This window comes from Streptomyces sp. NPDC098789 (assembly GCF_044759975.1).
GTDB lineage: Bacteria > Actinomycetota > Actinomycetes > Streptomycetales > Streptomycetaceae > Streptomyces.
Window position 1 is genome coordinate 112,735 of sequence record NZ_JBIWAJ010000004.1, and the last position, 228,058, is coordinate 340,792.

At 74.2% G+C, this 228,058-nt stretch carries 193 protein-coding genes, 1 tRNA gene, 2 pseudogenes and 1 riboswitch (1 of these 197 cut by a window edge); of the genes and pseudogenes, 100 read left to right on the forward strand and 96 right to left on the reverse strand.

Annotated features, from left to right (window positions below; translation table 11 throughout):
• Window positions 1–6 precede the first annotated feature (6 nt).
• Window positions 7–342, forward strand: a complete 336-nt coding sequence (locus ACIQWR_RS10615; protein ID WP_404006607.1) for a hypothetical protein — start codon at window positions 7–9, stop codon at window positions 340–342.
• 87 nt (window positions 343–429) lie between these two features.
• Window positions 430–930: a hypothetical protein gene (locus ACIQWR_RS10620; protein ID WP_404006609.1), complete on the forward strand. Its 501-nt coding sequence runs from the start codon at window positions 430–432 to the stop codon at window positions 928–930.
• Between the two features lie 56 nt (window positions 931–986).
• On the opposite strand, the gene ACIQWR_RS10625 is transcribed toward ACIQWR_RS10620, so the two are convergent.
• A complete protein-coding gene (locus ACIQWR_RS10625; protein WP_404006611.1) occupies window positions 987–1,469 on the reverse strand; it encodes a hypothetical protein in 483 nt (160 codons plus the stop codon).
• Between the two features lie 284 nt (window positions 1,470–1,753).
• Window positions 1,754–3,367, reverse strand: a complete 1,614-nt coding sequence (locus tag ACIQWR_RS10630; RefSeq protein WP_404006613.1) for a phospholipase — start codon at window positions 3,365–3,367, stop codon at window positions 1,754–1,756.
• Between the two features lie 91 nt (window positions 3,368–3,458).
• Between ACIQWR_RS10630 and ACIQWR_RS10635 the strand changes: the two genes are divergently transcribed.
• The 3 genes from ACIQWR_RS10635 to ACIQWR_RS10645 all read left to right on the forward strand — a co-directional run bounded on the left by ACIQWR_RS10635 (window position 3,459) and on the right by ACIQWR_RS10645 (window position 5,349).
• Window positions 3,459–3,671: a peptidoglycan-binding protein gene (locus tag ACIQWR_RS10635; protein WP_404006615.1), complete on the forward strand. Its 213-nt coding sequence runs from the start codon at window positions 3,459–3,461 to the stop codon at window positions 3,669–3,671.
• A 152-nt stretch (window positions 3,672–3,823) separates the two neighbouring features.
• Window positions 3,824–4,012, forward strand: coding sequence for a DUF6381 family protein (locus tag ACIQWR_RS10640; RefSeq protein WP_385772484.1), 189 nt, complete (start codon window positions 3,824–3,826; stop codon window positions 4,010–4,012).
• Window positions 4,013–4,188: 176 nt separating this feature from the next.
• On the forward strand, window positions 4,189–5,349 hold the full coding sequence (locus ACIQWR_RS10645; RefSeq protein WP_404006617.1) for a serine hydrolase domain-containing protein: 1,161 nt from the start codon (window positions 4,189–4,191) through the stop codon (window positions 5,347–5,349).
• Between the two features lie 30 nt (window positions 5,350–5,379).
• Here ACIQWR_RS10645 and ACIQWR_RS10650 read toward each other — a convergent pair whose 3' ends face one another.
• Together ACIQWR_RS10650 and ACIQWR_RS10655 are read right to left on the reverse strand one after the other, a co-directional pair.
• A complete protein-coding gene (locus ACIQWR_RS10650) occupies window positions 5,380–6,744 on the reverse strand; it encodes a serine hydrolase domain-containing protein (RefSeq protein ID WP_404006619.1) in 1,365 nt (454 codons plus the stop codon).
• A gap of 149 nt (window positions 6,745–6,893) precedes the next feature.
• Window positions 6,894–8,237 (reverse strand): M64 family metallopeptidase, encoded by a 1,344-nt coding sequence (locus tag ACIQWR_RS10655; protein WP_404006621.1) that lies wholly within the window; start codon window positions 8,235–8,237, stop codon window positions 6,894–6,896.
• Between the two features lie 237 nt (window positions 8,238–8,474).
• On the opposite strand from ACIQWR_RS10655, the gene ACIQWR_RS10660 reads away from it, so the two are divergent.
• Complete coding sequence (locus ACIQWR_RS10660; RefSeq protein WP_404006622.1) at window positions 8,475–9,824, forward strand: tetratricopeptide repeat protein; 1,350 nt, start codon at window positions 8,475–8,477, stop codon at window positions 9,822–9,824.
• A gap of 135 nt (window positions 9,825–9,959) precedes the next feature.
• Here the strand turns inward: ACIQWR_RS10660 and ACIQWR_RS10665 are convergent, their stop codons facing one another.
• The 7 genes from ACIQWR_RS10665 to ACIQWR_RS10695 form a co-directional block, all read right to left on the reverse strand.
• Window positions 9,960–10,286 carry a TcmI family type II polyketide cyclase gene (locus ACIQWR_RS10665; RefSeq protein ID WP_399257280.1) on the reverse strand — a complete coding sequence of 109 codons (327 nt, stop codon included), beginning with the start codon at window positions 10,284–10,286 and terminating at the stop codon, window positions 9,960–9,962.
• Between the two features lie 37 nt (window positions 10,287–10,323).
• Window positions 10,324–10,812: an SRPBCC family protein gene (locus tag ACIQWR_RS10670; RefSeq protein ID WP_399257278.1), complete on the reverse strand. Its 489-nt coding sequence runs from the start codon at window positions 10,810–10,812 to the stop codon at window positions 10,324–10,326.
• Between the two features lies 1 nt (window position 10,813).
• Window positions 10,814–11,068 (reverse strand): acyl carrier protein, encoded by a 255-nt coding sequence (locus tag ACIQWR_RS10675; protein ID WP_399257276.1) that lies wholly within the window; start codon window positions 11,066–11,068, stop codon window positions 10,814–10,816.
• A gap of 129 nt (window positions 11,069–11,197) precedes the next feature.
• The gene (locus ACIQWR_RS10680; protein ID WP_404007475.1) at window positions 11,198–12,409 is read right to left on the reverse strand and encodes a beta-ketoacyl synthase N-terminal-like domain-containing protein; all 1,212 of its coding nucleotides are present in this window, start codon (window positions 12,407–12,409) and stop codon (window positions 11,198–11,200) included.
• 74 nt (window positions 12,410–12,483) lie between these two features.
• Window positions 12,484–13,755, reverse strand: a complete 1,272-nt coding sequence (locus ACIQWR_RS10685; protein WP_404006624.1) for a beta-ketoacyl-[acyl-carrier-protein] synthase family protein — start codon at window positions 13,753–13,755, stop codon at window positions 12,484–12,486.
• Complete coding sequence (locus ACIQWR_RS10690) at window positions 13,752–14,219, reverse strand: cupin domain-containing protein (protein WP_404006625.1); 468 nt, start codon at window positions 14,217–14,219, stop codon at window positions 13,752–13,754. Before ACIQWR_RS10690 ends, ACIQWR_RS10685 begins: the two co-directional genes overlap by 4 nt.
• Before the next feature lie 156 nt (window positions 14,220–14,375).
• Window positions 14,376–15,482, reverse strand: coding sequence for a SchA/CurD-like domain-containing protein (locus tag ACIQWR_RS10695; RefSeq protein WP_404006626.1), 1,107 nt, complete (start codon window positions 15,480–15,482; stop codon window positions 14,376–14,378).
• Window positions 15,483–15,712: 230 nt separating this feature from the next.
• Between ACIQWR_RS10695 and ACIQWR_RS10700 the strand changes: the two genes are divergently transcribed.
• A complete protein-coding gene (locus ACIQWR_RS10700; protein WP_404006628.1) occupies window positions 15,713–17,365 on the forward strand; it encodes an FAD-dependent oxidoreductase in 1,653 nt (550 codons plus the stop codon).
• Window positions 17,366–17,417: 52 nt separating this feature from the next.
• Here the strand turns inward: ACIQWR_RS10700 and ACIQWR_RS10705 are convergent, their stop codons facing one another.
• Together ACIQWR_RS10705 and ACIQWR_RS10710 are read right to left on the reverse strand one after the other, a co-directional pair.
• On the reverse strand, window positions 17,418–17,648 hold the full coding sequence (locus ACIQWR_RS10705) for an acyl-CoA carboxylase subunit epsilon (protein WP_404006630.1): 231 nt from the start codon (window positions 17,646–17,648) through the stop codon (window positions 17,418–17,420).
• Between the two features lie 163 nt (window positions 17,649–17,811).
• Window positions 17,812–18,609, reverse strand: a complete 798-nt coding sequence (locus ACIQWR_RS10710; RefSeq protein WP_404006632.1) for a carbonic anhydrase — start codon at window positions 18,607–18,609, stop codon at window positions 17,812–17,814.
• A 249-nt stretch (window positions 18,610–18,858) separates the two neighbouring features.
• On the opposite strand from ACIQWR_RS10710, the gene ACIQWR_RS10715 reads away from it, so the two are divergent.
• The 3 genes from ACIQWR_RS10715 to ACIQWR_RS10725 all read left to right on the forward strand — a co-directional run bounded on the left by ACIQWR_RS10715 (window position 18,859) and on the right by ACIQWR_RS10725 (window position 23,789).
• On the forward strand, window positions 18,859–20,844 hold the full coding sequence (locus ACIQWR_RS10715; protein ID WP_404006634.1) for a galactose oxidase-like domain-containing protein: 1,986 nt from the start codon (window positions 18,859–18,861) through the stop codon (window positions 20,842–20,844).
• A gap of 86 nt (window positions 20,845–20,930) precedes the next feature.
• Complete coding sequence (locus tag ACIQWR_RS10720; protein WP_404006636.1) at window positions 20,931–22,748, forward strand: glycoside hydrolase family 15 protein; 1,818 nt, start codon at window positions 20,931–20,933, stop codon at window positions 22,746–22,748.
• 120 nt (window positions 22,749–22,868) lie between these two features.
• The gene (locus tag ACIQWR_RS10725; RefSeq protein WP_404006638.1) at window positions 22,869–23,789 is read left to right on the forward strand and encodes a glycoside hydrolase family 19 protein; all 921 of its coding nucleotides are present in this window, start codon (window positions 22,869–22,871) and stop codon (window positions 23,787–23,789) included.
• 71 nt (window positions 23,790–23,860) lie between these two features.
• Here the strand turns inward: ACIQWR_RS10725 and cynS are convergent, their stop codons facing one another.
• Together cynS and ACIQWR_RS10735 are read right to left on the reverse strand one after the other, a co-directional pair.
• Window positions 23,861–24,331, reverse strand: coding sequence for a cyanase (gene cynS, locus ACIQWR_RS10730; protein ID WP_399257253.1), 471 nt, complete (start codon window positions 24,329–24,331; stop codon window positions 23,861–23,863).
• 48 nt (window positions 24,332–24,379) lie between these two features.
• On the reverse strand, window positions 24,380–25,000 hold the full coding sequence (locus ACIQWR_RS10735) for a carbonic anhydrase (RefSeq protein ID WP_404006640.1): 621 nt from the start codon (window positions 24,998–25,000) through the stop codon (window positions 24,380–24,382).
• Window positions 25,001–25,146: 146 nt separating this feature from the next.
• Here ACIQWR_RS10735 and cynR point away from each other — a divergent pair, with 146 nt between their 5' ends.
• The 10 genes from cynR to ACIQWR_RS10785 all read left to right on the forward strand — a co-directional run bounded on the left by cynR (window position 25,147) and on the right by ACIQWR_RS10785 (window position 36,748).
• On the forward strand, window positions 25,147–26,073 hold the full coding sequence (gene cynR, locus ACIQWR_RS10740) for a transcriptional regulator CynR (RefSeq protein ID WP_404006642.1): 927 nt from the start codon (window positions 25,147–25,149) through the stop codon (window positions 26,071–26,073).
• A 111-nt stretch (window positions 26,074–26,184) separates the two neighbouring features.
• Complete coding sequence (locus tag ACIQWR_RS10745; protein ID WP_404006644.1) at window positions 26,185–27,030, forward strand: methyltransferase domain-containing protein; 846 nt, start codon at window positions 26,185–26,187, stop codon at window positions 27,028–27,030.
• A 274-nt stretch (window positions 27,031–27,304) separates the two neighbouring features.
• Window positions 27,305–27,973: a uracil phosphoribosyltransferase gene (gene upp, locus ACIQWR_RS10750; protein ID WP_404006646.1), complete on the forward strand. Its 669-nt coding sequence runs from the start codon at window positions 27,305–27,307 to the stop codon at window positions 27,971–27,973.
• On the forward strand, window positions 27,970–28,926 hold the full coding sequence (locus ACIQWR_RS10755) for an EamA family transporter (protein WP_404006648.1): 957 nt from the start codon (window positions 27,970–27,972) through the stop codon (window positions 28,924–28,926). Before upp ends, ACIQWR_RS10755 begins: the two co-directional genes overlap by 4 nt.
• On the forward strand, window positions 28,923–32,912 hold the full coding sequence (locus ACIQWR_RS10760; RefSeq protein ID WP_404006650.1) for an amino acid adenylation domain-containing protein: 3,990 nt from the start codon (window positions 28,923–28,925) through the stop codon (window positions 32,910–32,912). The genes ACIQWR_RS10755 and ACIQWR_RS10760 overlap by 4 nt, the downstream gene beginning before the upstream one ends.
• A gap of 95 nt (window positions 32,913–33,007) precedes the next feature.
• Complete coding sequence (locus ACIQWR_RS10765; protein WP_399257239.1) at window positions 33,008–33,241, forward strand: hypothetical protein; 234 nt, start codon at window positions 33,008–33,010, stop codon at window positions 33,239–33,241.
• Complete coding sequence (locus ACIQWR_RS10770; protein ID WP_404006652.1) at window positions 33,238–34,191, forward strand: pseudouridine-5'-phosphate glycosidase; 954 nt, start codon at window positions 33,238–33,240, stop codon at window positions 34,189–34,191. The genes ACIQWR_RS10765 and ACIQWR_RS10770 overlap by 4 nt, the downstream gene beginning before the upstream one ends.
• Window positions 34,188–34,853: an HAD family hydrolase gene (locus tag ACIQWR_RS10775; RefSeq protein WP_404006654.1), complete on the forward strand. Its 666-nt coding sequence runs from the start codon at window positions 34,188–34,190 to the stop codon at window positions 34,851–34,853. Before ACIQWR_RS10770 ends, ACIQWR_RS10775 begins: the two co-directional genes overlap by 4 nt.
• 96 nt (window positions 34,854–34,949) lie before the next feature.
• Entirely contained in the window at window positions 34,950–35,930 is a 981-nt protein-coding gene (locus ACIQWR_RS10780) for a GlxA family transcriptional regulator (protein ID WP_404006656.1), read from the forward strand.
• 194 nt (window positions 35,931–36,124) lie between these two features.
• On the forward strand, window positions 36,125–36,748 hold the full coding sequence (locus ACIQWR_RS10785) for an isochorismatase family protein (RefSeq protein WP_404006657.1): 624 nt from the start codon (window positions 36,125–36,127) through the stop codon (window positions 36,746–36,748).
• A 32-nt stretch (window positions 36,749–36,780) separates the two neighbouring features.
• On the opposite strand, the gene ACIQWR_RS10790 is transcribed toward ACIQWR_RS10785, so the two are convergent.
• Window positions 36,781–37,644 carry an NADPH-dependent F420 reductase gene (locus tag ACIQWR_RS10790; RefSeq protein ID WP_404006659.1) on the reverse strand — a complete coding sequence of 288 codons (864 nt, stop codon included), beginning with the start codon at window positions 37,642–37,644 and terminating at the stop codon, window positions 36,781–36,783.
• Between ACIQWR_RS10790 and ACIQWR_RS10795 the strand changes: the two genes are divergently transcribed.
• Window positions 37,643–38,788, forward strand: coding sequence for a glycosyl hydrolase family 18 protein (locus tag ACIQWR_RS10795; protein WP_404006661.1), 1,146 nt, complete (start codon window positions 37,643–37,645; stop codon window positions 38,786–38,788). The genes ACIQWR_RS10790 and ACIQWR_RS10795 overlap by 2 nt on opposite strands.
• Window positions 38,789–38,845: 57 nt before the next feature.
• Here ACIQWR_RS10795 and ACIQWR_RS10800 read toward each other — a convergent pair whose 3' ends face one another.
• Window positions 38,846–40,075: a hypothetical protein gene (locus ACIQWR_RS10800; protein ID WP_404006663.1), complete on the reverse strand. Its 1,230-nt coding sequence runs from the start codon at window positions 40,073–40,075 to the stop codon at window positions 38,846–38,848.
• 133 nt (window positions 40,076–40,208) lie between these two features.
• On the opposite strand from ACIQWR_RS10800, the gene ACIQWR_RS10805 reads away from it, so the two are divergent.
• Window positions 40,209–40,607 (forward strand): hypothetical protein, encoded by a 399-nt coding sequence (locus ACIQWR_RS10805; RefSeq protein ID WP_404006664.1) that lies wholly within the window; start codon window positions 40,209–40,211, stop codon window positions 40,605–40,607.
• Between the two features lie 209 nt (window positions 40,608–40,816).
• Here ACIQWR_RS10805 and ACIQWR_RS10810 read toward each other — a convergent pair whose 3' ends face one another.
• The gene (locus ACIQWR_RS10810; RefSeq protein ID WP_404006665.1) at window positions 40,817–41,275 is read right to left on the reverse strand and encodes a MarR family winged helix-turn-helix transcriptional regulator; all 459 of its coding nucleotides are present in this window, start codon (window positions 41,273–41,275) and stop codon (window positions 40,817–40,819) included.
• Window positions 41,276–41,403: 128 nt separating this feature from the next.
• On the opposite strand from ACIQWR_RS10810, the gene ACIQWR_RS10815 reads away from it, so the two are divergent.
• Window positions 41,404–41,958 carry a DoxX family protein gene (locus tag ACIQWR_RS10815; RefSeq protein WP_404006667.1) on the forward strand — a complete coding sequence of 185 codons (555 nt, stop codon included), beginning with the start codon at window positions 41,404–41,406 and terminating at the stop codon, window positions 41,956–41,958.
• A 10-nt stretch (window positions 41,959–41,968) separates the two neighbouring features.
• Here ACIQWR_RS10815 and ACIQWR_RS10820 read toward each other — a convergent pair whose 3' ends face one another.
• The 3 genes from ACIQWR_RS10820 to ACIQWR_RS10830 form a co-directional block, all read right to left on the reverse strand.
• Window positions 41,969–43,030: a GNAT family N-acetyltransferase gene (locus ACIQWR_RS10820; RefSeq protein ID WP_404006669.1), complete on the reverse strand. Its 1,062-nt coding sequence runs from the start codon at window positions 43,028–43,030 to the stop codon at window positions 41,969–41,971.
• Between the two features lie 73 nt (window positions 43,031–43,103).
• On the reverse strand, window positions 43,104–45,872 hold the full coding sequence (locus ACIQWR_RS10825) for an AAA family ATPase (RefSeq protein ID WP_404006671.1): 2,769 nt from the start codon (window positions 45,870–45,872) through the stop codon (window positions 43,104–43,106).
• 257 nt (window positions 45,873–46,129) lie between these two features.
• A complete protein-coding gene (locus ACIQWR_RS10830; protein ID WP_404007478.1) occupies window positions 46,130–47,917 on the reverse strand; it encodes a S8 family serine peptidase in 1,788 nt (595 codons plus the stop codon).
• A 570-nt stretch (window positions 47,918–48,487) separates the two neighbouring features.
• Between ACIQWR_RS10830 and ACIQWR_RS10835 the strand changes: the two genes are divergently transcribed.
• The 6 genes from ACIQWR_RS10835 to ACIQWR_RS10860 all read left to right on the forward strand — a co-directional run bounded on the left by ACIQWR_RS10835 (window position 48,488) and on the right by ACIQWR_RS10860 (window position 53,199).
• Entirely contained in the window at window positions 48,488–49,528 is a 1,041-nt protein-coding gene (locus tag ACIQWR_RS10835) for a DUF1996 domain-containing protein (RefSeq protein WP_404006673.1), read from the forward strand.
• 106 nt (window positions 49,529–49,634) lie between these two features.
• Window positions 49,635–50,261 carry a sigma-70 family RNA polymerase sigma factor gene (locus ACIQWR_RS10840; RefSeq protein ID WP_404006675.1) on the forward strand — a complete coding sequence of 209 codons (627 nt, stop codon included), beginning with the start codon at window positions 49,635–49,637 and terminating at the stop codon, window positions 50,259–50,261.
• Window positions 50,258–50,992: a zf-HC2 domain-containing protein gene (locus ACIQWR_RS10845; RefSeq protein ID WP_404006677.1), complete on the forward strand. Its 735-nt coding sequence runs from the start codon at window positions 50,258–50,260 to the stop codon at window positions 50,990–50,992. The genes ACIQWR_RS10840 and ACIQWR_RS10845 overlap by 4 nt, the downstream gene beginning before the upstream one ends.
• Window positions 50,993–51,203: 211 nt before the next feature.
• Window positions 51,204–52,136: an SCO0930 family lipoprotein gene (locus ACIQWR_RS10850; RefSeq protein ID WP_404006679.1), complete on the forward strand. Its 933-nt coding sequence runs from the start codon at window positions 51,204–51,206 to the stop codon at window positions 52,134–52,136.
• 124 nt (window positions 52,137–52,260) lie between these two features.
• A complete protein-coding gene (locus tag ACIQWR_RS10855; RefSeq protein ID WP_404006681.1) occupies window positions 52,261–52,470 on the forward strand; it encodes a DUF5302 domain-containing protein in 210 nt (69 codons plus the stop codon).
• A 234-nt stretch (window positions 52,471–52,704) separates the two neighbouring features.
• Window positions 52,705–53,199, forward strand: a complete 495-nt coding sequence (locus ACIQWR_RS10860; protein WP_404006682.1) for a hypothetical protein — start codon at window positions 52,705–52,707, stop codon at window positions 53,197–53,199.
• Between the two features lie 6 nt (window positions 53,200–53,205).
• Here ACIQWR_RS10860 and ACIQWR_RS10865 read toward each other — a convergent pair whose 3' ends face one another.
• Together ACIQWR_RS10865 and ACIQWR_RS10870 are read right to left on the reverse strand one after the other, a co-directional pair.
• Window positions 53,206–53,913, reverse strand: a complete 708-nt coding sequence (locus ACIQWR_RS10865) for a hypothetical protein (RefSeq protein WP_404006684.1) — start codon at window positions 53,911–53,913, stop codon at window positions 53,206–53,208.
• On the reverse strand, window positions 53,910–54,647 hold the full coding sequence (locus tag ACIQWR_RS10870; protein WP_404006686.1) for a DUF1838 family protein: 738 nt from the start codon (window positions 54,645–54,647) through the stop codon (window positions 53,910–53,912). The genes ACIQWR_RS10865 and ACIQWR_RS10870 overlap by 4 nt, the downstream gene beginning before the upstream one ends.
• Window positions 54,648–54,816: 169 nt before the next feature.
• Between ACIQWR_RS10870 and ACIQWR_RS10875 the strand changes: the two genes are divergently transcribed.
• Window positions 54,817–55,365 (forward strand): hypothetical protein, encoded by a 549-nt coding sequence (locus ACIQWR_RS10875; protein ID WP_404006687.1) that lies wholly within the window; start codon window positions 54,817–54,819, stop codon window positions 55,363–55,365.
• Between the two features lie 270 nt (window positions 55,366–55,635).
• Here the strand turns inward: ACIQWR_RS10875 and ACIQWR_RS10880 are convergent, their stop codons facing one another.
• The gene (locus ACIQWR_RS10880) at window positions 55,636–55,857 is read right to left on the reverse strand and encodes a hypothetical protein (RefSeq protein WP_385772531.1); all 222 of its coding nucleotides are present in this window, start codon (window positions 55,855–55,857) and stop codon (window positions 55,636–55,638) included.
• Between the two features lie 250 nt (window positions 55,858–56,107).
• Here ACIQWR_RS10880 and ACIQWR_RS10885 point away from each other — a divergent pair.
• A pseudogene (locus ACIQWR_RS10885) lies at window positions 56,108–57,177 on the forward strand (RNA ligase (ATP)).
• On the opposite strand, the gene ACIQWR_RS10890 reads toward ACIQWR_RS10885, so the two are convergent.
• The 21 genes from ACIQWR_RS10890 to ACIQWR_RS10990 all read right to left on the reverse strand — a co-directional run bounded on the left by ACIQWR_RS10890 (window position 57,178) and on the right by ACIQWR_RS10990 (window position 85,786).
• Window positions 57,178–58,464 carry an SUKH-4 family immunity protein gene (locus ACIQWR_RS10890; protein ID WP_404006689.1) on the reverse strand — a complete coding sequence of 429 codons (1,287 nt, stop codon included), beginning with the start codon at window positions 58,462–58,464 and terminating at the stop codon, window positions 57,178–57,180.
• 136 nt (window positions 58,465–58,600) lie between these two features.
• Window positions 58,601–59,392, reverse strand: a complete 792-nt coding sequence (locus ACIQWR_RS10895) for a BTAD domain-containing putative transcriptional regulator (protein ID WP_404006691.1) — start codon at window positions 59,390–59,392, stop codon at window positions 58,601–58,603.
• A 113-nt stretch (window positions 59,393–59,505) separates the two neighbouring features.
• Complete coding sequence (locus ACIQWR_RS10900) at window positions 59,506–61,011, reverse strand: hypothetical protein (RefSeq protein WP_404006693.1); 1,506 nt, start codon at window positions 61,009–61,011, stop codon at window positions 59,506–59,508.
• On the reverse strand, window positions 61,008–62,471 hold the full coding sequence (locus ACIQWR_RS10905; RefSeq protein WP_404006695.1) for a hypothetical protein: 1,464 nt from the start codon (window positions 62,469–62,471) through the stop codon (window positions 61,008–61,010). Before ACIQWR_RS10905 ends, ACIQWR_RS10900 begins: the two co-directional genes overlap by 4 nt.
• Window positions 62,468–64,564 (reverse strand): ATP-binding protein, encoded by a 2,097-nt coding sequence (locus ACIQWR_RS10910; RefSeq protein WP_404006697.1) that lies wholly within the window; start codon window positions 64,562–64,564, stop codon window positions 62,468–62,470. Before ACIQWR_RS10910 ends, ACIQWR_RS10905 begins: the two co-directional genes overlap by 4 nt.
• Window positions 64,557–66,359 carry a hypothetical protein gene (locus ACIQWR_RS10915; RefSeq protein ID WP_404006699.1) on the reverse strand — a complete coding sequence of 601 codons (1,803 nt, stop codon included), beginning with the start codon at window positions 66,357–66,359 and terminating at the stop codon, window positions 64,557–64,559. The genes ACIQWR_RS10910 and ACIQWR_RS10915 overlap by 8 nt, the downstream gene beginning before the upstream one ends.
• On the reverse strand, window positions 66,356–68,497 hold the full coding sequence (locus ACIQWR_RS10920) for a phage tail protein (RefSeq protein ID WP_404006701.1): 2,142 nt from the start codon (window positions 68,495–68,497) through the stop codon (window positions 66,356–66,358). Before ACIQWR_RS10920 ends, ACIQWR_RS10915 begins: the two co-directional genes overlap by 4 nt.
• Window positions 68,497–70,746, reverse strand: a complete 2,250-nt coding sequence (locus tag ACIQWR_RS10925) for a putative baseplate assembly protein (protein WP_404006703.1) — start codon at window positions 70,744–70,746, stop codon at window positions 68,497–68,499. Before ACIQWR_RS10925 ends, ACIQWR_RS10920 begins: the two co-directional genes overlap by 1 nt.
• An 18-nt stretch (window positions 70,747–70,764) precedes the next feature.
• Window positions 70,765–71,247, reverse strand: coding sequence for a GPW/gp25 family protein (locus ACIQWR_RS10930; protein ID WP_404006705.1), 483 nt, complete (start codon window positions 71,245–71,247; stop codon window positions 70,765–70,767).
• Window positions 71,248–71,323: 76 nt separating this feature from the next.
• On the reverse strand, window positions 71,324–74,332 hold the full coding sequence (locus tag ACIQWR_RS10935) for a hypothetical protein (RefSeq protein ID WP_404006707.1): 3,009 nt from the start codon (window positions 74,330–74,332) through the stop codon (window positions 71,324–71,326).
• Window positions 74,329–75,858 (reverse strand): hypothetical protein, encoded by a 1,530-nt coding sequence (locus ACIQWR_RS10940; RefSeq protein ID WP_404006709.1) that lies wholly within the window; start codon window positions 75,856–75,858, stop codon window positions 74,329–74,331. The genes ACIQWR_RS10935 and ACIQWR_RS10940 overlap by 4 nt, the downstream gene beginning before the upstream one ends.
• Window positions 75,855–76,520, reverse strand: coding sequence for a phage baseplate assembly protein V (locus tag ACIQWR_RS10945; protein ID WP_404006711.1), 666 nt, complete (start codon window positions 76,518–76,520; stop codon window positions 75,855–75,857). Before ACIQWR_RS10945 ends, ACIQWR_RS10940 begins: the two co-directional genes overlap by 4 nt.
• Window positions 76,520–77,605, reverse strand: coding sequence for a phage late control D family protein (locus ACIQWR_RS10950; RefSeq protein WP_404006712.1), 1,086 nt, complete (start codon window positions 77,603–77,605; stop codon window positions 76,520–76,522). The genes ACIQWR_RS10945 and ACIQWR_RS10950 overlap by 1 nt, the downstream gene beginning before the upstream one ends.
• Window positions 77,598–77,774, reverse strand: coding sequence for a hypothetical protein (locus ACIQWR_RS10955; protein WP_404006714.1), 177 nt, complete (start codon window positions 77,772–77,774; stop codon window positions 77,598–77,600). The genes ACIQWR_RS10950 and ACIQWR_RS10955 overlap by 8 nt, the downstream gene beginning before the upstream one ends.
• On the reverse strand, window positions 77,771–79,216 hold the full coding sequence (locus tag ACIQWR_RS10960) for a hypothetical protein (RefSeq protein WP_404006716.1): 1,446 nt from the start codon (window positions 79,214–79,216) through the stop codon (window positions 77,771–77,773). The genes ACIQWR_RS10955 and ACIQWR_RS10960 overlap by 4 nt, the downstream gene beginning before the upstream one ends.
• The gene (locus tag ACIQWR_RS10965; protein WP_404006718.1) at window positions 79,213–79,797 is read right to left on the reverse strand and encodes a phage tail protein; all 585 of its coding nucleotides are present in this window, start codon (window positions 79,795–79,797) and stop codon (window positions 79,213–79,215) included. Before ACIQWR_RS10965 ends, ACIQWR_RS10960 begins: the two co-directional genes overlap by 4 nt.
• Before the next feature lie 3 nt (window positions 79,798–79,800).
• Window positions 79,801–81,843 (reverse strand): phage tail sheath C-terminal domain-containing protein, encoded by a 2,043-nt coding sequence (locus tag ACIQWR_RS10970; protein WP_404006720.1) that lies wholly within the window; start codon window positions 81,841–81,843, stop codon window positions 79,801–79,803.
• Window positions 81,840–82,307, reverse strand: a complete 468-nt coding sequence (locus ACIQWR_RS10975) for a phage tail protein (RefSeq protein WP_404006722.1) — start codon at window positions 82,305–82,307, stop codon at window positions 81,840–81,842. Before ACIQWR_RS10975 ends, ACIQWR_RS10970 begins: the two co-directional genes overlap by 4 nt.
• Before the next feature lie 52 nt (window positions 82,308–82,359).
• Window positions 82,360–84,234: a phage tail sheath subtilisin-like domain-containing protein gene (locus tag ACIQWR_RS10980; RefSeq protein WP_404006724.1), complete on the reverse strand. Its 1,875-nt coding sequence runs from the start codon at window positions 84,232–84,234 to the stop codon at window positions 82,360–82,362.
• A gap of 23 nt (window positions 84,235–84,257) precedes the next feature.
• Window positions 84,258–85,193: a hypothetical protein gene (locus tag ACIQWR_RS10985; protein WP_404006726.1), complete on the reverse strand. Its 936-nt coding sequence runs from the start codon at window positions 85,191–85,193 to the stop codon at window positions 84,258–84,260.
• Entirely contained in the window at window positions 85,190–85,786 is a 597-nt protein-coding gene (locus ACIQWR_RS10990; RefSeq protein WP_404006728.1) for a DUF4255 domain-containing protein, read from the reverse strand. Before ACIQWR_RS10990 ends, ACIQWR_RS10985 begins: the two co-directional genes overlap by 4 nt.
• A gap of 121 nt (window positions 85,787–85,907) precedes the next feature.
• On the opposite strand from ACIQWR_RS10990, the gene ACIQWR_RS10995 reads away from it, so the two are divergent.
• Window positions 85,908–86,804, forward strand: a complete 897-nt coding sequence (locus tag ACIQWR_RS10995; RefSeq protein WP_404006730.1) for a hypothetical protein — start codon at window positions 85,908–85,910, stop codon at window positions 86,802–86,804.
• A gap of 58 nt (window positions 86,805–86,862) precedes the next feature.
• Here ACIQWR_RS10995 and ACIQWR_RS11000 read toward each other — a convergent pair whose 3' ends face one another.
• Window positions 86,863–87,777, reverse strand: a complete 915-nt coding sequence (locus tag ACIQWR_RS11000) for an AAA family ATPase (RefSeq protein ID WP_404006732.1) — start codon at window positions 87,775–87,777, stop codon at window positions 86,863–86,865.
• Window positions 87,778–87,780: 3 nt separating this feature from the next.
• Window positions 87,781–88,989 (reverse strand): RNA ligase, encoded by a 1,209-nt coding sequence (locus tag ACIQWR_RS11005; RefSeq protein WP_404006734.1) that lies wholly within the window; start codon window positions 88,987–88,989, stop codon window positions 87,781–87,783.
• 266 nt (window positions 88,990–89,255) lie between these two features.
• Here ACIQWR_RS11005 and ACIQWR_RS11010 point away from each other — a divergent pair, with 266 nt between their 5' ends.
• Window positions 89,256–91,028, forward strand: a complete 1,773-nt coding sequence (locus ACIQWR_RS11010) for an immunity 49 family protein (RefSeq protein WP_404006736.1) — start codon at window positions 89,256–89,258, stop codon at window positions 91,026–91,028.
• Between the two features lie 72 nt (window positions 91,029–91,100).
• Window positions 91,101–91,955 (forward strand): carbon-nitrogen hydrolase family protein, encoded by an 855-nt coding sequence (locus ACIQWR_RS11015; RefSeq protein ID WP_404006738.1) that lies wholly within the window; start codon window positions 91,101–91,103, stop codon window positions 91,953–91,955.
• Window positions 91,956–91,974: 19 nt separating this feature from the next.
• Here the strand turns inward: ACIQWR_RS11015 and ACIQWR_RS11020 are convergent, their stop codons facing one another.
• Entirely contained in the window at window positions 91,975–95,085 is a 3,111-nt protein-coding gene (locus ACIQWR_RS11020) for a helix-turn-helix domain-containing protein (RefSeq protein ID WP_404006740.1), read from the reverse strand.
• Between the two features lie 165 nt (window positions 95,086–95,250).
• The gene (locus ACIQWR_RS11025) at window positions 95,251–95,694 is read right to left on the reverse strand and encodes a MarR family winged helix-turn-helix transcriptional regulator (protein ID WP_399257134.1); all 444 of its coding nucleotides are present in this window, start codon (window positions 95,692–95,694) and stop codon (window positions 95,251–95,253) included.
• 184 nt (window positions 95,695–95,878) lie between these two features.
• On the opposite strand from ACIQWR_RS11025, the gene ACIQWR_RS11030 reads away from it, so the two are divergent.
• A complete protein-coding gene (locus ACIQWR_RS11030; RefSeq protein ID WP_404006742.1) occupies window positions 95,879–97,387 on the forward strand; it encodes an MFS transporter in 1,509 nt (502 codons plus the stop codon).
• Between the two features lie 18 nt (window positions 97,388–97,405).
• Here ACIQWR_RS11030 and ACIQWR_RS11035 read toward each other — a convergent pair whose 3' ends face one another.
• Complete coding sequence (locus tag ACIQWR_RS11035; protein ID WP_404006744.1) at window positions 97,406–98,017, reverse strand: HutD family protein; 612 nt, start codon at window positions 98,015–98,017, stop codon at window positions 97,406–97,408.
• A 116-nt stretch (window positions 98,018–98,133) separates the two neighbouring features.
• Window positions 98,134–99,885, reverse strand: coding sequence for a carbohydrate binding domain-containing protein (locus tag ACIQWR_RS11040; RefSeq protein ID WP_404006746.1), 1,752 nt, complete (start codon window positions 99,883–99,885; stop codon window positions 98,134–98,136).
• Window positions 99,886–100,190: 305 nt separating this feature from the next.
• Here ACIQWR_RS11040 and ACIQWR_RS11045 point away from each other — a divergent pair, with 305 nt between their 5' ends.
• A complete protein-coding gene (locus tag ACIQWR_RS11045; RefSeq protein WP_404006748.1) occupies window positions 100,191–101,099 on the forward strand; it encodes a RimK family alpha-L-glutamate ligase in 909 nt (302 codons plus the stop codon).
• A complete protein-coding gene (locus tag ACIQWR_RS11050) occupies window positions 101,096–101,905 on the forward strand; it encodes a RimK family alpha-L-glutamate ligase (protein ID WP_404006750.1) in 810 nt (269 codons plus the stop codon). Before ACIQWR_RS11045 ends, ACIQWR_RS11050 begins: the two co-directional genes overlap by 4 nt.
• A gap of 71 nt (window positions 101,906–101,976) precedes the next feature.
• On the opposite strand, the gene ACIQWR_RS11055 is transcribed toward ACIQWR_RS11050, so the two are convergent.
• On the reverse strand, window positions 101,977–102,132 hold the full coding sequence (locus tag ACIQWR_RS11055) for a hypothetical protein (protein ID WP_404006752.1): 156 nt from the start codon (window positions 102,130–102,132) through the stop codon (window positions 101,977–101,979).
• 102 nt (window positions 102,133–102,234) lie between these two features.
• Here ACIQWR_RS11055 and ACIQWR_RS11060 point away from each other — a divergent pair, with 102 nt between their 5' ends.
• Together ACIQWR_RS11060 and ACIQWR_RS11065 are read left to right on the forward strand one after the other, a co-directional pair.
• On the forward strand, window positions 102,235–102,972 hold the full coding sequence (locus tag ACIQWR_RS11060) for an SAM-dependent methyltransferase (protein ID WP_404006754.1): 738 nt from the start codon (window positions 102,235–102,237) through the stop codon (window positions 102,970–102,972).
• A 43-nt stretch (window positions 102,973–103,015) separates the two neighbouring features.
• Window positions 103,016–103,372: a DUF6204 family protein gene (locus ACIQWR_RS11065; protein ID WP_404006756.1), complete on the forward strand. Its 357-nt coding sequence runs from the start codon at window positions 103,016–103,018 to the stop codon at window positions 103,370–103,372.
• Here the strand turns inward: ACIQWR_RS11065 and ACIQWR_RS11070 are convergent.
• Complete coding sequence (locus ACIQWR_RS11070; protein WP_404006758.1) at window positions 103,296–104,252, reverse strand: DMT family transporter; 957 nt, start codon at window positions 104,250–104,252, stop codon at window positions 103,296–103,298. The genes ACIQWR_RS11065 and ACIQWR_RS11070 overlap by 77 nt on opposite strands.
• 117 nt (window positions 104,253–104,369) lie before the next feature.
• Between ACIQWR_RS11070 and ACIQWR_RS11075 the strand changes: the two genes are divergently transcribed.
• The 4 genes from ACIQWR_RS11075 (at window position 104,370) to ACIQWR_RS11090 (ending at window position 107,147) form a co-directional block, all read left to right on the forward strand.
• Window positions 104,370–104,852 (forward strand): MarR family winged helix-turn-helix transcriptional regulator, encoded by a 483-nt coding sequence (locus tag ACIQWR_RS11075; protein ID WP_404007481.1) that lies wholly within the window; start codon window positions 104,370–104,372, stop codon window positions 104,850–104,852.
• A 60-nt stretch (window positions 104,853–104,912) separates the two neighbouring features.
• Window positions 104,913–105,278, forward strand: a complete 366-nt coding sequence (locus ACIQWR_RS11080) for a YbjQ family protein (protein ID WP_385772570.1) — start codon at window positions 104,913–104,915, stop codon at window positions 105,276–105,278.
• A gap of 199 nt (window positions 105,279–105,477) precedes the next feature.
• Window positions 105,478–106,584 carry a TauD/TfdA family dioxygenase gene (locus tag ACIQWR_RS11085; protein WP_404006761.1) on the forward strand — a complete coding sequence of 369 codons (1,107 nt, stop codon included), beginning with the start codon at window positions 105,478–105,480 and terminating at the stop codon, window positions 106,582–106,584.
• On the forward strand, window positions 106,581–107,147 hold the full coding sequence (locus ACIQWR_RS11090; protein WP_404006763.1) for a phosphonate degradation HD-domain oxygenase: 567 nt from the start codon (window positions 106,581–106,583) through the stop codon (window positions 107,145–107,147). Before ACIQWR_RS11085 ends, ACIQWR_RS11090 begins: the two co-directional genes overlap by 4 nt.
• Before the next feature lie 43 nt (window positions 107,148–107,190).
• Here the strand turns inward: ACIQWR_RS11090 and ACIQWR_RS11095 are convergent, their stop codons facing one another.
• From ACIQWR_RS11095 to ACIQWR_RS11125, 7 genes are all read right to left on the reverse strand, one after another.
• A complete protein-coding gene (locus ACIQWR_RS11095) occupies window positions 107,191–107,943 on the reverse strand; it encodes a GntR family transcriptional regulator (RefSeq protein ID WP_404006765.1) in 753 nt (250 codons plus the stop codon).
• Between the two features lie 58 nt (window positions 107,944–108,001).
• On the reverse strand, window positions 108,002–108,643 hold the full coding sequence (locus ACIQWR_RS11100; RefSeq protein ID WP_399257108.1) for an HAD family hydrolase: 642 nt from the start codon (window positions 108,641–108,643) through the stop codon (window positions 108,002–108,004).
• A complete protein-coding gene (locus tag ACIQWR_RS11105) occupies window positions 108,640–109,761 on the reverse strand; it encodes an ABC transporter ATP-binding protein (protein ID WP_404006767.1) in 1,122 nt (373 codons plus the stop codon). The genes ACIQWR_RS11100 and ACIQWR_RS11105 overlap by 4 nt, the downstream gene beginning before the upstream one ends.
• Window positions 109,758–110,636, reverse strand: coding sequence for an ABC transporter permease (locus ACIQWR_RS11110; protein WP_404006768.1), 879 nt, complete (start codon window positions 110,634–110,636; stop codon window positions 109,758–109,760). The genes ACIQWR_RS11105 and ACIQWR_RS11110 overlap by 4 nt, the downstream gene beginning before the upstream one ends.
• A complete protein-coding gene (locus tag ACIQWR_RS11115) occupies window positions 110,624–111,619 on the reverse strand; it encodes an ABC transporter permease (RefSeq protein ID WP_404006770.1) in 996 nt (331 codons plus the stop codon). The genes ACIQWR_RS11110 and ACIQWR_RS11115 overlap by 13 nt, the downstream gene beginning before the upstream one ends.
• A 7-nt stretch (window positions 111,620–111,626) precedes the next feature.
• Window positions 111,627–112,784, reverse strand: coding sequence for an ABC transporter substrate-binding protein (locus ACIQWR_RS11120; protein WP_404006772.1), 1,158 nt, complete (start codon window positions 112,782–112,784; stop codon window positions 111,627–111,629).
• A 130-nt stretch (window positions 112,785–112,914) separates the two neighbouring features.
• Window positions 112,915–114,444: a von Willebrand factor type A domain-containing protein gene (locus ACIQWR_RS11125; RefSeq protein ID WP_404006774.1), complete on the reverse strand. Its 1,530-nt coding sequence runs from the start codon at window positions 114,442–114,444 to the stop codon at window positions 112,915–112,917.
• Window positions 114,445–114,754: 310 nt separating this feature from the next.
• On the opposite strand from ACIQWR_RS11125, the gene ACIQWR_RS11130 reads away from it, so the two are divergent.
• The 13 genes from ACIQWR_RS11130 (at window position 114,755) to ACIQWR_RS11190 (ending at window position 126,309) form a co-directional block, all read left to right on the forward strand.
• Complete coding sequence (locus tag ACIQWR_RS11130) at window positions 114,755–115,729, forward strand: urea transporter (RefSeq protein WP_404006775.1); 975 nt, start codon at window positions 114,755–114,757, stop codon at window positions 115,727–115,729.
• Between the two features lie 70 nt (window positions 115,730–115,799).
• On the forward strand, window positions 115,800–116,105 hold the full coding sequence (locus tag ACIQWR_RS11135; protein WP_399257094.1) for an urease subunit gamma: 306 nt from the start codon (window positions 115,800–115,802) through the stop codon (window positions 116,103–116,105).
• 2 nt (window positions 116,106–116,107) lie between these two features.
• Window positions 116,108–116,947: a sirohydrochlorin chelatase gene (locus ACIQWR_RS11140; protein ID WP_404006778.1), complete on the forward strand. Its 840-nt coding sequence runs from the start codon at window positions 116,108–116,110 to the stop codon at window positions 116,945–116,947.
• Window positions 116,948–116,961: 14 nt separating this feature from the next.
• A complete protein-coding gene (locus ACIQWR_RS11145; RefSeq protein ID WP_404006780.1) occupies window positions 116,962–117,483 on the forward strand; it encodes an urease subunit beta in 522 nt (173 codons plus the stop codon).
• Window positions 117,483–119,207, forward strand: coding sequence for an urease subunit alpha (gene ureC, locus ACIQWR_RS11150; protein WP_399257088.1), 1,725 nt, complete (start codon window positions 117,483–117,485; stop codon window positions 119,205–119,207). Before ACIQWR_RS11145 ends, ureC begins: the two co-directional genes overlap by 1 nt.
• Entirely contained in the window at window positions 119,204–119,953 is a 750-nt protein-coding gene (locus ACIQWR_RS11155) for an urease accessory protein UreF (RefSeq protein ID WP_404006782.1), read from the forward strand. The genes ureC and ACIQWR_RS11155 overlap by 4 nt, the downstream gene beginning before the upstream one ends.
• A gap of 32 nt (window positions 119,954–119,985) precedes the next feature.
• On the forward strand, window positions 119,986–120,609 hold the full coding sequence (gene ureG, locus ACIQWR_RS11160; protein ID WP_385784049.1) for an urease accessory protein UreG: 624 nt from the start codon (window positions 119,986–119,988) through the stop codon (window positions 120,607–120,609).
• A gap of 125 nt (window positions 120,610–120,734) precedes the next feature.
• Entirely contained in the window at window positions 120,735–121,667 is a 933-nt protein-coding gene (locus ACIQWR_RS11165) for an urease accessory protein UreD (RefSeq protein ID WP_404007484.1), read from the forward strand.
• 80 nt (window positions 121,668–121,747) lie between these two features.
• Window positions 121,748–123,148: an ammonium transporter gene (locus ACIQWR_RS11170; protein ID WP_404006784.1), complete on the forward strand. Its 1,401-nt coding sequence runs from the start codon at window positions 121,748–121,750 to the stop codon at window positions 123,146–123,148.
• Window positions 123,145–124,479 (forward strand): ammonium transporter, encoded by a 1,335-nt coding sequence (locus ACIQWR_RS11175; protein WP_404006786.1) that lies wholly within the window; start codon window positions 123,145–123,147, stop codon window positions 124,477–124,479. Before ACIQWR_RS11170 ends, ACIQWR_RS11175 begins: the two co-directional genes overlap by 4 nt.
• Window positions 124,480–124,563: 84 nt before the next feature.
• Window positions 124,564–124,932: a PadR family transcriptional regulator gene (locus tag ACIQWR_RS11180; RefSeq protein ID WP_404006788.1), complete on the forward strand. Its 369-nt coding sequence runs from the start codon at window positions 124,564–124,566 to the stop codon at window positions 124,930–124,932.
• A complete protein-coding gene (locus ACIQWR_RS11185; protein ID WP_404006789.1) occupies window positions 124,929–125,528 on the forward strand; it encodes an HAAS signaling domain-containing protein in 600 nt (199 codons plus the stop codon). Before ACIQWR_RS11180 ends, ACIQWR_RS11185 begins: the two co-directional genes overlap by 4 nt.
• 148 nt (window positions 125,529–125,676) lie before the next feature.
• A complete protein-coding gene (locus ACIQWR_RS11190; protein ID WP_404006791.1) occupies window positions 125,677–126,309 on the forward strand; it encodes a GNAT family N-acetyltransferase in 633 nt (210 codons plus the stop codon).
• 31 nt (window positions 126,310–126,340) lie between these two features.
• Here the strand turns inward: ACIQWR_RS11190 and ACIQWR_RS11195 are convergent, their stop codons facing one another.
• Window positions 126,341–127,789, reverse strand: a complete 1,449-nt coding sequence (locus tag ACIQWR_RS11195) for a cellulose binding domain-containing protein (RefSeq protein WP_404006793.1) — start codon at window positions 127,787–127,789, stop codon at window positions 126,341–126,343.
• A gap of 71 nt (window positions 127,790–127,860) precedes the next feature.
• Window positions 127,861–129,447, reverse strand: a complete 1,587-nt coding sequence (locus ACIQWR_RS11200) for a beta-N-acetylhexosaminidase (protein WP_404006795.1) — start codon at window positions 129,445–129,447, stop codon at window positions 127,861–127,863.
• A 220-nt stretch (window positions 129,448–129,667) separates the two neighbouring features.
• Between ACIQWR_RS11200 and ACIQWR_RS11205 the strand changes: the two genes are divergently transcribed.
• Complete coding sequence (locus ACIQWR_RS11205) at window positions 129,668–130,498, forward strand: GntR family transcriptional regulator (protein ID WP_404006797.1); 831 nt, start codon at window positions 129,668–129,670, stop codon at window positions 130,496–130,498.
• 18 nt (window positions 130,499–130,516) lie between these two features.
• On the opposite strand, the gene ACIQWR_RS11210 is transcribed toward ACIQWR_RS11205, so the two are convergent.
• Window positions 130,517–132,088, reverse strand: a complete 1,572-nt coding sequence (locus ACIQWR_RS11210; RefSeq protein WP_404006799.1) for an IucA/IucC family protein — start codon at window positions 132,086–132,088, stop codon at window positions 130,517–130,519.
• Between the two features lie 160 nt (window positions 132,089–132,248).
• On the opposite strand from ACIQWR_RS11210, the gene ACIQWR_RS11215 reads away from it, so the two are divergent.
• From ACIQWR_RS11215 to ACIQWR_RS11225, 3 genes are all read left to right on the forward strand, one after another.
• Complete coding sequence (locus tag ACIQWR_RS11215; RefSeq protein WP_404006800.1) at window positions 132,249–133,862, forward strand: IucA/IucC family protein; 1,614 nt, start codon at window positions 132,249–132,251, stop codon at window positions 133,860–133,862.
• A 121-nt stretch (window positions 133,863–133,983) separates the two neighbouring features.
• On the forward strand, window positions 133,984–135,516 hold the full coding sequence (locus ACIQWR_RS11220) for an FAD-binding oxidoreductase (RefSeq protein WP_404006802.1): 1,533 nt from the start codon (window positions 133,984–133,986) through the stop codon (window positions 135,514–135,516).
• A gap of 56 nt (window positions 135,517–135,572) precedes the next feature.
• Window positions 135,573–136,475 carry a hypothetical protein gene (locus ACIQWR_RS11225; RefSeq protein ID WP_404006803.1) on the forward strand — a complete coding sequence of 301 codons (903 nt, stop codon included), beginning with the start codon at window positions 135,573–135,575 and terminating at the stop codon, window positions 136,473–136,475.
• Here ACIQWR_RS11225 and ACIQWR_RS11230 read toward each other — a convergent pair.
• Window positions 136,435–136,803 carry a hypothetical protein gene (locus ACIQWR_RS11230; protein WP_404006805.1) on the reverse strand — a complete coding sequence of 123 codons (369 nt, stop codon included), beginning with the start codon at window positions 136,801–136,803 and terminating at the stop codon, window positions 136,435–136,437. The genes ACIQWR_RS11225 and ACIQWR_RS11230 overlap by 41 nt on opposite strands.
• A 151-nt stretch (window positions 136,804–136,954) precedes the next feature.
• Here ACIQWR_RS11230 and ACIQWR_RS11235 point away from each other — a divergent pair, with 151 nt between their 5' ends.
• On the forward strand, window positions 136,955–138,001 hold the full coding sequence (locus ACIQWR_RS11235) for a phosphotransferase family protein (protein WP_404006807.1): 1,047 nt from the start codon (window positions 136,955–136,957) through the stop codon (window positions 137,999–138,001).
• 166 nt (window positions 138,002–138,167) lie between these two features.
• Complete coding sequence (locus ACIQWR_RS11240) at window positions 138,168–139,004, forward strand: undecaprenyl-diphosphate phosphatase (protein WP_404006809.1); 837 nt, start codon at window positions 138,168–138,170, stop codon at window positions 139,002–139,004.
• Between the two features lie 15 nt (window positions 139,005–139,019).
• Here ACIQWR_RS11240 and ACIQWR_RS11245 read toward each other — a convergent pair whose 3' ends face one another.
• Window positions 139,020–139,991 carry an AEC family transporter gene (locus tag ACIQWR_RS11245; RefSeq protein ID WP_404006811.1) on the reverse strand — a complete coding sequence of 324 codons (972 nt, stop codon included), beginning with the start codon at window positions 139,989–139,991 and terminating at the stop codon, window positions 139,020–139,022.
• 145 nt (window positions 139,992–140,136) lie between these two features.
• Between ACIQWR_RS11245 and ACIQWR_RS11250 the strand changes: the two genes are divergently transcribed.
• On the forward strand, window positions 140,137–141,429 hold the full coding sequence (locus ACIQWR_RS11250) for a sensor histidine kinase (protein ID WP_404006813.1): 1,293 nt from the start codon (window positions 140,137–140,139) through the stop codon (window positions 141,427–141,429).
• Window positions 141,426–142,106, forward strand: a complete 681-nt coding sequence (locus ACIQWR_RS11255; protein WP_404006815.1) for a response regulator — start codon at window positions 141,426–141,428, stop codon at window positions 142,104–142,106. Before ACIQWR_RS11250 ends, ACIQWR_RS11255 begins: the two co-directional genes overlap by 4 nt.
• A gap of 24 nt (window positions 142,107–142,130) precedes the next feature.
• On the opposite strand, the gene ACIQWR_RS11260 is transcribed toward ACIQWR_RS11255, so the two are convergent.
• The 3 genes and pseudogenes from ACIQWR_RS11260 to ACIQWR_RS11270 all read right to left on the reverse strand — a co-directional run bounded on the left by ACIQWR_RS11260 (window position 142,131) and on the right by ACIQWR_RS11270 (window position 143,685).
• A complete protein-coding gene (locus ACIQWR_RS11260) occupies window positions 142,131–142,865 on the reverse strand; it encodes a DUF6193 family natural product biosynthesis protein (protein ID WP_404006817.1) in 735 nt (244 codons plus the stop codon).
• Between the two features lie 95 nt (window positions 142,866–142,960).
• Window positions 142,961–143,227: pseudogene (locus ACIQWR_RS11265) on the reverse strand (hypothetical protein); the annotation flags it as partial.
• Entirely contained in the window at window positions 143,224–143,685 is a 462-nt protein-coding gene (locus ACIQWR_RS11270; RefSeq protein WP_404006819.1) for a hypothetical protein, read from the reverse strand. The pseudogene ACIQWR_RS11265 and the gene ACIQWR_RS11270, both read right to left, overlap by 4 nt.
• A 76-nt stretch (window positions 143,686–143,761) precedes the next feature.
• Here ACIQWR_RS11270 and ACIQWR_RS11275 point away from each other — a divergent pair, with 76 nt between their 5' ends.
• Entirely contained in the window at window positions 143,762–144,793 is a 1,032-nt protein-coding gene (locus ACIQWR_RS11275; RefSeq protein WP_404006821.1) for an alpha/beta hydrolase, read from the forward strand.
• Window positions 144,790–146,037 (forward strand): acyltransferase, encoded by a 1,248-nt coding sequence (locus ACIQWR_RS11280; protein ID WP_404006823.1) that lies wholly within the window; start codon window positions 144,790–144,792, stop codon window positions 146,035–146,037. The genes ACIQWR_RS11275 and ACIQWR_RS11280 overlap by 4 nt, the downstream gene beginning before the upstream one ends.
• A 31-nt stretch (window positions 146,038–146,068) precedes the next feature.
• On the opposite strand, the gene ACIQWR_RS11285 is transcribed toward ACIQWR_RS11280, so the two are convergent.
• Entirely contained in the window at window positions 146,069–146,491 is a 423-nt protein-coding gene (locus tag ACIQWR_RS11285) for a DUF350 domain-containing protein (protein ID WP_385783988.1), read from the reverse strand.
• A gap of 103 nt (window positions 146,492–146,594) precedes the next feature.
• Between ACIQWR_RS11285 and ACIQWR_RS11290 the strand changes: the two genes are divergently transcribed.
• Entirely contained in the window at window positions 146,595–148,382 is a 1,788-nt protein-coding gene (locus tag ACIQWR_RS11290) for a GNAT family N-acetyltransferase (RefSeq protein ID WP_404006825.1), read from the forward strand.
• Between the two features lie 160 nt (window positions 148,383–148,542).
• Here ACIQWR_RS11290 and ACIQWR_RS11295 read toward each other — a convergent pair whose 3' ends face one another.
• The gene (locus ACIQWR_RS11295; RefSeq protein WP_404006828.1) at window positions 148,543–150,591 is read right to left on the reverse strand and encodes an AMP-binding protein; all 2,049 of its coding nucleotides are present in this window, start codon (window positions 150,589–150,591) and stop codon (window positions 148,543–148,545) included.
• 104 nt (window positions 150,592–150,695) lie between these two features.
• Here ACIQWR_RS11295 and ACIQWR_RS11300 point away from each other — a divergent pair, with 104 nt between their 5' ends.
• Window positions 150,696–152,591 (forward strand): ABC transporter ATP-binding protein, encoded by a 1,896-nt coding sequence (locus tag ACIQWR_RS11300; protein ID WP_404006831.1) that lies wholly within the window; start codon window positions 150,696–150,698, stop codon window positions 152,589–152,591.
• Between the two features lie 67 nt (window positions 152,592–152,658).
• Here the strand turns inward: ACIQWR_RS11300 and ACIQWR_RS11305 are convergent, their stop codons facing one another.
• The 4 genes from ACIQWR_RS11305 to ACIQWR_RS11320 all read right to left on the reverse strand — a co-directional run bounded on the left by ACIQWR_RS11305 (window position 152,659) and on the right by ACIQWR_RS11320 (window position 157,869).
• Window positions 152,659–153,303: a hypothetical protein gene (locus ACIQWR_RS11305; RefSeq protein ID WP_404006833.1), complete on the reverse strand. Its 645-nt coding sequence runs from the start codon at window positions 153,301–153,303 to the stop codon at window positions 152,659–152,661.
• 306 nt (window positions 153,304–153,609) lie between these two features.
• Window positions 153,610–155,844, reverse strand: coding sequence for an ATP-binding protein (locus ACIQWR_RS11310; RefSeq protein ID WP_404006835.1), 2,235 nt, complete (start codon window positions 155,842–155,844; stop codon window positions 153,610–153,612).
• Window positions 155,845–155,946: 102 nt separating this feature from the next.
• A complete protein-coding gene (locus ACIQWR_RS11315) occupies window positions 155,947–156,960 on the reverse strand; it encodes a hypothetical protein (protein ID WP_404006837.1) in 1,014 nt (337 codons plus the stop codon).
• A 198-nt stretch (window positions 156,961–157,158) separates the two neighbouring features.
• A complete protein-coding gene (locus ACIQWR_RS11320; RefSeq protein ID WP_404006839.1) occupies window positions 157,159–157,869 on the reverse strand; it encodes a FadR/GntR family transcriptional regulator in 711 nt (236 codons plus the stop codon).
• A 172-nt stretch (window positions 157,870–158,041) separates the two neighbouring features.
• Here ACIQWR_RS11320 and ACIQWR_RS11325 point away from each other — a divergent pair, with 172 nt between their 5' ends.
• From ACIQWR_RS11325 to ACIQWR_RS11335, 3 genes are all read left to right on the forward strand, one after another.
• Window positions 158,042–158,581, forward strand: coding sequence for a gluconokinase (locus ACIQWR_RS11325; RefSeq protein WP_404007487.1), 540 nt, complete (start codon window positions 158,042–158,044; stop codon window positions 158,579–158,581).
• Between the two features lie 12 nt (window positions 158,582–158,593).
• Window positions 158,594–159,994, forward strand: a complete 1,401-nt coding sequence (locus ACIQWR_RS11330; RefSeq protein ID WP_404006841.1) for a gluconate:H+ symporter — start codon at window positions 158,594–158,596, stop codon at window positions 159,992–159,994.
• 108 nt (window positions 159,995–160,102) lie between these two features.
• On the forward strand, window positions 160,103–163,018 hold the full coding sequence (locus ACIQWR_RS11335; protein ID WP_404006843.1) for a tetratricopeptide repeat protein: 2,916 nt from the start codon (window positions 160,103–160,105) through the stop codon (window positions 163,016–163,018).
• Window positions 163,019–163,058: 40 nt separating this feature from the next.
• On the opposite strand, the gene ACIQWR_RS11340 is transcribed toward ACIQWR_RS11335, so the two are convergent.
• Both ACIQWR_RS11340 and ACIQWR_RS11345 read right to left on the reverse strand, forming a co-directional pair.
• Window positions 163,059–163,832 (reverse strand): serine hydrolase, encoded by a 774-nt coding sequence (locus ACIQWR_RS11340; RefSeq protein WP_404006845.1) that lies wholly within the window; start codon window positions 163,830–163,832, stop codon window positions 163,059–163,061.
• Window positions 163,833–163,990: 158 nt separating this feature from the next.
• Window positions 163,991–167,548, reverse strand: a complete 3,558-nt coding sequence (locus ACIQWR_RS11345) for a S8 family serine peptidase (RefSeq protein WP_404006846.1) — start codon at window positions 167,546–167,548, stop codon at window positions 163,991–163,993.
• 172 nt (window positions 167,549–167,720) lie between these two features.
• On the opposite strand from ACIQWR_RS11345, the gene ACIQWR_RS11350 reads away from it, so the two are divergent.
• Complete coding sequence (locus ACIQWR_RS11350) at window positions 167,721–169,211, forward strand: MFS transporter (protein WP_404006848.1); 1,491 nt, start codon at window positions 167,721–167,723, stop codon at window positions 169,209–169,211.
• A gap of 21 nt (window positions 169,212–169,232) precedes the next feature.
• Here ACIQWR_RS11350 and ACIQWR_RS11355 read toward each other — a convergent pair whose 3' ends face one another.
• Window positions 169,233–171,212, reverse strand: coding sequence for a glycosyl hydrolase family 28-related protein (locus ACIQWR_RS11355; RefSeq protein ID WP_404006850.1), 1,980 nt, complete (start codon window positions 171,210–171,212; stop codon window positions 169,233–169,235).
• A gap of 153 nt (window positions 171,213–171,365) precedes the next feature.
• On the opposite strand from ACIQWR_RS11355, the gene ACIQWR_RS11360 reads away from it, so the two are divergent.
• Window positions 171,366–172,031, forward strand: a complete 666-nt coding sequence (locus tag ACIQWR_RS11360; RefSeq protein WP_404006851.1) for a DUF6629 family protein — start codon at window positions 171,366–171,368, stop codon at window positions 172,029–172,031.
• Here the strand turns inward: ACIQWR_RS11360 and ACIQWR_RS11365 are convergent.
• The 3 genes from ACIQWR_RS11365 to ACIQWR_RS11375 form a co-directional block, all read right to left on the reverse strand.
• Window positions 171,995–172,273, reverse strand: coding sequence for a DUF6126 family protein (locus ACIQWR_RS11365; RefSeq protein ID WP_404006853.1), 279 nt, complete (start codon window positions 172,271–172,273; stop codon window positions 171,995–171,997). The genes ACIQWR_RS11360 and ACIQWR_RS11365 overlap by 37 nt on opposite strands.
• 36 nt (window positions 172,274–172,309) lie before the next feature.
• The gene (locus ACIQWR_RS11370) at window positions 172,310–172,966 is read right to left on the reverse strand and encodes a helix-turn-helix domain-containing protein (RefSeq protein ID WP_404006854.1); all 657 of its coding nucleotides are present in this window, start codon (window positions 172,964–172,966) and stop codon (window positions 172,310–172,312) included.
• 95 nt (window positions 172,967–173,061) lie between these two features.
• Window positions 173,062–174,633: an ATP-dependent DNA ligase gene (locus tag ACIQWR_RS11375; protein WP_404006856.1), complete on the reverse strand. Its 1,572-nt coding sequence runs from the start codon at window positions 174,631–174,633 to the stop codon at window positions 173,062–173,064.
• Between the two features lie 131 nt (window positions 174,634–174,764).
• Here ACIQWR_RS11375 and ACIQWR_RS11380 point away from each other — a divergent pair, with 131 nt between their 5' ends.
• Entirely contained in the window at window positions 174,765–177,563 is a 2,799-nt protein-coding gene (locus ACIQWR_RS11380; RefSeq protein WP_404006858.1) for an alpha/beta fold hydrolase, read from the forward strand.
• Between the two features lie 50 nt (window positions 177,564–177,613).
• Entirely contained in the window at window positions 177,614–178,471 is an 858-nt protein-coding gene (locus tag ACIQWR_RS11385; RefSeq protein ID WP_404007490.1) for an ABC transporter permease, read from the forward strand.
• 186 nt (window positions 178,472–178,657) lie between these two features.
• On the opposite strand, the gene ACIQWR_RS11390 is transcribed toward ACIQWR_RS11385, so the two are convergent.
• The gene (locus ACIQWR_RS11390) at window positions 178,658–180,460 is read right to left on the reverse strand and encodes a beta-galactosidase family protein (protein ID WP_404006860.1); all 1,803 of its coding nucleotides are present in this window, start codon (window positions 180,458–180,460) and stop codon (window positions 178,658–178,660) included.
• Window positions 180,461–180,661: 201 nt separating this feature from the next.
• On the opposite strand from ACIQWR_RS11390, the gene ACIQWR_RS11395 reads away from it, so the two are divergent.
• From ACIQWR_RS11395 to ACIQWR_RS11415, 5 genes are all read left to right on the forward strand, one after another.
• A complete protein-coding gene (locus ACIQWR_RS11395; RefSeq protein ID WP_404006861.1) occupies window positions 180,662–181,825 on the forward strand; it encodes a substrate-binding domain-containing protein in 1,164 nt (387 codons plus the stop codon).
• Window positions 181,826–181,952: 127 nt separating this feature from the next.
• Window positions 181,953–183,305 (forward strand): ABC transporter substrate-binding protein, encoded by a 1,353-nt coding sequence (locus tag ACIQWR_RS11400; protein ID WP_404006863.1) that lies wholly within the window; start codon window positions 181,953–181,955, stop codon window positions 183,303–183,305.
• A 227-nt stretch (window positions 183,306–183,532) separates the two neighbouring features.
• Window positions 183,533–184,381: a carbohydrate ABC transporter permease gene (locus ACIQWR_RS11405; RefSeq protein ID WP_404007493.1), complete on the forward strand. Its 849-nt coding sequence runs from the start codon at window positions 183,533–183,535 to the stop codon at window positions 184,379–184,381.
• Window positions 184,378–185,256 carry a carbohydrate ABC transporter permease gene (locus tag ACIQWR_RS11410; RefSeq protein ID WP_404006865.1) on the forward strand — a complete coding sequence of 293 codons (879 nt, stop codon included), beginning with the start codon at window positions 184,378–184,380 and terminating at the stop codon, window positions 185,254–185,256. The genes ACIQWR_RS11405 and ACIQWR_RS11410 overlap by 4 nt, the downstream gene beginning before the upstream one ends.
• Window positions 185,257–185,282: 26 nt before the next feature.
• Window positions 185,283–186,281 (forward strand): hydroxyacid dehydrogenase, encoded by a 999-nt coding sequence (locus ACIQWR_RS11415; RefSeq protein WP_404007496.1) that lies wholly within the window; start codon window positions 185,283–185,285, stop codon window positions 186,279–186,281.
• Here ACIQWR_RS11415 and ACIQWR_RS11420 read toward each other — a convergent pair.
• Together ACIQWR_RS11420 and ACIQWR_RS11425 are read right to left on the reverse strand one after the other, a co-directional pair.
• Window positions 186,269–187,078, reverse strand: a complete 810-nt coding sequence (locus ACIQWR_RS11420; RefSeq protein WP_404006867.1) for a sugar phosphate isomerase/epimerase family protein — start codon at window positions 187,076–187,078, stop codon at window positions 186,269–186,271. The two genes, ACIQWR_RS11415 and ACIQWR_RS11420, sit on opposite strands and share 13 nt — an antisense overlap.
• Window positions 187,075–188,151: a LacI family DNA-binding transcriptional regulator gene (locus tag ACIQWR_RS11425; RefSeq protein WP_404006869.1), complete on the reverse strand. Its 1,077-nt coding sequence runs from the start codon at window positions 188,149–188,151 to the stop codon at window positions 187,075–187,077. Before ACIQWR_RS11425 ends, ACIQWR_RS11420 begins: the two co-directional genes overlap by 4 nt.
• A gap of 182 nt (window positions 188,152–188,333) precedes the next feature.
• Between ACIQWR_RS11425 and ACIQWR_RS11430 the strand changes: the two genes are divergently transcribed.
• The 6 genes from ACIQWR_RS11430 to ACIQWR_RS11455 all read left to right on the forward strand — a co-directional run bounded on the left by ACIQWR_RS11430 (window position 188,334) and on the right by ACIQWR_RS11455 (window position 196,134).
• Window positions 188,334–189,485 carry a Gfo/Idh/MocA family protein gene (locus tag ACIQWR_RS11430; protein ID WP_404006871.1) on the forward strand — a complete coding sequence of 384 codons (1,152 nt, stop codon included), beginning with the start codon at window positions 188,334–188,336 and terminating at the stop codon, window positions 189,483–189,485.
• Window positions 189,482–190,636: a dihydrodipicolinate synthase family protein gene (locus ACIQWR_RS11435; protein WP_404006873.1), complete on the forward strand. Its 1,155-nt coding sequence runs from the start codon at window positions 189,482–189,484 to the stop codon at window positions 190,634–190,636. Before ACIQWR_RS11430 ends, ACIQWR_RS11435 begins: the two co-directional genes overlap by 4 nt.
• On the forward strand, window positions 190,633–191,466 hold the full coding sequence (locus ACIQWR_RS11440; protein ID WP_404006875.1) for a sugar phosphate isomerase/epimerase family protein: 834 nt from the start codon (window positions 190,633–190,635) through the stop codon (window positions 191,464–191,466). Before ACIQWR_RS11435 ends, ACIQWR_RS11440 begins: the two co-directional genes overlap by 4 nt.
• 58 nt (window positions 191,467–191,524) lie before the next feature.
• Window positions 191,525–193,918, forward strand: a complete 2,394-nt coding sequence (locus tag ACIQWR_RS11445) for a polysaccharide lyase 8 family protein (RefSeq protein ID WP_404006877.1) — start codon at window positions 191,525–191,527, stop codon at window positions 193,916–193,918.
• A gap of 57 nt (window positions 193,919–193,975) precedes the next feature.
• On the forward strand, window positions 193,976–195,607 hold the full coding sequence (locus tag ACIQWR_RS11450; protein ID WP_404006879.1) for a N,N-dimethylformamidase beta subunit family domain-containing protein: 1,632 nt from the start codon (window positions 193,976–193,978) through the stop codon (window positions 195,605–195,607).
• 122 nt (window positions 195,608–195,729) lie between these two features.
• The gene (locus ACIQWR_RS11455) at window positions 195,730–196,134 is read left to right on the forward strand and encodes a VOC family protein (RefSeq protein WP_404006881.1); all 405 of its coding nucleotides are present in this window, start codon (window positions 195,730–195,732) and stop codon (window positions 196,132–196,134) included.
• A 63-nt stretch (window positions 196,135–196,197) separates the two neighbouring features.
• Here the strand turns inward: ACIQWR_RS11455 and ACIQWR_RS11460 are convergent, their stop codons facing one another.
• From ACIQWR_RS11460 to ACIQWR_RS11470, 3 genes are read right to left on the reverse strand one after another with little or no spacing between them, the layout of a single operon-like run.
• Entirely contained in the window at window positions 196,198–196,986 is a 789-nt protein-coding gene (locus ACIQWR_RS11460) for an ABC transporter ATP-binding protein (RefSeq protein ID WP_404006884.1), read from the reverse strand.
• A complete protein-coding gene (locus ACIQWR_RS11465) occupies window positions 196,983–198,044 on the reverse strand; it encodes a FecCD family ABC transporter permease (RefSeq protein WP_404007499.1) in 1,062 nt (353 codons plus the stop codon). Before ACIQWR_RS11465 ends, ACIQWR_RS11460 begins: the two co-directional genes overlap by 4 nt.
• The gene (locus ACIQWR_RS11470) at window positions 198,008–199,015 is read right to left on the reverse strand and encodes an ABC transporter substrate-binding protein (protein ID WP_404006887.1); all 1,008 of its coding nucleotides are present in this window, start codon (window positions 199,013–199,015) and stop codon (window positions 198,008–198,010) included. Before ACIQWR_RS11470 ends, ACIQWR_RS11465 begins: the two co-directional genes overlap by 37 nt.
• A 58-nt stretch (window positions 199,016–199,073) precedes the next feature.
• A riboswitch (cobalamin riboswitch) is annotated at window positions 199,074–199,209 on the reverse strand.
• Window positions 199,210–199,373: 164 nt separating this feature from the next.
• Here ACIQWR_RS11470 and ACIQWR_RS11475 point away from each other — a divergent pair.
• Window positions 199,374–200,186: a peptidoglycan-binding protein gene (locus tag ACIQWR_RS11475; RefSeq protein ID WP_404006889.1), complete on the forward strand. Its 813-nt coding sequence runs from the start codon at window positions 199,374–199,376 to the stop codon at window positions 200,184–200,186.
• An 85-nt stretch (window positions 200,187–200,271) separates the two neighbouring features.
• Here ACIQWR_RS11475 and ACIQWR_RS11480 read toward each other — a convergent pair.
• Window positions 200,272–200,344, reverse strand: a tRNA-Trp gene (locus tag ACIQWR_RS11480).
• 192 nt (window positions 200,345–200,536) lie between these two features.
• Between ACIQWR_RS11480 and ACIQWR_RS11485 the strand changes: the two genes are divergently transcribed.
• From ACIQWR_RS11485 to ACIQWR_RS11505, 5 genes are all read left to right on the forward strand, one after another.
• Window positions 200,537–201,100 (forward strand): DUF4352 domain-containing protein, encoded by a 564-nt coding sequence (locus tag ACIQWR_RS11485; RefSeq protein ID WP_404006892.1) that lies wholly within the window; start codon window positions 200,537–200,539, stop codon window positions 201,098–201,100.
• Between the two features lie 154 nt (window positions 201,101–201,254).
• Complete coding sequence (locus tag ACIQWR_RS11490) at window positions 201,255–202,589, forward strand: glycoside hydrolase family 18 protein (protein WP_404006895.1); 1,335 nt, start codon at window positions 201,255–201,257, stop codon at window positions 202,587–202,589.
• Between the two features lie 84 nt (window positions 202,590–202,673).
• Window positions 202,674–203,876 (forward strand): serpin family protein, encoded by a 1,203-nt coding sequence (locus ACIQWR_RS11495; protein WP_404006897.1) that lies wholly within the window; start codon window positions 202,674–202,676, stop codon window positions 203,874–203,876.
• A 146-nt stretch (window positions 203,877–204,022) separates the two neighbouring features.
• Complete coding sequence (locus ACIQWR_RS11500; protein WP_404006900.1) at window positions 204,023–205,687, forward strand: sigma-70 family RNA polymerase sigma factor; 1,665 nt, start codon at window positions 204,023–204,025, stop codon at window positions 205,685–205,687.
• A gap of 172 nt (window positions 205,688–205,859) precedes the next feature.
• Window positions 205,860–208,313: a Helicase associated domain protein gene (locus tag ACIQWR_RS11505; RefSeq protein WP_404006903.1), complete on the forward strand. Its 2,454-nt coding sequence runs from the start codon at window positions 205,860–205,862 to the stop codon at window positions 208,311–208,313.
• 75 nt (window positions 208,314–208,388) lie between these two features.
• Here ACIQWR_RS11505 and ACIQWR_RS11510 read toward each other — a convergent pair whose 3' ends face one another.
• Together ACIQWR_RS11510 and ACIQWR_RS11515 are read right to left on the reverse strand one after the other, a co-directional pair.
• Window positions 208,389–209,306: a DUF1906 domain-containing protein gene (locus ACIQWR_RS11510; protein ID WP_404006905.1), complete on the reverse strand. Its 918-nt coding sequence runs from the start codon at window positions 209,304–209,306 to the stop codon at window positions 208,389–208,391.
• A 147-nt stretch (window positions 209,307–209,453) separates the two neighbouring features.
• The gene (locus tag ACIQWR_RS11515; RefSeq protein WP_404006908.1) at window positions 209,454–210,869 is read right to left on the reverse strand and encodes a glutamate decarboxylase; all 1,416 of its coding nucleotides are present in this window, start codon (window positions 210,867–210,869) and stop codon (window positions 209,454–209,456) included.
• A 142-nt stretch (window positions 210,870–211,011) separates the two neighbouring features.
• On the opposite strand from ACIQWR_RS11515, the gene ACIQWR_RS11520 reads away from it, so the two are divergent.
• The 5 genes from ACIQWR_RS11520 to ACIQWR_RS11540 all read left to right on the forward strand — a co-directional run bounded on the left by ACIQWR_RS11520 (window position 211,012) and on the right by ACIQWR_RS11540 (window position 215,427).
• Window positions 211,012–211,896 carry a PepSY domain-containing protein gene (locus ACIQWR_RS11520; RefSeq protein WP_404006911.1) on the forward strand — a complete coding sequence of 295 codons (885 nt, stop codon included), beginning with the start codon at window positions 211,012–211,014 and terminating at the stop codon, window positions 211,894–211,896.
• A gap of 32 nt (window positions 211,897–211,928) precedes the next feature.
• Window positions 211,929–212,618 (forward strand): response regulator transcription factor, encoded by a 690-nt coding sequence (locus tag ACIQWR_RS11525; RefSeq protein ID WP_404006914.1) that lies wholly within the window; start codon window positions 211,929–211,931, stop codon window positions 212,616–212,618.
• A complete protein-coding gene (locus ACIQWR_RS11530; RefSeq protein ID WP_404006917.1) occupies window positions 212,615–214,003 on the forward strand; it encodes a sensor histidine kinase in 1,389 nt (462 codons plus the stop codon). The genes ACIQWR_RS11525 and ACIQWR_RS11530 overlap by 4 nt, the downstream gene beginning before the upstream one ends.
• Before the next feature lie 198 nt (window positions 214,004–214,201).
• Window positions 214,202–214,591: a tyrosinase family oxidase copper chaperone gene (locus tag ACIQWR_RS11535; RefSeq protein WP_404006920.1), complete on the forward strand. Its 390-nt coding sequence runs from the start codon at window positions 214,202–214,204 to the stop codon at window positions 214,589–214,591.
• Window positions 214,591–215,427 (forward strand): tyrosinase family protein, encoded by an 837-nt coding sequence (locus ACIQWR_RS11540; RefSeq protein ID WP_404006923.1) that lies wholly within the window; start codon window positions 214,591–214,593, stop codon window positions 215,425–215,427. The genes ACIQWR_RS11535 and ACIQWR_RS11540 overlap by 1 nt, the downstream gene beginning before the upstream one ends.
• Here the strand turns inward: ACIQWR_RS11540 and ACIQWR_RS11545 are convergent.
• Both ACIQWR_RS11545 and ACIQWR_RS11550 read right to left on the reverse strand, forming a co-directional pair.
• Window positions 215,394–216,116 (reverse strand): response regulator, encoded by a 723-nt coding sequence (locus ACIQWR_RS11545; RefSeq protein ID WP_404006925.1) that lies wholly within the window; start codon window positions 216,114–216,116, stop codon window positions 215,394–215,396. The genes ACIQWR_RS11540 and ACIQWR_RS11545 overlap by 34 nt on opposite strands.
• On the reverse strand, window positions 216,113–217,696 hold the full coding sequence (locus ACIQWR_RS11550; protein WP_404006928.1) for an ATP-binding protein: 1,584 nt from the start codon (window positions 217,694–217,696) through the stop codon (window positions 216,113–216,115). Before ACIQWR_RS11550 ends, ACIQWR_RS11545 begins: the two co-directional genes overlap by 4 nt.
• A gap of 105 nt (window positions 217,697–217,801) precedes the next feature.
• On the opposite strand from ACIQWR_RS11550, the gene ACIQWR_RS11555 reads away from it, so the two are divergent.
• Together ACIQWR_RS11555 and ACIQWR_RS11560 are read left to right on the forward strand one after the other, a co-directional pair.
• Window positions 217,802–219,184: a cation:dicarboxylate symporter family transporter gene (locus ACIQWR_RS11555; protein WP_404006931.1), complete on the forward strand. Its 1,383-nt coding sequence runs from the start codon at window positions 217,802–217,804 to the stop codon at window positions 219,182–219,184.
• A gap of 278 nt (window positions 219,185–219,462) precedes the next feature.
• Window positions 219,463–221,220 (forward strand): S8 family peptidase, encoded by a 1,758-nt coding sequence (locus ACIQWR_RS11560; RefSeq protein WP_404006935.1) that lies wholly within the window; start codon window positions 219,463–219,465, stop codon window positions 221,218–221,220.
• A 39-nt stretch (window positions 221,221–221,259) separates the two neighbouring features.
• Here the strand turns inward: ACIQWR_RS11560 and ACIQWR_RS11565 are convergent, their stop codons facing one another.
• The 4 genes from ACIQWR_RS11565 to ACIQWR_RS11580 form a co-directional block, all read right to left on the reverse strand.
• Window positions 221,260–222,708: an alpha/beta hydrolase family protein gene (locus ACIQWR_RS11565; RefSeq protein ID WP_404006938.1), complete on the reverse strand. Its 1,449-nt coding sequence runs from the start codon at window positions 222,706–222,708 to the stop codon at window positions 221,260–221,262.
• Between the two features lie 86 nt (window positions 222,709–222,794).
• Entirely contained in the window at window positions 222,795–223,469 is a 675-nt protein-coding gene (locus ACIQWR_RS11570) for a (2Fe-2S)-binding protein (protein WP_404006941.1), read from the reverse strand.
• A 62-nt stretch (window positions 223,470–223,531) separates the two neighbouring features.
• Window positions 223,532–224,608: an SIS domain-containing protein gene (locus tag ACIQWR_RS11575; protein WP_404006944.1), complete on the reverse strand. Its 1,077-nt coding sequence runs from the start codon at window positions 224,606–224,608 to the stop codon at window positions 223,532–223,534.
• A 37-nt stretch (window positions 224,609–224,645) separates the two neighbouring features.
• Entirely contained in the window at window positions 224,646–225,929 is a 1,284-nt protein-coding gene (locus tag ACIQWR_RS11580) for a PTS transporter subunit EIIC (RefSeq protein WP_404006947.1), read from the reverse strand.
• 180 nt (window positions 225,930–226,109) lie between these two features.
• Between ACIQWR_RS11580 and ACIQWR_RS11585 the strand changes: the two genes are divergently transcribed.
• On the forward strand, window positions 226,110–226,895 hold the full coding sequence (locus tag ACIQWR_RS11585) for a GntR family transcriptional regulator (protein WP_404006950.1): 786 nt from the start codon (window positions 226,110–226,112) through the stop codon (window positions 226,893–226,895).
• 109 nt (window positions 226,896–227,004) lie between these two features.
• On the opposite strand, the gene ACIQWR_RS11590 is transcribed toward ACIQWR_RS11585, so the two are convergent.
• On the reverse strand, window positions 227,005–228,058 hold the 3' portion of the coding sequence (locus ACIQWR_RS11590; RefSeq protein ID WP_404006953.1) for an MFS transporter. It continues 191 nt past the right edge of the window; the window shows 1,054 of its 1,245 coding nt (coding positions 192–1,245); the start codon falls outside the window, past its right edge; the stop codon is at window positions 227,005–227,007.

Genomic DNA, 228,058 nt, shown 5'->3' on the forward strand with positions numbered 1-228,058 from the left:
GACCCCATGCCCGACGCCGCGCCCGCACCGTCAGCCGCCCCGCCCATCGCCCCGCCCATCACCCCCTCCGCCACCACCCCCGACCGCACCGCGTCCGCCGCCCCGACCGGCCCCTCCGTTCACCGCCGGGCACTGATCACCTGGCTGGCCGTCTACCCCACGATCACCCTCGCCCTCGGCCTGCTCGGCCCGGCCACGTCGGACCTCCCGCTGCCCCTGCGGACCTTGATCCTCACCGCGGTGGTCGTCCCCGTGGCCGCCTACGCACTGATCCCGCTCCTCATGAGGGCCGACGCCGCCGCCGGTCGCCGCGCGAGGGGAGCCATTCGGCCAATTGCTTGACATGGGCCTGACATTTCAAGGTCCTTGTGGGACGTTCCACGGCGCGTCGGTCCACCCCCACGAGGACATGACAATGAGGAGCACATGATGAGCATCAGGAAATGGACGGGCCTGACCGCCCTGGCCGCCGCCACGGTCCTCGCCGGATCCTCGGCGGCGATCGCCCTCGGCCCCACCGCGGACCAGCGGGCCGACGGCGTCATCGTGGTCGCGGGCAACACCTGCACCTGGACCAACGCCAGGACGAGCGCGAATCCCCCCGCCGCGCTGACGATCGACCGCACCACCATCAACACGCCCGGCGGCAACCTGTCCTGTACGGGCGGCATCACCGCGAGCCTCAACAACAATCCCGCCTTCGCCTTCGACGACGCGAGCGGCGTCGCGAAGACCGACGCGATCGACATCACCGGCAAGCAGAGCTTCATCTCCTGCCGCTACAAGGCCACCAACATCGTGTGGAACCGCGAAGGCGCCACCCGCAAGTACCTCAACCAGGCCTTCACCGCGACCAAGACCTCGGGGAGCTTCCTGTGCCCCGGATCGGTCACCACGGCCGCCGGCGGCGCCTCCATGCTGTTCCACTGAGCCCCGCTCCGCCGTGCGCCGCGACCCCCGCCCGGGGGCCGCGGCGCACCGCGCGATCAGCGCAGGTCGAAGCTGACCGAAGAGGCCTTGTCGTTCATGCCGTCACCGACGTAGGCGTTGTAGCCGTAGTACGTCTGGTGGGCTCCCCGGAAGTCCCCGTGCTCCCACAGGGTGATCGGGCAGGTGACGCCCTCGACCGAGCTGACGATGTCGTTCCAGCCCCACTTGGCGAGGCTGTTGAACTCCGGGTAGCGCCAGTTGCAACCCACGCTGCCGCGGAAGGTGAACTCGCTGCCGTTGGAGTTGGCATCGCTCCAGATCTTGCCGAGGTCCTTGTACTCGGCGCTCGCGCCCAACTCGGCGGCCTGCGCCCTGGTCCCGAAACAACCGCCCTGGCCGGTGTCCACGACGTAGGTGCAGAACTTCGCGGGCTTGGGGGCCGCGCCCGGGTCCGCCGCCGCCGATGCGGGAGTGACGAGCGCCGCCGTGACCGCGAACGCGGCCGCACCGAGGGCGAAAGCAGAACGAACCGTGCTCATGAATGCTCCTCAAATAGATCAACAGCTGGGCGGCACGACTCAACAAGGTGTGCCCTGCACCCGTCGAGGGCCAGCAGCTGCCCGTGGCACATTCCCTGCGGTCGGGGCCGGCCCGCGGTCCGCGGCCCGGCTGGCGCGAACGGATCGACGTACCCGCACCCGAGCGCCCGGACGCTGCCGCGTCCCGCTCGACGCCCCCGCGGCGCCCCCGGACGGCAGCAGGGACATGGCCGAAGTAATGGCCATGCCCCTGCATTCCGGCTGTGGCGCCGAATGTCCTGATATCAGCGACAGATGCCCTGCTCGTAGTCGACCGTGGCGGTCGCCTTGGAGTACTGCCACTGCGGCGCGAGGAGCTGCGCGCGCAACTGCTCGGCCGCGGCCGGGCTCTCCACCACGTAACCGAAGTCCTGGAGCCAGGCGGGGTAGAGGTTCTTCGACCCGATGTAGAAGGCGGCTCCGTCCACGGCGACGAGCTTGTGGTGCAGGGCGTACGGGCGCCCGTCCGCCCAGGTCGGGTTGGCCGAGCTGCGGAAGGTGGCGAGCTGGAGCCCGGAGCACATCACGGCCTTGGCGCCGGCCTGGTCACCGGTGATCCGTGCGAGGCGGTCGCGGAGCGTGTCGCTGATCTCGGAGAGGGACTTGATCTGCGAGTAACCGCCGCTGCCCACGGCGCCGCGGTTGGCGGGGTCGCTCACGACGATCCGGACCTTGACGCCCGCGGCCAGGCGCGCGGCGAGGGCGTCGTAGGTCCGGACGTCGTAGCGGGGCAGGGGCGGGCAGGTCGCGTTGAGGTCCTGCTGCGAGATCTCGATGTGCGCGCCCGCGCTGGAGATGAGCGTGCGCAGCGCGCTCTCCTCCGGGTTGACCGTGTCGTAGTCGCGGTCGGCGTTGGTGCTGTCGTGCAGGCCGACGACGCACTTGGTGTCGGCCGCGGTGGGCAGGGTCGGCTGGAAGGTCGAGGTCGGGTCGTTGCGCCGGATCCCCACGCCGAGTCCACCGACGGCGATCACCGGGACGTCACCGCCCGCGGGCGTACGCGGCTCCGGTCGCGCCAGCGCGGGCAGGCACCCGGCGCCGTTGGAGGAGGCGAACCAGACGCTGGCGATGTTGCCCTTGTTCTGGCAGGTCCAGGACCACAGCTCGTCCAGGTACTTCCCGGCGGACGCGGCCGCGGGGCCGCTCAGCGCGAGGTCGACGTCGGTCACCGGGTGGGCGGTGTCGAGGTAGTCGTCCTTCCACCCGTTGATGCCCCCGGTGACGACCGACTGGCCGTCGACCACGAGGAGTTTGGAGTGGTTCCAGGACAACCCGGTCTTGGAGGTGGTCATCGAGGCGACGTTGAGCGTGACGTTCGGTGCGTCGGCGCCGAGCTTGCCCACCAGGTCGTCGCGGTACTTCGACGGCACGACGTTGAGGTGGTAGACCGGGGCCGCGCCGACCAGCACGCGGACGGTGAGCTTGTTCCCGGCGGCGGCCGAGGCCTTGAGGCCGGCGACGACGGCGTCCTGGAAGGCCCCGTTGGGGAACGGCGCCAAGGTGGATATGTCGACGGTGTGCTGGGCCCGGGAGATGTTCTCGGTCATCTTGTCGAGCAGCCGCCGGGTCCCGGGGCGCTCGGTGCAGGTGGCGTCGCCCCAGCAACCGGGTGTCTGCAGGAGCCAGTCCCCGCCGCCCGGGGTGGACGCGTCGAGGGTGTTGCCCGCGCTGCGCTCCCACACGCGGCCTTCGAGGCCGGGGCTGACCTGGCGGAGCGTCCGTTCGACGGAGTCCAGGTGCGGCGTCTCGGCGGCGGCCGCCGGGAGTGCGGGTACCAGGGCCAGCAGGAGCGCGGGCAGGACGGGCAGCGCGACGCGGGTGAACGACGCGGCATGGCGGTGTGACGGCTGGCGGACCAATGTGGGTTTCCTTGCACGAGGGGATCGCCGGTGCCACGCGGGGGCGGCCGGCAAGATCAACTCGCGGAACGTATCAGTCCGATATGGGAAGTTGACACTCCGGAAATCGGATCAGGCCATTTTCGGCATTCCGGGATCGACGTGGGCAAGAGCGGCCCTGTCCTGGTCGGAGACCGAGACCGAGGGCGCCTTCGGCGCGGCGACCGCCGAGGCCACCCGGCGCTTCCAGCAGCAGCGGGGGCTGACCCCGGACGGGATCGTCGGCGCCGACACCTGGGCGCAGCTGCGGATGGGCCCCTTCTAGGGCAGCTCTGCCGGATCCTGGCGGTCCCCGGTTCGCCCTCCGGGGGCGCCTCGAACGCCGGCGGGGCCGGAGCCGGCGTCCCGGGATGCGGATGCGCCGCACTGCTGCTTCGCTGAATGCGCCCGCTCTCCCCACCGATCCGAGGAGTCATCATGAGCGTTGCAGGCGAGCCCGGCGGCCGGGCCGGGCAGATGCGCGCCAAGGCGCAGGAGCTGAACGAGGCGGCCGAGCGCGCCGCCGACCCGCAGGACCGCAAGCGGCTCCAGGACAAGGCGCGCCGGCTGCAGGAGCAGAGCGAGCAGGAGAGCCGCATCGACGACCCGGGCATGGACATGCGCTAGTGCCGCGTCAGGCAACGTTCGCCCCGTCGCGACGCTCCTCAACGGGCAAACGCTGCCTGACGCGGCACTAGGGGGTGTCTGGCGATGATTTCGGGCGGCCCCGGGAGTCCTCACTCCGAGGGGCCGGCCGCGGGAGCGTGCCCGGCCGTAGCATCGCGAGTGGGGAGTGTGGGGACATGACCGGTCTGCGCGGGATCCTGGAAGCGCCGGTGGACGCGGGGACGCTGCCGGGCGCGGTGGCGCTGGTGGCCCGCGGGGACGCGGTGGAGGTGGCGGCCGTGGGGGCCTCCGACGCCCGGAGCGGCGCCCCGATGGCCAGGGACACGATCTTCCGCATCGCCTCGCTGACCAAGCCGATCACCGCCGCGGCGGTGATGTTGCTGGTCGAGGAGGGGCTGCTCGCGCTGGACGCTCCGGTCACGCCCTGGCTGCCGGAGCTGGCCGACCGGGTGGTCGTCCGTACGCCGTCGGGCCCCGTCGACGACGTGGTGCCGGCGCTGCGCCCGATCACCCTGTCCGACCTGCTGACCTTCCGCGCCGGGTACGGCTTCCCGGAGGACTTCTCGCTCCCAGCGGTCGGCCTGCTCTTCAGCGAGCTGCTCCAGGGCCCCCCGCAGCCGCAGCGCGTCGCGCCGCCGGACGCCTGGATCGAGGGGCTGTCGCGGATCCCGCTGCTGTACCAGCCGGGTGAGGCCTGGCTCTACAACACCTGCTCGGACATTCTGGGCGTATTGATCGCGCGCGTCGCGGGGCAGCCCCTGGCGCGGTTCCTGGACGAGCGGGTCTTCGCTCCGCTGGGCATGGTCGACACCGGCTTCGCGGTGCCGGCGGCCTCGCTGGGCCGCTTCACCGAGCAGTACCGGGCCGCCGCGGACGGGAGCGGTACGTGGGAGCTGGTGGACGCCCGCGAGGGTCAGTGGAGCCGTGAGCCGGCGTTCCCGTCCGCCGCGGGCGGGCTGGTCTCGACCGTCGACGACTGGTACGCCTTCGCGCGGATGCTGCTCGCCGGAGGGGCCGTGGCAGCGGGTACCGGCCGGCTGTTGTCGCCGGAGTCGGTGCGCATGATGACCACCGATTGGCTGACTCCGGCCCAGCGCTCCGGGGGCGACCTCTTCCTGGAGGGCCAGGGCTGGGGCTTCGGCGGGTCGGTGGACGTGCAGGTGCGCGATCCGTGGAACGTGCCGGGCCGCTACGGCTGGGTCGGCGGCACCGGCACGGCGGCGCACCTCGTGCCGTCGACCGGCGCCGTCTCGATCCTGCTGACCCAGCTGGAGCTGGGCGGCCCGACCCCGCCGCCGCCGATGCGCGCCTTCTGGGAGTACGCGGCGAACGGCTGAGCCCCTCCCCCGCGGCCCGGCGCTCGTCCGTCAGCCGCGGGGCGCCACCCGCCGCAGCAGTCCCTCGTCCGGGCCGCGCGAGGCGTCCGGGTCGGGTGTGCGGGCGCCGGGTCCCGCTGCCGCGCCGCCGCACAGGGCCTCGTCGATGAAGACGCTCCTGGCCGCGTCGATGGCGTTCGGGAGCGGGTTGCCGCTCGCGTCCAGCCGCTCGTACTTCGACAGGGTGGAGCCGAGGGCGAGCTGGCGCCCGCCGTCCGTCGAGGACAGGGCCAGCGTGCCGCCGCCGAAGACGGCGCCGTCGTGGCCCCAGACCGGCCCGCACCGGGTGTCGACCCGCACGATGCCGAGGCCGTAGCGCATCGTCTCCCGGCCGCCCGCGTCCTTGACGGGCACGGTGGTCAGCAGCTGCCGGAGCTGTTCGGGGCGCAGCAAGCGGCCTTGGAGCAGGGCGCGGTAGAAGGTGTTGACGTCGTCCATGGTGGCGACCAGGGCGCCCGCCGTGCCGCCCCACGACATGTCGTACTCGCTGTAGTCGCGGGGCGGGTCGATGTGGCCGAAGAACGACTCGTAGAGCTTGGCGTGCGGACCGCGCACCGTGGTTTCGGCGCCGGGGAAGTAGGTGTCGCGCAGGTGGGCGCGGTGGATCACGTCACGGGTGATGACGGTCTCCGGGTCCTCGCCGGCGGCGGCGCGCAGGAGCTCGCCGAGCAGGATGTAGTTCGTGTTGGAGTACGACCAGCGCGCGCCGGGCTCGAAGACCTGCGGCGCGCCCACTCCGTACCCGATCAGCTCGGTCGGGGGGAAGTGGCGGTGGCGGTTGTCGTCCAGGCTCTGCGGGGAGCCCTGGAGGAGGGACGGGAAGGCCATCGGCAGGTAGTCCGCGATGCCGCTGGTCTGGTTGAGCAGCATGCGGACGGTGATCTTGCGGCCGCGCTCGCCCGGGACGAGGTCCGGCAGGTAGTCGCCGACGGGCCGGTCCAGCTCGATCCGGCCACGGGCCGCCTGTTGGAGCACGGCGACCGCGGTGAACGTCTTGGTGATGCTACCGATCCGGTGGCGCATGTCGGGTCGGGTGGGCCGCCGGGTGTCGACGTCGGCGAAGCCGGTGGCGCCGCGCCACCGGTCGGCGCCGTCCCGCACCGCCGCGTAGGCGCCGTACAGGCCCGCCGCGTGCACGGCGTCGAGGTCCTGGTCGAGCCGCTGCCGGTCGAGGTCGGCGGGCCGGGGCCCGGGCGCGTTCCGGGCCGGCCCCGGGGCCGGGCGGTCGGCGGCGGTCGCCGCCGCCGGGGCCGCGCCGGCCAGGAGGGACAGCAGTACGGCGGCGGTGGCCGCGGTACTCCTGATGCGGTGGTGGTGGCGGATCCGGTGGCGTCGGTCGAGGCGTGGGGAAGGCATCTGCGTCTCCCGTTCTCTGCGGTCCGCGGGCCCGGTCCGGCCACGGACATGAGTGATCATCCTTGCCTTCCCGGGCTCCCGCCCCACCCTTTTTCCCGCCTTTTCGGCCGGAGTTGACCGCAATGGCCGGACCGATCCGTGGGTGCGCGCTACAGACGGACCTGCCACTCGACCGACGACCGCAGCTTGCGGGCGAGCTCCGGGTCGCGCACCGAGGGCGTGCGGTCCTCGACCGTGACCGTCAGCCGGTGCGCCCGCAGGTCGAAGAGCCACAGTTCGCCGACGTACACCTCCTTGCGTCCCTCGAACCGCTTCTGCTCGCGCCCGTCCAGGTACCAGCGCACCACCGGCTGCCGCCCGTCCGGGCCGGTCAGCCGGGGTACGGAGACCTTCGCGGCATCCCGCAGCCGCAGGGTGCGCCCGGTCGGGGCGAGCGGGGTGGCCAGCCGCGCGTACTGGTGGAACCCCGCGATCATCGCCTCGACGCCGGGCAGGTTGAAGGGCTTGCCCAGGACCCGCATGATCGAGGCGTCGGTCGGCCGGTAGAGGCCGGTGACGAAGTATCCGCCGCCCTCGTAGGCGCCTACCGCACCGCCGTCGGGCGAGGTCTCGCCGAGCCAGCGGTACCACTTGGTGCGCCGCTCGCCCATCGGACCGGCCGCGAGGGTGGAGGTGTTGGAGTCGGCGGGCTCGGGACCGGTGTAGTGCTCGTACTCCGGGACCCCGGGGTAGAAGTACTCGTCGGCCAGCTTGCCCAGCGAGTGGCCGGTCTCGTGGACGGCGACCTGCCCGGACTTCGGGTGGCCCGCCGAGGCGGTCGATATGCCGGCGTAACCGAGGGTCGCGCTGGGCTCGTTGTATCCCGCGCCGCCGTACTTGGCGCTGTTGGCGAGGACGATCACCAGGTCGGCCGCGGGCGCCTTGGCCACGTAACCGTCCACCTTGGGCTGGTCGATGCAGAGCAGCCGCTCGATCTGCTCGCACCAGAAGTACGAACCGAGCGCGGTGTCGCGGACCGTCGCCGGGTCGGGGTCGCCGGAGACGCCGGACTCCCGGGAGACGGCGTCGACCGTCCAGACGTTGAAGAGGTTGCGGTAGCTCGCGTAGGGCTCGACCGCGGAGAGCTCGGCCCACTTCTCCTTGGCGTCGATGTGGAAGCGGTCCAACTCCGCGGCGGTATAGCCGTCGCCGACGACCACGATGTCGAGGCGGTCGGCCACCGCGCCGTTGTCGATCATCTTGGTGACGGCCCCGTCGCCCGCCCGCCCGGCCTCGGGCAGCCGTAGCCCGGGCTTCGCCCGGCCCGCCGCCGGTACCTCGACCGATCCGGACCCGGCTTCGCCGCCGTGCTCCGGCCCCGGCACCTCCACCGGCACGCGGGCGCCGCCGGGCGGTGCGGCGGTCGGGCGCGGCGCCGGGTCGGCGCTCGCGTCGCCCGGTCCCGCGGCCAGCAGCACGGCGGTGGCGCAGCACGCCACTGCGACCGCGCGCACGATCCGCCTCGGCGACCGCCCCCGCCCCGCGAAGTGCCCCGATCTCACGAAATGCGCTCGTCCCACGAAATGCCCCCTATGACAAGGAAGTTGAGCAACGGAAGTACGGAAGTTAAGTGACTGATTAAGCGGAATGAATCGGTTGCTTAAATTAGGGGGCGCAGGAGGCGTGCGCAATGGTCCGCGCGCCCCAATACTGTTCCCTCGGCGGCGCGTTGGCGTGATCAGGGAGCATTGATGGACGAACCGATCGAGATCGGGCACAGGGTTCAGCGACTGCGGGCAGAACGCGGTCTGACCCAGAAGCAGTTGGCCTATCCGGCCTACAGCGCCGCGTACGTCTCGACGCTGGAGGCGGGCAAGGTCCGCCCCTCCGAGACCGCCTTGCGCTTCCTCGCCGGGCGCCTGGGCGTCGGCTACGAGGAGCTGGTCACCGGCCGGCCCGCCGCTCTGGCCACCGAGCTGCGGCTCGGCCTGACCGACGCACAGCGGGCGCTCGCCACCGGCGCCGCCGACGAGGCCGCCGACCGCTACCGGCCGCTCCTGGCCGAGGCGGAGCGGCTCGACCTGACCGCGGAGCGGACCGAGGCGCTGCTGGGCCTCGGCGACTGCGCCCTGGAATCGGGTGAACTCGCCGACGCCGTGGCCCGGTTCGAAGCGGCGGAGCGCCTGCTGGAGGGCGAACCGCTGCACCGCAGGGCCCGGCCGATCCGCGGCCGCGCGGTCGCACTGCTGCTGGCCGGAGAGCTGCGCTACGCCTGCTACCTGCTCGAATCCACCATCGACGAGCTCAACACGGGCGGGCTGCCCGATCCCGAGGCGCTGGTGCTGCTCTACGCGGCGGTCATCGGCCCCTACATCGACATGGGGGCGCACGCGCGGGCCGCGCACGCGGCCGAACTCGCGCTGGCGCTCGCGCCCCGGGTCGGGGATCCGGCCCTGGTCGCGGGCATGCACCGGCAGGTGGCCCGGACCTTCCTCGCCGAGGGGCGGCCCGCCGACGCCGATGCCTCACTGGCCAAGGCGCAGGCGATCTACCGGCAGCTGCGCCTGGGCGCCGACCTGGCGCACTGCCACTGGATGCGCGGGTACGTACAGGCGCAGAACGGCGAACTACACGCGGCCGAGGTCGAGTTGCGTACGGCGCGGGACATGCTGGCGGCGCGCCGGGCCGCGCTCTACACCGCGCAGGTCGAGGTGGAGCTGGCCGACGTACTGCGCCGGCTCGGCCGGTACGAGGAGGCGGCCGCGCTGCTGGCGGAGCTGCTGGAACTGGGTGACCGGCACGGCGCGGTGCACGCGGGCGGGGCCCACCGGTTGCTGGGGCTGATCGCGCAGGAGCGCGGGGACACCGACGCGGCCGAGGAGCACTACGTACGGGCGCTGGCCCTGTTGGAGCGCAGCGGGGCGTCGGGGGACCTGGCCGACCTGTGCCGGCTGCTGGGCGATCTGCTGCGGCAGGCGGGGCGCACCGAGGCGGCGTTGGACGCGTACCGCACGGGTCTGGGGCACCGCGCGGCGCCGGGGACCACGACCCTCGGCCCGGCGCCCGCGGCGCCGACCGGGGCGTTGCGGCTGTCCCGGTGACCTAGCGGGCGAGCGGGCGAGCGGGCGAGCGGGCCGGGCAGCCGGACGGGCCGGGCCGGAGCGCCGCGCGGTGTGCGCCGCGGCGTCCGTCCCGGCCCGTGGGGCCGTGCGGTGGGGAACCGGTCCGGTCCTCCCTCAGGCGGGACGTTCCCAGCGGTAGAACCGCTGGGCCATCGCGTCCTTCGGGCTGCGCCAGGTCTCCGGGTCGTGCGGGCTGATGTACCGCGTCAGGCTGTCGCTGAGGCTGCGGAACTCCGGATGGTCCGTGACCTCGGCGATGGCCGGGCCCGGCGGGGTGTCGGATTCGATCAGGTGCAGGTACACCTCGCCGAACTGGAACAGGCTGCGGCGTTTGACGCCGACCAGCTGGGGCAGCTCGCCCGCGTCCGAGGCCGCGAACAGGTCGGCGATGTCGGGTGCGGAGCCGGGTGCCATACGGGCCACGATGAGCGCTTGGTGCATGGGAGGGAGAGTGCCTTCCTGCTCGTGGTGACGGGTTTCAGCGGCCGCCGGCGACGGGAACGGGGCGTTCGGCCTTCTCCCGGCCGTGCCGCTCGATCTTGTCGCGGATCAGCTCCATCTGGATGCGGGAGTTGTGGTTGATCCGGTCGGTCATGCCCGCGTCGTCGATGGGGGCCTCGGGCTTCATCGCGAAGTCCTGCACCCACCTCATCCGGGTGCCGCCGGGGATCGGGGCGTACTCCCAGTGGATGTCCATGTGCGCGAACGGGCCGGTCTCGACGCGGCGGGCCCGGACGCTGAGGCCCGCGCGGTCGACGGTGCGCTCCGAGACCCAGCTCCACACGACGCCGTTCTCGTCCGGGTGCATCGCCAGCCGGAAGCGGGTGGTGTCACCGGCTCGGTCGAGGATCTCGATGGACGCGTACTCGCTGAAGAGGTCCGGCCAGTTGGGGAGGTCGTTGGTCATCTCCCACACGAGGTCGACGGGGGCCTTGACGGTGATCTCGTTGTCGGTGTGGCCGGCCATGTCAGGCTCCCGTCATCAGGCTGTTGTTGACCAGGTCGAGGAATTCCGCGGGGCTCTTGCAGCGGTCCGCGTCGGTGGGGAGCGCGCGGCCCCGCCGGTTCTCCAGCTCGCCGACGACGCCGAGGAGTCCCAGCGAGTCGAGGCCGTAGTCGTCGAACACGGCGTCCGGCCGGCTCGCCATCTCGGCGGGGTCGACGGTGATTCCGGCGGCCTTCATCAGGCCCGCGAGTTCTTCCATGGTGAGTCGGTCGGACATGGTGGGTGCCTTTCTTTCTGCGACTGCGACTGCGGCTGCGGCTGCGGCTACAGCTACGGCTACGGCTTCGACTGAGGCCACGGCCGCGGCCACGTGCCGGTGGGTGCTGCCGATGCGGGCAACGGCCCGTTACGGGTGCTGCCCGCGGACGACGAGCGCCGAGTTGGAGCCCATCAGGCCCCGGCTCAGCACGAGGGCGGTGCGCAGCTCCGCGGAGCGGGCGCCACCGGTGACCACGTCCAGGTCGTGACACACGTCGAAGACGTTCGGGGTGGGCGGGATGATGCCGTGTTCCAGCGCCAGGACGGCGGCGGCCACGTCCAAGGTGCCGGCCGCGCAATAGGCGCGCCCGATACCGCTCTTGGGCGCGGTGACCGGTACGGTCCGACCGTGCGCGCCGAGGGCCTCGTGCAGGGCCCGGACCTCGGCCGCGTCGGCCTCCGGCGTGCCGAGGGCGTCCGCGAGGACGACGTCGATCTCCTCCGGGGCGCAGTCGGCCTCCCGCAGCGCGCCCCGGATCGCGTGGGCGAGGCCCTCGGCGGACTCCGCCCAGCGGCCGGGTCCGGTGAAGGTCGCCGCGTGTCCGGCGAGGGTGGCCCGTACGGGCGCACCGCGCTCCGCGGCGGCGTCCGCGGCCTCGACGACGAACATGGCGCCGCCCTCGGCCGGGACGAAGCCGCAGGCCTTCTCGGTGAAGGGCCGGTAGGCCCGTTCGGGGTCGTCGCTGACGCTCAGCCCCGGGTAACCGAGCTGGCACACCACCGAGTACGGCGCGAGCGGTGCTTCCGTCGCCCCGACCAGCATGGCGCGGCTGCCCTGCCGGATGGCCCTGGCCGCGTGCGCGAAGGCGTCGAGCCCGCCGGCCTCGTCGCTGGCCAGTACCCCGCAGGGGCCCTTGAACCCGCGCCGGATGGAGACCTGGCCGGTGCTCGCCGCGTAGAACCAGGCGATGGACTGGTACGGGCCGACGTAGCGGGGTCCGCGTCCCCACAGGCGTTGCAGCTCGCGCTGTCCGAACTCGCCGCCGCCGGATCCCGCGGCGGTGACCACGCCCACCGCGTACGGGTCGTCCTCGTAGTCCGCGCGGCCGAGCCGGGCGTGTTCCAGGGCCAGATCGGCCGCGGCGAGGGCGTGGTGGCTGAACCGGTCGGTCTGGACGAGGAACCGCTCCTCGACGAGCGTGGCCGGGTCGAAGCCGCGGACCTCGCCCGCGACGCGCAGCGAAAGGTGCTCGCAGCCCTGTCGGGTGATCCGGCCGATGACCGGGTCTCCCGCCTGGGTGGCCTTCCAGAAGGCGTCGGCGCCGATCCCGTTGGGGGCGACGGGCCCGATGCCGGTGATGACGACCGCCGGGGGGCCGGACGGCCGACGGGCGGCGCCGGTACGGGCGTTCCCCTGCTCATTCCCACGGGCGTTCACACGCGCACCTCCTTCGGCTGCGACATGACCACGGCGGACTGGAACCCACCGAATCCGCTGCCGACGGAGAGCACGCTGCGCAGCGGGTGTTCACGGGCGGTGCGCGGGACGTAGTCCAGGTCGCATTCGGGGTCGGGGGTCTCGTAGTTGGCGGTCGGGGGCACCACCTGGTTGCGGAGCGCCAGGACGCAGGCGGCGAGTTCGATGGCTCCGATGGCGCCGAGCGAGTGCCCGACCATGGATTTGATGGAGCTCATCGGGGTCTTGTAGGCGTGCTCGCCGAGGACCCGTTTGACCGCTGCCGTCTCGTGCCGGTCGTTCTGCTTGGTGCCGGAGCCGTGCGCGTTGACGTAGTCGATCCCGCTCGCGGCGATCTGCGCCTGGGCCAGGGCGGTTTCGATGGCGCGGGCCATTTCCAGGCCCTCCGTGGTGAGCCCCGTCATGTGGTGGGCGTTGCCGAAGGTGGCGTACCCGCCGATCTCGCAGTAGACGGTGGCGCCGCGGGCCCGGGCGTGTTCCAGCTCCTCCAGGACGAGGACGGCGCCGCCCTCGCCGAGCACGAATCCGTCGCGGTGCGCGTCGAAGGGCCGGGAGGCGTGGGCCGGGTCGTCGTTGTTCGGCGAGGTCGCCTTGATGGCGTCGAAGCAGGCGACCGTGATGGGGGACACGGGTGAGTCGGAGGCGCCGGCGATGCACACGTCCATCCGACCCTCCTGGATGGAGTGGACGGCGTACCCGATCGCGTCGAGTCCGGACGTGCAGCCGGTGGACACGGTCTGGACCGGGCCCCGCGCGCCCGTCTGCTCCGCCACCGCCGAGGCCAGGGTGGCGGGGGTGAACGCGCGGTGCAGGAAGGGCGAGGCGAGGCGCTGGTCCACGTCCCACCACTCGCCCTTCTGGCTCACGGCGACGTAGTCGTGCTCCAGGCGGGTGGTGCCGCCGACGGCGGTGCCCAGGGAGACCCCGGTGCGCCAGCTGTCGTCGGCGCTCAGGTCGAGGCCCGCGTCGGCCACCGCCTCCCGGGCGGCGACCAGGGCGAACTGGATGTACCGGTCCGCCCGGGCCGCCGTGTCCTCGTCCAGGCCGTGCGCGGCGGGGTCGAAGTCCACCTCCGCGGCGATCCGGGAGCGGAAACCGGCCGGGTCGAAGAGGGTGATGCCCCGGGTCGCCGTGCGACCGTGGGACAGCAGGTCCCAGAAGGCGGCCGTGCCGATGCCGCCGGGCGCGACGACGCCGACTCCGGTGACGGCCACCCGGCGGCGGGTCACGACACCACTCCCGTGCGGTCCGGCGGACGATCCCATTCGACTGCCGTCGTATGGGCCGACGCGTGCGCCGCCGCGTGCGGGGATTCCTCGGTGTCGACGTGGCCCAGCTCCGGCCGCGGGGCGAGCGGGCCGAGGTGGAAGACCATCCGGGCCTCGGTGTCGCCGACGTTGCGGAAGCGGTGGCGCACGTTGAGGGGGACGAGGAGCCCCTGGTCGGTGCGCAGCGGGTGGGCCTCGCCGTCGAGGTCGACCTCCAGGTGCCCGGCGACCACGTACACGAACTCCTCGGAGTACGGGTGGTAGTGCTCGGCGATGGATTCACCGGGGGCCATCACGGCCAGGCCCATGAAACCGCTGGTGCAGCCCACCGAGGTCGGTGTGAGCACGGCTCGCAGATCTCCTCCGCGCCGGGTGTTGGGCTGCGTCTGGCTGAGGTCGACGATGCGTGGGCGTTCTCTGGTCATGGCGGACTTCCTCCGGGCGGAGACGGAGCCTGCACGAGGCTGTCGTCGCTGGGGGCGGGTGGGGTGGAGCCGTGGAGCGGGTGAGGCGGGGGGAGCGGGGAGGTGGAGCCGGGGGTGGTGCGGGGTCGGCCTGGCGCGGGCGGCGCCCCGGCCGGATCAGGACCGCGCGGGTGCGTGCCGGTCCGTGATCAGCTTCATGGGGTGGGGCGTGGCCGGGAAGTGGCCGGCCGGGCCCGCGAGCAGCCGGGCGAGGACCGCCGCCTTGCGCGGCCCTTCGATGCCGACGGCCGCCGCGGGGCGGGCTTCGGGCGGTCCGCTCACGTCCAGGAGGCGGACCACGACGTCGTCGCGCTGGAAGATGCTGCTGCTGCGCACCGATCCGCCGGGGCGCCGGGCCGCGGCCTCGTCCTGTTGGGAGAGGAACCGGGCCAGGGCGGGCCCGCAGCCCGGCTTGGCGGGGTAGAGCACGGCGTGCCGGTGGACCTCGGCCGGGCCGGCCTCCCCGTCGCGGGCGGCGATGTGGTGGACCGCGGGGAGCCCGGCGCGCATGAAGAACATCCGGGCCGATTCGGGGTCGGCCAGGTCCCGGTCCTGTTCCAGGTAGGGGTTCAGGGCCTCTTCCACGGCACGGACCTCGGGCTGTTCGGACACGTGGCGCAGCGCCGCCATGAGGTCGCCCTGGACCTCGACCGTACGCACCACCCGGTTGCCGTGCATGAAGAGGGAGGTGCGGCACAGCCGCGTGTGGTCGTCGACGCGGGCGGCCGGGGAGGCGTAGGAGGAGAGGATCTCCGCCACGGCCGCCTCGCTGCCCGGCTTGACCGTGAAGGTGAGGCCGTGGCGGACGATGCCGGCGCCGAGCCGGGGCGCGGGCTGGAGCCGGGCCCGGACCTCGGGGGCCGCGGGGGCGTCGTAGCGCTTGCCGGTCTCGCGCAGGACCGTGAACTTCAGCGGTCGCATGGCGCGGGCGCAGGCGCCCAGGGGGCGGACCTGTTCGGCGTGCTCCTCGCTGTTGACCCAGGCGAGGTACTGCGGCGCGCTCTCCCACTCGCTGGTGATGAGCCATTGGGAGGGGTTCTCGAAGGACTGGCACAACTGGTCGCCGAGGTGGCCCGGGACGGACGCGATGTCGTGCCGGAGCTGCTCGTACGCCTCGAAGAACCGCTGTTGGGTGCCTTCGTGGAGGTCCATCAGCAGGACGACCCGGAGCATCGAGCCGTCGAAGGCGGACTGTGACACCCGTTCGGCCAGGGTGTGGGTCATCTACTCACTCCTTCGTGAGGGCGTGCGGGCCAACGCGCCAACGCGTTTCCGATGCGGGGGGGTCCGCTGTCCCTCATGGTCATCCGGACCGGGACGAATCGCCACAACTCACAATCAAGCGGGTGACAAGCGGCGAATCGCCCGGGCTCTGTGACCGATCGGGGGCATAAAGGAGTTCACTCCCCCGCACGATCCGCAGGATCCGCACAGAAATCAGGAGCCCCTTGCCGATGGAAGAGAACCCCGATGTCCGCGTACCGGTCCTCGTCGTGGGCGGCTCCCTCGTGGGCCTGTCCACCTCGCTGTTCCTGAGCCGCCACGGGATCAGGCACCTGCTCGTCGAGAAGCACGCCGGTACGTCCGAGCACCCGCGCGGACGCGGGATCAACGCCCGGACCATGGAGCTGTTCCGCACGGCCGGCGCGGAACCCGCCATCCGGCGGGCCGCGGCCGCCCTGGCGGGCAACAACGGCATCCTGCAGACGGAATCGCTCACCGGCGACCAGCACAACTGGCTGGTCAAGGAGGTCGACCCGGGCGGGGCGCTGGCCCGCTTCAGCCCCACCGGCTGGTGCCTGTGCAGCCAGAACAACATCGAGCCCGAACTCGCCGCGCAGAGCCGGGCGCAGGGCGCCGACGTGCGGTTCTCCACCGAGCTGATGAGCTTCGACCAGGACGAGAACGGCGTGGACGCCCTGGTGAAGGACCGGGAGACCGGCGAGCACATCCGGGTGCGCGCCGACTTCCTGATCGCGGCGGACGGCCCGCGCAGCCCCGTCCGGGAGGCCCTGCGGATCCCCCAGACGGGTGGCGGCGAGCTGTTCCACAACGTCAGCATCACCTTCCGGTCCGAGCGGCTGACCGAGGTGCTGGGCGACCTGCGCTTCATCGTCTGCTACCTGATCCGCCCGGGCGCCGACGGTGCGCTGCTGCCGGTGGACAACGACACGCTGTGGGTGTTCCACGCCCCGTGGCACCCGGACCAGGGCGAGACCCTGGAGGACTTCACCGACGAGCGGTGCGTGCGCCAGATCCGCGAGGCGATCGGCGTCCCGGACCTGGACGTCGCGATCGGCGGGAAGGCGCCCTGGCACGCGGCCGAACGGGTGGCGGTGCGGTACTCCTCCGGACGGGTGTTCCTGGCCGGGGACGCCGCCCACGAGATGTGCCCGACGGGCGCCTTCGGCTCCAACACCGGCATCCAGGACGCCCACAACCTGGCGTGGAAGATCGCGGCGGTGCTCGACGGTTCGGCCGGCATCGACCTGCTGGACACCTACGAGGCCGAACGGCTCCCGGTGGCCAGGGCCACCAGCGAGCGGGCGTCGGCGCGTTCGGCCGAGCACAGCCACCCGGGCTACGCGCCGCCCCCCACGATGGGCGGCGGCGGCCCCAGGAGCGGGGTGCTGCCCACGGCCATGGGGTACTGCTACCCGGTCGGCGCGGTCGTCGGCGGCGACCAGGACCGTCCGGTCATCCCCGAGGGTCTGCGCCTGAAGGGCGACGTCGGCACGCGGGCCCCGCACATGTGGGTGACCCGGGCCGGGCAGCGCCTCTCCACGCTGGACCTGTACGAGCGGTCCTTCGTGCTGCTGACCTCCCCGGGCACCCCGTGGGCGGCGGCCGCCGGGCAGGTGGCCCGGCGCAGCGGCGCGCGCCTGGACGCCTACACGGTCGGGTCCGCCGGGTCGGGGGCCGACCTGGTGCAGGCGGACGACGCCGACTGGACCGAGGTGCACGAGCTGCCCGCCGGGGGCGCCGTACTGGTCCGCCCCGACGGGTTCGTGGCCTGGCGCACGGACGGCGGCGCGGGGGCACCGGAGTCCGGCGCTCCGGAGGCGGTCCTGCTCGACGTGCTCTCGAAGGTGCTCCGCACCGGCTGAGGCGGGAGGGGTCCGTGGACCGGTCCACGGGAGCGGTCCACGGGCCTGCGGGTCAACCGCAGGCCCAGCACCCCGCCCAGCATCCGTGGGCACGCGGCGCCTGATGCCGGTGACGGGGTGCCCGGGCGGGCCGGGCGGGGCCCCGGGCTTCGCCGGCGGCGTGCGAGGCGCGGCCCACGAGGCAGGCCACCACGACCGCGATCGCGGCCAGCTCCTCGGGTTCGGCGGTGCCGCGGTGGACCCGCAGCAGGCTCGATATCGGCGCGTCCGACTGCATCGACATGGCCTCTCATCAGGAGAGTTCACCGTGTCGGGCCGAGTGGCCCTGACGCTCACGACGCTACGAGCACCCCATCGGCTTGTCGTGCCGGGCGGCCCCGTCCACACCCATCCGGGCGACACGCCCGACGCCGGGGGCGATCCGCCGCGGCGCCGGACGGCGCGGCTCAGGAGAGGGTGCGCACCCGCTGGTCGCGCAGCTCGTAGCGGGCCGCGACCACGGCCAGCCTCCCGGTGGCCACGCGCCGGGCCAGGTCGGGTTCCGCCGCCAACCGCTGCCGGGTGCGCCGGGCCTGCGCGTCGATGGTCGCGTCGACGCGGGCGGCGCCCTCCCGGGTGCGGTCGATGGCGGGTCGGATCTGGTCGGCCAGGTACTGGACGTGCGCGGGCAGCGGCTCACCGCTCTCGTCGGCGTGCACGGCGGCGCCGACGGCCCCGCACGACTGGTGCCCCAGCACCAGCACCAGCGGGACGTCCAGTTCGAGCACCCCGTAGGCGATGCTCCCGAGCACCGCCTCGTCCAGCACCTCGCCCGCCGAGCGCACGGTCAGCAGGTCGCCGAGGCCCTGGTCGAAGACCAGTTCCGGCGGGACCCGGGAGTCCACGCAGCCGAGGACCACGGCGAACGGATGCTGGCCCGCGACCAGCTGGAGCCGTACGGAGGGCGTCTCGTGCGGATGCTCCTGACGCTGCGCGGACCAGCGCCGGTTGCCGGCCGCCAGGCGACGCAGCGCCTCCTGCGGGGTGGCGGGGCGGGGCCCGGCCTCGGAGCGGTCCCCGGTCGCGGGGGCGGCGGTCGCGGGGAAGGCGGAGCCCAGGGCGAGGACGGATCCGGCGGCGGCCGTTCCGGCCACGGCGGTGCGCAGCAGGGCACGGCGGCTCGGCGGGGCGGGGGCGGGTATGACCGGGGCGGGTATCACCGGGGCGGGTGTGACCAGGGCGGACGTCCGTCTGTTCGAATGCATGGCGGGACGCTAAACCGTGGTCCGCCGTACCGGACCGGCTACCGGGCGGTATTGGCGCGATCGGCCCGGGACTCGGCGCGATCGAGACCGCCGTCCCAAGGGCTGGACGGCCCAACCCCCGTGCCGCGCGCGGCACGTCCAGCCGGACGCCCCTTTTCTCCTACTATGGGCGGCGACTCGGCCGAGGGTGCGGGAGATCACCCGGTGGCGTCCCCTCCCCTCCCCTCCCCTCTCGCGTCCAGGAGCCCCATGCCCCGCGCACACCGGTCCGCCGCACGCTCCTCCGCCTCGCCCGCCGCCTCGTCCGCCGCCTCGTCCACCACCGCCTCCACCACTGCGCGTTCCGCCGCCCGGTCGGCCCGCGCGGCCCGCGCGGGCCTCGTCGCCCTGTCCGCCGTCGCCGCCCTGGCCGCCACGGCGACGGCCCATGGCCCCGCCACGGCCGCTCCCCGGGGCGCCGCGACCCCGCCGGCCGTCGCCCACCGGCACGACGACGGCGCGGCGGACCCCGCCCGGTCCGGGCCGGTACCGGACCCCGGTGAGGCCGCCCTGCTCGGCGAGGACCACGCCCGGGAGCACGCCCGCCGGCGCCTCGCCGTCGGGAGCACCGGCGCCGCCGAGTACCCGCAGGCCAAGCGCACCGCGAGCCTGGAGGCGCTGCGCACCTCCCAGCGGACGGCCAACGCCTCCTTCGACGCCGCCGCGTCCGGCCGGTTCACCGACTACTTCCCCTCCCCCGACTTCGGGGTCCACGTCGCGCAGTTGCCGACGGGCAAGGTGCTCCTCTTCTCCTTCGAGCGCGTCGGCACCGACCCCACCAAGGAGACCGGCCCCACCGACCGGATCGGCCGGACGAACGCCGGTCGCGCCTACCTCTGGGACCCGGCCAAGGGCACCGGAGCCCGTGCCTTCAAGAAGGTCGAGCCGCCGACCGTCCTGATGCCCGACGGCACCTACGCGCCCCGGCCCGCCCCGTTCTTCTGCGCCGGGCACGCCTTCCTGCCCAACGGCATGGTCGCCGTGTTCGGCGGCAACGTGGGCGGCAAGGGCGGCACCGGCGCCAAGCTGTCCTTCGTCTTCGACCCGTGGACCGAGACCTGGTTCCGCAACCGCGACATGTCCGTGGGGCGCTGGTACCCCTCGGTGGTGACGGGCGCGGACGGCCGTCAGCTCGTCATGTCCGGTCAGTCGGAGCGCGGCACGGGCACGCCCACCCCCGTCGTGGAGCGCTTCCCCGCGCGCTCGCGTCCCGTGCCGTGGCGCACGTACGACATCCCCACCGGCCTGCCGGTGGAGCGGTTCCGGGCGGACGCGCCCTTCCGCAACGACTACCCGCACCTCTTCTCGCTGCGGGACGGCATGATCTACGGGCTCGGGCGCGACGCCGACCAGCAGTGGCTCTTCGACCCGGTGAAGGAGACCCGCGCCGACCTGGCCCGGCGGCCCGCCGACTTCCGCGGCTACGGCTCGGCCGTACCGCTGCCCGCCGGCTTCCGCGGCCCCGACTCGGTCCTCGTGCTCGGCGGCGACCCGCACGACCCGAACACCTACCGGCTCGCGGGCGGCGCGTGGACCACCGAGGAGCCGCGGGCCTTCGGCCGGACCCAGGACGACACGCTGATCCTGCCCGACGCCACCCTCCTCACCGTCAACGGAGCCCTGGACACCCGGGACTACGGCCACGGGCCCTTCAACCCGGAGGCGGACCTCAAGTACCGGCAGATCGAGACCCGCGGGGCGGACGGCCGCTGGCGGCTCGGGCCGGCCCAGCGACTCCCCCGCGGCTACCACTCCAACGCCCTGGTGCTGCCGGACGGCCGGGTCATGGTCACCGGCGACGAACTCCAGCAGATCGCCAACGACCCGGACGTCCGCGACGGCATGGACGGCAGCATCGAGCTCTACGAGCCCGCCTACCTGCACCGGGGCGCACGGCCCGCGCTCGACCGGGTGCCGGCCGGGAACCTCGGCTACGACACGGAGTTCCCGGTGGGCACCGGCACGCCCGGCGAGGTCCGGCGCGCGGTGCTCCTCGCCCCCACGACCGTCACCCACTCCGTGAACACCAGCCAGCGCCACCTCGAACTGCGCATCGGCGAGGTCCGGGGCGACACGATCCGCCTGCGCACGCCCCCCGGCGCCGCCGACGCCCCTCCCGGCCACTACATGCTCTTCCTGCTGAACGCCCGGGGCGTCCCGAGCACCGCCCGCTGGATCACCCTGGGCACCCGCTGACCGACGGACGTCCCGGCTGCGGGGTACCGAGATCTCACCCCCGGTCGGCCCGCTTAGCCCGTTGATCACGGGGGAACACGAATCGCGTGAACCAACGCATCGAGGACTACGCGCTGATCGGCGACCTGATGACCACGGCCCTGGTCGGCAGGGACGGATCCATCGACTGGCTGTGCCTGCCCCGCTTCGACTCGGGCGCCTGCTTCGCGGCGCTCCTGGGGGACGAGGAGAACGGCCACTGGCGGATCGCACCGGCCGTCGCACCGGCCGGGACCGGATGCACCCGCCGGGGCTACGTGGGCGACTCGCTCGTGCTCGAATCGATCTGGGAGACCGACGAGGGCACCGTCAAGGTCACCGACTTCATGCCGCAGCGCGATGTCGCCCCCGATGTCGTGCGCATCGTCGAGGGGCTCTCCGGCGCGGTGCCCATGGCGGCCACGATCCGGCTGCGCTTCGACTACGGCGCCGTCGTGCCCTGGGTGCGGCGCAGCGACGGCCACCGGGTCGCGGTGGCCGGACCCGACTCGACGTGGCTGCGCAGCGAGCCGCCCGTGGAGACCTGGGGCGAGGACAAGAGCACCCGCTCGGAGTTCACCGTCGAGGCCGGCGAACGGGTGGCCTTCGTGCTGACCTGGCACGCCTCGCACGAACCGCGCCCCGACCTCATCGACCCGTACGAGGCGCTGGAGCAGAGCCTGGAGGACTGGCGGGCCTGGTCCGAGCAGTGCCTGTACGACGGCCCCTACCGCGAGGCCGTCATGCGCTCGCTGATCACGCTCAAGGCCCTGACCTACGCGCCCACCGGCGGGATCGTCGCCGCGCCCACCACCTCCCTGCCGGAGGAGATCGGCGGCGTGCGCAACTGGGACTACCGCTACTGCTGGCTGCGCGACTCGACCCTCACCCTCGGGTCGCTGCTCCAGACCGGCTTCCTCGACGAGGCGCGGGCCTGGCGCGAGTGGCTGCTGCGGGCGGTCGCGGGCGATCCGGCCGACCTCCAGATCATGTACGGGATCGCGGGCGAGCGCCGGATCCCGGAGACGGACCTGCCGTGGCTGGCCGGGTACGAGTCGTCCGCGCCGGTGCGGGTCGGCAACGCGGCGGTCGACCAGCTCCAGCTCGACGTGTACGGGGAGGTCATCGACTCCCTCTACCTGGCCCGCACCGCGGGGCTGCCCGCGGAGCCGCACGCCTGGCAGATCAACGTGGCGCTGCTGCGCTTCGTGGCGGACAACTGGCACCGGCCCGACGAGGGCCTGTGGGAGGTGCGCGGTCCGCGCCGGCACTTCGTGCACTCCAAGGTGATGGCGTGGGTGGCCGCCGACCGGGCGGTGCGCACCCTGGAGGCGAACCCGGAGATCGATGGCAACATCGAGCGCTGGCGCACGATGCGCGACGAGGTCCACCGCGACGTGTGCGAGAAGGGCTTCGATCCGGTGCGGGGCACCTTCACCCAGTCCTACGGCTCCACCGAGCTGGATGCGGCGACCCTGCTGATCCCGCGGGTCGGGTTCCTGCCGCCGGACGATCCGCGGGTCATCGGCACGGTGGACGCGGTCCGTCGCGAGCTGGGCCACGGCGGGCTCGTGCGGCGCTACTCGACGGAGGGACCGACCGTGGACGGGCTGCCGGGGGCCGAGGGGACCTTCCTGGCCTGCTCGTTCTGGCTGGCCGACGCCCTGCTGATGACGGGGCGGGAGAAGGAGGCGCGCGAACTCTTCGAGCGGCTGCTGGAACTGCGCAACGACGTGGGGCTGCTGGCCGAGGAGTACGACCCGGTGGGCGGGCGCCAACTCGGCAACTTCCCGCAGGCGTTCAGTCACATCGGGCTGGTGGGCACGGCCCTCGCCCTCGGTGGCAGCTGGCCGGTGACGGCCGGTGTGCCGGTGGCGGGCGGGTAGTCGGCGCGGCGGGCGCACATATGCCGAAGCTGGTCTAGACCTTGACAGGTCCAGACCAGCTTCGCTTGAGTGGCGGTAGTTGCCCCCCACGGCAATTCCCCCCACCCAAGGAGCAGTTCCGTGATCCGTGCGCTACGCCGCCGCGCCCTCGCCCTCGCTTCCGCCGCGGCCGTGACCGCCGCCCTCGCCATCGCCCTGCCCGCCACCCCCGCCCCCGCCGCCGCGGCCGCCGCGTGCGCGGGTCCGTGGGCCTCCTCCGCCGTGTACACGAACGGGATGGCCACCTCGTACGGCGGCCACAACTGGCAGGCCAAGTGGTGGACGCAGGGCGAGACCCCCGGAACCACCGGCCAGTGGGGCGTCTGGTCCGACCAGGGCGCCTGTGGCGGCGGTCAGGACCCGGACCCCGATCCCGACCCGTCCGGATTCGTGGTCTCCGCGGCCCAGTTCAACCAGATGTTCCCGAACCGGAACCCGTTCTACACGTACAACGGCCTGGTCGCCGCACTGTCGGCCTACCCGGGCTTCACGCACACCGGTGACGCCACCACCCAGCGTCGCGAGGCCGCCGCCTTCCTGGCCAACGTCGCCCACGAGACGGGCGGGCTGGTGTACATCGTCGAGCAGAACACGGCCAACTACCCGCACTACTGCGACGCGTCCCAGCCCTACGGCTGTCCGGCCGGACAGGCCGCCTACTACGGCCGCGGTCCCATCCAGCTGAGCTGGAACTTCAACTACAAGGCGGCCGGCGACGCCCTGGGCATCAACCTGCTCGCGAACCCGTACCTGGTCGAGCAGGACCCGGCGGTGGCCATGAAGACCGCCCTTTGGTACTGGAACACCCAGAACGGCCCGGGCACGATGACCGCCCACACCGCCATGGTCAACGGCGCGGGCTTCGGCGAGACGATCCGGTCCATCAACGGCTCGCTGGAGTGCAACGGGGGCAACCCGGCGCAGGTCCAGAGCCGCGTGGACAAGTACCGCTCCTTCACGCAGATCCTGGGCGTCACCCCGGGCGACCGACTGACCTGCTGACCTGCTGACCTGCTGACCTGCTGACGCGCACGGGCCGTACCCGCCGATGGGCGGGTGCGGCCCGATGTGGACTAGAAGGGCTTGGTGGGGAGGTACTTGCCGTCGAGGGTGATGACGGCGCGCTCGCCGCCGTCCGGGTCGGCGACCTTCTTGACGTCGAGCCGGAAGTTGATCGCACTGATGATGCCGTCACCGAACTGCTCGTGCACCAGCGCCTTGAGGGTGGTTCCGTACACCTGGAGCATCTCGTGGAACCGGTAGATGGTCGGGTCGGTCGGGATGCCGCCCGGGATCGAACCGCGGGTCGGGACGGTCTGGAGCAGGCGCACGGCGTCGGCGTCCAGGTCGAGCAGCCCCGCGACGGCGACGGCCGCGTCGGCCGGCAGCGGGTGCTGGCCGAGCAGAGCGGCGGTGACGAAGGCGACCGAGAGGCCGGTCACGTCGGCGATCTCCTGCCAGGACAGGTCCTTGCGGGTCTTGGCGTCGACGGCCGTGATCGCGAGGGCCTGCCGGGCGGAGGGGTCGAACTGGGCGTGCAGCATGGGGGCTTCTTCCTTCGGTAGGGGTGGGGGTCGGGGCAGGGGGAGAGGTCAGGCCGCGGGGGCGAAGTCCTCGACGGTTCCGGTGGGGATGTCGTAGACCCAGCCGTGCAGCGCGAGGGTGCCCGCCGCCAGGGCGCGGGCCACCGACGGGTGGGTGGCCAGGTTGGCCAGTTGGGCGCTGACGTTGTCCCGGATCAGGGCGCCGACCCGGTCCGCGGCCGCATCCGTGCCGGCACCGCCGGCACCACGGGCGCTACGGGCGCTACGGGCGCTACGGGCCAACGACGCGTCGGCATGGCGCAGCCAGCGTGCGACGGCGGGCAGATCGGTCAGGTCGTGGCCCTCGGCGAGCGCCGTCATGGCGCCGCAGGCGGAGTGTCCGCAGACCACGACGGAGCTCACGCCCAGGGCGGTGACGGCGTACTCGATGCTGGCCCCGACGCCCTCGTCCCCGGGGGCGTAGGCGGGCACCAGGTTCCCGGCGGTCCGGATGACGAACAGCTCCCCCGGCTCCTGCTGGGTGATCAGCTCGGGCACGACGCGGGCGTCGGAGCATCCGATGAACAGCGTGTGCGGCCGGTGGGTGGTCGCCAGGCGTGCGAAGAGCCCGGCCTTCGTGGGGAAGACGTCCTGCTGGAAGTGCGCGACACCCGCTGCGAGATCGTGCATGGCCACTCCTTTCGGTGTGTGTCGGCCTCCGTCGGTGGTGACGGGCTGACGAGTTCCACCATGCATGACCTGGACCTATAGTGTCCAAGTCGTATTGGGCATGATCGATATTGGTTGTATCTATACCTCGGTCTATCCTGGGCTCCATGGCCCCGGAACTGCGTCACCTCCGCTATCTGCTCGCCGTCGCCGAGCAGGGCAGCTTCACCCGCGCCGCCGAAGAGCTGCGGGTCTCCCAGCCGACGCTGTCGCAGCAGATCAGACAGCTGGAGCGGACCGTGGGCGTCCAGCTCCTGGACCGCAGCGGGCGCAGCGTGCGGGCCACCGACGCCGGGGCGGCCTACCTGCACTACGCCCGGCGCGCCCTGCGGGACCTGGCCGCGGCCGAGCGGGCCGTGCTCGACGTGGCGGACCTCTCCCGGGGCACCCTGCGGCTCGCGATGACCCCGACCTTCACCGCGTACCTGCTGGGCCCGTTGGCGGCGCGACTGCACCGGCAGCACCCCGGGATCGACCTCGACGTCAAGGAGATGACGCAGGCCCAGCTGGAGTCCGGGCTGCTCGCCGACGAGCTCGACCTCGCGATCGCCTTCGTCGGGCCGCACCTCGCGGGCATCGGGGCCACGGAGCTCTTCACCGAGAGCCTCGGCCTCGTCGTGGGCGACTCCCACCCGCTCGCCGGGCGCACCGCGCCGCTGCCGGCCGCCGATCTCGCGCGGTGCGATCTCGCCCTGCTGAGCGGTGAGTTCGCGACGCGCTCGCACATCGACGGCTACTTCGCCGCGCAGCACGTCGCGCCCCGGATCGCGGTGGAGGCGAACTCGCTGAGCGCCCTCACCGAGATCGTCCGGCGCACCCCCCTGGCCACCGTGCTGCCCGACGCCCTGGCCCGCGACCGGCCCGGCCTGCACCCCGTGGACCTCGCCCCCGCCCTGCCCGTGCGCACCGTAGTGCTGCTGCGTCGGGAGAGCGCGTACGAGAGCGCGGCGGCCCGCGCCTTCACCGCGCTCGCCCTCGCATGGAGCGGAATCCCGGCCGCCGGAAATTCCGGTGCGGCCGCGCGGCGGACGTGATGGGGTCATGACGGCCCCGCGCCGGCGCTCCGAACGCTCCATGCGTCCGAGCGTCCGTGCGTGATACGTCGCACCGCGTACGGGCCCCACACCCCAGGATCCGAGGACCACGTGCCCGACACCCCGCCCGACCGCATCGCCGAACTCACCGCCGCGATGGCCGCCGCCGACCGGGACCGCGCGGTCCAGGAGGTGCAGACCCGGCACCGGGCGGAGCTGGTGCGGCACTGGGACATCGCGCCCGGCGCGCGGGTGCTGGAGATCGGGTGCGGGCAGGGCGACATGACCGCCGTGCTCGCGGACGCCGTGGGGCCGCACGGCCACGTGCTCGCCGTCGACGTCGCCGAGCCCTCCTACGGCGCGCCGGTGACCGTCGGCGACTCCGCCGCCCGGCTCGCGGCCGGGCCGCTCGGCCCGCGCATCGACTTCCGCTTCGGTTTCGACGTGCTGGACGAGGAGGCGACGGCGGGCATCGCGGACGGCTCCTTCGACCACGTGGTGCTGGCGCACTGCTCCTGGTACTTCGGCTCGACCGGGCAGCTGGCCGACACCCTGGCCCGGGTGCGCTCGTGGGCCCGTGGGCTCTGCTTCGCCGAATGGGACCTCACCCCGCGCTCGGCCGACCGGATCCCGCACCTGCTCGCCGTATTGGCCCAGGGCCAGGCGGCCGCGTACGGGCACGGCGAGGGGGCCAATGTGCAGACGCCGATGTCCCGCGACGCGCTGCGCGCCCTGCTCGGCCCCGCGGGTTGGCGGACCGTGGCGGAGCAGCGCGTGGAGACCACCGGCCTCCAGGACGCGGACTGGGAGATCGCCATCTGTCGGGACATGTACGCCGCCCTCGCCCCGGACTCGGCGGTCGCCCGCGCCCTGCGGCCCACCCTGGACACCCTCGACGCGCTCGCCCGGCCCCGGGCCAACCCGCCCCTCGACGCGTACGCCCTGACCGCGCGCTGACGGCCGCCGGGAGCGGCCCGGGCCGCTCTCCTCGCGACCGGATCCGGCCAAGGAAGAGAGCGCCGGGGGCGAGGGCGGCCGGAGGCGGGCGGCGGGCGGAGGTGCTGGTCGGGTCGATGAGGGGTGCGGGCGCGGGCGTCGCGGGCCGTCGGTGGCGGGGGCACACACAGCGGAATTCGGTCAGGCGTGCGGAAGCGGGACCCTTGCGGACACCAAGTCACAGAGTGTTTGCTCTGTTTCCGTCCGCGTCCCTCACCGACGAAGAGCAGGACCCATGTCGACGACCCCGAAAGTCCACGAACTCCCCCAGACCAACCAGCTGCGGGCCCTGCACACGGTCATCCGGGACCGTGGCGCCACCCGCGCCGACTTCGTCCTGTACTCCCGCCGCGTGATCCGATTACTGCTCGAATCGGCCCTGGACCTGCTGCCCTTCGACAAGCACGAGGTGATCACGCCGGTCGGCGAGACCTACCACGGGCTCAAGTTCACCGGGAAGCTGTGCGCCGTCCCGGTGATCCGGGCGGGGGACTCGATGGCCGAGGCGCTGCGGGAGTTCATCCCCGGCATCCGGATCGGCAAGATCCTCATCCAGCGGGACAAGATCACCAAGCAACCGCACCTGCAGTACTGGAACCTGCCCGACGACATAGCCGAGCGGCACGTCCTGCTGCTGGAGCCGATGCTGGCCACCGGCGGCAGTGCGAACGCCGCGATCGGGGTGCTGACGGACGCCGGGGTGCGCGAGGAGAACATCGTCCTCGTCGACTTCCTCGCCGCGCCCGAGGGGATCGCCGCCGTCCACCGCGAGCACCCGGCCGTCACCATCATCACCTCGTCCATCGAGGAGTGCCTGAACCCCAACGCCTTCATGATCCCCGGCATCGGGGACTTCGGGGACCGCTTCTTCGGCACCACCGACTCGGCCGTGGCCGCGCGGTGAGCGGCCACCGGGTCGCGGCGGACTCCGCCGTCACCGCCCTCGCCCCCGCCGTGTGGGGGTCCACGTACCTGGTGACGACCGAGTTCCTGCCCGCGGACCGCCCGTTGCTCGCGGCCACGGTCCGGGCGCTGCCCGCCGGGTTGATCCTGCTGCTGATCGGGCGCACGCTGCCGCGCGGGATCTGGTGGGCCCGCGCGCTGGTCCTCGGCGTGCTGAACATCGGCGCGTTCTTCACCCTGCTCTTCCTGGCCGCCTACCACCTGCCCGGCGGGGTCGCCGCGCTGGTGGGTTCGGTGCAGCCGATGTTCGTACTGGTCCTCTCGGCCCTCCTGCTGGGGGACCGGATCAAGGCCGTGCACCTGGTGGCCTGCGCCCTGGGCGCCACCGGGGTCGGGCTGCTCGTGCTCCAACCGAACGCCGGGCTCAACGCCACCGGCGTGACGGCCGGCCTGCTGGCCGCGGTCAGCATGGCCTGCGGCATCGTGCTCACCAAGCGCTGGGGCCGCCCCGAGGGGGTCGGCCTGCTCACCTTCACGGGCTGGCAGCTGACCGTCGGCGGGCTGGTCCTCGCCCCCATCGCCCTGCTCGGCGAGGGTCTGCCGGACACGATCACCGGGAGGAACCTCGCCGGCTTCGGCTACCTCGGCTTCGTCGGTGCGCTGCTGGCCTACGCCGTCTGGTTCCGCGGGGTGGAGCGGCTGCCCGCGCTCGCCGTCTCCTTCCTCGGCTTCATCTCCCCCCTCGCCGCGACCGCGCTCGGCTACCTGGTGCTGGGCCAGACCCTGCGGCCGCTCCAACTGGCCGGTGCGGTCGCGGTCGTCGCGGCGGTCGTGGTCGCCCAGCCGCGCGGCGGGCGCCGCAAGGCGCCCCTGCCGTCACCCGTCGAAGCTCCCCCCGTGTCCACCGGACCTCCGGCGCCCGCCGCGTCCCGCCCGTCCGGAGTGGCCAGATGACCGCACAGCAGATCAGCGAACGAGCGGATCCGATCAGCGCGTGGGCCGCCCCTTCGACCGTCCTCACCGACCTGCTCGCCGAGCAGGTCCGGGTCCGGCCCGACGCGGTGGCCGTCAGCTGCGCCGATCACCAGCTGACCTACGCCGAACTGGGCTCGGCGGCAGCCCTGTTGGGGCGTCGACTGCGCCGGGCGGGGGCGCGCGCGGACGCCCCGGTGGGCCTGTACGCGGAGCCCTCCCTCGACCTGATGACCGCGGCGTGGGGCATCCTCGACTCCGGCGCGGCGTACCTGCCGCTGTCGCCGGACTACCCCGAGGACCGGCTGCGCTACATGATCGAGGACTCCGCCATGGAGATCGTCGTGACCCAGCGCCATCTCGTCTCAAAGGTGCGGGAGTTGGCGCCGATCGGGACCACCGTCCTGGCCCTGGGCGGCGAACCGCCCCGGGCCTCCGGCGAACCGGAGCGCACGGGCCGGCGCCCCGGTAAGCGGCCGGCCGCACGCCCGGGCGACCTCGCGTACGTCATCTACACCTCCGGCTCGACGGGTCGCCCCAAGGGCGTGCTGATCGAGCAGCACAGCATCGTCTCCCAGTTGGGCTGGCTGCTGGACCAGGGCCACCTCGGCCCCGACACCACCGTGCTCCAGAAGACGCCCATGAGCTTCGACGCCGCGCAGTGGGAGATCCTCGCCCCGGCGGCGGGCGGCCGGGTCGTCATGGGGGCGCCCGGCTGCTACCGGGACCCGGAGGACCTGGTCGACACGATCACGGCGCAGGGGGTGACCACCCTCCAGTGCGTGCCCACCCTGCTCCAGGCGCTCCTGGACACCGAACGCCTGACCTCCTGCACCTCCTTGCGACGGGTGTTCTCGGGCGGTGAGGCGCTGACGGTGAAGCTGGCCCGCGCCTTCGCCGCGCAGCTGCCGGACACCCGACTGGTCAATCTGTACGGGCCCACCGAGTGCACCATCAACGCCACCGCCCACACGGTCGATCCCGCGGCCCTCGCCGGACAGGACGCCTCGGCGATCGTCCCCATCGGCGTACCGGTGGAGCGCACCCGGTGCTTCGTCCTCGACGGGGACCTGTCCCCGGTGGTCGGCGCCGACACGAAGGGCGAGCTGTACATCGGCGGGGTGCAGCTGGCCCGGGGCTACCTGAACCTGCCCGAGCAGACCCGGGAGCGCTTCCTCACCGCCCCCTTCCTGCCGGAGATGCGGCTCTACCGCACCGGTGACCTCGCCTCGTGGAACGAGGACGGCACGATCCGCTTCCACGGGCGCGTCGACACCCAGGTCAAACTGCGCGGCTACCGCGTCGAGTTGGAGGAGATCACCTCGGCGATCGAGGAGCACGACTGGGTCCGGCGGGCCGCCGCGGTGGTCACCGACGATCCGCGCACCGGCTTCCAGCAGCTCATCGCGCTCGTCGAACTCAACCCGCGCGAGGCCTCCTTGATGGACCAGGGCGCGCACGGCGCGCACCACCAGTCCAAGGCGAGCAAGCTCCAGGTCAAGGCCCAGCTCTCCAACCCGGGCCTGCGTCCCGCCGCGGCCCTCGCGGGGCGCCCGGTGGCCCTGCTGCCCGGCCACGAGGCGACGGGCAGCCAGCGGCAGGCCGCCTTCGCCCGCAAGACCTACCGCTTCTACGAGGGCGGCAAGGTCACCCGCGCCGACCTGCGCGAACTGCTCGGCTCCCCCACCGAGGCCGACCGCGAGCGGGGGCACGAGCACGGAAGCGGGCCGGTGCGGGACCGCGGTCCCGCGCGCTCGGCCGCGGACCTCACGCCGGAGCAGCTCGGCGCGCTGCTGCGCTGGTTCGGGCCCTTCGGCAGCGGTGAGCGGCTGCTTCCGAAGTACGCCTACGCCTCCCCCGGCGCGCTCTACGCCGTGCAGATGTACCTGGAGACCGGTGGGGGCGTCGCGGGACTCGCACCGGGGATCCACTACTTCCACCCCGTCGACCACACCCTCGTCCGGATCGGCGACGCTCCGGCGGGGGGCGCGGCGGCCGGCCGCGGCACCCTCCGGGTGCACTTCCTGGGGCGCAGGGCCGCCATCGAGCCGGTGTACAGCACCAACATCGAGGAGGTGCTGGAGTTCGAGACCGGGCACATGCTGGGCGTGTTCGACGAGGTGCTCCCGGAGTACGGGCTGGCGGTCGCGCCCGCTGCGCACGGCGGGGCGGCGGTGAAGTCCGCCCTGGAGGCGGCCGACGAGGACCACTTCGTCGGGAGCTTCGAGCTGGTCCCGGGCGACCGCCCGACGCAGCCGGACCCGGTGGACCTCTTCGTCCAGGCGCACCCGGGCCGGGTCCTCGACCTGCCGGGCGGCCTCTACCGGCTCGACGGGACGGAGTTCACCCCCGTGGCCACCGAGACCGTCGAGAAACGGCACGTCATCGCCATCAACCAGGGCGTGTACGAGGCCGCGAGCTTCGGCGTCAGCGCCGTCAGCCGGATCGGGGACGAGCGGCTCGCCTACGTGGGTCTGGGCCGCACCCTGCACCGGCTCCAGCGCAACGGCCTGCGCCTCGGGCTGATGTCGTCCGGCTACTCCTCCCGGTCGGGCCATCCCCTGCCCTCCGCCCAGCGGATCGACGCGGTCCTGGCCGACGCGGGCATCCCCCCGGGTCCGTCGTACTTCTTCCTCGGCGGGAAGGTCAGCGAGGAGCAGGTCTCCTCCACCGGGATGCGCGAGGACTCCGTCCACATGCGGGGCCCGACGGAGATGATCCGGGACGACCTGGCCCGGCTGCTGCCCGACTACATGATCCCCAACCGGGTCCTGGTGCTGGACGCGCTGCCGCTCACCGCCAACGGGAAGATCGACTACGCGGCCCTCTCCGCCCGTCCCGAACTCACCGCCCCCGCACGGGGTTCCGGCGCTCCGGTAGCGCCCCGGACCCGGACCGAACGGCTGCTCGCCGGGGCCTGGGGCAAGGCGCTCAAGTACCGGGACGCGGACGGCGTGTCGATGACGGACAGCTTCTTCGCGTCCGGCGGCAACTCGCTGATCGCGATGACCCTCACCCGGTGGGTCAACCGGGAGTTCGGGATCTCGCTGCCCATGCAGACCCTCTTCGGCCACCCCCGACTGGCGGACCTCGCCGACCGGATCGCCGACGCCGATCCCGAACCGGCCTCCCGGCTGGTGCTGTTGCACGACAGCGGCCCGTCGAACGGCCGGTACGCGCAGGGCCCGGGCTCGCCGGTCTTCTGCTGGCCCGGGCTCGGCGGCTATCCGATGAACCTGCGGCTGCTGGCCCGCGAGGCCCGTACCCGGGGCCCGTTCTACGGGGTCCAGGCGGCGGGCATCAACGCGGGCGAGGCGCCGTACCGGACCATCGGGGAGATGGCCGCCGCGGACGTGGCGGAGATCCGGCGGCTCCAGCCCGACGGCCCCTACACGCTGTGGGGCTACTCCTTCGGGGCCCGGGTGGCCTTCGAGAGCGCCTGGCAGCTCGAACGGTCCGGGCAGCGGGTCGCCGACCTGCTGCTGATCTGCCCGGGCAACCCGAAGCTGCGGGACGCCCGGGGGCGGCCGTACCCGCGCGAGTCCTCCTACGCCAACCCCGGCTACGTGACCATCCTCTACTCGGTGTTCGCGGGCGCCATCGGCCACGGGCCGGACCTCGACGCGTGCCTGGCCGCGGCCCGGGACGAGGCCACCTTCGTGGAGTTCGTGGTCGGCCGGTTCCCGGAGCTGGACCCGGGGACGGTCGGGCGGATCACCCGGATCGTCGAGGAGACCTACGAGTTCGACTACACCTTCCACGAGATGGCCGAGCGGTGCCTGAGCGCACCGGTGACCATCATCCGGGCCGCCGGTGACGACTACTCCTTCATCGAGGGCCGGTCGGGGTACTCCGCCGCCCCGCCGGTCGTCATCGACCTGCCCGCCGACCACTACCAGGTGCTGCGCCCCGAGGGCATCGACGCCCTCGCCGCGGCCGCCTCGACCCGGACCCCGCCCGACGCCTGAGATCCGTCCGGCGGGGCGGGATCCGCCCGCCGCCGCCGTGCCCGTCCGACCCCGCCCCGCCCCCCGCGCGGGGGCCGACCGAAAGGAGGGGCTCCGTGCCCCACGTCCACGTCCGTCACTTCCCCAAGGACCTCACGCCCGAGCGGCTCGCCGCCTTCGACGCGGCGGTCACGGCAGCCGTGACCGCGACCTTCGCCGTCGACGAGGAGGTCGTGTCGATCTCCCTCGAACCGGTGGCGCCCGAGGACTGGGACGAGCGGGTCGTCACCGACATCGCCGCCCACCGCGAGCTGCTGCTGAAGGCACCGGGCTACTGGGACGGCGCGTGAGCACCGGCGCGGGGGTCCCCCTCGTGTACACGGAGGAGGTCCGCGAGGCCCTCCACGAGGGCCGGGCCGTGGTGGCCCTGGAGAGCAACGTCATCACGCACGGCCTGTCCTACCCGGACAACGCGGCCACGGCCCGCAAGGTCGAGGACGCGGTCCGGGCGGGCGGGTCGGTGCCCGCGACGATCTGCGTCGAGGACGGCGCGCTGCGCATCGGCATGACCGACGCCGACATCGAGCGGTTCGCCTCCCGCACGGGCATCCCCAAGGTCTCCAGCAGGGACCTCCCGGTGGTCCTCGCCCGGGGCGGGCCGGGGGCCACCACCGTGGCGTCGTCGCTGGTGGCGGCCGAGCTGGCGGGGATCCGCTGGTTCTCCTCGGCCGGGATCGGCGGGGTGCACCGCGGCGCCCAGCAGACCTTCGACGTCTCCTCGGACCTCATCCAGTTCACCCGGTCCCGGGTCGCGGTCGTGTCCGCGGGCGCGAAGATGATCCTGGACCTGGGGCTGACCCTGGAGTACCTGGAGACGCACTGCGTGCCGGTGGTGGCGTACGGCTCGGACGACTTCCCCGCCTTCTACTGCCGTACGAGCGGCCACCGCGCCCCGCACCGGATCGACGACCCGGAGGTCCTGGCGCGCGCCGTCGAGACGCACCGGGCGCTGGGCGCCCCCACGGCCTTCCTGATCACCACCCCGGTCAGCGAGGCGGACGCCGTCGACTCGGCCGAGGTGGAGGCGGCCATCGCACGGGCGGTGACCGCGGCCGAGCGGGACGGGGTCTCGGGGCAGGGGATCACCAGCTACCTGATGCGCGCCGTGGACGCCGCCACCGACGGTCGGGCGGCGCGGGCCAACATGGCCGTGCTCGTGACCTGCGCCGAGGCGGCGGGCCGGCTGGCCGCCGCGCACGGTGCGCTCCGCGGCGGCTCGCCGGTAGGTTCGGCGTCATGATCAGACTCGCTGTTTTCGACCTGGACGGAACCCTCGTCGACTCGCCGCGCGCCATCGTGGCGACCTTCGGGGCGGCCTTCGACGCGCTCGGCGTCACCCGGCCCGCGGACCTCGCCGTACGGGCCACCATCGGGCTCCCCCTGGAGCGGGCCTTCGCCCTCCTGCTGGAGCGGGAGGTGGAGCACGCCCAGGTGGCCGAGGCGGTCCTGCTCTACCGGAAGTTCTTCGACACCATAGTGCTCCCGCAGGCCCCGGACCTGGTCTTCCCCGGGGTCGCGGAGGGGCTGGCGCGGCTGCGCGAGGGCGGGGTGGCGCTCGCCGTCGCGACGAGCAAGTTCCACGGCCCGGCGGACGCCCTGCTCACGGCGGCCGGGCTGCGGGAGTACTTCGCCGTCGTGATCGGCGCGGACGAGGTCACCCGACCCAAGCCGGATCCCGAGTCCGGGCAGGTCGTCCTCGACCGGTTGGGCCTCACGGCGGAGCACGCCGTCATGGTCGGGGACACCACCCACGACCTGTTGATGGCGCGGGCCGCCGGGATGCGTTCGGTGGCCGTCACCTACGGGGTGCACTCGGCGGCCGAGCTGGCCACGGCCGAGCCCACCTGGGTGGTCGACAGCTTCCCGGAGGTCGTCGCGCACCTCGCGCCCGTCACGGCGTGAGCCCGTCCGGACACGCGCGCCTCCACCGGCGCGCGTGTCCGGATGTGACAGAGAACCGTCATTGCGGCCACCGGAGCGGGCGGTGAGGATGGACGCATGCCCACTCCCCACCGTGTCGTCATCGCGGTCTTCCCGGACGTCGACCTGCTCGACGTCACCGGCCCCGCCGAGGTCTTCGCGCTGGCCAACCGCGAGTCGTCCACCCGCGCCTACGAGGTGCGCCTGGCGGGTCCCGAACCCGGCCAGGTGACCACCTCGGCCGGGGTCCGCCTCGCCGTCGACCTGACGTTCGCCGAGGTCGGGGCGGCGGTGGACACGCTGCTGGTACCCGGGGCGGTGGAGCTGGGCCCGGCGGGGCCCGTACCCCGTATCGACGACGCGGTGGTCGAGTGGATCAGGGCCACGGCCCCGCACGCCCACCGGGTCGCCTCGGTGTGCGTGGGGGCGCACCTGCTGGCCGCCGCGGGGCTGCTGGACGGGCGGCGGGCGACCACCCACTGGTCCACCGCCGCGCGACTGGCGGCCGACCACCCCCTCGTCCAGGTCGACCCGGACCCGATCTTCGTCCGCTCCGGGCGAGTGTGGACCGGCGCCGGGATCAGCGCCTGCATGGACCTGGCGCTCGCCCTGGTCACGGAGGACCTGGGCGAGGAGATGGCCCTGGCCGTGGCGCGCCACCTGGTCATGTACCTCAAACGGCAGGGTGGCCAGAGCCAGTTCAGCGTCCCGCTCAGCCGTCCCGCAGCCGCGCGCCGGGACATCGACGAGCTGTGCGCGTACATCGCCGATCACCTCGACGGCGATCTCTCCGCGGCGGCGCTCGCCCAGCGCATGTGCGTGAGCGAGCGGCACTTCGCCCGGACCTTCCGCCGGGAGACGGGCGTCGGCGCCGCCGGATACGTCGAGGCGGCCCGGGTGGAGGCCGCCCGGCGGTTGTTGGAGACGACCGACGAGCCGCTCGAACGGATCGCGGCGGCGGCCGGGTTGGGCTCGGTGGAGACACTGCACCGCGCCTTCCGCAAGCAGATCGCCACCACCCCGGCCGCCTACCGGCGCCGCTTCCGCTCGGCCGGCTGAGCCGGCTTCCGGCGCGACGCGGAGCACCCGACCCCGCTGAGCACTCGACCCCGCTGATCCATCAACCCGGCGGACCCACCAACCCTGTCGACCCACCAACCCTGTTGACCCGCCGCCGCCGCGTCCGCGGCTTCGCCGTGCCCTTTTCCCGTGCGCCGCACGGGTTCCCGTGAAACGAACGAGAGGACCTTCCCATGTCCGTCACCACCGTCACCCCGTCCGCCACCCTGCGCACGCTGTCCGGGCTCGACCCCGCGCTCCCCCGGCTCGGCGCCACGACAACCCTGATCATGATCGACTTCCAGCAGACCTACCGCACGGGGGTGATGGAGCTGGAGGGCGCCGAGGCCGCTCTGGCGGCGGGCGCCCGCCTGCTCGCCGCCGCCCGCGCCGCGGGCTCTCCCGTGGTGCACGTCGTCAACGACGGCGGTGAGGGCGGCCCGTACGACATCCGCGCCGAGATCGGCTCGATCAGCCCCGAGGTGGCGCCCCGGGACGGCGAACCCGTCGTGGTCAAGACCGTCCCGAACGCCTTCCACGCCACGACGCTGGAGGAGACCCTGCGCGGGCTGGACTCCGGCCAGGACCTGGTGCTCGCCGGGTTCATGACGCACATGTGCGTCACCTTCACCGCCCAGGGCGCCTTCAACCTCGGATACCGGCCCGCCGTGGTCGCCGAGGCCACCGCGACCCGCACGCTGGCCGCGCCCGACGGCACCGTGGTGCCCGCCGCGACGCTCCAGAGCGCCGCCCTGACCACCATCGGGGACCTCTTCGGCGTGGTGGCCGCCACCGTCGCGGACCTCGCGGCGCGGTAGGACCCGGCCCGGTAGGTCCCGGCCCGCCCCGGTCAGCCCTGGTGCCGGAAGCCGTCCTTGCGGACCGGGGAGGCTTCGGCCAGCGCCTCGGTGACCGCGTCGACGCCCGCGCGCAGCCCGTACACGGGGGTTTCGGGCTGCTGGCGCCAGGAGTCGTCGAGGCCGCCGGCGTCGACGGAGTCGAAGCCGAGTTCGTCGATGAGGGCCCGGACGGTCGCCTTCGCCGCGTCGTCGTCACCGGCGACCGGCAGGGCGAGCCGGTCCGGGGCGCCGGCCGGGAGGGGCCGGGTCAGCAGGTCCTCGGCGTAGGTGCCGTTGAAGGCCTTGACCACCGGGTGGCCGAGGTGCCCCTCGGTCCAGCGGCTCTCGGTCTGCCCGTCGTCCTCGATGGCCGCGATCCGGCCGTCGCGCTGCTGCGGGTAGTAGTTGCCGGTGTCGATCACGACGAACCCGTCGGCCGCCCCGTCGAAGAGGCCGGAGGGCAGGTCCGGCACGTTCTTCAGGGGGATGGTGACGACGACGACCTCCGCGCCGCGCGCCGCCTCGGCGACGGTGACGGGGGTGGCCCCGGTCTCCTGTGCGAGCGCGCCCAGGGTCTGCGGGCCGCGCGAGTTCGCCACGGACACCTCGTGGCCGAGGGTGGTGAGACGGCGCGTCAGGTTGCCGCCGATGTTGCCCGCGCCGATGATGCCGATCTTCATGGTCTTCTCCCTGCATGCGGATGGTCGGGTCTCGCGATGATCCGAACCGCCCGCCCGCGCCCCGCATTCCCGACCCGGGCACACCGTCCCGTTCCGCGTCCGGGGGGCGCCGGGTGGGCCGATCGGTGCGGGGTCGACCGCTTTCGGCGCGTCCCGCGCTCCCGGAGCCCGCGGTTCGCGCCAGGTTCGGACCATGACGACCGCACGCTCCTCGACCCGGCCCCCGGCCCGGGCCCTGGCCCTTCCCGCGTCCCTGCGCTGCGCCGCCGCGCTGGCCGCCGTGCTCCTGCTGACCGCGAGCGCGCCCGCCGCGCGCAGCGGTTCCGGGGCCGGAGCCGGATCCGCGCCCCCGGCCGCGTCCGCGTCCGCCGACGGGGCGCGCGCGGGCGCCCGTACGAGCTCCGCGTGGCTTCCCTACTGGGACACCGAGGTCGGCTACGCCTCGGCCCTGGCCCACGCCGACCAGCTGCACACCGTCAGTCCGTTCTGGTACACGGCGACGGAGGCCGACACCGTCAAGGGCGAGGCGGGCGCCGGGGACCGTCGGATCATCGACGGTCTGCACGCCAAGGGGATCAAGGTGGTCCCGACCGTGATCGAGACCCCGGGACCGAAGGACATGGCCGCGCTGCTGGGCGATCCGGACGAGCGCGCGACGCACGTGGACGCCCTGATGGAGGTCGTGCGGAGCCGGTCCTACGACGGCCTCGACCTGGACTACGAGCGGATGGCCGAGACCACGGACCCCGCGCTGGTCGAGCGGGTCCGCACCGGGTACGACCGGCTGGTCGAGGAGTTGTGCACCCGGCTGCACGCCGAGGGCAGGACCTGCGTCGTGACCGTCATGCCCCGGGTCGACGGGGCGGGCCTCGCCTTCGACTACGCACATCTGGGCAAGGTCGCCGACACCCTGCGGATCATGGGGTACAACCTGCACAACGCCTTGGCGGAACCGGGCCCGCTGTCCTCCCTGGAGTGGTACGACCGGTTCCTGACCTACGCCGTCGGCGTGGTGCCGCCCGCGAAGCTGGAGGTGGCGCTGCCCGCCTACGGCTGGGACTGGAAGGTCGGCTCGACCGACCGCGCGGGCCACGTGACCAGCCTGGAGGCGGAGGCCCTGCGCGAGCGGACGGGCGCGGACTACGTCTTCGACGAAGCCTCCGGCACTCCGCACTTCGACTACACCGACGACGACGGCGAGGAGCACGCCGTCTGGTACCAGGACGCGAAGGGCTCCGCCGCCCACCTCGCCGTGCTGGCGCGCCACGGCGTGCGCGGCAGCGGGCTGTGGGCCCTCGGCTTCGAGGACCCGGGCGTGTGGGCCGCCCTGGGGCGCTGACCGCCGCCGGGGGGGCGGGAGTCAGCGCACGTCGGGGTCGGGAAGGGTCAGGAGGGGTCAGGAGGGGTTCAGCTTGATGGCGAAGGCGTTGAAGATCGACCACACGTCCACCCAGGCCAGGCCGGTGCTGCATTCCTGGGAGGCGTTGCAGCCGTAGCCGTAGCTGACGATGCCGTTGAGCTGGCGGGAGTTCTGGTCGTTGATGAAGATGACGGGTCCGCCGCTGTCGCCGCCGCGGCCGACGATGCCCCCGTAGTGGGGGACGCCGTAACTGCCGTTCACGGTCGTACCGTTGACGTTCCAGCTGGCGTTGCCCGCGTAGACCGTCCTGATGTTGCAGAAGACCTTGGTGTTGTAGCCGAGCTGGCAGGTGAAGTCACCGACGGCGACGTTGCGCACGCCGTTGAGGTAGCGGGTGTAGCCCGTGGCGTCGAGGCCGTCCCAGGTGTAGCGGTTGGTGGGCGCCTCGATGAACGCCGAGTCGACCGCGGGGAGTTTGTACTTGACCTGCCCGATGTAGTTGCCGCCCATCGTGTAGACGTTGTCGTTGACGTTGTGGCAGTGGCCCGCGGTGACCAGCCATTGCCGGCCGTCCCAGGTGCTGACCGCCGGGATGCCGCTGGTGCAGTGGGCCTTGCCGCCGATGTTGGGGCCGAGCGCCGCTCCCGCGTAGAAGGGTGAGGTGTCGTTCTCCCGGGTCAGCGGCCGGGAGGGGGGCGCCTGGGTGATCTGGACGGCGGTGGCGGCGCTCGCGGCCCGTCGCTCCGTGACGGCCGTCGAGGCGAAGTACCCCCGGGCCGCCGTCGGGTCGTCCACGGCGAGCTGGATGGATCCGCCGTCGGGCGTGCTGCCCGCGAGGGCCACCTTGAAGGGGAGATCGGCCCGGTCCGTGATCTCCGCGATCTCCTTCTTCAGCTGTTTTCCGGATTTCTTTCCCTGGACGATGTGAATCAGCCCGGTGTCCACCTTCGGATTCACCTTGTGGACCGCGGAAAGGAAATCGCGGCCCTGCGCGACATCGGTCAGATAAACATTGACCGAACGATAGGTGGGTGCGAGTTCGACCTGGGTGTAGACGTCCGCCCGCGCCCCCCGCCCCACCTGCGCCACGGCATCGGCCGCCAGCCTCAGCGGCCCCAGCACTTCCGCCTGTCGCTCCGGTGTCATCGAGGCCACCGCGTCGGCGGACAGCGGAGCGGAGGTTTCCGCATTGGCGGAGATCGTCATGAGCGGGAGGACGGCGAGGGCCCCCGCGAGTGCGATGGAGCGCCGAATTCCGATCTTCATTTATCCCCCTTGTCGACCCCGTGCGTGCGGGGTCACGACCTGGACGCGGGAGACATTAGCCAGACGGCCGTGAAGCGATAAGGCCAATTACGGCCTCATTCTGGATTCGCACGCCTGTGTTTTAATGGGGCGGGTGATCGAGTTCGCATTCTTCGCAATCGTGGCGGGCGGCGCCGGCTGGCTGCTGCGACGCAAGCACCTCCAGCGCGTGGCGGCGGGCCCCGACACCGCCCCGGTCGGCATTCCCGGCATGGCGCGGCTGCCGGCGGGGCGCGGGCGCTGGCGCATGGGCCGGGTGTGCGGCGGGCCGGGGGCGGCGCGCTGGGTGCCGGAGCGCGGGGAGCCGGTGGCACTGGACGGGGCCCGCGCCACCGGGGTGCGCACCCCGTCCGTGCGGGAGGCGATGGTGATCAACCCCGGGTCCCGGATCGTCTCCTGCGTCTACGCGGGTGGCAGCGCCGACATCGCGGTGATGGCGCTGGACCTGGCCGAATTGCGCGCCTGTGTGCCGCAGGCGCCGGAGTCCGACTGACCGAGGTGCGCTCCCCCGCACCCGGGAGCACGCTGGATGCGAGCGCGCGTTCCGCAGCCGCCCGATGGGGGAACGGAAGCGTAGGCCGGTCCCCGTGGGAGAACCGACGATCCCGCGTCGACGTACCGGGCGCGCCGTCCGGGGCGACGCCCGCCTGACCGGCGCCGGGCCGGACGGCTGACCGACCGGGCCGAGCGCGCCCCGTTCGGTCAGGCCTCGCGGAGCCTGCGGGCGACCTCGCCGAGGCCGTCGGCGACGGCGCCGAGCTGCTCCGGGGTCAGGACGTCGATCAGCGCGTCACGGACCGCCGCGACGTGGCCGGGCGCCGCCTCGTCGAGCCGTGCGCGGCCCGCCTCCGTGAGCACCGCGAAGATTCCGCGCACGTCGGAGGGGCAACTGCGCCGCCGCACGAGGCCGGCCTTCTCCATCTGCGTGACCTGGTAGGTCAGTCCGCTCTTGGAGTTGATCAGCCCGTGGGCGAGCTCGGTCATCCGCAGCTCGCCGTCCGTGGCCCGGGCGAGCCGGACGAGGATCTCGTACTGCGCGTGCGAGAGGCCGGAGTCGTCCTTCAGCTGTTGGTCGAGGCGCCGGTTCACCAGCGCTGAAGCGGCGAGGAAGCCCTGCCAGGCGCGCATCTCGTCGTCATCCAGCCATCTCGTTTCAGCCATGTCTCCAGCTTACGCCAAGTTGTTCCAAATTGAATCAGAGGCTAGGGTCTGAGCCGGTCGTTCAAATTCGAAAGACCTTTCGCCTTCATCGCTTCTACGGACAGTCCCCACCGGGAAGGATCTCCCCGATGACCCCCACCCCCACGCCCACCCTCACCCCCACGCCGTCCCCCACGGCCCCCGCCGCCCCGCACGCACACCCCTTCGCGGGCGGCGGACTGCTGCTCCTGCGCCTCGTCCTCGGCCTCACCATGGCGGCCCACGGCTCCCAGAAGCTCTTCGGCTGGTTCGACGGCGGTGGCATCAGCGGGACCGGCGCGTTCTTCACCGCGAGCGGCTACCCGTCCGGCGAGGCCATGGCGGTCGTCGCCGGCCTCTCCGAGACCCTCGGCGGCCTCGGCATAGCGGCCGGACTGCTGACCCCGCTGGCCGCGGCCGCCGTGGTCGGCACCATGGTCAACGTGTTCGCGGTCAAGGGCACCGGCTCCTTCTTCGCCCCCACCGGCATCGAGTACGAGCTGCTGCTGACGGCCGCCGCCGTGTCCCTCGCGCTGACCGGCCCGGGGCGGTTCGCCCTCGACCGGTTCGTGCCGGTGCTGCGCGCCCACCGCCCGGTGTACGGCGCGCTGGCCGTGGTCCTGGGCGTCGTCCTCGCGGGCGGGGTGCTCCTCGTACGTTCCTGAGCCCTGCGGCTCAGTCGGCGGTGCGGGTGTAGTGGACGTCCCCTTCACCCGCGCCGCTCCTCGCGAAGCCGGCCCGGGCGATGACCGCGTGCGAGGCGAGGTTGTCGTCGTCCACGGTGGCGTGCAGCGTGGTCAGGCCGTCCTGGGCGAGGGCCCAGGACGACAGGGCCCGTACCGCCTCGACGGCGTAGCCGTTGCCCCGCGCCGAGGGCACGATGTCGTAGCCGATCTCGGCGTTGCCGTCGCCGTCGGGCGCCGCGTGGAAGCCGATGCCGCCCACCGCGAGGCCGTCGGCGGCGCGGACGATCGCGTACGCGCCCCAACCCGGCCGGTATGTACCCGCCTCGCGCGCCTTGACCACCATGCCCGCGGCGAACCGGGTGCCCTCGAACGGCCCGTCCTCGGCCCACGCGAAGCCGCCCGTGCCACCGGCGTGCAGGTCGGCGCCGGTCGCCGGGGAGATCTCGCAGAGCACGAGCCGCTCCGAACGGATCGGGTCGGCGTGCCAGCGCCAGGCCCCCGGGCGGGGCAGACCCGGCAGCTCGGTCCGGCCCGTCGCCCACAGCAGCGTCGGCCACGGGGCGTTCGCGCGCGGCGCGTGCGGGAAGAGCCGGTCCAGGACCGCCGTGCACAGTTCCGCGGACGGCTCCCGGTCGGTGACCCCGAGGGCGCTGACGACGTCATGGGTGTGCACGAGCGCCTCCAGGACGGCCATCGCGGCGAAGGCGTCCGGACCGCCCGAACCGGACGGGTGCCAGCCCCGGACATCGGCGGGGCTGGTGGCCACGACGGCCGAGAGGAGACCGCCGGTCGCCTCGATGATCTGGATCAGCCCGGCGGGCGTGGTCCCCGGATCGGCGGTGATCTCGAAGGGCACCCACCCGTCGGCCGCCCGGGCCGTCAGCTGGCCCGCGTAGCACGTGAAGTCGCCCGCCAGGTGGACGACGGTGTCGTAACAGCTCCACTCCAGCCCGTCGGCCGGGACCGTCCAGTCGAGGTCCACGACGCCGCGCAGGGCCCGCGTGGTGAGGGACACCGCTTCGTCTATGTGCTGGGCACTCATGATCGTCATGCGCGCACCCTAGGGCCGCCGGCCGTTTCGGGCCAACCGATTACGACCGCCCCGCCCGGGCCCCGGCCCGCCCTCACCGCGCCCGCAGCGCGGTGGCCAGCTGCGCCCGGGAGCGCACGTCGAGCTTCTGGTAGATCCGGGTCAACCGCGCCTCCACCGTCTTGACGCTCACGAAGAGCCGGTCGGCGGCCTCCTGGTTGCTGGCGCCCTGGCCGACGAGCAGCGCGAGGCGGGTCTCGGCCTCGGTGAGCGCCGCCGCGCCGGGGTGCCCGGAGCCGCCCTCGGGGCCGCCCCCCGGGCCGGGCGGGGCCTCCGTGGCCAGGTCCGTCCAGGGCTTCGCCCCGGCCTGCGCGAAGATCTGGGCCGCCGTGCGCAGGGCGGCGCGGGCGGGCGCCCGGCGCCGGCGCCGGCGTTCCACCCGGGCGAGGGCGAGCAGCGTCCTGCCCCGTTCCAGCGGCAGTTCGAGGGCGTCGAAGCGCTCCGCCGTGGCCTCCAGCAGGGCGACGGCCGCATCGGTCTCGCCGCGCGCCGAGTGGGCCAGGGCGCCGGCCCGGTCCAGGGCGGCGACCACGCTCGTGCGGCCGAGGTCGAGGGCGACCGTACGGACGGACGCGACCAGTTCGGCGGCCTCGTCGGGGGCGTCGGCGGCCACCAGCGCCTCGGCCAGCTCCCCGTGCCAGCGCAGGATCGAGGGGTCGACGACCTGCTGGGCGGCCTCCAGCCGGGCGACCCGGCGCAGGGTGGTCACGGCCTTGGCGGTCTCCCCCGTCGCCAGCTCGACCTGCCCGAGGGCGAAGAGGCTGCGCGAGAGGAACACCTGGTCCTGTTCCTCCTCGGAGGCCTGGATGCCGCGTCGGGCGTAGCCGGTGGCCCGCGCGAAGCTGCCGGCCATGGCCTCCGCGGTGGCGGCGACGTACCAGGCCGGGCCCGGCGAGAGGCCCGCCTCGATGGTCAGCTCCAGGGCGCGCCGCGCGTGGGCGCGGCCCGCCGCGCAGCGGCCGCGGCGCAGTTCGACCTCGGTGAGGCTGCGCAGCACCTCGAAGACGTCCTCGGCGGAACCGGTGCGCTGGACGGCCGGCAGCAGGACCAGCAGCTGTTCGCGGGCGTCGGCGAGCCGGTCGTCGAAGAGGGCGTGGCGGACCGCGAGGTACTGCGGGGCGTTGCGCATGCCGAGCGGCACCTCGGGGGCGGGCAGGGTGAGGGCTTCGGCCAGGATGTCCTCGGCGTCCGGGTCCCCCAGGATCCGGCCCATCCGGGCCCGTACGGTCAGGGCCATGGCCTCGGCGACCTGGTCGCCGCCGGTGGCCGCCAGCACCCCGGCCTCCGCCGCCGCGGCGCAGGAGCGGACGGGGTCGCCGTCGCTCAGGTTGAGCTTCCAGGCGACGCGCAGTTGCACGGCGGCCTGGAGCGAGGGGTCCGCGGCGGCGTCGTCGCGGGCGTAGGCGAAGGTCTCGTCGAGGTCGGCGAGGGCCTGGCCGGCCGCGTCGATGACGGCGAGCCGGGCCCGTACCCGGTCGGCGGGCGAGGCGTCGCGGGCCAGGACGGCGCGGGCGGCGCGGCGGGCGAGGTCGGCGCGACCGGCCCAGCCCGCGTCCTCGGCGGCGCCGACCAGGCGTGCCAGTTCGGCGGCGGGGCGGCCGGGCGGGGTGCGTTCGGCGGCGAGCAGCCCGAGCTCGGCGGCCAGGGCGCGCCTGCCCCGGCGGCGGCTGGCCGCGGCCGCCTCGGTGATCTCGGCGGCGAGCTCCTCGTCGGGGGTGTCCACGGCGAGGGCGCGGTGCCGGACGGCCTGCACGGGGTCGTCGACGGCGGCGGCCAACGCGGCGTGTCCGGCGGCCCGTTCGGGCCAGCCCGCGTCGGCGGCCAGGGCCGTGGGCAGGGCGCCGGCGGTGAATTCGACGCTGCCGTCGTCGCGTACGGTCACCAGCGCGGCCCGTTCGGCCTCGGCCAGCTCCGCCTCCGCGTCGGGGCGTCCGGCCCGACGGAGCAGGGCGGTGGTGGGCCGGGCCGCGAGGGCGGCGAGGAGCAGGGTGCGGTGGGCGCGGGCCGGTGCCTCGGCGAGCAACCGCCGGGCCACCTCGCGGGCCTGTCCGGACAGCGGCAGGGTGTCGGCGTGGTGCGCGGCGCCGTCCCGGGCCTCGGCGAGGGAGTGGCCGAAGGCGAGCGCGAGGCGCGGGTTCCCGCCGCTGGCCTGGTGGATGCGGCCGGCGAGGCGGGCGGGCAGGCCGTGGCGCACGAGGAGTTCGGCGACCTCGTCGGCGCCGAGCGGTGGCACCCGGACCGTCGGGGCGCCCGGACCGCACAGGGTCTCGGCCACGGGCGCGCCGCCCTGCACGCATTCGGCGACGAGGACCCGGACGCCGCGGGGCGTCAGGCGCAGGGCGAAGCGCAGCAGGTCGGTGGTCTCGGCGTCGAGCCACTGGGCGTTGTCGAGGACGAGGAGCACGGGGCTGCGCTCGGCGAGGACGCGCAGCACCTCGACGACGCCGAGGCGCAGGGCGACGTGGTCACGGCCGGCCCGGGGGGCGTCGGCCTCGCGGCGCAGCAGGGCGATGGCGGTGCGCTGGGGCGGGGCGAGGCGGTCCAGGGCGGTGCGCGGGACGGAGGCGAGGAGGGCGGCCGCGGCGGCCTCGGGTATCCACTGGTCGGCCGCTTCCGGCGCGAACCGGAGCACGCGTTCGCGGCGGCCGAAAGCGGCCGCCGCGACGGCGAGCAGTACTTCGGTCTTGCCCGAGCCTGCCGGTCCGGTGAGGACGGCGCGGCCGTGCGTGGTCAGCGCGCGGTCCACCGCCTCGATCAGTTCACCGTGTCCGACGGTCGTGTCAGCGTTCCCCGTCGCCGCCACGCACAGCCACCAGCCTCTCGGTCCCCAGTTCCTGTGCTGCTCCTGTGAGCGCGACAATACGAGGTCCGCCGCCGGACGGACCCGGATTGTGACGCAGAAATCAGTCAGGTGACAGGAATGCCCGCCGGACCCGCCGATACGAGCCGTATCAGCAGGTCCGGGGGCCGGCTTGGTCCGTACTATCGGCCCGTCAGGCCCGGGTGGTCAGTCCGGACCGGTGACGCGCGGCCGATCGTGCGCACCTCGCCCGCACCGGTTCAGAAGCCGAGGCTCCAGGAATCGATGTAGCCGGTGTCGGCCGCGGCGACGTCCTGGACCTTCAGCTGCCAGGTGCCGTTGGCCGGGAGCGCCGAGGCGTCGACGGTGTAGGTGGTGAGGACGTTGGCGCCGCTGTCGCCGGAGGAGTTCTGCAGGCGCTTGACCACGGCGCCGCCGGGGCCGACGAGGTCGATGACGAGGTCACCGCGGTAGGTGTGCTTGATGTCGACGGACACCTTGAGGGTGGCCGGGGCGTTGCCAGTGCGGCCGGAGACCGTGATGGCGGAGGTGACGGCGCCGCCGTTGTCCGGGATGGCGACGTCGGTGGTGTTCTCGTAGGCCGGGGCCGGCGGCGTGGAGGTCACGGCGGTCACAGCCGCGGCCGCGTCGGCGAGACCCGTTCCGCAGCCCCCGGTGCAGGTGCCGGCGAGCGGGCGCGCGCTGGTCTTGATGGCCGACTCGACCTGGGCCGGGGTGAGGGAGGGCTTGGCCGAGACGAGGAGCGCGGCGAGCCCGGCGACGTGCGGGGCGGCCATGCTGGTGCCCTGGTAGGGCTTGTAGATCTCGGCGCCGGGGGTGGTGGTGCCCGCGTTCAGCGTGGAGAGGATGCCGTTCTCGGGGGTGGTGACGGTGCCGGGCGTGTCGGTGGCGCGGCGGGTCTCGCCGCCCGGGGCGGCGACGTCGACGGCCGGGCCGTAGTTGGAGTAGAAGGAGCGGTCGCCGGTCCGGTTGGTGGCGGCCACGGAGATCACGTTGTTGCAGCTGGCGGGCGAGAAGCCGCTGGCGTCCGCGTTGCTGTTGCCCGCGGCGACGACGACGGTCGTGCCGCGCCCGACGGCGGCGTTGATGGCGTTCTGGTAGCTGGTGCCGCAGGCGCCGGAGCCGCCGAGGCTCATGTTGATGACCTTGGCGGGGGTGGTGTTGGCCGGGATGCCGGGGACGGAACCGCCGGAGGCCCAGGTGATGGCGTCGACGATGTCCGAGGTGGCGCCGCCGCACTTGCCGAGCACCCGCACCGGCTGGATCTTGGCGCCGTAGGCGATGCCCGCGATGCCCTTGCCGTTGTTGGTGGCCGCGGCGATGGTGCCCGCCACGTGGGTGCCGTGCCAGGAGGAGTCGCTGGCCTTGGCGTCGGCGGCGCACTCGCCGGCGGCGCTCCAGTCGCCCTGGTCGGCCGGGTTGTTGTCGCGGCCGTTGCCGTCACGGGCCGCGCTGGAGCTGGAGATGAAGTCGTAGCCGGGGACGATGTTCGCGGCCACGTCGGAGTGGGCGACGTAACCGGTGTCGATGACGGCGACGGTGACCCCGGTGCCGGTGGTCCTGGCCCAGGCGCCGGGGACGTTCATGCCGGCGGTGGGCTCGAAGAGGTCCCACTGCTTGGCGTACTCGGTGTCGTCCGGGGTCGCCATGGCGTAGGCGCGGGAGTCCGGCTCGACGTAGGCGACGTCCGGGTCGGCGCGGAACTGGGCGATCACCGCGGCCGCCTCGGACGGGGCCACGGCTCCGCCGAGGTTGACCAGCGCGGCGCCGGTGCCGAGGCGCCGCTCGAACTTCGTCTTCTTGCCGCTCTTGTGGCCCTTGGCGACGGCGTCGTCGGCAGCGGCCGTGTTGGAACTCGCCTCGGTGGCCGAGGACTTGTAACCGACGATCAGGTTCTCGACCGGAGCGACCGGCAGGACCTGGGTGGCGGGGGCCACGGGAGCCGGGGCGGCCGGGGCCGCGGCCGGACGGCCGAGGGCCATCGAGGTGGTGGCGCTGCCGGCGAGCAGGGTGACCGAGATGGCCACCACCGATATGAGTCGACGTCTGGATGCGTGCACGGTGTTCCCTTTCGCGGGCCGTCCCCGGCAGACCGGGGACGGCCGGTGTGGTGCTGTGTGGGAGGTTGCGTGGGGGGTGTGGCATCGGGGAGGAGGCACGGTCCCCGCACGGCGGTGTGCGGGAGGGGACGGAGGTACGGGATGCGCGAGGCGCGATGCGCGAGAGGTCGGCAGAACGGGGAGGGGTGTGTGGGGCGGGCCCGCCGCGAGCGCGGCGGCGGCCGGAGAGGGCTCCTCCGCACGCCCCGGCCACCACCGCTCGTCGTCACCCCGCCCGCGTCGACGAGGAGGGGTACCGGCGGTACCGGGGAAGCGCCGGGTCGCAGAGCGCCGCGCCAAGTGGGGTTGGCGGGGCGGATGTTCGACCCGGACGAGACCGCCGGTGGGCAGACAGTAGGCAACGCCGGGATGAACTCGATACGGGGAAAACCCTTGCTCACCCCCTGCCACTGCCCCCACGACCCCCGCCCGGGGATCCGGCGTCCCGCCCGTGAGACGCGGTTGACCGGGCCGGCGGCGAGCGGCGACCGTGACCCCATGGGGAACGAACGCCGACTGTTCGCGCTGCTGATCTGCCTGCTGCTCGGCGGCGGGCTCACGGCCGCCGTTCTGGGGGCTTCGCGTGCGGCGGACGCGGCGCGACCCGATCACGCCACCGCCGCCACGGCGCACTCCGGTACGACGCGCTCCGGTACGACGCGCTCCGGCCCGGCGGGCGGCGACTTCGTGGACCTGCGCGACGTACCGCCCGGGCCCGCCGATCCCCCGCCGACCGGACCGGGCGGCTCCGCCGGGACGGTGCGGGTGGACTGCGGCCGTGACGAGGAGGGCCACTACAACGAGGACAACCTCGTCGTCTCCCCCGGTCTGCGCGCGGGCGCGCACCACACGCACGCGTACGTCGGCAACCTGTCCACCGACGCGATGTCCACGGACGACACCCTGGCCGCGGCCGCCACCAGCTGCCGCGGCGGCGACCGCTCCACGTACTACTGGCCGGTCCTGCGCCTCCCGGACCGGCCCGCCGCGCAGCCGCGGGAGGCGGCGGCGGGCCATGGCAACGCCGGTGCGATCCTGCCGGAGGCGAGCGTGTCCGTGGAGTTCTTCGGCAACCCGGTGAGCCAGGTGGTGCCGATGCCCCGCTTCCTGCGCGCCATGACCGGCGACCCGGTGGCCGCGACGGCGGCCGACGAGGCCGACGTCCGGGCCCGCTGGGGCTGTTCGGGCTCGCCCGACCGCTCCACCACCCGCTACCCCCGCTGTCCGGCGGGCGAGCGCCTCACCCGCACCCTGGTCTTCCCCAGCTGTTGGAACGGCCTGGACACGGCCTCCTTCGACCACCGCTCGCACCTGTCGTTCCCCGGCGCGGGCGGGATCTGCCCGCAGGGCACCTTCCCGGTGCCGCGGCTGCGGATCTCCCTCGCCTACGACGTGCCCCCGGGTGCGGCGATCGCCCTCGACTCCTTCCCCGAGCAGCGGCACAGCCCCAGGACGGACCACGCGATGTTCGTCGACGTGATGACCGACGCCGCGATGGCGCAGCTGGTGGCCTGTCTCAACAGCGGCCGCCACTGCTGAGCACCGCCCGCGCCCCGCGGTGTGACGCGGGCCACATGAACCGGACCCCTCCGTACGGCGTGTACGGACCGCACCACGCACGCGAGGAAGACGGAGAGGGTGTGAGATGGCCGGACCACTGTGGCCCCGCAGTCGGCGGGGCTCGACCGACGAGGCACTGATCAGGTCGGTGTACGAGGAGCACGGCCACGCCCTGCTCGCCTACGCGACCCGACTGACCGGGGACCGGGCCGCCGCCGAGGACGTCGTCCAGGAGACGGTCATCCGCGCATGGCGGCACGCCGAGATCCTGGTCAACGGAAAGGGTTCGGTGCGCGGTTGGCTGCTCACCGTGGCCCGCAACATCATCACCGACCGCTACCGGGCCAAGGCGGCCCGGCCACAGGAGGTCTCCGGATCCGCGGCCACCCCGCCGGTGGAACCGGACCACTCCGACTCCGTCGTCGACTCCATGACCGTCCTCGGCGCCCTGGACCGACTGACCCCGGAACACCGGGACGTCCTGACGGAGTTGTACTACCGCCAGCTCAGCGTGACGGAAGCCGCGGACGTCCTCGGCATCCCGGCCGGCACCGTCAAGTCCCGCTCGCACTACGCCCTCAAGGCCCTGCGCGAGGCGTTCCGGGACGGCGGCGCGGGCACCGGCGGGGAAGGCAGGAACAATCGGGGCGGACGAGGCAACCGACCGGGCAGGCCGCCGCAGCAGCCCGGACTGCAGGAGGTGGTGGCGTGAACCGGGAATTGCACGAGGAGGAACTGCTCGGCCCGTACGTGCTCGGCGTCCTCGACGGGGCCGAGGTCCGCCGCGTCGAAGAGCACGTGAGCGGCTGCGTGCGGTGCCGCGAGGAGGTGGCCGCGTTGCGCGAGATGGAGGCGGCGCTCGGGGAAGTGCCCGAGGAAGCGTTCCTGGAAGGACCCCCGGACGGCGGCGACCTGCTGCTCCAGCGGACGCTGCGGCAGATGCGGGGCGAGCGGGCCGGGCAGGCCCGGCGCCGGACCGTGGTCGCGGGTCTGGCCGTCGCCGCGGCGCTGGCGGCGGTGTTCTGGGCCGGTGCGCGGGTCGGTGCGGGAGACGCCCGGGACGTGGCCGACGGTCCCCCGCCGCCACCCCCGACGGCGACGGCGACGCCCTCGCCGCCACCGCCGGGCACCAAGGTGGCCTCGGCGACCGACGCGCGCAGCGGCGCGCGGATGACCGTACAGGTGACGCCCGCCGCGCGTTGGGTGCGGGTGCGCGCGGCGGTGACCGGGGTGCCCGCGGGCGAGCGGTGCCTGCTGGTGGTGGTCGCCCGGGACGGTACGCGCACCACCGCGGGCAGTTGGGTGGTGGGCGGCCAGGAGAACGGCGCGGGCAAGGGCGCCGCCCTGGACGGATCCGCGGCCGTCGACCCCGCCGACGTGAAGGAGGTCGTGGTGCAGAACGAGGCGGGCACGTCGTTCGTGTCCGTGCCGCTGCCGGCCTGAGCGGCGGCGTGCGCGACCGCGCACCGGGTACGCGCCCGACGCGAAGGCGCCGGTCGGGGGAGTCCCCCGACCGGCGCCTTCGCGTGTGCCCGGCGGATCCACGGCGACCGGCGCCACAGAAATCTCCGCACGACATTGAACCGGCCCTCGGGGGGTCGCGTGTCTGCGGTGCCGACAGTTTCAAACGAACCACCGGATTACGGGAGTTGTCATGACGAACCTGCGCAAGCTCACCCTCGCCGGAGCTGCCACAGCGCTGCTCCTCGGCGCGACGGCCTGCGGAACGCAGGCGAGCGGGAAGACGGACGCCGCCGCCGTGGGCGCCCAGGTCCCCGCGGCGGCCGGGTCGGGAGCCGCCGACCCGTACGCGAACGGCGACGGCGCGGCGGCTCCCGCGGGCGCCGCCTCCGGCGCGCTGGTGGTCCGTACGGACCCGAAGCTCGGCCAGGTCGTGACGGACTCCGCCGGATTCACCCTCTACCGCTTCGACAAGGACACGGCGAAGCCCGCCTCCACCTCCGCCTGCTCCGGTGACTGCGCGAAGACCTGGCCGCCGGCGCCGGCCCAGGGCGTCGCGGCGGGCGCCGTCCCCGCCGCCGCCCTGGGGTCCCTCAAGCGGCAGGACGGATCGGAGCAGATCACGATCGCGGGCTGGCCCGTGTACCGCTTCGCGAAGGACACGGCCCCCGGCCAGACCAACGGGCAGGGAGTGGGCGGCACGTGGTTCGCCGTCACCCCCGAGGGCAAGAAGGCGGGCGCCGCGGCGCCGCAGCAGGCCGAGCCGGCGGCGCTGCCCGCCCTCTCCGCCGCGGACGACAAGACGCTCGGGAAGATCCTCCGGGACGCCAAGGGCCGTACGCTCTACCGCTTCACCAAGGACACCGCGTGGCCGATGAAGTCCAACTGCGAGGGCGCCTGCGGGGAGAAGTGGAAGCCCGCCCAGCCGGTCGACGCGAAGGCGGTCGAGGGCGTCGACCCCAAGCTGCTCAGCACCTACACCCGGTCGGACGGCACGAAGCAGCTGGCGATCGACTGCTGGCCCCTGTACTGGTTCACGGGCGACCAGAACCCCGGTGACACCGCAGGTCAGGGCGTGGGCGGGACCTGGTTCACCGTCACCCCGGAGGGCAAGCTCGTCAAGTGACGGCGGCGCCGGGGACGGGGTGTCCTGTGCCAGACTGGGGAGCGCCGCCCTTCGGGAAACGCGCTGGTCAGCAAGCGCACGGGCTGACAGACTGAATCGGTTTCAGATCAACCCAGGAGGACACATGGCAGACACCTCGGACACCTCGGACACCCCGGAGACCCCGGAGGACACCTCCCCCGCCGCCGAGGCCAAGCGCAAGTTCCGGGAGGCCCTGGATCGCAACGAGCGCAACGCGCAGTCCCAGCAGGCGCACCAGAGCCGCGCCAAGATCTCCGGCACCAGCACGGGTGGCGCGGGGAAGAACAAGAAGGTCCGCCGCAAGACTGGCTGACCCGTGGCCACGGCCCGGTCCCCGCTGAGCGTGGGGGCGCTGCCGCTCCGGTTCCCTACGGGCCCCCGGAGCGGCACACGCGTGCCGGTGGCGCCAGTAGCGGATTCCCGGACAGAGCAGCCTGTTTTTGGCCATTTCGGGTGACCTGAGAACCGTTCGGCGTGAGTGCCGCGTCGTGGGGTGCAGTGACAGTGACCACACTGCCCGCACTCGCAACGGGGAAAGGTACGGCCCATGCTCCAGCGCCCGACCACGCGCACCGCCGCCATCGTCTTCGCGGCCACCGCCGCCACCGCGGCCCTCTCCTTCGCCTTCGTCACCACCGCCTCCGCGTCCGCCGACGGGTCCACCCCGAAGGCCGCCCCGGCCGCGGCCGCGGCCCTCCCGTCCGTCTCCGGGAGCCCCGAGGCGGCGTTCACGCGGATCGCCGACTTCTACGGCGCCTACATCGACGCGGTGTACGACGGCGACGGCAAGACGGCCGACCAGTTGCGCTCCTTCTACCTCGCCAAGCCCCTCCAGGCCGAGTTGAAGAAGTGGGAGGAGACCAACCACGCGAACGGCGTGCTGCGCGCGCAGAACGTGCCGTCGCAGTGGAAGGTCACCTCCACCGGCAGCGGAACGGGCAAGACCAGCGCCACGGTCACCCTGACGTGGGGCGGCTCCACGACCGAGATCCACGTCCAGGCCGACCTGGCGACCAAGAAGATCACCTCGATCAAGGACTGACCCGCACTAGCTCCGGGGGTCCACCCACAGCGCCTCGCCCACGGCCATGACCTCACCGTCGGCCGTGGCCAGTGCCGTGCCCACCCGGTGCTTGCGGCCGGACTCGCCGAGCAGCCAGGCGTAGGAGACGAGCCCCGCGGCGGCCGGCACCGGACCCAGCAGCCGCGCCGTGAGCGAGGCCGTCACCGCCCCGGCCCGCTGGGTGCCCAGGAGCCGCCCGGCCGCGTTCCCCGGGCAGTCCAGCGCGGCCCACACCAGCTCGGGCGGCAGCGCGCCGTCCGCGTCGAGGAGCGCCGCCCCGGGGGTCCAGGCGGCGGCCACCAGCTCGCGGCCCGGCACCCGCCCGCAGTGCAGCCGTAGCCCCGTGTCCGGTGTCCGGCCCAGTCCGCAGCCGAAGCAGTCGGCCACGTCCTCGGGCGGCGCCGCGCGGTAGGCCTCGGCCGCGGCCCGGGCCTGGTCCCAGGTGGGCGCCGGCGGGGCCTCCGGGTCCGTCTCGACGGGCGTGGCCACGGCCAGCACCAGGACGCCGTTGGTCAGCTCGCTCCCGCCGTCCGCGGTCTCGGCGAGGCCGAGCGGGGTGCCCGTGGGCGTCGGCCGCCGGAAGTCCACCCGTACGGTCTTCGCGGCCGCCCGCCCGGCCAGTACGCCCGCCACGTACCCGCCGAACGCCACCCCGGGGTAGCCGTGCAGGGCGGTCGGCACCGTGAGGATCACAGCTCGCCCCGGTCTCTGAGCCGCCGGAAGTAGGTCCAGCTGGTCTCGTTCGGCTCGCTCCACGCGTCCGGGGCGTGCGCGAACTCCGGGTGGTGCGCGGCGATGTACGCGCTCGTGCGCTCGGGCACCTCGGCGTAGGAGCCGAGCTTGCGGCCGCGGCAGTGGAAGGTGAGCCCACCGGGACGCTGACCCTGCTCCATCCAGGGCAGCCAGGGCGATTGCCGGGTCCACGACATCGTCGCCGGCACGCTCGGCGCGTCGGTCTCGAAGACGGATTCCGGGGCGAAGAACTGGAAGAGTTCGAGCGCCCGGTAGGTGTCGTCCGCCGAATGCTCCGGGAACTGCGCGACCGGCAGCGGGGACGGATAGGCGAGCGGGATCTCCAGGCTGAAGCAGACCTGGTCGCCCAGCCGGGTCAGCGGGACGGGGAACGGCCGCCACCGCTGGTTCGCCGGATCGTTCCAGACGTGGACGACCGGCTTCTTCTCCCACGTCTCCAGGATCTCCCGGGTGTCGGGGTCCAGGTAGAAGGCGGCCTCGCGCGTCAGCAGTTCGTAACCGGTGTCCGTGGTGACGAGGCGGGCCACGTTCACCCCCTCGAAGCCGAACAGGCGCTGGTAGGGCTGGTCGGGGGACCAGCCGAACACGTTGCCGGACCACCAGAAGGTCACCTCGGCTCCGTCGAGCGAGGCGCGGGTACGGGCGAAGGCTTGGAAGAGATCGGCCGGAGTCATGGCGCCCACTGTGCAAGGTCACCCGCGCACTCGGCAAGCACCTCTGCACGGCCACCTGTGCCACCCGCACGGGTGACGTCCGCGCCGGCGGGCAGCGGTGCGCGGGGCCGCGGCCTAGCATGTGCGCCGGGCGGCCCGGCGCGCCCACGCCTCACAGGGGAGGGTCACCGTGACAGTGCCAGTGCCCACGGACCGTACGGAGCACACGGCCGAGCGACGGCCCGACTATCCGCCGCGCACGCCCCCGCCGCCGCGGAGACCGGTCGAGTCGCCCCGCCCGGAGCGCGTCTTCACCGTCGTGAACCAGCGCGCGGCGAACTGGGCCCTGGAGGCGCGGCCCTGGGCCGCGATCCGGGTCCGGCGGCTCGTCGTCGACCGGCTCACCGCCTGGCGCTACCTGCCCGACCCCGACCAGGTGGGGGCGGTGGTCTCGGCATTGGTCGCGGCCGCCGTCGAGGACGGCGGGCGACGGATCAGCCTGCACCTCGCGGCAACGGAGGGGCAGGCCTGCATCGCCGTGCTCAGCCACCTCGCCGGTGCCCGCACGGAGGCGCACCCGGGCCTGCTGGGAGGGGTCGCCGACCTTCCCGGCCTGCGCGGCTGCGGATCCGAGGCGGATCCGGACGGTCACCGGCTGTGGGCGGTCATCGACGTGCCGCTGCGCGAGGACGTCGTCCCCGGTCAGCGTGTGCGTAGGGCGGCCGGGCCTACGGGGTGAAGGGGTCGCTCAGCTCCCCGCCACCATGGGCCGTACTCGTGTCCGAAAAGGGGTCCTCGGGGCCGAAATCGGGTGCCCTGAAGGGGTTCGTCGTCGCCGGGAGCCGCGATGCGGGCGTGGTGACGTGGGTCCGTGCCGTTTCCGGCGCGGAGAACAGCGGTGATGCGTCGATGGGGGCGCGCCGCCTTTCGTGGTTCGGAGATGCCGGGATCGGGTGGGAGCGGACGGAGGCGTGGTTGATCGCCACACCTCCGCCCGACCCTCACCGTCTCAAAGAGTGGTCATCTTGGTGTACGGGCTCAGGATCCGCATGCGCGACGAGCCGAAATCGACGAGAACCGCGATTCCGTCCTCGATCGCGATGACACGGCCGAGGCCGTGCTGATCGTGTGTGACCCGGTCGCCGACGGCAAACACCCTGAGTGGCGGAGCGGTCGCGGCCTTGAACGGGCTTGCTGGCAGGTGGCGCCGGGTTCCGGCTGACTTTGTCATTGTCACCAGTATGCGCCTGTCGGGCCGCTGTGCCGCCCGGTGTGAGCCTCTCTCTGGTTGCGCCCTGATAACGCCGGTGCCGGATTCTGCCGGTTGGACCCGATCGGTCCGCAAGCCCGCGGCCGGTGTCCGGCGGGGTGAGGGGGGTCCGTGCGGCCGGCGAGGCTAGCAGACCGTTATCCACTGGCCCACGGAAATTCCGGTCGCCGAGAGTGACCTGCGAGCAGAACCGCATCCGAGGAGAGCCGACATGTCGACGCTGCGCGTCACCGCCGAACCACTGACCGTCCACACCCATCCGAACGCCGACGCCCTCGAACTGGCCCAGGTGGGCCTGTACCGCGCCGTCGTCGCGAAGGGCGCCTACCGGACCGGCGAATGCGCGGTGTACATCCCGGAGCAGGCGGTCCTCCCCGCCGGGCTGATCGACGAGCTCGGACTGACCGGACGACTGTCGGGCAGTGGGGCGGACCGGGTCAAGGCGGTCAGGCTGCGCGGCGAGCTCTCCCAGGGCATCGTGTGCCGACCGGCGGTGCTGGCGGACGTGGACCTGGTCCGCGCGGCCGATGAGGGGACGGATTTCGCGGAGCTGCTCGGCATCACCAAGTGGTCGCCGCCCGTACCGACCAGGATGAACGGCGCCGTCGAGGCCGCGCCGGACCTGCTGCCGTGGGTCGACATCGAGAACCTGCAGCGCTACCCGGACGTCTTCACCCCCGGCGAGCCGGTCGTGCTCACCGAGAAGCTGCACGGCACCGCCTGCCTGACCACCTACGTCGTCGAGGGCGGCCGGACCCACGTCTCCTCGAAGGGCTACGGTGCCAGGGGGCTGGCCCTGGTGGAGATCCGCGCAACCTGTACTGGCGGGCCGTCCGCTCCCACGACGTGCCCGCCGTCGCGGCCCGGCTCGCCGAGCGACTGGGCGCGACCCGGGTCGGCATCTTCGGCGAGGTCTTCGGATCGGGGGTGCAGGACCTTACGTACGGGGCGGACGGGCGCGGCGAGCTGCTCGGCTACGCCGTCTTCGACGTCTCGGCGGAGATCGACGGACAGGTGCGGTGGCTGGATCCCGCCACCGTGCTCCCCGACGGCGAGCTGCCGCTGGTGCCGCGGCTGCACGAGGGGCCGTACGACCCCGACGCCGTGCTGGAGCTGGCCACGGGCCGGGAGACCGTCTCGGGGCGCACCCTGCACCTGCGGGAGGGCGTGGTGATCCGACCGGTCACCGAGCGGTACAGCCCGGTGGTGGGCGGCCGGGCCATCGCCAAGGCGGTCAGCCCCGCCTACCTGACGCGCAAGGGCGGCACCGAGTACGAGTGATCAGTAGCCGTCCACGCCCAGCTCGGTGATGGACGCGAAGAGGTGACCCCAAGCGTCCCCGCCGGGGGTCGCCTCGTCGAGGGCGTCCGGTGCGTGGGCGGACACCTCGGCGCGGAAGTCCGCCTGCCCGCCCTCCGCCGGATACGGGTCCCAGCACGCGCCCATGAAGCGGTGCACGGCCTCCAGCAGGCGCAGGAACGTCTCCGTGTCGCGGGCGAAGGGGAACGGGGCGGGGAGCGCGTCGTCGTCCGGGTCCCCCCGCGTCAGGGAGACGGTGCCCGTCTCCGGGTGGAGGAGGACCCTCCCCTCGTCGCCGTAACCGAACTCGAAGGTGCCCAGGTGCAGCAGTCCCCCGGCGTCCGCGTCCGGCGCCCAGGGCTGCTGCTCGCCGAAGGCGAGCGCGAAGCCGCTCACCCCGGCCGCCCAGTGCCGGGGCAGCCCCACGGCGGTGAGGAGGTCGCGGGTGGGCCGGTGCGTCAGCGCCGCGGGCAACCGCTGCTCGGGCAGCCGGATCACGAGGTCACTGAAGACGGCGTCCACGCGGGCCGCGTCCAGGGGCGCACCCGTCGGGGAGGGGGCGACGAACCACGGCGTCGCGGTGGCCCCTTCCCAGGAGTCGTGATCGGCGCCGCCGGTCGGCCAACCCGTCTCGACCACGGCCTCGTTGCGTTCCACGACCGCGATGCCCCGCGCCTCGACGATCAGGAAGCGTCCGCCGCCCAGCGCGACCGGCTCCTCCCACGTGCCCGGACACTGCAGGGCCCACGCGTCCTCGTCCGTGTCGAAGAGGAACGGCCCGTCGTCCTGCGCCTCTTCGTCGCGCTCCGCGAACTCCCCCGCCGCGGGTGCGGGGCGAGGCGCTCCGGTCTCCAGGTCGAACCAGCGCTGCGCGGTCCACAGCGACCAAACTGCCAACAGGGGTCCGCCGTCGGCGGCTCCCCGCGCCGGATCGGACTCCACCGGATCGAGGACCGTGGCCGACCGGTCCCCGCTCAGGTTGGGCTCGGCTCGGTGCGCGCCGACCGGTCGCCACCAGGCCCACACCGTCCGCCAGGGCAGGCCCGGTTCGGCGGCGGCCACCTGGTCGGCGTACGCGTCACGCCCGAGCACCTTGGCGGCGAAGTGCAGACGGGAGGCGAATTCGGCCCGTACCACCTCCACCGGCCCGAAGACGGCCTCGGCCTGGGTGAAGACCTCGTACCCCTCCCCGGATCGGGTGGAGTCGGTCAGTTCGCGGGCACGGCCCTGGCCGATGGAGAGCAGGGCGGCGGGATCATCACAGGTCACGGGCCCATCCTGCCACCGGCCCGGATCTCGGCCACACCAAGGGGTGGTCCCGACGGACCGTCAACTGCCCTTTCCACCCGCCCTCCCGCGCCGTGGATCGGTCCGCGCGGGAGGGTGGGCACGGCGGCGCCGCGGGTCAGTTGTGGCCGGCCGCCTGCCTGGCCCGCAGGCGCGGGGTGGCGGTGCGACAGAACCGCGCTATCAGCTCGGACAGTTCGCGGCCCGGATCCACCCCCAGCTCCCGCCGCGTCAGTTCGCGGTGGGCGTCGTACGTCCGCATCGCCTCGATCAGGTTGCCCTCCGCCAAGTGGGCCTCGATCAGGGCCCGCTGGGCGCTCTCCCGCAAGGGCTCCGCGCCCACCGCGACGAGCGCGGATTCGACCGCCTCCGCATGACGCCCGGCCCGACCCAGCTGGCGGCTCAACGCCTCCAACGCATGCAGCAGGCGCTGACGGACCCGCTCCCGCTCCAGCAGCACCCAGTCGTCGTACCAGCCGGGCAGCAGATCGAGGGCGTCCGTACGCCACTTGAGCGCGGACAGGTCCTCGCCGGTGGCGGTGCCCCCGATGAGCCGTCCCGCCCATCCGTAGAGGACGTAGAGGTCGACCACGGTGTGCTCGCGCATCGCGAGCGAGCACTTGTCGGAGTCGAGCAGGTCGATCCCGGCGGCCTTGAGCCGCCACAGGGCCGAGCGGAGGTTGCCCGCCGCCCGCAGGTCGTCGCCGGACGGCCACAGCGTGCCCGCCGCGTGCCGACGCTCGACCCGGCCCCCGTTGAGCGCCACGAAGGCCAGCAGCCGCTTGCTGCCCTCCGGAACGTCCAGCCGTCTTCCCCGGTGCACCACGCGCGGACCACCGATGAGGTGGAGGGTCGGTGTGTCCCCTTGCCCCGGTACCCGGGCCACCGACTCGCGGAACTGCGTGGTCAACGTACTCGTCGTATGCAACGTGCTCGGCGTATTCATAGGCGGTCCCCCTGCTAGAAAGCCCGCCATGGATACTATGTGCACTGCGTCACGGATCAGTCACCGACTGCTACAGGTCATTCGGTCGAGTGGGTCCCGTCCCGCGCGCCGGTCACCTCCCCCGGGCTGTAGCAGAAGCGCTGCTGCCGCCTGACGAAGGCGACCCAGTTGGTGAGGGGGCGGCCCTGTTCATCAGCCGGGACCAGGATGTCGACGGCGGCGGGGCGGTCCAGCGGGATCCGGTCGCGGTGCTGGGCCTCCTGCACCGCCTGGGCGACATCGGCCGTGCCGCACCAGCAGTACCGCACCTCCACCTGCGGCCCGAGGAAGGTCTCGATCCGGCCGAGCGCGGCCGCGGACAGGGGCGGGGAGACGGCGGACGGGGAGGTCGGGGAGGTCGGGGAGGTCGGGGAGGTCGGGGAGAGTGAATCGCTCCCGCCGTCGTCCTCGGGGGCCAGCGGCAGATAGCCCGCGGGCGGCAGTTCGGTGATCCCGAGCCGCTCCAGGGTCTCCGGCTCCGGCACGTCGACCGCTCCGGGGCCCCACAGCCGCCCCGCGTCGATGCCCTCGACCAGCAGGCCCAACTCCCGCCCCAGCTGCTCCTTGGTGTGGCTCTGCAGGAAGGTCTGCCGGCCCAGCCGGGCCAGTTGCTCCAGCAGCGGCTGGAGATCCGTCCGGGGCGCCGCCCTGGCGGCCGTCAACTCCGCCAGCTGGCACTGGAACTGGAGGATCTGGGCCATGAACACGTCCCAGGGCCGCATCCCCGTCCGTGCCTGCCAGTACCGGTACGGCGGGGGCGCGCCGCGCTCGCGGCGGGCGGTCCAGGTGTCGACCTCCCAGGCGGCGGCCGTGCCCGGGGCGCGGCTGAGCACGGCGAGCCTGACGCCCTTCGCCTTGCCCGTGACCGTGGGCGGGGTCCAGGTCTGCGGCAGGTCGACGGCGCCCGGTCCGTAGGGCCAGGCGGAGCGTTCGGTGCGCTCCGCCGCGAAGAGGCGGGAGGCGAGCCAGTTGCGCCGGTGTTCCGCGGGCCGGTTGTCCAGTCCGGGCTCGGTGGCCTCGGTGAGCCGGATGCGCACGCCCTCGGCGCCGTAGGGGCTGCGCGTGGTGCCCGCGCCGGAGCAGGGGTCGTCGCAGTAGCTGCCCTGGACCGGGGCGTCGCCGTAGGGCCAGGAGGCGGGGACGACCTCGACGTACCAGAAGGCGTGGGGTCCGGGGGTGAGGCCGCCGAGCGGGAGGGTGATCAGGCGTTGTGAGCGCAGCGGGCGGCCGTCGGGGGCGACCGCGAGCCCGCCGCCGACGCGCAAGGTGGCGTCCTTGACGCTGACCTCGTACCCCTCGGCGACGCCGGGACCGCCCGCCTCGCCGACGGCCAGGGCCAGTTCGCGGGCGTAGTCCTGGATCCGGTTCAGGTGTTCGGCGCGCAGGAACAGGCCGTCGAAGGCGGTCAGCCGGTCGATGCCGCCGCCCGCCGTCGCGGGGGTGCCGTCGGACGCCGGGGAGCCCGGGCCGGCGGCGACCGGTTGCACCGGCGGGGCGGGCGGGGGCGTGACGGGGGACGGGGGCGTGCCCTCGGTGACGGTCATGCCTCGCTCCTCCCCGTCGCCGACACGCGCGGCAGACGTACGGTGATGATGGCGTCGTTCCCTTCGTCGGCGGTGCCCGGCGGCCCCCCGACCACTCCGGCGAACGGCACGGCCGGGTCCTTCCCGTAGAGCGGTTTGGAGCCGGTGCCGCGGACCCGGATGCGGACGGTCTCGTAGGCGGGCCGCTGGTCGAGGTCGACCTTCACCCGGAGGCCGTCGGTGGAGATCCTGATCCCCGCGACCTCGTCGTCGGCCCAGCCCCGCCCCGCGTCGGACAGCGAGCTGATCTCCACCCCTTCGGGTTCGGCCGACCCCGGGGTGAGCGGGGCCGTGACGTCGAAGCTCAGCACGGTGTGCTCCCGCGACCAGGTGAGGGAGTCCGGGACCAGCCGCGGACCGCCGGCGTCCGGCGCGGCGGGGGCCCCGATCAGGCCGGGGGCCAGGGCGCACAGCAGTTCCTGGATCGTGGTGGTCGGCAGGATCGCGGTACGGACCCCCGCGTCCAGGGTGACGGCGCCGATCCGGACGCACTCCTCGTACTGCGTGACTTCTACCGTGAGGCGGGCCAGCACCACCGCGGCGTGGTCCTCCGTCACCGGGGCCCCGGGCGCGCACGCGTCGCCCTCCGCCCGCTCCGGTGCCTGCGCGGTGGCGTCCAGCGCGGCGAGCCGCCGGAAGGCTTCGAGCAGGGCCGGGGCGCGGCGCGCCTCGGGGACCCGGGCCACCTCGGCCGCGGCGCGCCGGGCCTCCTCGCCCGCCCGGTCGCCCGGCAGGACCTCGTCCAGCCCGAGCAGGACCCGTACCCGGTGGTACGGGCGCCAGGGGGCGGGCGCCTTCGAGCGGATCGTGATCCGCGCTGTCTCGACGATCCGGGAGAAGTCGTCGTGGCGCCGCGTCACGTCGCAGGGGTCGGCGAGTGCGGGCACCGGCCGGTCCGGGCAGGTCGCGAACTCGGCGAGGACCCACGCCTCGACGGTCCTCGACGCGGGAGGGCAGGGCGGGGGCTGCGCGGGCGCGCCCGGCACCGGGTCGGGTGGTGCCTGACCGGGATCCGGGTGGCGTGCGGCCCAGGCCGCGGCCCATTCCGTGAGGGAGACGCACCAGGACGTCTCCAGGCTCAGCTCGCGCCCGAGCCCGTCCACGGCGAGTCCGGGCACCACCCGCAGTTCGCCGCCCTCGCGCCGCACGCCGAGGCCCCACACCACGCCGGGGCCGTGCAGCCAGGCGTTGTGCAGCATCTGCTTGCCGCGCGGGTTCCCCATCAGGACGCGGAAGTCGTCCTCTCCCAGCAGCATCCCGAAGGCAACGCGCAGCGCGAGGAACGGGTTCGCCCCGACCTCGTCCCCGGCACAGGGGCCGGGGTCGCAGGCCGTGCCGCGGGGGTCGTCGGTGGGCAGGTCCGGGGCGGACGCGCCGCCGCAGCCGCACGGGCTGGTGCTGCCGGTGCCGAGCGCCGTCATGATCTCTCCTCCTGAGGGGGTTCCTGCGGGGGCCTGCGCCGATCGGACTCCTCGACGGGCGCGGTCGGTTCGGCGGCGGCCAGGGCGATAGCGGCTCGCCGGTCCACGGGCGTGCCGCCCGGGTCGGGGCCGCCCCCGGGGAACGGCCGGCCGGCCTTCGCGTACTCGCGCCGCATCGCGTCGAGGAGGTGGTCCTGGTGGATCGCTCTGCCCTGGTCCGCGGCGCGGAAGGCGCCGCCGATGGCGGCGTTGCGGATCCATCCGCCCGGTACCGGACAGCGCCGCGCGAGCGCGGCGAGGTCGACCCCGGGGTGCAGGAGGCCCGGCGGCAGGTGGATCTCCCACAGCCGACGGCGTCCTTCCGCGTCGGGGAAGGGGAAGTCCACGACGAAGTCCATCCGGCGGGTGAAGGCGGCGTCGATGTTCTGCCGCAGGTTGGTGGTCAGCACCGCGAGGCCGTCGAACCGGTCCAGCCGCTGGAGCAGGTAGGCCGTCTCCATGTTCGCGAAGCGGTCGTTGGACCCGGAGACCTCCGTCCTGGTGGCGCAGAGGGCGTCGGCCTCGTCGAGGAGGAAGACCGCCTGGGTGCGCTCGGCGACGTCGAAGCACGCGGCGAGGTTCTTCTCGGTCTCGCCGATGTACTTGGAGACCAGCTCGGACCCGTCGACGACCAGGAGGTCGCGCCCCGCCTCCGCCGCCAGGACCTCGGCGGCCAGTGACTTCCCGGTCCCGGAGGGCCCGGTGAGCAGCAGCCGCACCCCGCGGGCCGCCCGGGCCGCTTCCCGCAACCGCCAGTCGTCCAGGACGAGGGCCTGGTCGCGCAGGCGCGCCACGGCGTCGCGGAGCTGCCGTCCGGACTCCCCCGCGAGCACCAGCCGGGACCAGCCGGCGCGCGGGGTGAGCAGCTCGGTGCCCGGGGGCAGCAGCGCGGCGGCCCGGGCCCGGATGGCACCGCGGACGTCCTGCTCGACGCCCTCGTCCCGCACGCCGAGCGCGGCCCGGCTGTGGACGTCGAGGGCCACCTGCGCCGTGAGCGCGGGGTCGAGGGGGTGCCGCGCGGCCAGCTCGGGGGCCTTCTCGGGGGCGTCGGGCAGGGCGGCGCGCCACGCCGCCCGCCGGTCCCGGGCACCGATCGGGCCGACGGGCACGGTGAGTACGGGCCACTGCGGGCCGGGTCGGACCGTCCCGGGTGCGGCGCAGACGAGGAGCGGGCCCGGCAGCCGGTCCAGGGCGGGGACCACCGGACCGCGGCCGCCGGACGGCGGCGGTGCGATCAGCAGGGGCACCGCGCCGCGCACCGCCGCGTGCAGCCCCAACAGCCCTATGGCCACGGGGTCGTCGGGGCGGGCGCGGGCGGCGGTCAGTCCGAGCCCGGCCGCCCTCGCGAGCGCCGCGCACCGGCTCAGCGCGATGGTCTCGTCCCGGTCCGGCACGAGCAGGACGCGGGGTTCGGCGGAGCACAGCGCGGCCACGGCTCGGGCGGTCTCGGGGCGTTCGAGCCAGGCCTCCAGACCGGCGACCGGTGGACCGGGGTCGACCGGGGCGAGCGCGGCGGGCCAGGCGGGATGCCCGTGCAGCGCCTCCCACGCCTGGTCGGCGAGGGTGAGCGAGCGTTCGTGGAAGGGGCCCTCGCCGGTGAGCACGAGGACGCCGCCGCGCACGGCGGCGCCTTCGTGGAGCAGCCCGCGCAGCACCACCCGGGCCGGGACCCCGCTCCCGCCGTCGTCGCCGGGGCGGTCGGTGAGCAGGCAGGCGAGGCCGACGCTGGGGTGCGGGGCGCCGCCGGGATGCATGGCGCGCAGCGTCCGGGCCAGGCCCTCGTGTTCCTCGGGGAGCCCGGCGAGCAGGACCAGTTCGCACTCCAGCGGGCTCAGTGCGAACCGGTCCACCAGGCGCCCGAAGGGGGTGGCGAACAGCGGGACGGCCGGGTCGCCGATCACTGCCCGGCTCGCGGCGCCCTCGGCCCAGGCCCGGAGGAACGCCGAGGGCGCGCCGCCCGCCTCTGCGCTGCACGTACGGTCCAGGAGGTCGGCCAGTCGGACGGCGACGGTGGCCGCGCGGGCCGAGAGGTCTCGGCTGATGCGGTCAGACATAGCGGTACCTCACGACCGCGCCGATCCAGCCGAGCCAGCCCGGGTCGAGGTCCAGTCCGGCGCGGCGGACCACGGGATCGGTGTTCGCGGCGGACAGCGTCGCCTCGATCCAGCCGGGCTCGGCGGTGATCCGTCCGTCGCGGCGGGCCATGGCCGCCACCGCCGCCACCTCCTCCAGGGGAGTGGCGCCGGCCCGCTCGCCGTGCAGGCGGGCGGCGGTGACGCGGGCCCAGTCCGCGGCGAGTTCCGCGACCCGGGCCCGCTCGGCCGGGGTCGCGGGGGCGGCGGCCGTGACGGTGGCGACGCGGTCGGGTCCGAGCCCGGCCAGGGCGAGCAGCGCGGCGTCCTCGGCCGCGGCGTCGGGCAGCAGGAGCCGCGCGACGCGGTGGAGCACCCAGGACAACGGGCGGGCGGCGAGGTCGGGTTCGTCCAGGACCCGGTCGGGGAGTCCGGTCTCGGCGGCCGTGGCGAAGAGGAAGAGCAGGCCGGTCCAGCCGGTGTCCCCGCCCGCCGCGGGACCGGGAGGCCGCGCGGGTGTCCCGGACCGGGACGGTACGGTCCCCCGCGCGCGGGAGCCGTCGGCTCCGGGCGGGACCGGGACCCGGGGCGCGACGGGGTCGGCCGGGGCGACGGGCGGCCGCGCGGTGGCCCCGGGCGCGGGGACCCCGGCGCCCCGCACGGCATCGGCCGGCGCGGCGGGGGGCCCGGTGGGGGCGGGGACCGGGGCTGCGGCGGGCGACGGGACGGGCTCCGGTGCGGGGCGGACGCCCGGGTCCGGCGGCGCGAGGTCCGCGCCGTGCTCCGCGGGCGCACCGGCCGGGCCGCACAGCCGCTCGGCGAGCTCCCCCGCCAGGCCGGCCGGCGGGGGGCGCAGGAGCAGGGCCGGGGCGGTGTCCGCGACGACCAGCACGGCCCACGCGGCCCGTACCGGCGCGGTGGGGCGCAGCCGGGACGACCTGATCAGCTCCGCCAGCGGCGAGGCGGCGGCCAGGGTGGTCGCGAGCGTGGCCGCGCGGGCGCGGGCCGCCCGGTCCGGCGCTCCGGCGGGGGTCGCCCGTACCCCGGCGGCGGTCGCGGTCCAGGCGGCGTCCGGGGTGAGCCGCGCGGCGAGCAGCTGCCAGCCGGCTCGGCCCAGGGACCGGTCCAGGGCGGCGAGCCCGGCCCGCTCGGCGGCGCGCAGCAGGGCGGCGGGGGCCTGTCGGGGGTGTCGGTCCAGGGCGGCCAGGATCGCGGGGCCGGGCGAGGCCAGCGGGTCCGGGTCCCCGGCGCGCAGGACGCCGGTCTGCCGCCAGGCCCACAGTCGGGCGGTGCGGCCGGTCGCGAGCCCGGCGATCGCGTCGGCCAGCGCTTCCCCGTCGTGCCGGTAGTGGACGAAGGTGCCCGGGCGGCCCTCCCGCACGGTCTCTTCGATCGCGGCCGCGACCGCCTCGGACCAGGTCCGGGCGAGCGCGGGGTCGGGGCGGGCCAGGTCGAGGGGAACGGTCAGGTCGAGGCGGGGCAGGCACCAGCGGCCCGGCGGCAGGTCCAGGGCCCGCAGGGCCGCTTCGAGGCCGCCCCCGAGGGCGTGCCTCAGGGGGCCGCGCAGCCGTCCGGGATCGGCCGCCCCCGTGTCGGCGGCCGGTCGCAGGATGACCGAGAGCCGGTCGACGACGAGGACGGGACGCGCGGCGTCCCCCGGCGCCTCGGACACCGCCGTGCCCCGACGGCCCGCATGCTCGGGGGCGCGGGGGGCGGCGGGGGCGCCCGGCCCGGGCGGGGTGGCGGGAGTGGGCGGAGTGGCGGGGGCGGGGCTCATCCGACCCTCACCGCCCCGGCGATGGAGGTCTCGCCGACGCGCGCGCCGACGGCGGGCACACCGACGATGCCGTCGTCGCCGATCCGGACGCTGCCGACGACGGCGGGGCCCCAGGCGGCTCCGGGGCCCACGACGGAGGTCAGTCCGAGGTGGAGGGTGCGGCCGATCCGCATCCCCGCGCCCAGCGGGCAGATGTCGACCAGGGTGTGCGCGGGCTTGTGGGCCTCGACGACGGCCCGGACCACCTCCAGCTGTTCCGCGCCGAGGTCGGCGGGGATCAGCACGCTGAACCGGTGTGCGGTGGCCGTGTATCCGTCTTCGCCGGGTCGGGTGCCGCCGACGGTGAAGCGGCCCAGCGCTCCCGAGGTGCTCGCGGCGCCGCCGACCGCGGGGGCGGGGGGCCCGCCGGGTCCGGCGCCGAGCACGGCCCCGCCGAGTCCGCGCAGCCGCCAGCTCTCCACGACGCTGATGGGCAGCGGGAGGAAGAGGCGCAGGATCCGTTCGAGGCAGGCCACGGTGCCCCGGATCCGGAAGAGGTCGTAGGCCTGGGCGACCAACGCGCGCCGGGCGGCGACGGGCCAGCGCCGGTCGAGGGCGAGGCCCACCAGCCCGGCCAACCAGCCGAGGGCTTCTTGCGGAGTGGCGTCCGGGTCGAGCAGCAGGGTGCGTTCGGCGGCCCGGCCGTCCAGCTCGTGCAGGAGCCCTTCGGCGGGGGCGAGGAACCGCTGGAGGAAGTCCGCGTCGCCCTCGTCCCGGCTCCAGGCCCGTGGGAGCTGGCCGGGCAGCCGGTGGCCGGGCCGCTCCACCCGTAGCCCCCGCACGCGCGGGGTGAGCCGGAGGGTTCCGGTCAGCTGGAGCACGATCCACAGGTACCGGCCGGGCGGGGCCGTCACGGGGGCCTCGTACGTGTCGTACCCGTCATCGGGGGCGATCTGCGCCCAGGGCCATTCGCGCCCGGTCGGGCGGCGGAAGAGCGGCGCGGGGTCGGGGAGATGGGCGGCGACCTGGTCCGCGGAGGGCAGTGGCGGGGTGAGCTCGGGGTGGCGCACGACCCGCCCGCCCCGGACCGGAGGCGTCCGGGGCAGCGGGTCGGGGACGGTGTCCTCGTCGCTGGTGAGGCAGCTGATCCGGACGTCGGTGCCGGGCGGGACGCACGCGTCGAGGAACACCCGCCCCCAGCGGGTGCGGTACTCGGCGGCGTCCAGCCGGTAGCAGACCACCCGGCCGGCGGGGGTGTAGCGGGCGGCGGGTCCCGCCGTACGGGCCGTGCCGTGGGCGGTGGTGAAGGCGATCCGGCCGTCGGGGGCCACGGTCATGGCTCCGCCGTCGTAACCGGGGGCGCGCAGGGGTTCGATCTCGGCCCAGGAGGCTCCGTCGGGGCGGAAGAGGCGCAGCGGCCGGCCCGGGCCGCGGGCCACCACCAGGGTGCCCTCGGCGGTGAAGTCGAGGTCACCGGCATCGGGCACGACGAGCGGTCGGGAGCCGTCCGCCCGGGCGACCACGGCGCGGCCGCCGCCCGGTCCGGTCCACAGGACGTGTACCTGCCCGGCGTGGTCGGCGATCCGGGTGGGCCGCAGGCCCGCGGCCCCTGCCGGTGGGCGCAGCACGGGCCCGGGCCGCGGGTCACGGCGCCCGCGCAGCAGGACGAGGCCGGCCGGCCGGGTGAGCAGGGCGACGACGGCGCCGCAGTGGGCGGTGAGGTCGAGCGGCCGCCGGTGCGGTCGGGCGGCGTCGCGGACCGGGACGCGGCGCAGCGGCCGTTCGGCCCAGAGGTCGACCACCTGGACGGCGCCCGCGCCGGATTCGGCGATGTAGAGGCGTTGTGCCGTGTCGACGGCGAGTCCGCGCGGTACGCACAGGGTGCCGGGCGGTTGGTGCGGAGCGCCGGCGGCGGACCCGGTGCACGTGGTGGGCAGGACTTCGACCCGGCCGGTCCTCGGGTGCGACCGGTAGGCGCGGCCCCAGCGGTCGAAGGCCAGCCCGGCGGGCCCGTGCCCGGCCGGTGGGGGGCCTCGTTCCGGCTCGGGCTCCCAGGCCAGGCAGACCCCGCCCTCGTCCAGGAGCGCCGTCGATTCGTGGGCGCAGCGCGCCCATTGATCCGCGTCGGCGAGCAGGCCGAGCGTCCGGTCCGCGTACATCAGCACACCTCCGGGGGCAGGGGGACGACGACGGGGTCGCCCGGGGCCGGCGGCGGGGTGCCGTAGCCGGCGCCGACGGGCAGCGGGGTGCCGGTGACCACGGTGATCGCGGAGAGCCGGGGGACCTCCCACGGCCGTAGGGGAACGAGCGGCATCGGTGTCCACACCGGGCCGGCCGCCCCTGCCCGCGGTTCCGTCCCCGTCCCCGCACCCGTCGTCGCGGACGGTGTGGCGCGGCGGGCCAGCAGCAGTTCGTCCTCGATGTATGCGAGGCCCTCCACCTGGACGGCCACGGCCTCCAGTTCCGCGCGCCGCACCGCCCGGCCGAGCGGCCAGCCGCCGCCCTCCGGCCCGTACGGCGGGAGCGGGGCGAGGTACTGGCGCAGGATCAGCTCCACCCAGCGGCGCACCGCGTCGCTCTGGTAGCCCTCCCGGGTGCGGATGCCGACGGAGACCGCGATGTCCACGTACGTGGGCGGGATGACGTACAGCTCGGTGGTGACCAGCCGGCGCGGATCGAGGTACGCCGCGACCTGGCGCAGCAGTGCGAGGTCGGGCAGGGGTGCGCCCGGGTCGCGCAGGTCCTCCGTCGGGAAGACGAGCACGCTGATCACGCCCGCCGCGGGCTGGGTCGGCATGTCGGGGTGCAGCAGCGGCAGTGCTTCGGCGCGCCGGATCCCGGGCACTTCGAGGGCCAGCGCCCGGAAGTCCTCGGCGGTGACGGCCCGGTCGCGGCGGTGCACCTCGGCGGGCAGGGCGTCCAGGGCATCGGCGAGGGACGCGGGATCGGCTCCCCCGGTCGCGGGGAGCGGGTTGGTGACCTTCGCTCCGGCGACCCCGGTGAAGGAGCCGATCGCCCCGGCCGCCACGTTCCCCGCGGAGCCGCCGCCGTACCGGTAGGAGAGCACCCGGATCCGCTCGCCGATCCGGGGCAGTCGGCCGCGCGTGCCGAAGCGGACCACGCCCGCTTCGGCGTCCAGCGTGTAGTGCCGGTCGAGGGGGCCGCTGGTGGCGAAGGATTCGACTTCGGTCCAGGGCAGCCAGCCGTCGGCCTCCTCCACCTCCAGGCGGACGCTGCCCGCGACCACGGGGCGCTGGGTGAGGCGGAAGGCCTGGCCCGCGTCGGCCGTGCCGGTGCCGAGGAGTTCGGGCGTGGCGGTACGGGCCTGGAGGGCGCCCACCGCATTGATCCCGACCCAGCGGATGCGGTGGATGGCGTCGTTCTCCCCGGCCGGACGGCGCACCCGGAGCCAGCCCAGGACCCGTGCGGCGGCCTTCTCGTCGTCGAGCGGGGGCGGGCTGTCCGCGCCCGCGCTGCCCACGGCGCCCCGGGCGTGGGTGGGGAACGCGGACGGCAGGGCGAGCGAGACCACGCCGCGCGCGGTCAGTCCGCGGGTGGTGTCCGCGAGGACGTCGAGCGGCGTGAAGGCGGACGGGCCGGCGGGGCCGTTCCACAGCTCCCAGAGGAAGCCGGGCGGCGCCGAGAGGAGGTCCGACGCGCGCAACCGGGTCGGGTCCCCGGGAGTGCGGGGCACCAGGTCGTAGGGGCGCGGCAGTTCCTCGTCGGGCAGGACGCCCAGGAAGATGCTCCGGCCGCGCAACGCGCTCGGGTCGGCGGAGTCCTTGGCCAGCAGCGCGATCCACAGGCATTGGTCGAGGGTGGCGGACACGTCGAGCGGCGGGACGGCCCCGCCCAGGGGGTCGGAGGGCACGGCGGTGGTGACGTAGAAGGACACGGGCGCGCCGGCGCAGGCCCGGTCGCGCTCGGCCGGCGGCAGCGCCTCCACCGCGTTCTGCCGGCGCCGCTTCTCGGTGGCCGCGCGCGCGGGGTCGTCGGCGGACGGGGCCGGGGCGGCGGTCTTCCCGACCGCCAGGACCTCCAGCGGCCAGGCCACCACCTCGCCGTCGGTCTCGAAGGGGACGGCGCCCGCGCGGGCTTCGGTGCCGCGCAGGACCTGGACGCCCGCGGGCCGTTCGGTGTCGAGGACCAACAGGGTGCGGGCGATCAGGGCGGGCCGGGGGCGGACGCCCAGCAGCCGCAGGAACGCGACCTTGGTGGTGTCGGGGATCTGGTTGAAGCGGAAGAGCAGCGACTCACCGAGGTGCGCGAAGAGTTCGAGCAGGGCGATGCCGGGGTCGCCCGCGTTGTGGTCGGTCCACTCGGGGGCGTAGACGGGGATCCGCTTGACCAGCTCGTCCCTGAGCTGCTCGAAGGTGCGGTCGTCGAGGATGGGGCCGATCAGTGGCATGCGCGCTCCCTCCCTCCGCTACCGCAGGTAGAAGGGGTAGACGAGATTGTCGGGGCGCAGGTCCAGGAGGTGGACGTAGGCGATGTCGATCCACACCATGGTCGGCTCCTCCCCGGGGGTCACGGAGACCTCGGTGACCCTGATCCGCGGCTCCCAGCGGGTGAGCGCCTCGCTGATCTCCGCGCTGATGGCGCCCCGGGTGGCCGGGGTGTTCGGCGCCATCAGGTGGCGGCGCAGTCCGCAACCGAAGGTGGGCCGCATGACGCGCTCGCCGGGCTCGGTCTCGAGGATCGTCTCGATCGACTGCCGGACCACGGCGGGCCCGCTCAGCCAGGCGGGGGCTCCGGGGCGGTCCCCGGCCGCCGGTCCGCTTCCCGCTGTGCCCGCCGCCGAGGGGCGCAGCGGGAAGCGGATCCCGGTCCCGGTCCAGGTCTCGCCTGCTGATGGTGCTCCCGGTCCGTAGCCGCCGGGGGCGGAGGTGAGGGCGTCGATTGCTGCCATGCCCTCCATGCTCCGCACGGACCGTCACCGCAACGTTTCCGGCGGGCCGTGGCGAGGGTGCCCGCCACGGAGGGCTTCATCCCCGGCGTTTGCCGAGGATCGTCGCGATCTGCTTCAGCAGCAGCGCCTTCGCCTCGTGGTACCACTTGATGGCCTCGTTGATGCGCACCTGTGGGTACCACTTGCGGGCTCCGGCCCACTGGGGCCAGGGCACTTCCTGGCGGGAGGAGTTCGGACCCCACTGCTGCATGCGGAGATTGTCCTTCTGGTGCACCAACTCCACCCGCTCCTCGTGGTGCAGCCGTGCGACGTCGGGGATCTCGGCGAACTCCTTCTTCGCCACCACGTGGTCCACGGTCCAGGATTCGCGCGGGACCGGGTTCTCGCCGTATTCGTCCTTGCCACCGGCCCGCTGGTAGGTCGAGGTCCGGTGCGCCGCGGGCACCTTGGTGTCCTTCATGGTGTCGTAGATCGACCGGCCGGCCTGCTCCCGCTTCTTCGCACGTTCGGCCTCGATCAGGTCCAGCTGGGCGCCGTGGGCCTTCCGGGCGTCCAACTCCCTGATGTGGAGCATGACCATCCCCCGGGTGACCTGGGCGGTGGCCACGTCGGGATACGCGTCCCGCAGGATCGCCCGTTCCACCGGTGTGCTGCCCTGTCCCACCTTCCCGGCTCCGACAGCCTCCATCCGCCGATTGAGGGCTGCCAGGTGGACGCGTGCTTGCTCATCGCCCGGGACGGGCACCTCTGCGGCCCGCTTCGCCGTGGTGTCGGCCTCCACGAGCGGGAGGTTGTGCGTCGTGGGGTTCATCGAGGCCGTGATCTGCCAGGCGTTGCCGTGGAGTTCGGCCTCCAGCGCGGTGAAGCCGTGCGCCCTCTTGATGCCGGCGAGGGCGTCCCGGAGTTCGGCCGCGTCGTACGGGTCGCGGTGGGACTTCGCGGCGACCTCGCCGAGCGCCTTGAGGCCGGTGAGCCAGCGTTCCTGGACGGCGGGCGCGGGCACGACGGGCTCGTCCGGACCCGCCTTCGCACCGGCCGGTTTCGTCCCGGCCGCCTTCGCACCGGCTGGTTTCGTCCCGGCCGGGGGTGGGGTGGCCGCGGCCCCCTTGGCAGTGGGGGGCGGGGCGGCCGGACGGGCGGCCCCCGCCGCCTTGCCCGCCCCGGCGGCCGGCGGCGCCGCGCTTCCCGGTTCCGACCAGCTGCCCCGCTTCGGTTCGTCCTTCGCCGCCTTCGCGGGCAGTCGGTCGCCGACCAGGTCCGACAGGAACTTCTCCGGGGCGAAGTCCACCTCGCCGAAGGTCACTTCGGGCACCTTCCCCGAGCCCACGACGTGCTCCACGTCGGCCCCGATCCCGAACTCGCCCGGCAGCGGGTACTCCCGCTGGAACAGCGGCCAGTCCCACCGGTGGTCGGGGACCGGGGACCACCAGGGGCTGTCCAGTTCCACGAAGAGTGCGCCGCCGAGGCCCAGGAACGGCTGGGCGGCGAGCTCCATGTGACCGGCGAGGAAGAACTCGCCGTGCTTGCCCGCCTTGGGGTCCGCGACCTCGCGGTAGCCGATCCGGGGGGTGGCCTCGACGTAGCCGCGGATGCCCGCGAGCGCGCTGAGCGCGAGGCCCGCCTTGATGTCGTGGCCGACGAGCGTGGCTCCGGCGCCGCCCTCGGCGGTGAGCTTGAGTCCGGCGGAGGCGGAGACGTTGAGGGTGGCGGTCAGCCCGAAGTCGCGCAGCACCTCCGGCTTGGTCGACCAGGTTCCGGTCAGTTCGATGTGGTCGAGGGTGGCCGGGCCCAGCACGGCGAGGGCTTCGAGCCCGATGTTCGCGAAGAGGAAGACATTGCCGACGAGCGGGACCCCGTAGACCGTGCGCACCTCGAACCGGGCGAGCTGCCTCTCGTAGCGGCGCTCCGCGAAGAGCGGCTTGTCCATCCTCGGGGCGATCTTGCCGACCACGGTGACGTCGCCGAGGTGGTCGACGATGACGAGCGCCTCGCCGCTGAGCCAGTCCGCGAGCCTGACCTGGAGCGTGCCCCAGCCGGCGACCACCCGGGGCCCCGGCGCGGCGGCGACCGGCTCCACTGCCGGGGCCGGGGCCGGAGCGAAGGAAGGAGCCGCCGGTTCCGAGGCGCCGGCGGCCAGTGGAGCGGCCGCCGCCTTCGCCCGGTCCGGCAGCTTGCTGTCCGTCAGCTCCTTGGCCGTCTTGGCGTTGGCGGCGACCAGCGTGAGCTCGCCGTCGAACTTCTCGTTCGTGTACCGGACCGTCCCGCGCACGTCGACGGCGCCCGCCCCGAAGGCCGCCGTCAGCTGTCCGGTGAACCCGCGCAGCAGTACGTCGACGCTCGCGCTCCCGGTCAGGGCGCCGTCGGGGCCGCGCCGGACCGGGACCGCCACCGCGCCCAGGCCGGCCACCGCTCCGCGCGCGACCGCGTCGAAGGTGACCACCTCGTTGGCGAGGCCGAAGCTGCCGGTGGCGCTCAGGAAGCCGCCGAGGGTGAAGGACATCCCGCTGACGTTCACCACCAGGGTCGTGCCGCGCAGTTCGTTCTCCACGCCGGGCAGCCGCAGACCGCCCAGTCCCGCCCAGCCCAGCGCGTCGGGGTGTTGTTCCATGAGGTCGAGCAGGGCCCGACCGCCGCCGAGCAGCCTGCCCTTGACCACCGCGGAGGCGTGGCCCTCCAGGACTCCGTCGTGGACGCGGAGCGCGAGGACCGGCTCGATCCCCCGGGCGCGCAGCGGGTGCAGCAGGGGGTGCAGGAGCGGGACCGGCTGGAAGGCGTCGCCCGGTCCGGTGACCAGGGCGCCGCCCTCCGTCCGCCGCAGGTTCAAGGTGCCGTTGGCCAGCTGTCCGAGCCGGACCGGGACCGGGCCCCCCGCGGCTCCCAGGGCGTCCAGGTGGGCGGCGATCGCGGGGGTGGCGGTGAGCTCCGCGCCTCCTTGGAGGGCCAGTTCCTCGACGATCGCCCCACCTGGTGCGACTCCCGCCGGGACCGGAGCGGGGCTCGGGGCCGGGACCTTTGCGGGCGCTGGCGCCGGTACCGACACCGGCTCCGGCGCTCGCACCGGCACGGGTTCCGCGCGGGCGCTCATCCTCCGGCCCCGCAGAGCGGATCGGGGGGCGAGGTCTCCGGCTCGGGTCGTGGCACGGGCCCGGGCGGTGGCGGGGTCAGGGCGTCGAGGAGGTCGTCCCCGTCCTCGTCGGCGAATCCGCTGCCGGGGTCCTGGAGCCGGGCGGCGGCGCCGGGGCTGCCCAAAAGGGTGTCCAGGTCGGCCCGTTCGTCGTCGCCCATCGTGGACAGCGTGCCGCCGGCCGCGAAGTAGGCCTTGAGCGCGGCCAGTGCCTCCACGGACGGGGGCAGGCAGAAGCGCAGGGCCAGCAGCCACCACAGCTGGAAGAGGAACACCACGATCGGCAGGAACATGCTGAAGACGAAGAACGCCACGATCATGAGGATTTCGAGGGCGAAGGTGCAGGTGCGGGCCGTGGTGCCGTCCACGGAGCCGCCGCTCGGGGTGCCGCCGCCGGGATCGAAGGAGAACTGCGAGCCCGGCGGGCTGGTGACGGCCACTCCCCCGAGCCCGGGCGGGCCGCCCGCGCGGGCGGCGACCGCCCTGAGGTCCGGCAGGGTGAGCGAGGTCGTGCGGTTCTTGGTGCCTTCCGGGTCGTAGAAGGCGGCCAGGCGGAAGTTCTCCGTCGGTGCGCTCCACGAGGTCTCCACCGGGCAGTGCTCGTGCCCGGGGCGCGCGGTGCGGCGTACGAAGCAGGTCAGTTCATAGAGGGATTGCGGATCGAACTTGGGGGCGCCGAGGTCGTCGTGGTCGCCGGAGGAGACCGGTACCAGGCCGAACCAGAGGGAGCGGGCGGGTGGTGCCGGCCGGTCCGGGCAGTCCCCGGAGCGCGGCGGCAGCCGCCACATCGGGAACTCCTGCTCCTGGTCCGCCGGGCGGCCGGGCGGTGCGCTCCCGCCGAGGGGACGCCACTGTCCGCCGGCCGGTCCCGTCATCCACGCCTCGGTGTGCTCCTCCAGGCCCACTTGGTCGAGCAGTGCGCGCTGCTCCTCGGCGAAGCGGGTCCGCGCCAGGTCCGCGCGCAGGACGTCCCCGGCCTCCGAGGTCACGAGGCCCGCCGGGGCCCGCTCCGCGCCGAGCAGCTCCGCGGTGAGCCGGCCCGCGAGCCTGCGCAGGACCTGCGGCGGCGCGGTCAGGTCCATCCGGCGGCGGCGCATCACGAACCCCACCTCCAGCCCCTCCGCGGACTGCGGGCGGGGCAGCCCGGGCCGGTCGCAGAACAGCTCCACGACGACCGCGTAGAACCGGTCGTGGCTGGGCTGGTAGAGCTTGCGCAGCCCCGTGCGGACCAGTCGGTGGGTGGCGAAGCGGGCCCGGCCCGGCTCCCGGTCGCCGAGCGCGACGGGCACCGGGTAGGACCAGACGTCCTCGGCCGGGTCGAAGCGCAGGGAGGCGCGCGGGTCCGCGAGGAGCCGGGTGACGAAGTCGGCGCGGTCGTACTTCTGGAGGGCCGGGGCCAGCGCCCTCGGGTCGAAGCGGTCGAACCCTCCGCGCTCGCAGGCGTACCAGGGGGCGAGCGCGCGGAAGTCGTGCTCGGCGGCGCTCACCAGATGTTCCCGGCGCCGGGCGTGTAGGCGGGGGACACGATCCCCTGGTCGACCAGGAGGGTGCCGACCCGGACGATGCCGCTGAAGGCGGAGTAGCCGGCGGTGACGTTGACCACGGGCGCGGTGACGTCGAGGGAGGACACGGCCTGGATCTCCACGGCGCCGCCGGTCAGCCGGACCACGCAGCCGCCGCTGTGCCGGATGGTGATCTGCTGCGTGGCGTCGTCGAGGGTCACCTCGTGGCCGGAGGCCATGGTGATCCGGACCTTGGCCGCGCCGGGGGTGTCGTCGAACTGGAGCCTGCTGTCCTGCCGGGAGCGCAGCTGGCGCAGGTCGTTGGACCGCTGTGGTTCGTGGGGCAGGGCCGCGCTGCCGTGCCAGGCGGCGCCGAGGACGTACGGGCGGCGCGGGTTCCCCGCTTCGAAGGCGACGACGACCTGGCTGTCGACCTCGGGCAGCACCAGCAGTCCCTGCTCGTCGTCGGCGTACGGCGAACACAGGGTGGCCCAGGCGCGGACGTCGCGCTCGCCCTCCTTGCCCATCCAGGGGAAGCGCACCTCGACGCGGCCGAGCCGCTTCTCGTCGACGATGTCGGTGACGAACGCGGGGTAGACGCCGAAGTATCCGGGGACGGAGCCGTCCGCGGGGGCGGGCAGGGTCATCACACCACCTCGTTCAATGAAGGGCGTTCGGCGTCGAAGCGGGTGCGGAAGCCGTGCTCCGGGTCGAAGGTGTGCCGGATCCGGGTGACGTGGTACCCCTCCCCCTCGAAGGGCGCACCGACGGAGCGGAGGGTGAGCCGGCCGCCGACGACCAGGTCGGGGCTGCCGTGGGTGGTGCCCGCGACGCTGACGAACCGGCGTCCGCGGCGCAGCATTTCGGCGCGGGCCCAGGCTCGGGCCTCCTCGGCGGTGAGGGCGCTCTCGCGGATCCGCAGGCTGGTGGCGGGGCCGAGGGCCTGGGTCAGCAACCGGGCGCCGGTGCGCCCGCCCGTCGTCTCGGCCTCCACGGCCTCGGGGCCGGCCCGCTCGTCGATGCCTTCGCCGCGCTCGGCGTCGTAGCCGGTGACGACGGTCTCGCTGCGCTGGTGTGCGAGGTCGGCCACGAGCCGGACGGAGAGCAGTTCGCTGCCGTAGACCAGGGTCTGGGGGGTGCTGCCGCGGCTGCCGCGGGGGCGGAAGTGCAGGGTGCGTCCGCTCGCCCACAGCTCGGCCTGGATCAGCCGGGCCCGCTCACGCAAGAAGGCGAGGTCGCTCTGGTTGAGCTGGTGGACCAGGTCGTAGCGGGGGCCGGGAGCGTCGGCCTCGGCGCCGAGGCCGTGCTCGGCGGCGACGGCTTCGGCGAGGGCGGCGTCGGTCACCTCCCGGTAGGTGCGCACCCGGCGGGTCATCCGTAGGCGCATCAGGGCGTCCTCGGCGTGCACGAGGACCTGGGGTGGTTCGCCGTCGCCGAGGATCAGCTCGACGGCGGAGACCACCCCCTCGAAGACGTGGCGCAGCCGGTCCGCGGGGCCGAGGGCGACCTTGAGGGCGCTGCCGAGACCGATGGTGCTCCCGTCGAGGTGCAGCAGGCGGTCCTGCGGTCCCTTGGCTCCGGCGCCGACGGCGAGGAAGTGCGCCCGCAGGGTGCGCAGGCCCTCGGTCCCCTCCGCGACGTCGAGGTGGACGCAGTCCCGTGCGAGGTCTCTGACCAGCGCGCCGCCGACCTCGAAGACGGGTGAGACGGCCGCGACCACCGGCTCAGTCATCGAAGGCCTCCGCGCCGGTCCGGGCCGCGAGCCAGGCGGCGCGCTCGCAGGCCTCGCGATGGCGGTCGGCGGCGGCGTGCGGATCCGCGGCGCCGGCTGCCGGGGCCGTCGGGCCCTGTCCGGCGGCGGGCACGACGTCGGTGTGCAGTTCTCCGATGTACACGCTCATGGCGGGCCTCCTCGCGGTGTCCATCTCAGGGTGCGGGGGCCCGCGTCACGGCGGCGTTGCTCACAGTCGGCGGCGGCGCGGCCGGGCGGATCGGGCGGGAGCCGCTCCCACGGCGCGGCGCCGGGGTCGGGCGCCGGGACCTCCTGGCGGCGGGCCCGGTCCGCGAGGCTGCGCCCGCCGCCCGCCTCGACCTCGGCGAGCGTGCCGGGATCGGCACGCGCGCGCAGCGGTACGCCCCGGCCGTAGCCGAGCGAGCGCCGGTCGGGCGCGGCCGGGCCGGGGGCCGGCGGCGCGGCGGGGGACGGCGAGGTGCCGGGCGGCGCGGTGGGCCGTCCCACGGCCGGCGGCACCTCGAACGACTGCCTGGCCCGGGCGGTGGCGCGGTCCACCGCGGCGCCCGTGACCGCGGCCGCCGCGGCGGCGATGCCGCCGCCGGCCGACAGCGCGAAGCCCGCCGCGAACGGGTCCGCCGCTCCGCCGTAGCCCGCGGTCCCGGGACCGGGGACGCCCGGGGCGCCGCCCGCCGGGGGACCGCCCGCGGCGCCGTCCCCCGGCGCGCCGCCGGCACCGGCGCCGATGCCGGCGTCGACGCCGATGCCGATGCCGAGGGCGCCGGCGAGTCCCGCCACGGAGGTCGCCGCCGCCCCACCGCCGAAGGTCGCCGCGAAGGGTCCGGCCCCGGCGAAGGGGACGGTGACCTCGGCGCCGAGCTGTACGGCGGCCCCGGCCGCCAGGGTCAGCGGACTGTCCAGTCCGTTCATCGCACCGCGCCACCCGGCCGGGTCCAGGCCGAGGCGGGAGAGCACCTGCTGGGCGGACTCCCCCTCCCGCGCCCGCACCACCCGGTTCGGGCGGCCGGTGCCCGAGGTGCCGGGCGCGGCGCCGGTGCGGGGGGCGCCCGGTTCGGTGGCGGCTCGGGCGTCGCGCGTACCGGGTCCCTCGGCGTGGGCCTCGTAGGCGAAGTTCTGCTCGACGAGGGTGACGCCGACCTTGGCGCGCAGCGGGGTGCCGTCGGGGGCGAAGTGGTCGAGCTCTTCGTTGACCTGGGTGACGATGCCGTTGTAGCGGAGGGTGCCCCAGACGAAGCGGACGACGGGCGGTGGGTCGGCGGGCTGGTCGGGCGGCGGTTCGGCGTACTGGCGGACCAGCGCGGTCCAGCGGCGCACGTCGACGTACTGGCCGCCGGAGCGCTGTTCGGTGGTGTCGAACTCCAGGTCGAAGGTGAGGGTGGAGCCTTCCGTCGCGGGATGTTGGCGCTTCTGGGAACGGGTGGTGGCGCCACCGCGGTCGACGGTGTTGTTGCGGCTGATCCGCAGGGAGGTGGGGTTGAACTGGACGGGCACGGCGGGGCCGTCGTCCACGACCAGCGGCGGTTGGTCCTTGGCTCCGGCTCCGCTGCGCGCCAGGCGTTGCAGGGTGGCCTGGGCGAGGGGGGCGCTCACGTGGTGCGCTCCAACCGCAGGCCCTCGTGGGCGATGTGCAGTTCCTCCATGGCGATCTCCCCCGTCTTCGCGTGCAGCGATGGGCCGATGATCTTCAGTGGCAGTCCGCGGGTGAAGGTCCAACGGGCCACCACCCGCTGCCCGGTGGGGTCGAGCGCCTCGATGTCCCCGTCGTAGCGGACGGGGGGCGCGGCGCCGCCGACCGCGTCCTGGAGCCAGTCCCACAGGCCGGTGTCGGCGCTGCCGTCCGGCGTCGCCAGGAACATGCCGCGCCGCAGGACGAGCGGTTGGAGCCGGACCCGGCCGAGCCGGCGCACCGACGCGTCGTTCGCCCCGCCCTGGGCGTACTCGCGGACGTCGACCTCCAGGCCGAGCCCGGTGCACTCCTGGAACCCGCCGTCGCCGAGCCGTTCGGGCGCCGGGGCGGCGGGTCCGCGGTCCGCTCCGGTCGCGCCGACGGCCGCCGCGGGGGCGGCGTGGGTCACGTGCGCGAGGACGGGGGGCGCCAGGTCCGTGCGGCCCGGGGCGGCGCTGCGGGTGAGCCGGACGCGGAAGCGGAAGGTCTGTACGGCTTCGGCCACGGCTCACCCCACCGCCACGGCGCCGTCGCCGTCCTGGGAGATCCGCAGGACGAGGTACTCCAGGGGCTGCGCCGGTGCGACCCCGATCTCGGCGACCAGTCGCCCGAGGCCCTGGGACCAGGCGGGGTTGAGGCGTTCGTCGCAGTGCACGAAGAAGGACTCCTCCTCGCGGTCGCCCGCGAACGCCCCGGAGCGGTGCAGTCCGCGCAGCAACTGCACGACGGCACCCCGCAGTTCGGCGCGGAGCGCGGGCGAGTGGGGTTCGAAGGCCAGCACCTGGGCCTGCCGGTCGAGGGCGAGCCGCAGCATCGTCATCAGGCGGCGCACGCTCAGTTGGCGGTAGTCGGGGTCGCTGGAGAGCGTACGGGCGGAGGCGAGCCGGAAGCCGTCCCGCTCGGCCCGGAAGACGTCGATGCCCAGCAGGTGCAGGGCGTCGTGGTCGGCCTCGGCGAGCCGCTGGGCGGCGGTCACGGCGTCGGCGGCCAGTTCGTTGGCGGGCCCCCAGGGCAGGCCCAGGCGCCGTTCGCGCTCGGCGACGATGCCCGCGGCGAAGCCGCTGGGCGGGACGAGGACGGCGCTGCCCCGGGGGTCCTCTGCGGGCATCACGCCGAGCCACGGATGGTGGGCGGCGGCGTAGGAGCTGTCGAAGGCGGCGCGCCAGCGGGCGACGGCGCGCACCGGGAGCCGGGGCGGTACGTCGAGCAGGGCGACGAAGCGCCGCTGCCGCTCGGCGAGGGCCACGAGCCGCTGCTGGCGGCGCAGGATCTCGGGCAGCTGCGTGACGCCGTCCAACAGGAACTCCCGTGCGGCGGAACGGGTGGTCAGCGACGGGGACGGGGGCGGGCAGGGGGCGAAGACCGCGCCGGGCGGGGTCCGGGTGGGGAGTTCGGTGCTCTCGGGCGCCTCGCCGTACTCCCACAGCAGGTCGGGTACGGCGAGCAGGGCGACCTCGGTGACCAGCGCCATCCGGTCCATGCCGACGGCCGGGGCCGGGCCGCTCCCCGGCGCCGCACCGGGATCCTCGACGACCTCGGCGCCGCCGACGGGCAGCAGGTCGACGGGGCCGGGGCCCTGGAAGCTGTCGGGGCCGATCCCGGCGTAGCGGTCGAGGCCGGGGCGGACGGGCCGGGACAGGGCGGAGCCGAGCCGGCCGTCGGGCGGCGACAAGGGGTCGGGCCAGGTCCCGTCGGGGGTGACGAGGAGGGATTCGGCGGCCAGTACGGCGGCGGCGGGGCGGGGGTGGTCGCCGCCGAGGCCGAGCCCCGCGAACCGCTCCTGGCGGGGGCGTGCCGGATCGGGGTCGGTGACGGTGACGGTGACGGTGACGGCCTCGGCTTCCACGGCCAGGGTGACGGTCCGACCGCCGGGGCCGGTGACGGGCGGCCGGTCCAGGACGGCGGTCCGGCGCCGCGGCCCCCCGGCCGCCGGTCCGGGACCGGGGTCGGGGGCGGACGTCGCGTCGGCGAAGCCGATGATCCGGAAGAACTCCCCGGTGGTGGGCAGCCCCGCGCCCCGCAACCGCAGGACGCTTCCGACGGGCGGGATCCGGGCCTCGGGCAGGGCCAGCTCGCGCCCGGTCACGACGGCGGCGAACTGATCGGAGCCGGTGAACTCCCACCGGACGGCGAGCCGCCCGCCCCAACTGCCTTCGTCGCGGGCCCGCAGGTCCACCTCGGGTCCGCTCCCCGCGCCCGCGCCCATACCCGCGCCCGCGCCGAGCCGGGTCCGGTGCAGCGCGTGGGCCTGTTGCGCGGCGGGGTGCGGGGCCCGCGGGAGGGGGGCCACGCGCAGCACGTGGGCGCGGACCCCGCCCTGCGCGAAGAACGCCCGTACCGCGTAGGGCAGCAGGCCCGGGCCTTCGAATCCGCCGAAGCGGTCCAGGTAGTCCGTCCAGCGGTCGACGGCGACCGGGGTGTCGACGGGCCCGCGGGGGGCCACGCCGACGAAGCCGGCGACGTCCAGGCGCACCGGGGCGAAGGAGGGCGGCGGGCGGCGGGCCTCCCGGTAGACGCCGGGTGCGCCGAGCCGCGGTCCGGCGGGGGTCACGAGGAGAGCGACAGGAAGTCGATGGATTCGGCGACGAGGTGCAGCTCCTCCATGGCGACCTCGCCCCCGCCCTTGCCCTGGAGGGTGGGGCCGACCCACTTCTTGGGCTGGGCCTGGTTCAGCCGCCAGGAACAGACCGGGGCGTGCCCTTCGTCGTGGAGCGTGACGGTGACGGTGAGGGGGAGGTAGAGGCCGCGGCGGGTGTCGGCGATCCACTGGAAGAGGCGCAGGTCGCCGATGATGCCCCGCTTGAGGGTGACGTCGTCCGTGGTGTTGGTGTTGGCGATCTTCCGGACGTGGTTGAACTGGTCGTTCCCGTTGCGGTACTCGGAGAACTTCACCTCGTTGCCCGCTCCGCTGAAGTCGGAGAAGCCGCCGCCGATGTCCCCCTCCTGGCCGGCGCTCGTATTGCCGAGCTGGACGAGGAAGTTGAAGGCTCCGTAGGGGTTGGTGCGCGTGGCCATGGGTCTGTCTCCCGGTCTTCCGGCTACTTCCGGCTGCTGGTGGCGGGGCGCGTCAGGTGCGCTGGGCGTCGGCCGTGAACTGTCCGACGCGGAACACGACGAACTCGGCGGGGTAGGTGGGGGCCACGCCGACCAGGCAGACCAGCCGCCCGTTGTCGAGGTCGTTCTGCGTCATCGTGGTGCGGTCGCAGCGGACGAAGAACGCGTCCTCGGGCTTGCTGCCCAACAGGGCGCCGGTCTGCCAGGTGGCGATGAGGAAGTCCTCGACCGACTGGCGGACGGAGGCCCAGAGCCGCTCGTTGTTGGGCTCGAACACTGCCCACTGGGTCGACTTGTCGATCGAGTGCTCCAGGTAGATGAAGAGCCTGCGGACGTTCACGTACTTCCACTCGGGGTCGGAGCTCATGGTCCGGGCGCCCCAGACGCGGCGGGCGCGGCCCTCGAAGAAGCGCAGGGCGTTGATGCCTTCGGGATTGAGCACGGCCTGGCGGTCGTAGGTCACGTTCGTGGTGAAGTCGTTGATGCCGAGGAGGACCTCGTTGGCCGGGGCCTTGTGGACTCCGCGCTCGATGTCGCTACGGGCATAGATCCCGGCGACGTAACCCGAGGGCGGTACGTCCAGGAGCGCCGCCGGGGCGCCGGGGTCGGCGCGGCGGGCCGGGTCGGTGATCCGGACCCACGGGTAGTAGAGGGCCGCGTACTTGCTGTCGAACTGGGCACGGAAGCGCCGCACTTCGGAGATCGAGCTGTCCTGGGGCGGGTCGATCACCGCGATGCGGTAGCGGAGCCGCTCGCAGTGGCCGATGAGGAGGTCGACGGCCGCCTTCTGCTCCGCGGCGGCGAGGGTGACGGTGTCCGGGACGGCGACGATGGCGATGTCGTCGATCTCGGCGAGCGCACCGAGGCCGCGGGCGGGGTCGGTGAGGCTGTCCGGGTTGGCGTCCCGGCCGCCGAGGTCCGCCGCCGCGAGCGGGTCCCCGTCGCCGCCGCCGGCGAGGTAGAGCCCTTGCGGTGCGGTGAGGAGCGCGGTGAACCGGGCGCCCGCGGTCACCGGCTGCGCGCCGGTCGCGGACGGTACGTTCTCCAGCCAGACCAGGCCGAACTCGTCGGCGGGGTCGGCGGCCTGCAACACCCGGGCCACCGAGCGGGGGTGGGCGTCGTCCAGCTCCAGTTCGTTGTACACGTCGGTGCGCTCGCCGTCGGCGCGCACGGTCACGGCGAGGGTGAGGTGGAAGGCCGCGGTGCCGGCCGAGACGGGCTCGAAGGCGCCCTGCGGGCCGAGGTACCCCAGCTCCCCGTCGGCGCGGCGGGCCACGATGCGGACGTTGCCCGGTGTCGGCGCCGTGGTGTCGGGGACGGACGGGGCCCCGCCCCCCGCGAGCGGGAGGACCTCCACCGCGGCGCCGGGCCGCACTCCGGTGAGCCGGGGCAGCGCGCCAGGACGCGGGACGAGGATGTTCTTGCCGCGGCGGAAGGTCACGGCGACGCTGATCCGGGAGCCCGCCGAGCCGGGCCAGCGCGCCCGCCAGCGCACCAACGGCGTCCCCTGTGCGGGCACCTGGACGGAGGCGAAGTTCCGCGGGACGTCGATGACGGGGGGCGTGCCGGTGGTCCGGGTGAAGACGAAGACCCGCGAGACGTACAGCCGCCGTCCACCGTTGGCGAAGAACGCGCGCGCGGCGAGCGCGAGCGGGCAGTTGTCGTCGCCGATGGTGAGGCCGCCGAAGGCCCGTTCGTACTCGGTGTAGCTGGTGACCAGTGTCGGCGCGGGCAGGACCGTGGGGCCGCCGTCGGGCAGGGTGTAGGGCACGGGGCCGTACGCGGTGCGCCCCGCCATGGCGAAGGTGCTGGTCGGTACGCCCTCGATGGACCGGGAGCGGAAGCTGGTCTCCTCGACGTAGACGCCGGGGGTCAGGTACTCGGGCATGTACGGCTCTCCTCGGTCACGGGTCAGTCGGTGGTGTGGATCAGGTCGTCGGTGGGGAGCACCCGGCCGACGGTGAGGGTGCGGACGGTGTCCGCGGCGCAGGTGCGGTAGCCGGGCGGCGGGGCGAGGCCGCGCAGCACGTCGTTGTCGAGGTCCTGGGGGCCGGGCGGGGAGGCGCTGCGCCGGACGGCCTCCGCGACCAGGTCGGCGAGCGGGTCCGGCGGCGGGGCGGGGCCGGGGGGCGGAGCCGGGTCCGGGGCGTGGGTGCGCAGGGCGATCGCGAGGTGGGGCGGTGGCGGGAAGGGCAGGGGCGCGGCGCCGCCGATCAGCAGCAGTGCCTGTCCGTGTTCGTCGCCGTGCGCCCAGCCGAGGAGTGCGCCGCCCGGGCCGAACGCCTCGATCCGGGGCCAGCGCACGGGGTCGGCCGATCCTGGTCCCGGGCGGGTGACGCGCAGCCGCAGCCCCGTCATGCCCTGGGGGACGGGGTAGCCGGGCCCGGGGAGCAACCAGGGCAGCAACAGCCGTGCGTCGGCGCGGACCTTGGGGCCGGTGGGCGCCGCGGCGTCGGCGGCGGCCAGCTCGGCGCGGGTCCACAGCGCTACGGCGAACCGCCGCGGGATCCAGCGACGGGCGGGGTCGTCGATCCGTACGCGGACGGCGGCGCCGACTTCGCCGGGGGTGCCCGAGATCCCGTAGCGGAGCACGAATCCGGACGGTTCGTGGCGCTCCAGGGCACGCACGGGGTCGTCCGGCCCGGGGCGGCGGCCGGGGATCCGGGCGGACTCCCAGCCGACCCGCAACCCGGGACCGGCCGGGCCCCGGGTGTGGGCGTCGAGCGGGCGGACGGCGAGGGCGAGCCGGTGCAGTACGACCGCCGCCCCGGGGGCGACGGTGAGGCGCGGCTCGGGCTCCGCGCCCTGCGGGTCCCGGTCCGGGTCCGGGTCCGCGGCGCCGGTCATCGCGGCAGCTCCGAGGTGGCGACGGCCACCGTGGTGACCTCGCCGGGCACCGGGAAGCGGCGGCCGTCGATGCGCACGACCCGGGCGAGGTAGGGCAGGGAGAGCCGGTAGTCGGTGGTCATCGCCTGGAACGCCTCGCTCATCGAATCCATCGCCAGCTCGTCGGGCACGATCTGTACGGTGTCCCCCGGCAACCAGTCGCCGGTCGGGTCCAGGAGCGGTCCGGTGAGGGGTCCCGCGCTGTGCAGGATCCGGACGGCGAGCCCGAGCCATTCCAGCTCGGACTCCACCACCTCGTCCCAGGCCGCGATCAACAGGTGCATCCGCAGCGGCAGTCGGGGCAGCCCGTCCTGCGCGGCCAGGGCCGCCCACGCCGGCCGGGTGTCGTGGTCGACGCTCACCCGGTAGCAGTAGACGGTGACGGCCGGGCGGCGGATGAGGGCGTCCGTGGTGCCCACCCGGTCGAAGTCGACGGGCCCCGCGAGGACCGCCTCCGGGCGGGGCGGCCCGTCGGGGAACTCCGCGCGGAAGCCCGCGTTGAGCAGCGTCACGACGCTGCGCCCCACGGCGGCGAGTGCCCGGTATCCAGCCATGCTCCGATGCTGCGGACCGCCCGTCACGCCGGCGTTGCGGGCTGGGGACCGCGCGCGACGGACCGGTGACACCCCGCGGCCCACACTCGGTGCGCCTGCCCCTTCGAGAAGGAGAGCCCTCATGAGCAGCACCTCGCACCCCCGGCCGGCCGGCACCGACTGCGACCTCGGCGCCATCGACGATCTCGCGTGCAGCGCCAAGGGGATCCAGCGCCGTGCCGAGGTCACCCAGGAACACCTGCCGCAGCTGCGCGAGTTCCAGGAGAAGCTGGGCGCCGCGCGCGTGGAGTACGCGAAGGCCCGGCACACCGCCCAGGCCGATCTGGAGGTGGCGGGCGAGGTCCTCGACCGGGTCCGCGAACAGATCCGCTGCCGGATCACGCCCGAGCAGCGGCACTGCCTGCGCGAGGCCGTGGACGAGGTGTTCGAGGAGATCAGCGAATGCTCGGACGGCTGGGGCTGCTGTGTGGACGACTGCGACTGCGATTTCGACGACGGGGTCGGCGAGGACGACACCGTCGCCACGCTGTCGGCCCGGATCGCCCGCTACACGGCGGAGGTGCTGCGGGACACGGCGTGCTTCGTCTCCTTGGACGGGGAGCTGACGGCGCTGCCGGAGCGGGCCGCCAAGATCCGCACGGACGCGGCGCAGTTGCTCGCCGACGCCGCCGACCCGGTCGTGGGCAAGGACGTCGTCCGGCTGTACGCCCGATTGCTGGTGCTGCGGCGCCGGATCCACGACGCGTGGCGCGGCTTCGCCACCGTCTCGGCCTACGTGGAGTGCCTGTGCAAGGTGCTGCTGTGCGTGCTCAAGGGGTGGCAGGCCATCGCCGTCCTGGAGGGGGCGCGGGCCGAGTTGATGTGCAAGGAGGAGTCGCGCAAGGCGGCGTGCCTGCGCAAGCGGAACCAGGTGGTGGAGGAGGTCATGGCCGTGTACGCCCGCCTGTGTCCGCCCTGCCCGCCGGGGCACGGGGACGGCTCGGAGGAGGAGCCCTGCGAGGAGTCCGACCCGGCGTGAGGGCTGCGCCCGCGCCCCGGCGGGGGCGCGGGCGGGCGGCCCGGCGGGAGGTCCGGGGTCAGAAGGCCCCGTAGTTGACCTGCCAGGTGGGCAGCCCCATCCGGCGCCAGATGGCGACCACCCGGTCCCGGTCGTCCAGCGATACGCGGACCGCGAAGCGGTGGCGCACGTGCTGGTCGAAGAGTTCGGCCTTCACCACGTCGTCCTGCCGGTGGTCGCCGGAGGCCCGCATCCACAATTCGTCGTACGGCACGTCGTACCGCGCGAGCCATTCCTCCGTCTGCGGGCGGTGTTCCTCGCTGCGCCCCGACAGCAGCACGACGGTGTCGCCGTCGGCCCGTCGGAAGGCGGTGAGGGCGTGCCGGACGGAGGCGTTGAGGAGGTCGGTCCCGCAGCGCGAGAAGTCGTACGGACCGCGGTCGCCCCGCAGCGCGAGCGTCCCGTCGATGTCGCACATCACGGCGGCGGGCAGGGCCGGGTCGGCGACGTAGGGCTCGACGTCCGGCTGGTCGTTCAGCCAGGCATCGGTGAGTCGCCAGCCGCCCTTGGTGGCCTTCGCGTGCTTCTCGGCCAGGATCCGGATGATCTCCTCGCCGACGGACCGCTCCCGCTCGGCGTCCCGGCGCACGCACTCCTCGACCGGCACGTCCGTGAAGTCGTGGACGACGAAGGTGGCCCGTCCTGCGACGGCCGCCTTCAGCCGCTTGGGAATGTGCTGCGTCAGGTGGGTGTTGTCGACGACCACGTCGAACCCGCCCTCGACGGCGGTGCGCACGGCGGCGTCCTGGATCGCGAGGACGGTCTGCTCGTGTGCGAAGGACCGCTCCCCCTCGGCGGCGGGGACGTCGAGCATGGCCCGCAGGTCATCGAGGTTGACGCGGCGCATCCGGCCACCGGACTCCGCCTGGAGCGAGCGCGCGGCGGTGGTCTTGCCCGACGCGGGCAGCCCCGTCATGACGTGGACGACAGGCACTGGTCAGTTCTCCTCATCGGTCGTGAACGGGTCGGACGCCCGCGGCCGCACCGCCCGCCAGGTGACGAGGTCGGTCGGTCGTGCGTCGAGCCGCAGGAACATGGCCGCCCGGATGCCCGGGTCGGCCACCGCCCGCGTGGCGCGGGCGAAGGCGCCCCGGTCGTCGCAGAGGTGCGCGATCTCCCGGAAGGCCTCGTCGATGGCGCGTTCGCGGTCGGTCGCGGCGCGTTCCATCCCCGCGATCATCTCGCGGACCCAGCTGTCGAACTCGTCCGGGACCTGTTCGAGGAGCGCGTCGAGCGGTGCGCCGCCGTGGGCGCGGACCTCGGCGAGCGAGCAGCCGAGGCCCTGGGCGACCTGCCGGGCGGGCAGGGCGGCGAACCGCTGGATGCCGTGGCCGCGCCAGATGTCGCGTTCGGTGACGCCGGTCAGGACCTTGTGGAGGCGGACGTATTCGGCGATCTTGGCCTTCACCCGGACACCGGAGGCGTAGCGCAGCACGAAGCCCTCGGCATCGGTGCCGGTCGCGGCGGCGCCGTCCGGCAGCGTGCTGGACTCGGTCCGCGCGATCAGCTCGACCAGCGGCATCGCGGGCCACGTGGTGACGACGGAACCGATCCGCTGCCAGTCGTGCGCGGCGAACGCCAACGGCGTTTCGGAGCCGTCCCGGTCCATCGCGGCGAGCAGCACCAGGTCCCGGCGGTCGCCGTAGTCGACGACGATCCGGTTCTGCGGGTAGAGGATCTCGGCCAGGTAGGTCACGCCCGGGACGAGCGCGGAGGTGTCCTTGGCGTCGAGGTACCGCTGGGCCCAGGTGGCCTGCTCGCTGATGAACGACCCCTTGGACGCGACCCGCCACGCTCCGGCGTAGTGGAAGACGACGGCGAGGCTCCCGTCGACCTTCTCGTACACCTCGAAGGGCTCGTCCGGCAGGGCGGGCGCGTAGGGCTGACCGGCCGTGTGCTCCCCGACGTTGAAGAACTTCGGCAGGGGCAGCGCGACGATCTCACCGGTCGCGTCGTCGGCGACCAGCCCCCGGCACCGGGTGGTGACCCGGTTCCAGACCCGCTCGTACTGGCAGGTCCGCGTGTAGGTGTAGATCGACAGCGGCAGCTCGGGGTGCGACTTGCGCGTGACGTGCCCGGCATCGAGGGCCGCCGCGAGCTCGTCGGGCGGCATCAGTTCTTTGAGAGTCAGGGGTGCCTGGCTCATGGGGTTCCTCCTGGTTGCGAGCCTCCAGTCTGCCCGGGGCCGCTGCCCGCCGGTATCGATTAACGGCCCCGCACCGCCCGGACGCGCGGGGGCGGACGCGACGCTTCCACCAGCACCGAAGCAGCGCCGAAGCGGTGTCGGACCGACGTCGAAGCGGCGTCGAAGCGGCGTCGAAGCGGCGTCGGACCCGCTGTCGGACCCCCCGCCTATGCTGGGCGGACAAGATCGGATGGGGCCATCCGGCAGCGAATCGTGGGAGGTTACGGGTGCACATCGAGCGCCATGCGGTCGGGGAGGCGGCGTTGTCCGCCGCGGTCACGGATTTCGCCGAGCGGATGGCCGGTGACGTGCACCGGATGCAGCACGACGAATCCCCCCAGTACGGCTGGGAGATGATCTGCGAGTCCTTCCTCGACTACGTGGGCGCGCGGTCCGTGGACAATCCGGCGCTCACCGGGAAGGACTGCAAGCTCGCCTTCGAGTCGGCCGCCGCGGCCGCGCTGGGCTCGTTCGCCCTGACCGCGTGGCCCCGGCGGGTGGGGGACGTGTTCATCGAGTACACCGGTACCGGTGTGGTCTACGACCGGGAGGACCTCGCCGGCGACGTCCCCGCCCACGACTGGCTCGACACCTTCTTCCTCGCGTGCGTGGCCGGGGACACCGACCGCGACGGGGCGCTCTTCCTCAGTGCGGCGCCGCCGCGCGCCGGGCAGGAGCAGCGGGCCGATGTGGCGCTCGTCCACGCCCTGTCGGCCTTCGTGTACGGGGTGCTCGGGAGCGCGGACGCCGGCGGCGCGGCGGGTCCGGTCACCGACGAACAGCGCGCCGCGTTCATCGACGTACTGGTCCGGGAGCTGGGCCCGGGCAGCGACCGGTCCCACGACCGGGCGGCCCTGGCCACCTTGCGGGCCCTGGCGGCGGACGACCGGGAGGGCTTCACGGCGGCGTTGGCCGAGCAGCTGACGCGGTACCGGGAGCGGCAGGCGGCGACGGCGAAGCCGCACCCGCGTTCGCTGCTGCCGCTGGACGCCCTCGCGCTCGCCTCGCTGGCGCAGCGGTGGAAGGGCTGGCAGCCCGGGGTGGACTCCGCGTACCTGCCCGCGGCCGTGCTCGGCGGCTTCGCCCCGCCGGTGCCCCGGGTACGGGCCTTCGGGGCGGACAAGCGGCCGGACGCCCTCGCGGCGCTGGCCGCCGGACCGCTGGTGGTGGACGGACCGCGCCGGTCGCAGGGCCAGGAGCCGACCGATCCGGCGCGGGCCGAGCAGGCCGAGCGGTACGACCAGTACCTGGCGCGCAGCGCGGCGGAGTTCGCCGATCCCGAGGAGCAACCGGCGCAGGTCGCCCGGCGGCTGACGCGCGTGCTGGACGACCAGTACCGGATCTTCCAACGGTGGGTGACGGACGGCCCCACCGCGGACGACGGGCGCGGGCACGGGGCGCTGGTGCGCGCCGCCGAGGCGGGTACGGCGGCCTTCCGGCTCGCGGCGGCCGAGCCCGGCACCGAGCCGGAGGTGAGTATCGGGGGCGTGACGCGCGCGCTGCCCGCGGGGGGCCGCCCGAACGCGGTGGGCCCGGCGCAGTGGATGCGGGCGACGGCGGCGGCCGTGCTCTCGGGGGAGGACGGGCTGTTGGCCGAGTGCGTCCGGATCGGCCCGGACCCCTTCGGCAGCGGCGGCAGCGCGACGGCGGTCCGTGCCTACGCGACGGCGCTGCACGACCACCTGCGCGGGGCCGACGCGGAGCCCGCGCTGCGCGGGGCGGCGGCGGAGGCGTTCCGGATGCGCCACCTCAACTACCTGCTCCCGCCGGTGGTGTTGCTGTCACAGCTGGCCGCGGGCGACCGGGAGGGCTTCGCGCTGGCGCTGGCGGACGCGCTGGAGGAGCACCGCGACCACTACGAGGTCGGCGAGAACGCCACCGACCCCGACGCCCTGCTCAACCCGGACGTGCTGGCGCTGGTCCGCCTGGCCCACCGGGCCGGCTGGGAGGTGCCGGTGCGGTCCCCGTACCTGCCGGCGCCCCTGGTGCCGGCGGCGTAGGCGGTGGTGGGGTAGGCGGTGGTGGGGCAGGGGGCCGGGGCCGCGCGGATCGCTCGGGTAGTTTGGTGGTCCATGGATGATCTTCAGGGCCTTCCCGCCGCCCCGCTGACCGTCGTGGCGGGCCAGGCCGCCTGCGCCGCGCTGGACGTCGCCGCCAATGCCGCCACCGCGGCCGATCTGGTCCGCCGCGCCGCCGACCGGGGCGGCGACCTGCTGGTCCTGCCGGAGCTCTTCCTCACCGGCTACGAGCTGGCGGGCATCGTCGCCGACCCCACCCGACACGTGCCGGCCCCGGGGGACTCCCGGCTGGACGTACTGGCCGCCGCCTGCGCCGCGACCCGTACCGCGGTGGTCGTCGGGGCCCCCGCGCGGGACGCCGGGACCGGGGAGCTGCGCATCTCGACCCTGGTCCTGGGCCGGGACGGTCACCGCGCGGCCCGGTACGACAAGCAGCACGTCACGCCGGGCGAGCGGGCCGCCGGTTTCGGCGCGGGCCCGCGCGGGTGCACGCTCTCGCTGGACGGGTGGCGCCTCGGGCTCGGCATCTGTTGGGACTCCGGCTTCCCGGAGCACGCCCGCGCGGCCGTACGGGGCGGCGCCCACGCGTACCTGGTCGGTGCGATGTTCGGCCGGGGCAACGGCGAGCGCCAGCTCGCCACGGTGTTCCCCGCGCGGGCCCTGGACAACACCGGTTACGTCCTGCTCGCCAACCACTGCGGCCCCAGCGGCCCGTACGACGGCTGCGGCCGCAGCGCGGTCTGGAACCCGGACGGCACCCTGCTCTGCGACGCCGGTACCGATGACCCCGGGCTGGCCGTCGCCCGCCTCGACCCGGCGGTGCTGGCCGGGGCCCGGTCGCGGGAACCCGTCCTGGTCGATCCCTCCCTCGACGCCCCGGTCCTCCCCCGGAGCGGCGGCACGGTCTGAGGCGCCACCGGTGGGGCCGTCACTCCCAGGGGGCGCTGCGCCCACCGTCCGGGTCCAGGCCGTGCGGCCAGTTCAAGTTCTGCCATTCCCACAGGTCCGCGGTGCCGGCCAGGCCCCGGTCGGCGGCCAGCCGGGCCAGGCGTTCGGCGTCCTGCCAGGCACCGGCTTCCTCCCTGTCCAGGGCGAGTCGGACCAGGGCGTCGCCGGACCGGCCCGCGGCTCCTCGGTCGGCCGCGAGCAGGGCGAGGTGCTCAGCCTCCTGGTGCTCGCCCGCCCGCTCCCGCTCCCGCGCGAGTCGCTCCAGAGCTCTGGTGCGACCGTGGTCGGCAGCCAGGACGGCCAGGCGCTCGGCCTCCGCCGTCTCACCCGCCCGGTCCCGGTTCGACACCAGGCGGTCGAGGATCTCCCCGGACCCACCATCGACGGCGGCCAGGACGGCGAACCTCTCGGCCTCCGCCCGGTCCCCGGCGGCCTCCCGCAGCTCCGCGAGCCGGGCCAGTGCACGGGGGACCCCACGGTCGGCGGCGAGCCGGTAGAACCGCTCGGCCTCCTCCTCACATCCGGCCCGCTCGCACATCTTCGCGACGGGGACCAGAGCCGAGGCATTGCCCTGCTCGAAGTCCAGCCAGTGGAGGCGCAGGGCCCGGTCCCAGTCGCCGGTCCGCTCGCGCCGTTCCGCGAGATGGAAGAGGCCTCCGCTCTCCAGGGCGAGCCGTTCGGCCTCCTCGAAGTCTCCGTCCTCCTCGCGCAACTGGACGAGCTTGTAGGAGCCGTGGCCGTCGCCGTGGTCGGCGGCGAGCCGGTAGAGCCGGTCGGCGTCCCCGCGCTCGCCCGCGCTCAGGCGCCTGCCCGCGATGAGGGACAGGACCCGGGGGTTGCCGTGGTGGGCGGCCAACCGGGCGAGGTGCTCGGCCTCGTCCCGCTCCCCCGCCTCCTCCCGCCGGTCCGCGAGGCGCATCAGGGCCTCGGGGTGATGGGCCCGCCGGTCCGCCAACAGGGCGAGGCGCTCCGCCTCAGCCCGCTCTCCGGCCGCGTCCCGCAGGTCCGACAGCCACTGCAGGGCGGTGGGATGGCCCTGCTCGGACGTCAGCAGCGCCAGGCGCTCGGCCTCGTCCCGGTCCCCCGCCTCCTCCGCCAGCCGGGTCAACCAGGTCGAGGCACGCGCGGTGCCGTGGTCGGAAGCCAGCCGGTAGAGGCGGACGACGTCGGCCCATGCCCGCGGATCGTCCCGCATCGCGTCCGTGAAGTAGCTGCCCGGACCGACGGACCGCATGGCGTCGCCGCCCCAGGAGAAGCGGGCGGACGCACCCCTCCAGAGGGCCCGGCCGGGGGTCCCCCGCTCGCGCGACCGGAACGGCGGGAACGCACCGCCCGGTACGGACCGGCATTCGGAACCGGGGGTGGTGGGCTGGATGGAGGAGGGTAGGCGGTACCCGCGTCTGAAGTCCTGTTCGCGCTTCTGCGCCAGCTCGTACAGGCCGAACGCGTGGCCCTGGTCGGCGGCGCGCCGGTACAGCCGCTCGGCCTCCGCGCCGTCCCCGGCCGCCTCGCGCTCCGCGGCGAGCTTCGCGAGCGCGTGACGGTGGCCCAGTTCGGCCGCCCGTAGGGTGAGGTGGCGCTCCCACCGCAAGCGGTAGCGCTCGCGCGCGGCCCCGGCGAGGCGGTAGACGTCCTCGGCCCCGGTGAGGTGGTCGTGGGCCGCCTGCCAGAACGACTCCGGAGGGCAATGCGCGTGGCCCTCCGCGCGCCCGTGCTGTTCGAGGTAGTCCGCGAGCCGGTAGCGGGGCCCGCTCGGCGCCCGCGCCTCGGGGCCGGGGGCACCCGACGGACCGGCCGTACGTCGAAGGGGGCGCGGCCGGATCCGGCGCAACGGGGCCAGGTTCCCGTGCACGGGCTCGGCGAGACGGGGATAGGCGTGCTGGTCCCAGCCGTCGGCGAGGGCGTCGTACTCGCCCTCGGTGAGGTAGTCCACGACGGCGTCGGTCAGGAACGCGCCCGGCAGGTGCGGCCCGACGCCGAGCCGTCGGGCGTCCATCGCCGCGCGCAACAGCGCCCGCTCGGCGGGACCCGCGGCCCGGTAGCGGTGCAGGAGTTGGGGAGCCCCGGCCAGCTGCTGCGTCAGGTGCCCGTCGTTCACCAGCGCCAGCGAACGCGCCAGTTGTACGTCGCCCGCCGCGGCCAGGACGGCGGCGGCGTCCAGGGCCTCCTGGTCGAACGCGTCGGGCACGACGACGATCCGCCCCTCCAGCAGCTGTCGGACCTGTACGGAGGGACCCGGGCCCGGCGGCGAGCCGGGCAGGGCCGCGTACGCGCGGGCGTAGTCGGGCCACAAGGTGGCCAGGACCAGCACCGGGGCGCGGCGCGGATCGCCGAGCAGGGTCCGCAGCGCGGCGGCCACCCGCTCGCCGGTGGCGCCGTCCGCGCCCAGGTAGTGCTGGGCCTCGTTGAGCCAGACCACCGTGCGCGGCGCCACGCGCTCGATGTCCGCCAGGGCGGCCCCGGCCCGGGACGGGTCGTAGGGGTGCCACAGCCTCCATCCGTGCCGGGCCAGTGGTTGGACCGCTTCCCAACAGGCCCTGGTCTTGCCCGTCGAGGACGATCCCACCAGCGCCACCATCGCGCTGGTTCCGTCGGCGGCCGCGTCCACCGCCCGCCGCAGCACGGCGTCGTGTTCCCGGCGCACGTACCCCGGCAGGGCGCCCGAGCCCGCCGCTCCCCTGCTGCCGGGACTGCGCAGGCCGACGGGATCGGCGCTGGGGTGCACCTCCAGGTCGATCGGATCGCACTCCGCGATCGGCCGCCCCACCCCGACCGGGACGGCGCCGGCGTCCGGTGGTTCCCCCGGCCCGGCCCCGGCCCGTCGGCGCAGGTCCAGCAGCGGGTCCACGGGCAGGCGCAGCGGCTTCGCGAGGGCGGCCACGACCCTCCCCGACGGTGGCTCCGCGCCCTTGAACGCCCCGTAGAGGGTCGACCGCCCCACCCCGGCCCGGGCGGCCCACTGCGTCATGCTCAGGCCCGCCTTGTCACGGCCGTCCAGCAGGCGCGCCCGGAGTTCGGCCAGTGCGGCCGGCCGCCGCTCCTCGTCGTGGTCCTCCAGGGCTGCGCCGTCCTCGTCCCGCGGCTCCACCACGCTCCCCCGCCCGGCTGCCGGTGTCCGACGTCGTCCATCTTCGTCCGCACGGAGCCGCTGGACACGGATTCGCGAAAAGTGGCCTGCAGCGCACGGGACCGCCCGGGCGGAGCCCGTCAGCACGGAGCCCGCGCCCCCGGCCCCCGCACCGGCGGGGGCGGCCGTTCAGAGCGCCTTGCTCTCCATCGTCGGGCGCAGCCGCGCCAGCAGGGCGTAGAGGGTCGCGCTCTCGTCCTCGTCGAGGGTGTCGAGCGCGCCGTGCGTGGCCTGCATCTCCTCGCGCACGCGCCGGATGATCTCGCGGCCCGCGTCGGTGGCCACGACGTTCTTGACCCGGCGGTCGGCGGGGTCCGCCTCGCGCCGGACGAGTTCGCGGGCCTCCAGCCGGTCGACGATCCCGGTGACGTTGGATGCGTCACACACCAGCAGGGTGGCGAGTCCGCGCATCGGGACCGGTTCGTCGAGCTGGGCGAGGGCCTTGGCCTGGGTGGAGGTGAGGCCGTGACGGGCCGCCGCGGCGGCGAAGTCCCGCCACTGGGCGGTGGCGATCGCGGCGAGGAGCTCCAGCAGTTGGAGCTTGGCGGGCGAGGGCGGTGCGGTGGCGCTCATGCCTGGAGTGTACTCGGAGTGCTTGAGGTCATCAATCATTTACTTGACGTCCTTAACTATCCAGGTCTAACGTCATCCCCCTGACCAATTGCTTGATGCACTCAAACATCTGCGGTCTGAAGTGATCTGAAGCGTTCTGAGTGAAACCCCAGCGTTCTGAAGCCATGAGAAGGTCCTGCCAGCCATGAGCACCCCCGCATCCGCCCCCGCTGCCGCCGGGCAAAGGAACGAGACGGTCATCGTCTTCGCCCTGAGCCTCGCCGCCATGGTCGTGTCGATGATGCAGACCCTGCCCGTCCCGATCCTGGGTCTGATCCGGACCGATCTCGGTACGTCCGCCGCCAACGTGAGCTGGGTGACCACCGCCACCCTGCTCTCCGCCGCGGTCTTCACCCCGCTGCTCGGCCGCTTCGGCGACCAGCACGGCAAGAAGCCGACCCTGATCGCCGTCCTCGGCGTCATGGTCGTCGGTTCCGTCATCGCCGCGCTGGCGACCTCCCTCCCGCTGCTGATCCTCGGCCGCGTGCTCCAGGGCGCCGCGACCGCGATCTTCCCGCTGGCCCTGTCGGTGCTGCGCGAGGAGGTCCGCCCGCAGAAGCTCCCCGGTGCGATGGCCCTGGTCAGCGGCACCCTCGCCTTCGGCAGTGGGCTCGCGCTCGTCGCCACCGGCCTGCTCACCTCGGGCGCGGACGCCGACTACCGCAACGCGTTCTGGATGGCGACCGGCTTCGCCGTCCTCGCCCTGCTCGCGGTCGTCCTCCTCGTCCCGGCCACCCGCCACAAGACCGGCGGCCGCACCGACATCCTCGGCGCGCTGACCCTCGGCATCGCGCTGCTGCTGCTCCTGCTGCCGATCTCCCAGGGGCACGAGTGGGGCTGGTCCTCCGGCCGCACGCTGGGCAGCTTCGCCGGCGCCGTGGTCATGGGCGCCGTGTGGGTCTTCACCGAGCTGAAGGTCCGCGAGCCGCTCGTCGACATGCGGATGTTCGTCCACCGCCCGGTCCTCATGGCGAACCTGGCCGGCATCCTGGTCGGCTTCGGGATGTTCGCGAACTTCCTCGGCGTCTCCTACCTCGTGCAGATGCCCAAGGCGCTCACCGGCTACGGCTTCGACGCGTCCATCCTGCGCGCCTCCGTCCAGTTCCTGCTGCCCGGCGCGATCGTCTCACTGCTCGCCTCCCCGGTCGGCGGCCAGCTGGTCCGCCACCGCGGGCCCCGGATCGCCCTCGCCGTGGCCGCCGCGCTCGGCGCCGTCGGCTTCGGCTGGCTGACCCTGGACCACGAGCACACCTTCTCCGTGATCGGCGCCGGGATCGTCGTCGGCGCGGCCGTCAGCTTCGGCTACGCGTCCATGCCCGCCGTCATCATGGCGAGCGTCCCGCACCACCAGAGCGGCATCGCCAACGGCATCAACTCCATCTCCCGCTCCACCGGCAGCGCGATCGGCAGCGCCATCGTCACCACGATCCTGGCGTCCAAGACGATCGAGCACCTGCCCGCCGGGGTCCCGCCGCTGCCCGCCGAATCGGGCTTCACCCTGACCTTCGGGATCGGCGCCGTCGCCTTCGCGCTGGTCGCGGTGATCAGCTGGCTGGGCCTGCGCGGCAGCACCGGGCCGCGCGTGGTCGAGGCGAGCGCGCCGCGGCCGCAGAGCGTGCCGACGAAGACGCCCGAGGGCGCCGACGCCGGCTGACCCCCTCCGTCCCACCGGCTACCCCACCGGTGCGAACCGGACCACCGCCGCGCGGCCTTCCGCGCTCAGGTGCACGACGCCCTGCTCGCCACCCGTGGCGAGCAGGGCGTCGTACGTTCCCAGCCGGACCCGGTCGAGGTGCGGGCCGGCGAGGGACGCGGCCCCCTCCAGCGCCACCACGAGCAGGACGTCGCGGACCCCGGTCGGGCCGCTCAGGGCGAGGTCGCCGCGCACGACGGCGACCTCCGCCCGCGTGGTGGCCCTGTGGTACATGACGTTGAAGTTCACGACGGGTCCGGCGAGCAGCCGGCAGTCGGTGGCCACGTCCCCCGGGAACCGCTGCGGCGCGAAGCGTTCGTCCACCGCCCGGCGCACCCCGTCCACGGTGAGGTCCATCCCGGCCCCCTCGACCACGGTGAGCGTCCGGTCGATTCCGGGGAACGCCGAGAACGGGCCGTCGGCGGCCACCTCCGCGAGGCTGACCCGCCACCCGAAGTCGCCGGTGGCGGGGCCCCGCCCGGGGCCCGGGGCCCCGGCCGCGATCTGCCGGGTGACTCCCCCGCCGTTCTTCCAGGCCTCGGCCGTCCGGTCGGCGGCCCGCAGGATCCGTACGTCACGTTCGCTCGTCATGGTGATCAGCATGCCTGGGCCGGGGCGCCCGAGCGGATGGGTCCGGCGCGCGCGGCGGCGGCCGCGACCCCCCGTCACCGGGGTGACAGGGGGCGCGGCCGCCGTGAGCCGGTCGTTCAGCCAACCGCGAGATCGTCCCCGTAGACGGATCCCTGGCCGTACCAGCCGTGCAGGAACACCGTGACCGTGCCGGAGGCTCCGGTGGTGAAGGGGACGGACAGCTTGGTCCAGGCCGCGGAGCTGGTCCACGTGCTGGCACTGGCCCCACCGCGTACGCCCAGGTAGGCGTAGCTGCCCTGGACCCATCCGCTCAGCGTGTACTTGGTGTTCGGGGTCAGTGTGAGGGTCTGCGCGCACTCCCCCGTCTGACCGGCGGTCGGCGCCGTCTTCAGGGCGTACGAGCCCCCGTGCGCCGGGCTCGCGACCACCGCGCCCCCGCTCTCGCAGGTCCACGGAGCCAGCGCGCCGCTCTCGAACCCGCCGTTGACCACGGCTCCGCTGCCGCCGCCCGGGCCGGAGACCGTGAGGGTGAAGGTCGTGGAGTGGCCGAGCTGGCCCGCCGTCCCGGTGACGGTGATCGGGTACGTGCCCGGCGCGGCCGAGGCCGCGGCGGTGACGGTGAGCTGCGCGGAGCCGCCCGCCGTGACCGAGCCGGGGGTGAGCGTGGCGCTCACTCCGGCCGGCGCCCCGGTCGCGGTCAGGGTGAGGGTCTTGGCGTTGCCGGAGGTGACGGCCGTGCTGACCGTGGCCGTGGCCGTGCCGCCGGGGGCGACCGACGCCGAGCCGGGGGCGACGGCGAGGGAGAAGTCGTCGGCCACCGGTCCGCCGCCGCCGGTGAAGGGCGCGAAGGTGTGGGTGAAGTACCAGGGGTCCTGGACGATGCCCGAGCAGGTGTCGGAGCCGCCGGTGCCGGGGCAGCCGCCGTTGTCGCGCTGGAGGGCCCAGAAGGAGAGCGTGTTGATGCCCTTGCCGACGGCCCAGTTGTAGACGGCGGTCGCGTCGGCGGTGGTGAAGGTCTCGGCGGCGCCGAAGTCGTCGATGCCCGGCATCTCGGTGACGCCGATCATCCCCCAGAGCTGGGCGGGGGTCTTGGTCGGGTAGAGGGTGGCGAGCTGGTTGTAGAGGCCGGTGGCGGCGGTCTGGGTGTCGGCCGCCATGTTGTGGCTCGCGTTGTCGTAGTAGTCGAAGGTCATCAGGTTCACGACGTCGACCTGCGCGCCCGCGGTCTTCGCGCTCTTGAGGACGGCCAGCCCGCTGCTCGCGAGGCCACTGGTGGTGGTGGGCAGGGTGTAGGAGACCTGGAGCGGACGGCCGCTCGCCGCGGCCCAGTCCTGGACCTTCTTGATGGCCTGGTTGCGACGGTCGATGCCCGCCTTGTTGGTCAGCGAGTTGTCCTCGATGTCCATGTCGAGGCGCACCATGTCGTAGGTGGTGATCACCTTCTCGTAGGCGGCCGCGATCGAGTCCACGTTGGTGCAGCTGTCGGCGATCTCGGTGCCGCCGTTGTCGGCGGCGTACCCGCCGAAGGAGGGGATGACGTCGCCGCCGCGCGAGCGGATGGTGGCGAAGTCGGAGCCGAAGACGGAGGCGGAGATCGGCTGGCCGGTCGAACCGTTCCAGTAGGGGGTGCACGATCCCTTGGCCTCGGTCTGGACGAACGCCATGGTGAGGTACTTCGCGCCGGACTTCTGGGCGAGGTCGGCGGGGCTGTCGTTGGAGTACGCCTCGAAGTAGGGGGCGAACACGTGCGCCGGCAGCGGGGTCGCGGCGGCGTGCGCCGCCGAGTCGGCCGCGAGGACGAGGCCGGTGGAGGCGGTGAGCGTGCAGAGGGCGGCCAGTAAGGCGCGCAGGGACCTGGGGCGTCTCATCGTTGCTCCCGGTGGGGCGTGAGCGAGCGAATGGGCGGACGCCTCATGATTGGTCTGGACCATCAGTCGGTCAAGGGTCCAGACCACTTCATTCCCAAGGGTTTGCCGATCCGTCCAACTCCGCCCCGCACGGCGCGTCTTGGCGGACGAACCGGGATGCGGGGCCCCTTACCGGGACGGGATCCGCACCCCCCGGTAGCCGGGAACAGCGCACCGATGCCGGGCTCGTGGCGGTTCATGACATCCTATGACGTCACAACTCGCCGGGCCGGACCGGTCGATGTCCGGGCAGACAGGGAAGGTCCATGAGGCTCTGCTTTCTGGTGGAGGAGCAGTACCGCCATGACGGCATGCCGAACGAGGTGATCGGGCAGCTGACCTCGTGGGGCCACCACGTGGACGTGGTGCGGTCCGGTGGTTCCCTCCTGCGCATGACCGAGACGGTACGCACGGGCACCCACGACGCGTGGGTGCTCAAAACCGTGTCCGGCGGCCCCGGGCTCACCCTGCTCGAAGCCGCCGCCGGGGCCGGGATGACCACGGTGAACGACGCCCGCGCGATCCGGGGCGTCCGGGACAAGGCCCTCGCCGCGGCCCTGGGCGCCAGCCGCGGGCTGCCGCTGCCGGCGACGTACGCGGTGGCCCGGCCCGAACTCCTGCTGGAGATACCGGACGCGGAGTACCCGCTGGTGGTCAAGCCCGCCGACGGCAGCTCCGGCCGGGCCGTGTACCTGGTGTCCTCGCCGGACCGGCTGGCCGCGATGCTGCCGGAGCTCGCGGGCGAGGGCATGCTGATCGCGCAGCCGTACGTGCCCAACGCGGGCACCGACATCAAGGTGTACAGCGTGCGCGGCGAGCTGTACGCGACCGAGCGCCGTTCACCGCTGCACCCGGACCACGCGGTGCGCGAGAGACGCGTGCCGCTGTCGGCCGAAGTGGCCGCGATAGCCGGGCAGGTGGGCGCGGTGTACGGGCTGGACCTGTACGGGGTCGACGTGATCCTCGGTCCGGACGGGCCGGTGGTGGTCGACGTGAACGACTTCCCGAGCTTCCGCCAGGTGCCGGACGCCGCGGCCCGGGTGGCCCGGGCCGTGCTGGAGCTGGCCCGGGCCGGAGCCGCCGGCTCCGCGGGCGCCGGACCACGACCCGCGATCCCGGCGCAGGCGGCCGCGTCGACGGCGCCCCTGACCGCCACGGCGGGCGAGGCGCTGTGAGGATCGGCCTGATCACCCCCGAGCCCGGACATCCCCTGCTGGCCGGCGCCACCGCCCTGCTGGCACCCGAGCACCGGGTCGAAGCCCTGGACCCGGGCACCGCGACGCGGCTGTCGGGGCCGCCCGCCGACGTCTACCTGCTCAAGTCCCGCACGCCGAGGGCCCTCGCCCTCGCCCGCGAGGCCGAGGCGCTCGGGGCCCCGGTGATCAACTCGGCGGCGGCCACCGAGCTGTGCCAGGACCGTACGGTGATGGCCGGGCTGGCCCGCGGGGCCGGGTTGCCCTTCGCCGCCACCCGGGCCTACGCCACCCTCGCGGAACTGGCCTCGGGTCCGCCGCTCGCGGGACCCGTCGTGGTCAAGAGCCACCACAGCCGTCGGGGCGATCTGGTCGCCCGGGTCGACGACGGGGCGCGGCTGGCCGCGCTGGCCGACCGGTGGGCCGCGGAACCGGTCGTGGTGCAGGCGTTCGCGCCCAACGACGGCTGGGACCACAAGCTGTGGGCGATCGGGGACCGGGTCTTCGCGGCGCTGCGCCGCTCCGAACTCTCCCCCGGCGGGCGGGGCCCGACCCTGCCGCTCCCCCTCGACGAGCTGCCGCCGGGCTGGGTCGAGCTGGTCCGCGCGGTCGGCGAGGTCTTCACGCTGGACGTCTACGGGGTGGACGTCATCGCCGCCGAGGGGGGCGGGGAACCGCTGGTCGTCGACATCAACGCCTTCCCCGGCATCCGGGGCCAGGCCGGCGCCCCCGAGGCCCTGGCGGCGCTGGCCCTGCGCCGCGGCGCGCACCGCACCGCCACCCGCTGATCGGGGCCGGCCGGGCCCCGCGGCCGTCGGGGCCGGTCATCGGGGCCGGCCGACGGCCCGGGACCGCCGGCTCAGCCGACACCCGCCGCCCCGCCCCCGACCACGAAGCCCCCGCTCGCCCGCCGGCGCAGCCGCTCGGCGACCCCGGGCCGGTCGGTCCGCAGGATCGAGTACTGCGCCGAGTCGCGCGGGCTGCCGTCGGCGCCGAGGAAATGGGCCCGGCGCACTCCCTCGAAGGTCGAAGCGGCGTCGGGGATCCCGTCGGGATCGACGTGTCCACCGGAGCCAATTCGGATGCGGAGGGGGCCGTCGGGTGTGAGGGTGCGGCCATGAACCGCGAAATGATCTCCCGCATCGCCCACACCCACCACCCGATCAAGGCCCCGCTCGACGACGCGTCGGTGCGGCGCCTGCTGGAGCACGGCGTCGCCCGTGCGGACGCCCGCCTGCTCGACCTGGGCTGCGGCACGGCGGAGTGGCTGCTGCGCGCGCTCGCGGCGCATCCGGGGACCCGGGCCGACGGCGTCGACGTGTCGCCGGAGGCGCTGGAACAGGCCTCCGCCGCGGCCCGGGAGCGCGACGTACAGGACCGTCTGGTCCTGCACCAGCAGCCGGCCGCGGACTTCACCGCGCCGCACTCCTTCGACCTGATCCTCAGCATCGGCTCCACGCACGCCTTCGGCGGCCTGCTGCCCACCCTCGACGCGGCGGCGGAGCGGCTGGCGCCCGGCGGGCGGGTGCTGATCGGCGACGCCTTCTGGGACCGCGAGCCGTCCCCGGAGGCCGTCGAGGTGCTCGGCGAGTACGAGGACCTCGCGACCACCCTGGACCTGATCGGCGCGGCGGGCTGGACGCCGGTGCTCGGGCACGTCAGCACCCGCCGGGAGCTCGACGACTACGAGTGGACCCTCTGGGGCACGCTGGCCGAGTGGGCGCTGGACCACCCGGACGATCCGGACAGCGCCCAGGCCCTGGCCACGGCCGGCGAACGCCGCTCGGAGTGGCTGCGCACCTATCGGGACAGCTTCGGCTTCCTGACCCTGGTGCTGCGCCGGACGGCCGGGTGAAAAGGTGGTGCGACCCCTGCGGGCCCCGCCCTAGAGTCGAGGGATGAGCACTCGCACCTTCCGCATCACCGTCCGCGGCGCCTTCGACGGGCTCACCGCCGAGCAGCACGCCGAGCTGGTCGCCCGCGCGCCCGAGCACGACATGCTGCGGGCGGAGTTCACCGCCGAGGGCCACCTCACCTACGACATCGCCGCCCGGCCGTTCTTCACCTTCCGGTTCCTGGAATCGGGCGAGAAGGAGGAGGACATCCTGGACGCGGGTGCGCGGGCCGAGCTGGCCGCCGAGGCGTGGCTGGAGGAGCGCGGGTACGGCTTCAAGAACATCAAGTCCCAGTCCCAGGACCTCTCCCTGGCTCCGCTGGGCAAGCGCGGGCGGCGCGCGGCGGCGGCTGCGCTGTAGACCGGCCGACCGGCGGCCGGGCCGGGGCCGGGCGCCCGAGCAGGATCCCGACCAGGGCCAGCAGGAGCCCGCACAGCTGCCGGGGGGCGAGGCTCTCCCCGGCGACCAGCGTGCCGAGCAGGACGCCCGTCACCGGGTTGAGCAGTCCGACGAGGCCGACGGTGGCGGCGGGGAGCCGGCGCATGCCCGCGAACCAGGCCGCGAAGGCCACCGCCGTCGCCAGCACGGCCGTGTAGCCGAAACCGAGCAGGGCGGGTCCGTCCACCGCGGGCGGACCGCCCTCGACGCCGACGGCCAGTGGCAGCAGGAGCAGGCCGCCGCCGACGAGCTGCCAGGCGGTGGAGGCGAGTATCCCGGGCGCCGCCGCGCCGTCCGCCTGGTACCAGCGCTTGGCGAGGACGAAGCCGAGGCAGGACATCACCATCGCCGCCGCCGCGGCGCACGCCCCCAGCGCGTCGACGGCCGTGTCCGCCCCGAGCAGCATCAGGGCCACTCCGGCGACGCCCACGCCGGCCGCCGCCAGGTGGCGCGGGGCGGGGCGCTCCGCGGTGAGCGGCCAGGCGATCAGCATCAGCACCAGGGGCGCCGCCGCCATCACGGTCGAGGCCACGCTGGAGGGCAGGCGCTGGGCCGCGAGGTAGACCAGGGCGAAGAAGCCGCCCATGTTGAGGGTGCCGAGCAGCAGCGACTTCCACCACCAGGATCCGCGCGGCAGCGCCCGTGCGACCGCGAGCAGCAGCAGTCCCGCGGGCAGGGCCCGGATCGCCGCGCCGTACAACGGCTGGCCCGCTGGCAGGAACGCCTGGGTGACGTAGTAGTTCGCGCCCCAGGCCACCGGCGCGACCGCGGTCACCAACGACCACCGCAAGGTATCTTCCATGGAAGCCACTTTACCTTCCAGGGAAGGTATCTTGGGAGGGTGCAGCACGAGAATCCCGCGGACCCCGTCCCCGCCCCTGCCCCGACGCCCGCCCCCGCGTCTCCGCCGCCGGACCGCATCGCCCGGATCCAGGCCGAGTGGGCCCGTGAACGCCCCGATCTGGACGTCGGGCCGCAGGCGGTGATCGGCCGGCTCCACCGGCTCGCCGCCCTGCTGACCGAGCGCCTGTGCCTCGTCTTCCGGCGCTACGGACTGAGCGAGGGCGAGTTCGACGTCCTGGCCGCGCTGCGCCGCGCGGGTGCGCCGTACGAACGCGCGCCCGGCGAGCTGGCCGCGCACACCATGGTGACGACCGGCGCCATGTCGAAGCGGATCGACCGGCTGGAGCAGGGCGGCCTCGTCACGCGCCGCCGCTCGGCCGCCGACGGGCGCGGCCGGGTGGTCGCGCTCACCCCGGCGGGCCGGGAGCTGTTCGACCGGGCCTTCACCGAGCACGTACGGGGCGAACGGGCCCTCCTCGACGCCCTGGACCCGGCGCAGGCGCAGCTCCTGGAAGTCCTGCTGACCACCTGGCTGCGCCAGGTCGAGCCGCCTTCGTAGGGGGCGCCCCGCCGCCCGCCCCGGGATGCGGGGCGCCCGCCGCGGCGGGAGAGTGGCCGCATGGGAATCGATGATTACGGCGGCGGTACCGGGGCACAGTCAGCGGTCCTGGTCGTCACGACGAACGACGTGCCGGGCTACCGCGTCCAGAAGGTGATCGGCGAGGTCTTCGGCCTCACGGTCCGCTCGCGGCACCTGGGGAGCCAGATCGGCGCCGGCTTGAAGTCGATGATCGGCGGCGAGCTCAAGGGCCTGACCAAGACCCTGGTCCAGACCCGCAACCAGGCCATGGAGCGACTCATCGAGCAGGCGCAGGCCCGCGGCGCGAACGCGGTGCTGATGATGAGGTTCGACGTGACCGACGCCGCCGACGTGGGCACCGAGGTCTGCGCCTACGGAACGGCCGTCGTCATCGCGCCCCAGTAGACGGTCCTCCCTGCGGACGGACCTCCCGGGAGACGGACCTCCCGGGAGACGAGCCGTCCCGTCGACGAGCCGTCCACCGCGTCGCCACCTGGTCGTCATGCGCGGCTGTCACGCTGCCCGCGGGTCAAGTTGTACAGACAACTTGACCCGCGTGGGCGACAACGCCCCGCGGACGACGCACATGACGACGGGAGCCGTGATGACGGCAACGACGATCCCCCGCCCACCCGCGCTCTGGCTGCGCGACAACTGCCCCTGCGCGGACTGCCGCGATCCGCGCAACGGCCAGAAGCTGTTCCAGATCACCGATCTCCCCGCCGACCTCGCGGTCGGCTCCGCCCGGGAGGCCCTTACCCCGCTCGGCGAGCCCGCCCACGAGATCGTCTGGGCGCCGGACGGCCACCGCTCGCTCTACCCGCTGGCCTGGCTGGACGCGCACGCCCCGGGACCCGCGGCCGACCGCCCCGGCGACGGGCGGACCGAGGCCGACAAGGAGCTGTGGGCCGCCGCGGACCTGCGCGGGCGGCTCCCCGAGGCCGATTGGGCCGCCTACGCCGGGGACGACACGGTGCGGGCCGAGGCGCTGGAACGCGTCCAGCGGCTCGGCTTCGTCCTGCTCCGCGGGGTCCCCTGCCGCGACCGGCAGGTCCTCGACGTGGCCCGCACCTTCGGCCACGTCCGCGAGACGAACTACGGAGAGCTCTTCGAGGTGCGCGTCGAGCCGGACCCCAACAACCTGGCCTTCACCGCGGAGTCGATCACCCCGCACACCGACAATCCCTACCGCGATCCGGTGCCCACGCTCCAGCTCCTGCACTGCCTCGCCAACAGCGCGAGCGGCGGGGACTCGGGGCTGGTCGACGGCTTCCACGCCGCCGCCCTGCTGCGCGCCGAGGACCCGGCCGCCTTCGCCGTCCTCACCCGCACCCCCGTCGAGTTCGCCTTCGCCGACGCGCACACCGCACTGCGCGCCCAGCGGCCGCTGATCGAGACCGACGCCCTCGGCCGCATCCGCGAGATCCGCTTCAACAACCGCTCGATCACGACCCTGCACCACCCGGCGGAGGTCCTCGACGCCTTCTACCGCGCCTACCGGAGCTTCGCGGCGCTCCTGCTGCGACCGGAGCTGCGGCTGGACTTCCGGCTCGCCCCCGGCGACTGCGTCGTCTTCGACAACACCCGGCTGCTGCACGCCCGTACGGCCTTCGCCGAGTCCGGTGCGCGCCACCTCCAGGGGGCCTACGCCGATCTCGACGGGCTCGCCTCCACCCTCGCCGTCCTGCGCCGCACCGGAGGTGCCCGATGAGGCCACCCGCCGCCGCTCCCCTCGACGAGCTCGCCGCGCTCTTCGCGGGCGAGGGCAGCGCCGAGTACCTGGGCGAGGCCGTGACCCAGGCCGGGCACATGCTCCAGGCGGGCGCGCTCGCGGAGGCCGCCGGGGCGCCCGGCGCGCTGGTCGCCGCCGCGCTGCTGCACGACGTCGGACACTTCCAAGGGGCCGTCACCGGGCGGGACCTGATGGAGGGTCACCAGGACAACCGGCACAGTCACACCGGGGCGGACTGGCTCGGGCAGTGGTTCGGGCCTGAGGTCACCGAGCCGGTGCGGCTGCACGTGGCCGCCAAGCGCTACCTGTGCACCGTCGAACCGGGGTACTTCGCCCTGCTCTCCGAGGCCTCCGTCCACACCCTGCGGATGCAGGGCGGGCCGATGACGGCGCAGCAGGCGCGCGCCTTCGAGGCGCTGGCGGGGGCGGCCGACGCGGTCGCCGTGCGCCGCTGGGACGACCTCGCGAAGGATCCGCGGCGGGCGACGCCGGACTTCGACCACTTCCGGCCGGTGCTGGCCGCCCTGCTGCTCGCCCCCTGAGCGGCGGCCGGGACGCTCGCCCGGTCCCCCCGTCACCCGGGGGTCAGGAGCCGAGGCGGCGGCCGAGCGCGCTGGCCGCCGTCGTGTGCACCGTGAAGGCCACCGTCCCCGGCAGGTAGCGGTCCTGCGACCACTCCACCGGGGTCCCCGCCGGGTCGGTGGAGCGTCGCCGCTCGCGCAGCAGCGCCTCCCCGGCCCGGCAGCCCAGCAGCTGCGCGTCGTCGGCGTCCGCCGGCACGAGGTCGATGGTGTGGTGGGCGTCCATGAACAGCACGCCGTGCAGGGCGAGTTGTTCGGAGTACGAGACGGTGTCCAGCGGCATGCCGGCGACGAGGGCGCCGACGGCCTGCGGGTAGGTGGTGCGCTCGACCATCACCGGCGCCCCGGCCAGTGTCCGCAGCCGCCGCACCCGGTAGACGGGCTCCCCGACGCCGATCCGCAGGTGTTCGGCCTCTTCGGCGTCGGCCGCCACCCGCTCGACCGCGACCGTCCGCCCGCCCGGGTCCCGGCCCAGCGAACGCGCCCACCGGGTGAAGCTGCGCAGTTCGGCGGAGCCCGCGTCGCCCGGTGCGGCCAGCACCACGCGGCGGGTGCCCCGGCGCGAGGTGACCAGGCCGTCGGCGCGCAGCGCGGCGAGCGCCTGGCGGACCGTGCCCCGGGACACGCCGTGTCGGCGGGCGAGTTCGTCCTCCGCGGGCAGTCTGGCCCCGGATCCGTACTCGCCCGCCGTGATGGCGGTCCGCAGGTCGGCGGCGACGCGGAGGTACAACGGGGTCCTGTGGGCTGCCTCGTTCACGGTGCCAGCTTGTCATGCCCGCCCGGGCGCACCGCGTCGGCACCGGGCTCCGGCCCGCTCAGGCGCACAGCGCGCGCAGCAGGCCCGGGTCCGCGTCGACGAGCGAGCCGAGCAGGGTCAACCCGGGCGCGGGGGCGAGGGGTTCGGTGGAGGGGACCCCGAGCACCCGGCAGCCCGCGGCGAGGGCGGAGGCGACGCCCGTGGGGCTGTCCTCCACCGCGACGCAGCGCTCGGGCGCCGCGCCGAGCGCGAGCGCGGCCGCCAGGTACGGATCCGGCCGGGGCTTGGTGCGTACGGTGTCCTCCGCGCCGAACAGGACGTCGAAGCGGTGCCCGTCCAGGGTGCCCGCGACCTGGTCGACCACGGCCCGCGGCGAGGCGGAGACCAGCGCGGTGGGGACGGACTCGGCGCGCAGCGCGGCCAGCAGCCGCAGGGCGCCGGGGCGCGGGACGGTGCCGGCGGCCAGCCGCGCGGCGAACCCGCGCCCCAGCTCGGCGGCGAGCTCCGCCTCCCCCGCGTCCAGGTGCCGCGCCAGCAGCGCGGCGGCGTCCTCGACGGAGCGCCCGGTCACCGCGGTGCGGCGGACAGGGTCCAGCGCGCGCCCGCGGCGTACGGCGGCGGCCTCGACGACCTCCAGCCAGACGCCCTCGGTGTCGACCAGGGTGCCGTCCATGTCGAAGAGGACCGCTTGCAGGCTCATGCCGGTCCGTCCTGGGGCGCGAGCAGCACGGGACGCGGCTGCGGCCGTACGGCGACGCGCGCGCCCGGCAGCAGGGCGGCCGCCGCGTGTGTGGGGACGTCCGCCTTGACCTCGCTCGTCCGGCCCTCGGCGTCGGTCAGCGCGATGCGCACCCGGACGGTCGGGCCGTGGAAGGCGGTGCCGAGGACGCGGCCGGGGCCGTCGTCCTGGGCGGTGACCTCCAGGCCCTCGGGGCGCAGCAGCGCCTCGACCGGGCCGGGGGCCGGCGCCGGGCCGTCGACGGGCAGCCGGACGCCGAGCACGTCGACGGTCCCGTCGGCGGTGGCGTGCGCGGGGACCCGGTTCATCGCGCCGATGAAGTCGGCGACGAATCCGGTGGCGGGGCGGGCGTACAACTCGGTCGGGGTGGCGCACTGTTCGAGGCGACCGCCGCGCATGACCGCGACCCGGTCGGCCATCGAGAGGGCCTCCTCCTGGTCGTGGGTGACGAAGACGGTGGTGATGCCGAGCTCCAGCTGGAGGCGGCGGATCTCCTCGCGCAGGGTCACGCGCACCTGGGCGTCGAGGGCGGAGAGCGGTTCGTCGAGGAGGAGCAGCCGGGGCCGCAGGGCGAGCGCCCGGGCGAGGGCGACGCGCTGCTGCTGGCCGCCGGAGAGCTGGTGCGGGTAGCGGTCGCCGTGGCCGGGCAGGCCGACCAGTTCCAGGAGTTCGGCGGCGCGGGTGCGCCGTTCGGCGGTGGGCGCCCCGCGCATGCGCAGGCCGAAGCCGACGTTGTCGGCGGCGTTCAGGTGCGGGAAGAGGCTGTACGACTGGAACACCATGGCGGTGTCACGGCGGTTGGCCGGGACCGCCGCGATGTCCTTGCCGTCGAGCAGGACCTGCCCGGCGTCGGGCCGTTCGAAGCCGGCGAGCACGCGCAGGGCGGTGGTCTTGCCGCAGCCCGACGGGCCCAGCAGCGCCAGGAGTTCACCCGGGGCCACGTCCAGGTCGAGCCCGTCGAGGGCCACGGCGGAGCCGAACTCGCGGCGCAGGCCGCGCAGTTCGAGGCTGGCTCCGGTGCGGGCGGCGGGCGGTGCGTCCGTCGGGTGCGGCGCGGTGGTCGCGGTGGTCGCGTTCATGAGGGAGTGACTCCTACGGCCTTCGGGCGGGAGGTGCGGTGGTGGCGCTTGCGGCCGGCCACCGTCAGGGCGAGCAGCAGGGCCCAGGTCAGCAACAGGCTCAGCAGGGAGACGGCGACGGACAGTCGGGCATCGGATCCGGAGGCCTGGACGACCCACACGGTGAACGGTTCGAAGCCGAGCAACTGGGCGACCGTGAACTCGCCCAGGACCAGCGCCAGGGCGAGGAAGGACGCGTTCAGCAGGGCGCCGCGCAGGTTGGGCAGCACGGCGAGGACCAGCGCCCGGGGCCAGGACGCCCCGAGGTCGCGGGCCGCCTCGACGAGGGTCCGCACGTCCACCGCGCGCAGTCCGGCGTCGAGCGCGCGGTAGACGAACGGCAGGGCCATCACGGCGTAGGCGAGGACCAGGATCACCGGGAAGGAGGGGTTCTGGACGGCCACGAAGGTCTGGTAGAGCGGGGTCGCGGCGAGTTGCTCCGGGCCCCAGCGCAGCACCGTGGTGATGCCGGCGGTCAGCGCGACCGGCGGCACCACCAGCGGCAGGGTGCACACGACCTCCAGCACGGCGCGCAGCCGGGGCGCCCCGAGCCGCACGGCCACGGCGGCCGGGACGGTGACCAGCAGCACCAGGGCCACGGTGGCCGCGGCCAGGCCGACGGAGAGGCCCAGGGCGGCGAGGAAGCCGTCGGCGTGCACGATCCGGGTGTAGGCGGAGAGGGTCCAGCCCTGGCCCGGGATGTCGAGGGTGAAGACCGCCGAGGCCAGCAGCGGCACGAGGAAGTACGTCGCGGCCAGCAGCAGGGCGAGCGTGCGGCCGGGGCGGAGCGTGCGCGGCGCGGCGCTCCCCGCGGCGGCCGGGGTCAGGCGAGCCATCGGGCGCTCCTTCGCTGGAGGGGCAGGTGGACGGCCATCACCAGCAGCGCGACCAGCACCATGTCGAGGCTGAGCGCGAGCGCCACGTTCTCCTGGCCGATCAGCACGTTGCCGGACAGCGCGTCGGCGATCTGCAGGGTGACGAGGGGGACGGAGCTGCCGACCATCGACGCGGCGGTGGCGTAGGCGGCGAAGGCGCTGCCGAAGAGCAGGACGAACCCGCCGAGCAGGGTCGGCAGCAGGACGGGGATCCCGATGTGCCGCCAGTACCGCCAGGTGGAGGCGCCGCAGTCCTGGGCGGCCTCGCGCCATTGCGGGCGCAGCCCTTCCAGCGCGGGGGCCACGGTGAGCACCATCAGCGGCACCAGGAAGTAGAGGTAGGTCAGCGACAGGCCCCAGAAGCTGTACAGCGACCAGCCGTGGGCGTCCAAGCCGAGGCCGGTGGTGAGGACGCCCGCGTTGCCGAGGGTGGCGACGAAGGCGAAGGCGAGGGGGACGCCGCCGAAGTTGGCGAGCACCCCGGAGGCGGTCAGCACGGCCTCGCGCAGCACGCGGCTGCGGGAGCTGACGACGGCCTGGGCGACGAGGAGCCCGAGGAGGGCGCCCGCGGCGGCGGTGAGCGCGGACAGCTTCACGCTGCCGATGAGGGCGGTGCGGTAGGCGCCGTCGACCGAGCGGGCGAGGTTGTCCACGCCGTACGCGGTGGTGCCGGCGACCGGGTCCTTGACGCTGAAGGCGCCGAAGACCATGGCCAGGGCCGGCAGGCCGAAGGCCAGGGCGACGAGCAGGAGCAGCGGCAGGGCGGCGAGCCAGGCGCCGCGGCCGCGGCGCGGGCCGCGCCCGGTCCCGGGCCGGGGCCGGTCCCCGAGGGCGGTCGCGGGGCGCTGCCCGGGCAGGGCCGGGCTCGCGGGGGCGGGGGCGGGGGCCGCCGCCGCGCCGGGCGCGGTGCCCGGCTCGGCGGCGGTCGATGCGTGGGGGGTCATCTGCGCGTCAGCCGGCGATCGCCTTGGCCCAGCCGCCGGCCAGGATCTCCTTGGCCTTCGCGGTCTGCTCCTGGCTCGGGAACTTCGGGGTGCCGGTGACCGGGGGCAGCGCGGCGGCAGCGGCCTTGTCGAGGGTGGCGTCGGCCTCCATCACGGGCATCAGCACGGGGCGGGCGTGGCCCTTCAGCCACAGGTTCTGGCCCTCGGCGCTGTAGAGGTACTCCTGCCACAGTCGGGCGGCCGCCGGGTGGGGGGCGTCCTTGTTGATGGCCTGGGAGTAGTACTGGGCGAACTGGCCGTCGGCGGGTACGGCGACCTTCCAGTCGATGCCCTTGGGCTTGAACTGCTCGGCGTAGCCGGCGTTCAGGTAGTCCCAGTCGATGCTGATGGGCGTCTCGCCCTTCTCGACGGTGGCCGGGGTGGACTCGACGGGGTTGTAGTTCCCGTTCTTCTTGAGCTTGCCGAAGAAGTCGAGGCCGGGCTGGATGTCGTCGAAGGAGCCACCGCTGGCGAGCGAGGCGGCGAAGACGCCGGCGTAGGCGGAGCCGGACTTGGTGGGGTTGCCGTTGAGGGCGACCTGGCCCTTGTACTCGGGCTTCAGGAGGTCCGCGAAGGTCTGCGGGCAGACCGCGACCCGCTTGGCGTCGCAGCCGATGGAGACGTAGCCGCCGTAGTCGTTGGCCCAGCGCCCCTGCGGGTCGCGCTGGGCCTCGGGGATCTTGTCGAAGGCGGCCACCTTGTAGGGGGCCAGGAGGTTCTCGGCGGCCGCGGACTGGGCGAAGGCAGCGCCCAGGTCGAGGACGTCGGGGGCGCGGTCCTGGCCCTGGCGGGACTTCACCGCGTTGATCTCGTCCTGGCTGGAACCGTCCGGGTTCTCCACCTTGACCTGGATCCCGTACTTCTTGGTGAAGCCGTCGATCAGGGCGCCGTAGTTCGCCCAGTCGCGCGGGATGGCGATGGCGTTGAGGGTGCCTTCCTTCTTCGCCGCGGCGATCAGGGCGTCCATGCCGCCGAGATCGGCGACGGAGGCCGCGGTGGCCAGGTTCTTGCCGTTCCCGGCAGTGGCGACCGCCTTGTCGGGGGCGGCGCCACAGGCGGTCAGGGCCAGGGTGGAGAGGACGAGACCGGCGGCGAGGGCGACGGTCCGGGTGTGGGCGGTGATCACGTGGAGGCTCCAAGTTGTATGGACAACTGAGCCCATTACCGGAGTCCCGGATGTCGTCCCGGTGAATGGCACGCGGCATCCGGACAGCGAGTGGCGGTCGTTTCCGGCCACCCCTCGCCGGTGCGCTCCGTCACCCCATGAGCCGCGCGGCCTGCCGCACGGTGTCGGCGAGCCCGCGCACGTCCGTGTCCCGGGTCATGTCCGCCACCCCCGAAGCCCGCTCGGCGAGCGCGTCGAGCGGGAGCGCGCCGGGTACGGGCTCCCAGTCGCCCCCGCGCTCGCGCAGTGCGGAGGCGAAGTACGCGGCCACGGCGGTGACCTGGAAGCGGGCGTCGGCCTCGGTCCACGGCCGGGCCGTCAGCGCGGCCACCTCGACGGCGGCCGATTCCTCGTGCGGGGCCCGGGTGGTGGGGTCGAGCCAGCGGACGGTGGCCGTCGCGACGTGACCGGCGGCCCCGGGACGGGTGCGGACGGCGTACAGGGCCGTGACGCTGTGGCCGGGGCCGACCTCGCCGCCGTCCACCGCGTCGTTGCGGAAGTCCTGGTCGGCGACGCGCCGGTTCTCGTAGCCGATCAGTCGGAACTTCTCCACGGTCCGCGGGTCGAAGGCGACCTGGGCCTTGGCGTCGCGGGCCCGCAGGTCTATCTGGGCGGGCAGGTCGTCGCAGAAGACCTTGCGCGCCTGCTCGGGGTCGGAGACGTAGGTGGTGTGCCCGTCACCGCGGTCGGCGAGGGTCTCCATCAGCTGGTCGCCGTAGTCGCTGCCGACCCCGACGCCGAAGAGGGTGATGCCGTTGTCCTTGCGGGCCTTCGCGACCCGCTCCAGGATCCCGTCGGCCGAGGTGTCACCGGAGTTGGCGAGGCCGTCCGAGAGGACCACGACCCGGTTGGTGGCCTCCGCCCGCAGACCCTTGACCGCCTCGTCGTAGCCGCGGGTCACCCCGGCCTCGACGTTGGTGGAACTGTCGGGCCGCAGCGCGGAGATGGCCTCGCGGACGCGGGTGCGCTGACCGCCGAGCCGGGTCATCGGGATCCGCGTCCTGGCCTTGTCGCTGAAGGTCACCAGGGCGATCGAGTCGTCGTCGCGCAGCCGGTCGGTCATCAGCTCCATGGAGGTGCGGACCAGGTCCAGGCGCCCCGGCTCGGCCATGGAACCGGAGATGTCGACGACGAAGGTGAGCGCGGCCGGCTTGCGGACGGAGTCCGGGGCGGGGGCCGCGGTGGTGAGCCCGACCCGCATCAGCGACCACCCGTCGGCGGAGGTCCGGGCCCCGTCGGCGGTCACGGAGAAGCCGTTGCCCTCCGGGCTCCGGTAGTCCTGGCGGAAGCTGTTCACGAACTCCTCGGGCCGGACGGTCTTCGGGTCGGGCAGCCGGCCCGACCCGATCGTGCGGCGGGCGAAGCCGTAGCTCGCGGTGTCGACGTCCAGGGCGAAGGTCGAGAGGTAGTCGGCGGGCGGGGCGCTCCGCTTGGCCCCGTCGCTCTCCCCCTCCCCCTGACCGGCGGTCCGGCCCCCGCCGTCGGGGGCGACGTAGCGGGTTCCGGAGCTCCCCTTGCTCTGGCTCTTCTCGTACCCGCCCGCACCGCACCCGGTCAGCAGCAGGCCGCCCGCCGCGAGCGCGACGACCGCCCTCGTGCACATCCTCGCCCGAAGTCTCATGCCGTACCCCTCCGTTGGCCGTTCTCCCGTGCGCTACTGGAGAATGTGACGCCCCGGCAGGCCTTTCGGACGAGTCGGAGGCGTTGCGAATGCGTCTCGAAGCGACAACGGCAGGCGGAACATCAAGGTCTGGGCTCGATACGGGCACGAACGCCTCACGAAGGGCAACCACCACGGCGTCGATTTAACGAATTCCCTATGTACGGCGCTATAGATATTTCCGCCGGAGCAATCCGGGACGCCGCGAATATCCATGGCAACACCCGGTCGGATCGAATGGAATGGCGCGTCCGACGGCTAGGGTCGACGCATGAACGGTTCGCTTACCGAGCCCCCACCACCAGCTCCACCAGCTCCCGCTCAACCCGCGAGCTTTGTTCAGGAAGTATTACGGGGCATCGCCCAGGTCGATTTCATGCCCAACGCGATCACGGGCATCTTCTTCCTCGCCGCCCTGGCCGCGGCCGGCTGGGAATTCGCGCTCTACGGCCTGCTCGGCAGCGTGGTCGGCACCGCCACCGCTTATGCCTTCGGTATCGACCGCAGCCTCGTCTCGGTCGGCCTGCGCGGATTCAACGGCACCCTCGTCGCCCTGTCCTTCGCCGTGTTCCTCGGCGCCCGTCACCTCTCGACGGCGCTGCTGGCCATCGGCGGATGCATCACGGTCGTCGTCGTCACCTCGGCCCTCGCGACCATTCTGGGCACCTGGAACATCCCCACCTTCACGATGCCCTTCTGCATCATGGCGAGCGTCATGACGGTCGCGGCGCCCAGTTTCTCCCGCGTCTGGCACACCGGCCCCGGCCTCGCCGCACTGCCCAAGTCCGTGGCGGACACGACCCCGTTGGGCTGGGAGCAGCTCTGGCACGGCTTCTTCGCCAATGTCGGCCAGATCTTCTTCATGCCGCAGTGGTACGTGGGCCTGATCTTCCTCGCCGGGATCACCGTCGCGAGCCGGCTCGCCGGGGCGATGGCCTGCGTCGGCAGCGCCGTGGCCGTCTTCGTCGCCTGGAGCATGGGTTCGCCCACCCAGGGCATCTCCGAGGGGCTGATGGGCTACAACAGCGTGCTCGTGGCCATGGCCCTGTGCGGGGTGTTCCTCGTGGCCGGGAGCTGGAGCTTCGGTTACGCCGTGCTCGGCGCCGCCGCCGCGACGGGGCTGACGGCCGCCATGACCTCCTTCTTCGCGCCCTTCGGCGGTCACACCTTCACCTGGCCGTTCGTGTTGACCGCGCTCGTGTTCGTCGCCGCGGTACCGGCGATCCCCCGGCTGCGCCGGACCTGAACTCCCCCGGCGTCGCGGCACCCAAGCACGGCCGCCACCGGAACCGCCCCCGCCCGAAAGTGAGTGACCGATGAATCTCGCTCCCCGTGAGATGGACAAGCTCTGGATCTACGTCGTCGCCGACCTCGCCCGCAAGCGGCGCGACCGGGGCGTCAAGCTCAACTACAGCGAGGCCTGCGCCCTCATCAGCGAGGGCATCCTGGAGGGCGCGCGGGACGGCAGGACCGTCGCGGAGTGCATGGAACTCGGCAAGCAGGTCGTCGCCGCGGGCGACGTGATGGCCGGTGTGCGGGAGATGCTGCCCCTGCTCCAGGTCGAGGCCGCCTTCGTCGACGGCACCAAGCTGGTCTCCTGCCACGACCCCGTCGGGGCCTGAGCGTGAGCGCGGCAGCGGCCGAGCGGACCGGGCCGACCGAACGGACCCGGCCCGCCCCCGCCGGCGGCCCGCCCGCCGCGGTGGTCCTGGGCGCGGGGCACGAGGGCGGCGCCGCCCTCGGCGCGGTGCCGGCCGGGCGGCCGCTGACCGAGGCGGTCACCGCGGCGCTCGCCGCCTCGACCGGGCCGGTGTGCGTGGTCCCCATGACCCTGGGCCGCGACCCGAAGCTGATCGCCGACTGCGCCCGTGCGCTGCGCTGGCTCGCTCGCGCCGAGGAGCCGGGCGAGCCGGGCCGACTGGTCCTGGCACCGCCCTTCGCCACCGCCGACCACCTGACCGCCTGGCTGCGCACGGCCGCGCTGCGGGCGGTGCGCTCGGCTCCGCGGACCTCGGCGGTGCTGGTCACCGCGCCCGCCGCCGGTCCCTTCGAGGACGCCGACCTCTTCCGGGTGGCCCGGCTGGTGCGGCAGTACGGCGCGCACCGCTGGGTCGAGGTCGCCTTCGACGGGGGCGACCCGGACCTCGCCGAGGGCGTGGAGCGGTGCCGCCGCCTCGGCGCCCGCCACGTCGCGCTCGTCCGTGCGGCGTTCGCTCCCCCGGAAGACGCGACCGACGTCACCGCGGCGGACGCGGACGTCCTCGACACCGGGCCGCTGCTCGGCGCGGCCGCGATCGAGGAGGTCCTGCGGTCCCGGGTCGCGCACGCCCTGCACGGCCTGGCCCACGGGGACGACGGCACCGGCGCCGGGCTGGACGCGGAACACGGCCACGGCTACGCGCACGCGCACGGCCCGAGCGGCGGTCACGACCACCCGCACGGCCACGCACACCACCACCACTGAAGGGAAGTCCCACCATGTCCGGTGGCGCCACCTACCTCTACGGCGAAGGCACCGTGGAGATCAACGCAGGCCGCCGCAAGGCAACGGTCTCCGTGTCCAACACCGGTGACCGCGCGATCCAGGTCGGTTCGCACTACCACTTCTTCGAGGCGAACCGGGCCCTGGACTTCGACCGCAACGCCGCCTACGGCATGCACCTGGACCTGCCCGCGGGCACCGCGGTGCGCTTCGAGCCGGGCGACACCCGCGAGGTGCAGCTGACGGCCTTCGCCGGCCACGGCCGCCTGATCGGCTTCAGCTCACTGGTCGACGGGGGCCTCGGGTCCACCGACACCCGCAACCGCGCGCTGCGCCGGGCGGTCGAACTCGGCTTCCTGGGCGCCCGGATCGAGGAACCGGAGCGCCCCGCGCACGACGGGGACGGGGCGGGAACCGACGGGGCCGGAGCCGACGGCGCGCATGACGCCGGTCACGACGGCGGTCACGACGGCGGTCGCAAGAAGAAGAACAAGAGCCACAAGAAGGGCGAGAACTGATGGCCGTCCTGAGCCGCAAGCAGTACACCGACCTGTTCGGGCCGACCGTCGGCGACCGCTTCCACCTGGCCGACACCAATCTGGTCGTCGAGGTCGAGAAGGACCACAACGAGGGGCACTACGGCGACGAGGCCGTCTACGGCGGCGGCAAGGGCATCCGCGACGGCATGGCCCAGGACCCGCAGGCCACCAACCTCCAGGGCGCCCTCGACCTCGTGATCACCAACGTGGTGGTGCTGGACGCGGTCCTCGGCGTGGTCAAGGGGGACCTCGGCGTCAAGGACGGGATGATCGCGGGCCTGGGCAAGGCGGGCAACCCGCACACCCAGTCCGGGGTGCACCCCCGGCTGGTGATCGGACCCGGCACCGAGGTGATCTCCGGCGAGCACCTGATCGCCACGGCGGGCGGGATCGACACCCACATCCACTTCATCGCCCCGCAGCAGGCCGAGCACGGCCTCTCCAACGGCATCACCACCCTCATCGGCGGCGGCACCGGTCCCTCCGACGGCACCAACGGGACCACCTGCACCCCCGGCCCCTGGAACATCGGCCGGATGTACCAGGCGGTCGAGGACATGCCGGTCAACGTCGGTCTGCTGGGCAAGGGCAACGGCTCGCTCCCGGAGGCGCTGGTCGAGCAGGTCGAGGCGGGCGTCTGCGGGCTGAAGGTGCACGAGGACTGGGGCACCACCCCGGCCGCGCTCAGCAAGGCCCTCGACGTCGCCGACGACTACGACGTCCAGGTCGCCGTGCACACCGACACCCTCAACGAGTCCGGCTTCTTCGAGGACACCCGCTCCGCCATCGACGGCCGCACCATCCACACCTTCCACACCGAGGGCGCGGGCGGCGGGCACGCCCCCGACATCATGCGGATCGCGGGCGAGCCCAACGTCCTGCCCTCCTCCACCAACCCGACGCTGCCCTACACGGTCAACTCGGTGGACGAGCTGCTGGACATGGTGATGGTCTGCCACCACCTCTCCCACGACATCCCCGAGGACGTCTCCTTCGCCGACTCCCGCGTGCGGGCCGAGACGATCGCGGCCGAGACCGTCCTGCACGACGAGGGCGTCATCTCCATCTTCTCCTCCGATTCCCAGGCCATGGGGCGGATCGGCGAGTCCTGGACGCGGGCCTTCCAGACCGCGCACCACTGCAAGGACCAGCGCGGCAAGCTGGCCGGGGACACCGAGCGCAACGACAACTTCCGGGTGCTGCGCTACCTGGCCAAGATGACCATCAACCCGGCCCTCGCCACCGGCACCGCCGAGTACATCGGCTCGCTGGAGACGGGCAAGCTCGCCGACATCGTGCTGTGGCCGATCCACTCCTTCGCGGCGAAGCCCAAGATGGTCATCAAGGGCGGGCTGATCAACTGGGCGCTGATGGGCGACCCGAACGCCTCGCTGCCGACCCCTCAACCGGTGTACTACCGGCCGATGTTCGGCGCGTACGGCAAGGCGAAGCAGAGCACCCGGGTCTCCTTCATGTCGCAGGCCGCGATCGCGCTCGGCGTGCCGGAGCGGCTGGGGCTGGACAGCAGGGTGCTGCCGGTGCGGCACTGCCGGACCGTCGGCAAGCAGCACATGCTCCACAACGACGCGCTGCCGGAGATCACCGTCGACCCGGAGACCTACAAGGTCAGCCTGGACGGGGTCCCGGCCACCATCGAGCCGGCCCGCGAACTGCCGCTGAACCACCTGTTCTTCCTGGCATGAGCGGGCTGCCGGGCGCGAGCGCCGACCCCGCAGCCGCAGCCGCAGCCGACGACGAGGGCATCGGCACCGCGGCCCTCCTGGTCAGTCTCCAGCTGACCGACTCCGCCTTCCCCAGCGGCTTCTACACGCTCTCGCACGGCCTGGAGGGTTACGCCCAGGCGAAGGCCGTGACACCGGAGGGCGTGCCGGGACTGCTGGCCGACCTGCTGCGGCACTCGGTGGGGCCCTCCGACGCCACCGCGCTGGCGCTGGCCCACCGGGCCGCGTCGGCCGGTGACTGGGCGGGGCTCGGCGAGATCGACCGCAGGCTGTGCGCGGCCAAGCTGGGCGAGGGGCTGCGGCGCGCGGCCACCCGTACCGGGCGCCAGTTGCTGGACATCGCCCGCGAGTGTCTCGGCGGCGAAGCCCTGGAGCGCTACGCCGAGCTGGTCGCCGCCAAACGGGCGCCCGGCACGCAGGCGGTGGCCGCCGGGGTCGCGTACGCCGCGGCGGGCGTCCCGGTGCGGGCGGCCGTCGTCAGCGACCTGTTCGCCTTCTCGTCGAGCTTCACCGGGGCCGCGCTGCGGCTGCGGCTCACGGACCACCGCCGGGCCCAGGTCGTGCTCCGCGACACCGCCCCCGTCATCGAAGAGGTGGCGCGGGCGGCCCTGCGGCGCGAGCTCGCCGACCTCGGCGGGTGCGTGCCCCTGGCCGATGTGATGTCGGCCCGGCACGAGCGGGCCGAGGCCCGCCTGTTCGCCACCTGATACGTCCCCCCTGCGAAAGGCGAGAGCGACACATGAGAGACGACCACGTCCTGCGGGTCGGCATCGGCGGTCCCGTCGGTTCCGGCAAGACCGCGCTGATCGAGGCGCTGGTGCCGGTGCTGATCGAGCGCGGTCACCGGCCCGCCGTGATCACCAACGACATCTACACCCAGGAGGACGCCCAGCACGTGCGCCGCACCCTGGCCGGGGTACTGGACCCCGAGCGGGTGGTCGGCGTGGAGACCGGGGCCTGTCCGCACACGGCGGTGCGCGACGACCCGACCATGAACCTGGCCGCGGGCGCCGAGATGCTGGAGCGCTTCCCCGATGTGGACACGCTCCTGTACGAGTCGGGCGGTGACAACCTCACGCTGACCTTCAGCCCGGTCCTGGTGGACCTGTTCCTGTTCGTTCTGGACACCGCGGAGGGCGAGAAGATGCCCCGCAAGCGGGGGCCGGGCATCACCGAGTCCGATCTGCTGGTCATCAACAAGATCGACATCGCCCAGTACGTCCGCGCCGACCTCGGCGTGATGGAGCGCGACGCCCACCACGTCCGCGAGGGGCGCCCGGTGGTGCTGACCAACTGCCTGACCGGACACGGCCTGGAGGAGATCGCGACCTTCGTCGAGTCCTTCCGCCGGGTGCCCGCGTGAGCGTCGTGGCCGACCCGCCGACCGCCCGGCCGGGGCCCACTCCGGGTGCGGGGCCGACTCCGGGCGCGGGGACCGGCCCCGCGCCCGAGGTCCGCCGCGCCGCGCCCGCCCGGCCCCCCGGGCGGCTGGAGCCCGCACACTACGAGCCGCCGCGCGTCCCGCCCGAGGTCCGCCGCCACTCGGCCGTCCCCGACACCCTCGGGGTCGGCCGCCCCGGCAAGGTGGGCCTGTTGGAGCTGGGCTTCGAGCGGCGCGGCGCTCGCACCGAGCTGGTGCGGCACTACCAGAAGTCCCCGCTCCAGATCATGCGCCCGCTGTACTTCGACCCGCACCGCCCGGACCTGCCGGTGACCTTCCTGCTGTCCACGGGCGGCGGGGTCGTCCAGGCGGACCGGCTGCGCCAGGACCTCTCCTTCGGCCCCGGTACGGCGGCGCACGTCACCACCCAGGCCGCGACGAAGGTCTACCGGATGGAGTACGACTACGGCGTCGCGCAGACCTTCCTGAGCGTCGGGGCCGACGCGTACGTGGAGTACCTGCCCGATCCGGTGATCCCGTACGTCGACTCCCGCTTCTACCAGCGCACCGTGATCACCGCCGACCCGTCGGCCACCGTGCTGGTCTCCGAGAGCGTGCTGGCGGGGCTGCTCGCGCGCGGGGAGCGGCACGCGTACGCCGTCTTCGCCTCCGACCTGGAGGTGCGGCGGCCCGACGGGGACCTGGTCGCGCTGGACGCCGTACGGCTGGAGCCGGGTGGCGCCGGGGCGGCCGGCCGCGGGGTGAGCGGACCGGCCGTCCTGGGCGGGTACGCGGTGATGGCCGGCTTCTTCGTCCTGACCCCGCTGGCTCCCGCCCGCGAGGTGGCCGACCTGCTGCACGCGGCGCTGGCGGACAGCGGCCTGGCGCACGGCGTCAGCGTGCTGCCGCAGGAGAGCGGTGCCTGGGTGCGGGTGCTGGGCGACCGGAGCCAGGAGGTCTCGCGGGCCCTGGCCCGCGCCTGGAACACCGTACGCCTGCGGCTCATCGGCGTGCCGGCGCCCGACCTGCGCAAGACCTGACCGGCCGCGCGCCCCCGTCCCCCGAGGCACAGAAGCCGCAGAAGCCGCTCACCCCGCTGACCCGAAGGATCCGCACCCCCATGCCCCCTGGCTACGACACGGGTAACACCGCCTGGATGATGGCGAGCACCGCGATGGTGCTGCTGATGACCCCCGGCCTCGCCTTCTTCTACGGGGGGATGGTGAAGACCAAACACGTGCTGGTGATGCTGAAGATGAGCTTCGCCTGCCTGTCGCTGGTCACCGTCCTCTGGCTCGCGATCGGCTACTCGCTCGCCTTCGGCAAGGACGCCGGGGGCGGCCTGATCGGCGGTCTCGACCACGCCTTCTTCCGCGGCGTCGGGATGACCACCCTGCACGGCTCGATCCCGACCGTGATCTTCGCCTGCTTCCAGATGTCGTTCGCGATCATCACGGTGGCGCTGATCAGCGGTTCCATCGCGGGCCGGGCCACCATGAAGGGCTGGCTCGTCTTCGTCACCGCCTGGACCCTGATGGTGTACGTGCCCATCGCGCACTGGGTCTTCGCTCCCGACGGGTGGATCGCCAGGTCCCTGGGCGCCCTCGACTACGCGGGCGGTCTGCCGGTGGAGCTCGGTTCGGGCGCGTCCGGGCTGGCGGTGGCCATCGTGCTGCGCAAGCGCCGGGACTTCGAGCGCGACCCGATCCGGCCGCACAACCTGCCGCTCGTGGTGATCGGACTGGCGCTCCTGTGGTTCGGCTGGTTCGGCTTCAACGCCGGATCGGCGCTCCAGGTCGAGGGCAGTGCTCCGACCACCTTCTTCAACACGCAGCTCGCGGCCGCCGGCGCGATGATCGGCTGGCCGATCATCGAGAAGTGGCGGCTCGGGCACGTGGAGATGCTGGGCGTGGCCTCGGCGGCCGTCGCGGGCATGGTCGCGATCACCCCGGCCTGCGGCGAGGTCTCCCCGGTCGGCGCCCTGGTCATCGGCTTCGTCGCGGGCGTGGTCTGCTGCTTCGCCATCAACATGAAGTACAAGATCGGCGTGGACGACACCCTCGACGTGGTGGGCGTGCACGGCTGGGGCGGCATCGTCGGAGTGCTCTCCGTCGGCTTCTTCGCGACGGCCGCGATGAGCGGCAAGAAGGGCCTCTTCTACGGGGGCGGGCTCGACCAGCTGTGGCGCCAGACCGTCGCCATCCTCGCCGTCGGCGGCTTCGCCTTCGCGATGACCTGGCTCATCGCCCATGCCATCGACAAGGCCGTCGGCTTCCGCGCCTCCGAGGAGTACGAGAACGTGCCCGGGCGCGAGGAGGAGGTCGCCTACGACTCCGAGACGCTGGACCAGATCCGCGACCGGATGGGCGAGCGGGCCGAGGAGCCCGGCCGCGCCCCCGCCCGCGCGGGGACCGGGGTCGGCGGGGCCGCCTCCGCCGCCGGGACCGACCCGGCCGCGCAGGACGCCGCACTGCTGGCCGAGGTCCTCTCGGTCCTGGAACGACGGGAGCGGGACAAGTGACGACGATCGGGGACTCGGGCAACGCGTCGTGGCTGATGATGGCCACGGCCCTGGTGCTGCTGATGGCGCCCGGACTGGCCTTCTTCTACGGCGGGATGGTCCGCACCGGCCAGATCATCGCCATGCTCAAGATGTGCTTCTTCTGCGTGGTGATCGTCACGGTGCTCTGGTTCGCCGTCGGCTACTCGCTGGCCTTCGGGCCGGACGCGGGCGGCCTCGGGGTGATCGGCACCCTCGACCACGCCTTCCTGCGCGGCATCGGCATCGACTCGCTCACCGGTGACGTGCCGACCGTGACCTTCGCGGTCTTCCACATGTCCTTCGCCATCGTCACGGTGGCCCTGATCAGCGGCTCCATCGCGGGTCGGGCCACGATGAACGGCTGGATCGCCTTCGTCTGCGCCTGGACCCTGCTGGTCTACGTCCCGATGGCCCACTGGGTGTTCGACCCGCGGGGCTGGGTCGCCGCGCAGCTGGGGGCCGTCGACTTCGCCGGCGGCACGGTCGTCGAGATCGGCTCCGGCGCCGCGGGCCTCGCGCTCGCGATCGTCGCCGGCAAGCGCGCCGACTTCGACCGCCAGGGCATCCGCCCGCACAACCTGCCGCTGGTCGTCATCGGCCTGTCGCTGATGTGGTTCGGCTGGTTCGGCTTCAACACCGGTTCCTCGCTGGGCACTCCGGGGGGCGCCGCGATGGCGTTCCTGAACAGCCAGCTCGCGGCGGGGGCCGCGATGGCCGGGTGGGCCGTCACCAGCTGGTGGCGGACCCGGCAGGTGGGCCTGCTGGACATGTGCATGGGCGCGGTGACCGGCCTGGTCGCCACGACCCCGCTGGCCGGCGGGATCAGCCCGGTGTGGGCCACCGTCACCGGCTTCGTCGCGGGGCTGACCTGTGCGCTCGCGATCAGCTGGAAGTACCGGCTGGGGGTGGACGACACCCTCGACGTGGTCGGCATCCACGGCTGGGGCGGAATCGTCGGCATGGTCATGGCCGGGTTGACCGCGACCGGTGCGCTCACCGGCAAGAAGGGCCTGTTCTACGGCGGTTCGTGGGACCTGCTCGGCAAGCAGCTCACGGCCGTGGTCGTCCTCGGCCTGTACGCCTTCGTCATGACCGCGCTCATCGGAAAGGCGATCGGGGCCACCATCGGCCTGCGGCAACCCGGCGGAATGATCGAGCACGAGCAGGCGTACGCGGAGGTGCTCTCCGACCACCTCAAGCAGCTGTCCCCGGACGACACCGCGCCGCCGCCGCGGGAGGAGCCGGAGAGCGCCTCCGCACTGGTCGCCCGACTGCGGGAGGTCCTGATGACGGGCCGACAGGACAACTGACGAGCCCCCCAGGGCCGTTCCCCGCTCGACGCCCCTCCCTCGGGGCCGGTGGGGGACGGCCCTTCCTGTGGTAGCTTGCTTTGCATGGTACCTGGCAATGCAAGCCAACCCGGAGCCGACGGTCACGTGGCCAGTCAGCTGCGCAAGGGCGTACTGGAGTACTGCGTCCTGGCGCTGCTGCGCGACCGCCCGCGCTACGGGGTGGAACTGTTGGAGGAGCTGGCCCGGGTCGAGGTGATGGCGACCAGTCAGGGAACGATGTACCCCCTGCTGTCCCGCCTGCGCCGGACCGGACTCGCCGACACCCACCTGCGCGATTCCGACAGCGGACCGCCGCGCAGGTACTACACGCTGACCGACGCGGGCCGCAGCGCGCTGGAGGAGTTCGCCGCCAACTGGCCCTCCTTCCGCACCGCCGTGGACCACTTCCTCACTCCTGGAGAGCCGACGTGAACGACACCCTGCCCCACCCCCTGGTCCGCGCCTTCCTCTCCGCCGTCGACGAGCGGACCCGCACCCTGCCCGACGAGCGGCGCCGGGAACTGCTCGCGGACCTCGGCGAGCACATCGAGGTGACCCTCGCCGACGCGCACCCCGCGGACGAGGCGACCGTGCGCGGGGTGCTCGACCGGCTCGGGTCGCCCCAGGCCATCGCGGACGCCGCGCTGGCGGAGGAGGGCATCGGCTCCCCGCGCCCCGAGCCGGAGAGCACGGCGCGCACGCTCGTCACGCTCGCCCTCCTCGTCCTGGCCTTCCCGCTCGCGCTCGTGCCGTTGGCCGGCCTGGCGCTGGCCCCGATCTCCCTGGTCGTCGGGCTGGTCCTGCTGTGGAAGTCGGCCCAGTGGGCGCGCCGCGAACAGTGGCGGGCGACCCTGCTGCTGCTCTCGCCGGTGCTCACGGCGCCGGTGCTCGCGGGCGTGCTCATGGTGGCGACCAGCGGACTGGGCCCGACCGCCCTGCTCGCGGCGCTCACGCTGTCCTGGATCCTGCCCGTCGTCGCCGTCGTGCGGCTGGCCCGGTCGGCCGCCCGGCTCCGTTCGGCGCTCTGAGCCCGCCCTTCGGATCACGCCCGGCCAAGCCTTCGGCAGGTCAGCGGCCCTCACGTACAGTGCGGATGCGGGGAGACCCACACCGGTCGCCACACACCGGGTGCGGACTGCCCTCCTCATGTCGGTGGGCGGGTATCGGGGTGGACTGATGATGCGAACGGCGCGGTCGTGGGTCGAGGGATGGGCCGTCGCCCGGCGGATGCCGGAGCCGGTGGACGTGCCGTGGGGACTGCGGATCGACGTCGGACGGCCGGACCAGGTGGTCCGGCACGTCCTGCTCGACGCCGACCCCGACGTCGCCCGCGAGCTGGTCGACGCGATCACCGAACCCACCACGTGCGTCAAGGCGTTCCTGCCGGCGGCCGAGATGCGGCCCTGGTTCCCAGCCGGCTGGGAGCCCGTCGAGGCCTGCTTCCTGATGGCCGTCGACCTGCGTACGGCGCCCGTCCGGGCACCCGCCGGGTACACCGTCACCGTCGAGAGCTCCGACGGCGTCACCTCCGTGCGCGTCCTGGGCCCCGACGGGGAACCGGCCGCGTCCGGCCTGACCGGACGGACCGGCGCCGCCTGCGTCTTCGACCGGATCGTCACCGAACCGGCCCACCGGCGCCGCGGCCTCGGGACGGTGGTGATGGGCGCGCTCACCGACGCGGCCCTCGACGGCGGCGTGTCCACCGGCGTCCTGGGCGCGACCGTCCAGGGCCGGGCGCTCTACGAATCGCTCGACTGGAAGGTCCTCGCGCCGCTGAACGGCTTCGTCCGCGCGCCCGACGCCCCGTGACCGCGATCCTGACCACGACCGGTGGCGGCGGTCAGCCCGCCGGGACGGTGTCCTCGAAGGACGTGCCCGCCGCGCGGTAGGCGTTCACCTTGGCCGTGACCTGGGCCGGGGTGAGCACCTGGTCCTTGACGTGCAGGACGTAGTCGACCTGCTGGTCGTAGGCGCGCGCGGTGGTGCCGCTCTGGCCGTTCAGGTCGATCAGCCACTGGTTGAAGTTGATCGACATGGGCCGTTCGGGCAGGTAGCGGGCGTCGTGCGTGCCGAAGACCTGCCCGTCGATGAAGTACGTGATGGCGTGGTCGTCGATGGTCACGACGAGGTCGTGCCACCCCGCGTAGCTGGTACGGGCCTCGGTGTGCTGGTTGACCGCCTCCCACGGGTCGGGGCGGTAGGTCTCCCACGACGTCGTGTAGAGGATGTTCCCGGGCTCGCCCCAGCCCCCGTTGGGCAGGTACTCGAAGTCGTACTCGGCGTAGTCGTCGGCCATCGGGGCCTTGAGGTCGTTGATGGTGAAGAAGGTCTGGACGAGGTGGTCGCCGTCCGGGCCGTACTTCGGGGCGTCGGAGAGTTTGACCCGGGCCGCGTAGGTGCCGTTCTTGAACTTCGTCGCCTTCGTCAGCACTTCGGTCTGCTTGGTGCTCTCCGCCGAACCCGCGGTGGAGGTCTCCAGGTTCATGACGGTGTTGCCGCCGCCGGCCGCGGCGAAGGTGACGTTCTCGGGGGACCAGGCGGCGCCGGGGACGCCGGGCCCACCGGAGTTGGAGCGGACGTTCCAGCCGTGGGCGGCGATGGCCGGGTCGCCGTACGAGGTGTAGGAGAAGTCGTCGAAGAGGGTCGCGCCGGTGGGCGGCGGGTCGGTCGGCGTGGGGGTGGGCGTGGGGTCCGTCGGTGTGGGGGTCGGGTCGGCGCCGTTCCCGGCGGGGGCGGTCCCCCAGACGGCGGCGCCGCCGAGCCGCGCCGTGACCTTGTCCCAGTCCGCGTACGTGCTCCGCCCCGCGCCGAAGGAGTAGTCGTCGGCCTGGTTCACGGTCTGCCAGTCGACCCGGTGGAAGCGCAACTGCATGTCCCCGGTGTCGGCGCCGGGGGCGAGGGATCCGGCGCCCGCGGTGAAGCCGATCTCCAGGTAGCGGTCGGCGGTCGCGGTGGGGTGCTCCAGGGCGCCGAAGGAGGCGGTGACGTTGGCGCAGCCGGTGACCGCCCAGGAGCAGGCGAAGCGGTACTGGAGCCCGGGGCCGTCCGCCTTGAAGTAGTAGCGGAAGGTCACCCGGCTCAGCGCGACGGTCGTCGAACCGTTGTTGACCACCTTGAACCAGGGCTCCGCCTGGTCGGCGGTGGCTCCGTTCGCGCTGGTGCGGTACTGGACCTTGACGGAGTCGGCCGCGGCGTTCGCGGTCTGGGCGGCGAGGGAGGTGACGCCGAGCCCGGCGGTGACGGCCAGGGCGAGGGCGATCGCGGCGCGGGTACGCGTGGTGCGGCGCATCGGGGTTCCTCTCGGGTGGGGGGAGAGCAGGGGATGGCGGTGCGGCGGTGCGGGCGAACGGGCGCGCGGGTTCAGGCGCCGTCGTGGTCGCGGTGCGGGGGCCGGGCGGGCACGCCGAGGGCGGCGAGCCGGTCGTGGTGGTGGTCCAGTCGGCGCCGGAAGTCGGGCCAGTCGCGGTGGGTGGACCAGGCGGTGTCGGCCAGGGCGCAGAGCCGGGGGAAGGCCAGGTATTCCAACTGTGCGGGGGTGCTCGCGTACTCGGTCCACAACTGCGCCTGGGTGCCGAGGATCCGGCGGGTGGCTTCCGGTTCCCAGTGGGGCGGGGCGGGTTCGTTGTCGTAGACCCCGCGCAGGTCGACCACTGCGCCGCCTTGTCCGCGCGGTTCGGCGGGGTCGGCGGACTGCGGGTAGTCCAGGTAGGTGGAGCGGTGGGGAGTCATGATCACGTCGTGGCCGCGCAGGGCCGCGGTCCGCCCGTGGTCCGGGTCGAGCCAGGCGGCGACCGTGAACGCGCCGGGGAGTTCGGCGCCGTTCCCGGTCCAGCCCAGGGGCTGGCGGCCGCGCGCGACGACGTGATCGGCGACGGTCCGCATGAACCACCCGTGGAGCGCCTCCGGGCCGCTCAGCCCCTCACGGGCGGCGCGTTCCCGGGCCGCCGCCGAGGCGTGCCATTCGGTGGTGGGGCACTCGTCGCCCCCGATGTGCACGTAGGGCCCGGGGAAGACGTCCATGACCTCGTCGAGGACGGCGCGGCAGAAGTCGAGGACCTCGTCGTGGACGCCGAGGATGTTCTCGCAGACCCCCCACCGGGTCCACGGCTCCAGGGTGACGTCGGGGCGGTTGCCCAGGTGGGGGTAGGCGGCCAGGGCGGCGCGGGTGTGGCCGGGCATCTCGATCTCGGGGACGATCGTCACCCCGCGGCGGGCGGCGTAGTCGACGAGCCCGGTGAGCTCGGCCCGGGTGTACGCGCCCTCGTGCGGGGTGCCGTCGCCCTCGCTCTCGCGGCGGCGGGCTCCGGTCCCGGTGAGCCGCGGGTAGCCGGGGACGGGGATCCGCCAACCCTGGTCGTCGGTGAGGTGCAGGTGCAGGACGTTGAGCTTGTGCAGGGCGAGCAGGTCCACGAACCGGCGTACGTACGCCGCTGGTTGGAAGTGGCGGGCCACGTCCAGCATGGCCCCGCGCCACGCGAACCGCGGGCCGTCGGTGATCCTCAGGCAAGGCAGGGACAGCCCGGGCAGTGGCCCCGCCCCCGCGTCGAGGGCCGCGGGCGGGAGCAGTTGGCGCAAGGTCTGGACCCCGTGCAGCAGCCCCTCGTGCCGGGCGGCGCGCAGCAGGACGGAGTCCGGGCCGATGGTCAGGGAGTAGCCCTCGGCCCCGAGCTCGGCGGGACCGGCGGGAGCAGCGGGATCAGCGGGATCAGCGGGATCGGCGGGATCGGCGTCCAAGCGCAGCACGATCCGCCCGCCCGGAGCGCCGGGGTCCAGGGGGCCGCCGGCGACCGGGGCGAACAGTTCGCGCAGCAGGGTGGCGGCGGCCCCGGCGCCGGGGCCGGCGCGCAGGGCGGTGTCGGGGCCGAGGGGGAAGCGGCCGGGGTGGGGGGTGAGGGTGCGGGGGCGGGGGACGAGGTGCGGGAGGGCGGCGGCGCGGCGGGCGGACATGACGCGGTGGTTCCTCCAATGCCTTACCAATTGGTCAACTGGATAGCTGCGTGGCACGAAGGTGACATGAGCGGGTCATGACGTCAACCCTGCGCGGCACCAAGGAATTTGCTGACGATCCGGCGCCGAAGTGGTTAGATGTGCCTGACCAGTTGGACAACACGAACACACGGACAAGCGAGCACGTGGACGACCGGGAACGACCGGGGAGGAGCGGAGCGTGACGGCGAGCGGCGCGGGACCGGTGTTGAAACGGGAGCGGGTCCGCGAGTACCTGCTCGGTCTGATCGACACCCGACGACCGGGTGACGCCATCCCCTCCGAGCGCACCCTGTGCGCCGCGCTGGAGGTGTCGCGACCCACCCTGCGCGCGGCCGTCGACGAGCTGGTGGCCACGGGCGCGCTGGTCCGCGAACACGGCCGCGGCATGTTCGTCGCACCCGCCAAGATCACCCAGGAACTGGCTCCCGACGAGGCCTCCTTCGCGGTGCGGCGGGCGGCGGGCCACTGGTCGAGCCGGGTGCTGGAGCACGCGGTGATCCCGGCGGACGCCCGGATCGGGCGCCGGCTGCGGATCTCCCCCGGCGCGGGGCTGCTCTACGTGGCACGGCTGCGCCTGGTGGACGGCGCCCCGATGGCGATCGAGCACCTGCACATCCCGGCGGACCTGGTGCCCGCGCTGACCCCGGCCGAGCTGGAGGCCGGCGACCTGTACGAGCACCTGCGCGAGCGGCACGGGCTGTTCGTGCACGAGGCCCGGCAGTCGATCGAGCCCACCGTGGTCAACGAGGCCGAGGCCGCGCTGCTGGACGTGCCCCTGCACTCCCCCGCCCTGCTGATCGAGCGGCTCACCACGGACTCCACCGACCGCCCGGTCGAGTACGTGCACTCCGTCTACCGCGGCGACCGCTACCGCATCGTCTCCCGCCTCGCGCTGGGCGCTGCCGCCGCCCGGAGCACGGGCCACCATCCGGGCATCCCGCCGGGCGACCTGGGCCGGCGCGAGATCATCACCTCGACCACCACCGGGGACGTCCACACCGTGAACTGAGCCCCCGGTGGCCCCGGTTCAGGAGCCGTCCGGCCCGCGGAGCGGATTCGGCAGCGGCAGGTAGCGGGCGGCGGCGCCGTCGGCGCGGGTCCAGCGCAACAGCAGGTTGGTCTTGCCCGGGAGCGTCGGGGCACTGAGCAGCTCCCGGACCTCGGGCAGCCCGTGCTCCGCGTCGTACCGGCGGAACTCCTCCCGCGCGGCCGGCCACAGTCCCGCGGCGACGCCCGGGTGGTGGTCGGCGAGCGCGCCGGCGATCTCGGTCAGGTGGTTGACCACCAGGCAGTAGACGAGCCGCCGCCAGCCCTCCTCGCGGCCGGTCTCCGGGAGCAGTTTGACGCCCTCCGCGTCCCGGAAGAGCGCTTGTACGGGGGTCCCGGATCCGTCGACCGCGATCAGGGTGTTCTGGAGGTGGGCCTCCAACACGACTCCGTGGCGCGCGAAGAGTTCCAGCGCCGGGGGCACCACCTGGCGCAGGTACGCCCGCCACCAGGCGGCCGGATCGGCGGTCCGCTCCAGCGGCCCGGGCTCGGAGCCCTCGGCGAGCGCGGCGGCCAACAGCGGGGTGGCGCCCGGCAGGAGGTGCGCGCGCAGCCCCTCGCGGACCAGCACGGCCAGCTCCTCGAAGGCGAAGGTCGCGGTCCGGTAGCCCAGGTCGGCCGTCCAGGCCGCCGTGGTCCCCGTACGGGCGCGGACCGCCGCGAAGGCGGCGCCGACGGCCGCGTCGGTGCGGCGCAGCTTCAGCAGGTCGTGCCGCCACAGCCGGCGCACGTCGTTGGTGATCCGGACGTCCAGGCTGAACTTCGCGAAGAGGTCGCTCCGTGGACCCGGCAGGTACACGGTCCGCACGGAGGCCGTGGGCCAGCCGGGCCGGGTGCCGTCGGCGAGCCGCAGCAGCCGCCCGTCGGCGAGGGCCGCGCGCGGCCCGGGGCTCGCGCAGGTCAGCTCCAGCTGCCAGGGGTGGGCGGGCAGCAGGACGTGGCCGGGCGGCACCGGCGGCGCGCCGGCTGCGTCGGCGAGCTCCTCGAACAGCCGCGCGGCGGCCGCGCCGCCCTCCTCGTGCACCTGGTCGGCGCGCAGGGCGAGGAAGGCCAGCGGGAAGCGGGCGTGCGCCTCGGGGGCGTAGGGCAGCCAGGACCGGGCCGGCGCGCCGCCGCGGGCCTTGGGCGCGGGGTGGTACGGGTGGCCCATCAGCAGTGCCTGTTCGGAGCGGACGTAGGGGTCGTCCGGCGCCGTGGCCGAGGCGCGGGCCGCGAGGATCGCGCCGATCGCGGCGCGACTGTCGGCGATCTCGGCGGGCAGCTCGTCATTGGCCGCGCCGGTGTAGCGGCGCAGCTCGTCGGAGGTGAGCTTGATGAGGTCGGTGTGGCTCAGCGGGTACCAGCCGTCGGCGCCCCGCAGCTCGGGGCGGCCGGGGCGGCGCCCGGCCCGGACCCGCAGGAGCCGCCCGCTGCCGCGCAGCCGGTGGACGCCCTCGGCGGCGTCCCCTTCGGGTTCGGCCGCCTCCCGCAGGAGGCAGTTCAGGAGCGGCGCCGCGGCGTACTCGTCGGCGGCGGCGGTGACGGCGGACGTCACGGCGGCGTTGGGTTCCAAGGGTCCACGGACTTCCCTCTAGGGCCGGCAGTGATCTTCAGTATCGACGATCCGGGCCGCCGCCGTGGCGTTCGGGTGATGATGACCGGACAAGAACCCGACGAGATGCGAACGGGAACCCCGACGCGGCGCTCGCGCGACGAGCCGCCCGCCCGGTGCCGTGCCCGACCGAAAGGATTCCGCCCTGTACCGCAGTGGTCATGCCCCCGGATCCGCCGCCGAGGACGCCGTCGCCGCCCGGCTGGGCGACGTACGACCGGCCCTCGGCCCGGCCTACGCGGCGGCGCTGCCCGGCGCGCGGGCGGCCGTCCTGACCCGGCTCTGGCGGGCGCTGGCCCACGAACCGCTGCCGTGGGTGGTGCGCCGTTCGGTGTCCGGCGACGCGATGACCGTGCTGCTCGCCGACGGCGCCCGGCTGCACGGACCGCTCCCGGACCCCTACGCGCACGACGCCCGCGTCCAGGAGCTGCGGCTCGACGGTACGGCGCACGCGCGGGCCGCGGACCTGATGGCGGCGCTGCGGGTACCGCACGGCGCCGGCTTCGCGGCCGAGCTGGACGCCAGCACGGCCTCCCTCGCGCTCTCCCGGGCGGGGCAGTCGGCGCACGGGGGGCCGCAGCACCCGGTCGAGGTCTGGGAGTGGGAGCAGCGGGTGGTCGACGGGCATCCCTACCACCCCAACTGCCGCTACCGCCCCGGCTTCTCGGTGTCCGAGGAGCTGGCGTACGCGCCGGAGCACCGGCCGGTCGTCACCCTCGGCCTGCGGGCCGTACGGGCGGACGCGAGCCTGGTGACGGGCACCTGGCCCGCGGCGCTGCGGGACGGGGCACGGATCCTGATCCCGGTGCACCCCTGGCAGGCCGCGCACGTGCCGGGCCTGCCCGGGGCGGCCGTGGCGGGCGGGGCCGGCGCGGCGGGACTGGCGGCGCATCCGCTGATGGCGCTGCGTTCGCTGACCCCTCTCGCGGGCGGCCCGCTGGACGGCTGCACTCCCGGGGACACGGCCCCGCAGGTCAAGACGGCGCTGAGCACGCGGCTGACCTCCTCCGTGCGGGACGTCTCGGAGTACTCGATCGAGACCGCCCAGGCGGTGTCGGCCTTCGCCGCGTCGCTGGCCGCCCGACTCGACGGGAGGCTGCACGTCACCCGGACCCTGGGCGCCGCCACGGCGCACAGCCCGGACCTGGCGGCCGTGCTGCGCGAGCCGCCGGAGCGGTACGCCGACGCCGGCGCGGGCGAACGGGTCGTGCCGGTCGGGGCGCTCGGGGGCACCGAGTGGGCCCGCTCGCCCGCCTGGCGGGCCCACTTCGCCCGGCTCGCCCTCTCGGTGTGCCTGCGCGTGCTCGACCTCGGCGTGGCCCTGGAGGCGCACGGCCAGAACCTGCTCGTCGTGCTCTCCCCCGCCGGGGAACCGCTGCGGCTGGTCTACCGGGACCTCGCCGACATCCGGATCAGCCCGGCCCGGCTCGCCGCGCACGGGATCCCGGCGCCGCCGCTGGCGGGGCGGCTGGTCACGGACGACGAGGTGATGCTGCGCCGCAAGCTGTTCGGTTCGCTGGTGACCGGGGCGCTGGGGGCGTTGGCGGGCTCGGCCGGGGCGCTGGCCGAGGACCTGGCCGCCGCCGCGCCCGCGCTGGAACGCACCCCGGACGCGGTGGCCCTGTTGACCGAACCGCTGCCCGCCAAGGCGCTCACCCTGATGCGGCTCAGCCCGGGGACCCCGGGCGACCTGTGGACGACCCTGGGCCGACCGTCGGGGCTCGCGCTGCGGTAGGTGTCCGACGGATCCCCGCGGCGTCGCGGCGGGCGCCCGGGGTGGGCCGTTCGGGGGGAGCCGGGCCCGTGCGCGGCCCTGTCCCCCGGGCGATCGGGGGCCGCGATGGCACTAGTGGGACATGAGCCTCGATCGCCGTCACCTCCTCGCCGGTGCCGCCGCAGCCGTTCTCGCCTCCGTGGGGGCGGGACGGCCACCGGGAATCCGGGACCGGCGGCGCGCCGCCGATTTCGGGGCGCTCGCCCGGGACCTCGACGGACAGCTGGTCCTCCCCGGGCAACGGGACTACGCCGAGGCCCGCCGGCTCTTCCAGCCTCGCTACGACACGATCGCACCCGGCGCCGTCGCCTACCCCGCGCACGCCCGTGACGTCGCGACCTGCGTGGCCTTCGCCCGCCGCGCGGCGGTGGCCATCGTGCCCCGCGGCGGCGGGCACAGCTACGCCGGCTACTCGACCGGCGCCGGCCTGGTCGTCGACGTCGGCGCCATGGCGGCCGTCGAGACCGGGACCGGGGAGGTCCGGATCGGCGCCGGGGCGCGGCTCGGCGACGTGAACGCGCGGCTGGCGGAGCGGGGCGTGGCCGTGCCCACCGGGCTGTGCCCCTCCGTCGGGATCGCGGGGCTCGCGCTCGGCGGCGGCCTCGGCGTCTCCAGCCGGGCCTTCGGGACGACCAGCGACCAGCTCACCGGGGTCCGGATCGTCACCCCCGACGCGGTCGTGCGCGAGGTGGACGCGCGGAGCGACCCGGACCTCTTCTGGGCGCTGCGCGGGGGCGGCGGCGGGAACTTCGGGGTGGTCACCGAATTCCGGCTGCGCACCCGTCCGGTCGGGGACTGCGGCTTCGCGGAACTGCACTGGCCTTGGTCCGACTCCGGCGCGCTGCTGCGCGGTTGGCAGCGGTGGCTCGGTTCGCTGGCGGACCCCTTCTGGAGCCAGGTCGAGTTCGTGGTCGAGCCCGGTGCGGCGCCGGGGCCGGTAGCGGTGCGGGTGCTCTGCCTCGACGGCCGCCGCGCGCTGGAGGAGCAGCTCACCCGGCTGGCGGACGCGGTCGGGATCCGGCCCGGCGACAGCCACGTGGAGGTGCGGACCTACGGCGACACCATGCGGACGCTGTCCGGCTGCCGGGAGGAGTCGGCGGCCGGGTGCCATCTGCCCGGGCGGCTGCCGGGGCACGATCCGCAGGGGCGCCTCGGCCGGGACGACTACGCGGCCCGCTCGGACTTCTGGCCCGCGGCGGGCCTGCCCGTGGACGCGGTCGCGGCCGTGCTGGACGGCGTACGGCGCTACGCCTCGGCGGTGCCCCCGGGCGGGATCGGCGTGGTGCAGTTCGACGGAGTGTGCGGGGGCGCGGTGGGCCGGGTGGACCCGGCGGCGACCGCTTTCGTCCACCGGGACGCAGGATTCCTCGCCCAGTACCTCGCGTACTGGCCCGCAGGGTCCTCTCCCACCGACATCGGGCGCCACCAGGCCTGGTTGGACGGGCTCTGGCAGCGGCTGCGGCCGTGGGCGAGCGGGCGCGCGTACCAGAACTACACGGATCCGAAGCTGAACAACTGGGGCGAGGCGTACTACGGCGGCAACCTCGCTCGTTTGAAGGAGGTCAAGCATGCCTACGACCCCAGCCGTCTCTTCGACTTCCCCCAGGGGGTCTAGTGCCTGAGCCGTCCGGTCAACAGCGGGAAGAGGAGTTCAGCATGCGGTGTGGTGCGATGCTGCGTCGGACGCTCGTCGTGGTGGCCGCGGCCTCCGTGGTGGTGGGCATCGGGCAGGTGCCCGCCGGGGCCGGCTCCGCCGGGACCCGGGCGCCGGGCGGCGGCCACTGGACCGCCCGGGACGCGCAGGCCTTCTGGACCACGGACCGGATGGCCTCCGCCGCGGTCATGGGCGGCGACCCGGGCGTCCCGGCGGCGGCCGGGCCCGGTGACGGGCAGGACTTCGACGGGGTGCCGGTGGTCGGCCGGATGTTCGTGATGAAGGACGGCGGGGCGTACTTCTGCACCGCCAGCGTGGTCGCCTCCCCGCACAAGGACCTGGTGCTCGGGGCGGCGCACTGCCTGCTGGGCGCCGACACCCGGCAGGTCGCGTTCGTACCGCACTACACGGCCAAGACCCCCCGCCCGTACGGGATGTTCCCCGTGCTGAAGGTGTGGGTCGACCAGCGCTACCAGCAGCAGGGGCCCGACCTCGCGGCCACGCTCGACGTGGCCTTCGCCCGGGTCGGACCGAACAGCCAGGGCACCGAGGTCGAGGACGCGGTCGGCGGGAACCGACTGGTCACGGGCGACGGGTACGAGCACGACGAGGTGCGGCTGATCGGCTATCCGGCCTCGGCGGCCCGGCCACGGCTGTGCGTCAACCGGACGACCCGGTTCACCAGTACCGATCCGGCCAGCCCCGGATCGTTCCTGCGGATCGACTGCACCGGCTACCCCGGCGGGACCAGCGGCGGCCCGTTCCTGAAGAACTTCGACCGGTTCACCAACACCGGTGACGTCATCGGGGTCATCGGGGGCTGGAAGACGGGCGGTCCCGGCCCGGACACCTCGTACAGCTCCTACTTCGGTACGGACGTCAGGAACCTGTACCAGACGGCGGTCGACGCGGCGCGATGAGCCCGTGGGGGCGCCGGGTGCGCCGCGGGTTCCCCACGGTCCGCGGGGTCTGCGGCGCGCCCGGCGCGATCACGCTGTCCGCCGGGGGCAGTTCGAGCCGCCGGCGCAGGTCGGCGAGGGCCGCGTGCACGGGCGCGAGGATGACCTCGGCCCGCGGGTGGACGTTCGCCAGCGCGTGCGCGGTGGTCTCGATGGTCTCCGCCGCGTCCTCGGCCGCGGTCCGGCTCCAGCCGCCGAGGAAGGCCGCGTCGTACAGGTGACAGGCCGCGTCGGCGGCCGCGTCGGCCCGCTCGCCGACCCCGGGCGCCGCGACGGAGGGCAGTTCCACGCCAGTTTCCATACCGGTCCCAACGAGGCTCCCCCGCACGGGGGAACGCGCGGGGAGCCGCGGGGCGCACACGGAAATCCGGTGGCCCGGGCGTACGGAGGTGTGGTGGTGTGTGGCCGTTCTGCGGGGTGACAAAGGCGGAAGGGGCGGGATGACGGAGCGGTTGCCGTTCGGGGACGGGTTGCGGGACCGGTTGGGGCCACCGGGGCGGGTGGAACGGCTGGAGAGCAGCCCGCGTTCGCGGGTGTGGCGGGTCGAACTGGCCGATGGGCCGGCCGTCCTCAAGCAGCTCGTCGCCGGGCCCGGCGCGCAGGACCGGTACGTGCGGGAGGTCACCGCCCTGCGGCTGGCCGGCCGGCGGGCCGCCGGGCCCGTGGCGCCCGTGCTGCTCGCCGCCGATCCGGCCGAGCGGGTGCTCGTACTGGAACACCTGGAGCACCGGCGGCCCGGGCCCGAGTGGATCGTGGAGTACGCGGCGGCGCTGGCCCGGCTGCACGCCTGCGGGGCCGCGCTGTCCGGAGCGGAGGCGGCGGGGCTGCCGCGGTGGCGGGGGCCGGGCGAGTCGGACGTCGCGTCGTTCCTCATCCTGGCCGGGGAGTTGGGGGCCGAGGTACCGGCCGGGGCGCGGGCGCAGCTGGCGGCCCTGGTGGAGCGGCTCGGCGCGGCCCCGGTGGACTCGCTGCTGCACGGGGACCCGTGTCCCGGCAACGACCTGCACACCCCGGCGGGGATCCGGTTCGTCGACTTCGAACAGGCCGCGGTGGGCAGCGGGCTGGCCGAACTGGCCTACCTGCGGATCGGGTTCCCCTCCTGCTCCTGGGTGACGGCCGCGGCCGCACCGCTGCTGGCCCGCGCCGAGGCCGCCTACCGTGCGGTGTGGCGGGAGGAGCGGGGCGAGGACCTCCCCGACGGCCTCGCCGACGCCTGCGCGGGCTGGTTGCTGCGCGGGGACGCGCTGGTGCCGCGGGCCCGGCGGGAGGCGGGGGACCACCTGGCCCGGGTGGCGCGCGAGGACTGGACCTGGGGCACGGCCACCGCCCGCCAGCGGCTGGCCCACCGCCTCGACGTGGTCACCGCCCTGGGCACGGACCACCCGCACCTGTCGGACCTGTCCCTGCTGGCGGCCCGCATGCGGGACGGCATCCGCACCCGCTGGCCGACCCTGCCCCCCGTCCCGTCGATCCGCCCGGATCAGTAGGGGTCCGCGCCGGACACCCCCTCCTCCACCTCACCCGGGACTGCGCACGCTAGCCGCACCGCGTGTTGGTCGCCCCGGCGCGGATCCTCTAAAGTCACCTTCGTCTTCTACACGCTTGTAGACGGCCAGGGGTCACCCGTGCGAACCAACCTCAGGGACGGGGCAATTGAGCACCATCGGCATAGGCCAGGCAGTCGTTCTCGGCATCGTCGAAGGAGTCACCGAATTCCTGCCGGTCTCCTCCACCGGCCATCTGAAGATCACCGAGGGCCTGATGGGGATTCCGGTGGACGACAAGGCCGTCGTCGCCTTCACCGCCGTGATCCAGGTGGGGGCCATCGCGGCGGTCCTCGTGTACTTCTTCAAGGACATCGTGCGGATCGTCTCCGCATGGGGACGGGGCCTGGCCCACCGCGAGGAGCGCCACCACCACGACTACAAGTTCGCCTGGTGGGTCATCTACGCCACGATCCCGATCGTCGTCGTCGGACTGGCCGCCAAGCCCCTGATCGAGGGACCGCTCGCCTCGCTGTGGGTGGTGGCCGGCTCCCTGATCGTCGGCAGCGGCCTGATGTGGGCCGCCGACCAGATGGGCCGACACCGGCGCGGCGAACAGGACACGCGCCTCAAGGACGCGATGCTCGTGGGCTCCTCGCAGATCCTCGCCCTGCTCTTCCCCGGCTTCTCCCGCTCCGGCGCCACCATGTCCACCGGCCTGATCCTCGACCTCGAACGCGTCGCCGCCACCCGCCTGTCCTTCTTCCTCGGCATCCCCGCCCTCACCGGCGCCGGCCTGTACGAACTCAAGGACGCGGTCGGCGCCGGCGTGGACCTCGCGCCGCTGGCCGTCGGCACCCTGGTGTCCTTCGTGGTCGCCTACGCCTCGATCGCCTGGCTGCTGAAGTTCGTCGCGAAGCACTCCTTCAACGCCTTCGTCATCTACCGGATCGCCATCGGCCTCCTGCTCTTCGGCCTGCTCGGCACCGGTGTGCTGAGCGCCTGACGGCCGTCCGTCGGGTCAGGCCGCCGCCCACTGGATCCACAGCGGGAGCAGCAGCAGCGCCGCGACCGAACTCTTGATCACCAGGGCCGCGGAGAGGTCCACGCCGACGTCGTAGCGCTGGGCGAAGATGAAGAGGTTCTGCGGGGTGGGCATCGCGGCGATCAGCACCAGGTACTTCAGCCAGTCCCCCGTGACGCCGAACAGGCCGCCGCAGACGCCCCAGGCGAGCAGCGGGAAGGCCAGGCACTTGAAGGCGATCAGCGCGATCTCCTCGCGGGTCGTGCCCCGGACGTCGAGGCCGAGACCGCCGAGGTGGAGGCCGAGGGCGAAGAGCGCGACCGGCGAGGCGCTGTCGCCGACGAAGGCGAAGCCGTCGAGCACCACCTTCGGGACGGGCAGCGCGAGCAGGTTGAGGAGGATGCCCGCGTTGCAGGCGAGCACGAGCGGCGTGGTCAGCGAGGCGACTACGGCCCGGGCCAGCCGGACGGGCCGCGAGGTCCCGCCGCCGGCCGCGCCGCCCTCCACCTCGTCGTCGGCGCGGCCGAGCTCCATGACGGAGATGACGACGAGGGACAGCACGCAGACCTGGAACAGCAGCACCGGGAAGATCGGCGCCGCGTCGCCGAACACGGTGATGAAGACGGGCACCGCGAAGTAGGCGGTGTTGACCTGGACGCCCGCCATGATCCGCAGGGCCACTCCGCGCGGCTCCCGCACCCCCCGGGCCCGGGCGGCGAGACCGACCAGCAGGACGGCGAGCGCGGCGGTGGCCGCGTAGCCCGACAGCGCGCGCCAGTTGAACAGGGCGCCGAGGTCGCTCGCGTAGATGTTGCCGAAGAGGTAGCAGGGGACGGCGAAGAGGAAGGCGTAGTCCGCGAAGGCCTTGGACGCCTCGGCGGGTACGACCTTGCGCTTGGCGAGCACCGCCCCGCAGCCGAAGGCCAGCAGGACCGGCAGCAGTTTCTCCAACGTGGCCACCGAACCCATGCCCCGACCCCTGACGCTCGCGCTGTCCCCGGTGACGTCGTCCCCCGGCGCCACCGAGACCCTATCCCCACGCAAGATCCACCCGGCACGGCCGGGCCACGGCACCGGACGCCGGACGCCGGGCACCCCCTACGCTGGACGGATCATGCGAAGCGAAGAGACGTCCGGTCCCCCGCTCGGGCTGACCGCGGTGCTGCGGACCCCGGCCAGAGCCGCGGAGCCGTTGTTCGCGCAGGCCCCGAAGCGGTGGCAGCGCCGGCTGCCCTACGCGGTCGTCGCGGTCGCCGTGCTCACCCTGCTGCCCGTGACCATCACCGTCCTCACCAACGACTACAAGGCGGGGGGCGGCTGGGCGGGCGCGCTGGGCGTGGCGCAGACCGTGCCGCTGCTGCTCGCGGTGACCCGGCCGCTGGCCGCGTGGGCGCTGGTGCTCACGGCCGACACCGTGGGCGCCCTCGTATTGGTCCACGCCGACCGGATCGCCGGGCAGACCTGGCCGTGGACGCCCATGGTGATCGTCGGCTATCTGCTCCTGATGGCCTGCCTGGGGCTGCGCGAGTCGATCCGGACCCTGATCGGGGTGTGGCTGGCGACCGGGGCGGTCGGGGTGCTGCTCGATCTCCTCCCGCCGGACGGGGTGACGAACACGCACGCGCTCCTGTTCGTGCTGGCCGGCGTCATGCTGGTGGTGACCGGGGCGCTGCGCGGGGTGGGCGACGCGCAGCGGCGGGTCGCCGAGCAGGAGAGCATCAGCGAAGCCGAGCGCGCCGGGCGCACCCTGTTGGAGGAGCGGGCCAGGATCGCCCGTGAGCTGCACGACGTGGTGGCCCATCACATGTCGGTGATCACCGTGCAGGCGGACTCCGCGCCGTACCGGCTGCCGGACATGTCCGAGGAGGTGCGCCAGGAGTTCACCGCGATCGCGGCGAGCGCCCGGGAGTCGCTGGGCGAGATGCGGCGGCTGCTGCTGGTGCTCCGGGGCGACGGGGTGGACGGCGAGCGGGCTCCGCAACCGGGGCTCGCGCGGGTGCAACAGCTGGTGGAGGCGACCGTACGGGCGGGTCTGCCGGTGGAGCTGTCGATGACGGCGCAGGCAGCGCTGGCGGCCGAGGCCGTGCCCGCGGTGGACCTGTCGGCGTACCGGATCGTGCAGGAGGCGCTGGCCAATGTGGTGCGGCACGCGCCGGGCGCGACGACCCGGGTGTCGGTGCGCCACGACGCGGGCGCCGCGGACGAGGTGCTGGTGCTCGTGGTCAACGGGCGGGCCCGCAGCGCGCCGGTGCGGTTGGAGGGGCCGGGCACCGGTCACGGTCTGATCGGCATGCGCGAGCGCGTACGGTTGACGGGCGGGACGCTGGACACCGGTCCGCTGCCCGACGGCGGCTTCCGGGTCGCCGCCCGCCTGCCGTTGCACCCCGCTGCCGAGGACGCCAGTTGACCATCCGCGTGATCATCGTCGACGACCAGGCCATGGTGCGGGCGGGGTTCGCCGCACTGCTGTCGGCGCAGGCCGACATCGACGTCGTGGGCGAGGCTCCCGACGGCCGGCGCGGCATCGAGGTGGCGCGGGCCGTGCACCCCGACGTGGTGCTGATGGACGTACGGATGCCGGAGATGGACGGGTTGACGGCGGCGCGCGCCCTGCTCGGACCGGCGCCCGGTGTGGTGCACCGGCCGAAGGTGCTGATGCTGACCACCTTCGACATCGACGACTACGTGTACGAGGCGCTGCGCGCCGGCGCCTCCGGCTTCCTGCTCAAGGACGCGCCCCCGGCCGACCTGATCGCGGCGGTCCGGGTGGTCGCCTCGGGCGAGGCCCTGCTGGCGCCGTCGGTGACCCGGCGGCTGATCGCGGACTTCGTGCAGCAGCGGCCCGCGCCCCGCAAGGATCCGGCGCTCCGGCTGAACGGGCTGACCCCGCGGGAGACCGAGGTGCTGGAGCTGATCGCGCGCGGGCTGTCGAACCAGGAGATCGCCGGGCACCTGGTGTTGGCCGAGCAGACGGTCAAGACGCACATCGGCCGGGTCCTGGGCAAGTTGGACCTGCGGGACCGGGCGCAGGCCGTCATCTTCGCCTACGAGGCCGGGCTGGTGCGGCCGGGCGACGGCGCCTGAGGCCCCGCCCCGTCGCGCGCGGGGTCAGGGGTGCGGGACGGCGTCGTCGGGGAGGCCGGCGAGGACGATCGCGACGGCCCCCGCCGCGTCGTCCACGTCCTGGAGCCGACCGTCGGTGAAGCGGATCCGGTAGCCGCCGCCCTTGACCGGCATGGTCCGCGGCAGGTCGTGGCAGATCGGTGGCGCGGCCCTGCGGCTGAAGGTGAGCCACTGCATGCTCCGCCCAGGCGACAGGACCCGCAACCTCGGCTCCGCGAAGGCGGCCCGCAGGAGATCCGACATCGCGGTGTCGCCCCGCTGTGCGGCGGAGCCGCGCAGGGAGCGCCAGCGCGCCGGCACCGCGTCGCCCCGCTCGTAGGCCTCGGCCGGCTCCCAGGTCCGCAGGAAGGGCCACTGCGCGACGAGTTCCCGCAGGCGGTGTCCCCGCATCCAGGAGTGCAGCGCCCCGATGACCTCGGACAGCTCCTCGGTCCGGCCGGTGGCCATGCTGACGTCGGCGGCCGTGCAATGAACGGAGAAGGAGCGGTCGCCGAGGCTCATGCTGACCTGCGCCGAGCGGTCGTCGGCCGTCACCTGTGCGGCCACGACGCGCCAGCCCGGGGCGGACGTCAGCTCGACCGCGAGCGGCAGGCCCGCCTGATCGGCCGCTTCCTGAAGGGCGCCCCGCAGCGAACCGGACGCGAGGACCTCGGGATAGTGCGACAGGTACGCGGGGATCGGACCCTGCGGCGGAGGCTCTGCGGGCGGTGTGTCGGACATGCCGTCAAGTCTGCCAGGGGCGGTGCCGGTGCCGGTGCCGGTGCCCACCGGCGCCGGGGCGAAGGGACCGTCCGGGGCCGCCCGGCCCTCAGACGGTCCAGACGGCGCCCCCGGACGGCGTATCGGGCCGCGTCGGCCGGCGCCGCGGTCGCGTGCGGCTCGCCGAGGCGGGTGGCATCGTCGAAGCTCAGGTGGGCGCGGACCAGGAACGGGCGGCCCGGTCTGCCCTGGAGGCGGTCGAGTGCACTCGACACGAGGGCCGGGTCGTCGGGCGGGCCGCTGGCCAGGCCCCCGGTGTCGTCACCGGCGACTCCGCCCGGGTAGATCCCGAAGAGTGAGCCGTCATGCGCTGTCAGCTTCACGCGTTCGATCCCTTTCGGTTCGGCGTTGCAGAGGGTGCGGAGGGTGCGGAGGGTGTGGAAGGCGTGGAGGTCGTCGCCGTATCGGTCGGCCACGTCAGCGAGCCGGTACGGAGGTCATCGATGACCGAGGCCGCCCCTGCCGTCTCGGCGCGAGCGAGGCACAACGCGTATTCGGCTTCGATGACGTACAGGCGGGGCACGCCGGCCGCCAGGGCCTCCGCGAGGCGATCCTCATCGGCGGCCGTGCGCTGCTGGAGGCGTCGCACACGCTCGGCCGGGGCTTCCACCGCGCCGTCCGTCCCCAGGGCGCCGAGATAGGTGACCGCGCCCAGGAACTGCGAGAACTCGCGCTGCGGGTCGCGGATCTGGGAGTCGAGCCGTCGTACGAGTTCGTCGCGCCCCTCCTCCGTGACTATCAGGCGGTCTCCTCCACCCCCTACCCAGGTATGACAGCGCACTTGGCTCCCTGGTGCGATGTCCGGTTCGGCACCTTCTTCCTACCTTCCTCCTCGACACGAGGAGAGGAGAAGGGGCATGCGCCGCTTCGGGAGGACGCTGGTCACCGCCGTACTGACGGCGGCCGTCATCACGGGGACCGCCGGCTGGGCGTCCGCCGACGCACAGCCGGCGGTCACCGGCCCGCTCCCCGGGACCGCGGCCTGGCTGGCGGTGCCGGGGCTGCCCGATCCGACCACGGCCGCACCGGGCGCGGTGGCCCGCTTCTTCGCCGCGCTGCCCCCGGAGGAGGCGCACGCCCTGGTGCGCCTGCACCCGCTGGTCGTCGGCAATCTGGACGGCGTGCCCCTGGCCCTGCGGTACCAGGCGAACCGGATCTCGATCCTGGCCTCCGGTGACGGCCGGTACCTCTCGCTCGCCGGGTCCGAGCGGCGGATCCTCGCCTTCGACCCGCGCGGGCGCGGGCAGGTCGTCGAGGTCTTCGGGGACCTGGCGCACGCGGAGCACGTGGCCGTGGTCGTGCCGGGTTCCGACAACGACGCGCGGACGCACGACCGTGCGCGCAAGGCGTACAGCGGCCCCGCCGGGATGGCCCGCGCCCTGCGCGCCGCCAGCGGCGACACCACCGCCGTGGTGGCCTGGACGGGCTACACCACCCCCGTCGGGGTGGGGTTCGACGCCGCCCGCGTCCGGCTCGCGGAGGCCGGCGCGACCCGCTTGACCCGCTTCCTCGCGGGCCTCGACGCCGTCGGTGCGCCGCAGCCGGCGCTGTTCTGCCACAGCTACGGCTCGGTGGTCTGCGGGCTGGCCGCCCGCCACGCGGACGCGCGGGACATCGTGGTGCTCGGCTCCCCCGGCATGCACGCGGAGCGCGCGGCCGCGCTGGGGACCCGGGCCCGGGTGTGGGCCGCGAAGGGCCCCTCCGACTGGATCGACGACGTGCCGAACGTCGAGTTCGCCGGGCTCGGGCACGGCGCCGACCCGACGTCGGCCGCCTTCGGCGCCCGGCGGGTCCCGGCCGCCGACGCGGAAGGCCACACCGGCTACTTCGTCCCCGGGACGCAGTCCCTGGCGGCCTTCGCCGCGATCACGACGGGAGCGGCCCGATGAGCGCCGCGATCACGACGGGAGCGACCCGCACCGGCCCGTCCCTCGGGGGGCTGCGCCGCCTCGCCCGGCGCATCGACCGGGACACCCCGGCCCACCGGGACCGCGCGATCGACGCGCTGCGCGCGATCGCGCTGCTGGCCGTCCCCGCCGGGCACTGGATGCTGGGCGGTTTCACCCTGGACGACGCGGGCGCGCTGCACAACGCGAGCCCGCTGTCCTCCTTCGCCGCGCTCGCGCCCGCCAGTTGGGTGCTCCAGATGCTCGGCATCTTCTTCCTGGTCGGCGGGTACGCCTCGGTGCTGTCCTACCGCCGCCGCACGGGCTCGGCGGGGGCGTGGCTGCGGGGCCGGATCGCCCGGCTGGGCCGCCCGGTGCTCGGCGTCACCGCCGTGTGGGCCGTGCTCGCGCCGCTGCTGTACGCGGCGGGGGTGCCGGTGACGACCCTGCGGACCGGGGCGACGCTGGTGGTCCAACCCCTGTGGTTCGTGGGGGTGTACGCGGTGGTGACCGCCCTCACCCCGTACTGCGTGGGCGCGGCTCGGCGGCTCGGCGGCTGGGCGGCGGCGCCGCTGCTCGCTTCGGTCGCCGTGGTGGACTTCCTGCGCTACGGGCCGTACGCGGACGCCGTGCCGTCCTGGGTGGCCCTGGTGAACGTCCTGCCGGGCTGGCTGTTCGCCTATCAGCTCGGCGTCTCCTGGGGCGAGGGCCGGATCGGGCGGCGCGGCGCGGCGCTGCTGTGCGCGGGCGGCACGGCGCTGTTCGCGGTCCTGCTGCTGCTCTTCCACTACCCGGCATCCATGGTCGGCGTGCCGGGCGCGGCCCGCACCAACTCGCACCCGCCGTCGCTGCTGGTCCTGGCGCTGGCCGCGGCCCAGTCCGGGGCGGCGATCCTGGTCCGCGACCGGCTCGCGCGGTGGCTGGCGCGGCCGGCCCTGTGGGCTCCGGTGGTCGTCGTCAACCTGTCCGCGATGACCGTCCTGTGCTGGCACCAGAGCGCGATGCTGGCCGCGGCCGTGCCCGCCGCCGCCCTGGGCGGGCTCCCCGGGCTGACGACGGCGCCGGACACGGCGCTGTGGATCGTGCAGCGGCTCGCCTGGCTGCCGGTGTTCGCGACGCTGCTCGTGCTCATCGCCCGGTACGCACGGCGCTTCGAGGCCCCGTGGGCCCGGTCGACGGCCGCGCGGCGCACGGCGGCGGGCCTGCTGTCGGCCGGCTTCGCCGTCTTCGCCCTGGGCCTGGCCTAGGGCGTCCCTTCGGGGCGGCGCGGTGGTGGTGTCAGGAGATCGAGGCCGCCACGATGGCCGCGACCGCGAGGTTGCAGGAGGCGGTGACCCAGACTGCCGGGTGCGGCTGCGGGTCGACCACGATCGCGCCGAGCTTGCCGGGGGTGAAGAGGTCCAGGACCAGGAAGGCCAGCCCCATCAGGACCAGGCCGAGCACGCCGAAGGCGGCGGTGTTCAGCAGCCCCTTGCCGAAGTCGTCGTAGGTGGTCCAGATCGAGGTGAACACGATCCCGCCGACGCCGAGCAGTGCCGAGCTGAGCTGCAGGGCCGCGTTGCGGTTGCGCTCCTCCCAGATCTGCTTGCGGAGCGCACCGGGGGTCAGCACGTCCACCAGGACGATGCCGAGGATCAGCAGCACCAGGCCGAGGGCGCCGAAGGCGCTGGTGCGGCCGAGTCCGTTGATGATGTCGCTCATTGAGGGGCCTGTCTCCGCGTGGGTGGAAAGGGGGTGCGAGGAGCCGCGTGGGGAAGGGAAAACCTATCGCACGGCCGTCCCGGCCGGGGATGGGGAGGCACGGATGGTTCGGGAAGCGGTGCGGGTGCGGGTACGGGCCGCCCGGCCGGACGAGGCGGCGGCGCTCGGCGCGCTGGCGCTGCGGTCGAAGGCGCACTGGGGGTACGACGAGGAGTTCCTGGCCTCCTGCGCACCGGAGTTGGCGATCCGGGCCGAGGAGGTCGGGGCGCGCCGGGTCGTGGTCGCCGAGGCGTCGGGGTCCCGCCCGGAGCTGCTCGGCGTCGCCACGCTCGAAGGGCGCCCGCCCGTGGCCGAACTGGGGCTGCTCTTCGTGGAACCGTCGGCCATCGGCCGCGGGGTGGGCCGGCGGCTGTACCGGGACGCGGTGCGCCGGGCCCGCGAGCTGGGCTGCCGGACGCTGGTGATCGACGCCGACCCGCACGCCGCCGGGTTCTACCGGGCGATGGGGGCCCGGCCGCCGGCCGGTGGCGCACCGGTGGCGGGGCTGGTGCGCTTCGAGGTGCGGCTCGGCGGGGCCGCGCCGTGGGTGGCGGCCTGGACCGGGGACCGGCCCGCCGTGCACCTCGGCAACGTGGCCGAGTACAACGCGCAGTTCGGTGACGCCTCCCTGGACCGCGAGCAGCTCGCCGCGCACCACTACGCCGCTCTCGCCGCCTTCTACGGTCCCCGCCCCGCCGCGCTGGTCCTGCCCCGGCCGGTGCCCGCCTGGTGGGTGGAGCAGGTCGCGCGGCAACTGGACTGGCCGCGGGTGGAGGTCCACGACGCGCTGGCGCCCGACCGCCGCTCGCTGTCGGCCGCCGTGGGGGCGCGGCCCGCGCTCGCCGCCCGGCTGACCGGATCGGGGGCGGTGCTGGTGCCGTGGGGGCAGAGCCCGGACTTCGCGCGGCTGGCCGGGGGCGGGCCGTGGCGCCCCGAGGTGCTGCGGTACGAATCGAAGGCGGCCTCGCACGCGTTGTTCACCAAGATCGTGCGGGCGGGGGGTCACCCGGACGTGCTGGTCCCCCGGCAGTGGCGGGCCCGGGGCCGGTGGGCCGCGGCCCGCCTGGTGGCGGCGCGGACCCGGGCCGGCCTCGCCACCGTGCTCAAGTCGGAGCACGGGGTGGGTGGTTCGGACACGCGGGTGCTCACGCCGGAGCGCGTGCGCGCGGCGGGCGGGGCGCTGGCGGCGCTGCGCGGGCTGCCGCGCGGACCGCTGCTCGTCGAGGAGTACGCGCACGACCCGGACACGGCGGTGCGCGACCTGACGTACGACGCGTTCGTGGACGCCGCGGGCCGCGTCCATCCGGTGGGCGCGGCGGTGATGGACGTGGTGGACACCGGCTACCGCGGGGCCACGGTCGGGCCGGGAGTGGTCCCCGAGGCGGCGCGGGAGGCGCTGTCGGCCTTCGGCGGGGCGGTGGGGCGCGAGCTGGCCGCTGCGGGATACCGGGGCTGGTTCGACGTGGACTTCGTGGGCGCCGGGCAGGGACGCCTCGCGCCGACCGAGACGAACCTGCGGCTGACGGGACCTTCCGCGGCCTTCGTCGTCAAGGCCCGGCTCGACGAACTGCGCGGCGGGGACCACCTGGTACGGATCATGGACCGGGTCGAGCTGGGCGCCCGGCTGCCCGAGGCCATGGCCGGGGAGCTGTGTGCCGCGCTGGCCCGCGGCTGCGCGGACCTCGACGCCGTCCTCGTCCCGGCCATCCCGACCGCTGCCTTCGACCCGGCGCCCTGGCTGGGGGTCCTGGTGGCCGCGCACACCCGGGAGGCGGTGGACGCGGCCGAGGCACTGGTGCGCGCCCGGGCGGCGGCCGTGGGAGCGATGTTCGGGGAGGCCGCTCAGGACTAGGGGGTGTCTGACGGATGTGCGTGGTGGAGGAGCGGTGTCCGGTGCGTGCTCTCGGCGCGGCGACCGGGAGCCCGCGTACTGGACGTACTCGGGCTTTCGGTCGGTGCGGCGAGAGCGCGTGCCGGGCGCCGCGACGCCGCGGACATCCGTCAGACACCCCCTAGGCGGAGCCCTCCGTACGGGGGCGGCGGACGGCGTAGAGGGCGACGATCCCGGCGGCGATCATCAGCGGCACGTTGAAGGCGTAGACGAGGGCGGCCTGGCGGGGCCAGTCCTGCTTGGCGGCCAGCCGGTACAGGTTGTCCTGGGGCCACCAGGACACCAGCAGGTAGGTGATCGCCAGGTGCGCGGCCGTCCCGAGGGCGCGGCCCCGCCCCTGGCCGAGCGTGCGGCGGCGGCCCGCGAGCAGGAACACCACGCCGAAGCCGAAGGACAGCCATTCGAAGACGTACAGGGCGAAGAACAGGTTCGCGTAGCCGCCGGGGACCACGCTGAGGTCGGTCGAGCCGGGCCAGAGGATCCCGGTCAGGGACGCGGCGATCAGGGCGAGGGGCAGGGCCGAGCAGCCGACCGCGCACGAGGGGGACACCTCGCCGCCGGCAGCGCCGTACTTGCCCGAGCCGCGGGCGGCCCGCGCGGCGCCCGGTGCCACCGGCAGCGGGAGGGCCCCGCGGTCCTCGCGGCCCGAGCGGTCGCGGGGCAGGGTACGCAGCCGGACCACCGTGCGGGGTATCTCCTCCGCGGGCAGCGCGTCGGCGAGGTGGCGGCCCACGGCCCCGGCGTCCGGCAGCTCCGCGTCGGCGGAGGCTTCGGGGGAGGCTTCGGTGGAGTCGCCGCCGGAGGCGTCGGCGAAGACGTGGGCCGGCGGGGCGACGTACGCGACGAGACGGCTGCGCACGGAGCCGTGGCGCTTCTCGCCGGGCTTCTGGCCGGGTGCCGCGTCGAGCGCCCCGTCGGGCACCTCCCGCACCAGCGCCCCGCCGATCTGTGGATGGCCGCGCAGGAGGGACTCGATCCGGTAGGTGTCCAGGGTCCGGCGGCCGATCACCACCCGGTCCCGCTGCCGGCCGGCGAATTCCAGCAGCCCGTCCTCGCGCACGCGGGCGAGGTCCCCGGTGGCGACGGCCCCGCCACCGTCCGGCGGGGTGAGCCGGACCTCGCCGCCCACCAGCTCCACCCGGCAGCCGGGAAAGGGGACGCCGAGCAGGCTGATTCCCTCGGGCCGGGCCACCGGGTGCGCCAGCATGGGGAGCTCGAACCACGTGCCGACCCCCGCGGTCTCGGCCGGGCCGTACACATTGAGCAGCCGGGCGCCCGGGCGCAACAGGGCGTGCAGGGAGGTCTGTTCATCGAGGTAGAGCCGGTCTCCGGTGACCGTGACCAGGCGGACCGACCAGGTGTCGGGGTCGGGCGCGCGGCCCGGGTCGCGCGCACCGTCCCCGGCGGTGAACAACCGGTGCGCCGACCCGGGGTCGGTGTGGACGACGGTGACCCGCTCGTCGCGGATCAGCCGGCGCAGCTCCTCCCGGCTCGCGGCCGAGCGGTCCGGCAGCACCAGGGCTCCGCCGGAACACAGCGCCCGGGCCCAACCGGTGGCGAATCCGGTGAGGTCGGGGCGGGCGGTGATCAGGTGCCGGTCCTCGGGGGTGAACCCGGCGACCTCGGCCCAGCCGTCGTGGGCGGCGAGCAGCCGGGCGTGGTCGATCCGCACCGCGCGCGCCCGCGCACCCCCGGTCAGGACGAAGGCGGCCGGGTCGCCGCCGGCGGGGTCACCCGCCCCGGCCGTCTCCACCGGCCGAGCGGCGATCTGCGGAGCCTCGGTGTCGAGACAGATGGCGCGCCGGCCGCTCCCCTCGTCGAGGAAGGCCAGCTGCGCGCGGCGCGTGAGCAGGAGGAAGGGCGGGGCCTGCGCCAGCTGGCGCCGCGCCGTAGCGGGCTCGTCCGGATCGAGGAGGACGTAGGCGCCGCCCGCCTTGAGCACGGCGAGCAGCGCGCTCACGGCCTCCGGCCGGTCCGGGGTGGCGATGGCCACGGCGCCCCCGGGCTCCAGGCCGGCGGCGAGCAGATGGCCCGCCAGGCGGCTGGAACCGCGGTCCAACTCCCCGTAGTCGAGGACGGCCGCGCCGCTGACGACGGCGGGCGCCCCGGGGGCCTCCCCCGCCCATCGACGGAACCGGTGGAGCACGCTGACGGCGGGATCCGGATTCATGTGCCGATGATGCCACCGGGCACCGACGGCCCACGGGGGTACGGAACAACGGCTCTCCACCGATCATTGACCTCAAGTTTGGTTGAGGTCCTAGAGTTCCTCGCATGTCTATGGAAATGACCGCCTGGTCCTCGCTGCACAACGCGCTCAACGCCCAGCAGGAGCGCCGGGTCCCCACCCGCGAGAGCCTGCGGCGGGTCGTCGCCTTCGCCCGGCCGCACCGTCGCGGGCTGCTGCTATTCCTGGTGCTGAGCGTCGTCACGGCACTGCTCGCGGTGGCCACCCCGGTGCTCGCCAGCCGGGTCGTCGAGGCCATCGTCGGCGGCCGGGAGAGCGGTACGGTCACCCGGCTCGCCCTGCTCATCGCCGCCATCGCGGTGGTGGAGGCGGCCCTCGGCCTGTTCACCCGGAAGCTGTCGGCCACCCTGGGCGAGGGGCTGATCCTCGACCTGCGCACGGCGGTCTTCGACCACGTGCAACGGATGCCGGTCGCCTTCTTCACCCGGACGAGGACCGGGGCCCTGGTCAGCCGCCTCAACAACGACGTCATCGGCGCGCAGCGGGCGTTCAGCAACACCCTCTCCGGGGTGGTCGGCAACACCGTGACCCTGCTGCTGACCCTGGCCGTCATGCTGAGCATCTCCTGGCAGATCACCCTGCTCGCGCTGGTGTTGCTGCCGCTCTTCGTGATCCCGGCGCGGCGTACGGGCGCCCGCATGGCGCGGATGCAGCGCGAGGCCGCCACCCTGAACGCCTCGATGGGCACCCAGATGACGGAGCGGTTCTCCGCACCCGGGGCGACCCTGGTCAAGCTCTTCGGGCGGCCCGCCGACGAGTCGGCCGAGTTCGCGGCCCGGGCGGCCCGGGTGCGCGACATCGGGATCCGTACCGCGGTCGCCCAGTCCGCCTTCATCACCGCCCTCACCCTGGTCTCGGCGCTCGCGCTGGCCCTGGTCTACGGGCTCGGCGGGTACTACGCGCTGCGCGGCACCCTGAACGCCGGTTCCGTGGTGGCGCTGGCCCTGCTGCTGACCCGGCTGTACGCGCCGCTGACCGCGCTCGCCGGGGCGCGGGTCGAGGTGATGAGCGCGCTGGTCAGCTTCGAGCGGGTCTTCGAGATCCTCGACCTCGAACCGCTGATCGCCGAGAAGCCGGACGCCCGGGAGGTGCCGCAGGGCCCGGTGACGGTGGAGTTCGACGGGGTCTCCTTCGGCTACCCGTCCGCCGACAAGGTCTCGCTCGCCTCGCTGGAGGAGGTGGCGACCCTGGACACCCGGGGCGGCACCCAGGTGCTGCACGAGGTCTCGTTCCGCGCCGAGGCGGGCCGGATGATCGCCCTGGTGGGCTCGTCCGGCGCCGGGAAGTCCACCATCGCGCAGCTGCTGCCGCGGCTGTACGACGCCGACGCGGGCGCGGTCCGGCTGAACGGGGTCGACGTGCGCGACCTGAGCGCCGACTCGATCCGCGACACCCTCGGCATGGTCACCCAGGACGGGCACCTCTTCCACGAGTCGGTGCGGGCGAACCTGCTGCTGGCCCGGCCGCAGGCCACCGAGGAGGAGATCTGGGAGGCGCTGCGCCGCTCCCGGCTGGATGGGCTGGTCGCCTCGCTGCCGGACGGACTGGACACGGTGGTCGGTGAGCGCGGCTACCGGCTCTCCGGCGGCGAACGCCAACGCCTGACCATCGCACGGCTGTTGCTGGCCCGCCAGCGGGTGGTGATCCTCGACGAGGCCACGGCGCACCTGGACTCGACCTCCGAGGCGGCCGTGCAGGAGGCCCTGGGCGAGGCGCTCGCGGGGCGGACGGCCGTGGTGATCGCGCACCGGTTGTCGACCGTCCAGGCGGCGGACCAGATCCTGGTCGTCGAGGAGGGCCGGATCGTGGAACGCGGCACCCATGCCGAGCTGTTGGCCGTGGGCGGGCGGTACGAGGAGCTGTACCGGACCCAGTTCGCCGCGGCGGCCAGCGACGCGGGCGAGCCGGCCAAGGGGTCCTGACACCGCGGGCCGCCCCCGGGAATCCGGCCCGCGCGCCGAGGCCGGGCTCTCGGGCCGGGCCCCGGCGTCACCCCTCGGTCGGCAACCCCGCCGCCACGAGCAGCTGTTCTTCCGCGGGGCCGCCGATCAGGCCCACGGGCGGTTCGTCCAGCCAGGCGTTCGGCGAGAGCCACCACGTCGCGGCGCCCCAGGGGTCGTGGTCCGCGTCCAGCAGGCGGTTCACCTCGCGGACCACGGCGACGGGCTGCCCGTCGGCGGCGAACTGGAAGACCGGCAGCCGGACCGAGCCGCCCGCCGCGCGCAGCCGGATGAGGCCCGGCGCGTAGGGGTCGCAGCCGCCCTCCAGTGCCTCCGCGTCGCCGATGGCCGGCTCGGCGAGCAGCCGGTCGCGCAGTTCGCCCAGTACCGGACCGACCATGCGGTGCCCGTCGAGGACGAGGACGGCCAGGTCGTCCGCGATGAAGCCGCGGTGCCCGGCGCTCGAAGCGGAGGCGGCCGGGGCCAGTCGGCTCTCGCCGGGGAAGCGGTCCGGCAGCTGCTCACCCAGCAGCCGGGCGGCCAGCAGGGCGGCGCGTTCCGCCACTTCGCCACTGGCCAGGCGCAACGAGGCCAGGAGCAGCGCGAGTTGGCGTAACGCCACGGGTGCCATGCGGGGATGGAGGTCGTCCCACTCGGCAGCGGCGACGGCCAGCCGCGTATAGGGGTTCGTCACGTGGGCATCCGTTCACTGATCGTTGGTCGCGGACCGGAGCGGGGGGAGTCACCGGGTCGCGCGGTCGGACGGTCGGCGGTCCGCCGCGCTTCCTTCACGGGCCGGGCCCCACGGTCGGGCGGCACGGCGAGCACCTTGGCGGAAGGATCGCACCGCACGCGCACCCGGACAAGGCGCACGCCCGCGGGGTCCGGCGCGGTGGCCGGGAACGGTTGTTCGGCCGGGAAGAGCCGGGGCCCGGGCCCGCCGACCGGCCCCCGGACCGAGCCCGGTCGGCGGGCCCGGGCCCGTCGGATCCCCCGCGGCTCAGGTCTCGCGCGGGTGCGGTCGGGCCCGCAGGGACTGGCCGTGCCGGACGCCTTCCAGGAAGGCGGCCTCGTAGGCCCGGTCGCCCAGGGCGCCGCGCGCGGTGCGCTCGTACTCCTCGCGCACGGCCTTGAGCTCGGGCGTGCCGCGCTGCGGGTGGCCGACCGCCTGCCAGTAGGCGTGGCCGGTGCCGTAGGCCCGGGCGGCGCCGAGGCCGTCGCCCTGGGCCGCGCGGGCGGCGGCGAGCAGGTCCAGGCCGAGCGCGGTGCCGAAGCTGTCGCCCAGTTCGCGTTTGCTCTCCAGCATCGCGCGGGCGTGCGCGGCCGATGCGTCCGGACGGCTCTCCAGCAGGCAGATCAGGGAGAGTTGGTAGTCGGCGTAGGCCCGGGTCCAGTACTCCTCCCGCGCGGCGCAACCGGAGCGCAGCACTTCCGCCTCGGCGCGGGCATCGGTGAACAGGCCCATGCCGGTGAGGGCGAAGACGCGTACGAGGTGGCAGCGCAAGCGGGCCGGGGAGTCGAAGGGGGTGCCGGGGGCCGCGCCGAGGGCGTTCTCGGCGACGATGCGGGCGGCGAGCGGCCGGCCGTCCAGGAGGTGGCTCAGACCCAGCAGGTACGCGGCGTCCAGGGCGAGGCGCGGATCGCCGTCCGGCTCCCCCTCCGGGGCGCCGTGGAATTCGCCCGGCGCCATGGCCAGGGCCTCGCAGCCGACGGCGAGTTGGTGCGCGGCCTCCTTCTCCCCCTGGAGCAGCAGGGTGACCCCGAGGGCCCACAGGGCGCGCACCCGCACCGCGCGGCTGACCACTTCGGGGCGCGCGGCGGCCAGGGCGCGCTCCAGATAGGCGCGGGCGGCGTGCAGGTACCCGCAGCAGGCCCAGAAGAAGCCGACCCGACCCGCCAGGTCGAGGGCCCGGGCCGGCTCGGCGACCAGGGAGTAGTCCAGGGCCGCGCAGACGTCCCCGTGCGCCGCGCCGACCCGCCGGTAGCCGGCGCGCTGGCCGGGTCCGAGCCAGTCCCGCTCGGCCCGGCGCACCAGGTCGAGGAAGTGCACGGCGTGCCGGGTCCGCAGCACGTCCTGTTCGCCGACCTCCTCCAGCCACATCGCGCCGTACTCGCGGATCGTGTCGAGCATCCGGTACGAGCCGTCGCCGCCGCGCCGTACGACGGACTTGGCGACCAGTGCCGCCAGCAGCGGTGGTACGTCCGCCTCGGTGAGCGGTGCGGCGGAGCAGACGGCGCGGGCCGCCGACTCGTCGAAGGGCCCGCCGAAGACGGACAGCCGCAGCCAGAGCAGTCGTTCGCGCGGCTCGCACCACTCGTGGCTCCAGCCGATGGCCGTGCGCAGCGCGCGGTGGCGCGGCGGCTGGACGGGGCGGCCGGTGGCCAGGGCGCCGATCCGACGGGCGAGTCGGTCGGCGAGTTCCTCGACGGTGTGGTCGGTGAGCTGGGCCGCGGCGAGCTCCAGCGCGAGGGGGACCCCCTGGAGGCGCACGCAGATGGACCGGGCGGCGGCGAGCCGTTCCTCGGACCAAGGAGTGGCGGCGGTGCGGGGCGCGGCCTCGGCGGCCCGGGCCAGGAAGAGGGCGAGCGCGTCCTCGGCCCCCGCGGCGTAGGGGAGCGGGCCGATCTCCATGACGTGTTCCGCGGGCAGCCCGAGCGGCTGACGACTGGTGAGCAGCAGCACGAAGTGCGGTGCGGCGGCGAGGAACTCGCGGGCGAGGGTGCGTACGGCGGGCACCAGGTGTTCGCAGCAGTCGAGCACGAGCAGCAGGCGGCGCTCGCCGATCCACTCGCCGACGGCGTCGACGAGGGAGCGGGAGGTGTGGTCGGCGAGGCCGAGCGCGTCGGCGACGGCGTCGGCGAGCAGCAGCGCGTCGGCGACGGGGGACAGATCGGCCCAGTGGACCCCGTCGGGGAAGTCCCCCGCCCCGCCGTCGCCCCGCGCCCCGCCGGCGTCCACCACGGCGGCGGGCGACGGGCCGGGTGGGGCGGCGGGACGGACGGAACGCCGGCGTCCGCGCCGGGCGCCGGCGGGCGCGTCCGCGGCCCCACCGGCGGCCCGCCCGGTACGGCGCGTCAGGACCTGCCGGGCCAGGCGGCTCTTGCCGACGCCGCCCGGTCCGGTCAGGGTCACCAACCGGTGGACCCCCAAGGCGCGTTCGAGCGCGGCCAGTTCACTGTGTCGTCCGACGAAGGAAGCGGGCCCGCCCTCGGGCCGATCGGCTTGTGCCAGCACGGGGAACAGTGTGGCCCACCCCGGGACCCGGCGGGACCGCGAACGACCGGGCGGCCGTGCGGTCCCCCGGGCCCGGCGCCGTCGCGGGGCCGGGGGCGACCGTCAGGCGGCCCGGCCCGGCGAGGGCTGCGGGTGGACCGCGGCCCAGGCGGACCGGCAGTTGACGGTCCGTCCGTTGGTCTCGCAGTGCGTGTGGTAGAGCGTGCCGTCCTCCGTCAGCGCCTTGATCTTCAGGTCGTTGCCGTTGATGGCCAGGGACACCGCACACACGTTCGCCGGGTAACCGGTGACCGGCGCCACCGTCAGATCCGTCCACGCGAAGTCGCCCCAGGCACCCGTCTCGTCCCGGCCGCGCCGACCGAGGTAGGTCTTGGCGTCCTTGAGCACGAGGGCGAACTCCTCGGAGTTGTTGGGCATCTGGGAGTCCACCGCGCGGCACGGCCCCATGGGCCCCGTGATCCCCTGCGGGCCCACCGGACCCAGCGGGCCCACCGGTCCGCGGGCCCCGGGCGGCCCCTGGAGCCCGGGCGGACCGGCCAGACCCTGCGGCCCGCCGGCGCCGGGGAAGCCCGGCAGCCCCTGGCGACCCGGGGGTCCCGCGGGACCGGCCGGGCCCTGCTGACCCTGCGGCCCGGCCGGGCCGCCGTCGCCGGGGCGCCCGGGATCGCCCTTCGGCCCCTGGTCGCCCTTGCGTCCGAGCGCGCCCGCGGCGCCCGCGAGACCGGCCGCGCCGGTGGCTCCCGTCGCACCGCCGGCACCGCCGGCGCCCTTGGGGCCCGCGAGACCCGGGGCCCCCTTGTCCCCCCGATCACCCTTGGGACCCTTGGCACCTTGCGGACCCTGAGGGCCCTGGGGACCCATCGGGCCCGGGCAGTGCCGGTCGGTGCCGGGCGCGGCCGCGGCGCTGCGGGGGTGCTTGGCGCACGTGGCCGCCGCGGCCGGGTCGGCGGCCGAGACCGCCGCCGGGGCGGTGCCGGCGGCGGACGCCCGCACCGGTTCCGGGGCCACCTCCGCGGCCAGTGCGGGCGCCGTGAACCCCCCGAGCGCGACGGTCACCGGCAGCACGAGGCCACCGGCCAGGCGGGCCCTTCGTCCGGTTCTCGCTGTGGACTTCATGTGCGTACCCCTTCGCCGAACGGAACGATCATGTGCTTCGGCAGAAGCCAGGGGAGCATCTCCCGGGCGAGGGGACAATCAAGATCGAAAACGCGAATGTCGCCGCCGGATCAGCGAGTTGGGCCAACGACACGCGGTGCCGGTACGCCGATCAGCGGCGCGGACGGGCCGGAGCGGGGCCGTCCGCTCCCCCACGGCTCAGGGGGCGAGCACGTCCAGTTCCTCCAGCGCCCCGACGGCGATCTGCCGGGTCAGCGCCTCGGCGCGGGCCGCGTCCCGCTCCCGTACCGCCTCGGCCACCCGCACGTGCAGGGTGACGGCGGCCGGGTCGGGGTCGGGGAACATCACCGCGTGCTGGGTGCGCCCGGTCAGCACCTCGGCGACGACGTCGCCCAGCCGCGCGAACATCTCGTTCCCGGAGGCGTTCAGCACGATCCGGTGGAACGCGACGTCGTGGTGGAGGTAGCCGTCCAGCTGGTGTCCGCGCGAGGTGCGGACCATGCCGAGGGCCGCTTCGGTGAGCGCCGCGCACTGCTCGGGCGTGGCCCGCACGGCGGCGAGGCCCGCGGCCACGGGCTCGACCGCCGAGCGCAGCACGGTCAGCGACCGCAGCTGGCGGGGCCGGTCGGCGCCGGCGAGGCGCCAGCGGATCACCCGCGGGTCGTAGACGTTCCACTCCTCGGTCGGGCGGACGGTGACGCCGACGCGGCGGCGGGACTCCACCAGGGCCATGGCCTCCAGCACCCGGACCGCCTCGCGGACGACGGTGCGCGAGGCGCCGAACTCCCGGGCCACCTCCTCGGTGCGCAGGACGCTGCCCGGGGGGTGCTCACCCGCGGTGATGGCGAGGCCGAGGGCGTCGAGCACGTGTGCGTGGAGCCCCCGCGCGGGGCCGCCCTCGGTTGTCATGGCGCAAGCGTACGGGGTGCCCCGGGCCGTCCCGCGCCGCGACCAGGGGTTTCAAAAGATGTGATGTTTTACCGATGAACCCTTGAATAAGTACTACTTAATAGGCTTCAGTGGTGCCAGATGTCGATGAGGACATCGCCGAGAACAGCGAGGTACCCCCATGGGCTACGGAGTGAGCACCGCGCGCGTCATCGTGGTGATGGGCGTGGCCGGGACGGGCAAGACGACCGTGGGGCAGCTGCTCGCCGCCGCGCTCGCCCTGCCCTATGCGGAGGGCGATGCCTTCCACCCGGCGGCCAACGTCGCGAAGATGGCGTCCGGCGTCCCCCTGGACGACGCCGACCGGTGGCCGTGGCTCGACGCCATCGGCGAATGGGCCCGCTGCCGCGGCGACCGGGGCGGGGTGGTCTCCGCCTCCTCCCTCAAACGCGCCTACCGCGACCGGCTGCGCGCCGCCGCGCCCGGCGCCGTCTTCGTCCACCTCACCGGTGAACGACCGCTGATCGAAAGCAGGATGGCCGCGCGTACCGGGCACTTCATGCCGGCCACCCTGCTGGATTCGCAGTTCGCCACCCTCGAACCGCTCCAGGAGGACGAAGCGGGCGTCGCCGTCGACGTCTGCGGCTCCCCCGAGGAGATCACCGCGCGGGCGCTGGCCGCCCTGCGGTCGGTCCGTCCCGGCTCCCCCGCCCCCACCCGCCCCGAACACTAAGGAACCGTCACCGTGACCAGTCTCAGCGTCGAGACTCTGGCAGCGGCCGCCGCCCCGATCACCTCGGCGGGCAACGCACAGCTGGGCATCGCCGTCCTCGCGGGCATCGCCCTGATCGTCCTGCTCATCACCCGCCTCAAGATGCACGCCTTCCTGGCGCTGACCATCGGGTCGCTGACCCTCGGGGTCCTCGCGGGCGCCCCCCTCGACAAGACCATCACCAGCTTCACCGCAGGCCTCGGCTCCACCGTGGCGGGGGTCGGCGTACTGATCGCGCTCGGCGCGATCCTCGGCAAGCTGCTCGCCGACTCCGGGGGCGCGGACGAGATCGTCGACACCATCCTCGCCCGGGCCAAGGGCCGGGCGATGCCCTGGGCCATGGTGCTGATCGCCTCCGTGATCGGGCTTCCGCTCTTCTTCGAGGTCGGCATCGTGCTGCTGATCCCGGTGGTGCTGCTGGTGGCCAGGCGGGGCAACTACTCCCTGATGCGGATCGGCATCCCGGCGCTGGCCGGCCTCTCCGTGATGCACGGCCTGATCCCGCCGCACCCCGGCCCGCTGGTCGCGATCGACGCGCTGCACGCCAACCTCGGCGTCACGCTCGCTCTCGGGGTGCTCGTCGCGATCCCGACCGTGATCATCGCCGGCCCGTTGTTCTCCCGGTACGCCGCCCGGTGGGTGGACATCCAGGCCCCCGAGCCCCTGACGACCGGGCCGTCCGCCGCCCCCGTGGACCGGGAGCACCGTCCGCGGTTCGGCGCGACGGTGGCCACCGTGCTGCTGCCCGTGGCCCTGATGCTGGTGAAGGCGCTCGTCGACATCGTGGTCGACGACAAGACCGATGCCGTGCAGAAGGTCACCGACGTCATCGGCTCGCCGCTGATCGCCCTGCTCGCGGCCGTCATCGTGGGCATGTTCACCCTGGGCCGGGCGGCGGGCTTCACCCGGGCCCGACTGTCGGTGACCGTGGAGAAGTCGCTGGCACCGATCGCGGGCATCCTGCTCATCGTCGGCGCCGGCGGTGGCTTCAAGCAGACGCTCATCGACGCCGGCGTCGGTCAGATGATCCTGGACCTGTCGAAGAGCTGGTCGATCCCGACCCTGCTGCTGGCCTGGCTGATCGCCGTGGCCATCCGGTTGGCGACCGGCTCCGCGACGGTCGCGACGATCTCGGCGGCCGGTCTGGTCGCCCCCCTCGCCGCGGGGATGCCCACCACCCAGACCGCGCTGCTGGTCCTGGCCATCGGCGCCGGCTCGCTCTTCTTCAGCCACGTCAACGACGCCGGGTTCTGGCTGGTGAAGGAGTACTTCGGGATGAGCGTCGGCCAGACCGTCAAGACCTGGTCGGTGATGGAGACCATCATTTCCGTGGTCGGCCTGGGCTTCGTCCTGCTGCTGTCGCTGGTGCTCTGACCCGACCGCCCCTGCGCCCCTCCCCCAGCACTCTCCCCGATGCCCTGCCGCGGCCGCCGCGGCAGGGCATCATGCCTCCAGGGACGCGGGCGGCGGGGGCGGGGGCCGATGGACGAGCGGGCGGTCAGCAGGCAGGAGCTCATCCGGCAGCGCCGGCGGGGTGGATTCGTCGGACGGCGCCGGGAACTGGCGGTGTTCGAGGAGAACTTCGCCCGGCGCACGGACGACGCGTCCTACCAGTTCCTCTTCCACGTGCACGGCACGGCCGGTGTCGGCAAGACCTCGCTGCTGCGCCAGTGGGAGGCCACCGCCCGGCGCCACGGGGCGCTCACCACCCTCCTCGGGGACGAGGTGCACGGCGTACTGGAGGCCATGGAGGCCGTCAGCGCCCAGCTGCTGCGCCAGGGGTTCCCCCTCAAGGGCTTCGACAAGCTGCTCGCCACCTACCACCTGCGCCGCCACGAAGCGGAGACGGCCGTGCCGGAGCAGGGGCGCGAGCCCGGCCCCGGCGGGGCGTCCGGCCCGTCGATCGCCGGGGAACTGGTCGCCCGGGCCGGGATGGCGGGACTCGGCCTGGTGCCCGGCCTCGGACCGATCGCCGGGGCCGTCGACCCGCGCCAGGTGGCGGAGGGCGCCGACCGGCTGCGCCTGGCGCTCGGCGCGCGGCTGCGCAGCCGCGAGGACGTCCAACTGGTGCTCTCGCCCTTACAGGTGCTCACCCCGGTCTTCCTCGCGGACCTCGCGGCGGTGGCCGGCCGGACGCCGTGGGTGGTGCTCTTCTTCGACACCTACGAGCGCACCGCGCCGGTGCTGGACGAGTGGCTCCGGGACGTGCTGATCGCCGAGCGGTACGGGCCGGTGCCGGTCAGCGTCCAGGTGGTGCTCTGCGGCCAGGGGCGGCTCGCCCCCCGCTGGTGGGCCGACTCGCTGGAACTGATCGCGCCCGTGGGCCTCGACCTGTTCAGCCAGGAGGAGGCGCGGGCCCTGCTCGCGGCCCGCGGGGTGACCCGCGAGCCGGTGGTCGACCTGGTGCTGCGGCTGTCCGGGCGGCTCCCGGTCCTGGTCGACCTGCTGGCCCAGGCGCGGCCCGCGCACCCGGACGCGGTCGAGGACCCGTCCGACACCGCGGTGGAACGCTTCCTCAAGTGGGAGCCGGATCCGCGGCGTCGGGCCACGGCCCTGGACTGCGCGCTGCCCCTGTACCTCGACGAGGACGTGTTCGCGGTGGCCGTGGGCGACCGCGCCGTGCCGCCGGAGCGCACGGCGGAGGAGTACGGCTGGCTGCGCGGCCTGTCCTTCGTCACCGACGGGGCCGGCCGCTGCCGCTACCACGACGTGGTGCGCGCGGCGATGCTGCGGGTCCGGCGGGCCCAGTCCCCCGCCCGCTGGCGGACGGACCAGCTGCGGCTGGCCGACGCGCTGCGCCGATGGCGCGAGGTCCGGGAGGGCGGGCGGCCCGGGGCGAGGGAGCTGTGGAAGGACCCGGTGTGGCGCGAACACCGGCTCGGCGAGATGTACCACATGCTGTGCGCGGATCCCGTCGCGGCGCTCGCTGGGGCGCTGGACACGCTGGTGCACGCCTGCGACCCCGGCGGCACCGCGGCGCACCGCGCCGCCCTCACCGCGGAGCGTGCCGGACAGGACGCCGGTGATCCGGCGCTGGCCGCGCTCGGCCGGACCCTGCGCGAGGCGGCCGACGGCGAGGACGGGGGCGGCCGGGTCCGGGTGCTGACGCTGCTGCTGGGCGCTCGCGAACTGGCCGGACCCTCGCGCGTACTGGCGCACGTCCTACGGGGTCGGGAGCACCGCAACTCCGGGCAGGACGCGCGAGCGTTGGCCGACTACGACCGCGCCCTGGACCTCGACCCGGGCGCGCTGCGCGCGCACTACGGCCGGGGCACCACCCACCTGCTGGCGGGCCGCTACGAGCGGGCGCTGGTCGACCTGACCCACTTCGTGGAGCGGGACCCCGCGGCCGCCCACGGCTGGGTGGAGCGCGGCAGGTGCCTCCACCACCTGGGCCGGGACGAGGAGGCGGTCGCCGACCTCGACCGGGCGCTGCTCACGACTCCGGAGGATCCGTGGGCGCTGTGCTTCCGCGGCCAGGCGCACCTCGCCCTCGGGCGGACCGAGCGGGCCGTGGCGGACTTCGACGCGGCGGTCGCGCGGAGCCCGGACGACGGATCGATCCGCGCCTGGCGTGGGGCCGCGATGCACGCTCTGGGGCGCTACGAGGAGGCGTTGGCCCACCTCGACCGCTGGCTGGAGGAGCGGCCCCGCTCCGTGTGGGGGCTGGCCCAGCGGGCGGGCACCCTGGCGTCCCTGGGCCGTTTCGAGGACGCGCTCGCCGATCTGGGCACGGCCCTGGAGCTGCGCCCGGACGCGCCGTGGCTGCTGGTCCGCCGCGGGCACCTGCTCCGCCGCACCCGGCGCCACCCCGAGGCGCTGGCCGACTTCGACGCGGCCCTGGCCCTGGAACCCGCGAACGCCTGGGCCCGGGCGGGGCGCGGGGAGACGCTGCGGTGCCTGGGGCGCACGGACCGGGCCCTGGCGGAACTGGACCGGGCGCACGCGCTGGACCCGGCGGACCCCTGGATCCTCGCCTGGCGCGGGCGGCTGCACCGGCGCACCGGGAACCTCGGCCGGGCGCTGGCCGACCTCGACGGGGCGCTCGCCCTGGCACCGGGCAGTGCGTGGGACGTCTACGAACGCGCGCTGGTGCTGCGGCTGACGGGCCGGGACGCGGACGCCGAGCTGAGCCGGGCCGCGGACCTGTTCGCCCGGGAAGCAGCGTCCCTCGGGGTGCACGGCGGCCGCTCCCGGGGGAACCTGCTCGTCGTCCTGTGCGCGCTCGGCGCGTGGCAGCGGGCCGCGGAGGAGACCACGGTCTTCCTCTCCCCCGGCCGCCCCGCGTGGCAGATCGAGGAGGTCCTGGCCGACCTGACGGACCTGCGCGCGGCCGCCGACCCGGACCCGCGCCGGACCGGCGAACTGGCCGCCCGCCTGACCGCGGCGCTCGGCTGAGGACACCGGGCGCCGGGCCCCGCTCCGGGGTGCGGGCCGCTCAGCCGAAGGCGGCCGTGCGGAAGGCGGTACGGGCCGGGGCGTCGGCGGTGGGCGCGAGCAGCAGCGCCCAGCGACCGCGCTGCGGGGAGACCCACAGGTCGGCGCCGCCCGGCCCGTGGTGCGTCCAGGTGTCCTGCCGGTGGTCGGTGCCGGGCGCCGGGTGCCAGAGCAGGCCGCGGGCGGGGGTGAGTTCACCGGTGCGGATCCGCAGCGATTCGGTGATCCAGGCGCGGGTGAGGGGCTGGTCCGGGCCGGCGAGCAGGTGCCGCAGGAAGCGGCTGAGGTCCTCCACGGTCGAGTGCGTCCGGCCGGATCCGGTGAGCGCGGTGCGGAGCATGCCGAGCGGGTGCCAGACGCGGGTGGCGGCCAGGTCGGCGAGCGGGCGGCCCGTCAGGTGCTCGGCGATGCCGCCGAGGGTGGCGCAGGAGCCGTGGTCCGCGGCGTGGGTGAGCAGGTGGTGGGCGGTGGCTCCGCCGGTGGCCTCGTCGCAGTAGGCGGCGAGCGGGGTGTGCAGGCTCAGGGCGCCCTCGGCCACCAGGGTGCCGATGACGGGCCAGAGGGCGAGGACGGGGCCGAGCCCCTCGGCCTCGAAGGGGTCCTCGGACGGGCCCGAGCCCGCCAGCGTGCCCTCCCGGTCCCCGACGGCCCAGGTCGCGCCGGGTCCCGCGGCGGCCCCGACGGCCGCCCGCAGCTCCGCGGCGGCGCCGTCGCGTCGTGGCGCGCTCCCGGTGTGCCGATCGGCGTTCGGGTCGGTCTGCGGCGTCGGATTCATCGCGGTTCCCGGCTTTCCGATCCTGGACGGCGGCGGTCCGGTCACGTTAGCCACGGCCCGGGTGCCGGTACGGGCGCGCCGCCCCGGCGCCGGCGCGTGCCACCCGAATGCCCGAACCGGCGGGGCGGGGCGTCCAGCGCCCCGCCCCGCCGTGCGGCTCAGCCCTTGTCGGGCCGGTCGGTGACCCGCAGGGTGTTCAGCAGCGGCTTGCCGAAGCCGCTGTGCGTGACGAAGCGGATGTTGAGGACTCCGTCGGTGACCGTGACCGTGTAGCTGCGGGTCAGGGCCGTGTAGGTGCCCGCCTCCAGGGCGATGTCCAGCGAGGGCAGGACCTGGACGCCCTCGGCCAGGACGTCGAAGACGCGCTTGTCGGGCCGGGTGTTGGACAGTTCGGCGAAGCCGAGCTCCACCGTGTAGGTGCCGTTGGGCACGTTGTCGAAGCGGTACTCGTACATGCCTTCGCGGGCGTTGCGGAACAGCCGCTGGTCGTCCGTGGCCAAGATGGCGTGGCCGGTGGACTTCACCGTCGAGGCGCCCTGGTAGCCGTAGGACCCGGCGGTGTACTTGCGGTCCGGGGACCAGGTGTCGCCGAGCGTGTCCGTGGCCGCGTAGTCGGAGCCCGCGTCCAGCGCCGCCTGGTAGCGGGGCACGATCACCTTGACGGGCACGGTCAGCACCGGGGTGCGGCCGCTGCCCGAGGTGATCTTCAGGTCCGTGCTCAGCACCGTGCCGGGGGCCAGGCCCGTGGTGTCCACGGTGAGGGCGAGGGCCGCCTTCGCCCCGGTCGGCAGGTCGCCGGCGCCGGGGGTGGCGCTCAGCCAGGCCGCGTCCTCGGACACCGTGAAGGCGGTGCCCAGGCCCGGGTTGGTGAGGTCGAGGGTGCGGGTGCGCTTCTGCGCCGGCGGGACGACGACCTCGACGGTCGCCCTGGCCGGGGTGACCCGGGCCGTGCGCAGCGAGCGGCTGAGGGCGGTGACGTCGGCCGCCTTGACGTCCACGGTCGCCTGGGCGCCCTCGTACGACGGGGCCGTCAGGGTGACGGCGGCCGCGCCGGACGGGCTCTGGACGACGTAGCCGCCGTCCGCTCCGGTGGTCGCGGTCACGGCCGCGGCTCCGGCGCCGACGGTCACGGTCGCGCCCGCCACCCCGTTGCCGTCGTTGGCGTCGAGCACCCGCCCGGCCACCACGCCGCTCTTGGTGGTGCGGAAGGCGACGGAGAGGCCGTCGGTGATGCCCGCCGTGTTGTAGGAGTACTTGAACGCGTCCGTGCCGGTGGCGTTCTCCACGCCGATGGTGGCGCTGGAGCCGCCCTTGATGCCGGCGCCGCCGGTGTTCTTGTAGGTGTAGGTCACCTGGCCGTCCTCGCCGATGGTCGCGGAGAACGAGAACTTGTCGGCCTGCGTCGACCAGTGCGCGACGTCCCGCCATTCGATGACGTAGGCCCGGTGCGGCGCGGTGCCGGTGACCGCGGTGAAGACGCCCGAGCCGGTGCCCGCGGCGCCGACGACCAGGTCGTCCCAGAAGGGGTAGAGCGCGGCGTTCGGCGTGGCGGCGCTCGGGATGTCCCCGTTGATGTCGCTGGTGTTGTTGCCGCCGAAGCTGACGGTTCCGTTGGTGCCGATCCAGGCCTGCCCGTACGTCCTGCCGTACAGCGGCAGCGGGAAGGGCAGGTCGACCCGCTCGGTGGTGTTGTCCCCGGTCAGCGCGAGCTGGCGGTCACCGGCCGGGTAGGGGCGGCCGTTCGCCGCGGCGCAGGCGTAGCCGTAGGTGTCGGTCCGCTCGGGGAGGTTGACCGTCACCGTGGTGTCACCGGCGACGGTGACCCGGCTGGCGCCGCCGGTGAGGCAGCGCGAGGAGTGGGTCGCGCTCACGTCGTACGTTCCGTTCGGCAGGGTGACCTCGAAGCGGCCCTGGCCGTCGGCGGTCGCGGTCACCGGGGTGTCCGCGATGGTGACGGTGGCGCCCGCGGCGGGGCCGGCCGCGGAGGTGACGGTGCCGGTCAGCTTGCCGGAGGCGGCTTGGCTGAGGGTGAAGTCGCTGGTGACGGTGGTGCTCGCGGTGACCTTGGCGGTGGCGGTGGCCTGGCCGAAGCCGAACTTCGCGGCGGTCAGGGCGTAGTCGCCGACGCTGAGCGAGGGGAAGCCGTAGCTGCCGTCGGCGGCGGTGGTCGCCGTGCGGTCGATCGGTCCGTGCGCGGTGACCTTCACGCCGGCGACGGGCTGGCCGCCGTCGGTGCGGACGGTGCCCGCCAGCGCGCCGACCTCGCCGCGCGGGGCGGCCTGGACGGCGGCCAGGGCGTCGAGCCGGCCCTCGCCGAAGACGTTGTTGTCGGCCGCGTTGCCGCCGCAGGTGGCGTCGCCGGTGTCCTGGGCGGTGCCGTCGAGCAGGGCCTCGGTCTGCGCGACGTCGCCTTCGAGGGCGGGCGCGGCGGACCACATCAGGGCGACGGTGGCCGCGGTGTGCGGGGAGGCCATGGAGGTGCCGGAGAAGGCTTCGTAGGTGCCGCCGGGGACCGAGGAGCGGATGTTGACCCCGGGGGCGGAGAGGTTGGGCTTGACGATGCCGCCGGGGCCCGCGCCGCGCGAGGAGAACGACGCGATGGCGTTGTTGATGTCGAAGGCGCCGGAGCTGTAGGAGTGCGCGTAGTCGCCGGGCGAGCCGCTGGTGGCGCACGCGGGGCCGGAGTTCCCGTTGGAGAAGGCGGGGAAGATGCCCGCCGCCCGCCAGGTGTCGACGATCTGCTGGTACCAGTCGTCGTGCGCCGCGCTGCCCCAGGAGTTGTTGACGATGTCCGGGGCGAGGTCGGGCCGCGGGTTCTGCCCGTTCAGGTCGGTCGGGGCCACCACCCACTGGCCGGCGGCCAGCAGGGAGGCCTCGGAGCAGGAGTTGCTCTCGCAGCCCTTGGCGGCGATCCACTTCGCGCCGGGCGCCACGCCGATCTTGTTGGCGCCGCCGTCGTCGCCGACCATCGTGCCCATCGTGTGGGTGCCGTGGTCGTTGTTGTCGCAGGGGGCCGCGGTGGTGCAGATCCCGGCCGGGTCGTACCAGTTGTAGTTGTGGTCGTAGCTGCCGTCGGCGGCCCGACCGCGGTACTGGTTGGCCACGGCGGGGTGGGTGTAGTCCACGCCGCTGTCGATGTTGGCGATGACGATGCCCTCGCCGCGGACGCCGAACTGGCTCCAGACCTGCGGGGCCTTGATCCGGTCGATGTTCCATTCGACGGCGTCGGCGGCGGCCTTCTCCCGGTTGCCCGCGGCGGGCTTGGGGATGGCGACCTTGTCGTCGGCGTCGATCCGGGAGACCTCGGGGCGCTGGGCGAGGGTGCCCGCGAGCTTCTCGCCGCCGACGACGCGCACGGCGTTGACGATCCAGTACGAGGTGTACTCGGCCCGGGCGCCGTCGAGGGCCTTGATCAGCTCCGCCTGGGTGCGGGTGGCGTGGTCCTTCTTGGCCTTGAGCACCGCCTCGGCCTTGCCGGTGCGGGTGGGCTGCTTGCCGGCGGCGGTCAGGTCGGCGGCGCTGTCGAGGTAGACCCAGAAGGCGGCCTTGCCGCCGTCGAGCTGGGTGCGGAGCGCGGGTTCGATCTTCTGCTCGGCCGCGCCCTTCGCCGGGCCGGGCTCGGGGGCGGCGGCTGCGGCGCCCGCGCCGAGCGGGAGGAGCAGGATCGAGGTGAGCGCGGCGAGTGCCGCGCGTAAGGGCCTGTTCGGCTGTGCCACGTGTGGTCTCCTCGTACGACGTGTGCAGGTGTGTGCAGGTTGTGCGGGAAGGACGTGCGTGACGTGCGCGGGTCATGGTGATCCGGCCGACATGTTCATTACAAGGGAGCGTTTTGCGCCGCTCCGGTCCGCCGGGTGGCCCGTACGGACCGCCCGGGTGAGCCTGGGAGACATGGACACGGACGAAGTGGCCGGTGTGCGCCTCGCCTCGGCGCGGGGCCGGTGGATCCTGCTCGCCACGGTGCTCGGCTCGTCCATGGCGCTGCTGGACTCCACCGTCGTCAACGTCGCCCTGCCCCGGATCGGGCAGGACCTCGGTGCGGACCTGGCCGTGCTCCAGTGGACCGTCAACGCCTACCTGCTCACCCTCGCCGGGCTGATCCTGGTCGGCGGAGCGCTCGGCGACCGCTACGGCCGGCGGCGCGTCTTCGTCCTCGGCGTGACGTGGTTCGCCGTCGGCTCGCTGCTGTGCGGGATCGCCCCGAACGCGGGCGTGCTGATCGCGGCCCGGGCCCTCCAGGGCATCGGCGGGGCGCTGCTCACCCCCGGATCGCTCGCGCTGATCCAGGGCTCGCTGCATCCGGACGACCGGGCGCGGGCCGTCGGCCTGTGGTCCGGCTTCGGCGGGGTCGGCGCGGCCGTGGGGCCCTTCGTCGGCGGCTGGCTGGTGGACGGGCCGGGCTGGCGCTGGGTGTTCCTGCTGAACGTGCCGGTCGCCGCGCTCTGCGTGCCGGTGGCGCTGCGACACGTACCGGAATCGAAGGATCCGCAGGCGCACGGGCGGTTCGACGTGGCCGGGGCGGCGCTGGGCGCGGCCGCGCTGGCGCTGGTGACCTACGCCCTGATCGAGGCCCGGTCGGGCTCCGCCCTGGTGGTGGTGGCAGCGGTGGTCGGCGTGGCGCTGGCCGTGGCCTTCGTCCTGCTGGAGCGGCGGCGGGCGGACCCGATGGTGCCGCCGGGGATCTTCGCCTCGCGCCAGTTCACCGCCGTCAACCTGGTGACCTTGTGCGTGTACGCGGCCTTCGGCGGCTTCTTCTTCCTCTCCGTGCTCCAGCTCCAGGTGGTCGCCGGGTACTCGGCGCTGGCCGCGGGGGCCGCACTGCTGCCGACCACCGCGCTGATGCTGCTGCTGTCGGCCCGCTCCGGGGAGCTGGGCGAGCGGATCGGGCCGCGGATCCCGCTGACGGTCGGGCCGCTGCTCTGCGCGGCGGGGATGCTGCTGATGCTGCGGGTGGGTCCGGGGGCCTCGTACCCGCTGGACGTGCTGCCCGCGCTGCTGGTGCTCGGGGCGGGGATGGTCACGCTGGTGGCCCCGCTGACCTCGACGGTACTGGCCTCCGTGGACCCGGGCCGGGCGGGCCTGGCCAGCGGGATCAACAACGCGGCGGCCCGGGCGGCCGGCCTGCTGGCCGTGGCGGGGCTGCCGCTGCTGGCCGGGATGGGGCCGGACGCCTACCGCTCGGCCGAGCAGTTCGGCGCCGCCTTCGACCGGGCGATGCCCTGGTGCGCGGGGGTGCTGGTGCTCGGCGCCCTGGTCGCGTGGGCGACCGTACGCTCCCCCGCGCCCGGGGCGGCCCGACCGCAGTGCCACACGCAGTGCGCGGTGACCGCTCCGCAGCTCGAATCCCCCGGAGCCGCGGAGCGAGGGGACCCGCCGGTCTGAGGCGTCACCCGCCCGCCGGACTCACCACCGGGACGGGGCGGGCGGCGTCACCACCGGCGGGCGGTCGTCGCAGGTGATCGTGTTGGGCAGCTCCCAGGGAGCGAGCCAGGGCCCGGTGGTACCGCCGCCGTCATTGCCGCCGAAGTCGGTCAGGGAGAACTCCGACCCGGTGGCGGGGAAGTGGAAGGAACCGCAGTTGTTGACGCCAACGGCCCCCACGTTGCGGGCGTCGACGTTCTCGAAGGTCGCGGAACCGGCCGAGCGGGCACTGACCACCGAGGTGCCGGTGCCGTCCACCCGGACGTCCTTGAAGTGGACGTTGTCGATCCGGTAGGCGTCCTTCACCGGCCAGTCGCTGACCAGCATGATCGCGTTGTAGGTGCTGTCGAGGAAGGAGTTCCCGGTGACCTGGACGTCCGCCCGGTCGATGCTCCGGTCCAGCGCGTAGAACCAGATCGCGCCGAGGCCGATGTTCCAGTTGAGCTCGTAGGTGCCCGCGCGGACGGTGGTGTTGCCGCTGATCCGCAGCTCCCCGGTGAAGGGTTCGGCGCCGAAGCGGGATCCGACGTGCAGGGCGCTGCCCTCGCGGACGGGGTCGGCGATCAGGTTGTCGGCGATCGTGGTGTCGGCGCCGCCGTAGACGGCGATCCCGTTGGCCAGGGTCGGGCTCTGCACGGTGTTGTGGGAGAAGGTGTTGCGGGCGTCGGCGGTCTTCTCCGACCACAGCGCCAGACCGTCGTCACCGGTGTTGCGGACGACGTTGTCCTGGACCAGGGAGTCCGTGACGCCGGTGTGGAAGTTGAGGCCGTCGGCGATCTGGTCGGCGATGACGTTGCGGGTGACCTTCAGGCCGCTCATCGGGCCGTCGAACCAGAGGCCCACCTTGGTGTGGTGGATGTACAGGCCGTCGACGGTGGAGTCGCTCATGGCCCCGCCGACGCCGTTCACCTGGTCGGCGTCGACGCGTTCGCGCACGTCGCCCTCGATGGCGAAGCCGGAGAGGTGGACGTTCCTGCTGCCACCGGCCGCGGCGTCCTTGCCGTAGAACCCGACGCCCTTGCCCTTGACCACGGTCCACCAGCTGCCCGCGCCCGTGATGGTCACGTCGTCGACGACGAGGTGCCGGTTCACCTGGTAGGTACCGGGCGGCAGGTACACGGGGACGTGGTGGCGGCGGGCGAAGACGACCGCCCGGTCGATGGCGTCGGCGGAGTCGCGGCGGCCGGTCGGATCGGCCCCGAACAGCAGCGCGTTGGCGGGGGTCGCCGTCAGCCGGGGCGCGCCGACCAGCTGCGAGTCGAGCAGGTCGATCACGGTCCAGGCCGCCGCGCTGCCCGCGGGCACGGTGAGCCGGACCGTGTCCCCGGCGCGGTAGGTGCGGCCGAGCAGCAGCCGCTGCTCGTCGTACATGTGGTGCGGCCGCAGCGGCTTGGCGATGACGGGCGCGGGGGTGGTCTCGGCCGGGACGCACCCGCACTCGGTGATCCACCAGTCGGGGTGGAGCAGGTCCCCCCGCGGGTCGTTGCTGAAGGGGTACTGGTTGTACAGCCAGGAGTACTGCGAGGTCAGCGTCATGGAACGGCGGTTCTTGCCGTTGACGATGACGTCGAGCGGGGCCGTGATGCCGCCGCCGGCCGGGGCGTCAGGAAGGCTGTAGCGCACGGTGATCGCGTCGGCCGCCGCGGGCAGGGTGAACTCCACGTACCGGCCGGGCGCCAGTTTCACCGCCTTGCGGCCGGAGGCCTCGGCGGGCAGGGCGTAGGCGGAGCGGTCGGGGCCGATGACCGTGCCGTCGGTCACCGCGTTCTCCGCCTCCTGCTCGACGAAGTCCACGCGGGCGCCGCGGCCCTGGACGAGGGCGGGATCGAGGGCGGCCCGGGTGACCACCGGGGGCGCGGGAGCCGCGGGGGTGCCCGGCGCCGCGGGCGCGGCCGGTGCGCCGATGCCGAGCGCGGAAGCGGTGAGCGCCGCCAGCACGGCGGCCGTTCTTCTTCGTGACATGGCCGGACAGTAGGGCGCGGCTCGGCGCCACAGCAATAGTCCTGCCAAGAATCTTCGATCCACTGTCGGATTCTTGCGGAGATCTGTGCGGTGGCGGACTCACGTAGTGACTCGTACCGTGGAGTTCCTGGCCCTTCCTGCGTCGGGAGCCCCATGTGCTGGAGCGCGACGGCCGACCTGGCCGCCGGTACGGCGATCACCGCCGTCGGGCTGGTCTGCGTGGCACGGACCCGCCGGGCCCGCGACCTTCCCGTCGCCGCGCTGCCGCTCCTGCTGGGCGGCCATCAGCTGGTGGAGGCCGCGCTCTGGAACTCCGGTGGCGGCCGCGGCCCGGCCACCACCGCCTGGGCGGTGATCGCCCTGCCGCTGCTCGCCGTGTGGGTGCCGTGGGGCGTGCTCCTCGCCGCGGGCCCGGCGGCGGACCCGGCGGTGCGGCGGCGGCTCCTGGTACCGGCCGCGGTGGGGTCGGCCACCTCGGGATTCCTGGCGTACTGCCTGGCCACGCGTCCGGTGACCGCCGAGATCCGCGGCCACGTCGTCGGCTACGGGGTGAGCGTGCCGTACCTCCCGCTCGTGCTCGCGGGCTACCTCTTCGCCACCCTCGGGCCGTTGCTGCTGGCCGGCGACCGACTGCTAAGGGTGCTCGGGGCGGTGATGGCCGCCGGGGCGGCGTTCTGCGCGCTGGTGTGGCGCCTGGAGTTCGCCTCCACCTGGTGCGCCTTCGCCGCGGTCGCGTCCCTGCTGGTGCTGGGCTGGGTGCGCCGGGACGCGGGCGGCCGCGGTCACTGGTTCTCGGCGCCCAGGACGAACAGCAGGTAGACGAAGAAGGCGAAGAGGTGACCGACGAACAGGTAGACCGTCAGCCGGATGATCAGGCCGCGCGGGAACTTCGACTCGATGCGCATGCGCACCGTCGACTCCGCCGCAGGCGCGACCTCGGCGACCGGCGCGACCCCGGTCACCGGCGCGACACCGGCGACCGGTGACACGTCCGACGGGACCGACGGCACCGACGGCACCGACAGGACCGACGGGGCCTCCGGCGCGACCTCTGCTGACACGTTCTCTCCTCGGGACACGGTGCGACTCCTCTGCTCTCAGTGGTGCGTGGTGGCCGCGCCGCCGAGGCACAGCCCGGCGAGGCTGCTCTGCAGCAGGGTGTGGACGAACAGCAGGTCGACCCCGCCCTCGGTGGCCGCGCCGATCCGGTGCGGGGTGAGCGAATCGAAATGGGCGCTGTCCCCGGGCTCCAGCACGTGCCGGGTCTCCCCCAGGTACAGCCGCAGCCGCCCCTTGAGGACGTACAGCCACTCCTCGCCGGGGTGTACGCGGACCAGCTCGCCCTGCTCGCGGACGTACGGCACGTGCACCCGCAGCGCCTGCATCCCGCGTCCCGGACCGCCCGCCTGCCAGTACGTCCAGCCGTCGGCCTCGCGGGCGCCCGGCCCGCCGGCCCGTACGATGGGGTCGGCGACCGCCGGGGTCTCCCCGAGCAGTTCCGAGACCGTCGTGGCGTAGGTGCGGGCGAGTTCCAGCAGCAGCGGCAGCGAAGGCTGGCGGCGGCCGGTCTCCAGGCGGGACAGGTGGGCGGGCGAGAGCCCGGCCCGCGCGGCGGCGGCCTCCAGGGTCAGCCCGGCACGGCGGCGCAGTTCGCGCAGCTGGGGGGCGACCGTGGTGGACGGCTCTGCGGGAGCGCCGGGCACCGCGTCAGCGGGGCCGGAAGGGCCGGAGGCAGGTCCGGGACCGGGGTTCATGCCCCGATTGAGCCAGAATCTTGCCTGCGTGGCAATTCTCTTGCCTCAGAGGCAAAGAACTCGGCGTCACCCCGGCACCGGTCCGGCGCGACCCCTCAGTCCGCCGCATCCTCTCCGGCGGCGCCCGCCGCGGCGGTCCCCACCCCCTGGGCCAGCACGTGCTCCAGCGTGTCCGCCTCCGCCGCCGACTTGTCCGGGCGGTAACGGACCACCCGCGCGAAGCGCAGCGCCACCCCGCCCGGATAGCGCGGGGACCGCTGGAGTCCGTCGTAGGCGATCTCCACCACCAGCTCGGGGCGGACCCGCACCGTGTGGCCGTCGTCCTCGACGGCCAGCTCGCCCAGCCGCGCGGTCTGCCAGCGCAGCAGCTCGTCCGTGAGCCCCTTGAAGGTCTTGCCCAGCATCACGTGCGTCCCGTCGGCGGCCCGCGCGCCCAGGTGCAGGTTCGACAGCAGGCCGGTGCGCCGGCCGTGGCCGCGTTCCACGGCGAGCACCACCAGGTCGAGCGTGTGCACCGGCTTCACCTTCAGCCAGTGCTTGCCGCGCCGCCCGGCCGCGTAGAGCGAGTCGAGCCCCTTCACCATCACCCCCTCGTGGCCCCGCGCCAGGGCCGCGGACCAGAACGCGGCGGCGTCCGCGCCCGCCGCCACCGGGTCCTCGGCCACCAGCCGCCGCACCCGCGCGCCCTCGGGCACCAGGGCGGCCAGCGCCGCGTACCGCTCGCGCACCGGAAGGTCCGGCAACGCCTCCCCCTCGACGGCGAGGAGGTCGAAGAAGAAGGGGGTCAGCGGCAGCGCCAGGCGGGCGGCGGCCACGTCCGTCCGCGAGCCGACCCGGCTCGCCACCTCCTGGAACGGCACCGGTCGCCCGTCCGCGCCGAGCCCGATCACCTCTCCGTCCAGGACGAACCGGTCCCCCGGGAGCGACCGGGCCAGCTCCACCACCTCGGGCAGTCGATCGGTGATCTCGTCCAGCGACCGGGTGTACACGCCCACCACGTCCCCGTCCCGGTGCACCTGCACCCGGATCCCGTCCAGCTTCTCCTCGACCGCGCAGGGCCCGAGCGCCGCCAGCGCCTCGGCCACCGACTTGGCGGTGTTCGCCAGCATCGGCTGTACGGGCCTGCCCACGCGGAGCACGAAGCCGCCCAGCGCCTCCGCTCCCCCGGCCAGCACCGCCCCGGCCACCTCGGGCAAGGACCCGCCCAGCATCACCGCCCGGCGCAGCCCGGTCTGCGCCACCCCCGCGGCCTCGGCGACCGCGGCCAACGCCACCGCGTCCAGCGCGCCCTGGCGCACCTCCCCGGAGAGCAGGCTGCGCAGGAACCGCTGCTCCTGCTCGGTCGCCGCGCCCAGCAGCTCCGCGAGGATCCGGCGCCGCTCCCCCTGCGCGCCCGCCCCCGCGACCCCGGCCAGGGCGGTCACCGCCCCGTCCACCGCGCGCACGGTCAGCGTGGCCTCCGCGGCGGCGGCGCTCTGCGCGCTCAGCGCCCGCCAGCCGACGCCGGGGCGCCCCTGCGGCAACCGCCCGGCGAGGTAGGAGACCACCAGGGCGGCCTCGTCGGCGGGAGCGGCCGCGAACAGAGCGGCCAACAGCGCGATCTTCTCCGACCGGGCGGGGGTCCCGGCCACCTCCCGGGACACCCGCGCGACCTCGGCCAGCAGCATGGAGCCATCCTCCCGCGGCCCGGCGTACCGCGCCCGCGGTACGCCGGGCCGCGCGGAGTAGTCCTCAAGGAGGTGCGGAGGTCCGCCCGTGGGCGCCCCGGCCGCGGCCTCCGGGCGATTAGGGTCTCCGTATGAAGCTCCGACTCCCCCGGCGCCGCAGAAGCCGCCTGCTCGCGGGCGCCGCCGCGCTCGCCGTCGTGGCGGGGGCCGGTACCTGGACCGCCGCGGCCTCGGCCGACGGCGCGCCTGCCGTGCACCGCCAGGACCGCATGGTCGACATGCCCGGCGCCGCGATCGACACCTCCTACTTCACCTCCGGGGGCGGGGAGAAGCGCCCCGCCGTGCTGCTCGCCCACGGCTTCGGCGGCAGCAAGGACGACGTCCGGGACCAGGCCGAGCAGTTGGCCCGCGACGGGTACGCCGTGCTGACGTGGTCCGCCCGCGGCTTCGGCCGGTCCGGCGGCAAGATCGGCCTCAACGATCCCGACCACGAGGTCAAGGACGTCTCCCGGCTCATCGACTGGCTCGCCACCCGCCCCGAGGCGCAGCTCGACGGGGCCGGGGACCCGCGCGTGGGCGTGACCGGCGCCTCGTACGGCGGCGCCGTCTCGCTGCTCGCGGCCGGCTACGACCACCGGGTGGACGCGATCGCTCCGGAGATCACCTACTGGAGCCTCGCGGACTCCCTCTTCCCGAACGACGTCTTCAAGAAGCTCTGGGCCGGGGTGTTCTTCACCACCGGTTCCGCGAGCGGCGTGCAGCCCGGCGGCGCCCCTGGTGCGGCCGGGGCGACCGGGGCCACCGGTGCGGGCCCGGCGGGCGGCGCGGTCGGTGCCGGCGGTCCGGTGGATCCCCTCGCCGCCCCCGGCTGCGGGCGCTTCCAGCCTGAGCTGTGCGCGATGTACGAACGGGTCGCGGTGGCGGGCAAGCCCGACCAACAGGCCCGTGAGCTGCTGGAACGCCGTAGCCCGGCCGCGGTCGGGGACCGGATCGAGGTACCGGCGCTGATCGTGCAGGGGCAGGCCGATTCCCTCTTCCCGCTGGGCCAGGCCGACGCCATGGCCACCGCGCTCGCCAAGAACGGGGCGCCCGTGGCGGTGGACTGGGCCGCGGGCGGCCACGACGGCGGGATGACCGAGGAGGACCGCGTCCGGGGCCGGGTCACCGCCTGGTTCGACCGCTACCTCAAGCAGGACGCGGCGGTGGACACCGGCCCGCAGTTCCGGGTGTCGCGCACCGGAGGGATCGACTCCACCGACGGCAGGGTGAAACTGCGCGGCGCCTTCGACGACCACTACCCGGGGCTCGTGTCCGACGGGCGGAAGATCGCCCTGACCGGTACCGAGCAGAGCTTCGCCAACCCGGCGGGCGGCGCGCCCCCCGCGCTCTCCTCGCTGCCGGGGATCGGCGGCCAGCTCGCCGGGCTCGGTGCGAGCTTCGCCCTCGACTTCCCCGGACAGTACGCGAGCTTCGAGTCGAAGCCGCTGGAGCGGGAACTGCGCATCACCGGCACGCCGACCGTCACCCTCAAGGTGAGGTCGAGCGCCGCGGACGGCTCGGCCGTCCTCTTCGGCAAGGTGTACGACGTCGGGCCGGACGGGCGCCAGCAGGTGCTGCCCAGCCAGCTGGTCGCACCCGTCCGGGTGGAGAACGCCGCTCAGGGCGCCGAGGTGAAGCTGGCGCTCCCCGCCGTGGACTACGGCGTCCAGCCCGGCCACCGGCTGCGCCTGGTGGTCGCCGCGACCGACCTGGGGTACGCCACGCCGGCGGCCCCGGCGACGTACACCGTCTCCACCGGTGACGGGATCCTCACCGTGCCGGTCGCCGACGACGTGCGCACCGCCTCGGCCGGGCTGCCCGCCTGGACCTGGGGACTGCCGCTCGGCGCGGCCGCGCTGGCCGCCGCACTGCTGGGCGTCCGGCGGCGCGGCAGCGGCTCCGGGGCGGCCGTCACCAGCGGTGACGCGCCCGCCGGTGACGCGTCCCGCGGGCCGGAGCACGAGGCCGCGCTGGACGGCGTACCGCTCCAGATCACCGGACTGACCAAGCGGTACGCCAAGGCGCAGGACCGCTACGCGGTCCGCGACCTGTCGCTGCGCGTCGAGAAGGGCCAGGTGCTCGGGCTGCTCGGCCCCAACGGCGCCGGGAAGACCACCACCCTGCGGATGCTGATGGGGCTGATCACCCCGGACGCGGGCGAGATCCGGGTCTTCGGGCACGCCGTGCGCCCCGGCGCCCCGGTGCTCTCGCGGGTCGGCGCCTTCGTCGAGGGCGCCGGCTTCCTGCCGCACCTGTCGGGCCGCGCCAACCTGGAGCTGTACTGGCAGGCCACCGGCCGGCCGACCGCGGACTCCCACATGGCGGAGGCCCTGGAGATCGCCGGGCTCGGCGACGCGCTGGAGCGCGCGGTCCGCACGTACTCACAGGGCATGCGGCAGCGGCTCGCCATCGCACAGGCCATGCTCGGCATGCCGGACCTGCTGATCCTCGACGAGCCGACCAACGGTCTGGACCCGCCGCAGATCCGCGAGATGCGCGACGTGATGATCCGCTACGCGGCGGCCGGCCGGACCGTGATCGTCTCCAGTCACCTCCTGTCGGAGGTCGAGCAGACCTGTTCGCACCTGGTGGTCATGGACCGCGGACGGCTGGTCCAGGCCGGACCGGTGGCCGAGATCACCGGCGGCGGGGACACCCTGCTGGTGACCCTGGCCGGGCCGGTCGCCGACGCGGCCGTCGAGAAGCTGGCGGCCCTGGAGGGCGTGGAGTCCGTGGTGGCGGCCGAGGACGGGCTGCTCGTCCGGTTGGACGGCGCCACGGCCACCGGGCTCATCGCCGAACTCGTCCGGCTGGAGGTGCCGGTGAGCGGAGTGGGGCCGCACCGGCGGCTGGAGGACGCGTTCTTGACCCTGATCGGAGGACCGGCGTGAGCGCCGTACAGGAAGGCGCCGAGCAGAAGAGCGCCGAGCAGGAGAGCGCCGTGCAGGAAGTGGCTCCCGGGTACCGGGCGAGCCGGACGCTGCCGCTGCGGGTCGAGGCCCTGCGGCAGTGGCGCAGGCGCCGCACCCTCGTGATGGGCGGGGTGCTGGCCGCACTGCCCTTCATCATGATCATCGCGTTCGCGGTGGGCGGCTCCCAGGACGGCGGCGGCGGGGGCCGGGACGGCCGGATCAGCTTCATCGACACGGCGACCGCGTCCGGCGCGAACTTCGCGGCGACCTGCCTCTTCGTCTCGGCGGGCTTCCTGCTGGTGGTCCCCGTCGCCCTCTTCTGCGGGGACACGGTCGCCTCGGAGGCCAGCTGGTCCTCGCTGCGCTACCTGCTCGCCTCGCCGGTGCCCCGGGCCCGGCTGCTGTGGAGCAAGCTGGTGGTGGCGCTCGGCTTCAGCCTGGCGGCGATGGTGCTGCTGCCGGTGGTGGCACTGGCGGCGGGCACCGCGGCCTACGGGTGGGGACCGCTGAAGCTGCCGACCGGCGGCGAACTGCCGGCCGGGGACACTCTGCCGCGCCTCGCCCTGGTGGTCGCCTTCGTCTTCGTCTCGCAGCTGGTGACGGCCGGGCTGGCGTTCTGGCTCTCGACCCGGACGGACGCGCCGCTCGGCGCGGTCGGCGGGGCGGTCGGGCTGACCATCGTCGGCAACGTCCTGGACGCGGTCACCGCCCTCGGGTCGTGGCGGGAGTTCCTGCCGGCGCACTGGCAGTTCGCGTGGGCCGACGCCCTCCAGCCGCACCTGGAGTGGGGCGGGATGGTGAAGGGGGCCGCGGTGTCGGTGTCGTACGCCCTGGTGCTCTTCGCCCTGGCCTTCCGAGGCTTCGCCCGCAAGGACATCGTGTCCTGAGACCGCGCGGGCCCGTACGTCCGCCCGCGCGCCGAACGCCGTACGCTGTCTCCCCCGCCCGGGGAGGCGGCGTACGGCGTTGCGGGGGGTACGGCGTTGCGGGGGGGGCGGGCCTTGGCCGAGCAGCTCCTCAGCCAGGGCGGCGCGCGTGGCCACGGCGGAGCGGCGCGGCCGGCGCGGCCTCCCTCACTCCAGGGTGACGACCTTCTGCCGGCCGAGGTCGGGTTCGTCGCGCAGGGGCAGGTCCGCGCCGGGCCGCTCCAGTTCGAGGACGACCACCTCGTTCTCGCCGGCGCGCCAGAGCGGGGCGGGGGCGTAGAGCGTGCGCTGGGGCCCGCGCGGGGTGTCGTAGTGCCCGAGGAGGAAGCCGTTGAGCCAGATCAGGCCGGTACCCCAGGAGGAGAGGTCGAGGAAACCGTCGGCGGGCGCCGGGACGGTGAGGGAGAAGCGGTGGAAGGCGGGGCCGGGGCCGGGGTCGATGTCCGGGGTAGGGGCCGGGGCCGGAGCCGTCCACTCCAGGGCGGTGAGGTCCGTGAGCGGCAGCGGCCGTATCTCCCACTCGAACAGGTGCTGGTGGCCGTGGCGCACCCCGCGCCAGATGCCCTTGCGGTCGTCGAGCAGCGGTCCGTAGTTCACCCGGCCCTGGGCGCGGACGAGTACGTCGAGCACCACCCCGGCCTCGCCGACCGGCAGGTCGAGCCCCTCGTCGGGAGCGTTCCGGTCGAGGACGCCGAGCCGCACGCCGTCGGCGAAGACGTACGCGCGGTCGCCGAGGCCGTCGATCCGCACGGGCATGGCAGGGCGGGGCCCGGTGATGGTGGTCCGGTAGTGGATCATCCCGAAGTCCTGGCCGAGCTTCTCCATCGGCTCCGGCGCGGGCCGGCGCACGACCGTGGAGAGCACGTCGAGGTGGGCGGCGAGCGGGGCACGACCCGTCGGGGCGGCGAGCGCGGGCGCCAGCCGCGGCGGCGGCGCGGGCAGCGGGCCCTCGGGCAGCGGGGCGTACTTGCCGATGACCTCGCGGAACGCGTGGAACTTGGCGGTCAGTTCGCCGGCCTCGCCGATGGGGGCGTCGTAGTCGTAGCTGGTGACGGTCGGCTGGTAGCCGGCCTCGCCGGGCCGGGACCCGGTGTGGTTGGCCCCGGCCCAGAAGCCGAAGTTGGTGCCGCCGTGGGCCATGTAGAGGTTGACGGAGGCGCCGGTGGCGAGGAGTTCGTCGAGCGAGGCCGTCACCTCGTCCACGGCGCGGACGTGGTGGTCCTCGCCCCAGTGGTCGAACCAGCCGAGCCAGAACTCCATCGCGGCCAGCGGCCCGGTCCGCTGGTAGCGGCGCAGCACCTCCAGGCGCTCTGTCGGGCGCGCGCCGAAGGTGGCGGTGGCGAGGCGGCCGGGGACCATGCCGCCTTGCAGCATCGCGTCCTCGGGCCCGTCGGCGGTGAACAGCAGGCAGTCCACGCCGCGTTCGAGCAGGGCCCGCTCGACGTGGGCGCGGTAGCGGGTGTCGTTGCCGTAGGAGCCGTACTCGTTCTCGATCTGTACGGCGACCACCGGGCCGCCCCGGCTGGTGAGCAGCGGCACCAGTTCGGGCAGCACGAGGTCGAACCAGCCGTCCACCTCGGCCTCGAAGCGCGGGTCGGAGCAGCGCAGGTGCAGCCCGTCCTGGGCGAGCAGGCGGGCGGGCAGGCCGCCGAAGTCCCATTCGGCGCAGATGTACGGGCCGGGGCGGACGATGGCGTCGAGGCCGAGGTCCTGGGCGGTGCGCAGGAAGCGGGCGAGGTCCCGGGGGCCCGTGAAGTCGGCCTTGCCGGGGGCGGTCTCGTGGAAGTTCCAGGGGACGTAGGTGTCCACGGTGTTCACGCCGAGGGCGCGCAGCCGGGTGAGCCGGTCCTCCCACAGGTCCGGATGGACCCGGAAGTAGTGCAGGGCCCCGGAGATGACGCGGTGGGGCCGGCCTGCGCGCCGGAATCCGTCCTGGTCGTGCGTGAGCATGCGCTGACTCCCGTGCCGTGCGGTGCGAGGGGTGCCGGACGAGGCCGAATATATGAACGCGGTACGCACGCCGTCAATGACGAGTTGATCGGAAACGATCGAATCGATCGTTTTGGCGCTCCCTGTTCACTATGCTGACGGGAGAGCACGAGAACGCCGACCACCACCCGCTACCCACCACCCACGCCCCAGGGGGACCCGTTGAGACCACATGTAGACCAGCGCCAGGCGCAGGTGCTCGCGCTCGTCCGGGCCCGGGGCAGCGTGCGGGTGACCGACGCGGCCCGGGAGCTGGGTGTCTCCCCCGTCACGCTGCGGCGGGACGTCGAGGCGATGGCGGCCCGGGGGGAGATCCAGCGGCTGCACGGGACGATCAGCCGGGTCGAGCACGCGGCGCCGGGGGGCACGGGGCCGGGACGGGCGTCGGCGTCCGGGGGGCGGGGCGCGGCGGGCCCGTCCGGGCCGGGCGGCGGCGCGGGCCTGGTGGTCGGCATGGTCGTGCCGACCACCGAGTACTACTACGCGGAGGTGGTGCGCGGGGCGCGCGAGGTGGTCGAGGCGCGGGGCGCGCGCTTGACCGTGGGGCTGACCCGGTACCTGCCGGGCGAGGACCGGACGCAGGCGGACCGGCTCCTGTCGACGGGGGCGGACGGGCTCCTGCTGACCCCGAACTGGGACACCGGCTCGCCGGGGCCCGGCGAGGGGGCGTGGACCGCTGAGCTGCCCGTTCCCACCGTCCTGGTCGAGCGCTGGGCCCCGCCCGGGCACCCGGCGGCGGCGCTGGACCGGGTCGTGTCGGACCACGCGCACGGCGCGGCGCGGGCCGTGCAGCACCTGGTCGAGCTGGGGCACCGGCGGATCGCGCTGGCCTGCCAGGAGACGCCGACGAGCGCGCGGCTGCGGGCCGGGTACGAGGCGGCCGTCACGGCGCTGGGCCTGGAACCGGCACCGCCGTGGCCGCCGGTCGGACCGGGTGCGACGCCGGTCGCGGAGCTGTCGGTGGCCGACCGCTTCGCGCGGACGCTGGAGTACCTGTGCGGGGCGGTGTCCGGGGGCGGGGCCGCGGGCGGGGTCACGGCCGCGCTGATCCACAGCGACACCGACGCGATCATGCTGATCCCGCGGCTCCAGGCGCGGGGCGTGCGGGTGCCGGAGGACCTGGCGGTGATCACGTACGACGACGAGGTGGCGGGGTTGGCGGACGTACCGCTCTCGGCCGTCGCCCCGGCCAAGCGGGAGGTGGGCGCGCGGGCGGCGGAGCTGCTGCTGGACCGGTTGTCCGGGGCCGACGGGGCGGCGTACGGGACCCACGGCGGCCCGCGACAGCACCTGGAACTGCTCCCCCGGCTGACCATCCGCTCATAAAGGACAGGTTCGATTGATTGTTTCGATCGAATTGCACGTTCGCTCTTGACGGTGTGCGCGTTCGCACAAAAGATGGGCCGCGTTCTCCCATCCGCCGCCCGCAGCGGTCGTCCGTAGGAGTCGAAACATGTCGCGCAGCCTGCCGTCCCGCCTGCCTTCCTCCCGTTTGCCGTCCTCCCGTTTGACCCGCCTCGCCCTCACCGCCTCGGTCGCCTCGCTGGCCCTGCTCGCCACCGCGTGCGGCGGCGAGCAGGGGACGGGTGCGGCGGCCGAACCGGTGGGGTCGGCCGACCAGCCGGTCGCCCTCACCTACTGGTCCTCCAGTGCGGGCGCGCAGCAGACCGTGGACGCCTTCAACAAGATGCACAAGAACATCCGGGTGACCTTCTCCGCCGTGCCGGGCGGACCGGACGGGGCGGCCAAGCTCTCCAACGCCGTCAAGGGCGGCAACGCGCCGGACATCGCGACGATGGACTACTCCTCGCTCCCGGAGTTCGCGAGCGGCGGCAACCTGGAGGACCTGAGCGCCACCTCCGGCAAGCTCGTCGCCGAGAAGTTCCCGAAGGCGGTCCAGTCCCTGGTGGGCCTCGGCGGCAGGACCTGGGCGGTGCCCTTCGACGTCACCCCGCTCGAACTCTTCTACCGCAAGGACATCTTCGAGAAGCACGGGGTGGCCGTGCCGACGACGTGGGAGGAGTACAAGCAGGCCGCGGAGAAGATCAACAAGGCCGACCCGTCGGTCCGGATCACCAACTTCGGCGGCGGCGACCCCGCCGTCCTCGCCGGCCTCTCCTGGCAGGCGGGCGCCAAGTGGTACGGAACGGAAGGCGACAAGTGGAAGGTCGCCATCAATGATCCGGCCTCCCAGAAGGTGGCCTCGTACTGGAACGGCCTGCTGTCGTCCGGGCTCGCCTCGAAGACCCCGCTGTGGGGCGAGGGCGAGGCGAAGGAACGCTCGTCGGGTCAGGTCGCGACCGTCATCGGCGCCGCCTGGACGGCCGGTACGTTCCTCGCGAGCTACCCGGACCTCACGGGCAAGTGGGGCATCGCCCCGCTGCCGACCTGGGACGGGAAGCCCGCCACCGGCATGTACGGCGGCACCTCCTACATCGTGCCCAAGGGCAGCAAGTACACCAAGGCCGCGGCGGAGTTCATCGCCTGGGTCACCACCGACCCGGAGGCCGTCAAGGCCCGGCTCAGCTCGCTGAAGGCCCCCAGCAGCGCCCTGCCCGCCAACCCGGAGATGCGGGTGGCGGCCGCCAAGCTCTTCGACACCACGTACTTCGCCGGACAGGACCCCTACGCCCTTGCCGGCGCGGCGGCGGACACCATCGTGCCCGGCTGGACCTGGGGCCCGACGCACCTCCAGGTCAACGCGGCCCAGAACGCGGCCGGCGCCGACCAGCTCAAGGCACTGAGCGAGGGCCAGACGGCCGCCGAGAAGGCCATCAAGGCCCGCGGCCTGGGCCTGGCCAACTGATGCCCCCGCCCACCCGCCCACACGACTCCACGCTCCCCCACCCCACACCACCCACACCACCCGCGACACCCGCGGCGGTGCCCGCGGCCTCCGCGGGCCGGACGGGGCCCAGCCGGCACCACCGCCCGCCGGGCACCCGGCCGGAAGGCGGCGGGGAGGGCGGCAGGGCCCGGACCACCGAACCCACCACCCCGGCCACGCGGAGCCGCACCGCCCCGCTCCTCTTCATGGCCCCCTTCTTCCTCCTCTTCGCCCTGGTCACGGTCGCCCCCATCGCCTACGCGGGCTGGTTGAGCCTCTTCCACGACGAACAGTCCGGCCTCGGCTTCGGCGGCACGCAACGCGTGTTCAGCGGATTCGGGAACTACGCGAACGCCCTCACCGATCCCCTCTTCCTGGCCTCCTTCCGCCACGTCGCCGTCTACTGCCTGCTCTACATCCCCGTCATGGTCGGCGGCGCCCTGGTCCTCGCCCTCCTCCTGGACTCCGCCCTCGCCCGCGCCAAACGGTTCTTCCAGATCGCCTTCTACCTGCCGCACGCCGTCCCCGGCCTGATCGCCGCCGTGATCTGGCTGTACCTCTACACGCCCGGCCTGAGCCCGGTCCTGGACGTCCTCGACAGCGCCGGACTCTCCTGGAACTTCTTCGGCCGCGACGAGGCCCTGTTGTCCGTCGTGAACATCTCGGCCTGGCAATGGATGGGCTACAATATGATCATTTTCTTCGCCGGGCTCCAGGCCGTGCCCCGCGAAACGCTGGAGGCCGCCACGATGGACGGCGCCGGAGCCATCCGTACCGCCTTCCAGGTCAAGGTGCCGAGCATCCGCCCCACCCTCATCCTGACCGTGCTGTTCACCTGCGTCGGCGCCGTCCAGCTCTTCGACGCCCCGCAGTTGCTCCAGCTCCGGGCCAACGAGATGGGCGAATCCTGGTCACCGACGATGTACATCTTCAGCGCCGCCTTCAAGAGCCACGACTACGGACTCGCCGCCGCCGGGGCCCTGCTCCTCGCCCTGGTCGCCGGAGCCGCCTCCTACGTCGTCACCAAGCTCGGCAACCGCTGGAGGGACGCATGACGCACCCGCTCACCCGGACCCCCGCGCGGCGCGGCGGGCCCTCCGCCCTCCTCTCCAAAGCCGCCGTCAACGCCGCCCTGTTGCTGGTCGCCGCCTACACCCTGATGCCCCTCGCCTGGCTGGTCATGGCGGCGACGAAGAACCGCCGCGACCTCTTCTCCACCGATCCCTACTCCTTCGGCGACTTCCACCTGCTCACCAACCTCCGCGACGTCTTCGCCTACGACGACGGGATCTTCGGCCGCTGGCTCGGCAACAGCCTCCTCTACACCGTGGTCGGCTCGGTCCTGTCCGCCCTCATCAGCGTGGCCTGCGGATACGCCTTCCACGCCTACGACTTCCGGCACAAGGAGCGCCTCTTCGGCGTCGTCCTCGCCGGTGTCCTGGTCCCTGCGACCGTGCTCCAGCTCCCCCTCTACCTCATGGCCTCGGCCGCCGGGGCCGTGAACACCTACTGGGCCTATCTGGTGCCCGCCCTCGTCAACCCCTTCGGGGTCTACCTGGCCCGGGTGTTCGCCGAGGGCTACGTCCCCGACGAGGTACTCGCGGCCGCCCGGATGGACGGCGCGAGTGAACTCCGGGTCTTCGCCCACGTGTCGTTCCCGATGCTCTGGCCCGGGTTTGTGACGATCTTCCTGTTCACCTTCACGGCCATCTGGAACAACTTCTACGGCGCGCTGACCATGCTCAACGACGAACGGCTGTACCCCGTCAGCCTCGGGCTGTTCATGTGGAACCGCAGCGTCTATCAGCAGCCCGAGCTGTACCCCCTCGTCATCACCGGTTCGCTCGTCGCCGTCGTCCCCCTGGTCCTGGCCTTCCTCGGCCTCCAGCGGTTCTGGCGCTCGGGCCTCACCGCGGGAGCCGTCAAGTGATCCACCGCCCCGTCACCCTGCTCGCCATGAACCCCGGCACGCGCAGCGCCGTGCTGAGCGACTCCCGCACCCTGTCCGAACTGCGCCGGGTCGCCGACATCGACCTCGATCTCCTGCTCGTCGATTTCACGGGCCCCACCGGCCCCGGCGCCCTCCCGGGCGAGCGGCTGGCAGCGACCGAGGTGCTGTTCACCGGGTGGGGTTGCCCGCCGCTGGACGCGGCGGCGCTGGCGCGCATGCCCCGGCTCCGCGCCGTGGTCCACGCGGCCGGCAGTGTCAAACACCATGTGACCGAAGCCTGCTGGGAACGCGGTCTGCTCGTCTCCAGCGCAGCCGCCGCCAACGCCGTGCCCGTCGCCGAGTACACGCTGGCCGCGATCCTCTTCGCCAACAAGCGCGTACTGGAGTCGGCCCACCTCTACCGGGCCACCCGCGGCCCGATCGACCTGCTGGACCGCTATCCCACGGTCGGCAACTACCGTCGCACGGTCGGCCTGGTCGGAGCCTCCCTGATCGGACGACGGGTCCTCGAACTGCTCCGTGCCTTCGACCTTCGCGTGCTCGTCCACGATCCGTACGCCGACCCGACCGAGCTGGAGGCGATGGGCGCCGAGCCCGTAACCCTCGACGAGCTGCTCCGCCGCAGTGACGTGGTCAGCCTGCACGCCCCCGCCCTCCCGCAGACCCGTCATCTGTTGGACGCCCCGCGGCTCGCCCTGATGCGCGATGGGGCCACGCTCATCAACACCGCCCGCGGTGCGCTGGTGGACACGGCTGCCCTGACCGAGGAACTGGTCTCCGGGCGACTGCACGCCGTCCTCGATCACACCGAGCCCGAAGTACTGCCCACTGCCTCCCCCCTCTTCAATCTGCCGAACGTCCTGCTCACTCCCCACGTGGCCGGCTCGCTCGGCGGAGAGCTGGACCGTCTGGCGGCCACGGCCGTCGAGGAGCTGGAGCGCTACGCCCTGGGGCTCGGCTTCCGCTACGGCGTCGACCCGGGACGGTTGGCCTACTCGGCGTGAGGCGCCTCCCTCCCCGTCGCCCGCACCAGCCCCGCGAGGTACGCGCGGCCCGCCGTGAGCAGACCCGGCAGGTCCTCGGCCGCGGGGTACCACCGTCTCTCGTACTCCCAGCAGAGCCAGCCGCCGGTTGGGGCGACAGCCACCGCCTCGGCCAGCGGCAGCGTCCCGCGGCCCAGCCCCAGCGGTGTCAGGTCCTGCGCCGAGGCCACGTCCTTGACCTGTATGTAGCCCAGGTGTCCGGACAGTTCCCGGCTCGACCGTCTCGGGCTCTCGCCACCGAGCCAGGTGTGCAGTACGTCCCACAGCGCCCCCGTGCCCGGATGCCCGACCCGGTCCAGCACTCTCGCCACGGCGGCCCCGGTGCGGTGGGAGTCGTGGGTCTCCAGCAGGATCCGGACGCCGGCGCGGCGGGCGATCGGCGCTGCGGCCGCGAGTCTGCGCACGGCGAGGGCATCGGCACCGGCTCCCGCCGGCTCCCCTGCGCCGGGGAAGACCCGGACGTAGGGCGCCCCGAGGTCGGCGGCGAGCTCGGTCAGCGCTCTCAGTTCGTCGAGGACGGGGCCGTCGGGGCCCTCGGCCGCGACCCGGGCGTAGCCCGCGACCGTGAGGATCCCGACGCCGGCGGCGGCGAAGGCCCGGACCGCGGCGGCCCGGTCGCCGGAGGTGGAGCCGGGGTGGAGGGGCTCCTCGGGGTGGGCACGCAGTTCCACCCCGTCGTATCCGTGCGTCGCGGCGAGGGCCACGGTCTGCGTAAGCGGTGCGCCGGGCAGGCCCAGGGTGGAGAAGGCGTACTTCATGACCGGCTCCCCGGGGGCGGGGGCGCGGTGGAGCCGCGCACCATCAGTTCGGTGGGCAGGGTGGTGATGCCGCCGGGCGGTGGCAGTCGGCGTCCGGTGACCAACTGCGCGGCGAGCGCACCCGCCTCGCGCAGGGGCACGCGGACGGTGGTGAGGGCGGGCGCCGTGTCCACACAGAAGGGCAGGTCGTCGAATCCCGCTACGGACACGTCCTCGGGGATCCTTATCCCCTCTTCCCTCAGGGCCGCGGCGACTCCGGTCGCGACCGTGTCGTTGGCGGCGACGACCGCGGTGAAGGGCGCTCCGCGACGCAGCAGTTCGCGGGTGGCGTCATAACCGGCGTGGCGGTCGAAGCTCGCGTGGACGGTCAGCTCTTCGCAGGCCCCGGCCAGAACGGGGTTCTGTCGGTGGAGGGCGGCCCGGTGTCCGGCGAGTCGCTCCCGGGTGGTGCTCAGCCCGGGTGGCCCGGCGATGTAGGCGATCCGGCGGTGCCCCAGGCTCAGGAGGTGTTCCGCGAGGCGGAAGGCGCCTCCGTGGTCGTCGAACATCACGGTGGCGACGGGAAGTGCGGCCGGCACCGACAGCGGGGGACGGCCGCAGAGCACCACGGGGACGCCGGCGGCGGCCATCCGCGCGACCCGGGCGGTCAGCGCCGCCGTGTGCGCGGGTTCCTCCACGGCGCCACCGGTGAGCACGACGCCGCCGGCGCGCTGTCCCTCCAGCAAGGTCAGGTAGGCCATTTCGGCGGCGGGTTCGCCTTCGGTGTTGCAGACCACGGCGAGCCGGCGGCTCCCGAGGTGGCCGCCCTCCGGGCAGAGTGCGTTCTGCAGGGATCCGGCGAGGATCCCGAAGAAGCTGTCGGCCACGTCGTGGACGAGGACGCCGACGAGGTCGGACGTGGCGGCCGCGAGGGCGCGCGCCGGGCCGTTGGCCACGTAGCCGAGCTCCTCGATCGCCCGCTCCACCCGGGTCCGGGTCCCTCCGGCCACGGGGTAGCCGCCATTGAGCACGCGCGAGACCGTCGCGGGCGACACGCCCGCCTGCTCCGCGACCTCTGCCAGGGTCACCGCCATTTTCCCGCCCCTTCCGTCTGCCCGGGTCATCGTCTCACCCGGTGCGTGGATCTCCATGTTCGCAAATTTAGAAAGCGCTTTCTATCACCCGAAAGAGTCTTGTCCCGACAGGATCCGTGGCTCTAGCCTGATCGGAGTGAAAGCGCTTTCTATCAGCGCCCGATGACGCGAAGGAGGACACCATGGAGCGCAGGACGATCAAGATCGCCATGAACGGCGTGACCGGGCGGATGGGGTACCGCCAGCACCTGGTCCGCTCCCTGCTCGCACTGCGCGAGCAGGGCGGCCTGGATCTGGGAGACGGCACCGTGCTCTGGCCCGAGCCGGTGCTGGTGGGCCGCCGGGAACCAGCACTGCGGGCCATCGCCGAGCGGCACGGCCTGGAGCACGTGAGCACGGACCTCGCGGCGGTCCTCGCCGACCCCGAGGTGGAGGTCTACTTCGACGCCCAGGTCACCAGCGCCCGCGAGGCCGCCCTCGGCCTGGCCATCGCCGCCGGCAAGCACGTGTACTGCGAGAAGCCGACCGCGCTCACCTTCGAGTCGTCGCTGCGGCTGGCCCGCCTCGCCGCGGCCGCCGGGGTCAAGCACGGGGTGGTCCAGGACAAGCTCTTCCTCCCGGGACTGCTCAAGCTCAAGCGTTTGATCGACGGCGGGTTCTTCGGCGAGATCCTCTCCGTCCGGGGCGAGTTCGGCTACTGGGTCTTCGAAGGGGACTGGCAGCCCGCGCAGCGGCCCTCCTGGAACTACCGGTCACAGGACGGCGGCGGAATCGTGGCCGACATGTTCCCCCACTGGGAGTACCTGCTGCACGAGCTGTTCGGCCCGGTCCGCACGGTGCAGGCACTGACCCGCACGCACATCGGCCGCCGCTGGGACGAGGACGGCAAGCCCTACGACGCCACGGCGGACGACGCGGCCTACGGGATCTTCGAGCTGGAGGGCGGCGCCGTCGCCCAGATCAATTCCTCGTGGGCGGTGCGGGTCCACCGGGACGAGCTGGTGGAGTTCCAGGTCGACGGCACGCACGGCTCGGCGGTGGCCGGGCTGCGCGACTGCCGCGTCCAGCACCGCGCGATGACGCCCAAACCCGTCTGGAACCCCGACCTTCCCCAGACCGAGCCATTCCGCGCCCAGTGGCAGGAGGTCCCGGACAACACCCCCTGGGACAACGGGTTCAAAGCGCAGTGGGAGCTGTTCCTCAGACACGTCGTGCGGGACGAGCCCTGGCCGTGGGACCTCCTCGCCGGAGCCCGAGGGGTGCAACTGGCCGACCTGGGCCTGCGCTCCTCGGCCGAGGGCAGGCGCCTGTCGGTTCCGGCGGTGACGCTGTGAGCATCGGGCTGCCCTCGGCCGACGGCGGGCTCCGCCTCCACGAACCGTGCCGGGACCCCTTGCCGCCCCTCTCCTTCCTCCCGGCCCGCAGCCGCAGGTTCTACTCCGCCGCGCACGTGGTCGCCGACCCGCTGGCCGCCTGCGCCGGAGCGGGCCCCGCGGTCGACTGGGACGCCACCCTCGCCTTCCGGCACCGGCTGTGGGCGCAGGGGCTCGGCGTGGCCGAGGCGATGGACACCGCCCAACGCGGGATGGGGCTGGACTGGCCCACCGCGGCGGAGCTGATCCGCCGGTCCGCCGCGGACGCCGCGGCCGTGGGCGGCCGGATCCTCTGCGGGGCGGGTACCGACCAGCTCCCGGCCGGCGCCCATACCCTCGCCGAGATCTCCGCCGCCTACGAGGCACAGCTGGCACACGTCGAGGCCTGTGGTGCGTCGGCCGTCCTGATGGCCTCGCGGGCCCTGGCCCGCGCGGCCCGGGGCCCGGAGGACTACCTGGAGGTGTACGGAGGGCTGTTGCGCCAGTGCGCGAGACCGGTGGTGCTGCATTGGCTGGGTCCCATGTTCGACCCCGAGCTCCACGGCTACTGGGGACACGAGAGCCTGGACCGGGCCACCGACGTCTTCCTGAAGGTCATCGCCGAGCACCCGGACAAGGTGGACGGCATCAAGGTGTCGTTGCTGGACGCCGGACGCGAGGCGGACATCCGTCGGCGACTGCCCGCCGGGGTCCGCTGCTACACCGGGGACGACTACCACTACCCGGAACTGATCGCGGGGGACGGGGAGTGCGCGAGCGACGCGCTGCTGGGCATTTTCGATCCGATCGCGCCGTTGGCGGCCCGGGCCGCGGTCGCCCTGGACCACGACGATCCCGCGGGCTTCCGGGCCCTCCTGGACCCGACGGTGGACCTGGCGCGACACCTCTTCGCCCCACCGACCCGCTACTACAAGACCGGGGTGGTCCTCCTGGCCTGGCTCGCCGGCCACCAGGAACACTTCACGATGGTGGGCGGCCTCCAGTCGGCGCGCTCGCTCCCCCATCTCGCCACCGCCTACGAACGCGCCGACCTGTTGGGCCTGTTCCCCGATCCGGAGCGGGCGGAGCAGCGGATGCGACACCTCCTCGCGGTGCACGGGGTGGCGTCGTGACAGGGGCGCCGGCCCGGCTGAGCCTAAATCAGGAGACCGTCCGGCAATGGTCCGTGCCCGAGTTGGTGAGCGGATGCACGGCCGCCGGGGTGACGGCCGTCGGGCTGTGGCGCGATCCGGTGCGGGCCTTCGGGGTACGGGACACCGCGAAGCTCGTCGCGGAGGCGGGGATCCGGGTCAGTTCGCTGTGCCGCGGCGGCTTCTTCACCGCGGACGACCCCCGGGGCCGCGCGGCCGCGCTCGACGACAACCGCCGGGCCGTGGTCGAGGCGGCGGAGCTGGGCGCCGACACGCTGGTGCTGGTCTCGGGCGGGTTGCCCCCCGGGGACCGGGACCTGGTCGGGGCTCGGCTGCGGATCGCCTCCGTCCTCGGCGAGTTGGCACCCTGGGCGGCGACGCACGGGGTGCGCCTGGGCATCGAGCCGCTGCATCCGATGTTCGCCTCGGACCGGTGCGTGGTGTCCACCCTCGGCCAGGCGCTCGACCTGGCCGAGCAGTTCCCGGCCGAGCAGGTCGGGGTGGTGGCCGACTCCTACCACGTGTGGTGGGACGAGCGGCTCCCGGTGGACCTGCGCAGGGCCGGTGAGGGCGGGCGGATCGTGTCCGTCCAGGTGGCGGACTGGATCACTCCGCTCCCCGAAGGGGTGTTGCTGGGCCGGGGGCAGCTCGGCGACGGCAGCATCGATCTGCGGGCCTTCCGCGAGTTGGCCGACGCCGCCGGGTACGCGGGGCCGGTCGAGGTCGAGATCTTCCAGCCGGGCCTGTGGGCCCGGGACGGCGCGGACGTGCTGCGGGAGGTGATCGAGCGCTACCGCGAACACGTCGAATGACCGGTCGGTCGATGGCCCCGGGAGCGTCGATGGATCCACGGGGCGAAAGGAGTTGGCGATGACGGAAGTATGGAGTCGGCGGGCCTTCCTCTCCACCGCGGGCGGGGGTGCGCTCCTCCTCGCGACACCCGCCGGGCGGGCGGCCGCACAGGCTGTGGGGGATGTCCACGACGGCATGCGGGCGGTGTGGCGCGGTCTCGTCCTGGGAGGCGATCTGCCCACCGGGGCGGAGCCGTTCCGCTCGCGGCTGGCCGCACTGGGCGAGATGGCCGGGGGCTGGGTGGCGGCCATGGCCCCGGCCGCCGGTTCGCTCTGGCCCGACCAGGTGTTCTCCACCGATCCCGAGATGCTGATGCAGAGCTACTACCGGCTGCGGACGATGGCGGAGGCCTACGTCCGGCCCGGGACGGGGACGACCGGCTCGGGGGCGCTGCTCTCGGCCCTGCTCACCGGGCTCGACCACCTGCACGCGCGGGCCTACCACGCGGGGCAGGCGCCCTACGGCAACTGGTACTGCTGGCAGATCGGTGCGCCGCAAGCGCTGCTGGACCTCTGCGTGCTGCTGTACGACCAACTGTCGCCGACGCAGCTCACGCAATCCTGCGCGGCCGTGGACCACTTCGTGCCGGACTCCGTGGTCGGCTCGTACACCGGGACCAGCACCGGTGCGAACCGGGTGGACCTGTGTCGGGTGCTGGCGGTGCGCGGGGTGGTCGGCAAGCAGTCGGCCAAGATCGCTCTGGCTCGCGACGCCCTCGCTCCGGTCTTCCCCTACGTCACGTCGGGAGACGGCCTGTACCGCGACGGGTCGTTCGTCCAGCACACGTGGGTGCCCTATTCGGGTACCTACGGTGCGGTGCTGCTCGGTGGTCTGGGCCTGCTGTCGGGGGTGCTGAAGGGGACCCCCTGGGCCGTCGTCGACCCCGGTGCGCAGGTGGTCTTCGATGCGGTGGAGGGGGCCTGGGCCCCCTTCCTCTTCAACGGTCTGGCCATGGACTGCGTCAGCGGCCGGGCCATCAGCCGGGGGCTGGCCGCGGCGGACGTCCGGCAGGTGCGACAGGACGACCACGCCCGGGGCCACGCACTGCTCGCCGGGATCCTGCTGCTCGGTGAGGGCGCGAGCGCCGCCGAGCGGGCCCGATGGCGGGCGCTGGTGAAGGGCTGGATGGCGCGGGACTACTACAGCCGCCCGCTCGCCGACGAGTCCCTGCCCCTCTCCGCGCTGGCCCGGCTGGCCGAGGTGGAGGGCGACCCGGCCGTGCCGGCGGCGGCCGAGCCGGTCGGCCACCGCCTGTTCGGTGCGATGGACCGGGCCACGCACCGACGGCCCGACTGGGCGGCTTCCTTGGCCATGGCCTCCCGCCGCATCGCGCACTACGAGACGGGCAACGGGGAGAACCTGCGGGGCTGGCACACCGGCAGCGGGATGCTGTGCTGGTGGGGCGCGACCTACGGCAACGGGCAGTACGCGGACGCCTTCTGGCCGACGGTCGACCCCTACCGGCTGCCCGGAACCACCGTCTCGCGCAAGGTGCTGGCCGACGGCGCGGGGGGCGACTGGGGAGCCTCCCGGCCGGACGCCGTGTGGGTGGGCGGCTGCACGGACGCAGAGTTCGCCTCGGTGGGGCAGCACCTGCGGGGCCTGTCCAGCACCCTCACGGCCCGCAAGTCCTGGTTCTTCCTCGCCGACACGATCGTGTGCCTGGGCGCGGGCATCCGGGCCGCGGACGGCGCCGTCGTCGAGTCGGTCATCGACAACCGCAATCTGGGGGCCGCCGGTACGCACGCGCTGACCGTCGGCGGCGCGCTCCAGCCGACCACTCCGGGCTGGTCGGCCGCGTTCTCCTCCCCCGGTTGGGCACACCTCGCGGGGTTCGGCGGGTACGTCATGTCGGGAGCGGGCGGGTTCAAGGCCCTGCGGGAGCAGCGCACGGGACGCTGGAGCGACATCAACCGGGGCGGCTCCACCGCCGCGCTGAGCCGCCGCTACCTGACGCTCTGGTACGACCACGGCACCGATCCCACCGCGGGGTCGTATGTCCATCAGGTGCTCCCCGGCGCCACGGCGGCCCAGACGGCCGCCCGGGCCGCCGCTCCGGGGTGGCTGACCGTCCTGGCCAACTCGGAGGTGGCCCAGGGCGTCACCGTCCCGTCCCTGGGGTTCACCGGGGTCAACCTCTGGCAGGCCGGCACGGCCGGTCCGGTCGAGGCGGGCGGGCCCTGCTCGGTGACCGTCCGGGAGCGGTCCGACGGGACGGCCACGGTCCGCGTCAGCGATCCGTCCCGGACGCAGACCGCGCTCACCGTGGTGTGGCACCGGCCCGTCGCCGAGGTCCTCACCCGCTCCGCCGGGGTGGTGTCGGCCGTCCCCGGCGCCGTCCTTCGGTTGGGGTTCGCCGACCTCACCCGAGCGGCGGGGGCCGCACAGGAAGTGGTGGTGCGTCTGGGCTGACGCGCGGGGCCGCGCCCGGTTCGAACGGGTCCGAACGGGTGACATACCGTGCCCTTCATGGATCAGACGCACAAGGCAGGGGACGGTGGAGGAGCGGCCAGGCGGCGGTTCCTCGCGATCGCGACGGGTGCGGCCACGGTGGCCGGGCTCGGGGCCGTCGCGGGCTGTGCGGACGGGGCGGGTTCCGCCGACGACGCGGGCGCGGGCCGCGCGCCGAGCGGAGCGGCGAAGCCGTCCGGCTCCGCCGGGGCCGGCGATCCGGCCGGACCGCACGCCTTCGACGTCAAGGCCGAGAACGCGCGGCCGGGCAACGCCGACTGGGGCGTGGCCAAGGCCGGGCCCGCGCGGGCGATCGAGGGTTTCGCCGACCGGGTGAGCGTCCTGCCGGGCGAGTCCTTCGGCCTGCACGTGTCCACGACCGCGCCGCGGTTCACCGTCTCCGCCTACCGGATGGGCTGGTACGGCGGGGCGCGGGCCCGCCTGGTGTGGCGCTCCCAAGCGATCAACGGCGCCCACCAGCCCGAGGCCGCGGTGGAGCAGGGGACGCGGATGGTGCGGGCCCGCTGGGCCCGCACCACCACCGTCGAGACGAAGGACTGGCCGGAGGGCAGCTACCTGCTGCGCTTGGACGCGCAGGGCGGCGAGGGCCAGCGGTTCGTCCCGGTCACCGTGCGGTCCGCGGCCACCAAGGGCCGTACCGTCATCGTGAACGCGGTGGCGACGTGGCAGGCCTACAACAAGTGGGGTGGGTACAGCAGTTACGACGGCCCGAGCGGCGGTTTCGCCTCGCGCTCCCTGTCGGTGACCTTCGACCGGCCGTACGAGTACGACGACGGCGCGGGACTGTTCCTGGTCTACGAGGCTCCGCTGATCGCCTTGGCCGAGCGGCTCGGCATACCCCTCGCCTACACCACGACCACCGATGTGGCCCGTGAGAAGCGGCTGCTGGAGGGGGCCACGGCCGTCGTCTCGCTCGGGCACGACGAGTACTGGTCGCCCGAGCAGCGCGCGCACATCACCGCCGCCCGGGACGCGGGGAGCAACGTCGCGATACTGGGCGCGAACTGCTGCTACCGCCGCATCCGGCTGGAGGCGAGCGACCTGGGCCCGGACCGTACGGTCGTCTGCTACAAGACGTCCTACGAGCAGGACCCCGGCTTCAAGCGGGGTCACCCGGCGACCGTGGACTTCCGTACGGCCCCCGGGGCCGACCCGGAGAGTTCGCTGCTCGGCGTGATCTACGACGGCTACCCCGTGGACGCTCCGTACGTGGTGACCAACCCGGGCCACTGGCTCTTCGACGGCACCGGCGTGCGGGCGACCGACCGCTTCCCGCACCTGGTGGGCGTGGAGTACGACAAGGTCAGCACCGGTTTCCCGACCCCGCGCCCGATCGAGATACTGGCCCACTCCCCCGTGGTGTGCGAGGGCCGGCCCAGTCACCAGGACACCGCCTACTACACGACGCCGAGCGGCGCCGGCGTGTTCGCCACCGGAACCATGCGCTGGGTCGAGGCACTGGACGCGACCGGGGACGGCCGCAGCGGTGCCAACCACGGCCTCGACGCGCGCGCCGGCGCGCTGACGACGCGGGTGACGGAGAACCTGCTGCGCGCCTTCGCAGCGGGTCCGGCCGGCCGGACCCACCCCGCCCAGGACAACGTCAAGGCGGTGTACGGCGGTTCGTGACCCAAAGCAGTGGCCACGGGACGGAACGGGCGTTTAGGATCACCTACACGTCATCGCGTGCCGGTCACCGTCCGGGTGAGGCATGGAGGTGGCCGTGAGGTGCCTTGCGGAGGCATTCACCCATGTCAGTCGAGTTGAACCACACGATCATCCACTCCCGCGACAATCGGGAGTCGGCCGAATTCCTGGCGCACGTCCTCGGTCTCGAAGTCGGTTCCGCGTGGGGCCCCTTCGTCCCCGTCGACACCGCCAACGGCGTCCAGTTGGACTTCGCCACCGTCCCGTCCGGGACCATCACCCCCCAGCACTACGCCTTCCTCATCTCCGAGGCGGAGTTCGACGCGTCCTTCGCCCGGATCCGGGCGAAGGACATCACGTACTTCGCCGATCCGATGCAGAAGCAGCCGGGCGAGATCAACCACAACGACGGGGGCCGGGGGCTGTACTTCCTGGATCCGTCCGGGCACGGGATGGAGATCATCACCCGCCCCTACGGGAGCGGCGCCGACGGCGCGACCGCGCAGTAGTCGGCTCGACGGTTGAAGGGGGGCGGCGCCGCGTACACCGGGCGCCGCCCCTTCGCCGTCCGCTCAGGGCAGGTAGACGATGTTCGGAGCGCCCGTGGTGGGGTGGGCGGTGATCCGTGTGCGCACGCCGTACACCTCGGCCAGGAGTTCCTCCGTCAGCACCTCTCCCGGTGGCCCGGACGCCACCGCCCGTCCGGCGTCCAGGACGTAGAGCCGGTCGCAGAAGGACGCGGCGAGGTTGAGGTCGTGCAGGACCAGCAGGGCCGTGGCGGGCAGGTCCCGGACCAGGCCGAGGACGTCCAGCTGGTAGCGGATGTCGAGGTGGTTGGTCGGCTCGTCGAGCGCGAGCAGGCCTGGCTCCTGGACGAGGGCCCGGGCCACGAGCGCGCGCTGGCGCTCGCCGCCGGACAGTTCGTCGAAGCGGCGGGCGGCCAGCTCCCCGGCGCCCACCGTCTCCAGTGCGCCGGCGACGCGCAGGGCGTCGGCCGGCCCGTCCTGCTCCCAGAACCGTTTGTGCGGACTGCGCCCCATGGCCACCACCTCGCGCACGGTCAGCCCGAAGGTGCCGCTCGCGTCCTGCGGCACGACCGCGACCCGACGGGCCCGTTCCTTGACGCCCAGCGAGGCCGCGTCCACACCGTCCAGCACGACCCGCCCGCCGGTGGGCCGCAGGGTGTCGTACACGCAGCGCAGCAAGGTGGTCTTGCCGCTGCCGTTCGGACCGACCACGCCGACCGTCTCGCCGGGGTGGGCGGTCAGGTCGACGCCGTGCAACAGCGGCTTCCCGTCGATCTCGTAACGCACGGCCTCGGCCCGTAGTTCCAGCGCTCGCGAGGGTGGCGACGCCGTCATCCGGTCACCCCCTCGCTGCGGCTGGAGCGCCGCAGCATCCACAGGAAGAACGGCCCGCCGACCAGCGCGGTGACGACGCCGACCGGAATCTCCTCGGGCGCGGCCGCGGTACGGGCGACCAGGTCGGCCAGCATCAGGAACACGGCCCCGCCCAGCGCGGCCACCGGCAGCAGCGCCCGGTGCCCGGCGCCGACGACCATCCGGGCGGCATGGGGAACCATCAGCCCGACGAAACCGATCGCACCGCTGAAGGCCACCAGCACTCCGATGACCAGGGAGGTCAGCACGAAGACGGCGGCCCGGAAGCGACCGGTGTCGAGCCCGAGGGTCCGCGCGTCCTCCTCGCCTGCGAGCAGCAGGTCCAGCGGCCGGGCGAGGCCGAGCAGCAGCCCGGTCCCCACGGCCAGGACGGCCGCGGGCAGGGCCAGCTCGTCCCAACGCGCCCCGCCGAGGCCGCCGAGCGTCCAGAAGAGGATGGAGCGGACCTCCTCGGCCCGCGCCGAGAGGACCAGCACCAGACTGGTCAGCGCGGACAGGATGTACTGGACGGCGACCCCGGCGAGGATCAGCCGCCCGGTGGTCATGGTCCCGCCGCGCCGGGCCAGGGCGTACACGGTGACCAACGCGCCGAGCGATCCGACGAACGCGGCCAGGGGCAGCGTGACGCTGGTCGCGACGCCCGCGCCGAGGCCGAGCACGATGACGGCCACGGCGCCCGCGGAGGCCCCGGAGGACGCGCCGAGCAGGAACGGGTCGGCGAGCTGATTGCGCACGAGGGCCTGCAACACGGCGCCCGTCACGGCCAGTCCGGCTCCGACCACGGCCGCCAGCAGCACGCGCGGCATCCGGACGTCCCACACGATGGAGGCGAAGGCGCCGGGGCTCGGTCCGTCGGCCACGATCTCCAGCACCTGGCCGGGAGCGATCCGCACCGGCCCCAGCGCCAGTCCCGCCACCGCGCAGGCGGCGAGCGCGAGGGCGAGGAGGACGAGGACGAGCGGGGTGCGGCGGCGGTCCGCCCTCACCGGGCGTCGGGGTGCAGCTGCCCGGCGAGGGATTCGACGGCGTCGGCGACGCGCACCCCGAGCACGGCCGAGGACAGCGGCAGGACGACGAACCGCCGGTCCCTGATCGCGGGAACCTGGGCGAGGGCCGGGTCGTTCAACAGGCGCTGCTTCTTGGCTTCGACGCCGGTCCCGCCGTAGTCGTAGATCAGCACGGTATCGGGCTTGCGCTCGATGACCTTCTCCCAGGAGACATCGCCGAAGGTGTCCTTCAGGTCGGCGAAGGCGTTCGTCCCGCCCGCCAGGGAGACGATCTCGTTGCCGATGCCGTTGCCGCCCGAGGTGAAGGCCGCCGTCTCCCCGGAGTCGTAGACGAAGACGGTCGGGCGCGCCTTGTCCTTCACGCGCGCCGCGACGGCGTCGATGCGGCGCTGCTCGTCCTCGATCAGCCGCGCGCCCCGGTCGGGCACCCCGAAGGTACGGGCCACCTCGGTGATCTCGGTCTTCAGCTGCTCGAAGCGGACCGGGCCCTGGGTGCAGTACTCCACGCTGAGACGGGTGTTGATACCGCTCTTCCCCAGCGTCTCGCGGTCGCGCCCCTGGGACTTGTCGAAGGCGCTGGAGTAACCGCCGTAGACGAAGTCGGGGTTGGCGCCGAGGAGCAGCTCCTTCGACGGGTACTCCTTCGCCAACACCTTGATCTTGTCGTAGGCGGGCCGGTACGCGGGCAGGACGGCGTCGTCGAGGTAGGCGGTGCCGGCCATCCGGTCGCCGAGGCCGAGGGCGAGCAGCACCTCGGTGGCGTGCTGGTTCATGGCGACGGCGCGCCGGGGCGGTTCCCGGTACGTCGTGGTCACACCGCAGTTGGTCACGGTGTACGGGAACCCCGCGGCGCCGGACGTCGGCCGCGGCGCGCCGTCGCCCGTAGCCCCCTCCTCGGCGGCGCCGCAGGCGACGAGCGGTATCAGGAGGGTCAGGGGGGCGAGCGGGGTGAGCGCGCGCAGGGCGGCGCGGAAACGCGACATGACGGAGCCTCTCCTGGGGATCCTCGTCCCCGGGTCAAAAGGAAGTCGAAAGGAAATCGACAAGGAAAGGGCGGCACGTCAGTGTCTGACTCCCGGACCCGCGAGGGCCCGGTCACAGTGGCGGGACCGTACCGGTTTCACACCGGTTTCCTGGTACGCGCCGCCCGGGGGTAACCCGGACAATTCTGCCAGACCATCCGCGCCCGGGTGCCGGCGCCCGACCGCCCGCGCCGGCCGCGGAGCCCCCTGGGCCGCCGACCGAGCTGAATCGATACAGCAGCTCAGGGACGCATTGGCCGCCTCATTGCTGGGGACCACTTCGGAAATCGACGGCTCCGTCACACCCGGAGGACCCCCCATGAGCACCTCACCCGAGTGGCGACAGCTCACCGACCACCTGATGTCCGTACCCGAGCAGATCTACGAAGGCTGGAACAGCACCGTCGGCTGGGACAACTACACCCGTTGGGGCCGCGAGTTCGGCGAGGACGGAGTCGCGTGGTGCGTCATCTTCGACTGGTGCACCTACCACGACGCCGGTCTCGACGCGATCGTGCCCAAAGTCGACAACGTCTCGGCGTTCAGCGACTGGGCGCAGCGCCGCGGCCAGTGGTCCGCGTACCCCAGCGCCGGCGCGTGGGTGAACTTCGGCAACGGCGCGCACACCGAGATGGTCACCGGTTTCGACGCGGACACCGTGTACACCAAGGGCGGCAACTCCATCCGGGCCGGGGCCGTGGACCACGGGCAGGGCAACGGCGTCTGGTCGCACTCCAACCCCCGCCGCAGCAGCTACGTCACCGGCTACTTCGCCCCCCGCTACCCGGACGGCGAGTGCCCGCCGACCGCCGACCCCCAGGACCCCCGCGGCGGGTCCGCCATCACCGCCTGGCGCTGGGCGCCACCCGTCACCGCGCCCACCTTCGAGCCGTTCCCGGGCGCGGCCTGGTTCACCACGGGCCGCCGCTCGCCGATCGTCTCGGCCATGCACGACCGCCTGGTCGCCGTGGGGTGCGACCGGTACGAGTCGAGCCGCAACAAGGACGTCATCGGCCGCGGTGACAAGACCAGCTACGAGGCGTGGCAGCGCACGTGCGGCTTCACCGGGGCCGCCGCCACCTGGCCCCCCGGCCGTACCACCTGGGACCTCCTCCAGGTCCCCAACGTCTGAGCCGAACGCCCCGTGGACCACCTGAACGCCCGAAGCCCGGGGTGAACGCGGCGCGTTCACCCCGGGCTTCGGAGGGTTTCCCTTGCAGGGGCGGCAGGACTCGAACCTACGACATTTGGTTTTGGAGACCAACGCTCTACCAACTGAGCTACGCCCCTTCGATGGCCCTAGCTTCGCACGGGGCACGCGGATGATCCAATCGTTTCCAGCATGTGGTCACCCGACGGGACCAGCGGCCGCTCCCGGGGCGCTCCGCGGCCCGCGGCCCGCGGCGGGGAGCGTCGCAGGTGGCGGGGCCGGGCGCCGAGGGGGATGGTGGGAGGTGGCCCCACGCCCGAGGAGGTTCCGCCATGCGCCGTCTCCGGCCCTCCTCCGCCGCGCCCGCGCCCGCCCTCACCCTGGCCCTCGCCCTCACGCTCGCCCTCACCGCGCCGACCCTCCTCGGAGTCGGATTCGGGCCCGGACCCGGCGTCGCGGAAGCGCAGGGCCGGCTCCCCGCAGGGCCCACCGGAGAGACGATCTCGCTGCGCGGCAATCGGCCCGGAGAGTTGCTGGACGTCACCCTCGTCGCCGTGACCGATCCGGCGACCCCGCGCACCGCGGATCCCGCACGGGATCCGGCGCAGCGGCTCGTCTCCGTCGAGCTCCGCCTGGTCAACACCGGGACGGCCGCCTACACCGACGCCCCGCGCGACGGCTCGTACCTCCTGGACCTGGGCGGCAAGCGGTATTCGGGTGTGGCCGGGGCGACGACGGCCGGGACGGAGTTCCCGGACGGACGATCCCTCGCGCCCGGCGAACGGGCCACCGGCAGCGTCACCTTCGAGCTGCCCCGCGACGCCCGCCCGTCAGCGGTGCAGTTCGCGCTGAACAGCGGGACGGCCGACGACATCGGCCAGTGGCCCCTCTCCTGACCGGGCACGCCCCCGCCCTGAGCACGCCCCCGCGCGGCCCCCGACACCCGCCGCCCTCTTGACCGCTCTGGTCCAGACCAATACCTTCCGGGATGCACAGCACGCGCACAGCACGGCTCAGGAGCACCACTCCCCGCATCCGCAAAGGAAGCCCATGCGCCGCAGCACGCTCGGCAGGCTGGCCGTCGCCGCCTGTTCCTTCTCCCTCCTGGCGGCCTTCGCGCCCGCCGCGGGAGCCGCCACCGACCGCGCCGACGGCGACCTCGGTCACGGGCGCACGTACAACCGCGTCGGCTACTTCACCCAATGGGGCGTCTACGGGCGCGACTTCCAGGTCAAGAACCTGGAGACCAGCGGCGCCGCCGCCAAGCTCACCCACATCAACTACGCCTTCGGCAACATCGGCGCGGACGGCAAGTGCTTCACCGGCAACGTCCCCGGTGAGGCGGACGCCTGGGCCGACTACGCCCGCCCGCTCGACGCCGCGGGCTCGGTCGACGGGGTGGCCGACACCTGGGACCAGCCGCTCGCCGGGAACTTCAACCAGCTGCGCGAGCTCAAGGCCAAGCACCCGGGCCTCAAGGCCCAGATCTCACTGGGCGGTTGGAGCTGGTCCACGCACTTCTCGGACGCGGCCCGGACCCCCGCCTCGCGCAAGGCGCTCGTCCAGTCCTGCATCGACCTCTACATCAAGGGGAACCTGCCCCAGGACGGCGCCCGCGGCGGCGCCGGTGCGGCCGCCGGCCTCTTCGACGGGATCGACCTCGACTGGGAATGGCCCGGATCGCCCGGGGACACCGACACCACCTACCGGCCCGAGGACAAGCGGAACTTCACCGCACTGGTGCAGGAGTTCCGTACCCAGCTCGACGCCTACGGCCGGACCCAGAAGAAGAAGTACCAGCTGACCGCCTTCGTCCCGACCGCCCCCGCCAAGATCGACGCGGGCTTCGAGGTCCGGAAGATCATGCGGGACCTGGACTTCGTCACGCTCCAGGGCTACGACTTCCACGTCTCCGGCGAGAAGACCACCGCCCAGCAGTCGGCCCTGTACGCGCGCGACGACTTCAGCGTCGACGGCACGGTGGACGCCTGGCTGCGGCGCGGGGCGCCCGCGGGCAAGCTCGTGATGGGCATGCCGTTCTACGGCCAGGGCTGGACCGGGGTCACCGGCGGCGGCAACGGCATGGGGAAGCCCGCGACCGCGCCGGCGCCCGCGACCTGGTCCGCCGGGTACGAGGACTACAAGGCGCTGAAGAAGCTGGCCGATTCGGGCGCGTACACACTGCACCGGGACCGGCGGGCGGGCAGCGCCTGGCTGTTCGACGGGACCACCCTGTGGACCTACGACGACCCGCAGGTGCTGCGCACGAAGACGGCGTACATCCGTGAACACGGCCTGGGCGGCGCCATGTTCTGGTCCCTGGACGGGGACACCGCGGACGGCGAACTCATGACGGCCGTGGACCAGGGGCTGCGCGGCCACTGATCCGCCGGGGCGCCCCCCGGTCCCCCCGCGGCCGCCGGCGAAATCCACCGGCACGGGAGGCGCCCCGGCCCGTAGCCTCCGCGCATGGACATCACGACGATTCACGCGGTCAACCGGCTCACCGAACGCTGGGCCGCGGTGGTCCGGCCCGACGCCGGGGGCACGGTGTTCACCGCGGCCGGGGTCTGGCCGCTGCTCGCCCTCCTCGCCGACGGCGCGGGCGGCCCCGCGCGCGAAGAGCTGGCGCGGGCCCTCGGCATACCCGCCGAGGGGGCCGCGGCCGCGGCCCGCGAGCTGCTGGACGGGCTCGGTCGGGTACCCGGCCTGGTGGCGGCGACCGGCCTGTGGACCAGGGCCGACCTGCCCCTGGAGAAGCGTTGGACCGACGACCTGCCGGACGGCGCGCGCGGGACGCTGACGGGGGACGCGGGCATCGACCGGCCGGTGCTGGACGGGTGGGCGGCCGAGCGCACGGACGGCCTGATCGAGCACATGCCGGCGCCCGTGGGCCCCGAGGTGCTCATGGTGCTCGCCTCGGCGCTCGCGCTCCGGGTGACCTGGCAGCAGCCCTTCGACGCGGTCCCTGCCGGGACCGACGACGGCCCGTGGTCCGGGCAGCGCTTCCTCGGCCTGCGACGGACCACCCGGGAGCTGGACCGGGTCCGGGTGACGCGCTCGCCCGCCGGACCGGTCACGCTCCTGGAGGTCGAGGGGAGGACGGACGTCGACGTCCACCTGCTGCTCGGCGCCCCCGACGCCGCTCCCGGCGAGGTGCTGGTCGCGGGGATCGCCGCCGTCACCGGGAGGACGCCCGCCGAGGGCGCGAGCACCCTGCCCGAGGGGTCCCCCGGACCGGGACTGGACCTGAGCACGGTCGAGTCCTTCTCACCCGATTCCTACCTCATCGAGGAGACCGTGGCCTTCGACCTCCGGGCCGAGCACGACCTCCTCGGCCAGGCCCGACTGTTCGGACTGGACGCCGCGTCCGACGACGCCTTCGGCCACTTCCCGGGGATCAGCTCCGCCCCGCTGGCGGTCGGCTCGGCGCGGCAGTCCGCGATGGCCCGCTTCCACGCGACGGGGTTCGAGGCCGCGGCCCTCACCGCGGTGAGCATGCGGGCGGGCGGGGGCGCGCCGACGACCCGCTACCGCGTCCGTCGCGCCGAGGTCGCCTTCCGGCGGCCCTTCGGATTCCTCGCGGTGGACCGCTCCTCCCACCTCGTGCTCGCGGCGGGCTGGGTGAACGAGCCGCTGCCCCACACAACCCCCTTTGCCCCCGTTTTCTAGGATGTGAGGACCCGGATCCGGACCCCGGTGCGCCCCACGCGCCCTTGTGCGAGAGAGTGCTCACCGATAAGTGTTATCGGGGCCCCGCTCGGCGGTCTCCCATGTATTGGGCACCATCGACCGCCGGTACGGACAGGGATCATCACATGAGTACTCAGCACACCGCAGCGCTGGTGTCGGCCGCCCGGGCCGGCGATCCGGGGGCGCAGGACGAACTCGTCGGCGCCCACCTGCCGCTCGTCTACAACATCGTCGGCCGGGCCCTGAACGGGTCCGTCGACGTGGACGACGTGGTCCAGGACACCATGCTGCGGGCCCTCGACGGCCTGGGCGGGCTGCGGTCCGACGACAGCTTCCGGTCGTGGCTGGTGGCGATCGCGATGAACCGGGTACGGGCGCACTGGGAGGCCCGCAGCACCGGCCCCGACGCGAGCGGGCTGGACGCCGCCCGGGAACTCGCCGATCCGGGCGCCGACTTCGTGGACCTGACCGTCGTACAGCTGAACCTCACCGGACAGCGGCGCGAGACCGCGCGGGCCACCCGCTGGCTGGAGCCCGACGACCGGGCGCTGCTGTCCCTGTGGTGGTTGGAGTGCGCCGGGGAACTGACCCGGGCGGAGGTCGCGGCCGCCCTGGAGCTGTCCCCGCAGCACACCGCCGTGCGCGTGCAGCGGATGAAGGCGCAGTTGGAGTCCGCGCGCGTGGTCGAGCGGGCGCTGGACGCCCAGCCGCCCTGCGACGCGCTGCGGGCGGTGGCCGGCGGCTGGGACGGGCTCCCGTCGGCGCTGTGGCGCAAGCGAATAGCCCGGCACGCGCGCGAGTGCCTGCGCTGCGCGGGTCTGTGGAACGGCCTGGTCCCGGCGGAGGGCCTGCTGGCCGGGCTGGCCCTGGTCCCCGTCGCGGCGGCCCTCGTGGCCTCGGTCCACGAGGCCACCGCGGTTCCGGCCGCCTTCTCCTACGCCGCCTCCCCGGACACCGCTCCTTCGTACGTCGCCCACTCGTCCGGCGCCGCCAAGGGCTCCGGAGCCCACGCGGCCGGGGGGCGCGGTGACGTGGGCCGGGGCGCGTCGCGCAAGCGGCGCCGCACGCGCCGCAGGGTCATCGCGGGCGGCGTGGTCGTCGCGTGCATGGCCGGTGGTGGGGCCCTGTACCTCGGTGGCGCCCTGCCGGGATCGGGTGAGGAGGGAACGACCGCCGCGGCTCCCGGTGTGCCGCTGGCCGCGCTCTCCACCACCGGGTCGGCGCCGTCGGCGTCGACCTCCGCCTCCCCCTCCGCCTCGGCGTCCGCCTCTCCGTCCCCTTCCGCTTCCGCTTCGGCCTCCGCTTCTGCCTCCGCCTCGGCCTCCGCCTCCGCCTCGGCTTCCGGGAGCGGGAGCGCGACGCCCGCCCCGCGCCCCTCGGCTCCGCGTCCGGCGCTCGCGGCGCCGCAGGGCACCGTGGCCCAGGTGATCGCACTGGTCAACCAGGAGCGGTCGGCGGCCGGTTGCGGGCCGCTCAAGGACGACGCCCAGCTGCGCGCCGCCGCCCAGGGCCAGTCGGACGACATGGCGGCCCGGGACTTCTTCGACCACACCAACCCCGACGGCGCCGACCCGGGCAAGCGGATCACCGCCGCCGGGTACCGCTGGTCGACGTACGGCGAGAACATCGCGCGGGGCCAGTCGACGCCCGCCGCGGTCATGGAGTCCTGGATGAACAGCCCGGGCCACCGCGCCAACATCCTCAACTGCTCGTTCAAGGACATCGGGGTCGGCATCCACAACGGGTCCGGCGGCCCCTGGTGGACCCAGAACTTCGGCGCCCGCATGTGACCCCGGCCGACGGGGCGCCCGCGGGCGCCCCCCCAAGGAGGGGAGGGACGCCCTCCGCTCGAACGTCGCTCGACGACACCCGACCGCGCGGTCACTGGATGCTTCAATCTCGGGGCAGGATAGTGACTGGAGCCGAACGGGCTGATCAGACGGGGCGAGCGGAGTACGACGGATGGCACGGAGGGTCCTGCGCCCGCACCAGCGCGAGGCCGTCGACGCCGTCGTGCGGGCACTGGAGCTGCCCGTGGGCGGGCAGCTGCCCGCAGCCGGGCTGCGCACCCAGGTGATCATGGCCACGGGGTCCGGGAAGTCCCTGGTGGCCGTCCGTTCCGCCGAGGCCCTCGGGGCCGGGCGGGTGCTGGTCCTGGTGCCCTCGCTCGACCTGCTGACGCAGACCGTCGCCGCCTGGCGCGAGGGCGGTCGCACCGGGCGCTTCCTCGCCGTGTGCTCGCTGCGCGGCACGGAGGTGGGCGTGCCCAGCACCACCGATCCGGAGCTGATCGCGCAGTGGTGCCGACCGGTGCCCCAGGTCACGGTCTTCGCCACCTACGCCTCCCTCGGCCTCGGCATCGTCGAGGGGGCGCACCGCGCCGGGTCGCCGGGGTGGGACCTGATCGTGGTCGACGAGGCCCACCGCACGTCCGGACGGATCGGCAAGCCCTGGGCGGTGGTGCACGACAACACGCGGATCCCGGCGGTCCGCAGGCTCTACATGACCGCCACGCCCCGGGTCTGGCAGGACCCCGAGAGCACGGAGGACGACCGCCCCACCGGGGGCGACCGCACGGAGGGCGACCGCACCGGGGGCCGGGTGCCCGGCGGGGTGCTGGTCGCCTCGATGGAGGACGATCCGGACGGACCGTTCGGCGCCCGCTGCCACACCCTGTCCCTGTCCGAGGCGATCGACCGGGGCATCTGCGCGCCGTACCGGGTGGTGTGCGTGGACGTCAGCGATCCGGAGTTCCAGGCGGCGGTGCTGCTGGGCCCGCGGGGGCGCTCGGACGAGGTGCGCGGGGCCCGGTTGGCGGCGCTGCAGACCGCCCTGGTCAAGGCGGCGGCCGACCAGGGTTTCCGCCGCACCCTGGTCTTCCACCACCTGACCCGGGAGGCCGAGGCGTTCGCGGCGGGGCTGCCCGCGGTGGCGGCGCGGCTGCGGATGACCAGCCGGGCCCCCCGCCCGGTGTACCCGCGGACCGTGTGGGCGGACTGGTTGGGCGGGCAGCACCCGGCGGCGCACCGGCGGCGGGTGCTGGACGCCTTCGCGGCCGACCGGATCGCGGAGAAGGCCTTCCTCGGCAGCGTCCGGGTGCTCGGCGAGGGGGTGGACACCAAGGAGTGCGACTCCGTGTTCTGGGCGGACGTCCGCGACTCGATGCCGGACCTGGTGCAGGCCGTGGGCCGGGCGCTGCGGATCCGCCCCGGCGAGGGGAAGGTCGCCTCCCTCGTGGTGCCGGTGCTGCTGGGCCCGGGCGAGACCCCGGAGACGATGCTGACCTCACGGGCGTACGGGAGCCTGGCGCGGCTGCTGGAGGCGCTGCGGGCGCACGACAGCAGGCTCGTGGAGTCGCTGGCCGAGCCGCAGCGGCCGGGTGCGGCGCCCCGCCCTTCGAGCACGGCGGGGGCGGGCGCCGCGCAGGACGGCGGGGCCGCGGGACTGCTCAGCTTCTCGACCCCCCGCGATCCGGCGCTGCTCGCCGCCTTCATCCGGCTGCGGGTGCTGCACCCCGAGCACGAGCACTGGCGGCGCGGGCTCGCCGCGTCCGCGCACTACCTCGCCGGAACCGGGGACCTGAAGGTGCCCTTCGGGTTCAAGGCGCCCGCGGGCGGGGACGGTTGGCCGCCCGGGCTCGCCCGCTTCCCGCTCGGGCAGTGGATCTCGGACGCGCGGCGCGCCTACCGCCGGGGATCCCTCGGCCGGCGGCGGACCGCGGAGCTGGACGCGCTCGGGATGGTGTGGAGCGCCTTCGACGTGGCCTTCGAGGAGGGGCTGACGGCGGCCCGCGCCTGGGCGCGGGCGCACGGCCACCTGCTGCCGCCGGTGGACTCCACCTGGGAGGGCCACCCGGTCGGCATCTGGGCCAAGAACCAGCGCGCCGCAGCGCGCCGCGAGGGTCCGGGAGCGCTGTCGGCGGAGCGCCACGCGGCCCTGGACGACATCGATCCCGGCTGGTGCCCGGACTGGGACATCTCCTGGCAGCGGGCCTACCGGCTGACCCGGGCGCGGCTGGAGGCGGGCGGCGCGCTGCCGCTCGACCCCGGGGAGGTGTACGTGCAGGGCGAGGACCTGGGGCAGTGGCTGCGGGCGCAGCGCCTGGGGTGGGAGCGTTTGACCCCGGCGCAGCGGTGGCTGCTGGAGCACGGGCTGGGGACGGGTCCGGCCCCGGAGTCCGAACGCCCGCGGCCGCGCCGGGCGCACGCCGACGCCTGGGCCGCGAACCTGGCCGCGGCCCGCCGCTTCCAGGCCCGGGAGGGTCACCTCCAGGTACCGCGCACCCATGTCGAGCCGCTGGGCGGGGCGCAGGTGCGGTTGGGTTCCTGGATCGCCAACCAGCGCTCCCGCGCGTCCGGCCTGGCTCCGGAGCGGCGGGCCGCCCTGTCGGAACTGGGCATGCGCTGGGCGTCCTGACCGGGCCGCCACGATGCCGGGGCGGCCGGGGCCGGGGCGGCCGGACGGGATCGGGTCAGCCGGACGGGGACCGGGTCAGCCGGGCGATGGAGCGGGCCGGACCGCGACCGGGGCGTCGACGAGGTTGCGGTCGATGGTGAGGGTCACCCCGCCGTGGGCCTCCCGCACGTTGCCCCGGTACTGGTGGATCCGCCGGTGCCCCTGCCAGAGCCCGGCGGCCAGCGCGCCGCTGTCGGCGGTGTCCGCCCGCCGGTCCCAGCGGGCGTACCAGACCGCGTCCGGCAGCGGTGCGGTGCCGGCGCGGGCGGCGGCCGCCAGGTCGGCCAGCCCGGAGCCGAGGCTGGAGTAGTAGCCCGCGCGGTACCCGGACCGGTGCAGCCGCTGCGTCCAGCCGCTCGTGAAGTCGACCACGGCCTGCGCGCACCGCGGCTCGGCGGAGGGGTACGCCTCGATGTCCAGGTACACCGGGGTGCCGGGGCCGAGCCCCAGCCCGCGGAGTCCGGCCAACGCCTCGACGGCCTCCTCGCGGCCCTGCTCGACCGCCCGCGCAGGATCGATCCTGCCGGGCTTGTGCGCGTACGACGTGCAGGGTGCCTGGCGTCCGACGTGGACCGGAACCAGCCGCCACCCCATGGCCTGGACCCGGCGGACCCACTCGGCGGTGAGCCGCGGCTGCGCGCAGTGCCGCTGGCTGCCGCTGGTGTAGATGCCGACGGCCCCGTACGGCGAGTGGTCCCGCCAGGCCCGCATGGCGGAGAGCGAGGGAGCCGCGCAGGCGTCGAAGCCCTCGCCCCGGAACACCTCGGGGTCGCGGCGGGGCGGTCCGTGGTCGGGCAGCACCCGCGGGGTGATCCCCCGCTGCGCGGCGGGCCCCGGGGACGGCCCCGGACCCCCGCGGGCCGCGGCCGGGGCCGTCCCCGGACCGGACAGCACGAGGGCGGCGGCGAGAGAGGCGACGAGGGAGGCGAGGGCGGTCACGCGGGTTCGGGGCATGCCCCCACGGTCCGTGCACCGTCGCCGCCGCCCGGGCAGCCCGCGCCGGGCGGCGGTCAAGTTCATCCGTGCGCCGGCGTCGCGGTCAGGGGGTGTCCGACGGATGTGCCGGGCGCCGCGACGCCGCGGACATCCGTCGGACACCCGCTAGTGGTGGAAGCCCGGCTGCGGGTCGGACACGGCGGTCGGGGGCGCCTTCGTCAGGTGGTCCACGGCCCGGCGCAGGTCGCCGACCAGCAGGGCGATCTGGTCGAGGGTCACCCCGTGCCGGATCAGGACGCGCTGGACGACGGTCTCGCCCCGGTCCGCGGGCAGCGGGTAGGAGGGCACCTGCCAGCCCCTCATCCGCAGCCGGTCGGAGAGGTCGTACAGGGTGAAGCCGCTCGCCCCGGGGTCGGTGAGGGTGTAGCAGACGGCGGGGAGGCCGCCCTGGCCGTCGTACAGGAGGGTGAAGGGGCCCATGCCCTGGACCTCCCGGGCCAGGTAGGCCGCGGTGTCGGCGCAGGCCTGGTGCACGCGCCGGTATCCGCCCCGCCCCAGCCGCAGGAACAGGTAGTACTGGGCGATGATCTCACCGCCGGGGCGGGAGAAGTTCAGGGCGAAGGTCGGCATGTTGCCGCCGAGGTAGTCCACCGTGAAGACGAGTTCCTCGGGCAGCAGGTCGGCGGTGCGCCAGACGATCCAGCCGACGCCCAGCGGTGCGAGCCCGTACTTGTGGCCCGAGGTGTTGACGGAGGCCACCCGGGGCAGCCGGAAGTCCCAGACCACGTCGGGGTGCAGGAAGGGGGCGACGAAGCCGCCGCTGGCCGCGTCCACGTGGATCGGGACGTCCCAGCCGTGTTCGGCCTGGATCCGGTCGAGTGCGGCGGCGAGGTCGGCGACCGGCTCGTAGTCGCAGGTGTAGGTGACGCCGAGGATCGCGACGACCCCGATGGTGTTCTCGTCGACGTACGCGGCGAGCTGGTGGGGGCGCAGTCCGGTGGCGCCGGGCTCCAGGGGGACCTGGCGCAGTTCCACGTCGAAGTACCGGGCGAACTTCTCCCAGCAGATCTGCACGGGGCCGCAGACCAGGTTGGGGCGGTCGGCGGGCTTGCCCTCGGCCTTGCGGCGGGCCCGCCAGCGCCATTTGAGGGCGAGGCCGCCGAGCATCGCGGCCTCACTGGAACCGGTGGTGGAGCAGCCGGTCGCGGCGCCGCCGGGCGGGGCGTTCCAGAGGTCGGCGAGGATGTTCACGCAGCGCGACTCGATCTCGGCGGTCTGCGGGTACTCGTCCTTGTCGATCATGTTCTTGTCGATGCACTCGTCCATCAGGCGGCGGGCGCCGTCGTCGGACCAGGTGGTGCAGAAGGTGGCCAGGTTCTGGGCCGCGTTGCCGTCGAGCAGCAGCTCGTTGTGGAGCAGCGAGTAGACGACCTCGGTGGGCGAGTGGTCCGCCGGCATCCGGTACTTGGGCAGTACCTCGCCGCTGAGCGGGGACGCGAACACGTCCGTGGCGTAGTCGACGCGTTCGTCCCGGGCGGGGGCGGTTCCGGCGGTTGCTTCCTTCATCTCATGAAGTGCCATATCGGGACTATAGGGGCGCGCGGCGCCCTGGTCCGGCTCCCTGAAGGCGGCTTCAGGATTCTTCAGGGACGGTTCAGGCGGCGGGCCGAGTGTGGAGCCATCGCAAGCCGGTACCTCGCCGGCCAGCCACTCGGAGGACTCCATGAGCAGCCGTACGACGCCCAGCGCCCGCCGCCGCCACCTGATCGCCGCCGCACTCGCCGGCGGGGCGCTCGCCCTGTCCCTGACGGCCTGCGGATCCGGCACGGACGGCGGGGTCGACAAGGCCCGACCGGTGGGCGGCGCCGCCACGGCGCCGACCGGCGACGCGACCGGCGACGCGACCGGGTCCCCCGCGCAGGCCCGACCGCCCGCGACCCCGGCCGAGCGGGGCGGCCCGCGGACCGCTCGCGCCCAGGCCACGGAGACCGCCGAGAAGTCGGTGGCGGGCGGCAAGGTCACCAGCGCGAAGCTGGAACGGGACAACTCCGCCCAGGTCTGGAAGGTGGACGTGATGACCGCCGAGCCGCGCGTCCACCACGTGAAGGTGGACGCGGCGACCGGCGCCCTGCTCGGCAGCCGGGCCGACCGGATGCCCGACCGGGCCCGCCCGTACCTGGAGATCCCGCTGGCCCGGCTGGCCGAGGCCACCGTGGACCGGGACGGCGCGGCCGCCGTGGCGCTGCGCGGGGCCGGTGCGGGCTTCGTCTCGGAGCTGTCCGTCCAGGGCGACCGGGGCGCTCCCCGCTGGCAGGTCGAGGTGACCGACGGCACGGTCCGCCACCGGATCGACGTCGACGCGAAGAGCGGAGCCGTGACGGCCCACACGAAGGAGGAGCACGAGGAGCAGGAGGAGCAGAAGGAGCCCGAGGAGCCCGCGGTCTCCCCCGCAGGATCCGGCGGTGCGACGACGCCCTCGACCGACTCCACCGGCTCCGACGGCTCCACCGGAGACCGGGGCGGCCGTCCGTCCGGGGACGAGATCCGGGAGCTCTCCCACGACTACGGCCGCGACCACTACGACTGGACCCAGCACCTCCCGCGGTAACACCATCCACCGCAATAGGTAGGATTCGGACAATGAGCCGCATTCTGCTCGTCGAGGACGAGATCTCCCTGGCCTCCGTCCTGCGCCGCGGCTTCGAGGCGGAGGGCCTGCGGGTCGACGTGGCCCACGACGGCGACGAGGGGCTGCGGCTCGCCCTCACCGAGGAGTACGACGCGATCGTCCTGGACGTGATGCTGCCGGGCCTGGACGGGCACCGGGTGTGCGCGACCGTCCGGGCGGCCGGGCTGTGGACGCCGATCCTGATGCTGACCGCGAAGGACACCGAGTACGACGAGGCGGCCGGCCTGGACACCGGGGCGGACGACTACCTCACCAAACCGTTCTCCTACCTGGTGCTCCGGGCCCGGTTGCGCGCCCTGCTGCGGCGCGGCGGCCGGGCCCGACCCGCCACCATCGAGGCGGGGGACCTCGTCCTCGAACCGGGGAGCAAGCGCTGCACCCGGGCCGGGACGGAGGTCCAGCTGACGGCCCGGGAGTTCGACCTGCTCGCCGTGCTCGCGCGGCGGCCCGGGGTCGCCGTCTCCAAGGGGGCGCTGCTGGAAGAGGTGTGGGACCTCCCGGCGGACTCCGACCCGAACGTGGTGGAGGTCCACGTGAGCGCGCTGCGGCGCAAGCTGGAGGCGGTCTGCGCGGAGCGGTTGCTGCACACCGCCCGCGGGATCGGCTACCGCCTGGTGCCCGCGCACGGCGGCTCCGGGTGACGCGGCCACCGCGGCCGCCCCGCTTCCCGCGCGCCTCGGTACGCGTCACGACCACCCTCGGGGCGGTCGCCGTGGTGGCGGTGGCCCTCCTCGCCGGGTGCGCCGGGCTGCTCGGGGTGATCCGCCACGGGCTGGTCGGTTCCGCCGAGCGCACCGCGCTGGCCCGGGCCGAGGCGGTCGCCGCGGTGACGCGGGAGGGCGCTCTGGTGGAGCGCCTCGCGATCCCCGACGGGGAGGACAGCCTGCTCCAGGTGGTCACCGAGGAGGGCCGGATCCTGGCGGCGAGCGAGAACCTCGCGGGCCGCGGGCCCGTCGCCTCCTTCGAGCCCGCCGCCGGGCACGCCTCGGCCGCGCGCAGCCTGCGCCTGGTGCTGCGCCCCGGACCGGACGAGCAGCCGTTCCGGCTGGCGTCCGTACGGGCCACCGGGGCGGACGGGCGCGAGGTCACCGTCTACGCGGGCACCAGCCTGGCCACCGCCGAGTACACCCAGCGCCTGATCCTGACCGCGATGGCGCCGGGCATCCCGCTGCTGCTCCTCCTGGTGGCGGCGGTGACCTGGCGCTCCACGGGCCGGGCCCTGCGCCCGGTGGAGGCGATCCGGGCCGAGGTCGCGGAGATCACCGCCCGGGACCTGGGCCGCCGGGTGCCGGTGCCGGCCTCCCGGGACGAGGTGGCCCGGCTGTCGCTGACCATGAACGACACGCTGGACCGGCTGGAGGAGTCCATGGACCGGCAGCGGCGGTTCGTCGCCGACGCCTCGCACGAGCTGCGCAATCCGATCGCCGCCCTGCGCGCCCACGTGGAAGTGGCCATCGCGCACCCGCGACTGCTGCACGGGCAGGAGCTGCTGGACGACGTGGTCCGCGTCCAGCAGCTGGCCGACGACCTGTTGCTGCTGGCCCGGCTCGACGCGGGGCAGCAGCCCGAGCGGGTCGTGCTCGATCTCGGCGCGCTGGCGCGGCGGACCCTGGACCGGCGGGGCGAGGGGCGGGTGCCGGTGCGCCTGGAGCGCGGCGGCCCGGCCCTGGTGCTGGGCAACCGGGGGCAGCTGACGCGGGTGCTGGACAACCTGCTCGACAACGCGCAGCGGCACGCCCGCCGGGGGATCAGCGTGGCGGTCACGGTGTCCGGCGAGGGGCGGCCGGGCGCGGCGGCGGTGCTGGAGGTCTGCGACGACGGATCCGGGGTACCGGAGGCGGAGCGCGAGCGGGTCTTCACCCGGTTCACCCGGCTCGACGCCTCGCGCAGCCGGGACGCGGGCGGCACGGGTCTGGGGCTGGCGATCGCGCGCGACATCGCGGTGGCGCACGGCGGAACACTGGACGCCGGGGCGGGGCCGGGGGGTCGTTTCACCCTACGTCTTCCGGTCGACTCCGCAGTGTGACCCCTCACATAGCCACCCCGTGCGACCGGAGATATTACTGTCGCGTAGGGTTACGACAAGTGATCTTCCCGTTCGGGCCACTGGAGACGGTTCGTACGGGAAGATCACCAAACTGGTTCTGTGTGCAACATATCCGCAGATGTCCGGATCGGATCCCGCCGGTTGAACGGGCGGACCCGGGATGATCATCCTCCTCCCATGAACCAGATCACCCGCCGCCGGGCCCTCGGGACCACCGCCGGCGCGCTCAGCGTCCTCGGCATCGCCGCCACCGCGCACGCGGCCACCCTCCCCGCCACCGCGACCGTGCCCGCACCCCGCACGGGCGACACCCTCGACGAGGTCTACCAGGGCCGCCGGATACGGATAACCCCCGCGCAGGGCGGTGGCCACCACGGCGGCCACCACTCCCCCGGCACCCCGACCGTCCGCATAGACGGCGCCGAACTGCACGTGATGCGCAACGCCGACACCACCTGGATCAGCGTCGTCAACCACTACGAGACGTTTGCCGACCTGCCCTCCCTCGCCCGCGCCGCCGTGCGCGAGCTCCAGGGCGCCGCCCTCGTCCCGATGGGCGGCATGTGATGACCGTGCGCAAGAACCAGGCGACCCTGACCCCCGCCGAGAAGCGCGCCTTCACCTCGGCGCTGGTGGAGCTCAAGCGGACCGGCGGCTACGACCGGTTCGTCACCACGCACAACGGCTTCATCATGTCCGACACGGACAGCAGCGACCGGGTGGGCCACCGCTCCCCCTCCTTCCTGCCCTGGCACCGCCGTTTCCTCATCGAGTTCGAAACGGCGCTCCAGAGAATCGACCCGACCGTGGCCCTGCCCTACTGGGACTGGACGGCCGACCGCACCTCCCGTTCCTCGCTGTGGGCGGCCGACTTCCTCGGCGGCACCGGCCGGGCGCGCGACGGCCAGGTGATGGACGGGCCCTTCGCCTACGCCGCCGGGAAGTGGCCGGTGAACGTCCGCGTCGACGGCCGCTCCTACCTGCGCCGCGCGCTCGGCACCGGGGTCGCCGAGCTGCCGACGAAGGCCGAGGTCGACTCCGTCCTCGCCATGGCCGTCTACGACGCGGCCCCCTGGAACAGCGCCTCCAACGGCTTCCGCAACAACCTGGAGGGCTGGCGCGGCGTCAACCTGCACAACCGCGTGCACGTCTGGGTGGGCGGCCAGATGGGTACCGGCGTCTCGCCCAACGACCCGGTGTTCTGGATGCACCACGCCTACGTCGACAAGCTCTGGGCCGAGTGGCAGGCCAAGCACCCGCAGTCGCCGTACCTGCCCGCCGCGGGCACCCCGGACGTGGTGGACCTGCACGACACGATGCGGCCCTGGAACGACGTGACCCCGGCGGACATGCTCGACCACCGCAGGTTCTACGCCTTCGACACCGAGCCCGCCTCGGTCTGATCGCCGGCGGCCAGCCACCGGTAGTGCAGCTCGGGGCGGCCGACCTGGCCGTACCGGGGCGCGCGGGCGGCCCGACCGGTGTCCACCAGGTGCTCCAGGTAGCGCCGGGCGGTGATCCGGGAGGTGCCCGCCGCCCCGGCGGCCCCCGCCGCCGTGAGCCCTTCGGGCGCCGCCCGCAGCAGGGCGGCCAAGCGGTCCAGGGTGGGCGCGCTCAGCCCCTTGGGCAGCTCGGCGGGGCGGGGCGGTCGGAGCGTGGCGAGCGCCCGGTCCACGTCGTCCTGGCCCGCCGCCTCTCCGGCGGCGGCGCGGAACTCGGCGTAGCGCAGCAGCCGTTCGCGCAACGTCGGGAAGGCGAAGGGCTTGAGCACGTACTGCACGACGCCCACCGAGACGCTCTCGCGGACCACCGCCAGGTCGCGCGCCGAGGTCACCACGATCACGTCCACCGGATGCCCGGCGGCGCGCAGCCCGCGGGCGAAGCGGAGCCCGTTGCCGTCGGGCAGGCCGAGGTCGAGCAGCAGCAGGTCGACCGGGGTCCGTTCCAGGGCCCGGGTCGCCTCGGCGAGGGAGTGCACCGCCGCGACGGCGGTGAAGCCGGGGACCCGGCCGACGTAGAGCGCGTGCGCGGCGGCGGCGACGGGGTCGTCCTCGACCACCAGCACCCGCACCGGCGACGCCCCGCCGCTCATGTCCGGGCCCCTGCGGCGAGCGGCAGCCGTACGGTGAACTCCGCGCCCCCGCCCGGCGCTTCGGCGGCGCTCACGCTCCCGCCGTGCCGCTGCGCGGCCTGGCGCACCAGCGCGAGGCCGAGCCCGCGCCCCGCCCCCTTGCCGGACCAGCCGCGCAGGAAGACGTCCGCTCCGGCGGGCAGCCCGGGCCCGTTGTCGGCCACCCGCAGCAGCAGCTCCCCGCCGCCGGGACGCACCGTCACCCGGACCCGCCCGCCGGGGGTGCCCGTGAGCGCATCCACCGCGTTGTCGATGAGGTTGCCCAGCACCGTGACCAGGTCGCGGGCCGGGGGCGCGGCGTCCGCCGCGACGAGCGGCCCGCTGTCGGGGGTGACCACGAGCTCCACCCCGCGTTCGTGGGCCTGGGCCGCCTTGCCCAGCAGCAGGGCGACCAGGACGGGCTCGCCGACGGCGGTGACCACCTCGTCGGTGAGCGCCTGGGCCAGCTCCAGTTCGGCGGTCGCGAAGTCCACCGCCTCCTGCGCGCGGCCGAGTTCGATCAGGGACACCACGGTGTGCAGCCGGTTGGCCGCTTCGTGGGCCTGCGAGCGCAACGCCTCGGTGAAGCCCCGCTCGTGATCCAACTCCCCGTTCAGCGACTGGAGTTCGGTGTGGTCGCGCAGGGTGACGACGGTGCCGTGCCGGCCGCCGCCCGCCACCGGTGAACTGTTGACGACCAGGACCCGCTCCGCGCTCAGGTGCACCTCGTCCACCCGGGAGCGGTCGGCGAGCAGCGCGCCGGTGAGCGGCGCCGGTAGGCCCAGCTCGGCCACGCCCCGGCCCCGCACCTCCCCGCTCAGCCCGAGCAGTTCACGACCCGCGTCGTTGATGAGGGTGACCCTGCGCTGCCCGTCGAGCATCAGCAGGCCCTCCCGGACGGCGTGCAGGACCGCCCGGTGGTAGTCGTGCATCCGGCTCAGCTCGGCCGCGTTCATCCCGTGCGTGTGCCGGCGCAGCCGGGCGTTGACGACGTACGTTCCCGCGCCGCCCAGCGCCAGGGCGGCCGCCGCGACCCAGGCGAGCGCGGCCAGCTGCCCGCCGAGCCGGTCGCTGATGGCGCGGACCGTGATGCCGGAACTGACCAGGGCGGTCACCCGGCCGTCGTCGACGACCGGGGTGACCACCCGGATCGAGGGGCCGAGGGTGCCGGTGTAGGTCTCGCTGAAGGTCTCGCCGCGCAGGGCCCGGGCCGTGTTGCCGAGGAAGCGCTCGCCGATCCGGTGCGGGTCGGGATGGGTCCAGCGGCGCCCGTCGGGGGCCATGATCGTCACGAAGTCCACGCCCGTGTCGGTCCGCACCCGCTCCGCGTAGGGCTGGAGCGCGGCGGAGGGGTCGGGGCCGTGGACCGCCTCCCGCACGGAGGGCGAGTCCGCCACGGCGCGGGCGGCGGCGCCCGCCTGGCGTTCGGCCGCCTCCTCGGCCTGGCGGCGCGCGGTGGCGTACGCGAAGACCGCGCAGCCGGCGACGACCAGGGCGACCAGCACCACCTGCATGGCGAAGAGCTGGCCCGCGAGGCTGCGCGGACGGGGGAAACGGAACATGGCGCTCAGTGTGCACCCGGCCGTGAACTCAATGAACGCAAGGGTGACCGGGGTCACAGGTTGGGTCATGGTCGGCGCGGGACGTATTCATCTTCAGGAGGCGACGTGGCCGCCAGGCGCGACAGGACCCACTATCTCTACATCGCGGTGATCGTCGCGGTGCTGCTCGGCATCGCGACGGGCTTGGCCGCACCCGGCACGGCCGTCGAGTTGAAGCCCCTCGGGACGGGCTTCGTGAATCTGATCAAAATGATGATCTCGCCGGTGATCTTCTGCACGATCGTGCTGGGCATCGGTTCGGTGCGCAAGGCCGCCAAGGTGGGCGCGGTGGGCGGGCTCGCGCTCGGCTACTTCATGGTGATGTCCACCGTCGCGCTCGGCATCGGGCTGCTCGTGGGCAACCTGCTGGAGCCGGGCAGCGGGCTGCACCTGACCGAGGCCGTGCGCGGCGCGGGCGAGGCCCAGGCGAAGGCGGGCGGGGCGCAGAGCACCGCGGACTTCCTGCTGGGGATCATCCCCAAGACGATGGTGTCGGCCTTCACCGGGGGCGAGGTGCTCCAGACCCTGCTGGTGGCGCTGCTGTGCGGATTCGCGCTCCAGGCGCTGGGAACGGCGGGCGAGCCGGTGCTGCGCGGGATCGGGCACCTGCAGAAGCTGGTCTTCCGGGTGCTCGCGATGATCATGTGGGCGGCGCCGGTGGGCGCCTTCGGGGCGATGGCGGCGGTGGTCGGCGCGACCGGCGTCGACGCGCTGAAGTCCCTCGCGGTCATCATGATCGGCTTCTACACGACCTGTCTGCTCTTCGTCCTCGTGGTGCTCGGGACGCTCCTGCGGGTGTGCACGGGCGTCAGCGTCTTCGCGCTGCTGCGCTACCTGGGCCGCGAGTTCCTGCTGATCCTGTCCACCTCCTCCTCCGAGTCGGCGCTGCCGCGGCTGATCGCGAAGATGGAGCACCTGGGCGTGTCCCGGCCGGTGGTCGGGATCACGGTGCCGACGGGGTACTCCTTCAACCTGGACGGCACCGCGATCTACCTGACGATGTCCTCGCTCTTCATCGCCGAGGCGATGGGCAAGCCGCTGGCGCTCGGTGAGCAGATCTCGCTGCTGCTGTTCATGATCATCGCCTCCAAGGGCGCCGCCGGGGTGACCGGCGCCGGCCTGGCCACCTTGGCCGGCGGCCTCCAGTCGCACCGGCCCGAACTGGTCGACGGCGTCGGCCTGATCGTGGGCATCGACCGCTTCATGAGCGAGGCGCGGGCGCTGACGAACTTCGCGGGGAACGCGGTGGCGACCGTGCTGATCGGGACCTGGACCAAGGAGTTCGACCGCGACCGGGCCACCGAAGTCCTCGCGGGACGACTGCCCTTCGACGAGGCCAGCCTGAGCGACGGCGAGCACGCCGAGGGGGACGACCCGGCGCGCGCGGACGCGGCGACCACCCCGGTACCCGGCCAGCCGGCCGTGGGCAAAGACGGCGTACCGGTATAGAGCGGCGCCTCCCGGTACGCGCGTCGGACCGGCCGGGCAGGGCTCTCCCCCCACGGTGCCCAGCCCGGCCGGCACCGACACCCCCTAGCCAGGGGCGATTTTCAGCCAACCATCCGATAACCGGCGTGCGGTAAAAGGTACTTCCATATAGGGGCACGCTTCTGACATCTTGCGTCCACCACTCGTTTCGTACGGCCCGGTAGGTACCACCAGCACCACCGGGCCCTTCGGAGGACGCATTGATACCCCACATATCCAGCCGACCTCGACGTACCCTCGTGCTGGCCGCCGCCCTCGGCGCCGCACTGACCTTCGGGGCACCCGCCGCGCTCGCCGGCACCGCCCCCGTGGCACCGTCCGGGGCCTCCGCCCCGGCTCCCCGGGCCGCGGCCCCGGCTTCCCAGAGTGCGACCTGGGCTGCCGGAACCCGTGCCTACCTCGTGATCACCGCTCCCGGTGACAGCTCCGCCGTCCGCTCGGCCGTCACGGCCAACGGCGGCACGGTGTTCTCGAACTTCGACGGCATCGGCGTGATCGTCGCCCACTCCGCCTCCGCTTCCTTCGCCTCGACGATGCGCGGGGTCAGCGGAGTCCAGCAGGTCGGCGCCACCCGCACCTCGGACGTTCCGGCCGACGCCTACAACCCGGCGCTGCCCGCCAACCCGGCGCAGTCCACGACCCCCGCGGGCGAGCCGGTCCGCGCGGACATGAGCCAGATCAAGGCGGACCAGGCCTGGGCCGTCACCACCGGTTCGTCCTCCGTGAAGGTCGGCATCCTGGACACCGGTGTGGACGACCAGCACCAGGACCTGGCCCCGAACTTCAACGCGGCCGACTCGGTCTCCTGCGCCTACGGCAAGCCGGACACCCGCGCCGGCGCCTGGCGCGACGTGGACACCCACGGGACGCACGTCGCGGGCACCATCGCCGCCGCCAAGAACGGCAAGGGCGTCGTCGGCGTGGCCCCGAGCGTGAAGATCTCCGCGGTCCGGGTCGCCGAGCCGGGCAACTCGTTCTTCTTCGCCGAGAACACCATCTGCGGTTTCGTCTGGGCGGGTGACCACGGCTTCAAGGTCACCAACAACAGTTACTACACGGACCCGTGGCAGTTCAACTGCCCGGACAACATCGACCAGGCCGCCATCATCGAGGGCGTCAAGCGCGCCCAGGAGTACGCGGAGGGCAAGGGTTCGCTCCAGGTCGCCGCGGCGGGCAACGAGAACTACGACCTCGCCCACAAGACCACGGACTCGGCGAGCCCGAACGACTCGACGCCGGTCACCCGGACCATCACCAACGCCTGCCTCGACATCCCGACCGAGCTTCCGGGCGTGGTCACCGTCGCGGCGAACGGCACCGGCACCACGAAGGCCTCGTTCTCCAACTTCGGCGCGGGCGTCATCGACGTGGCGGCCCCGGGCAGCGACGTCTACTCCACCCTCCCGGGCGGCAAGTACGGCACCAAGAGCGGTACCTCGATGGCCACTCCGCACGTCGTGGGCGTGGCCGCGCTCCTCGCGAGCGCCAACCCCGGCATCACTCCGGCGCAGCTGCGCGACAAGCTGGCCACCCAGGCCAACGACATCGCCTGCCCGTCGGACGGCCGCTGCACCGGGACCACCGCCAACAACTCCTTCTTCGGCGAGGGCCAGGTCGACGCCCTGAAGGCGGTGGGCGGCTCCACCCCGCCGGCCGGCAAGTACTTCGAGAACACCGCCGACTTCGCGATCAACGACAACGCGACCGTGGAGAGCCCGATCACCGTCAGCGGGGTGACCGGCAACGCGCCCGCCACCCTCAAGGTGGGCGTGGACATCAAGCACACCTACATCGGTGACCTGAAGGTCGACCTCGTCGCACCCGACGGCAGCGTCTACACCCTGTCCAACCGGACCGGCGGCAGCACGGACAACATCGTCCAGACCTTCACCGTCAACGCCTCCTCGGAGGTCGCGAACGGCGTCTGGAAGCTCCGTGTGAACGACAACGCCAACTCCGACACCGGCAAGATCGACGCCTGGAACCTCACCTTCTAGGGTGCCGGGCGGTAACGGCGTGACGGGCACGCCCGTGCGCTAGCGGCGCAGGATGTCGGCGAGCCAGTCGAAGACGACATCGCAGTGCTGTTGCGGGGCCATCGGGGAGCAGTGCAACTGCGCCCCGGTGGCCCCGGTCAGCTTCACGTACTCGCGCCGGGCCCGCAGCAGGTCGTACATCTGCCGGGGCTGGCCCGGGTAGAACTGCTCGGCCTCGTAGTCCAGGACCAGGGTCGGCGTCTTGATCCTCGGCACCAGAGCGGTGACGTCGAGGCCGATCGCCCGCTGGGCCGGGGTCCACAGGTCCTTGAACACCCGGCCGGCCCTGGCCTCGCGCAGCGCCTCCCGGGAGAAGATCTCGAACCGCTTCTTGACGAGGTAGGCCAGTTGCGGGGAGAGGTCCGGGACCACCTGCTCGTTCCAGTTCCGGTTCGTCTCCTCCTTGTCCGCGGTGACCACGTCCCGCAGCGTCTTGTCGAAGCCGAGCCAGGGACTGACGCAGCCCGGCATGCAGACCAGGGCCGCCAGGCGGTGCTCGAAGGCCGCCGCGCGGGCCACCAGGTTGCCCCCCATGCTCATGCCGGTCAGCGCGATCCGACCGCTGTCCACGTCCTTGCGGCGGTCCAGCCAGTCGATGAGCGGGGCGACCACCCCTTCCCAGCGGGTGGTGAAGGGCATTTCCTCGACGAACAGCAGCCGGCCCTGGCCGGGGCCGTCGTAGACCAGCGCGTTCCAGCCCCGGTCGAGGGCCGCGGACACGCCGTAGGTCCACATGTCGACGTTCTGACCGTCGCTGCCGTTGGTCAGGATGACCGTCGGACGCGGCCGCTCCGGGCCCTCGGGTCGGAAGAACCAGACCGGCAGGTGGGTCTTCTCGTACGGGACCCGTGCGCGCTCGGCGGCCGGCGAGCACAGCGAGGCGAAGGTGTCCCAGGCCGCCGCACCGGCCAGGTACACCGCCTTCTCGTCGGCCGGTTTCGCCGTGCCCAGGACGTAGAAGAGGCTCTGGGCGAAGTACTGCGAGGCCCGTAGCGCCCGGAAGCGGCGGGTCTGGGAGGGCGGTTCGTGGCCGTGGCGCCCGGCGGGCGACGGCGCCGCGAGCTTCTCGCCCCAGCCGCGGAAGGTGTCGCTGAAGGTCTGCTCGGACGCCCCGGCGGCGTTCACGGAGTTGACGGCGGTCAGCACCTCGCCGACCTCGGAGGCCCGCATCCCCGCGGCGCCGAGGGCGAACAGCGCGGCGAAGTTGAAACCGGGGTCGGTGAAGAGCTTCATGGCACCGGGCGCCGCGTCCGGCTCGACCGCCGAGCCCGGCCGCGAGGCGGCGCCGCCCACCGAGGCGGCCCGGGCCGGGGCCGCGGCCACGGCGCCGCCGGCGGCGAGGGCCCCGGCCCCCGCGGCGATCCCGGCCAGCGCCGCGCGGCGGGAGAGGACGGACGGGGGCAGCGGCGCGGGCGGCGGCTGGTGCGGGGTGGTGCGACGGTGCGTCATGCTCGGGACGGTAGGAGGCCGCTACGGCGGGTCGCCCGGCGCCACACCCGCCACTGCTCCGAACGGACCTGCCCGGCAGACACCCCCTAGCGGGTCCGCAGCACGCAGTCCCCGCACAGGCCGCCGCCCGGTGCCTTGTAGTAGAGGCAGCAGCTGCGCCGTACGAAGGCCACCCCGAGCCCCTCCTCGTGCACGAAGGTGCCGGTGGCGCCCAGCGGTCCGTCATCGGCCAGCAGCGCCGCGGTCAGGGCGACCGCATCACCTCCCGGGACCCGGTCGAGCAGCACCCGCAGGCCGCCGACCAGCCCGGAGGCGGCGTTCCCCCGGAGCACCCGCGGCGACAGCGCGTACCGGACCCGCAGCCCCGCCTCCAGCACGGCGAGGTTCCCGAGCACGGTGGCCCCGAGTTCCTCCCCGGGCAGGTCGACCGGGCCGGGCAGCCACAGCTCCAGCGACCCCGCGTCCGGCAGTCGCCACCACACCCGGTCGGGAGCCAGGTCCGGCACCCGCCCGGACAGTGCCGCGCAGCCGAGCCCGAGGGACCACAGCCGGGAGGCGATGCCGAACTGCGCGGTGGAGGCGGCCACCCGGCCCGGGCCGGTGCCCATGCGCCGGCCCACCTCGCCGACGTACTCCGCGAGGTGGTCGCCGTACAGCTCGGTCAGGGGACGGAATCCCGGCCCGGGCGGCTGCTCGGTGCACGGCACGGTGAAGAACGGCCCCACCGGGGCCAGTCGCCGCAGTACGTCCTCCAGGTCCATGGCCCGATGATCTCAGGCGGCGACCGGCGCCCGGGGGCGGGGTCCGCCCCCGGGCCGAGGGCTCAGCCCGCCTGGGTGTGGGCCGCCGGGGTGTGGGCTGCCACCTCGAAGTCGGACATGTCCAGTCCGCCTTCCTTGGTGTCGTCGTTGGCGAAGACGAAGGACTCGATCGGCACGCCGCGTTCGTCGCTGAGCTGGGCCACCAGTTCCTGCAGGACCACGGTCTCCAGGACCACCCGGACCGCGTCCGCGCACCGCGGCAGCCGGACGACGGCCAAGTGCTCCGCCGCCTCGATCTCGGCGGTGGTGATCAACAGGGTCAGGTGCCCGGCGTCGGAGAGGGAGCGGGCCAGCGCGATCTCGCGCCCGTCGCCGAAGACGAGGTGGAGGGTGTTGCCCGCCGACTCCATCTCGCCGTGCAGGTAGTTGCGGGTCGCCGAGGCCGCCGCGGTCATCCGCACGACCTCGCGCAGCAGCAGCGCGCCCTCCTCGGCGGACGCCCGGGAGGCTCCCGCGGCCACCCCGTCGGAGGCGATGCAGCGGGCTCCGCGCTCGCGCAGACCGGCGATGACCCCGGTGGCCTGCTCGTGGACCGCAGTGGTCTGTTCGGCGATCCGTTCCCAGGGGTCCTCGGTCGCGGGCCGCCCGGCGATGGCTCCCGCGATCAGGTCGAGGGCGACGACGGTTCCGGTGTAGCCGATGGTCGAGGCGTAGGAGTCTGGCTCGTTGCCCAGGTCCACGGTGAGGTCGGCGAGGTCGCCCAGCGGGGACGGCACGACGTTGAGCAGCGCGGTCCTGGTGATGCCCGGGGCGGCGCGCTGGAAGGCGGCGAGGGTCTCGGAGCTGCGGCCGCCCTGGGAGACGGCGATCAGAGCGTCGGTGTCGAAGCCGGTGGTGCCGGTCTCGATCTCGCTGGAGAGCACGCGCTGGGTGACCACCCCGGCCGCGCGCAACTGCTGGACCGGGACGGCGAGGGCCGCGTACGAGGCGCCGATCCCGGTGAAGAGCGGGCGGCGGGCGGTGTGCAGGGGGGCCAGAGCGGGGTCGGCGAGCTGGGTGCGGACGCGCTCGGCGATGCGTGCGAGCGCGGCTCCCTGGTCGGCCTGGCCCTGGAGGAAGGTGATACGGGATCCGGACATGGTGTGTCTCCGCTTCGTCGTGGTGTCGTTCGGCCGGTCAGGCGTCGGTCTTGGCGGGGGCGGCCTGCCCGGGCACGTCCCCGGCGGGTGCGGCGTCCGCTTCCGGATCCCGTTCCCGGCCCGGTGTGGGCAGGTCGAACTTGACGATGGCCCAGCGGAAGAGCACGTAGTAGACCGCTGCGAAGCACAATCCGATCGGGATGATCATCCACGGCTTGGTGGCGATGCCGTAGTTGACGACGTAGTCGATGGCGCCGGAGGAGAAACCGAAGCCGTCGCGGATGCCGAGGGCGTAGCACAGGGCCATCGAGACGCCGAAGAGCACGGCGTGGACCGCGTAGAGCAGCGGCGCGACGAACATGAAGCTGAACTCGATGGGCTCGGTCACTCCGGTGATGAAGGAGGTCAGGGCCACCGAGATCATCATGCCCTTGATCATGGTGCGGTTCTCGGGGCGGGCGGTGTGCGCGATGGCGAGCGCCGCGGCCGGGAGGGCGAACATGTAGATCGCGAAGCCGCCGGTCATGAACTGGCCCGCGCTCGGGTCGCCGGCGAGGAAGCGGGCGATGTCCCCGTGGACCACGGCGCCGGTGTCGGGGTTGGTGAAGGAGCCCGCCTCGAACCAGGGGAAGAACGAGAAGAAGTGGTGCATCCCGATCGGGATGAGGGCGCGGACGACCACGCCGAAGATGCCGGCCCCCATCGCTCCGGTGCCCACCAGCCACTCGCCGAAGTGGTGGAACCAGCTGCCGACCGCGGGCCATATGAAGCCGAAGACCACGCCGAGCCCGACGCCCGCGAAGGCGCTGAGGATCGGGACCAGGCGGCGGCCGCCGAAGAAGCCGAGCCATTCGGGCAGCTTGGTGCGGCTGAAGCGCTGGTAGAGGTAGGCGACGACGAGGCCCATCAGGATCCCGCCGATGACCTTGGCGTCGAGCGGTTCGCCGTCGACGCCCTTGGGGAAGGCGGGGCTGGCGAGCACGGCCTTGAAGACGAGGTAGCCCACCACCGCGGCCAGGCCGGTCGAGCCGTCGGCCTTCTTCGCGAAGCCGATGGCCACACCCACGGCGAAGAGCAGCGGCAGGTTCGCGAGGACCGTGTCGCCGCCGGCCGCCAGCACCATGCCGAGCTTCTGCACGAGGACCGGGAGCCCGTCGCTGCCGAGCAGGTCCTCCTTGCCGAGCCGGGTCATCAGCGCGGCGGCCGGGAGGGTCGCCACGGGCAGCATCAGGCTGCGGCCGATGCGCTGCATCACCGGCATGACCCTGCCTGCGGCCTTTGGCTTCTTCCCGGTGGCGGCCGGGGCGGTGGCCGTACTCATGGCGGTACTCCTCGTCGAGCGGGGGGGGTGGGGACGACTCTGAAGGTAATCAGTGGTTTTGGATTGGTCAACAGTGGTCTGCTCTGGTCTCTTCACAAAGTGCCCAGTCGGGCCGAAGGTCCCTCACCCGACCAGGCCAGATGGGGCCGCCAAGTGGTAGCAAGTGGTATGGTTTCGCCCATGACCCATGACGACGTCACGACGGCTGCGACCGCTCCCGGCGCCGACCGCGGAGCCGACCACGGAGCCGACCCGCTGTGGTCCCGGGCCGCGGACCGCATCCGCGAGGAGATCGCCCGCCGCGGGCTGACCGCGGGCAGCAAGCTGCCGCCCGAGCGCGAACTGTGCACCCGGCTGGACGTCTCGCGCGTCACCCTGCGCCGCGCCCTGCAACACCTGGTGGAACAGGACCTGGTCACCTCCTCGCACGGACGCGGCTGGTTCGTGGCCGCCCAGCAGCCGCCCACGCCCGCCCGCGAGTGGCCCAAGGACCTGGAGTCCTTCACCGCCACCGCCCGCCGCAAGCACATGCGTCCGAGTTCACTGGTGCTGCGCCACGACACCGTCACCGCCTCGCTCGACGACGCGGACCGGCTCGACGTCCCCGCGGGCACCCCGCTCATGCGCCTGGAGCGGGTCCGGCTGCTCAACGACGTACGGATCGCCCTCGACCGCACCCTGCTGGTCGCCGACCTCGCACCGGACCTGACCCGCACCGATTTCCGCGGCGCCTCCCTCTTCGAGGAGCTGCGCCGCTGGGGCGTCGAGCCCGAGCGGGCGGAGGCGACCATCGAGGCGCGCACGGCGGACGCCGAGCTCGCCGGGCACCTGGGCATCGCCGAGGGCGCGCCCGTGCTCGTCCTCGACCAGACGGTGTACGCGCGGGAGAACCGGCCGCTCCTGCTGTCCACGGTGGAGTACAGCGGGGACCGCTACCGGCTGCGCACGACCCTCCAGACAGACTGACACGCGCCCACGGGCCTCACGGCCGGCATCGGTCCCCCGACCCGGCGACCAAAGGCCCGACCCGCGACCGCGGGCGTCCGAGGCGGCGGCCGGGCGGGCGAGCGGGGCCTCAGCCCGCCCGTACGACGGCCCGCGCGCCCGCGTCGGCCCGCCCGGCCCCGGCCTCGGCCCAGCGCACGGCCGGACCCATCGCCCAGGAGGCCGCCAGCAGCACGGCGGCCAACAGCAGCCAGCCCGGGATCCCCCACAACAGCAGCAGCGAGGTCAGCAGCAGCGGCCCCAGGGTGCGCGCCACCGGCACCCCCGTACCGAAGAAGCCCTGGTACTGCCCGATCCGCTCGGGCGGCGCCAGCGAGAAGCTGATCTGCCAGGACCCGGCGGACTGGCGCATCTCCGCGTGCACCTGGAGCACGGCGCCGAGCACGAGCAGGGCGGCGGCCGGCCAGGCACCGGAGGGCAGCGCCGAGAGCGCGAAGACCACGCAGGAGGCGGCCATCACCAGGCCCGAGTGGCGCACCGCGGCCCGCGCGCTGCCCAGGTCGTCCACCGGGCGGGCCATCCGGACCTGGAAGAGCATCACGGCCACCGTGTTCAGCACGAACAGCGCCGACACCAGCCAGCCCGGAGCGTGCGTGCGCTCCACGATCCACAGCGGGATGGCCAGGCTCAGCAGCGGCATCCGCAGCAGCAGGATCGCGTTCAGCAGCGTGACCAGGGCGTACGGGCGGTCGCGGAGCACCGCCAGGCGCGGCTCGCCGGCGCCCCGCCCGGGCAGCGGGGCCACCACCGGCAGCCGCAGCAGCACCCCGGCGCAGACCAGGAAGCTCGCCGCGTCCAGCACGAAGACCAGTTGGTACGCCCGCGCGGTGTCCGCGCTCAGCGCGAGCCCGCCGATGGCCGCGCCCAGGGCCAGCCCGCCGTTCAGCATCGACTGGAGGTGGGCCAGCACCGCGGTGCGCTCCCCCGGGGTCACCAGCCCGGCGAGCAGTGCCTGCCGGGCCGCGGCGAGACCGCACTGGGCGGTGGCGTACACGCAGGCGGCCAGCAGGAACGGCCAGAACGAGGAGATCAGCAGGAACGAGGCGACCGCGGCGGCGGTCGCCAGGGCGAGCAGGAACGAGGTGCCCCGCGGGCCACGCCGGTCGGCGAGGGCGCCGATGGGC

Coding starts and splice junctions, on each gene's coding strand:
- ACIQWR_RS11225 (WP_404006803.1), top strand. CDS start 135,573: ATGCTGCGTCGGACGCTCGTCGTGGTGGCCGCGGCCTCCGTGGTGGTG.
- ACIQWR_RS11520 (WP_404006911.1), top strand. CDS start 211,012: ATGAGCAGCCGTACGACGCCCAGCGCCCGCCGCCGCCACCTGATCGCC.
- ACIQWR_RS11470 (WP_404006887.1), bottom strand. CDS start 199,015: ATGTCGCGTTTCCGCGCCGCCCTGCGCGCGCTCACCCCGCTCGCCCCC.
- ACIQWR_RS11315 (WP_404006837.1), bottom strand. CDS start 156,960: ATGAAGTCCACAGCGAGAACCGGACGAAGGGCCCGCCTGGCCGGTGGC.
- ACIQWR_RS11455 (WP_404006881.1), top strand. CDS start 195,730: ATGTCAGTCGAGTTGAACCACACGATCATCCACTCCCGCGACAATCGG.
- ACIQWR_RS11535 (WP_404006920.1), top strand. CDS start 214,202: ATGAACCAGATCACCCGCCGCCGGGCCCTCGGGACCACCGCCGGCGCG.
- ACIQWR_RS10855 (WP_404006681.1), top strand. CDS start 52,261: ATGGCAGACACCTCGGACACCTCGGACACCCCGGAGACCCCGGAGGAC.
- ACIQWR_RS11090 (WP_404006763.1), top strand. CDS start 106,581: ATGAGGCCACCCGCCGCCGCTCCCCTCGACGAGCTCGCCGCGCTCTTC.
- ACIQWR_RS11290 (WP_404006825.1), top strand. CDS start 146,595: ATGGTTCGGGAAGCGGTGCGGGTGCGGGTACGGGCCGCCCGGCCGGAC.
- ACIQWR_RS11025 (WP_399257134.1), bottom strand. CDS start 95,694: ATGAGCGCCACCGCACCGCCCTCGCCCGCCAAGCTCCAACTGCTGGAG.
- ACIQWR_RS10665 (WP_399257280.1), bottom strand. CDS start 10,286: ATGCACCAAGCGCTCATCGTGGCCCGTATGGCACCCGGCTCCGCACCC.
- ACIQWR_RS11235 (WP_404006807.1), top strand. CDS start 136,955: ATGACGGAGCGGTTGCCGTTCGGGGACGGGTTGCGGGACCGGTTGGGG.
- ACIQWR_RS11565 (WP_404006938.1), bottom strand. CDS start 222,708: ATGACGCACCGTCGCACCACCCCGCACCAGCCGCCGCCCGCGCCGCTG.
- ACIQWR_RS11085 (WP_404006761.1), top strand. CDS start 105,478: ATGACGGCAACGACGATCCCCCGCCCACCCGCGCTCTGGCTGCGCGAC.
- ACIQWR_RS10920 (WP_404006701.1), bottom strand. CDS start 68,497: ATGTACGCGGACCGGACGCTCGGCCTGCTCGCCGACGCGGATCAATGG.
- ACIQWR_RS10870 (WP_404006686.1), bottom strand. CDS start 54,647: ATGACTCCGGCCGATCTCTTCCAAGCCTTCGCCCGTACCCGCGCCTCG.
- ACIQWR_RS11400 (WP_404006863.1), top strand. CDS start 181,953: ATGTCGCGCAGCCTGCCGTCCCGCCTGCCTTCCTCCCGTTTGCCGTCC.
- ACIQWR_RS10975 (WP_404006722.1), bottom strand. CDS start 82,307: ATGGCCACGCGCACCAACCCCTACGGAGCCTTCAACTTCCTCGTCCAG.
- ACIQWR_RS11350 (WP_404006848.1), top strand. CDS start 167,721: ATGGACACGGACGAAGTGGCCGGTGTGCGCCTCGCCTCGGCGCGGGGC.
- ACIQWR_RS10800 (WP_404006663.1), bottom strand. CDS start 40,075: ATGAAGATCGGAATTCGGCGCTCCATCGCACTCGCGGGGGCCCTCGCC.
- ACIQWR_RS11545 (WP_404006925.1), bottom strand. CDS start 216,116: ATGAGCGGCGGGGCGTCGCCGGTGCGGGTGCTGGTGGTCGAGGACGAC.
- ACIQWR_RS10995 (WP_404006730.1), top strand. CDS start 85,908: ATGAGCAGCACCTCGCACCCCCGGCCGGCCGGCACCGACTGCGACCTC.
- ACIQWR_RS10675 (WP_399257276.1), bottom strand. CDS start 11,068: ATGTCCGACCGACTCACCATGGAAGAACTCGCGGGCCTGATGAAGGCC.
- ACIQWR_RS11420 (WP_404006867.1), bottom strand. CDS start 187,078: ATGAAGTACGCCTTCTCCACCCTGGGCCTGCCCGGCGCACCGCTTACG.
- ACIQWR_RS10615 (WP_404006607.1), top strand. CDS start 7: ATGCCCGACGCCGCGCCCGCACCGTCAGCCGCCCCGCCCATCGCCCCG.
- ACIQWR_RS10945 (WP_404006711.1), bottom strand. CDS start 76,520: ATGACCCTGCCCGCCCCCGCGGACGGCTCCGTCCCCGGATACTTCGGC.
- ACIQWR_RS10840 (WP_404006675.1), top strand. CDS start 49,635: ATGGCCGGACCACTGTGGCCCCGCAGTCGGCGGGGCTCGACCGACGAG.
- ACIQWR_RS11190 (WP_404006791.1), top strand. CDS start 125,677: ATGATGCGAACGGCGCGGTCGTGGGTCGAGGGATGGGCCGTCGCCCGG.
- ACIQWR_RS10790 (WP_404006659.1), bottom strand. CDS start 37,644: ATGGTCCGAACCTGGCGCGAACCGCGGGCTCCGGGAGCGCGGGACGCG.
- ACIQWR_RS11510 (WP_404006905.1), bottom strand. CDS start 209,306: ATGCCCCGAACCCGCGTGACCGCCCTCGCCTCCCTCGTCGCCTCTCTC.
- ureC (WP_399257088.1), top strand. CDS start 117,483: ATGGCCGTCCTGAGCCGCAAGCAGTACACCGACCTGTTCGGGCCGACC.
- ACIQWR_RS10910 (WP_404006697.1), bottom strand. CDS start 64,564: ATGTCTGACCGCATCAGCCGAGACCTCTCGGCCCGCGCGGCCACCGTC.
- ACIQWR_RS10850 (WP_404006679.1), top strand. CDS start 51,204: ATGACGAACCTGCGCAAGCTCACCCTCGCCGGAGCTGCCACAGCGCTG.
- ACIQWR_RS10670 (WP_399257278.1), bottom strand. CDS start 10,812: ATGGCCGGCCACACCGACAACGAGATCACCGTCAAGGCCCCCGTCGAC.
- ACIQWR_RS10815 (WP_404006667.1), top strand. CDS start 41,404: ATGACCCCCACCCCCACGCCCACCCTCACCCCCACGCCGTCCCCCACG.
- ACIQWR_RS10645 (WP_404006617.1), top strand. CDS start 4,189: ATGACCGGTCTGCGCGGGATCCTGGAAGCGCCGGTGGACGCGGGGACG.
- ACIQWR_RS11170 (WP_404006784.1), top strand. CDS start 121,748: ATGCCCCCTGGCTACGACACGGGTAACACCGCCTGGATGATGGCGAGC.
- ACIQWR_RS10715 (WP_404006634.1), top strand. CDS start 18,859: ATGCCCCGCGCACACCGGTCCGCCGCACGCTCCTCCGCCTCGCCCGCC.
- ACIQWR_RS10640 (WP_385772484.1), top strand. CDS start 3,824: ATGAGCGTTGCAGGCGAGCCCGGCGGCCGGGCCGGGCAGATGCGCGCC.
- ACIQWR_RS11145 (WP_404006780.1), top strand. CDS start 116,962: ATGTCCGGTGGCGCCACCTACCTCTACGGCGAAGGCACCGTGGAGATC.
- ACIQWR_RS11490 (WP_404006895.1), top strand. CDS start 201,255: ATGCGCCGCAGCACGCTCGGCAGGCTGGCCGTCGCCGCCTGTTCCTTC.
- ACIQWR_RS11260 (WP_404006817.1), bottom strand. CDS start 142,865: ATGTCCGACACACCGCCCGCAGAGCCTCCGCCGCAGGGTCCGATCCCC.
- ACIQWR_RS11275 (WP_404006821.1), top strand. CDS start 143,762: ATGCGCCGCTTCGGGAGGACGCTGGTCACCGCCGTACTGACGGCGGCC.
- ACIQWR_RS10990 (WP_404006728.1), bottom strand. CDS start 85,786: ATGGCTGGATACCGGGCACTCGCCGCCGTGGGGCGCAGCGTCGTGACG.
- ACIQWR_RS11105 (WP_404006767.1), bottom strand. CDS start 109,761: ATGAACGCGACCACCGCGACCACCGCGCCGCACCCGACGGACGCACCG.
- ACIQWR_RS11065 (WP_404006756.1), top strand. CDS start 103,016: ATGAGCACTCGCACCTTCCGCATCACCGTCCGCGGCGCCTTCGACGGG.
- ACIQWR_RS11250 (WP_404006813.1), top strand. CDS start 140,137: ATGCGAAGCGAAGAGACGTCCGGTCCCCCGCTCGGGCTGACCGCGGTG.
- ACIQWR_RS11405 (WP_404007493.1), top strand. CDS start 183,533: ATGGCCCCCTTCTTCCTCCTCTTCGCCCTGGTCACGGTCGCCCCCATC.
- ACIQWR_RS11500 (WP_404006900.1), top strand. CDS start 204,023: ATGAGTACTCAGCACACCGCAGCGCTGGTGTCGGCCGCCCGGGCCGGC.
- ACIQWR_RS11110 (WP_404006768.1), bottom strand. CDS start 110,636: ATGGCTCGCCTGACCCCGGCCGCCGCGGGGAGCGCCGCGCCGCGCACG.
- ACIQWR_RS11125 (WP_404006774.1), bottom strand. CDS start 114,444: ATGAGACTTCGGGCGAGGATGTGCACGAGGGCGGTCGTCGCGCTCGCG.
- ACIQWR_RS11380 (WP_404006858.1), top strand. CDS start 174,765: ATGAAGCTCCGACTCCCCCGGCGCCGCAGAAGCCGCCTGCTCGCGGGC.
- ACIQWR_RS10930 (WP_404006705.1), bottom strand. CDS start 71,247: ATGGCAGCAATCGACGCCCTCACCTCCGCCCCCGGCGGCTACGGACCG.
- ACIQWR_RS11100 (WP_399257108.1), bottom strand. CDS start 108,643: ATGAGCCTGCAAGCGGTCCTCTTCGACATGGACGGCACCCTGGTCGAC.
- ACIQWR_RS11335 (WP_404006843.1), top strand. CDS start 160,103: ATGGACGAGCGGGCGGTCAGCAGGCAGGAGCTCATCCGGCAGCGCCGG.
- ACIQWR_RS10955 (WP_404006714.1), bottom strand. CDS start 77,774: ATGAGCGTGTACATCGGAGAACTGCACACCGACGTCGTGCCCGCCGCC.
- ACIQWR_RS10980 (WP_404006724.1), bottom strand. CDS start 84,234: ATGCCCGAGTACCTGACCCCCGGCGTCTACGTCGAGGAGACCAGCTTC.
- ACIQWR_RS10700 (WP_404006628.1), top strand. CDS start 15,713: ATGGAAGAGAACCCCGATGTCCGCGTACCGGTCCTCGTCGTGGGCGGC.
- ACIQWR_RS11295 (WP_404006828.1), bottom strand. CDS start 150,591: ATGAATCCGGATCCCGCCGTCAGCGTGCTCCACCGGTTCCGTCGATGG.
- ACIQWR_RS11575 (WP_404006944.1), bottom strand. CDS start 224,608: ATGTCCGGATCCCGTATCACCTTCCTCCAGGGCCAGGCCGACCAGGGA.
- cynR (WP_404006642.1), top strand. CDS start 25,147: ATGGCCCCGGAACTGCGTCACCTCCGCTATCTGCTCGCCGTCGCCGAG.
- ACIQWR_RS11030 (WP_404006742.1), top strand. CDS start 95,879: ATGAGCACCCCCGCATCCGCCCCCGCTGCCGCCGGGCAAAGGAACGAG.
- ACIQWR_RS11360 (WP_404006851.1), top strand. CDS start 171,366: ATGTGCTGGAGCGCGACGGCCGACCTGGCCGCCGGTACGGCGATCACC.
- ACIQWR_RS11430 (WP_404006871.1), top strand. CDS start 188,334: ATGGAGCGCAGGACGATCAAGATCGCCATGAACGGCGTGACCGGGCGG.
- ACIQWR_RS10780 (WP_404006656.1), top strand. CDS start 34,950: ATGCCCACTCCCCACCGTGTCGTCATCGCGGTCTTCCCGGACGTCGAC.
- ACIQWR_RS11390 (WP_404006860.1), bottom strand. CDS start 180,460: ATGCTCACGCACGACCAGGACGGATTCCGGCGCGCAGGCCGGCCCCAC.
- ACIQWR_RS11515 (WP_404006908.1), bottom strand. CDS start 210,869: ATGGCACTTCATGAGATGAAGGAAGCAACCGCCGGAACCGCCCCCGCC.
- ACIQWR_RS10785 (WP_404006657.1), top strand. CDS start 36,125: ATGTCCGTCACCACCGTCACCCCGTCCGCCACCCTGCGCACGCTGTCC.
- ACIQWR_RS10620 (WP_404006609.1), top strand. CDS start 430: ATGAGCATCAGGAAATGGACGGGCCTGACCGCCCTGGCCGCCGCCACG.
- ACIQWR_RS10820 (WP_404006669.1), bottom strand. CDS start 43,030: ATGACGATCATGAGTGCCCAGCACATAGACGAAGCGGTGTCCCTCACC.
- ACIQWR_RS11180 (WP_404006788.1), top strand. CDS start 124,564: ATGGTACCTGGCAATGCAAGCCAACCCGGAGCCGACGGTCACGTGGCC.
- ACIQWR_RS10835 (WP_404006673.1), top strand. CDS start 48,488: ATGGGGAACGAACGCCGACTGTTCGCGCTGCTGATCTGCCTGCTGCTC.
- ACIQWR_RS10860 (WP_404006682.1), top strand. CDS start 52,705: ATGCTCCAGCGCCCGACCACGCGCACCGCCGCCATCGTCTTCGCGGCC.
- ACIQWR_RS11285 (WP_385783988.1), bottom strand. CDS start 146,491: ATGAGCGACATCATCAACGGACTCGGCCGCACCAGCGCCTTCGGCGCC.
- ACIQWR_RS11155 (WP_404006782.1), top strand. CDS start 119,204: ATGAGCGGGCTGCCGGGCGCGAGCGCCGACCCCGCAGCCGCAGCCGCA.
- ACIQWR_RS11245 (WP_404006811.1), bottom strand. CDS start 139,991: ATGGGTTCGGTGGCCACGTTGGAGAAACTGCTGCCGGTCCTGCTGGCC.
- ACIQWR_RS11355 (WP_404006850.1), bottom strand. CDS start 171,212: ATGTCACGAAGAAGAACGGCCGCCGTGCTGGCGGCGCTCACCGCTTCC.
- ACIQWR_RS11040 (WP_404006746.1), bottom strand. CDS start 99,885: ATGAGACGCCCCAGGTCCCTGCGCGCCTTACTGGCCGCCCTCTGCACG.
- ACIQWR_RS11060 (WP_404006754.1), top strand. CDS start 102,235: ATGAACCGCGAAATGATCTCCCGCATCGCCCACACCCACCACCCGATC.
- ACIQWR_RS10760 (WP_404006650.1), top strand. CDS start 28,923: ATGACCGCACAGCAGATCAGCGAACGAGCGGATCCGATCAGCGCGTGG.
- ACIQWR_RS10710 (WP_404006632.1), bottom strand. CDS start 18,609: ATGCATTCGAACAGACGGACGTCCGCCCTGGTCACACCCGCCCCGGTG.
- ACIQWR_RS10625 (WP_404006611.1), bottom strand. CDS start 1,469: ATGAGCACGGTTCGTTCTGCTTTCGCCCTCGGTGCGGCCGCGTTCGCG.
- ACIQWR_RS10915 (WP_404006699.1), bottom strand. CDS start 66,359: ATGAGCCCCGCCCCCGCCACTCCGCCCACTCCCGCCACCCCGCCCGGG.
- cynS (WP_399257253.1), bottom strand. CDS start 24,331: ATGCTGCACGCCCAGTTCGACCCCTCCGCCCGGCAGGCCCTCGCGATC.
- ACIQWR_RS11070 (WP_404006758.1), bottom strand. CDS start 104,252: ATGGAAGATACCTTGCGGTGGTCGTTGGTGACCGCGGTCGCGCCGGTG.
- ACIQWR_RS11340 (WP_404006845.1), bottom strand. CDS start 163,832: ATGAATCCGACGCCGCAGACCGACCCGAACGCCGATCGGCACACCGGG.
- ACIQWR_RS10925 (WP_404006703.1), bottom strand. CDS start 70,746: ATGCCACTGATCGGCCCCATCCTCGACGACCGCACCTTCGAGCAGCTC.
- ACIQWR_RS11130 (WP_404006775.1), top strand. CDS start 114,755: ATGAACGGTTCGCTTACCGAGCCCCCACCACCAGCTCCACCAGCTCCC.
- ACIQWR_RS11570 (WP_404006941.1), bottom strand. CDS start 223,469: ATGGACCTGGAGGACGTACTGCGGCGACTGGCCCCGGTGGGGCCGTTC.
- ACIQWR_RS10985 (WP_404006726.1), bottom strand. CDS start 85,193: ATGACCGGCGCCGCGGACCCGGACCCGGACCGGGACCCGCAGGGCGCG.
- ACIQWR_RS10735 (WP_404006640.1), bottom strand. CDS start 25,000: ATGCACGATCTCGCAGCGGGTGTCGCGCACTTCCAGCAGGACGTCTTC.
- ACIQWR_RS11035 (WP_404006744.1), bottom strand. CDS start 98,017: ATGACGAGCGAACGTGACGTACGGATCCTGCGGGCCGCCGACCGGACG.
- ACIQWR_RS11450 (WP_404006879.1), top strand. CDS start 193,976: ATGGATCAGACGCACAAGGCAGGGGACGGTGGAGGAGCGGCCAGGCGG.
- ACIQWR_RS10705 (WP_404006630.1), bottom strand. CDS start 17,648: ATGTCGATGCAGTCGGACGCGCCGATATCGAGCCTGCTGCGGGTCCAC.
- ACIQWR_RS11375 (WP_404006856.1), bottom strand. CDS start 174,633: ATGCTGCTGGCCGAGGTCGCGCGGGTGTCCCGGGAGGTGGCCGGGACC.
- upp (WP_404006646.1), top strand. CDS start 27,305: ATGTCGACGACCCCGAAAGTCCACGAACTCCCCCAGACCAACCAGCTG.
- ACIQWR_RS11525 (WP_404006914.1), top strand. CDS start 211,929: ATGAGCCGCATTCTGCTCGTCGAGGACGAGATCTCCCTGGCCTCCGTC.
- ACIQWR_RS11495 (WP_404006897.1), top strand. CDS start 202,674: ATGGACATCACGACGATTCACGCGGTCAACCGGCTCACCGAACGCTGG.
- ACIQWR_RS11115 (WP_404006770.1), bottom strand. CDS start 111,619: ATGACCCCCCACGCATCGACCGCCGCCGAGCCGGGCACCGCGCCCGGC.
- ACIQWR_RS11580 (WP_404006947.1), bottom strand. CDS start 225,929: ATGAGTACGGCCACCGCCCCGGCCGCCACCGGGAAGAAGCCAAAGGCC.
- ACIQWR_RS10695 (WP_404006626.1), bottom strand. CDS start 15,482: ATGACCCACACCCTGGCCGAACGGGTGTCACAGTCCGCCTTCGACGGC.
- ACIQWR_RS11280 (WP_404006823.1), top strand. CDS start 144,790: ATGAGCGCCGCGATCACGACGGGAGCGACCCGCACCGGCCCGTCCCTC.
- ACIQWR_RS11460 (WP_404006884.1), bottom strand. CDS start 196,986: ATGACGGCGTCGCCACCCTCGCGAGCGCTGGAACTACGGGCCGAGGCC.
- ACIQWR_RS11410 (WP_404006865.1), top strand. CDS start 184,378: ATGACGCACCCGCTCACCCGGACCCCCGCGCGGCGCGGCGGGCCCTCC.
- ACIQWR_RS11550 (WP_404006928.1), bottom strand. CDS start 217,696: ATGTTCCGTTTCCCCCGTCCGCGCAGCCTCGCGGGCCAGCTCTTCGCC.
- ACIQWR_RS10690 (WP_404006625.1), bottom strand. CDS start 14,219: ATGACCAGAGAACGCCCACGCATCGTCGACCTCAGCCAGACGCAGCCC.
- ACIQWR_RS11475 (WP_404006889.1), top strand. CDS start 199,374: ATGAGCACCTCACCCGAGTGGCGACAGCTCACCGACCACCTGATGTCC.
- ACIQWR_RS11220 (WP_404006802.1), top strand. CDS start 133,984: ATGAGCCTCGATCGCCGTCACCTCCTCGCCGGTGCCGCCGCAGCCGTT.
- ACIQWR_RS11585 (WP_404006950.1), top strand. CDS start 226,110: ATGACCCATGACGACGTCACGACGGCTGCGACCGCTCCCGGCGCCGAC.
- ACIQWR_RS10795 (WP_404006661.1), top strand. CDS start 37,643: ATGACGACCGCACGCTCCTCGACCCGGCCCCCGGCCCGGGCCCTGGCC.
- ACIQWR_RS10935 (WP_404006707.1), bottom strand. CDS start 74,332: ATGAGCGCCCGCGCGGAACCCGTGCCGGTGCGAGCGCCGGAGCCGGTG.
- ACIQWR_RS10900 (WP_404006693.1), bottom strand. CDS start 61,011: ATGACCGTCACCGAGGGCACGCCCCCGTCCCCCGTCACGCCCCCGCCC.
- ACIQWR_RS11005 (WP_404006734.1), bottom strand. CDS start 88,989: ATGAGCCAGGCACCCCTGACTCTCAAAGAACTGATGCCGCCCGACGAG.
- ACIQWR_RS11195 (WP_404006793.1), bottom strand. CDS start 127,789: ATGCGCCGCACCACGCGTACCCGCGCCGCGATCGCCCTCGCCCTGGCC.
- ureG (WP_385784049.1), top strand. CDS start 119,986: ATGAGAGACGACCACGTCCTGCGGGTCGGCATCGGCGGTCCCGTCGGT.
- ACIQWR_RS11425 (WP_404006869.1), bottom strand. CDS start 188,151: ATGGCGGTGACCCTGGCAGAGGTCGCGGAGCAGGCGGGCGTGTCGCCC.
- ACIQWR_RS10810 (WP_404006665.1), bottom strand. CDS start 41,275: ATGGCTGAAACGAGATGGCTGGATGACGACGAGATGCGCGCCTGGCAG.
- ACIQWR_RS11015 (WP_404006738.1), top strand. CDS start 91,101: ATGGATGATCTTCAGGGCCTTCCCGCCGCCCCGCTGACCGTCGTGGCG.
- ACIQWR_RS10775 (WP_404006654.1), top strand. CDS start 34,188: ATGATCAGACTCGCTGTTTTCGACCTGGACGGAACCCTCGTCGACTCG.
- ACIQWR_RS10880 (WP_385772531.1), bottom strand. CDS start 55,857: ATGACAAAGTCAGCCGGAACCCGGCGCCACCTGCCAGCAAGCCCGTTC.
- ACIQWR_RS11485 (WP_404006892.1), top strand. CDS start 200,537: ATGCGCCGTCTCCGGCCCTCCTCCGCCGCGCCCGCGCCCGCCCTCACC.
- ACIQWR_RS10650 (WP_404006619.1), bottom strand. CDS start 6,744: ATGCCTTCCCCACGCCTCGACCGACGCCACCGGATCCGCCACCACCAC.
- ACIQWR_RS11540 (WP_404006923.1), top strand. CDS start 214,591: ATGACCGTGCGCAAGAACCAGGCGACCCTGACCCCCGCCGAGAAGCGC.
- ACIQWR_RS11445 (WP_404006877.1), top strand. CDS start 191,525: ATGACGGAAGTATGGAGTCGGCGGGCCTTCCTCTCCACCGCGGGCGGG.
- ACIQWR_RS11505 (WP_404006903.1), top strand. CDS start 205,860: ATGGCACGGAGGGTCCTGCGCCCGCACCAGCGCGAGGCCGTCGACGCC.
- ACIQWR_RS11320 (WP_404006839.1), bottom strand. CDS start 157,869: ATGACAACCGAGGGCGGCCCCGCGCGGGGGCTCCACGCACACGTGCTC.
- ACIQWR_RS11080 (WP_385772570.1), top strand. CDS start 104,913: ATGGGAATCGATGATTACGGCGGCGGTACCGGGGCACAGTCAGCGGTC.
- ACIQWR_RS11200 (WP_404006795.1), bottom strand. CDS start 129,447: ATGTCCGCCCGCCGCGCCGCCGCCCTCCCGCACCTCGTCCCCCGCCCC.
- ACIQWR_RS11045 (WP_404006748.1), top strand. CDS start 100,191: ATGAGGCTCTGCTTTCTGGTGGAGGAGCAGTACCGCCATGACGGCATG.
- ACIQWR_RS10950 (WP_404006712.1), bottom strand. CDS start 77,605: ATGACTGAGCCGGTGGTCGCGGCCGTCTCACCCGTCTTCGAGGTCGGC.
- ACIQWR_RS11370 (WP_404006854.1), bottom strand. CDS start 172,966: ATGAACCCCGGTCCCGGACCTGCCTCCGGCCCTTCCGGCCCCGCTGAC.
- ACIQWR_RS10905 (WP_404006695.1), bottom strand. CDS start 62,471: ATGACGGCGCTCGGCACCGGCAGCACCAGCCCGTGCGGCTGCGGCGGC.
- ACIQWR_RS11135 (WP_399257094.1), top strand. CDS start 115,800: ATGAATCTCGCTCCCCGTGAGATGGACAAGCTCTGGATCTACGTCGTC.
- ACIQWR_RS11300 (WP_404006831.1), top strand. CDS start 150,696: ATGTCTATGGAAATGACCGCCTGGTCCTCGCTGCACAACGCGCTCAAC.
- ACIQWR_RS11415 (WP_404007496.1), top strand. CDS start 185,283: ATGAACCCCGGCACGCGCAGCGCCGTGCTGAGCGACTCCCGCACCCTG.
- ACIQWR_RS10660 (WP_404006622.1), top strand. CDS start 8,475: ATGGACGAACCGATCGAGATCGGGCACAGGGTTCAGCGACTGCGGGCA.